The sequence below is a fragment of the Methylocystis sp. Uni0008 genome (assembly GCF_056838045.1).
In genome coordinates this window covers 2,265,629-2,488,810 of record NZ_CM166370.1, presented here as the reverse complement: position 1 = coordinate 2,488,810, position 223,182 = coordinate 2,265,629, and the positions used below count along the sequence as shown (strand labels likewise).

Below are 223,182 nucleotides of genomic sequence, written 5' to 3'. Positions count from 1 at the left end.
ACGAACTGCGTTCGGGCTTTCTGCTCGCCGGCTTCGTCGTTCTGCTTCTGGCGCTGATGTTCTCCTTCGCGCTGCTGATCGAGGCGATGAGCGCGCGGCCCGGCGCGCCCTTCAATTACATCCTGGCGCTCGCCGTCGACGATTTGAAGCGCGGCTGGCCGATCGGCGTCATCGCGGCGGGCGCCTGGTTCGCGATCGCCTATCTCTTCCACCAGAGGATGATCGACTACGCCACGGGCGCCGCGAATCTGTCGCGGGCGGAATCGCCGCGCATTTACAATCTGCTCGAAAACCTGTGCATCTCGCGGGGCGTGCCGATCCCCGCGCTGCAGATCGTCGAGAGCGACGCGCTCAACGCCTACGCCTCGGGACTGAAGGAAGGACAATACAAGATCGCGGTGACCAGAGGTCTGACGCGATATCTGACCGACGCCGAGCTTGAGGCGGTGCTCGCGCATGAGCTGACTCACATCCGCAACCGCGACGTTCAACTGCTGGTGATCGCGGTGATCTTCGCCGGCATCTTCGCCTTCGTCGCCGATCTGACGATCCGCCGCTGGGACTTTCCTTTCGGCTTCTCGCCGCATCGTCCTGAGCGGGACGACGGCCGGAGAGGCAATGGCGGCGCGGCGCTCGCCATTCTGATCGCGCTCTTCATCATCGCGCTGAGCTGGGGCGCCTCGGTGCTGATCCGCTTCGCGCTGTCGCGCTCGCGCGAATTCTTGGCCGACGCCGGCAGCGTCGAATTGACCAAGAACCCCGACGCGATGATCTCGGCGCTGCGCAAGATCGAGGCGCATGCGACGATCCCCACCATGCCGTCGCGCATGCAATACTTCTTCATTGAGTCGCCGGCGCTTCACCCGGAAACGGGCTGGCTGGCGACCCATCCGAGCGTCGATGCGCGCGTCGCGGCGTTGGTCAAATTCGCCAGAGGCCGCGACGCGCCGGTCGCGTCGCTCGCCGGAGAAGAACCCGCCGCGATCGACGCCCCCCGCGCCGGCGAGGCGTCCTTCCTGCCGAAGGACGGACGCACGCCGCTCTGGCCGCCGCGCGGTCCATGGGGCGCGAGACGCTGATCATCCGGCGGCGCTGGAAGCCGCCTGAGCGACGCGCGCCTTCAGGAATTCGATCGCCTTCATTCGCGACTGGCGCGCCTCGGGAAGAAAACTCATCAGCTGCCACGCGTGAGGGACGCAGGGCCAGGTCTCGAGCCGCGCGTCGACCCCCGCCGCTCGCGCACGCGCCACGAGCCGCGTCGAATCGTCCCTCAGCGCCTCGTCCGCGCCGACGTGAACGAGCATCGGCGGCAGGCCGGAAAGGTCCGCGTAGATCGGCGACGCGAGCGGATTTCTGGCGCTCTGCCGGCCGAGCGCGGCGCGGGCGCCGAGCAGAATGTCCTTGCGCGTAAATAGGGGGTCGCGCTCTTCGTTCTCGCGCGCCGAGGCGCCGGTCGCGGCGAGATCGACCCATGGCGAGGACAGAGCCGCGGCGACCGGCGGCCGCAAGCCTTCGTCGCGTATGCGCAGCATCAGCGACACCGCAAGGCCGCCGCCAGCGGAATCGCCGACGATGACGACGGGCCCCGGCCGCGCCTCTATGAGGCTCCGATAGGCGCGCAGGACGTCCTCCAGCGCTGCGGGAAAGACATGTTCAGGCGCGAGCCGATAGACTGGCGTGAACACGTCAAAGCCCGCGCGGGCGAACTGTCGCGCGGCGTAGCGAAAGAGCCGCGGCGAACCGATGAGAAAGGCGCCTCCGTGAAGATAGAACAGCGTCGCAACGGCTGACGCCCCAGAGCAAGGGAGCCAGTCGCCGGGAATCTGCGGCGCGAAGGGCGCGCGGCGTTCGGGAGAGATCGCTTCGACGAGCGACTGGAGGCGGCGCAGCGGCGCCGTCAGCGACAAGACTCGCGGCTTGACGAAGCGGCGAAGGAATGCGGCTGTCCGCCGCGTCGCGGCGCTCGCGCCGCCGGTCATTTGCCCGCAGCTGGCTTCGGCGACTCGGATGCGCCCAGATAGTCGAGCGAAGGATCGTTCAGCCCGGCTTCGCGCGACTTGTCGCGCCACTCCCGCGCCTCGGTGGGATTGGCGTCGACCCCGAGCCCTTGGGCGAGAATATGCGCAAGACGGTTCTGCGCCACGGCGTTGCCCTTCGCCGCCGCCTTGCGAAACCATCGCACGGCGGCGGCCGGGTCGCGCGTCACCCCGACGCCATTGAATTGGAGAACGGCGAATTCGACCATCGCCGGCGCAAAGTCGAGTTCAGCCGCGCGCCTGAACCACTCGGCGGCTTCGCGCTCGTCCTTGGGAACGCCTCGGCCAGTCTTGAAGAGCACGCCAAGCGCGTAGAGCGAGTCCGCGTCGCCCTTCGCCCCCGCGCGGCGGAAATAGTCCGCCGCTTTGCCGAAGTCCGATGGCGCGCCCTCGTTTTCTAGCGCAAGCTCGCCGAGGAGATGAAGAGCGGCGGGATGATCCTGCGCCGCCGCCTTTTCGAGATAGGCGCGGGCGGTTGCGCGGTTCTTCGGGGCGCCCGCCCCGTTGAGCGCCGCGGCGCCGTAGAGATAGGCCGCTTCCGTGTCGCCGGCGTCCGCGCCCCTCTTGAACCACTCCATCGCGGCGGAGAGATCGCGCCCCACGCCTGCGCCTTCGAGATAAAGCTGGCCGACCAGGGTCAGCGCCGCCGCGTCCTTGGGATTGGCGGCGATGCGCTTCTTCGCCTCCTTCATCGCGGCGGAATAGTCGCCGCGCTGATAGGCGCCAAAGGCGAGATCGGGCGCCGGCGCATTGGCGGCGAGCGCGGCAGGCCCCAGAATGGCGATGATGGCGAGCGTCGCGAGGAAGCGTTCAGTCTTCGCCCTCATCCTGAGGCGCGAGCGAAGCGAGCCTCGAAGGACGAGGGCGAATTGAGCAAAAATAATGAGCGGCTTCCTCGTCCTTCGAGACGACCCCTTCGGGGTCTCCTCAGGATGAGGAAGCCTTTCACTCGATCGCCCGCCGATCATTCCTGCCCTCCCCTAAGGCGCTTCTGCGCATCCGCCACGGCCGCAGCCGGTCCGCGCGCATCGCTCCAGACCGCATCGTCGAGCAGAACGAAGTCCGCGCCGGCTTCGGCGAGGGGCGCCACATCGTCGAGCGTCGCGGCGCGGGCGACGCAGGGCGTGTTGAAAAGCTCGGCCCACCAGGCGACGCGCTCAACGAGCGCTTCGCGGTCAAGATCCGAAAACATCACATAGTCCGCGTTCAGCTCGCCAGCGCGCATGGCGTCGTCACGCGTGTCGAGATCGCCGGCGCCGACGATATAGCGCGGCGACATTTTCTTGACGGCGTCGGCGAGCGCTTCGCCGGCGCCGGCGACATGCGCCCCGTCCGCGCCGGCGCGCAGCGCGACATTGGGCGCTGCGGCGACGAGCACGGCGACGTTCTTCGCTTGCGCGGCTGGCGCCAGTGCGCGCACGATCGCTTCTTGGCCGCGTTCGTCGCCATCCGCGAAACGAATGAGCAGGCTCGCGACGTCGCCGGCCGCGAGCGCCTCGTCGAGCGCAGGCGTAAAGGCCGCCGCGTCGGCAAGCGGCGGGGTCGCGAGGTAGAGTCGCGCAGAAATGTCGTTCATTTGTCCTTCAACCTGTCGAGCCAGGCTTGCGCGGCGGCGCGCACATTATCAGGCGCCGCGCCGCCGAAGCTCCTGCGGCTCTGCACCGACTTCTCCACCCCCAGCACCTCGAACACCTCGGCGCTGATGCGCGGCTCGACGCTCTGCATCTCTTCGAGCGTCAGATCCTCGAGGCCAGCGCCGCGCGCTTCGGCGAGCGCGACGATGCGTCCGGTGACGTGGTGCGCCTCGCGAAACGGCAGCGACAGCGCGCGCACCAGCCAGTCGGCGAGATCGGTCGCGGTGGCGTAGCCCGCGCCGGCGGCCGCCTTCATCCGCGCGCGATCGACGCGCATGTCGCGGACCATGCCGGCGACGGCGGCGATGCAGATCGACAGCGTGTCGAGCGCGTCGAAGGCGCCTTCCTTGTCTTCCTGCATGTCCTTCGAATAGGCGAGCGGTAGTCCCTTCATGACGACGAGCAGCGCGACGAGCGCGCCGATGACGCGGCCCGATTTGCCGCGCGCGAGTTCGGCGGCGTCGGGATTGCGCTTCTGCGGCATGATCGACGAGCCGGTGGTGAATTTGTCGGAGAGCGCGATGAAGCCGAATTGCGGCGTGGTCCAAAGCACGATCTCTTCGGCGAAGCGCGACAGATGCGTCGCGCAGATCGCCGCCGCGCTCAGCGTCTCCAGGACGAAGTCGCGGTCCGAGACGCTGTCGAGCGAATTCGCGGTCGGCCGGTCGAAGCCGAGCGCTTGCGCCGTCTTCGTGCGATCGATCGGAAAGCTCGTTCCGGCGAGCGCCGCGGCGCCGAGCGGACATTCGTTGAGGCGCGCGCGCGCGTCGCGCAGCCGCCCGCGGTCGCGCGCGATCATTTCGACATAGGCGAGGAGATGATGGCCGAGAGTCACCGGCTGCGCCGACTGCAGATGCGTGAAGCCCGGCATGACGCTCGCGGCCTCCTCCAGCGCGCGCGTCGCAAGCGCCAGCTGCAGATCGGCGAGTTCGAGGTCGAGCGCGTCAATCTGATCGCGGATGTAGAGGCGGAAATCAGTGGCGACCTGGTCGTTACGGGAGCGCGCCGTGTGCAAACGTCCGGCCGTCGGACCGATGAGTTCGGCAAGCCGCGACTCGACGTTCATGTGAATGTCTTCGAGCGTGCGGGAAAATTCGAAGCGCTCGCTCTCGATTTCCGCTTTGACCCGCTCCAGTCCATCGGCGATCTTCGCCGCGTCGTCGCGCGAAACGATTCCCGTTTCGCCCAGCATCGCGACATGCGCCAGCGAGCCGCGGACGTCCTGCAGTCCGAGGCGCTTGTCGAAGTCGATCGAGACGTTGATCGCCTCCAGAACCGCATCGGTTGCGCTTTGGAAGCGTCCGCCCCATATCTTGCTCGTCATTTTTAGCCCCGGAGCCTGCGCCTCATGCCGAAACCGCCGCCGCCGAAGCGATCGTTCCTGTTTGTCGCGAAGGCGGCCTTGATAACCATGGCGGCGGGCGTGGCGCTTCTATACGTGATCGGCAGCATGGGCGGCAAGAAACCGCCTGCAAGCGCCATCAAGGAAGGCGCCCCCGCCGGAACGGCCGATCAGAGCGCCGCTCCGGCGCCCGACGTCAGCGCCGCCTGCGCGACATCGGCCAGGATCGCCGCCAATGTGAAAGATCTTGCGAAGGGCGAAGTCGCGGCGATGACCATCGCCACAAAGCCGCAGCCGCTGACCGATTACGCCTTCGAGGGGCCCGACGGCGCGCCGGTTTCAATCGGCTCGTTCAAAGGCAAGACGGCGCTCCTCAACATATGGGCCACCTGGTGCGTGCCCTGCCGGGCGGAGATGCCCGCGCTCGACCGGCTGCAGGAAGCCTTCGCAGGGCAGAACTTCCAAGTGGTCGCGGTGAACGTCGACACGTCGCGTCTCGAACGGCCGAAGGCGTTTCTCGCAGAAACCGGCGTCAAGTCGCTGACCTATTACGGCGACCCAAAGGCCAATATCTTCTTCGAAATGAAGCAGGCGGGAAAAGCGCTGGGCCTGCCCACCACGCTGCTGATTGGCCCTGACGGCTGCCAGATCGGGCTGATGAACGGCCCCGCCGCCTGGGACAGTTCCGAGGCCAAGGCGCTGATCTCGCGCGCGCTCGAGTCGGCTTCGAATTAATCGTCACGTCGGCATCCCCGCGGCGGGCTAGCGCTCTAGCTTCGTGCGGAGGCCGACACGGCTGTTTTCAAAAAGGGAGATCGGCGAATGCATGTTTCGATTGACCAGGCGGACAAAGCGATCGCCGCCGCGCGCCGGAAGGCGATCGAGCTAAAAACCCAGATGTGCATCGCCGTCGTCGACTCCGGCGGCGTTCTCAAAGCCTTCGAGCGGATGGACGACGCCTGGGTCGGCAGCATCGACATCGCGATGAAAAAGGCCAAGACCGCCGTCTTCTTCGGCATGCCGACCGGACAGATCGGCAAGCTCTCGCAGCCGGGCGGCCCGCTCTACGGCATCGAGCATTCGAACGACGGGCTCATTACTTTCCCCGGCGGACTTCCAATCGTCGACGCCGACGGCGTGATGATCGGCGCCATCGGCGTCAGCGGCTCCTCCGTCGAAAATGATCATGCGGTCGCGCAGGCGGGCGTCAAGACGCTCGGAGTCTGCGACCTGCCCGAGCATCCCTGGCGCACCTGACCAGTGCCTATTGGCGACGCGGCTTCTTCTGCTTCTTCCGCGTCGAGCGGGGCTCCGTGGCCCTGCTGGGCGTCGCGCGCTGATCGGACCGCGGCGTCGCGACGGGCGCGGCCGGCGGCGCGGGCGGGGCGGCTTCCTGCGGCGGCGGCGGCGCGGCGTCTGATTGGGGCGGCGGCGCCGTTGCTTCAGGTTCTGACGGCGGCGCGCTCGGCGCGCCGCTCTCTTCAACCGGCTGTGTTTCCGGCGTCGCAGGCGGCGGCGAACGCGAGGCGGCGAGCCACCATGACGCGGCCGCCAGCGTCAGGATCGCGAGCGCGACCAGGAATGCGATGCCCCCGCCCCCGCCGTTTCCACCGGCGCGCCGGGGCGGCGGCGGATCGGCTGCGGGCCGCGGCGGCGGCGTCTGCACGCTCTTCTTCGTGAGGAGAGGCGGCCGTCGCCCGGGCGAATCCGGGTTAACGCCGCGATACTGGCTCCATACCCACGCGGCCGGCGGCGAGTCGCCGCTTCCATCATTTCGAGAATCCGACATTGGCCCCTCCTCTAAAGACGATTGTCTGCGCCAGCCGCTCGCGTCATGTTGACTCGCGGTCGCGAGCCCCACAAGTGCGGTTGCAAACACGTCGGTCATCGCGACGCCGCGGCGAAAAGCGCGCTATCTAGACTGAGCCTTACCTTCACTAAGAGCGAGATTGGCATGACCATTAAAGCTGGAGACCGACTTCCCGACGTAAAGCTGACCGTCATGGGCAAGAATGGGCCCGAGTCGGTTAACACAAAGGACTATTTCGCCGGACGCCGGGTGGCGCTCTTCAGCGTTCCCGGAGCTTATACGCCGACCTGCCATAAGAAACATCTGCCGGGCTTCATCGCCAAGGCGGATGAAATCAAATCGAAGGGCGTGGACGCGGTGGCGGTGACGGCGGTCAACGACATCTTCGCGCTGAACGCATGGCTCAAGGAGTCTGGCGGCGGCGGCATGATCGACGCGCTCGCGGACGGCTCGGCGACCTTCGCCAAGGCCCTCGGACTCGAACTCGATCTCACCGAGCCCGGACTGGGCGTTCGCGGCAAGCGCTACTCGGCGCTGATCGACGACGGCGTCGTCAAGTGGATCAATGTCGAGGACAATTCAGGCGAGGCGACGGTGTCCACGGCGGAAGCCACGCTCGCCCGTCTCTAGCTCGCCCTGAGACGCGGACGTTCGCACACATATTGGCGCGTCCGCGTCGCGGCCTCTCTTCGCGGTGACCGGCTCAGCGTTGCGCAGATTGCGTGAGCGCCGCGACGCCAGGCAGCGTCTTGCCCTCGAGCCATTCAAGGAAAGCGCCGCCGGCCGTCGACACATAGGAAAATTCCTGCGCGGCATGCGCCTGATTGAGCGCCGCGACCGTGTCGCCGCCGCCGGCGATCGAGAGCAGCTTGCCTTCAACGGTGAGCCGCGCCGCCGTCTGCGCAACGGCGTTCGTGCCCTCGTCGAAGGGCGGCAGTTCGAACGCGCCGAACGGACCGTTCCAGACGAGCGTCTTGCACTTGGCGAGCAGCGACTCGACATGGCCGATCGACTTCGGTCCGACGTCGAGGATCATGTCGTTTTCGCCGACGTGATCGACCGAGACGATGTGCGAGGGCGCGTGCGCCTCAAACTTCTGCGCCACCGTCGCGTCGATCGGCAGAACGATCTTGCAGCCCACCTTCTCAGCCTTGGCGAGTATGTCGCGCGCGGCGTGCGCGAGATCATGTTCGCACAGCGATTTGCCGACGGCCTTGCCTTGCGCGGCGAGGAAGGTGTTCGCCATGCCGCCGCCAATGACGAGGTAATCGACTTTCTCGACGAGATTGCCCAGGAGTTCGAGCTTCGTCGAGACTTTCGCGCCGCCAACGATCGCCATTACAGGCCGCTGCGGGCTGGCGAGCGCCGATTGCAGCGCTTCGAGCTCCGCCTGCATGGCGCGCCCGGCGAAGGCCGGCAGTTTGTGCGTTATGCCTTCCGTGGAGGCGTGGGCGCGATGCGCGGCCGAGAAGGCGTCGCTGACGAAGATGTCGCCATTCTTCGCGAGCGCCTCGGCGAAGTCCGCTGCGTTCTTTTCTTCGCCTTTGTGAAAGCGTGTGTTTTCGAGCAGCGCGACATCGCCGTCCTTGAGCGCGCCGACGACGCGCGCGGCGTCCTCTCCAACGCAATCTTCAGCGAAGGCGATCTTGCGTTTGAGATAATGCTCAAGGGTGGGGACGACGTGGCGCAGCGAGTCCTCGTCGACGCGCTGTCCCTTCGGCCGCCCGAAATGCGAAAGCAGAACGATCCTGCCGCCCTTTTCCGCGACCTCGTTGATCGTCGGCAGCGCGCGCTCGATGCGCGTCGCGTCGGTGACGCGACCCTCCTCCATCGGCACGTTGAGATCGACGCGCAGCAAGACGCGCTTACCCCTGACGTCGGCGTCGTCGAGTGTGCGGAAGGCGCTCATATCGGACGTTCCCAATCGCGGCTTGAAAAAGAGACGCGGACCATGAGGCCCGCGTCGAAATGTTTGCGGTGAGCTTAGAGGAGCTTCCCGATCACGCTCGCCACATCGGTCATGCGGCCGGAGAATCCCCACTCATTGTCGTACCAGGACAGGATCGACACGAGATTGCCGTCAAGGACCTTGGTCTGGTCGAGATGGAAGCAGGAAGAGAGCGGGTTGTGGTTGAAGTCGATCGAAACGAGCTTCTCGTTCGTATAGCCGAGCACGCCCTTGAGCGGACCGTCGGCGGCCGCCTTGATCGCGGCGTGCACCTCGTCCTTCGTCGTCGGGCGTTTGGCCACGAATTTCAGGTCGACGGCGGAGACATTGGGGGTCGGCACGCGGATGGCGTAGCCGTCGAGCTTGCCGTTGAGTTCCGGCAGCACGAGTCCGACGGCTTTCGCCGCGCCCGTCGACGTCGGGATCATCGACAGCGCCGCGGCGCGGGCGCGATATAGATCCTTGTGCATCGTGTCGAGCGTCGGCTGATCGCCCGTATAGGAGTGGATCGTCGTCATGATCCCCTTCTCGATGCCGATCGCTTCATGCAGCACCTTGGCGACCGGCGCGAGGCAGTTCGTCGTGCAGGACGCGTTGGAGATGACGAGATGGTCCTTCGTGATCTTGTCGTGATTGACGCCGTAGACGACCGTAATGTCGGCGCCGTCCGCGGGCGCCGAGACGAGCACGCGCTTCGCGCCCGCGTCGAGCAGCAGCTTCGCCTTGTCGCGCGCCGTGAAAAGGCCGGTGCATTCCAGCGCAACGTCGATGTTGAGGTCCTTGTAAGGAAGCTCCGCCGGATTCTTGATGGCGGTCACTTTGATCGAGCCGCGGCCGACGTCGATCGTGTCGCCGGCGACTTTCACCTCATGCGGGAAGCGGCCGTGCACGGAATCATAGCGAAGAAGATGCGCATTGGTCTCGACAGGGCCCAGATCGTTGATGGCGACGACTTCGAGGTCCGTGCGTCCGGTCTCGATGATATAGCGCAGGATGTTCCGGCCGATGCGCCCGAACCCATTGATCGCCACTCTCACGCTCATTTGGAAAATCTCCTTGCGGCGCCGGAATTATACGGCCCTCGCCCGTCGAGCCTGCGGCTCTAGCTGCGAGCGTGTGATAGCACCTCGCGTCCCCCTGTCAACGCGCGCCGCCGCGCCATTTGGCGCGGTTTGGATTTGCGCGATTCATGCTAGGAACAGGCTGGCAAGCGAATCGCCCGGCGCGTTCGCCGCGCCCGAAAGCCATGCAACTCCCGCGACCGGCGATGAACCATTCAGATAAGCGCGACGACGAAAACGCCAAGAGGCTGGAGGCCTCGGTAGCCGAGCTGCAGACGGCGCTCGCGCAGCTGGAGCGAACCGTCGCCGCAAAGCTCGAAGACGAAGTCTCCAGCGCCGAGCTCGAAGAAGAACTCGCCATCATGCAGGACGACCGATCGCGACTCGCGCTCGATCTGGATGCAGCGCTCACGCGGCAGAACGCTCTGGAAAAGAGCCGCGACGAGGTGCTGCGTCGCCTCGAAACGGCGAGCGAAGGCGTCGCCGCCGCCCTCGGCGCGGTGGGCGTCGCCCCTACTCAAGAGGACTGACATGGCCGCCGTCGCCGTCTCCATCGCCGGCCGCACCTACCGCATGTCTTGCGACGACGGCGAGGAGCAGCGCATCGAAGAGCTCGCGCAGTTCGTCGAAAGCAAGATTCAGTCGATGCGCGAGAGCTTCGGCGAGATCGGCGAGCAGCGCATCATCGTCATGGCGGCGCTCATCATCGCCGACGAAGCGAAGGAGGCCCGCGCAAAAGCGATAGCGAAGGACGCCGAGATCGCTGCGCTGCGCGCCGAACTCGAAGCCGCACGCAAGGCGAACGACTCGCTGTCGGCGCGCGCGGCCCAGGCGCTCGCGGACGCCACGCGCCGGATCGTGAAGCTCAACGGCGAGCTGTCCCAGCCCGCCGCGTCGCCGGACGGGATTTTCTAGACCGTCAACGCGGTCTTACTTCGTCTCGCCCCAGTCCTCGATGCTCGGATCGCGCTTGGCCTTTTCGAGATTGTCCGCCTGTTCCGACAGTTGGTAGTTGCGGTTTTGAGCCGCCATCGCCTCGGCGCCGTCCTTCAGGATCGCGATCTTCATCTGCTCGGTGGCGAGGCGATTGAGTTCATTGATCCATTGATTGAGGTTGAGCATCAACTTGCGTTTGCGCTCGCGCTGAATCTCGTGCGACGAATCATTGTTCTCCGATAGCGCCAGCTCTTCCTGCGTCTCCGCGATCATCGCATCGAACTTCTTGACGTTTTCCTCGGACCCGGCCGTTTCCGCCTCGGCGCGCGCCTTTTTGAGATTGTCGAGGCCGTTCTGCAGCCATTTCGTCTGAATTTTGAGGAGCGAGTCGCGCGGCGCGCCGCTGATGCTCAACGAATTCGGAATGGGAAAATATTGGCCGAGCGGCGCGGCCTCGGCTGACGCCGTCCAGCCTGCGCAGGCGAGCGCGGCGGCGAAAACGGAGCCGATGAGTGACGTGCGGCGGCTCGCCGTACGGCGAATGAAGGCCATGATTTCTCTCCCTGAAAACCGCGCTTTTCGCGCGCTGTTCTGATGGCAAACTGAGCCATCGCTTGATGTCTGGCAAGTCCCGGCGCTCCCTTGCGCGCGGAAACCCCTGCGCCGCGCTTGACTGGCGCCGTTCTTTCGCGCGAGCCTAGGCGCGCCGGGGGAGCCCCGCCCGACGTCGCGCCGCCATGCGCCGCCAAGGGGCTGAGAGGCCGCAAAAAGCGCCGCGAGGCGCGGGCGGCGACCCTTCGAACCTGATCCAGTTGAGACTGGCGGAGGGATGGTGTCAGCGGATATCAAAGAAAGGCGCCGTTCGTGCTGGCGCGCGTAATCGGCGCCGGCGTCGCCGGGCTTTGCGCCGCCTACGCCCTCGCGCGAAAGGGGGTCGACGTCGAGATCATCGAGCGCGAACCAGCCGCCGGCCTCGGCTGCTCGCGCTTCGCCGGCGGCATGATCGCGCCCTGGTGCGAATTGGAGAGCGCCGAGCCGCTGGTCGCGACTCTCGGCGAAGAGGCGCTCGATTTCTGGTCACGCGAGCTCAGCGTCGCCACGGTCGCCGGCAGCCTCGTCGTCGCGCCCGCCCGCGAGCGCGCCGAACTCGCCGACTTCGCGCGGCGCGCGCGCCATTTCGAGGCGCTGGATGGCAACGCAATCGCGGCGCTTGAGCCGGATCTGGCGGGGCGCTTCGACGCGGCGCTGTTTTTCCCGCAAGAAGCGCATCTCGATCCACGCGCTGCGCTTGCCGCGCTGACGCAGCGTCTCGCGAAGGCGCCGAATGTGACGCTGCATTTTCAGCCGGACGCCGCGGCGCTGTCGACGATCCCCGACTGGACCATCGACTGCCGCGGCTTCGCGGCGCGCGACGCGCTACCGGGCTTGCGCGGCGTGAAGGGCGAAATGCTGATCCTGCGCAGCGAGGAGATTTCCCTGGCGCGCCCGGTGCGCATGCTGCATCCGCGACGACCGGTTTATGTCGTGCCTCGCGGCGACGGGCTGTTCATGATCGGCGCGACGATGATCGAGAATGAGGAGCGCGCGCGGGTCACAGCGCGCTCGGTCGTCGAACTCGTCAATTCGGCCTTCGCGATCCACCCGGCTTTCGCGGAAGCCGAGATCGTAGAGATGGGCTCGGACCTGCGACCCGCCTTCGCGGACAATCTGCCGCGCCTTTTGAAGCGCGGTCGCACACTCTATATCAATGGCTTCTACCGCCACGGGTTCCTGCTTGCGCCGGCGCTGGCGCGCCGCGCGGCGGAGGTCGTCGTGAGCGACGCATATTTCCCAGAGGTGATGGATGATGATTCAAATCAACGGCCGCCCGCAGGATGTCCGCGCGACGACGTTGCAAACGCTGCTGCTCGAACTGGGATATGACGAAAAGACGGTCGGCACCGCTCTGAACCAGGAGTTCGTGCGCGCCAAGGACCGCGCCGAGACGCCGATTCGCGAGGGCGACGCCGTCGAGATCGTGACGCCGAGGCAGGGCGGGTGAGCGAGTTGGCGAATGAATGATCCGGTGACGCTTTACGGGGTCGCGATGTCCTCGCGGCTGCTGCTCGGCACGGCGCGCTATCCATCGCCGGCGATTCTCGCCGAAGCCATCCGGGCGTCGGGCTGCGAGATCGTCACCGTATCGCTGCGCCGCGAAGCCGGCGGCGCGCGCGCGGGCGAGACCTTCTGGAGCCTCATCCGCGACATTGGCGTCCGCGTGCTGCCGAACACCGCCGGCTGCCGCACGGCGAAGGAAGCGATCGCCACCGCGCAGATGGCGCGCGAAGTCTTCGCGACCGACTGGATCAAGCTCGAAGTGATCGGCGAGGAGGACACGCTGCAGCCCGACGTTTTCGGGCTCGTCGAAGCGGCGCGCGCGCTCGCGGACGACGGTTTCAAAGTCTTTCCCTATACGACGGACGATCTCGTGGTGGCGGAGAAGCTGCTCGACGCCGGCTGCCGCGTGCTGATGCCCTGGGCCGCGCCGATCGGCTCCGGGCGCGGCGTCAACGACGCCTTCGCCTTGAGGGCGCTGCGCGCGCATTTTCCCGATACGCCGCTCATCGTCGACGCCGGCCTCGGGGCGCCGTCTCACGCGGCGCTGGTCATGGAGATGGGCTACGACGCGGTGCTGCTCAACACCGCGGTTTCGCGCGCCGGCGACCCGGTGCTGATGGCGCGCGCCTTCGCTCTCGCGATCGAAGCTGGCCGCGCGGGATTCCGCGCCCAGCCGATGACGCCGCGCGACATGGCGGAGCCGTCGACGCCCGTCATCGGCCGCCCTTTCGACAGGCTGGCCTGAGCCGATGGCGGCGCTGAAGCTCGATCCGTTCTATCTCATTGTCGACGACGCTGACTGGCTGTCCCGCCTGCTGCCGCAGGGCGTCAAACTCGTGCAGCTGCGCGTCAAGGATCGCCCCGAATCCGAGGTGCGCACTCAGATCGCGACGGCGCGGAATATCTGCGCGCGATATGGCGCGCAGCTCGTCGTCAACGATTATTGGCGGCTGGCGATAGAGGAGCGCTGCGACTTCGTCCACCTCGGCCAGGGCGATCTCGACTCGGCGGATATCCCGGCGCTGCGCCGCGCCGGCGTCAGGATCGGCGTTTCGACGCACGACCAGGCCGAACTCGACCGAGCGCTCTCTCTTGCGGCCGACTATGTCGCGCTCGGGCCGATCTATCCCACGCTGCTGAAACAGATGGCCTTTGAGCCGCAGGGGCTCGCCCGGATCGGCGACTGGAAGGCGCAGATCGGCGAGACGCCGCTTGTCGCGATCGGCGGGCTGACGCCCGAGCGCGCGATCGCTGCGCTCGCCGCGGGGGCCGACAGCGCCTGCGTCGTCACCGACATTCTGCGCAGCTCGGAGCCTGAGGCGCGCACGCGGGCATGGCTTTCCGCGACGCAGCCCTGGCGCGACGGCGAGGGTTTCTTCGAGCCGGACTACGCCGGGGCGAGGGTCTGCCCCTCGCCCAACTACGGCGAACGCCTGCGGCCGATCTCGTCTCTCGTGCTGCATTACACGGGCATGCCGACATCGGAATCGGCGCTCGCCCTGCTCTGCAATCCGCGCTCGGAGGTTTCGGCGCATTATTTCGTCGAGGAGGACGGACGCGTGCTGCAGCTCGTGCCGGAGGCGCGCCGCGCCTGGCATGCCGGAAAAAGCTTCTGGGCGGGCGAAACCGACATGAACTCCGTCTCGATCGGCGTCGAGATCGTTCATCCAGGCCACGACGACCCGCGGCCCTATCCGGCGGCTCAGATCGAGGCGACGGCGACGCTCGCCCGGGACATCTGCCGGCGCCACGCCATACCGCCGGAACTCGTGCTGGCGCATTCCGACATCGCGCCCGGCCGCAAGCGCGATCCCGGCGAGTTCTTCCCCTGGGAGGAACTCGCCCGGCGGGGCGTCGGGCGAGTGGCGGAGGAAAACCCCGCCGCAGGAGCGACGACGGTCGCGCTCGGCGACGGGGGCGCCAAGGTCGCCTCCCTCCAGCGCGATCTTGCGGCCTACGGCTATGGCGTCGAACAAACCGGCGTTTACGACGCGCAGACGGTCCTGGCGGTCGAGGCCTTTCAGCGCCACTTCCGGCGCGCCAGGGTCGACGGCCGCGCGGATGGCGAGACGCGCGTCGCGCTTGCCCGTCTCGTCGCGGCGTTAGGGGAACGCGTATGAGGGCCGTCGTCGTCACGGGCGCTTCGACCGGAATCGGCGCGGCCTGCGTCAACCTGCTGGTGGACAAAGGCTTTCTGGTTTTCCCCTCGGTCCGCAAGGAGTCCGACGCCGCCGAGCTTGTCGCGCGCTACGGCGCCGCGGTCGCGCCGCTCCTCTTCGACGTGACCGACGGCGAGGCCATCCTGGGCGCGGCGCGGGAGGTCGAGGCGCGTCTCGACGGCGAAACGCTCGCGGGCCTCGTCAACAACGCCGGCGTCGCCGTCCCCGGCCCGCTGCTGCATCTGCCGATCGACGACTTCCGGCGGCAGCTCGAGATCAATCTCATCGGCCAGCTTCGGGTCATTCAGGCCTTTGCGCCGCTGCTCGGCGCGGGCGAAAAGCGGCGGGGCGCGCCCGGCCGGATCGTCAACATGAGTTCGGTGGCCGGGCGCTTCGCGGCGCCGTTCCTTGGCGCCTATAACGCCTCGAAATTTGGGCTGGAGGGCATGTCGGACGCGCTGCGCCGCGAGCTGATGGTCTATGGCGTCGACGTCGTCCTGATCGAACCGGGAATGATCGCAACGCCGATCTGGGACAAGGCCAAGGAGAGCGATCTCGGCATGTTCAAGGGCACGGTCTATGCCGATCCGGGCCGGAGAATGCTGAAATGGCTTGTCGAAGAGGGCCGCCAGGCGCCCGGACCCGAGGTGGTCGCAAGCGCCGTGCTGCAGGCGCTGACCGCGCCGCGGCCGCCCATCCGCATTCCCGTCGTCAGAAATCGCTTCACCGATTACACCTTGCGCAGCCTGTTGCCGGCGCGGCTCATCGACTGGCTGACCGGGCGCCGCCTCCGACTGCTGCCGAAACAGCCGCCCGCGTCATAGAATGTTGATTTCAATCAAACACTGTTGAGCCGAGAGGAGGAGGCGATGTCCAACGCCGATGATCGCACCGCCGCGCCGAAGCATGGCGCGGTCTGCTGGAACGAGCTCAATGTCCGCGACGTCGAGCGGGCGAAGACGTTCTACGGCCAGTCCCTCGGCTGGAGTTTCGAGGGCATGCCGATGGAGGGATTCACATATTGGCTGATCAGCTCCGAGGGCGCGCGGGTCGGCGGCCTGTTCGAGATGAAAGGCCCGGAGTTCGAGGGCGTTGCGGAACACTGGCTGACCTACATCGGCGTCGATGACGTCGACGCGCGGTTAAAGAAGGCCAAGGCCGCCGGCGCGACGATCTGCAAGGACGCCTTCGACATCCCCGGCGTCGGCCGCATGGCCGTGCTGCAGGAGCCGGGCGGCGCCATGGTCGCCTGGATGACGCCGCACGCGTAGCCCAACCCTTGGGGCGAGCGGCGCTTGACCTCGCGGCCGTTACGGGCGACCTATCGGCGTCCATAACGACCGCCGAAGCGACCCATGAACGAAGCCGCGCCAGAGACCCGCCTGCCTGATCCGATCCCCGCCGAGCCGGCCCCCCGCCATCGCACCTGCGCGGTCGCCATCGGCGTCGGTCCCGGCGCGGTGATCGTCGGCGGCGGCGCGCCGGTGGTCGTTCAGTCGATGACCAATACCGACACGGCGGACGTCGAATCGACCGTCGCGCAGGTGACGGCGCTGGCGCAGGCCGGCTCCGAACTCGTGCGCATCACGGTCGACCGCGACGAGGCTGCGGCGGCCGTGCCGCATATCCGCGACCGGCTGGACCAAAAAGGCATCAGCGTCCCGCTCGTCGGCGATTTCCACTACATCGGCCACAAGCTTCTCGCCGATCATCCCGCCTGCGCCGAAGCGCTCGCGAAATACCGCATCAATCCCGGAAATGTCGGGTTCAAGGAGAAGCGCGACAGGCAGTTCGCCTCGATCGTGGAGCTTGCCGCCAAACACGGCAAGGCGGTGCGGATCGGGGCCAATTGGGGGTCGCTCGACCAGGAGCTCTTGACCTATCTGATGGACCTCAACCACGCCTCCGATCGACCGCTCGATGCGCGCGCCGTGACCCGTGAGGCGCTGGTCCGTTCAGCGCTGATGTCGGCGCGCCGCGCCGAAGAGATCGGCCTTGCCAAAAACCGGATCGTCATTTCGGCGAAGGTCTCGGCGGTGCAGGACCTCATCGCCGTCTATCGCATGCTGGCTGCGCGCAGCGACTATGCGCTGCACCTCGGCCTCACGGAAGCCGGCATGGGCTCGAAGGGCGTCGTCGCCTCCTCGGCCGCGCTCGGCGTGCTGCTGCAGGACGGCATCGGCGACACGATCCGCGTGTCGCTGACGCCGGAGCCCGGCGGCGATCGTTCGCTCGAAGTGCGCGTGGCGCAGGAAATTCTGCAGACCATGGGCTTTCGCACCTTCGTGCCGCTCGTCGCGGCCTGCCCGGGGTGCGGGCGTACCACCTCGACCGTGTTTCAGGAACTCGCGCGCGACATCCAGGCGCATATCCGCGAGCGCATGGCCGTCTGGCGCATGCAGTATCCCGGCGTCGAGACGCTCAATGTCGCGGTGATGGGCTGCATCGTGAACGGCCCCGGCGAGTCGAAACACGCCGACATCGGCATTTCGCTGCCCGGCACGGGCGAGACGCCGGCCGCGCCCGTCTTCATCGACGGCAAGAAGGCGATGACCTTGCGCGGCGAGGGCATCGCCGAGGAATTCACCCGCATCGTCGACGACTACGTCATCCGCCGCTTCGGCGGCGGCGAGAAGGGCGAAGCGGCGGAGTAGCGCCGCCTCGATGAGCAACGCTGTCATTCCCGACAGGCCGAAGGCCTGATCGGGAATCCAGAGATTCGACGCGAAACTCTGGATTCCCGGTCGCGCAAGCGCGCCGGGAATGACAGAAGCTGGATTGCTTCGCTATGCTCGCGACGCGAGCGCCTCAGCCGCCCGTCGCAGATCCCGCCAAGCGGCTGGCTTCAGCGCCGAACTTTTCAGCATCGCCTCGAGACTGGAAAAAACAAAAGCCCGCGCGACATGCGTCCCGCAGCGCGCCTCGTAGATCTTGCCGCGCAGCTTTCCGACAGGCTCGTTCGTCGCGAGCATCACGCGCGCCGGCGCTTCGCCGAAAAGCAGCAGCACGTCCGGCCGCGTCAGCTCCACCCGGCGGCGCGCGAAAGGCGCGAAGATCGCCGCCTCATGCGGCGTCAGCGCGCGATCGCCCGGAGGCCGCCAGGGCGAGACATAGCCGAGCGAAGCGCTTTTGCGATCGAGCCCGATCGCCGCGAGCATGTTGTCGAGGAGCTTCGCCGACAGTCCGCTGAATGCTTCGCCGCCCGCTTCTTCGGTCGCGCCCGGCGCGGCGTCGAAGGCCATGAGTCGCGCGCCAGCCGAGCCGGCGCCGAACAGAAAATGCTGCGCCATGTCGCGAAAGGGCGCGGGCGGAAAGTCGGCGAGACGCGCGGCGAGGTCGTCGAGATCGCGCGCGCCGGCCGCCGCGTCCTCTGCGGCGCGAAGGGCTTCGTCCGGCGCGACGATCGGCGCCGCGGCGCGGCGCGGGCGCTCTGCGGCCGGCGGCTGCGGCGACGCCTGAATTGTCGCAGCCTCCGTCAACTGCGGAAGCGATTCAACAGTCGCGCGCGCGCTGTCGGCATAGCGGTCGTGCGGCGCCTCGTCGAGCGCGAGATCGACGCCGCTCTCGACATACCAGTCGAGAAGCGCAAGAAGCGCGGCGCGTTCTTGGGTCGTCGGAGGCGAAGCCATGAACGACATTACCGCAGCCGGCGACAGCCGTCATGGCTTGAGGCGATCAGCAGCAGCGAAACGCGCGCGCGCCGCCGACGCCGAAACGCGCGTTTTCGCGCGCCCGGAAAAATTCGTCGCGCGTCATGATCGGCGCGCCGTCGTGCCGCGCGCGGACATGCGCGGCATAGGCGTCGTAATCGCCCTGACCGACCATCAGCTTCGCGCCATCGCGGAGCTTGCGCGCAAGACGATTGAGATCAAGCCCGGGCAGGCTGCAGATCGTGCAATTCATCTTCGGTCTCCCGCGTGGTGACATGCTCGGCGGCGCGCGCGGCGCGAATGGCCCGGATGGCGAAGCCCAGCATCGCCAAAACCAGCGTGACATAGATCGCGCAAAGCGTCGCGTCGACATAGTCGTTGAAGATGACGCGCTGCATTTCGGCAAGCGTCTTCGCCGGCGCGAGCAATTGATCCCTCGCGGCGGCCGCCGCGAATTTTCGCGCATGCGCGAGGAAGCCAATGCGCGGGTCCTCGTGAAAGATCTTCTCAAACGCCGCCGTCAGCGTGCAGATATAGAGCCACGCCGTCGGCGCGATGGCGACGAAGGCGTAGCGCTCGCGCTTCATGCGATAGAGCACGACGACGCAGAGCGTCAACGCGATCGCCGCGAGCATCTGATTGGCGATGCCGAACAGCGGCCACAGCGTATTGATGCCGCCGAGCGGATCGATGACGCCCTGATAGAGGAAATAGCCCCAGCCGCTCACCGCGATGGCGGTCGCGGCGAGGTTCGGCGCCCAGGCGCGGGTGTTGCCGAAGGCCGGGAAGAAGGCGCCGAAGAGATCCTGAATCATGAAGCGCGCGACGCGCGTGCCCGCGTCGATCGTGGTGAGGATGAAGAGCGCCTCGAACAGAATGGCGAAGTGATACCAGAAGGAGCGCATGGCCGAGCCGCCGACGGCGGAGGAGAGAATATGCGCCATGCCGACTGCGAGCGTCGGCGCGCCGCCGGTGCGCGAGAGAATCGTCTTCTCGCCAACTTCGGCGGCGGTGCCCGTGAGCGTCTCCGGCGCGACCGGAAAGCCCCATGAGGAGATCGCCGCAGCGGCGGCGTCGGGCGTCGCGCCGATCAGCGCGGGGGCGCTGTTCATGGCGAAATAGACGCCCGGCTCCAATACGCTCGCGGCGATGAGCGCCATGACGGCGACGAAGGATTCCATCAGCATGGCGCCATAGCCGATGAGCCGGGTCTGCGTTTCGTCGGCGATCATCTTCGGCGTCGTGCCGGAAGAAACCAGCGCATGGAAGCCCGACACCGCGCCGCAGGCGATGGTGATGAACAGGAACGGAAAGACGCTGCCGGCGAAGACCGGTCCCGTGCCGTCGATGAAGCGGCTGATCGCCGGCATCTGGAGATCGGGCCAGACGATGAAAATGCCGAGCGCGAGCGACAGGATCGTCCCGATCTTGAGGAAGGTCGATAGATAGTCGCGCGGCGCAAGCAACAGCCACACCGGCAGAACCGAAGCGACGAAGCCGTATCCGATGAGCATGAAGGCGAGCGTCTCGCCCTTGAAGGAGAAAAGCGGCGCCAGCAGCGCGCTCTCCGACACGGTGCGCCCAAAAGCGATGCTTGCGAGCAGCAGAACGAAGCCGATCGCCGACATTTCGCCAATGCGTCCGGGCCGCAGGTAGCGGCCATAGACGCCCATGAAGACGGCGATCGGCAGCGTCGCGAACACCGTGAACGCGCCCCAGGGGCTGTCGGCGAGCGCCTTGACGACGACGAGCGCCAGCACCGCCAGCAGAATGATCATGATCGTGAGAATGCCGACCATGGCGATGACGCCGGGCACGCGCCCCATCTCGGTCTTGATCAGATCGCCGAGCGAACGCCCGTCACGCCGCGTCGAAATGAACAGGACGAGAAAATCCTGCACGGCGCCGGCGAAGATGACGCCGGTCAACAGCCACAATGTCCCCGGCAGATAGCCCATCTGCGCCGCGAGCACGGGGCCGACCAGCGGTCCCGCGCCGGCGATGGCCGCGAAATGATGGCCGAACAGCACCCACTTGTCGGTCGGCACATAGTCGAGCCCGTCGTTGCGACGAAGCGCCGGCGTGCGACGGCGCGCGTCGAGCCCCAGAACCCGGTCGGCGATGAAGCGCGAATAGAAGCGATAGCCGATCGCGTAGGTTCCGATCGCCGCGGTCACGAGCCACATCGCGTTGACCGGCTCGCCGCGCGAAACCGCGAGCGTGTAGAGCGAGAACAGCACGAGGGCGAACACGAGAGCCCAAGCAAAAGGCGCAATGGCGTTGCGAGGAGAGCGAGCGAGAAGGGTCGACACGATTGCGGGATCTTCGGCTATCCTCCCTCTCCCCGCTAGCGGGGAGAGGGTAGGGGTGAGGGGCAGGGAGGATTTCCCTTAATTGAATACGTATTGTTAGCAGAGATATTGCGATGCGTGGAATACGTCTGCACGAAACGTCGTTCAGCCGGAAGTTACGGCAGTCCCAAACATCTGCAGAGCAACGGCTTTGGGCGAAGCTCAGAGGCCGACGTCTCGGCGGATATAAGTTTGTCCGACAACAGCCGATCGGACCTGATGGCGCAACGCATTCGACTGCGGAAGAACTGGCTCGTGACGCGCGACGAAGCATTTTTCTATGCGACGCCGGATTTCGAGTGATGCGCGTCACCAACGAAGACGTTTTTGCGAACATTGATGGCGTTTGCGAAACCATTCTCGCGATGATCTCTCGGTAACGAGAGAAGCCTCAGCCCCTCACCCCTGCCCTCTCCCCGCGCGCGGGGAGAGGGAGTCGAGGGTCAAGGGATCGCGGCGGCCGGCAAAATATTTGCGCAGCGCCTCGGCGAAGAGCGGCTCTTCAGGCGCGGCGGCGGCAAAAAGAGTCATCGACGAATGAAACTTCAAATCGTCGGGAGAGCCGAAAATCTCATGCGCGCTGCGGCCTTGGACATTGTTGACAAGACCAACGCATTCCCTGAGCCGCGCGCCCAGGAGAGGATGCGCGAGATAGGCGCGCGCCTCCGCAAGCGAGCCGATGGCGTAGCGCTGCGCCATGGCGCTCGCGCCCAGTCCTTCGATCTGCGGAAAGACGAACCACATCCAGTGGCTGCGCTTGCGCCCGGCGGCGAGCTCCGCGGCCGCCTGCGCATAGATCGGCGCCTGCACCGCGACGAAGCGGTCGAGGTCGTAAGGATCGTCCGAAACGGTCTTCATGCTCAACCCTTCGAACGTCGGATGTCATTCCCGACGCTTCGCCTCGAGCGAAGCGATCGGGAATCCAGAAATCGATCGACATTCGTGAATCAGCTCTGGACTCCCGGTGGGACCTTCGGTCCTGCCCGGGAATGACAGACCAATCACTCCGCCGCTTGCGCGGCGACGGGCTCGTAGTTCAGGATCGGCGCGAGCCAGCGTTCAGCGTCACGCGCGTCGATGCCCTTGCGGCGCGCATAATCTTCGATCTGATCGCGCTCAATCTTGGCGACGCCGAAATAATGCGCGCTCGGATGCGCGAGATAGAGTCCGCTGACGGAAGCTGCCGGGGTCATGGCGAAACTTTCGGTGAGCTTCACGCCGGTGCGCTTTTCGGCGTTGAGCAGCTCAAAGATCGTCGCCTTTTCGGTGTGATCGGGCTGCGCGGGATAGCCGGGCGCCGGGCGAATGCCGGCGTAGGGCTCGCCTGCCAGCGCTTCCGGCGTGAAATTCTCTTCATGCGCATAGCCCCAGAACTCCTTGCGCACGCGCTCATGCATGCGTTCGGCGAAGGCCTCGGCGATTCGATCCGCGAGCGCCTTGACCATGATCGAGCCATAGTCGTCATTGGCGCGGGCGTAGCGCGCGGCGATCTTTTCTTCCTCCGCGCCGGCGGTGACGACAAAGGCGCCGATGTAATCGGCCTTGCCGCTCTCCGCGGGCGCGACGAAGTCAGCGAGCGCAAGATTGGCCTTGCCGTCGCGCTTGGGCAATTGCTGGCGCAGCGTGTGGAGCGTCGCGACCCGTTCATTGCGCGATTCGCCGTTATACAGCGCGATGTCGTCGCCAATCGAATTCGCCGGCCAGAAGCCGATAACGGCCTTCGGCGTGAACCAGCGCTCCTCGACGATCCGCTTCAACATGGCGCGGGCGTCTTCATAAAGCGTGCGCGCCGCTTCGCCGCGCTCGGGATCGTCGAGCAGCGACGGATAGCGCCCCCTGAACTCCCAGGTCTGGAAGAAGGGCGTCCAGTCGATGTAGGGAACGAGTTCGCCGACGTCGTAGCTCGCAAAGGCGCGCGCGCCCACGAAAGACGGCCGCACGGGCGCGTAATCCGCCCAATCGATCTTGAAGCCGTTGGCGCGCGCCTGCGCCAGCGGGACCCGCAGCTTGTCGGCCTGCGCGCGCGCATGGGCTTCCGCGACGCGCTCATATTCGGCGCGGGTCTGCGCCACATAATCGGGACGAGTCTTTTCCGAGACGAGCGCCTGCGCGACGCCGACCGCGCGGCTCGCGTCGGTGACATAGACCGCCTGGCCGCGCCGATAGTTGGGACTGATCTTCACCGCAGTGTGCACGCGGCTCGTCGTTGCGCCGCCGATGAGGAGCGGCGTGTCGAGACCTTCGCGTTCGAGTTCCGAAGCGACGAAGCACATTTCGTCGAGCGAGGGGGTGATGAGGCCCGAGAGGCCGATGAGATCGACCTTCTCCTTCTTCGCCGTTTCGAGAATCTTCGCCGCGGGCGTCATCACGCCGAGATCGATCACCTCGAAATTATTGCAGCCGAGGACGACGCCGACGATGTTCTTGCCGATGTCATGCACGTCGCCCTTCACGGTCGCCAGCAGGATCTTGCCGGCGGTGGAGCGTTCGCTCTTGTCGGCCTCCATGAAGGGCATGAGATAGGCCACGGCCTGTTTCATCACGCGCGCCGATTTGACGACCTGCGGCAGGAACATCTTGCCCGAGCCGAAAAGATCGCCGACGACATTCATGCCGGCCATCAGCGGCCCTTCAATGACGTCGAGCGGGCGCGTCGAGCGCTGGCGCGCTTCTTCCACATCCGCTTCGACATAGTCGGTGACGCCGTTCACGAGCGCATATTCGAGACGCTTCTCGACAGTGTTCTCACGCCAGGCGGCGTCCTTCTCCTGAGTCTTGCCGGCGGCGCCCTTGAACTTTTCCGCAAGTTCGACGAGCCGCTCCGTGGCGTCCTTGCGGCGGTTCAAGACCACGTCTTCGCAAAGCTCGCGCAGCTCGGGATCGATCTCCGCATAGACCGCGAGCTGTCCGGCGTTGACGATGCCCATGTCCATCCCCGCCTGAATGGCGTGATAGAGGAACACCGAATGCATCGCCTCGCGCACCGGCTCGTTGCCGCGGAACGAGAAGGACAGGTTCGAGACGCCGCCGGACACATGCACATGCGGCAGATCGCGCTTGATGACCCGCGCGGCCTCGATGAAATCGACCCCATAATTCTCATGTTCTTCGATGCCGGTCGCGACGGCAAAAATATTGGGATCGAAGATGATGTCCTGCGGCGGGAAGCCTACGATCTCGGTCAGGATTTTATAGGCGCGGGCGCATATTTCCGTTTTGCGCGCGAAAGTGTCGGCCTGGCCTTTTTCGTCGAAGGCCATGACCACGACGGCGGCGCCATAGCGGCGCACCTTGCGCGCGTCGGCGATGAATTTCTCTTCGCCTTCCTTGAGAGAAATCGAATTGACGACGCCCTTGCCCTGCAGACATTTGAGCCCCGCTTCGATCACGTCGAATTTGGAGCTGTCGACCATGATCGGCGCGCGCGCGATATCGGGCTCGGCGGCGACGAGATTGAGGAACTCCACCATGGCGCGCTCGGAATCGAGCAGGCCTTCGTCCATGTTGACGTCGATGACCTGCGCGCCGTTCGCCACCTGATCGCGCGCGACGTCGAGCGCCGCGGCGTAATCGCCATTGGTGATGAGCTTGCGAAACTTCGCCGAGCCCGTGACATTGGTGCGCTCGCCGACATTGACGAAGGGAATGTCCTTCGTCAGCGTGAAGGGCTCCAGTCCGGAGAGGCGCAGCATCGGCTCGATCGTTGGAATCGCGCGTGGCGCGACGCCTTTCACGGCCTTGGCGATCGCCGCGATATGGTCCGGCGTCGTGCCGCAGCAGCCGCCGAGAACATTGACGAGGCCAGCCGTCGCGAATTCGCCGACGAGCTCCGCCATATATTCGGGGCTTTCGTCATAGAGCCCGAATTCGTTGGGCAGGCCGGCGTTGGGGAAGGCGCAGACCCGCGTGTCGGCGACGCGGCCGATGTCGGCGATGTGCTGACGCATCTCCCGCGCGCCGAGCGCGCAATTGAAGCCGATGGAGAAGGGCTTGGCGTGGGCGAGCGAGTTCCAGAAGGCGATGGCCGTCTGACCGGAGAGCGTCCTGCCGGAGAGATCGGTGATGGTGCCGGAAATCATGATCGGGAAGCGGGTCCCGACCTCGTCGAAGGCGTCTTCGAGCGCGTAAAGCGCCGCCTTGGCGTTCAGCGTGTCGAAGATGGTTTCGACAAGCAGAATGTCGGCGCCGCCTTCGATCAGGCCGAGCGCGGCTTCCTTATAGGCCGCGCGCAGCTCGTCGAAAGTGACGGCGCGGAAGCCTGGATTCGACACGTCGGGCGAGATCGAGGCGGTGCGATTGGTCGGGCCCATCGAGCCCGCGACGAATCTGCGCACGCCGGTCTTCGCCGCGACTTCGTCGGCCGCCGCGCGCGCCAGCCGTGCGCCGGCGCAATTGAGTTCGAAAGCGAGATGCTCGAGCCCATAGTCGGCTTGCGCGATTGTCGTCGACGAAAAGGTGTTCGTCTCGATGATGTCGGCGCCGGCTTCGAGATAGGCGACATGAATCGCCTTGATCGCTTCAGGCTGCGTCAGGATCAGCAGGTCGTTGTTGCCGCGCAGATCCTTGGCGTGATCCTTGAAACGCGCGCCGCGGAAATCCGCCTCCTCGAACTTGTGTCGCTGGATCATGGTGCCCATGGCGCCGTCGAGAATGAGGATGCGGCGCGACGCCGCCTCTTCAAGAGCCTTCAAAATGTTGGGGCCGTGAGATGTTGCAAAGGTCATGCAAGGGCCTTTTCACGCAGGGGACGAACGCCGAGCAGATGGCAAATGGCGAAGACGAGATCGGCGCGATTGTTGGTGTAGAAGTGGAATTCACTGACGCCAGCGCGCGCCAGGCTCATCACCTGTTCGACGGCGGTCGTCGCCGCGATGAGCGCCCGGGTCTCGGGGTCTTCGTCCAGCCCGTCGAAACGCTCGGCGAGCCAGCGCGGGACGCTCGCCCCGGCCTTTTGCGCGAAGCCCGCGACCTGCTTGAAATTGCGGATCGGCATGATGCCAGGCACGATCGGAATCGTCATTCCCCGTCCCCGCGCCTTGTCGAGGAACCTGAAGTAGATGTCATTGTCGAAGAAGAATTGGGTGATCGCGCGCGTCGCGCCGGCGTCGACTTTCGCCTGCAGCGCGTCGAGGTCCTGTTCGATGGATGCGCTCTCCGGATGGCCTTCGGGATAGGTCGAGACCGAAATCTCGAAGTCGCCGACGCGGCGGATGCCGCTCACGAGATCAGTCGAGGTGGCGTAGCCTTTGGGATGCGGCTCGAATCTCGTGCCGACGCCCGTCGGCGGGTCGCCGCGCAGCGCGACGATATGGCGGACGCCCGCCTCCCAATAGTCGCGCAGAATGGCGTCGATCTCCTCGCGCGGCGAGGAGACGCAGGTCAGATGCGCGGCGGGCTTCATGTCCGTCTCGCGCACGATCCGCGCGACGATCGAGTGGGTGCGTTCGCGGGTGGTGCCGCCAGCGCCATAGGTGACCGAGACGAAGTGCGGCTTGAGCGCTGCGAGCCGCTTGATCGACTGCCAGAGCTGCGTCTCCATCTCCGGCGTCTTGGGCGGGAAGAATTCATAGGAGATCACAAACTGATTCTGCGAAGCTGTGGGATGAAGAGCGTTAAACATCAGGCTGTCTCATATGATGTTGCGGGAATGGGATCGGCGATGACGCGAGGATCGCGCGCAAGCCATAAGGAGACGGTGAGCTTGGCGCCTTCGTTGGCGTCAGGCGCGAGTTCGCGGCGCTGGACGACTTCGAGCCCCGCCTGCGTCAGCAGCCCGGTGATTTCAGCATCCGAGAAGCCGAGGCGGCGATGCGCATGCGTGTCGCGCAGCGTCTCTTCATGATGGGGCGCGAAGTCGACGACAAGCAGCCGCCCGCCGGGCGCGAGCACACGGGCCGCCTCGCGCAGGGCGCGTCCCGGATCGTCGAGAAAGTGCAGAACCTGATGCATGATCGCGAGATCGATCGAGTTGCGCTCGATCGGCAGCGCATAGATGTCGCCCTGGCGCAGCTGCACATTATCGAAGCCTGTCTCTTCGAGACGGCCGCGCGCGACGCCAAGCATGGCGGAGGACAGATCGACGCCGACGGCGCGTTCAGCCAGAGGCGCGAACAGCTCAAGCATACGGCCGGCGCCGGCGCCGAGATCGAGCAGGTTGCGCACCGGCTTGTCGCCAACGACTTCGCGCATGGCGTCTTCGACGCGCTCTTCGGGGACGTGCAGCGCGCGGATGTGGTCCCACTCCTCGGCATGGGCGGCGAAGTAGCGGGCGGCGTTCTCGGCCCGCGCCTGGCGCACCTGCGCGAGCCGCGCGCGGTCGCCGGCGAGCAGCGCGTCGTCAGCCTCGAGCCAGCCGACGATCGCCCGCGCGAGCGCGCCGGCGGGTCCTGCGGGCGACAGGCGGAAGAAGGCCCAGGCGCCCTCGCGGCGGCGCTCGACGAGGCCGGCCTCCACGAGCAGCTTGAGGTGCCGGGAAACGCGCGGCTGAGACTGGCCAAGAATCGCCACGACCTCGCTCACCGTCAGTTCCGATTGGGCGAGCAGCGCCAGGAGCCGCAGGCGCGTCTCCTCTCCGGCGGCGTTCAGGGCCGCGAGCGTCGGTTCGAGGGACAATTTGGCCACGGCCTTCATGGTTGCTCCGTGAGATATAAAGATATCTATATACGTCAAATGCTCTGTGCGCAACCGTGCTTGCCGCTTTTTTGAGAGCGGAACGCTCTTGACCGAATCCGAAACCGGGTTCATCCTTTTCGATACATCGCACCTGTCGATCTGGCAGCATGGTCGGCAGGCTCGCTCGGGCGGGACCTCGATGCGAAGGCGATTATGGAAGGCCTGCAAAACCCCTGTTGTGGGCCGAACCGGGCAACTTAGTTGCGAGAGGAGCATGACGCCACCGGGTCATTCCATTTGACCGGCGTTTCGTTCCGGTCACTGGGCGGTCAAGAACAGCTGCTTGGTCCGTCCATCTTCTGAAGACATTTGACATCCTTCCGGGCGGCCGAACGCAAAGGCCAAGCATCGGACGCCCGACCCCAGACTGGACAATCCAGGCTTGCTTCGACCTGAGAAGCAAAAAGGCCCCGTGAGCTTCCGCGCCACGGGGCCTGTTTTATTGCGAGCCGATTGAAGGACGACCGGCGCTGTGCGGCAGCGCCGGATCCGAGTCGCCGCCTGGCTTACGCCGGCGCCTTCTCCTCTTCCTTGCTGACGACCTCGAGGAAGGTCTCCGCCGCCTCGCGCCGCTCGAACACATGCGGCTGCAGACCGCGCTTGGAGAGCGCCTCCTTCATCTTCAGCCGCGCGAAAGCGCTCGTCGCATAGCGCGTCGTCGTCAGATAGTAGTGCTGGCTCATATAGTCGATCATTTCGGCGTAATCGTCGTAGAGCGCCTCATTGATCTTCCAGCCGTCGTGATTGACGACGGAGTTGACGCGCTTGCCGACCTTTTCCGACGCCTCGATCAGCGTCTTGCGCAGATCGTCGATGTCCTTCTTCGTGCGCGCGTGCCAGCCTTCGAGATTGACGAACAGGATGTTGCGGTCGGCGTCATAGGTGACGCGATCCGACATGTTGAGGTTGATGAGATCCGCGAGCAGCCCCATCGGTTCGTCGATGAAGATGCGCTTATCCATCAATTCGGGATGATCGACGATTGGCTTGAATTCCATATGCGCCAGGATGTCCCGGTCGATATCGACGCCAGGCGCGACCTCGATCAGTTCGAGCCCCTTGTCGGCGAGTTTGAACACGCAGCGCTCGGTCACGTAATAGACCGGCTGCTTGCGCTTTAGCGCGAATTTGCCCGAGAAGGTGATCTGCTCGACGGCGTTCAGGAACTTCTTGTTCCGTCCTTCCTGCAGGATATTCACCTTCCCGTCGGCGATCTCGACGCGCAGTCCGCCATTGGTGAAAGTGCCGGCGTAAACGACGAGCCGCGCATTCTGGCTGATATTGATGAAGCCGCCGCAGCCGTTGAGCCGTCCGCCGAATTTCGACGTGTTGACATTGCCCTGCAGATCGCATTCGGCCATGCCGAGACAGGTCATGTCGAGACCGCCGCCGTCATAGAAGTCGAACTGCTGGTTCTGCTGGATGATTGCGTCGGCGTTGGTCGCCGCGCCGAAGCTCGAACCGGACGCCAGCACGCCGCCGATCGCGCCGGCTTCCGTCGTCAGCGTGATGTAGGGCGTCATCTTTTCTTCATTGGCGACCGCGGCGATGCCTTCCGGCGCGCCGACGCCGAGATTGACGACGCCGTTCGGCGGCAGCTCGAAGCTGGCGCGACGGGCGATGACCTTGCGCTCGTCGAGCGGCATCTTGGCGAACTTCTCGACCGGCACGCGGATCTCGCCCGCAAGCGCGGGATTATGGATCACGCCGTAATTCATCCGGTGCATTTCCGGCGGATCGGCGACGACGACGGCCGAGACGAGAATGCCCGGCACATGCACGTCCTTCGGCTTGATCGACCCCTGCTCGACGATGCGCTCCACCTGCGCGATGACGAGTCCGCCATTGTTATGCGCGGCCATCGCCTGAGCGAGGTTGTCGAGCACGAGCGCCTCGCGCTCCATCGAAATATTGCCGGAAGGATCAGCCGAGGTGCCGCGGATGAAGGCGACGTCGATCTTGGTGGCGATGTAGAAGAGCCACTCCTCGCCCATGATGTTGTGGTATTTGACCATATCCTCCTTGGTGCGGTCATTCACCTTGCCGCCGCCAAAGCGCGGATCGACATAGGTGTAGAGGCCGACTTTGGAGAAGAGCCCCGGCTGGCCCGAGGCGCAGGCGCGATAGAGCTGCGAGATGACGCCCTGCGGGAGATTGTAGCCGCAGATTTTATTTTCCTGCGCGGCCTGGGCGACCTTCGGCATGCGGCCGAAGTTCGCCGCGATGACCCGGCGCAACAATCCTTCGTGATGGAAACGCCCGGTGCCGAGGCCCTTGGAGTCGCCGGCGCCTGCGGTCATGATCAGCGTAAGGTCGCGCGGATGCTGCGTCTCGACGAAGCGCTTTTCCAATGCGGCGTGCAAGGCTTCGGGGATGCAGCTCTGGACGAAGCCCGTGGTGGTTACGACGTCATTGTCGCGAATGAGCGCAATCGCCTCGTCGGCGGTAATGACTTTGTTGTTCGCCATGTCCTCAGGGTTCCCTCGCTCCCCACTCTTCTTCCTGCGGACCGTTGACGTCGCCGCGCTGGTGGGCGTTCTGCACAAAATGAGCGCTCAACCGTAGAGACCGCGCCGCCCTTGCGCAATAGCGGCTTTGCGCCGCAGACCGGCCGGTAAACCCCGCAAACGCGCTGGAGAATGGCGGTCAGTCGCCGCGGTAGACGCAGCCCTCGAAACAGCTGTCGCGAAAGACCCCGACTTCAGCCAGGCCGGGCAGCGTCGGCGAGAGGTCGCGCCAGATATAGGCGCAGAGATTTTCGAGCGTCGGCTTTCCCAGCCCTTCGAGATCATTGAGAAAAGAGTGGTCGAGAGTTTCGCGCAGCTCGGCGAGCCTGCGGCCAAGCTTGCCGAGGTCGATCACCCACTGCTCTTCGACGCGGCGCTCGCCACGCAGGGTGACGCGCACGCGAAAGGAATGCCCGTGCAGATTGCGGTATTTGCCGCCCTCTGGAGCCTCCGGGTCATAAAGGGCGTGCGCCGCCTCGAAATAGAATTCGCGAAAGACCTCGAACGTCGACACGTCTTACTTCACCCCGATCGCCTTGTGGGTCTGCAGGGACAGACGCCAGCGCGGATGCGCCAGGCAGTAGCTGACCGCGGCCTCCGTATTGCGCGAAACATCCGGGCCGTCCATGGGCTGCAGCAGAAAATGCTGAAAGTCGAGGCCCTCATAGGCGGCGGGGTCGACCCCCTGCTGCGGGAAGACCAGCTTCAATTCCGCGCCGGTGGTCTGGACGAGCGGCGCGCCGCCCTTGGGCGACACGCAGATCCAGTCGATCCCGGAGACGACCGGCAGCGTGCCATTGGTCTCGATGGCGACCTCGAACCCCTGCGCGTGAAGCGCCGCGATCAGCGCCTCATCGATCTGCAGCATCGGCTCGCCGCCGGTCAGCACGGCGAAGCGGCGCTCAGGGGCCTCCCCCCAGAGCCGCGCAAGATGTCCGGCAAGCGCCGTCGCGTCCGAGAACTTGCCGCCGCCTTCGCCCTCGAAGCCGACGAAGTCCGTGTCGCAAAACTGGCACTGCGCGGCGGCGCGATCCTCTTCGCGCCCGCTCCACAGATTGCACCCGGCGAAGCGGCAGAACACCGAGGCGCGACCCGCGTTAACGCCCTCGCCCTGCAGCGTTTTGAAGGCTTCCTTGACGATGTAGGCCATTGCCCGCTCTAGCGCGGACGCCCTGCGGCGTAAAGCGGGACTGGCTTACCCGTTCTTCGGCAGCTCCTTGTCCTTTCCGTCGGGCTCCGGCGGGGGCTGCGGGCGCGGATCGAGGCTGCGGATATAGGAGACGATGTCGTCGATCTCCTTGCGCGAGAGGTGCATGTCGGGCATCGGCGGATGCGGATCCATCAGGAAATGGCCAAGCTTCTTCCTGTCCGTCCGCCGCCCGGCGATGTCGAAGAAAGACGGCGCGTCGGCGGAGGCGCTGGCCTGGTCCGACGTCACCACGTGGCAGGACGCGCACCAACGCTTCGCAATGATCGCCCCGCGCTGAGCGTCGCCGGCCGCCAGGGCGGCGGTTGTGAATACGGCGCTCGCGCCGACGAGGGACGTTGCGAACATCAAGCGGCGAAACTGCATGTAGTTTTCCTTCAAGCGCTGGTCGTCGATTCGCCCGCATGAAAGCACAAGCGCGGGCCGCTGGATATCAGGTCGTTTGCGCGAGATTTTGAGCCGGCGCCAAGCGTGGTTGCGGCATTTCTGCAACAGCTCTGTGTTCTGATTGCAACAGTTCAACAGATTAGCATTTTGCCCACTATTGTCGCCCGCCAAGCCCCTTTTCAGACACAAAGCCTACGCTAAGGTGATCGTGTCACAAGCTCATTCGAGATGCGGAGACATGCGCCGGAAGATTTCGCTTTCGGCCGCAGGTTCCTTCTTTCCCTCTCGCTGATCGGCGGTGACGGCTGGCGTATGGCCTTAAAGACGTCGGGCGTCTTCTAGGTGAGGAAAGTCGGAATATTATGGTCGCAGGCGTTCAGATGGGCTTGGCTCCCGCCGTTAGGGGCAATAGGCGCGCGACGTTGCCGGTCTGCCTTTTCGCGACGAGCCTGGGCATGCTCGTGACGGCCTTTGTCGCGCCGGCGCCGGCGCTGGACGCGCCGCGAACATCGGCGCGCGCCGATACGCAACCGCTGCCGATGTTCAAGGATCCGCGCGCCGCTTTGCGCGCCGGGCTCGAAAGCTACCACGCGGGCGACCCCGCCACGTCAGTCGCCGCACTGCGCTACGCCGCCGAAGGCGGCGAGCCGCTCGCGAAGTGGAAGCTCGGCCGGATGTATGCCGAAGGCGACGGCGTCGCGCGCGACGACGCCAAGGCGTATGAATATTTCTCGGAGATTGTCGACCATTACGCCGACGACGAGCCGGATCCGCGCGAACGGTCGATGGCGGCGAGCGCCTTCGTGGCGGTGGGGATCTATCTGCGCGACGGCGTTCCAAGCGCAAAGATCCGGCCCGATCTCGATCGCGCCTTCGATCTGTTCCGCTATGCCGCGACCTATTTCCGCAACGCCGACGCTCAATACAATCTGGCGCGCATGTATCTCGAAGGCGCCGGCGTGAAGAAGAACGTCCGCCAGGGCGTGAACTGGCTGGAGCTTGCGGCGCGCAAGGGCCATCCGCAGGCGCAGGCGATGCTCGGCCGGATGATGTTCACCGGCGAAGCGAGCGGCGAACCGGAACGCGCCCGCGGCCTGATGTATCTGACGCTGGCGCGCGACGGAGCGGGCGGCGCGGCGCGCGATCAATGGATCGCCGATCTGCACGCCGAAGCGCTGAGTTCCGCGAGCGAGGCCGACCGCAGAGCCGCTGGCGCTATGCTCGAAGGCTATCTGCGCGAGCGCAACTAAGCGTTCGAGCCTCAGCCGGCGCGCGCAGCGGCGCCCTTGAACTTCACCGGGATGCTGAGGAAGCGCGCGCCACCCTCCTGCGGCGGCGGAAACTTGCCGGCGCGAATGTTCACTTGAATCGAGGGCAGCAGCAGACGCGGGGCGGCGAGCCCCTTGTCCCGCTTCTGGCGCTGGGCCACGAATTCCTCTTCGCTGACACCGTCTCTGATCTGCACGTTCTTGGCGCGCTGCTCCGCGACCGTCGTCTCCCAGGCGTAGGCGTCGCGTCCCGGCGCCTAGTCGTGGCACATGAAGAGCCGCGTCTGCGGCGGCAGCGAGAGAATTCGCCGGATCGACCGATAGAGCGCATGCGCGTCGCCGCCCGGGAAATCCGCGCGCGCCGTCCCATAGTCAGGCATGAACAGCGTGTCGCCGACAAACACCGCATCGCCGATCCTGTAGGCGACGTCGGCCGGCGTATGGCCGGGCGTGTAGATCGTTTCGGCCTCGATCTCGCCGATCTTGAACCGCTCGCCATCCTTGAAGAGGTGGTCGAAGCAGCCGCCGTCGGCCTTCACGTCGTCAGCGCCGAACACCGGCTTGAAGAGCTTCTGAACCTTGTCGATGTGTTCGCCGATGCCGATCTTCGCCCCCGTCGCCGCCTTGACGATCTGGGCGGCGGAAAGGTGGTCGGCATGCGCGTGGGTCTCAAGCACCCAGTCGATTGTCAAACCCTCCCGCGCCGCCTCGGCGAGGATGGCGTCGACGGAATGCGAATCTGCGACGCCGCTCGCTGGGTCGTAGTCGAGCACGGGATCGACGATCGCCGCACGCTTGGTGGCCGGATCGCTGACAATATAGGTGATCGTATTGGTGGGCTCGTCGAAGAAGGCCCTCACTGACGGCGCCTGCGACATCGATCTCTTCTTCAATTGCAGCGCTCAAGCACTTCTCTTCCTTCGTGCTTTCGCCTTTCGTGCTTGCGCCGTCAGATATATGCGCTATAGCTAAATAAGCAAGTGCTAATATTACACGTGCGAAGGAGCGACATGCTGACATGCTGACGGCTCTTCCCCTCGACGCCGTGCTCGGCCTGATCTCCGGCGCCCTCGTCGGCTTTACGCTCGGCCTGGTCGGCGGCGGCGGCTCGGTGCTTGCCGTGCCGCTTCTCGTCTATTTCGTTGGCGTGCCGAATCCGCATGTCGCGATCGGCTCGAGCGCGGCGGCGGTCGCGGTCAACGCGCTGATGAGTCTCGCCAATCATGCGCGCGCGCGCACGATCAAATGGCGCTGCGCTTCCGTTTTCGCGCTTTTCGGCATCGGCGGCGCCTTCGCAGGATCGACGCTCGGCAAGATCATCAATGGCGAGAAGCTGCTCGCGCTCTTCGCGCTGCTGATGATCGTCGTGTCCTATCTCATGCTGCGCCGTCGGGGCTCCTTGGGATATCCCTCGGTAAGACTCAACCGCGAGAATTTTCCGCGGCTCGCTGGCGCCGGAGTGACGGCGGGCGCGCTTTCCGGCTTCTTCGGGATCGGCGGCGGCTTCCTGATCGTGCCCGGGCTGATGTTCGCTTCCGACATGCCGATCCTGAACGCCATCGGCTCGTCGCTCGTCGCCGTCGCCGCCTTTGCGGTCACGACGGCGGCGAACTACGCCTATTCAGACCTCGTCGAATGGGAGCTTGCCGGAACGCTGGTGATCGGCGGCGCGTTCGGCGGGCTGATCGGCGCCGCGGTGGCGCGGCGACTGTCGAAAATGCGGGGCGCGCTGAGCGCCATTTTTGCCACGGTCGTCTTCGCGGTGGCGCTCTATGTGCTCTGGCGCAGCGGCGGCGCCCTCGGGCTTTTCGATTACGCTGCGAAATCGGCGTAGATCGCGACGTGATCGGAAGGCTTGTCGCCGGCGCGCATCGACTTGACGATCTCCACGCGCGCCAGCCGATCCGCTGCGCGCGGCGACAGCAGAAGGTGGTCGATGCGAAGGCCCTTGTTCTTCTGCCAGGCGCCGGCCTGATAATCCCAGAACGTGTAGAGCCCGCCTTCGTCCGATGTCGCCCGCAGCGCATCGGCGTAGCCGAGATTGATCAGGCGCTGATAGGCCGCGCGAGTCTGCGGCAAAAATAATGCGTCGCCAAGCCACGCCGAGGCTTCATAGACGTCGCGCGCATCGGGAATGACGTTGTAGTCGCCGGCGAGAACGGTCGGCTCTTCGAGACGCAGCAGCGCGTCGGCATGTCGCGTCAGCGCCTCCATGAAGGCGAGTTTGTAAGAGTATTTCTGCGTATCCGGCGGATTGCCGTTTGGCGCATAGATGGACGCGACGCGCATCACGCCGCCGGCGCCGTCGGCGAGAACCGCCTCGATGTAGCGCGACTGCGCCTCGCCGTCGAAGCCTGGCAGGCCGAGGACGACGTCCTGCAGCGGCGACTTCGACAGGATCGCGACGCCGTTGAACCCCTTCTGTCCGTGGACGGCGACGTTATATCCCGCGTCTTCGATTTCGAGCCGCGGGAAAGCGTGATCCTCGCACTTGGTTTCCTGCAGGCAGAGCGCGTCAGGCGCAGCGTCCCGCAGAAAGGCGAGAAGCGGCGCGAGACGCTGCCTTACCGAATTAACGTTCCAGGTCGCGATGCGCACGGTCGGCTCCCGCGCCGCACGCGCGCTAATCGAGGCGATAGGCGGCGTGACAGGCGTTGCAGGCTTGCACGACTTGCGACAATTCGGCAAGCGCGGGACGCATGTCGCCGCCGGGCCCGATCTTGGCCGCCTCCTGGGCGAATTTGCTCGCCTGTTCGTGCATCGTCAGACCGAGCGCGCGCATCTCGTCGGGCATGTGTCGCGCCATCATCGCCGGCATATCGCCGAGTTCGCCGCTCTTGGCGTTCGGCTTGCACGCCGCTGCGCCCGAAGACGCCATGCCGAGGCGCGCGTCGGCGATTTTGGCCGCCGCCGCGCCGTCGCCCTTGCCGAGCGCGGCGAGTACGTCCGCGATCGCCTCGGCGTGGCCGCGCATGTGAGAGAGCATTTGCGTGCGCATCGGCGATGGAACATCGACCTCCTGGCGCGTGTCGCCCATCTTCGGCGACATCTTCATATGCTGCTCGTGCGTCATGTGCTCGCCCTGATCATCGTCATCGTCCTCGGCGAAGGCGGCGGCGCCGGCGAATAGCGACAGCCCGCAAGCCGCGGCGAACAGGAATTTTCTGATCATGGCCTCCCCCTCTGTTCCAAGACTAGCGTAGCGCGCAACGTGGCGTCGCGAACGAGACGAATCGTCACGGCTGCGCGATGACTGGCAAATTGATGATTTGTCCTTGCCGCAGCTTCTTGGGATTCAGCGCAGGGTTGGCGGCGGCAATGTCGCGCCAGCGCTTTTCGTCGCCATAGAGTCGCTTCGCGATCGAACGCAGCGTGTCGCCGCGGCGCGCCGTGTAGGTCTTTGCGGCTGGCGGGGCGCTCGGCGTCGCCCCAGGCGTGGCCTGAACGTCCGAAGCGGGCGCGGCTGGCTGTGCAGGCTGCGAGGTCTCCGAGGGCTTCGCGTCTACGACGACAAACTCGCCGCGCAACATGCCCATCCAGCAGCTCCACGGAATGAGGCCGGTTTTCTCGGGCGTGAACTCGATCGTCTGCCGTCCCGGTTTGACGTCGAATTCGAGTTTCATGGACGGAACGACGATCCGGTTGTTGCAGGTCGTGACTTCGGTCGCGTTGATCACCCATTTGACCGGCACGCCGCGCAGAAGCGTGAAGCGGCTCGGCGTGAATCCCAGCCCATTGGCTTCCATCTCGATTGTTTGAGTTTGCGGCGCGACAGTCGCATCCTGCGACGTCTGCGCAAGTTCAACGGGCGCTGAATGCCGCCAGCTGGTCATCACCGACGCGAGATCGGCGCCTGAACCCGTGAGGATCAATCCGCGATTGATCATCACCGCGCCGAGCGCGACGACGATCACGCCAGAGGCCGTCAGCAGCCGATGGGTGACGGCGCCCGAAAGCACCGTCGTCAGCGCGCCGAAGGCGAGCATCACCGGCAAGGTTCCAAGGCCGAAGACGAAGAGCGTCTTCGCGCCTTCGATGGGGCTGCCTGTCCCCGCCGCCATCACATACATCGCCTGCAACGGACCGCAGGCGAACATCAGCCCGTTGAGAAGGCCGATCACGAACGGCCGATGGCGCGCGCCGCCGGCCTCGCGATTGACCCAGTTCTGCAGCGGCCCCGGCAGGCCGAGCCGGAAGCGGCGCAGCGGCGCGAAGAGCCCAAGCATGTTGAGGCCGAAGATGATGAGGAACGCGCCTGCGGCGACTCCGGCGACGCCGCGCAGCATCGGCGTGAAGGCGATGAAAGCGCCGAGCCAGCCGAAGGCCGCGCCGATCGCCGTGTAGGACAGCGTCTTTCCGGCGCCATAGGCGAGGTGCGACACGAAGGACGAGCGTCCGGCGCGCGCATCGGCCGCCGCATAGCTCACGACGAAAGCGCCGCACATGCCAACGCAGTGGAAGCCTGTCAGGAGCCCCAGCAGGAACAGAAGGCCGAGACTCATATGCTGGGCGATGTCGGGTTCGCCCTCGGCGCTGATCCAGCGCGTATCGAAGAGAATCAAACCGGCGAGCCCGGCGAGCGCCGCGACGATGATCGCCAGTCGCACGAGCGGCGAACGGCGGCGCTTCGCCTCCTCGGTCAGAACGACGCGGTAGCCGTTCTGCTCGACCCTTTCGCGGATCGCGCGGAAATTCGTGGCGTCAGCGTCATAGTCGACGACGACCGTTTCCGTCGGATAGCTCGCCGAGACGCTGCGCACGCCGGCGAGCTTCTTGATCGCCGCTTCGATGACATGTTCGCAGCCGTGGCAATGCATGCCGCGGGCGTGAAAGGTGATCGCCGTTTCGCGCATCTAACTTGGAACGCTTCGCCGCTCAGCGTCTTTCAGCGGTCGGCGCCCCCGAGCGTCGACCGTCTTTGCGTATTCCCGCGCGCGCCGCTTACTTGCCGAGCGTATCCATGCCGAGCAGCTTATAGGCGGGGCAGAAATTCACGAACGCCGTCGTCAGCGGGATGAGGCCGACGAGCCCCCATAAGGTCTGCGGTCCGATGAAAACGAGACTGAGCAACAAGAGACCGACGACGATCCGGATGATGCGATCGGTCCTTCCAACATTGGCTTCCATGACTGTCTCCTTCCCGCGACGGGTTACGATGCGAGCCTATCGCGTCGCGCAATATCGCTCAGCGACTAAGTCTCGCTCCGGGAGCCGCCTATTTCTTCCGCCGCTCGTCGTCGTCATCGAGCTCAAGCCACATGGCGTTGAGAATGGCGAAGGCGCAGGCGAGCCCCAGACCCAATATCCAGGAAAAATACCACATGCTTCGTCTTCTCCCGCTCAATAATAATAGTCGTCGCCGCGACGGATCGCCGCCTCGCTGACGGCGCCGCGCAGCACGTAGTAGACCCAGCTCGTGTAGGTAAGAACGATCGGCAGAAAGACGATCACCGCGACGAGCATCAGCGAGAGCGTCGCTTTGCTCGACGAAGCGTCCCAGACCGTCAGGCTCTGGCTCGGGTGAGTCGACGACGGCAGCAGGAACGGGAACATGCTGAAGCCCGCCATGGTCGCAATCCCCGCAACCGAAAGGCTGCTGGCGAGAAGCGCGATCCTTCTCGCCGAAAGCGCGAGGGCCAGCGCCGCGATCAGAGCGCCGATGTAGGCGGCGGCCGGCGCGGCGATCATCCAGGGGTAGGCCCGGTAATTATCGAACCAGGCGCCAGTTTCTCGCGTCACCGTCTTGGCGAGCGGATTGGACGGGCCGGCATGTTCGATGACGCCGTCTATCCGGAATCCCTCCACCCCGAGCATCGTCCAAATTCCGGCGCCGGAGATGAGCAGAACCAGCAGGATCGCCGCGACGGCGCCATATCGCCGGGCTCGGACGGCGACCTCGCCCTCGCTCTTCACGCTCAGCCAGGCGGCGCCCTGCATCGCGAGCATCGTCACGCTGACGAGGCCGCAGAGCAAGGCGAAGGGATTGAGCAGGCCGAGGAGGCCGCCCTCATAGGTGGCGCGCAACTGCTGATCGAAATGAAAGGGAACGCCTTGCAGAAGATTGCCGAAGGCGACGCCGAAGATCAGCGCGGGCACGGCGCCCGAAGCGAAGAAGAGCCAGTCCCAGGTCTCGCGCCAGCCGCTCTCGGGTCTCTTGTCGCGGAAGGTGATCGCCACCGGCCGCAAAATGAGGCCGATCAGCACCAGCAGCATCGCAAGATAGAAGCCGGAGAAGGACACCGCATAAAGCGGCGGCCAGGCCGCGAAGGCGGCGCCGCCGCCGAGGATGAACCAGACCTGATTGCCTTCCCACACGGGGCCGATCGTATTGAGCGTCACGCGCCGCTGCGTGTCATTGCGGGCGACGAAGGGATGCAGCATGGCGACGCCGATGTCGAAACCGTCGAGGACGGCGAAGCCTACGAGCAGAACGCCCAGCAGCGCCCACCAGATGAGGCGAAGCGTCATATAGTCGAACATCGCTGTCGCCTTTCCTATCGCGTTTGCGCCGGCGCCGGCGCGGGGAGCACCGGCGCGCCGGTGGTCTGGGGCTCAGCCTCCGAACGCGGTCCGATGCGCACATATTTGACGATGAGCGCGACGTCGATAATGGCGAGCGCGCTGTAGAACAGCACGAAGGCCGCGAGGCTCGCCGCGACATTCGATGCAGGGATGTTCGAGACGCCGAGGAATGTCGGCATCGTTCCGTCGATGATCCACGGCTGCCGGCCGTATTCAGCGACGATCCAACCGAGTTCGGCGGCGACCCAGGGAAGCGGCAGGCTATACATGACCATGCGCAGGAACCATGGTCTGCCGCAGCGTCGCCGGCTCGACAGATAAAACGCCACGGCGAAGAGCGCGATGAAATAGAAGCCCAGCGCCACCATGATTCGGAACGACCAGAACAGCACCGGCACGTCGGGGATCGTCGACATCGCCGCTTCGTGGATCTGCGCGTCGGTCGCGTTCTCGATGTCCGGCCGAATGCGCTTGACGAGCAGCGAATGGCCGACGTCGCGCATCGACGCCTCGAGTTCCGGCGGAACGACGGCGTTCGGATGACCGCCTTCCTTCGCGAGCCACTGATAGCCGGCCATGCCGTTGCGGATACGCTCCTCGGAACGTTGGACGAGCGCCTTCACGCCTTCGACGGGCTTATCGAGCGAGCGTGTGGCGATCAGCCCCAGGATCCACGGTATTCTGATCTCGTCTTTCGTCGTTTCGCTCTTGAGATCGGGGAAACCAAAGAGCGTGAAAGACGCGGGCGGCGGCTCCGTCTCCCACATGGCCTCGATCGCGGCGATCTTCATCTTCTGGTTCTCGCCCGCCGTATAGCCGCTCTCATCGCCGAGCACGACGACCGAAAGCGCGGAGGCGAGTCCGAAGCTCGCCGCCACCGTCAGCGAGCGGCGGGCGATGTCGACGTGGCGACGGTTCAAAATGAAATAGGCGCCGATCGACATGACGAACATCGCACCCGTGACATAGCCGGCGCTGACCGTGTGCACGAATTTCGATTGCGCCACGGGATTGAACAGCACCTCCGTGAAGGACGTAAGCTCCATGCGCATCGTCTGTGGATTGAAGGCCGCGCCGACCGGGTTCTGCATCCAGGCGTTGGCGACGAGAATCCACAGCGCGGAGAAATTGGCGCCGAGGGCGACGAGCCAGGTGACGGCGAGATGCTGCACCTTGCTCAGGCGCTTCCAGCCGAAGAAGAACAGGCCGACGAAGGTCGCCTCGAGGAAGAAGGCCATCAGCCCTTCAATGGCGAGCGGCGCGCCGAAAATATCGCCGACGTAATGCGAGTAATAGGCCCAGTTGGTGCCGAACTGGAATTCCATCGTGACGCCGGTGGCCACGCCCATGGCGAAGTTGATGCCAAAGAGCGTGCCCCAGAACTGCGTCGCCTCACGCCAGACGGTTCGACCCGTCATCACATAGACGCTTTCCATGATCGCGAGCAGCAGTGCGAGGCCCAGCGTCAGCGGCACGAAGAGGAAGTGATACATCGCCGTCAGCGCAAATTGCAGGCGCGAGAGGGTGACGACGTCGAGTTCGAACATTTGGAGCTCCTGACGAAAGTCAGCTGACGGGCGTCAACGCGGCGCGGCGGCGGAAAGCGCTTCCGCCATCTGCGCCGGCGTTATCTTGATACGATGCGCCGGGCCGAAAAACATGACGTAGAGCGCGATGAGCGCCAGCAATTTGAACCCCAGCGCGAGGAGGATCTCGCGCCTTAACGGCCTAGTCCGCATCGGCTTTCCTCCAGCATTGCATGACTGCGACGCCCTGTTACGACAGGGCGCGGCGCAGCCGTTCGATGCCGAGCAGCTTCATGATGTAACGCTCATACACAGGCTCGCTCTGCCCCTTACGAACCTTGCGAAGGAAGTATTTCTCGTAGGCGATCTTGGCGAGATGCACCCATCGCCCTTCGCTCGACCAGTTGACGTTACGCGGCGGAATCTGCGGTTTGGCGACAAAGGCGACGCCCTTGTCGCCAAAATCCGCCAAGCAAACAGCGTTCCACGTGCCTTCTTCCTTGGCTTCGCGTCCGGCGATCAGCGCGGCGATATTATGCGCCGTCGCCGTCACCATCGACTCGATCATGTAGCCGGTCTTCGGCGTGCCGGTGGGCACCGGCGTCGCCTCGACGGGCGGGATCGCGACGCAGACGCCGACGCCGAACACATTCGGATATTTCGGATTGCGCTGATTCTTGTCGATGATGACGAAGCCGCGGGGATTGACCAGCCCCTCGACGCCCATCAGCGCGTCGACTCCTTTGAAGGCCGGCATCACCATGGCGAATTTGAAGGGCACTTCGTGCTCCTTCTTGACCTGCCCCTGGTCGTCGAGCTCGGCGCATTTGAGAAGTCCGGGTTCGATCGACGTCGTTTTGGCGTTGACGATCCATTTGATGTCGCGATCGCGGAACGCCGACTCCAGCATTCCCTTGGTGTCGCCGACGCCGCCCAAGCCGAGATGGCCGACATAGGGCTCCGACGTGATGTAGGTCATCGGCACCTTGTCTCGGATGCCGCGCCGACGCAGATCGGTGGAAAGAATCATGGCGTATTCATACGCCGGACCGAAACATGAGACCCCAGGCGCCGCGCCGATGATGATCGGGCCGGGATTCTTGCAGAACTCCTCATAGGCCTTCGACGCAATCTCGGCATGCTGCAGCGTGCAGATCGAATGCGTGTGCCCGCCGTGAGGTCCAAGTCCGGGCAATTCTTCGAACGCGAGCTTCGGTCCGGTGGCGATGACGAGATAGTCGTAGGCGACGCTCTCGCCATTCGCGAGTTCGAGGCGGTTCTCTTCGGGCATAACGCGCTTCGCGCCGACCGGAATGAAGCCGATGTTCTTCTTCTTGAACACCGGCGCGAGCGGAACCTTGAGCTCCTCGGGCTTGCGCCATTGCACCGCGAGCCACGGATTGGACGGCGTGAACTGAAAATTCTCAAGGTCAGAGACGACCGTGACCTGATGTTGCTTCGAGAGTCCCTCGCGAACTTCGATCGCGGCGGCGACGCCGCCGATCCCGGCGCCCATGATAACGATGTGAGCCATTCAATCCTCCCATGCGCTTGCGCGCACAAAGTTTGGCGCTGACGGTTGCGCTCATTTTGTCACGACATGCACGCTTGTCGCGCGCATGTCCGCGACTTAGTCACGCTGTGCGTCGCAGAGCGAACGCAACGCCGCGAGATTGACGATCTCGGCGCCGCCGCGCGACAATTTCACCCAGCCTGAACGCTCGAACGCTTTCAGCGTGCGGCCGACGACTTCGCGCGCCGTGCCGAGATCGGCCGCGAGCGCCTGTTGCGTGGCGACGATCTTGTCGCCGGCGTCGCGCAGCGCGAGAAGACGTTCCGCCAAACGAACATTGATGCGCGTGCAGACGATTTCTTCGATGCGCGACATCAACGTCGCAAGGCGCTTGCTGTAGCCGTTGAACACGAGCGCGCGAAAGCCTTCTGAGGCGTTCATCAGCGCGTTGAAACGCTCGGCCGGGACGACATAGGCGATCACATCGGTCTCGGCGACGCCTTCTGCGGCGTAGGCGTCGTCCGAAAGCAGCGACGCCGTCGTCAGAATGCAGGTTTCATTCTCGCCGACTCGATAGAGCACGATTTCCCTGCCCGATTCGGTCACCCGCTGCACGCGCACCGATCCCGCGACGATCAGTGGAAAATGCACGCATTGATCGCCGGGCCGAAACAGCACGGCGCCGCGCGGGATTTGCTTGCGCACCGCGGCGTCGCGCAGAAGGGTCTTCGTCGCGGCGTCGAGGCTGCGCAAGGACGGCGTTTCGTCGACCCAATCGAAAGGCATCGCCTGCTCTTCGTCGCTAACGATCCAAGGCTTGGTTAAAAGTGCGCGCTGCGCCCTTGGCGCCCACGCTGATGAATCCTAGAAGGCGGCGCCTGATCTGGCGCCGAACCGCTTCAGCGCCATCGCTAACGGGCAGAGTCCGGTAAACGCCGCCTGCAGCAGATTGACGCCGACGAAAGCCGTAAGCAAGAGCCACCATGGGCTGAACAACTGCGCCAGGAGCAGGCTCAAAAGGATCATGGCGCCTGCGAAGGCCATAACGATGCGATCAATGCTCATGACGTGAGTTCCTTTGATTTTGCGCGCGCGCGCGGTTTGGCCGGCTTGCCGCACTCCTCGGCGCAAAACATCTCGTAAAGCAGTCCGATGATTCGTGAGACGTTACCGTCGGCCAGGGAATAGTAGATCGTCTGGGATTCGCGGCGGGTCTTGACGAGCTTGTCCTCGCGCAGCCGTGCGAGATGCTGCGACAGCGACGATTGGCTCAGCCCGATCGCCTCCTGCAGCTTTGTCACCGACAGCTCGCCCGCGTGGAGCTGGCACAGCACCATCAGCCGATGACGGTTGGCCAGAGCCTTTAGAAAGCTCTCGGCCTCCGCAGCTTTCGGCGCGAGCTCAATCGCTTTTACATTCATGTTATCTAAATTATGATTATTGAATATAATTGTCAAGCGAGCGTATCGCAGGCGTGAAAGAGCGTTATGTCGCATTCATGCCGGCGCGAACACGGTATATTACGTTCATCTAATTTAATGGAATCGTCCGGCAGCGGATGAATTGCCAAGGGAGGTTGAAATGGTGGAATTTCGCGCGCCGACGCGCCGCTCCTTGATGTTGTTGTTGGGCGCGGCCGCCGCTGGATTTTCTGCGACGACGGCGCAGGCGAAGTCGAGCAAATCGGCGGCCGCCTATCGCGGCGCGCCGAACGGCCGGCAAAGCTGCGCCAACTGCTCCTGGTTCAACCCGCCATCGGGCTGCGGCGTGGTGAGCGGGCCCGTCAGCGCACGCGGCTGGTGCAATCTCTGGGGCTGACGCCACTGAAGGAAAGTCGGGCGGCGCCGCGCCGCCCGGTCCTTTCCTTTCCTGATCTTAAATTCGCTATTGCTAATTTAAGTTTTCTGCATATAACTGGGCTGCATGAGACAAATGCGCCGCCTCCATTTTTCGCCGACGACGGCGCTCCTCGCCGCGCTCGCCTTCTCCTCGGGCGCCAAGGCCGGAGAGGTCACGATCCGGGTCGCCCCGGTCGAGGACCTCAAGGCCGTCGTCGCTTCCGTGGAGCCTGCGCATCAACTGACGGCTAGGGCGCGAATCGGTGGGACGGTGAGCGCGCTCAAGATTAAAGAGGGCGACGACGTCGCCGGCGGCGCCGAGATCGCCTCGGTCGTCGACCAGAAGCTGTTTTTGCAGATGCAGGCGCTCGACCAGCGCATCCGCTCGCAGCAGGCCCAGCGCGACAAGGCGCAGTCCGACTTCGACCGCGCGCAGGAGCTTTTCCGCCGCGGCGTCTATACGAAGGCGCTGTTCGATCACGCGAAGACCGCGCTCGACGTCGCCGACCGCAACCTCGCCGCGCTGCGCTCGGATCGCAGCGTAATCGAACAACAGGCGGCGGAGGGCTCGGTGCGCGCGCCGGGGCCAGGGCGCATCCTCACCATTCCTGTCTCCGTCGGCCGCGTGGTGATGCCCGGCGAAACCATCGCGACGATCGCCGAGGACAAATACATCCTGCGCCTGCAACTGCCGGAGCGCCACGCGCGGTTCATGCGCGCCGGCGACAAGGTCGAGATCGGCGCGCGCGGCCTGCACGAAGAAGCGGGCGGCGAGCGCAAGCAGGGGCGCGTGCGCATCGTCTATCCCGAAATTCAGGGCGGCCGCGTCATCGCCGACGTCGATGTCGTAGGGCTCGGCGACTATTTTGTCGGCGAACGGGCCCGCGTTTACGTCACGACGGGCAAGCGCGACACGATCATCATCCCGCGCGCCGCCGTCTATCGACGCGCCGGCGTGGATTTCGTCCGCCTCGCGTCCGGCGAGGAGATCGTCGTTCAGCCTGGCGAAGCGCATGGCGACGGCGTCGAAATTCTCTCCGGCCTCCATGACGGCGACGTGGTGTCGACGCCATGAGCGATGAGTTTCGCCCGGGCATTTCCGGCACGCTGACGCGCGTCTTCATCAATTCGCCGCTGACGCCGCTCCTCCTGCTCGCCTCGATTCTCGTCGGGCTGATCGCGCTGCGCTCGCTGCCGCGCGAGGAGGAGCCGCAGATCTCCGTGCCGATGGTCGACATCATGGTGTCAGCCAACGGCTATAAGGCGGAAGACGCGATCGAACTCATCACGCGCCCGCTCGAGGACATCATCAAGGGCGTCAACGGCGTCGAGCACGTCTATTCGCAGACGCGCGACGACAATGTGGTGGTCACGGCGCGCTTTTACGTCGGCACGTCGCAGGACAACGCCGTCCTGCGCATCCACGACAAGATACGCGCCAACATCGGCGATCTGCCGAAAGGCATTCCCGAGCCGCTGATCGTCGGCCGCGGCATCGACGACGTCGCGATCGTCGTGCTCACGCTTTCGGCGAAGCCCGAGCGCGCCGATCGCTGGACCGACAATGGCCTCTATCAGGTCGCCGAGGAATTGCAGCACGACCTCACCAAGGTCAATGACGTCGGCTTAAGCTACATCGTCGGCGGCAGCCCTAATCAGATCCGCGTCGAGCCAGATCCCGAACGCCTGTCGCAATATGGCGTGACGCTCAATCAGCTTATCGACAAGCTGACCAACGCGAACCGTTCCTTTCTCGTCGGCGCGTTTCGCGAGGGCAATCGCGCCGTGCCCGTCGTCGCCGGCCAGACGCTACAAGGCGTCCCTGACGTCGGCCAGCTGCTGCTGACCACAAGAGACGGCCGCCCGGTCTATGTGAAGGACGTGGCCGAGGTGCGCGTCGGCGCCGCCGAGCCCGACCGGCGCAGCTGGACCATGACGCGAGGCGCGGCCGGCGGCCTCGATAAGCGCCCCGCCGTCAGCATTGCGATCGCCAAGCGCAAGGGTGCCAACGCCGTCGTCGTCGCCGATGAGATCATGCATCGGCTCGAGGCGGTCAAGGGCCGCATCGTTCCTGACGACATCGAGATCGCGGTGACGCGCGACTACGGCGAAACGGCGACCGAGAAAGCCAACGAACTGCTATTCCATCTCGCGCTGGCGACCGTCTCCATCGTGGCGCTCATTGTCGTGATGGTCGGCTGGCGCGAGGGCGTCGTCGTCTTCGTCATCATCCCGACGACCATCCTGCTCACGCTCTTCGCCTCCTGGCTGATGGGCTATACGATCAATCGCGTCAGCCTTTTCGCGCTCATCTTCTCGATCGGCATTCTCGTCGACGATGCGATCGTCGTCGTCGAGAACATCGTGCGCCATTGGCATATGCGCGGCTCGCGCAGCCTGATCGACACGGCCGTCGAGGCGGTGGCGGAGGTCGGCAATCCGACGATCGTCGCGACGCTCACGATCGTCGTCGCACTGCTGCCGATGATGTTCGTCTCGGGTCTGATGGGGCCTTATATGAGCCCCATTCCCGCGAACGCTTCGCTTGCGATGATCTTCTCCTTCTTCGTCGCCATGACGATTACGCCTTGGCTCCTGCTCAAGGTCGCCGGCAAGCGTTTCGCGCAGGAGCGCGTAGACGGCGTCGATCATGCGCATGAACGCGGCGCCATGGGCAATTTCTACGTGCGCGTGGCGACGCCCTTGCTCAAAGGCCGTAAGCGCTCGCAGTGGTTTCTTACGGCGGTCGGCCTCGCGACGCTTCTCTCAATGGCGCTCTTTGCAACGAAGACCGTGCGGGTGAAGCTTCTGCCATTCGATAACAAGTCGGAGATCGCCGTCGTCGTGGATTTGCCGCGCGGCGCTTCGCTAGAGGAAACGGACCGGGTGCTGACGGCGGCGGCGGAACGCCTCAAGGACATTCCGGAACTGACCTCCATTCAATCCTATTCGGGCGCCGCCGCGCCCTTCAACTTCAACGGCCTCGTGCGGCACTATTACATGCGCAGCGCGCCCGAGATGGGCGATCTGGCGATCAATCTCCAGCCCAAGGGCGAGCGCAGCCGCGCGAGCCATGCGATTGCGCTCGATATTCGCAAGAAGCTCGAGGGACTGCCGGCGCCCGAACACACCGCGATCAAGGTCGTCGAAGTGCCGCCGGGCCCGCCAGTGCTGTCGACGCTGCTCGCCGAAGTCTACGGACCCGATGCGCAATCGCGGCGCGATCTTGCGGCCAAGGTGCGCAAGGCTTTCGACGCCGTCGATTTCGTCGTCGACACCGACGACAGCTATGGTCAGCGCGCCGAGCGCCTGCGCTTCGAGATCGATCAGGAGGCGCTCGAATATCATGGCGTCGAGGAGCGCGCCGTCTATGACACGATCGGCGCCCTGGTCGGCGGCGTCAAAATCGGCTTTTCGCAAAAGGGCGGCGGCGCCAAGCCGGTCGACATTACGGTGGCGCTGCCGCGCTCCGCGATGACGCCTAGCGAGGGAATTCTTTCGACGCCGCTGCCCGCCGGCGGCACCGTGCGCCAGGGCGCCAATGTCGAACTCGGCGACGTCGTCAAGGCGACGCGCGAACTCGGCTCCTACCCGATCTTCCGTCACAACGGCCGCTTCGCCGAAATGGTCAGCGCCGAGGTCGCCGGCCGTTTCGAAGCGCCAATCTATGGCATGCTCGCGGTCGAAGACGCGATCAACAAGATGGACTGGGGACCTTCGGGACCGCCGACGATCAAATATCACGGCCAGCCGCTCGACGATTCGCAGCCGACGCTGCTCTGGGACGGCGAGTGGGAAGTGACCTATGTCACCTTTCGCGACATGGGCGCAGCCTTCATGGTGGCGCTGCTCGGCATCTACCTTCTCGTCGTCGCGCAGTTCGGCTCGTTCAAACTGCCGCTGGTCATCCTGGCGCCGGTACCGCTGACGCTCGTCGGCATCGTCATCGGCCACATCTTGTTCAACGCCGCCTTCACCGCGACATCGATGATCGGCTTTATCGCGCTCGCCGGAATCGTCGTGCGCAATTCCATCCTGCTCGTCGACTTCATCCGGCATTTACGGGCGCGCGGCATGACGCTGCGCGCCGCGCTGATCGAGGCGGGCGCGGTGCGCTTCAAGCCCATCTTTCTCACCGCCGCCGCGGCGATCATCGGCGCGGCCTTTATTCTCACCGATCCGATCTTTCAGGGTCTCGCCATTTCGCTCGTCTTTGGCCTCGCCTCGTCGACGGCGCTCACCCTGCTCGTCATCCCCGCGATCTATGTCGTCCTGCGCGACGACGAAACGCCAAGGAGCGCCTCATGACCGAAGACTGGGCGGCCCTCGCCAAGAAGCTTTCCGCCGACATCCGCGAATTGCGGGTCGGCTCGCCCGAGGTGATGAAAGCCTTTTCGGCGATGGCGATCTCGGCGGGCGCGCAAGGCGTGCTCGACGCCAAGACAAAGGAACTGATCGCGCTTGCGGTCAGCGTCGCAGTGCGCTGCGACGATTGCATCGCCTTTCACGCCAAAGCCGCGTCGCAGCGCGGCGCCACGCGCGAGGAGGTGATGGAGACGCTCGCCATGAGCATCTACATGGGCGCCGGACCGTCGGTGATGTATGCGAGCCATGCGCTCGCCGCCTTCTCCCAGTTCGACGCCGAAAAGCAAGCCTGAGACGAAAGGAACGAAAATGACTCTGGGCTCTCTCCTGTCTAAACTCGCCGGCGGCGGCTCGGCGCCGACTATCGAGCATGACGATTTCTGCCGCGTCGTCGCGGACAAGTCCTGCGCCGTCGTTGACGTGCGCGAGCCGCACGAATATGGCGCCGGCCATGTGCCGGGCGCCAAGAACATGCCGCTCTCGAGCTTCGATCCGACGAAGCTTCCGAAGGGCGACGTAGTTCTGATCTGCCAGGCGGGCGGCCGATCGGCGAAGGCGCTTGCGCAGGCGCAAAGCGCCGGCCGGAAAGACATTCGCCATTATGCGCCGGGCACCGGCGGCTGGCGCGCACGCGGCGGCGCGGTGGAGTGACAGCCACGCCGAGCGTTTTAGAGACCTCTCTCATCCCCGACGCTGCGCGCGTCGGGGATCCTGAACGCGGCTGATCACGAACCGCGCATTCGCGTCGCGAAGCGCTACGCCGCCTTGCCGACCTTGGTCGCTTCCGAGACCTCGTTGATCTTGCCGGTCTTCACATCATAGACGTAGCCGTAGATCGGGATGTTCTTCGGCACCAGCGGATGCGAACGGATGCGCGCGACGTCCTGCGCGACGCTCTCCTCCTGATTCTTGATCGTGTGCCATTTGATGAAGTGGCCGGCCGCGCAGCCGCCGCCATGTTGAGGGTTCGACCAGTTCTTGCCGTCGAAACTCGCCGTGGCGAGGCTGTCGTCCAGCAGGTCGCTCATGATCTCGTCGCAGAAGAGCTCCATGCCGCAATTGGTGTGGTGAATGACGAACCACTCCTTGGTGCCGAGCAGCTTGTGAGAAATCACCAGCGAGCGAATCGCGTCGTCCGACGCGCGACCGCCGGCGTTGCGGATCACATGCGCGTCGCCTTCCGAAAGGCCGGCGTATTTTGCCGGATCAAGACGCGCGTCCATGCAGGTCAGGATTGCGAAACCGCGCGCCGGCGGCAGCGCGAGTTCGCTCTTCTTACCGAAATCGGCGGCGTAAGCGTTGTTTGCGGAGACAACTTCGTTGACGATCTGGCTAGCCATCTCTCTCTCCCTTGTTGCGTTCGTTGCTTCTAAATTTTTTTGACCTGCCTCAACATTGAAGCGCTTCAGCTTGCTTTTCAAGCAGAGGAACAGCGCGATCTTCGTGACATAGTCGCTTGACGGTCCGCGATATATATTTCGAGAGCGATGGAGCTGATACTGTATAACATTCACGCGAACGCTCTCGCACGCCGTAGGAGATGGTTTTAAAAAATGTCCGATCACGCGCATCTGTTCCCGGGTTTTGCTTCGCATTGGATCGACGCGCCGGCTGGAAAAATATTCGCCCGCGTCCGTGGCGAGGGCTCGCCGGTGATCCTGTTACACGGGTTCGGCGAAACCCATGTCGCCTGGCATAAGATCGCGTCGACGCTCGCGAAACGGTTCACGGTCGTCGCAATGGATCTTCGCGGCTACGGATGGTCGTCCGTCCCGGCGAGCGAAAAGGGCGAGCATTACACGAAGCGGGAGATGGCCGCCGACGTCGTGTTGGTTATGGAATCTCTCGGTCATGCGCGCTTCGCGCTCGTCGGGCACGACAGGGGCGCGCGCGTCGGCCAGCGCCTCGCGCTCGACCAGCCCGGCCGGCTCGACAAGATTGCGCTCATCAATATCGCGCCGGTTGACGATGATTTCGGCGATGGCGATCTGCAGCGCGTCGGACGCGCGCGCTTCCTCGCTGCTGACGCGCCCAAGCCAGAAGAGCTGATCGGCCTCGATCCCGTCGGCTTTCTCGACGATGCGCTGATGAACGCGACGAAAGCGAAGTCGCTGGACGTATTTGGCGCGGACGCGCTCGCCGCCTATCGTCAGGCCTTCAACGATCCGGCGCGCATCCACGCTTTCTGCGAGGATTTTCGCGCCGGGGCGACCTCCGACCGCGAGCAGCTTGCCGCCGACAAAGCCGAAGGCAGGAAACTCGCGATGCCGACGCTGATCGTCGCGGGCGATGCGACATTCCCCGCAAATGGCCCTTCGCTCGTCGCCGCCTGGCGCGAATGGGGCGACGACATCGCCGAGGCGCGCGTCGACTCCGGACTTTATCCAATGGAGGAGGCGCCGGCGGAGACGCTCGCCGCCTTGGAAAAATTCCTGTGAGCCTCTATCGCGGGAAAACAGTCGCGCTCGCGCTCGGCGGCGGCGGCGCCCGCGGGCTCGCGCATATTTGCGTGCTTGAAGCGCTCGACGATCTGGGGGTGCGGCCCGTCGCCATCGCCGGCGCCTCGATCGGCGCCATCGTCGGCGCCGCCTATGCGGCTGGCTTTTCCGGCGCGGAGCTGCGCGCCCACACGCAAGCCATCCTCAAGAACCGCATCGGACTCGCGCGCCGGCTGCTCCATGCGCGGGCGCGCGGACGCAAGCGGCTTCTTTCCCGCGTCGCGCATCCGCTGCTGTTCGACGGCGAACGCTTTCTTCAGGCCTTTTGGCCCCACGGCATGCCTGATCGTTTCGAAGAATTGAGCATTCCGCTGCAGGTCGTCGCCACGGATTTTCGCCGACGCGTCGAGGCGGTTTTCGCGACGGGGCCCTTGCGTCCCGCCGTCGCGGGGTCCATGGCGATCCCGGGCGTCGTGCGCGCCGCCCAGAGCGATCACGGCTATTTCGTCGATGGCGGCCTGGTCAATCCGCTCCCCTACGATCACCTCTGGGGGCTTGCCGACATTGTCATCGCCGTCGACGTCTCCGGCAATTTCGGCGTCGAGACCGGCAAGGGGCCGCCGTCCGCTTTCGAGACGATGATCGTCGCGAGCCAGATCATGATGAACGCGATCAGCTCGCGCATGATCGCCGAGCGCCCGCCAGACGTCCTGATCCGGCCCGAGGTGCATCAATATCTCGCGCTCGACCTCTTCAAGGCCTCGCGCATCTTCGCCGCCGGAGACGCCTGCCGCGATACGCTGCGTCACGGGCTGGCGCAGGCCGCGCTACGGCTGGAAGCTCACCGCCGCGCCTGAAAGAAGTCGCGTAGCAACGTCGCCGCCTCGCTCTCGCGAATGCCGCCGTAGACTTCAGGCCGATGATGGCAGGTGGGCTGCGCGAAGAACCTCGGCCCGTGCTCCACCGCGCCGCCCTTCGGATCGCTCGCGGCGTAATAGAGCCGCCGGATGCGCGCGAAGCTGATCGCGGCCGCGCACATGGCGCAGGGCTCGAGCGTCACATAGAGATCGCAGTCGACGAGGCGCTCCGAGCCGATCGCGACGCAGGCTTCGCGGATGACGAGCATTTCAGCATGCGCGGTCGGATCGCGGTCGCGCAGCGTTCGGTTTCCTGCTGCGGCGATGACGGCGCCGTTACGCATAAGCGCCGCGCCGACCGGAACTTCGTCCGCCGCCGCAGCGGCGCGCGCCTGGTCGAAGGCGGCGCTGAAAGGATCCTTGCCGTTCATTCCCGTCTCTCTTGCGCAATGGCGCTTCAAAGCGCGCTGCCCGCCTGCTATCAGAACCCATGAAAGAAAAGAACCGCAACGAGAGACCGGCGCAAAAAGGCGGCGACCGGCCTATGCGACGTCGCGCCAAGGAAGCGCCTGCGCCGAACGCTGTCGGGCGCAAAGACGCAAGGCCGACAAAGCCGCGCTTTGACAATCCGCGCTTTGACAAAGCCGCCTCGCGCGGCGCCGAAAGCGCGCGCGACAAGCGACCCGTAAAGAAGCGCGGCGCCGAGCCTGCGCCCGCGCCGCAAGCAAAGGCCTTCGAGGGCGAGCGGATCGCCAAGGTCATGGCGCGCGCGGGAGTCTGTTCGCGCCGCGACGCAGAGCACTGGATCGCGGAAGGCCGCGTCGCCGTTAACGGCCGCGTGCTGACAAGTCCCGCGTTCAATGTGCAGGAAAGCGACAAGATCACGATCGACGGCGCGCCGATGCAGGCGCGCGAGCGCACGCGGCTCTTTCTCTTCCACAAGCCCGCGGGCTATGTCACCACCGCGCGCGACGAAGAAGGCCGGCCCACGGTTTTCTCTTTTCTCGAGGAACGCCACCCCGATCTGCCGCGTCTCGTCAGCGTCGGCCGGCTCGACATCAATACCGAAGGGCTGCTGCTGCTCACCAATGACGGCGGGCTGGCGCGCACGCTCGAACTGCCGGCGACCGGCTGGACCCGGCGCTATCGCGTGCGCGCGCACGGCGACATCGATCAGGCGCAGCTCGATTCGCTGCGTAACGGCGTGACGATCGAGGGCGTCAATTATGCGCCGATCGAAGCGCGGCTCGAGCGCGAGCAAGGCGCCAACGCCTGGATCGCGATGAGCCTCACCGAGGGCAAGAACCGCGAGATCAAGCGCGTCATGGCGCATCTCGGGCTCGACGTGACGCGGCTGATCCGCGTGTCCTATGGGCCGTTCCAGCTCGGCGATCTCGCGGAAGGCGCAGTCGAGGAAGTTCGTCTGAAAACGCTACGCGAACAATTGGGCAAATCGCTGGCCGAACTCGCCGGCGCGGATTTCGCGACGCCGCTGCGCGAAAAGACGCCTGCGGAGCAGCAAGAGACTCGCCAGCACGCCGAGAAACGTCCGCGAAAACACGTCTCCACGCTGCGCAAAGAGCAGGACAGACGACGCGAGGCCGGGCCCCGCGCGCGCGTGACGCGCGACGCCGTCGCCGACCGCAAGGGTCGCGCGGTCGCGGTCGAGCGCGTGACGCCTGTTCAACGCAAGGCGCAAGAGGAAAATCAGTCGCGCAACGCGCGGCGCTTCGAAGCGATGCGCGGCGATGGCGCGCCGAGGAGAAGCGGGCGGTTCCAGCGTCCCGCGGACGACGGCAGGCCGCGCGATGAGCGTTTCCCTCGCGACGAGGGTCCTCGCCGCGAGCGGGCCGCGACCGGGTCGCGTCGGCCGCCGCGCTCGGACGAGCACGGCGGAGCGCGTCCTGCACGAGCGACGGGCGCGCGCGGGCCGCAGAGGCGCGACGAACGTTCACGCGACACGCAGAGATTCGAGCAACGGCCGGACGACCGCGCGAGCAGTCGCAAAAATTATCGGACGCCCGATCGTGAGGACGCACGTTTCGAGAGGCGCCCGCCGAGCCGCGACGGCGACGAGGCTCGACGTGATGCGCGCGGCGCCAGCGCGACGCGCCAGGAGCGGCCGCGGAAATTCGACAGACCGCGCAGCGGGGAGCGCGAATTCTCAGCAGGCGAACGCTCGTCTGGCGCGCGCAAATTTGATCGGCCCCGCGCCGCCGCAGACGCGCGGCCCGCACGAAGCGGCGAAGCGCACAAGGGTCCCCGCACAGGTCCTCGCAGCGGGCCAGGCAAAGGTCCGGCTGGCGGCCGAGGCGCGCCGCGCAAGGGACCGCCTAAAGGACCGCGCAAAGGACCGCCGAAGGGACCGCGCAAGCCGCGCGGCGAATAAGCCATGCGCATCGTCGGCGGCGCCCTGCGCGGTCGGTCGCTTTCGGCGCCGCGCTCGCAGGCGATCCGGCCAACGTCCGAGCGCCTGCGCGAATCCGTCTTCGACATTCTCGCGCATCGCTTCGGCGATGCGGCGTCGGGCGCGAATGTCGTCGATCTCTTCGCCGGGGCCGGCGCGCTCGGGCTAGAAGCCTTGTCGCGCGGCGCCGCGCGCGCGCTTTTTGTCGATGACGGCGCTGAGGCCCGCGCCTTGCTGCGCGCCAATATCGAAGCGCTTGGACTGGGCGGCGTCACCCGCCTCTTCCGCCGGGACGCGACGAAGCTCGGCGCCGCGCCGCCCGGCGAGCAGTTTTCGCTGGCCTTTCTCGATCCGCCCTATGGCAAGGATCTCGCGACGCCCGCGCTTGCCGCGCTTGTAGAAGGTGGATGGCTTGCGCCGGGCGCCGTCGTCGTCATCGAAGAGAGCGCAAAGGCGCAAGTCGATTTGCCGCCGCCCCTGCTGCGCGAAGACGAACGCCGCTACGGCGACACGCAATTCGTCTTCGCGCGCTACGCCGCCTAGCGTTCGTCAGAACGCGGCTTCACGCCTTATTCGAAGGCGACCTGAACTTTCGTCACTGCGCGATCGAACAGGCCCGTGGGCAAATAGCATAGCGGATTTGTCGCGAGCGGCGCTTCCCTGCAGTGCTCGTGATCGGTCGTCCAGGCGTAACCCGCCTGCGCCATGCAGCCCGTAATGTATTTGCGAATCAGGCGATCCGGATCCAGGCGACGATTTTGCGGATATGCCGATTCACCATCCAACTCGCAGGCCGATGTCTGAATCTGCTGCGCCTTGTAGAAGGACGAGCTGGAGCCGATCAAACCGGCTTCGGCGCCGACGACCATCGCCAATCCGCCGAGGAACGCCGCAACGGCCGTCACCCTGCTTATTCTGAACTGCACGTCGAGCAGTGAAAGCACGCCGACTGTCGCCAAGGCGACGCCGACGAAAATCAACACGAGAATCATGACCCTTCTCCGATGTCAGAGGAGTTTGTTGGCGCCGCCGGATGAGAGACGGACATGCTTCGTAGATGCCGCAAACGGCGCAGGCGTACAGCCGATCCTTGCGTTTTCGTTCGACGTCGCTTGGCGTCGACGCAAGAACGCAACGAGGCTCGATTGACGGGATTGTGTGCGCCAAACGCGACAAGGTCTGCGACTTAGTCACGGCTCGCGAAGCGTCGCTCCAGAGCAGAAAGGACGCCGCTACAGTCTCTTCTTCAATTCATAGAGCGCCGCCAGCGCTTCACGCGGCGTCATTTGATCCGGATCGATTCCCTTAAGCGCGTCGCGCAACCCATCCTTCGTCGACGGCTTGTCAGCGACGCGCGCAAAGAGCGGCAGATCATCGATCAATGTCTCGACAGGGGCGCGACGATCGGCCGCTTCCAACTCCGCGAGAATGGCGTGCGCACGCGCGACGACGCTTGCCGGCAAACCGGCAAGCTGTGCGACATGCACGCCATAGGAGCGGTCCGCGGTGCCTTTGATCACCTCATGCAGAAACACCACCTCGCCCGCGTGATCCGTCACCTTCATCGTCAAATTGACGAGGCGCGGCAGTCTCTTCGCAAGCTGCGTCAACTCGTGGAAATGGGTGGCGAAGATCGCGCGCGAGCGGTTGATTTCATGCAGATGTTCGATCGTCGCCCAGGCGATCGACAGGCCGTCGAATGTCGCCGTGCCGCGACCGATCTCGTCGAGAATGACGAGAGAGCGCGGCGTCGCGCAGTTCAGGATCGCCGCAGTCTCGACCATCTCGACCATGAAGGTCGAGCGTCCGCGGGCGAGATCGTCCGAGGCGCCGACGCGAGAGAAGAGCCTGTCGATGACGCCGATGCGGGCCGACTGGGCGGGGACGTAAGAGCCTGCCTGCGCGAGGAGGGCGATGAGCGCGTTCTGGCGCAGATAGGTCGACTTGCCGGCCATGTTCGGCCCGGTGACGACAGCGATCCGGCCGCCGTCGAGCTCGCAGTCATTCGCGGCGAAGGCCTTGCCCTGCGACTGTAGCGAGGCTTCGACAACCGGATGTCGGCCGCCGATGATCTCGAAGTCCAGCGAAGCGTCGATCGTCGGGCGCGTCCAGCCGCGCTTCTCCGCGACTTCGGCAAGCGCGCTATAGAAATCGAGCCGCGCGAAAGCTTCGGCGAGCCGCTGCAAATCTTCGGCGCGCGCGCAAACCTCGGCGACCAGCGCGTCGAACATCGCCAATTCCCGCGCGACGGCGCGGTCGGCGGCGGAAGCGATCTTGGCTTCCAGCTCGACGAGTTCGCGCGTCGAAAAGCGCATCGCATCGGCCATGGTCTGGCGGTGCGTGAAAGTCGCGTCAAACGGCGGCCGCAGCAGCTTCTCGCCATGCGCCAGCGACACTTCGAGAAAGAAGCCGAGGAAATTATTGTGTTTGATCTTGAGCCTTGTTTCGGTGAGCTCGGCATAGCGGCCCTGCAGCTCGGCGATTACCTTCCGGCTTGCGTCGCGAAGGCGCCGCGCGTCGTCCAACTCTGAATCGCGGCCCTCACGAATGAAATCGCCATTGCGCTTGTCCAGCGGCAGATTGTCTTTCAAGCTTGCGGCGATTTCGCCGGCGAGCGCGACATCCGCCTGAGACAGCGTGCGAACCTCATTCGCGATTTCCGATGGCGGATCACATTGCGCAAAGAGAGCGGCGATACCCGTTGCGGCCTCCAGCGCGACGCCGACGCTTGCAAGATCGCGCGGTCCGCCGCGCTCGAGAGAAAGCCGCGACAGCGCGCGGGAGAGATCCGGCGCGCGCGCAAGCCTTGCGCGCAGCGCCCCCCGCAGATCAGGCCATTCGAAAAAGAAGGCGGTCGCGTCGAGCCGCGCCGCGATCGCTCGCGCGTCCGTCAGGGGGGCCGCAATCCGCTCCGCCAGCAGCCTGGCGCCGGCCGGCGTCACCGTGAGGTCGACCACCGACAACAGCGAACCCTCGCGCGCGCCGGAGAGCGTCCGCGTCAGTTCGAGATTGGCGCGCGTCGCCGCATCGATCTCGAGCGCCGTCAGCTCGCGCAGGTTCGTCGGACGCGAAAGCGCCGGGCGCTGTCCTTTTTGCGTGCGCTCGACGTAGAGAATCGCCGTCGCGGCCGCCGCAAGCTGGCAGTCGCTGAGAGCGCCGAAGCCGTCGAGAGTCGCAACGGCGTAAAAATCCATGAGACGTCGCGCGGCGTCGGCGCCGTCGCCAATATCGCGGCCGATCGGCGCGACGGGAACGCCCGTCGCTTCGAAGATCGCCGAAAGCGGAGAGTCCCTGCAGAGCGCGTCAGCGGCGACGATCTCGCGCGGCTCCAGCCGCGCGATCTCGGCGTTAAGGGCTGTCTCTTCGCACGCGCAGACCGTGAAGGCGCCTGTCGATATATCGACGCTGGCAAGTCCGTATCGCCAACGGCTGTCTTCCCCGCGCAGGCGCGCGATCGCCAGAAAGGCGTTGGGTCTCGCCGGATCGAGCAGCGCGTCTTCGGTGATCGTGCCAGGCGTGACGAGCCGCACGACGTCGCGTCGCACGACAGATTTTGCGCCGCGCTTTTTTGCTTCCGCAGGATCTTCGATCTGCTCGCAGACGGCGACGCGATGGCCGAGCGCAATGAGCTTTTGCAGGTAGTCGTTGGCGCGCTCCACCGGCACGCCGCACATCGGAATGTCTTCGCCAAGATGCTTGCCGCGCTTGGTGAGCATGATGCCGAGCGCGCGCGACGCCGTCTGCGCGTCTTCGAAAAACAGTTCGTAAAAATCGCCCATGCGATAGAAGAGCAGGCAATCGGCGTTCGCCGCCTTGATCTCGATATATTGCGCGATCATCGGGGTCGCGCGCGTCAGCGCTCTGTCCTGGGACGTTTCGGCGGAGGCGGGCGCGGCGTGCTTCATCTCCGCCAGTTTAACGGCCTCGCGGCGCGAGCGCCACGCGGCGTGGCCTCTTGCATGTGGACGACGCGCCTGCGTGAGGTTAGATTTGCCTGTTGCTTTGCCAAATTTTTACTGGAGGTTTCGATGATTTCCGTCATCAATCGCATTCTCGCAATTGCTGTGACGGCCAGCGGGCTTTGTTCCGCCGCTTTGGCCACCGAGCGGGTCGCGCCTGAATCGCTGAATCCGTGGCGCGTTTCGCCCCCTGTCTTTCCCCAGCCAAAGCAGCGGGCGAACGTCAGCGGCTTTGTCTGTGCGCCGAACGCGCCGGAATTTTGCCTCGCCGTCACAGACGAAGGACATGAGGCGGCTTTCGTGCGGTTGACGGACGGGCAATTGACGCCCGGCGCGCCTTTTTCATTGCCGATCGCAGCCGACGAATTCGACGCCGAAGGCGCCGCAGCAGACGGCGAATTTTTCTATATTGTCGGATCCCACTCCGTGAAGCGAAAGAGCTGCGAGGATCATCTCGCAAACAGGACTGTGCTTCGTTTCGGCGCCGATCAGGCGAAGCGACTGCCTCGCGCGATCGAATCCAGAAACCAGCTCTGGCACATCATTGAGCGGCTGCCGGAATTCGCCGGTCACGCCGGTCCGCAGGCCTGTCTCGGCGACGATCCTCCGAAAGATGCGAAACATCTGAAAGGCAGACAAGGCGTCAACATCGAAGGAGTCGCGGCCAAGAACGGACGACTTTATTTTGGCTTCCGCGGCCCCGCGACAAACGGCGAAGCGTTGATCGTCGGCGTTGACGCGAAAGCGCTGTTCGAAGGCAGCGACGCCGCGCCGAGCGTTTCCCGCATTCGCGTAGGAGAGAAGCGCGGCATTCGCGATCTGACAGTCGCCGGCGATGCGCTCCTCGCGCTCGTGGGTCCGGACGACGACGAGAAGGCGTCGGGCTATTCGATTTTCCGCATTGATCAGCCTCGTCAAGGCGTCGCGCAGGCAAGCGAACTCGCGGTTCTCAATCTGGATAATGCGCCCCGAGACGCGAAGAACGATCCCATCAAGCCGGAGGCGATTGCTCTGCTTGACCTCACTCCTGAGCGCTACCGTCTTCTCGTCCTCTCGGACGGCGGAGAGGACGGAGCGCCGCTGGTCTTCGACATTCCCCGCAAGCCATGAACAAAGCCCCGGAAGAGCGATCTTCCGGGGCTTCTTCTGTCGCGCGCTAGCCTAGTTCCACAGCGCCAGCAGGATGATGAGCGGTATTGGCACGCCGAGCATCCAGAGCAAGACAGACCGGAACATTTTGACCTCCTTTTAGAAGCGAGAGAGCGATGCGACGCCGATGTTTTCATCGCGGTGTCGTCCGCCCAGGGTGGCGCCGGCCCAGGCCGCCGCCCCGCCGATGAGCATTGTCGCGGCGGAAAGGAAGGCGAGAACGATGCCTGTCTTGCGCGCCGTCTCCGCGGTCTCCTTCGCCTTGGCGTTATCTTCGCGCAGGCGTTCAGCTGTTGCGTCGACGCGCCTTTCCGCGTCCTGCGGCGCGAGGCCGGTGCGAGAAGCGAGAACATTGACGAGATAAGCGCGATCTTCCCCGGAGATTTCGCCTGACGCCATGCCGCGCTCAACGATGCGCTTGACGATTGCGCGAGGATATTCCGCGGGCATAGGCATGTTCACGCCTCTGGCGCTCACGTCGCCGTCTCCCCGCAACAGAAAGTCGACGCGCTCCTCGGCCGGATTGACGGCGGGCGCGAGCGTGGACGCCTCGGTTCTCCCCGTGTCCGACAACGCGGCGGAAACGCCGGTCTTCGCGAGCTGGAAAATTGAAACGCCCGTGATCAGCGCGAACACCACCATCGCCGCAGCCCAAAGCACCAGACCATGGACCCCGTCGCGCACCTCCACCTCCTCTGGCGTAGCGTCCGCCGAGCGCCGGCGCAGCCGACCCGTGACGTAGCCGCCGAGCGCGAAGCTCGAAACCGTGATCCACAACATCCACAGGGTGAGTGCGACAAGATGCACGGCCAAAGACGACCCTTCATAGGGCGACGTCAGCGAGAGCCCGATGGCCGTGCCGAACGCGCCCATCACGAAGGAGATCGCTCCTGCGACCGCGGCGCCGGCGAGGATCGCCGCCCAATCGGTATTCGTGGAGCGCGCGGACGCCTCTCGAACGCCGGCCAGCGCTGCTGTCTCTCCGCGCGAGGCCCTGACGTCAACGCCTCTTTCAGCAAAGTCGGTCATCTGCCGTCTCCCTCAACGGAGGCCAACAAAGGATAAAATCGCCATGACGACGACGATAAGCCCGACGAGATAGATGATGCCGTTCATTGAAACCTCCATCCCAGCGCTTTGAACAGTCCTAAACTGAGCCGCGGCTTGGAAGGCGGCGCATGCCCTAAAACTCTGACGCTTCGCCATTGTTCCGCGACGCTTTGCGCCGGAGGCTTCATGGCGAAACGCTTGTGGACACGGCCACGCTCCGGTTATTGTCGGCTTTGTTGCATCGCAGCAGGAGACGCCTGCAAAAGGACAGATATGGCCGACGACATGGCGAATAGCCGCGCGGAAGGAGAGCAGCGCGCGGCTATTTCAGACAAGGAAGCGCTGCTGTTTCATTCCCGCGGCCGGCCAGGCAAGCTGGCGGTCGTCGCATCGAAACCGATGGCGACTCAGCGCGATCTTTCGCTCGCCTATTCGCCGGGCGTCGCCGTGCCGGTGCTCGCCATCGCAAAAGACCCATCTGCGGCCTTCGACTATACGACGCGCGGCAATATGGTCGCCGTCATCACCAACGGCACGGCGATCCTGGGGCTTGGCGATCTCGGCGCGCTTGCGGCAAAGCCGGTGATGGAGGGCAAGGCCGCGCTGTTCAAGCGTTTCGCCGACATCGATTCGATCGATCTCGAGATCGACGCGAAGGACGTCGACGCATTCGTCAACGCCGTGCGCTATCTCGGACCGTCATTCGGCGGAATAAATCTCGAAGACATCAAGGCCCCGGAATGCTTCGTCATTGAGGAGCGGCTGCGCGACCTCATGGACATTCCGGTCTTTCACGACGACCAGCATGGAACGGCGATCATCTCTTCCGCCGGCATTCTCAACGCGCTGCTGCTGACCGGTCGTGACATCCGCGAAGCGAAACTCGTCTGCAACGGCGCTGGCGCGGCCGGGATCGCCTGCCTTGATCTGGCGAAGGCGCTCGGATTCGATCCGCGCAACGTCATCCTGTGCGACACCAAGGGGGTCGTCTACCGTGGTCGCCAGGAAGGCATGAATCAGTGGAAGAGCGCGCACGCCGTCGACACCAAGGCGCGCACGCTCGCCGAGGCGCTTGAAGGCGCCGATATCTTCTACGGCCTCTCCGTCAAGGGCGCCCTGTCGCCAAAAATGCTTCTCAGCATGGCCGACGATCCGATCGTCTTCGCCATGGCCAATCCCGATCCCGAGATCACGCCTGAAGAAGCGCGCGCCACTCGTTCCGACGTGATCATCGCGACCGGGCGTTCCGACTATCCCAACCAGGTCAACAACGTCCTCGGCTTTCCCTATATCTTTCGCGGCGCGCTCGACGTTCGCGCGCGCACGATCAACATGGAGATGAAGATCGCCGCGGCGCAGGCGCTCGCCGAACTCGCGCGGGAGGACGTGCCGGACGAAGTCGCCAACGCCTATCGCGGCGCGCGGCCGCGTTTCGGCCGCGACTACATCATCCCCGCGCCGTTCGATCCGCGCCTCATCTCCATCATTCCGCCCGCCGTGGCGCTGGCGGCGATGGACACCGGGGTCGCGCGGCGACCGATCGTCGACATGAAAGGCTACCGCGCCGAGCTTTCAGCGCGCCGCGATCCGATCGCGGGCCTGATGCAGACGATTCACGAACGCGTGCGGCGTGATCCGAAACGCGTGGTCTTCGCGGAGGGCGAAGAGGAGCAGGTGATCCGCGCCGCACTGTCGTTCGTGCATCAGGGTTTCGGACGCGCCGTGCTCGTCGGGCGGGAGGATCGTGTCAGGGAAGCTGCGGCGAACGCCGGACTCGAACTTCCCGCGGAGATCGAAATCCACAACGCCAAGCTTTCCCACCGCAACGCGGTCTATGCGCAATTCCTGTTTGAACGCCTGCAGCGCAAGGGTTTTCTGATGCGCGACTGCCAGCGGCTGATCAATCAGGACCGCAATCATTTCGCCGCCGCCATGGTGGCGCAGGGCGACGCCGACGCCATGGTCACGGGCGTGACGCGCAATTTCTCGCATGCGCTCGAGGACGTGCGGCGCGTCGTCGACGCAAAGCCCGGTCACCGCGTCATCGGCGCCTCGCTCATTCTCGCCAACGGCCGCGTCGTCGTCGTCGCCGACACCGCGATCACCGAAATGCCGGACGCCGAAGAGCTGGCCGAGATCGCCATCGAAGCGGCGGGGGTGGCGCGTCGCATCGGCCTCGAGCCGCGCGTCGCCATGCTGGCCTTCTCGACCTTCGGCTATCCGCCGGGCGAACGCACGGCGCGCGTGCATCAAGCAGTCAGAGTGCTGGACCAGCGGCGGGTGGATTTCGAATATGAGGGCGAGATGGGCGCCGACATTGCGCTGAACAAAGAGCTGATGAGCGCCTATCCGTTTTCGCGCCTCACCGACACCGCGAACGTCCTTGTCATGCCGGCGTTTCATTCGGCGGCTATTTCGACAAAAATGTTACAGGAACTGGGCGGCGCGACCGTGCTCGGGCCGCTGATCGTCGGACTCGACAAACCGATCCAAATCGTCCAACTCGGCGCGACGGATACGGAGATCGTCAATATGGCGGCGCTCGCCGCCTTTGGCGTCGGGGGCTGATTCGTTCTTGCGTCGGGAATGAACTGGCTCGCGCGCCGCCGCGGCGATTTCGTTCCTTGGGGGGTTCGAAGCGGCGGGGCGAAGCGCCAGACGCTTTCTTCTGATCGCCGCCCAGCGCTCCTGAGCATGGGATGATCGGCGCGGCGCGCGTCCGATAGCAAAGAGGCGATTGATGAACATCACAATGATTGGCTCGGGCTATGTAGGTCTCGTTTCGGGCGCTTGCTTTGCGGACTTCGGCCATAACGTCGTTTGCGTCGACGCCGACTCGAGCAAGATCGAGCGCCTGAAGGCCGGCGTCATTCCGATCTACGAGCCTGGCCTCGACGAACTCGTCGCCAATAACGTCGAACAGAACCGCCTCTCTTTCACCACCGACCTCGAACCGGCGGTCAGGGGCGCGGACGCGGTGTTCATCGCCGTGGGCACGCCGTCGCGGCGCGGCGACGGACATGCGGATCTATCCTTCGTCTACGCCGCGGCGCAAACAATCGCCAAGGCGCTCGAGGGATTCACGGTCATCGTCAACAAATCAACGGTGCCCGTCGGCACCGGCGACGAGGTCGAGCGCATCATTCGCGAAGTGAACCCAGACGCCGATTTCTCGGTGGTTTCCAATCCTGAATTCCTGCGCGAAGGCGCCGCGATCGAGGATTTCAAGCGTCCGGACCGCGTCGTCATCGGAGTCGAAGATGCGCGCGCCCGCGAGGTGATGGAGGAGATCTACCGGCCGCTGTCCCTGAACGCGCCGCCGCTCGTCTTCGTCGGGCGCCGCACGTCGGAGCTCACCAAATATGCGGCGAACGCCTTCCTCGCGACGAAGATCACCTTCATCAACGAGATCGCCGATCTGTGCGAAAAAGTCGGCGCGGATGTGCAGGAGGTCGCGCGCGGCATCGGCCTCGACAAGCGCATCGGCGCGAAATTCCTGCACGCCGGGCCAGGCTATGGCGGCTCCTGCTTTCCAAAGGACACGCTGGCGCTGATCAAGACCGGACAGGACGAAGGCGCTGCGCTGCGCATCGTCGAAACCGTCGTCGCCGTCAATGACGCCCGCAAGCGCGCGATGGCGCGCAAGGTCATCCATGCGCTCGGCGGCTCGGTGCGCGGCAAGAAGATCGCGCTCCTGGGATTGGCCTTCAAGCCCAACACCGACGACATGCGCGACGCGCCGTCGCTCGCCATCGTCGCTTCGCTGGCCGGCGACGGCGCGCAGGTGCACGCCTACGACCCCGAAAGCATGGAGCAGGCGCGTCCGCTGATGCCGGAGGTCACCTTCCACGACAACGCCTATTCGGCGCTGGAAGGCGCCGACGCGCTTGCCATCGTCACTGAATGGGACGCCTTCCGCGCGCTCGATCTCGATCGGGTGAGGAGCCTCTTGAAGCAGCCGATCATCGTCGATCTGCGCAACGTCTATCGTCCCGGCGACGTGCGCAAGCGCGGCTTCACCTATGTGAGCGTCGGAAGAGTTTAAGATGGATGACGCGGAGCGCGCAGGATGACAAACGACGAAAGCGCCATTCGCGAACTGATCGAAGCATGGATGGTCGCCAGCAAAACTGGCGACCATACGGCCGTGCTCGAAATGATGACGGATGACGTGATTTTCATGACGCCGGGCGGAAGGCCCTTTGGGAAGGAGGCCTTCGCGGCGGCTTCTGAAAACATGAAGAACGTGAAGCTCGACGGTCGCAGCGAAATTCAGGAACTAAAAATTTTCGGCGACTGCGCCTATCTGCGGAACTATATCGAGCTGACGGCGACGCCTTCAGATGGAGGCGCTCCTGTGCGTCGGTCCGGATATACATTGACGATTCTGCGCAAAGAAGCCGATGGCCGATGGCGTCTCGCCCGAGACGCAAATCTTTTGGCCCCGGAAAAACCCTGAACCAAAAAGATTTGCGGCCTTCGCCTCACCCGCTTACTGCGCGGCGAGCTTAATCTCGGGATAGGCGCATTTCTCGTCGCTCTTCTCCTCGACGTGGAGATGCGACGGCGGCTCGACGAAGGGAATGCCCAGCGTCTGCCAGACATCGACGAGCGCCTCGACGAGGTTCGCGATATGCGCCTGCGTATGGCGCGGCGTCGGCGTGACGCGCAGCCGCTCGCTGCCCTTGGCGACCGTCGGATAGTTGATCGGCTGGATGTAGATCGAATGGCGCTGGAGCAGCAGGTCGCTCGCGGCCTTGCAGCGCTCCGCGTCGCGCACCATCACCGGCACGATATGCGAGCCGTTTTCGAGCACGGGCAGGCCAGCCGCCGCGAGCGCGTGTTTGGTGATGTGCGAGGCGCGCTGATGCGCGGCCCGCAGATCCGGACGGCGCTTGAGGAAGCGTACCGCGGCGCAGGCTGCGGCGGCGACCGCCGGCGGCAGCGCCGTCGTGAAGATGAAGGAGGCGGCGTAGGACCGGATGGCGTCGATGACCGCGGCGTCGCCGGCGATATAGCCGCCCATCGTGCCAAAGCCCTTGGCGAGCGTGCCCTCGATCACATTGATGCGGTCCATCACGCCTTCGCGCTCGCAGACGCCGCCGCCGCGCGCGCCATACATGCCGACCGCGTGCACCTCGTCGACATAGGTCATCGCGCCGTAGCGCTCAGCCAGGGCGACGATCTCGGCGACCGGCGCGATATTGCCGTTCATCGAATAGAGGCTCTCGAACACCACGAGCTTGGGCCGGTCGCCCGCTTCGATCAGCAGTTCTTCGAGGTGCGCAAGATCGTTGTGGCGGAAGATCTTCTTCTCGGCGCGCGAGCGCTTCACACCTTCGATCATCGAATTATGATTGGAGGCGTCCGAGAGAATGACGCAATTGGGCAAGAGGTCGGCGATGGTCGAGATCGCCGCGAGATTGGAAATCCAGCCGGAGGTGAAGACGAGGGCGGATTCCTTGCCGTGCAGGTCCGCAAGTTCGTGCTCGAGTTCGACGATGGCGTGGCTCGTGCCGGAGATGTTGCGGGTTCCCCCCGCGCCGGCCCCGACCTTGGACGCCGTATCGATCATCGCGGCGATCACGTCGGGGTGTTGACCCATCCCGAGATAGTCGTTGGAGCACCAGATCGTGACGGGCTCGACCGAACCGTCCTCACGATGCCAGTTCGCCAGCGGAAAAGCTTCGACGTCGCGCTCAAGATGCGCGAAGACGCGATAGCGGCGCTCGTCTTTCAGACGGGAGACGGCGGCCTCGAAGTAACGCCGATAGACCATGCTCCAACCCTTTGATTTTTTTCTTGCCCCGGAACACCGACGACGAGGCCCCGTCCTGCCTGCCGTCTAGTTTGGACGTTTTCCTACATAGCCGATCCGCGCTCTAAAGGCGAGTGGCCGAATGACGCGCCGGAGCCCCTTTTGTCGCAAAATCCGGGGCCACTGAAAAAGAAAATGATGGCGCCAGCAGAGGTTGGGGCGTCGAGCGCTCATGCGGACGGCGCTCGCGTCAACCACCTTCACCGAGGCTTTTGCCGAGCTGCGCCCTTTTTGGATGACCATCAGTCTCGCCTGGGGTAACCAGACGCTGGCAAGCGAAGGACGGCGATGAAGCTCTATACGAAAAAAGGCGACAGAGGCCAGACTAGCCTCTTCTCGGGCCGGCGGGCGGCGAAGTTCGATCCGCGCGTCGCGGCGGTCGGCGATCTCGACGAATTGACGGCGAGCCTCGGCCTCGCGCGCCTCGCCTATCCCGAGGCCGACGACCTTTTGTGCGGCGCGCAAAAGGCGCTCTACAGGATCAGCGCCATCGTCAGCGCTGAAGCGCGGCGGATCGACATCGTCCTGGCCGACGCCGAGGTCGAGGCGCTCGAAGCGGAGATCGACCGCGCAACCGACGCGCTGCCGCCGCTGCGCGATTTCATCTATCCGGGAGAGGCGGAGGCGAGCGCCCGCCTCCATATGGCCCGGGCCATCACGCGGCGCGCCGAGCGCAGCGTCGCCGCACTCGAAGAGCCGCCGCCGCCGGAGAACGTTCTCGCCTATCTCAATCGCCTCAGCGATCTGTTGTTCGCGCTCGCGCGCCTGGCCGATCAGCAAAGCGGACACGCAGACCGGATGCTGGGCGGGTGAGGCGTTCTCCAGCCACGGAGAGCTGACGCCCGCACGAGCTTCAAAAGCAACCCCAAAGAACGCAGCCAATGCTGCAAGCGCGGAACTGAGGCGCCGCAAGCCTAACGACAGCGTTCGCGCAAACAACAGGGATGTCTGGAACAGCCGTCCTGGCCCGTTGTTCTACCCCGTGCTGTTTGTGGGAGAAGCGCAATGGCGATGGCGACCGGGCAGCCCGATCGTGGGCGATCCGCCTCTACACCTGGAGAGATACCGACGACCGGCTGGAGGGACATTCTGTGGCGCGTCTACCAGGGCATAGGCCAAGACCGGATACTCGCCATCGCCGGCGGCGTGACGTTCTACCAGCTGCTGGCGATTTTCCCGGCGCTGGCCGCGCTGGTCTCCGCCTTTTCCTGGATGGCAGACCCGACGACGATCGACAAGCAGATCGGCGCGCTTGCGGGTCTCATGCCCGAGGAAGTCATTTCCTTCATTCGGGAGCAGCTTGCCAGCATCGCCGGTAGCGCGGACGTCAGCCTGGGGCTCGCATCGATCACTGGCTTCGTCGTTTCGCTTTGGAGCGCGAACGCTGGCATGAAGGCGCTCTTCGACGCGCTGAACGTCATCTACGCGGAACGCGAGAAGCGCGGGTTCGTCCGGCTCAATCTCATATCGCTCGGCTTTACGTTGCTCGGCGTCGTTCTCTTGAGTTTGTCGCTCGCCGCAATGTTGGTCCTGGGCCCCGCTCTGCAGGGCGCAAGCGGAGTTCCGGCCTACCTTCAGGAGCTGCTGCGCATCGCCAGATGGCCGCTGCTTCTGATTATCGTCTCCCTCGCAGTCTCGGTTCTTTACCGCTACGGTCCGAGCCGCGACAAAGCCAATTGGCGCTGGGTCACCTGGGGCGGCGCCTTCGCTGCATTCGGCTGGCTCGCGACATCCATCCTGTTCTCCTGGTACGCGAAGAACATCGGACATTTCAACGAAACCTACGGCGCTCTCGGCGCCGTGATGAGCTTCATGATCTGGCTCTGGGCATCGTCGATCGTTCTGCTCATCGGCGCAAAGCTCAACGCCGAGATGGAGCATCAGACGAAGGAAGACACCACTATTGGCGAACGTCGTCCGCTCGGCCAGCGCGGCGCCGTGATGGCCGATACGGTGGGTAAGGCCGCGGACACTCGATGAATTTATCGCACCGCGCCCGACCTATCTCGCAGTCGCGCGACAGAGGCGCTGACGAAGGTCCGCTCATCGGCGTCCTTCGTCAGCGTTGCGCTAGATCGGGCGCGAAGCGAACGCTTTCGAGGGATCGCGATTGGCCGCCGCAGCGCCAAGAGCCTTCACCATAAACAGACCGACAAAGGCGACGAGATTGATGAAGAAGATCTTTGAGACGACCGGCGCGGTGAAATGATCGACGCCGGGGCCCGTCAGCGCAGTAACCGCCAGAACCAGGCTCTCATAGACGACGAAGGCGGCAAGGAAAGCAGCGAACCCTCCGACGACCCCATCAAAGCGGCGCGCGATCAGGCCGGCGCTTTCGCAGGACAGCAGAGCGATGACGCCGAGCGCGCCGCCCCAGGCGAGCGTCGTCGCATCCGTCGGATAGTGCAGGAAGAGGAAGCCCAGCGCCTGGTTCGTGAGCCAGACCGCGCCCGTCAGCAGCAACGCCTCACGACGCGAAGCGGTGAGCGCCGCGACAGCGGCGAAGCCCGCGAGCGGCAATGCGCAGGCGAGCGTGAAGCTCGAAAGAGCAGTCGCGGCGATTAGGGTCGCCGCCCAGAGCGCGAAACGACGATCGCTCGAGAGAGCGGGAAGCGCGATGGTCATGATAGGTCTCCTTCTGGTTGACGCCGGCGTCAGCCGGCTTTTCGTCCCGCGGGGCGGGCCACGAAACAGTGAAAGCATCAGGCGTGTTTGAAGCGGCTCGCCGAGCGATCGACGGGATCGGGTTCGTGGAGGCCGAACCAGCGCGCGCGCAACTTGTCCCAGAGCACGAGGCGCGACCAATCCGGCTCTTTGAGTATCCTGTCGGTCTTCGGCTCGAGAAAGGGATTGGGCAGCAGCACGGTGATCTGCTGTTCATCGGCGCCGTTGAACAGCTGCAACCCCCACGACATCGGAACGCATGTCGATCCGAGCCTGCGATAGAGTTCGGCGCGCGACGTGCGCCGCCGTTTCGCAAGTTCGGGCGACGTGGGCCGGCTGCGCGATCCCATGTTCTCGCCGATGCAGACGTGAAAATGCGTGACGCCGAAGGCGACCGTGAGATAGCCGTCGAGCAGCCTGATACGCGTCGGCGGCCGGTCGGCGTGGATTTCCCACGCCGCGCCCTGAACGATCGGACCAAAGACGATCTCATTCCAGTGATTTTCGAAGAGGTCGCGAATGAGCTCTTCAAGACTCGCCGCATCGGTCGGCAGCGAGAAGACATCGAGCAACGCGCCATCGGGCTCGACGATGCGTTGTGGCGTCATGCTTGGCGCTAATTCTGCGTTCGTTTGCATATCTGTCTCCTCAGCCGTTCCTTTGGTCACCAGGCGTATTTCACGCCGCCATAGAAGGCGCGCGCCGTCGTCGAAAAATTGTAGACCTCCTCGTAGAGCGCATTGTTGAGATTTTCGATGCGCCCATGCAGCGTCAGCTGGTCGGTCAGTCTGTAATTCGCGAAGAGATCGAGCCGCACGTAGGGCGCGAGCATCACGCGCTTGTTGAAAACAAAATCCACGTCATGCGCCGGCCCGACGAAATTCGCGCGCGCTTCGACTTCGAGGCCCTTCAGGCCCGTGTAGACGAACGACCACATTCCCTTGTGACGCGGGCGGCGCAGCAGCGTGCGGCCGGCGTAAATGCTTTCGGGGTCGTCGTCGAGATTGCGCGCGGAGAGGAATGTGTAGCTTCCTCGCGCGAGCAGCGCGCCGGGAACGAGAGCCGCTTCGCCGAAGAATTCGACGCCGCGCGTATCCGCGCGCCCGACATTGAAATAGCAGCCGAAGATCTGCGCCGCCGTGCAGCTCTCCACCTTTCCGAACTGCACGAGGTTCACATAGCGATTGGTGAAGACGGACACTGAGGCGGTCGCGAGCCCGCTGAAAAAGCTCTGATCGATTCCGGCGTCGAAGCCGATCACGCGTTCGGGCGCGAGCGCCGGATCGCCATATTCGGAAAACCGCTGAAAGAGCGAAGCGGTCTTGGCGCCGGTCGCGGCTGAGCCACGCAGCCGCATCCCGATCTCGTCGAGGCGCAAATTCGCCATCGTCCGCCAGGTCATGAACGTGCGGTTCTGACTGACGGCGTCGATGCGCCCGCCATAGGAAATGTCCAGGCGATCGAAGAGCGTGAATTGATGCTGCGCATAACCGGACCATGTCGTCTGCACGGCATGGGTTGGCGCATAATCATCAATGATCCAGGCGTCCCGCGAATTCTGCGCCGTCTCGGTTTCGACGCGCGAGCCGAGCGTCGCGAGACCAAGCGGCCCAAGCGCGATGTCGCTCTGATATTCGACGCCCCGCCGACCGCCGAGATAGCCGAAACGGCAATTCTGCGACATGAAGGTCAGCGTGTCGAAACAGGCTTCCGTGACCCAGGCGTCGCGATTTCCCCGATTGGCGTAGAGCGTGAGCCTGTTGCGCAGCATGTTGTCGAACATTTCCGCGCCGAGCCGCACATAGCCCTGCATGAATGTCGCGTGCTGGTGATTGAAAGGATCGAAAACGCTCCACGGATTGAAGGCGTAAGGATTGTCGTAGCGGATGGCGCTGTCATAGCCGGCGAGGCCCGCTTCGATCCGCGCGCGCTCGGTGAACTCGTAGCCGATGCGCCCGGTGACTCCGACATTGTTCGTCGGATCGTCGGCGGGAAGCGGCGGCAGCGGCGTCGTCTGGTCGCCGATAACTATGGGGCGCTGCTGACGATAGCCGTAGCGTGGGAAACCGTCGGCATGCAGCCCCGAGATCGACAGCGCATAGGAGCCATGTCCGTCCGCGCCGGAGATCGAGGCGCGCGAGGACGACGTTCCATAGGAGCCGCCCTCCGTCATGACCCAGCCTTGCGGCGCGCCCTTGCCGCGGCGCGTGATGATATTGATCACGCCGCCCATCGCGTCCGAGCCGTATAGCGCCGACTGCGGGCCGCGCAGCACTTCGATCCGCTCGATGTCGGTCGGAAGCAGCCGACCGAAATCGACCGAACCGTCCGTGCTCGTCGGATCGCCTATGCGGATGCCGTCGATCAAAACCAGAGTCTGGCCGGGCGTCGAGCCGCGCAGGGCGACGGACGTCTGCGTCCCCGGACCGCCGTTCGAAAAGACGTCCAGCCCTGGAACGCCGCGCAGCACGTCGCTGAAGCCCAGCGATCCACGCTTTTGTATGTCGCGCGCGTGAACGACGCTGACAGAGGCGCCGGTGCTCGCGACGGGCTGCTCGACGCGCGTCGGCGTGACGACGATCTGGTCCTCGATCTCCGCGGCGGGCGAGTCCGCTTGCGTCGGTCCAACGGGGCCGACGTCGATGACGGGCAAGGATTGCTGAGCGAATGCGGCGGAAGCGGAAAGCGATAGGGACAGCGCAAACGCGCCGCGCAAGGCGGTCGCCGGGACATGGGAAGGCATGGCTGGACTCGCAGCGAACGTGGGCCGTCACTGCGAAGGTCGCCGCCCATACGCCGCATAGGCGAGGGGCTTCGGCCGCATCGGTGCACCCCGCCCGACGCTTTCGCGCGTGACCACGAAGCGACGGCAGGTCTCCTGGCTCGCGGGTTGTCGCCTTAAGACCGCCTTCCCAGAGCCTTCCCGGCTCCAGTGGCTGATTGGTCTTGGGCTCGCCGCTTACAGTTGCGGGGGCAGCCGCGGAATTGCGCGCCAAAGCGCGCTCACCGCATTCCCATTTTGATCCCGTTGGGAACCGTCGAGATAAGTAAAGGCGCAGCAGCGCGCATAGTCAAGCTGATTGGAGCGAAGGCGGCTTTGGAACTTCTACAGCGTTGTAATTCCGCATCAGCGCATGGATCGATGATCAATCGCCAAACTCTGCCGAATGGCGAGCGCAGCCAAAGGCAAAAGGGACCGGATAAGACTGCGATGTCGCCTTCCGATCGCATCGGCGAGCGACCGAGCGCCGCTAGGGAAGGGGAGCTATTTGAGAATGCCCGACAAGCTGGTTCTTCTCGAAATCCCAGTCGACCAATAAGATCGCGCTGCGCTGCGCCGCAAAACTTAGTATTCGTCTGCCGCGATATGCGACGACGCTCTCTGCCATGGAGAAGTCGATCGTGCGTTCGCGGCCAGTGCGATTACAAACAAAGATCGGCAGCAGCGTCGCCTGACTGGCCGCCTCCCATTCGCCGTTCGGACCATGAGGTCCCGGCCCCCAGGCTGCGGAGGAAACCAATGCGCGCGCGCCCTGATGAGCAAGTGTCGCCGCGATCCCCGGCGTGAAAGCATCGGCGCAGATGAGCATGCCAACAAGGCCGAATCCGTCGATATCAACGGCGTGAATGCTTTCACCAGGCGTGGACCACGACTCCGCGCCCACGCGGAGGGCGTTGATCTTCCTGTGGCGCCCCGCAATTCGTCCTGTCCGGTCGATTGCGATCATACTGTTGTATAATTTGCTTCCGAGACGCTCTGGAACCGAGAGAAACAGCGCGAAACGCCGTTTCCGCGCGAGATCGGCAACGCCTTGAACCCACGCGTCGGGCTGACTTTCGATCCAGTCGGCGGTTATGCGTTCAGTGAACTCATATCCAGTGGTCACCAGTTCTGGCGTAACGACCCAATTTGCGCCGGCGTCGGCCGCCGATGTTAACGCCGCTTCAACAAGCTGTCGATTTTGCTCCAAGGCGCCCGGGATTGGCGCCAAGTGCAAAAGAGCGATCCGCATTACAGAACCGATCATACTGGTGAGCTTGCGTGTTTCTTACGTGCAAGCAAGTGCTGGAACGCGCCGTCCGCACTCACGCCGCCGCGAGCGCGTGCAGCACCCGCGCCCAGGAGCGCGCGCCCTTGTGAAACGACGTGTAGGAATATTTCTCGTTCGGCGAATGAATGCGGTCGTCGTCATGCGCGAAGCCGATCATCAGCGAATCCATATTGAGGTCGCGCTTGAACGCGCCGACGATCGGGATCGAGCCGCCGCAGCCGGCGAGCACCGGCTCCTTGTCCCATTCTTCCGCCAGCGCGCGGCGCGCGCGATTGAGCGCCTCCGAACCGAACGGCAGCTGCAGCGCGTTCGAGGCGCCATGCGAAAGGAATTCGGCCTTGGCGTCGGTCGGCAGGCGCTCGCGCACGAAGCTGCGGAAGCTTTCGAGAATCGCTTTCGCGTCCTGTTTGCCGACGAGGCGGAATGAAAATTTCGCCGAGGCCTGCGCCGGCAGCACGGTCTTCGAGCCCGCGCCCGTGTAGCCGCCGATGATCCCGTTCACGTCGCAGGTCGGCCGCGCCCAGATCTGCTCCATGACGCCGCGGCCGGTTTCGCCGGCGACGCGCGTCAGACCGATTTCCGAAAGCCATTTAGCTTCGTTGAAATCGATGGCGCGCCATTGCTCCGCGATGTCTTCGGGAATCTCAGGCACGCTCGCGTAGAAGCCCGGCAGCGTCACCTTGCCCTCCGCGTCGTGCAGATCGGCGATGACTTTCGCCAGCACATGGATCGGGTTCAGGACCGGCCCGCCGAACATGCCGGAATGCAGGTCGCGGTTGGGGCCCTTGATGATCACCTCTTCCAGCGCAAGCCCGCGCAGCATCACCGTGATCGCCGGCGTCGTGGCGTTCCACATGCTGGTGTCGCAGACGAGCGCGAGATCGGGCGCCGAGAGTTCGTCCTTGTTCGCCGCGAGAAAGCCCGGCAGCGAGGGCGATCCAGTCTCCTCTTCGCCCTCGAACAGAAAAGTGACGTTGCAGGGCAGGCCGCCGTTCGCCTCGAAGGCGCGACACGCTTCGAGGAAGGTCATCAGCTGGCCTTTGTCGTCGGAGGCGCCGCGGGCGACAATGTCCTTGCCGTCATTGCCGTCGGCGAGGCGCGGCGCGAAGGGCTCGGTCTCCCAGAGCTCCAGCGGATCCGGCGGCTGCACGTCGTAATGGCCGTAGAACAGCACATGCGGCGCGTCCTTGCGCTTCGCCTTGGCGTGGCCGACGACGATCGGATGGCCGGGCGTCTCGCGCACCTGCGCCTCATAGCCGAGGCCATTGAGCTGATCCTTGAGCCAGTTCGCCGCCCGCAGACATTGCGCCGCATAGGCGGGATCGGTCGAAACGGACGGGATGCGCAGAAGATCGAACAGGCGTTCTCTGGAAGCGTCGAGATTGGCGTCTATCGTGGTGAGGACGGCGTCGATCGTGGCCATGCATGGAGCTCCTGGTCAGGAGCCGAAACTAGTGCGTCTGCATGGCGAGGGGAAGGCGCGGCCTATCACCGCCGTCATGGCCGGCCTTGAGCCGGCCATCCACGCAAGAGGACGCAAGTTCTCGTGGATGGATGGCCGCGACAAGCGCGGCCATGACGAGCGGAAGACGTCACGCGTTCGGCGCGAGCATGTTTTCCGGCCGCACGATCTCGTCGAACTCGACTTCCGTGACCTTGCCCGACGCGAGCGCCTCTTCCTTCAGGCTCGTGCCGTTCTTATGCGCGGCGCGTGCGATCTTCGAGGCCGCGTCATAGCCGATCTTCGGCGCGAGCGCTGTGACGAGCATCAGCGAGCGATCGAGGAAGCGCTTGATATTGGCTTCATCGGCTTCGATGCCGTCGACGCAGCGCGCGACGAAACTGTTGACGCCATCGGCGAGCAGGATCGTCGACTCGAGCAGCGCGAAGCCGACGACCGGCTTCAGCACGTTGAGTTCGAGATGGCCCTGCGAGGCGGCGAAGGTGATCGTCGCGTTATTGCCGAAGACCCGCGTGCACACCATCGTCAGCGATTCGACCTGGGTGGGATTGACCTTGCCGGGCATGATCGACGAGCCGGGCTCGTTCTCCGGCAGCTTCAGTTCCGCGAAGCCGGCGCGCGGCCCCGAGCCGAGCAGGCGAATGTCGCAGGCGATTTTATAGAGGCCCGCCGCCAGCGCATTCAGCGCGCCATGCGCGAAGACGATGGCGTCGTGCGCCGCGAGCGCCTCGAACTTGTTGGGCGCGGAGACGAACGGCAGGCCCGTCTGCTCGGCGATGTCGGCGGCGACCTCCTCGCCGAAGCCTTTGAAAGTGTTGACGCCGGTGCCGACCGCCGTGCCGCCCTGCGCGAGCTGCAGCAGGTCGGCGAGCGTCGTTCTGATGCGCCTTTCCGCGCATTCCGCCTGCGCCGCATAGCCGGAGAACTCCTGACCGAGCGTCACCGGCGTCGCGTCCTGCAGATGGGTGCGGCCGATCTTGATGACATTGGCGAATTTCACCGCCTTGGCGTTGAGCGCGATATGCAGCCGCTCGACGGCGGGAATCAGCCGGCCGGAAATCGTCGTCGCGCCAGCGACGTGAATGGCGGTTGGAAAACTGTCGTTCGACGATTGTCCGAGATTGACGTGATCGTTGGGATGAACCGGCGATTTCGAGCCGCGCGGCGCGCCGAGCATCTCATTGGCGCGATTGGCGATGACCTCGTTGACGTTCATGTTCGTCTGCGTGCCGGAGCCGGTCTGCCAGACGACGAGCGGAAAATGCTCATCGAGCTTGCCGTCGATCACTTGCCGCGCGGCCGCGACGATCGCATCGGCGATCTTAGGGTCCAGCAGGCCTTTTCTGGCGTTGACCTTGGCGGCCGCGAGCTTGATGCGCGCCAGCGCATGCACGATCTCGATCGGCATGCGATCGCCGCCGATCGGAAAATTCTCGCGCGAACGTTCGGTCTGTGCGCCCCAATAGGCCCAGGCCGGCACGGCGATGTCGCCAAAGGAATCGCGTTCAATTCTCTGATCGTCGGTCATCAGCTCGCTCGCATGGAAGGGCGCGTGTCGCGCGCCTTCCTATGCGGCATTTCCGACCGGCGTTCAATCGCGCGTGGCTTCCGTCAGATGCTCGGCGGCGGACCATTCGCGCGACTCCGCGGTCGGCGGCGCCGACATCAGTTCCGAGAGCCGATTGCGCGCGCGGTTCACGCGGCTCTTCATCGTGCCCGGCGCGCAGCCGCAGATTTCGGCGGCCTCCTCATAGGACATGCCGGAGGCGGCGACGAGGATCAGCGCCTCGCGCTGATCGAGCGGCAGCTTCTGCATCGCGTCGCGGAAGTCGAGGAAATCCATATGCGCGTGCTGCGATTCCGGCGCGATCAATCGACCGGCGATCACGCCGTCGGGGTCCGGCGCTTCGCGCCGGCGCTTGCGATATTCGCTGTAGTAGATGTTGCGCAGGATGGTGAACAGCCACGCCGTGAGATTGGTGCCTTCCGAGAAAGTCGCGAGACTGCCCCAGGCCTTGACGAGCGTTTCCTGGACAAGGTCGTCGGCGCGATCGGAATTGCCGCAAATCGACACCGCGAAGGCGCGCAGGCTCGGAATGGCCGAGATCAGCTCAGCCTTCAATCCCTGTCCCGGGGCATGCGCTTCTTGGCTTGCCGTCACTCACTCTTCCTCGGCGCGCTTGACGTCGCCGGGGAGGATAGCACATTCGTTTCGAGTTGGTTCAAAAGTTTCAGAAACCGATCGGGAACGGGTTGCGATACGACGTCGTCATAAAGGTTGCGAAGCTCCTTTCCGATCGAATCCTGAAATTCCACCGGCCGCTGTCTCTGAGCCGGCTTTGCGCCGCAGCGCGCTTCCCCCACTCCTCGGCGTCGATCGCCGAGTTCGTCACGAGTCATCACCCACCCTGCAAACGTCTCCAGCCTACGAGGGCCAGGTCTCGGAGAATACCGCCCCTCGCCCGCGAAAGCATCGTCGTCTGCTTTCGCGCGCGCAACTATATTCTCCGGATTCTTGTTCCCCATGGAGCCCTCTATTTTAATATGCATGATTTCTGGAGCCGCCGCGTTATAGTGCGCCGCAAGGACGATAGGCAAAACGCACCGCTAAAGGATTGGTTCCCTAAAACGCCGAGCAGTTTTGACGCATTGTCCAAGTTCTGATTCTGCTTAGCGCGCACTCCGCTTATCTGAGGCTCGATGCTGCTGGAGTTGTAAGACATGTCGGCGTCAAAGGAAATTTCCGCGCATATTCCCTATCTGAGACGCTTTGCGCGCGCATTGGTCGGCGATCGGGAAGGCGGCGACGCATATGTGCTGGCCACTCTCGAAACGGTCGTCGCCGAGCCGGACCGCATCGCAGAGTCCGACGACCTGCGCATCGCCGTTTATCGTTTGTTCCTTGACGTCTGGTCGGCCTCGCCGATCAACGCCCATATCGACCGCTCCGGCGCGGGAACGGAGGGCGGACGCCGCAATCTCGACGCGATCTCGCTGAAGCCGCGAATAGCCTTTTTGCTGCAGGCGCTCGAAGGCTTCGATCTCGACCAGATTGGCCAGACGTTGAAGGTCTCGGAAAATGAGGCCGGCGCGCTGATCGAGGCGGCGAACGGCGAGATCGCCGACCAGATCGCGACCGACGTGCTGATCATCGAGGACGAGCCGCTGATCGCCCACGACCTGAGAAGCATCGTCGAGGAGCTCGGACATCGGGTCGTCGGCATGCCGCGCACGCACGCCGAGGCGGTCGCGGCCATCAGGGAGAGCAATCCGGGACTGATCCTCGCCGACATCCAGCTCGCGGACGGCAGTTCAGGGCTCGACGCCGTAAATGAAATCCTCGGCACGCTGTCCATCCCGGTGATTTTCGTCACCGCCTACCCCGAGCGGTTCCTGACCGGCGAGCCGCCGGAGCCGGCCTTTCTCATCGCCAAACCCTTCAATGTCGAAAGCCTGAAGGCCGTGATCAGCCAGGCGCTGTTCTTCGATCGCCGCGCCGGACGCCGCGAACAAGCCGCGCCGCGGGTCGGCATGTGACGTAAGGCGCCGGGATTGTTGTATTTATTGCGACCGTTTTTACTTCAGGCGCGAACGCCCTCCTCCTCGCCAACCGATCACGAGGGACTGCGAAGATAAATCGCGCTTCGCAGAAACATTGGCCGTCCCGGCGAGTTATAGCCCAAGGCGCTGGGAAAACTGAGAGGCGGCCCATGGAGGAACACAAGAAATCCAGTCGCGGCTTTGCGTCTATGGATCCTGAAAAGCAGCGCGCTATCGCTCGTAAAGGCGGGCAAAGCGTTCCCGACGAAAAACGTAGTTTTTCGCAGAATCCCGATCTTGCGGCCCGGGCAGGGCGTAAGGGCGGTCAGAGCGTGAATCCGGCCAAACGAAGCTTCTCGCGCGATCATGCGCTCGCTTCCGAAGCCGGCCGCAAAGGCGGACACGCCTCTCACGGAGGCGGCGCCCAAAAACGCAGCGCGCCGCTCTAAGGAGCGGCGCAATTTTTTAAGCCGCGAACGGCTTTGAGCGCTGCGCGATGAGCGAATAGAGCGCGTCGTCGTCGCGGGTGGCGCGCAGCGTCGCCACGAGTCCCTGATCCCTCAACATGCGCGCCGCGCAAGCGAGCGCCTTGAGATGGTCAGCGCCCGAGGTCTCGGGCGTCAGAATCATGAAGACGAGATCGACCGGCGCGCCGTCGAGAGAGCCGAAGTCGACGGGGCGGTCGAGACGGCCAAAAATCCCGTAGATTCCCTTCAACTTCGATAGCTTGCCGTGCGGAATGGCGATGCCTTCGCCAATTCCCGTCGAGCCCAGCCGCTCGCGGTGAAGGAGCGCGTCGAAGATTTCACGCGGCGGGAGCCCGCAGATTTTAGCGGCCTTCTCGCTGAGTTCCTGTAGAAGGTGCTTCTTCGTCGTCGCCTTCAGCGAGGCGCAGACCGAATCGGGCGAAACCAAGTCCGTTGGCCGCATGCGACGATCATCCTGCTTCTCATTGGAGGTCTAGGGCCGCCGAAGGCTTTGACCATCCTTGAAATTTCAACGTCTCGCGATTTTCGCCAAAACCCGAAGGCGCCTCGGAAAATGGCAAGATACATGCCGAGGAGGCCCTATTTATGGCCGTCGGCGACGTTTTTTGCGTTATCGCGAGTCGCCCTCGGATTCGGGGGTGTCGATCCACCCGATGTTCTCGTCGCCGCGGCGGTAGACGATATTCACGCGGCCAGTGTTGGCGTGCCGAAACACCACCACAGGGGCGCCGGTGAGATCGAGGTCCAGCACCGCGGCCGAAACCGACAGCCGGCGCAATCTGGTCGTCGATTCCGCGATGATCGCGGGGCTGAACTCCGCCGGCGCGTCAATTTCCTGATTCGGCGCCTCGAGGACGTGATAGGCGACGACCTCGGCCTGAGCCCCGTCGCCTGTGGCTTGGCCATGTTCATGGTGGCTCTTCAGCCGGCTTTTGTAGCGGCGCAGGCGCTTCTCTATGCGCTCCGCCGCCTGATCGAAGCAGGCGTAAGGCTCCTGCGCGCGGCCGTCGGCCTGCAACACGATTCCCGAGGCGAGATGCAGGCTGCAATCGGCCCGATAGCCGGAGCCCTCAGGCGAAATGGTGACGTGGCCGTTCACACGGCCATCGAAATATTTGGCCGCCGCCGTCTCCAGCCGCTGCGTCACATGAACGCGTAGGGCTTCGCCGATATTGATGTTCTTGCCGGAAACCCTGAGAGACATTTTTCAATCCGAACTTTCGTTGCGAGCGAAGTTTCGGCTGCGGAAAGGCGCCGCCGCGCGCTGCCGCGCCGCCGTCGGCCCCCCGCACATTCCGCCATCCGCCCGAGACTTTCCGCCTGAACCCTCAGCGAAACGCCGACGACCTAGCCAAAGAGCGGAAATTCCGCGCAGCGTTAGAAGCCTCGGCGCCCGAAGTCAATGGAATCCTCGGTTGCGGCAAAGCTTCAGGCGCGCAGAGGCTCCAGAACAATTAATGGGTCGCCATCCTTGACTGCGCAAGCTTGGCGCGGCGGCGATCGACCGACGACGGAATCCGCAAACTGTCCCGATATTTCGCGACCGTGCGCCGGGCGATGTCGATGTCGCTCGCCTTCAGCCGCTCGACGATGGCGTCGTCGGACAGGATGTCGTCGGGCGTCTCCCGGTCGATCATCTGCTTGATGCGAAATCGCACCGCCTCGGCCGAATGCGCCGCGCCGCCGCTGGTCGTCGCGATCGAGGCGGAGAAGAAGTATTTGAGTTCGAACACGCCGCGCGGCGTCATCATGTATTTGTTGGACGTCACCCGCGACACCGTCGACTCGTGCATGCCGATGGCGTCCGCGACCGTTCGCAGGTTCAGCGGCCGCAGATGTTCGACGCCATGGGTGAGGAACGCATCCTGCAGCCGCACGATCTCGGAGGCGACGCGCAGGATGGTGCGCGCCCGCTGTTCGAGGCTCTTGGTCAGCCAATTGGCGTTCTGCAGACAGTTCGAAATGAAGCTCTTGTCCGCGGCTCCCGTGGCGGCGGCGCTGACCTGCGCGGCATAGCTGTGGTTGACCAACACGCGCGGCAGCGCGTCGGCGTTGAGTTCGACGTGCCAGCCGCCGTCCGCCGCCGCGCGGACGATGACGTCGGCGACGAGCGGCTGGATCGGCGCGCCGCCGAACGCCCGGCCCGGCTTGGGCTCCAGCCGGCGTAGTTCCCCCGCCATGTCGGCGATGTCTTCGGCGTCGACGCCGCAAACCTTGGCGAGTTGCGCGAAATCGCGTCGCGCCACGAGCGGAAGATTGGCGACGAACGCCTGCATCGCCGGATCATAGCGGTCGCGCTCCTTGAGCTGGATCGCGAGACATTCCGCAAGATCGCGCGCGCCGACGCCCGAGGGGTCGAAGGTCTGGATGGTCGCCAGGACCCGTTCGGCCTCGGTCAAGTCCGTCTCGAGACGAGCGGCAATTTCGGCGAGATCCTCGCGCAAATACCCGCTGTCGTCGATGCCGTCGATGATCGCCTGGCCGATGATTCGGTGGCGCGGATCTGGACAGGCGAGCGCCAGCTGTTCGGCGAGATGCTCATGTAGGTTCTGCCGATCGGCGACATAGGCCTCGAGATTGGGCGCTTCGCCGTCCGTCGACCCGCCGCCCGCCGCGCCCGACCAGGACGTCGCCGACAGGCCGGCGCCGTCAGGGGCCTCGTCCCGCGCCCGCTCGCCGATCGAAGGACCTTCGGGCTCGAAGGCGTTGCTCATGTCGGCGCCGAGATCGGCTGACAGCGTCGCGGAGTCGACGGCGAGATCCTGACGCGCCCAGTCGCCCTCCTGCGGGCCTTCGGCGATGTCTGCGGCGCCTGGCTCGGCGCCCCGATCGGAGTCGGCCGCATCAGCGCCGCCATCGCCCTCCTGCGCCTCGAGCAGCGGATTGCGCTCGAGCTCCTCGTGCAAAAAGGCGGAAAGCTCCAAATTCGAGAACTGCAGCAGCTTGATCGCCTGAAGCAGCTGTGGCGTCATCACCAGGGCCTGGCCCTGACGCATCATCAACTTGGTGGAAATCGCCATTTTCGCCCGACCTACTCGAACGCCATTGCCGCCTCTGTGCGGCCCGGTTTTTGCTTATATCACTTCGGCGGAGCCCGCACAGGGCCAAAAAAACAGCGCTCAGAGGCGCAAAACGCCCAACCCTTAATCATCGAACGTTCCTGCGACTTGCCCAGGGCAGCTTATGGGGGCAAGGATCGCCGCTCGTCGTCGCGAGCGCGTTTTCAATGACCGACCCGATAGGATTCGAGATCAGAAAGGCAACGTCCGAGGGATTTCTCGAGGACGGCTATCTCTCGGTCAATCCGGACGTCCGGGTCGCGGTCGCCGAGGGCAGGATCGGCTCCGGTCGCCAGCATTTCGATCTGCATGGCCGCGGGGAAGACCGCTCGCAGCGCGTCCCGCTCGGCCCGCTGAAGGAGATGCGCAAGGCCAAGCTCGACAGACTAAAGCCTTTCCTGCGGCGCGACATGCCGGTGCGTCAGCGTGACGGCAAGCTGGATTTCCTCACGGCCGAACTGCGCAAATCTGCGGGCCTCGCCGAGGTGGAAAACGTCTCGAGCCACAATTACGACGAGGTCGCGCGCGGCATCATCGACAAATATCCGCAGGGGCTCGTGCTCGATTGCGGCGCCGGCCGCAGGGACTGGTATTTTCCCAACGTCGTCAATTTCGAGATCGTCGATTACGACACCACCGACGTGCTCGGCGTCGGCGAAGAGCTTCCCTTCGTCGACGGCGCGTTCGACGCGGTCATCTCGATCGCGGTTCTCGAACATGTGCGCGACCCGTTCCGCTGCGCCAAAGAACTCGCGCGCGTCCTGAAGCCTGCCGGAGAGCTGTTCTGCTGCATGCCGCTGCTCCAGCCGGTCCATGCCTATCCGCATCATTATTTCAACGCGACGCCGCAGGGCCTGTGTCGCCTGTTCGAAACGGACATCGCCGTCGAGGACGGCGCGCTGACCCCGATCCACCCCCTCTGGGCGATTTCCTGGGTGCTGAACAGCTGGTCGCAGGTTCTGCCTGAAGACACGCGGGCGAAATTTCTGGAGATGCCGGTCGGCGCGCTCACCGCCGACCCCCTGGCGCTTCTCGGCGCGCCCTTCGCGGCCGAGCTGCCGCGGGAAAAACAGCTTGAACTCGCCTGCGCCACGGTCCTCGTCGCCAACAAGCGCCCCGTCGCCACGCCTGCGCGGCGAGCCGCGCCGCCGCCGCTGATGGAGCGGCTGCTGTGGCGTTACATGCGGAAATCTTCGCCGAGATAGATCCGCCGAACGTCGGGATTGGCGACGATTTCCTCGGGCGAGCCCTCGGTCAGCACATGGCCGTTGTAGATGATGTAGGCGCGGTCGGTGAGGCCCAGCGTCTCGCGGACGCTGTGATCGGTGATAAGCACCCCGATGCCGCGCGCCTTCAGATGCCGCACGAGATCCTGAATGCCGCCCACGGCGATCGGATCGATGCCGGCGAAAGGCTCATCGAGCAGCATGAAGGAAGGGTGGCCGGCGAGCGCGCGGGCGATTTCGCAGCGGCGTCTTTCGCCGCCCGAAAGCGCTACGGCGGGCGTATGGCGCATGCGGGTGAGGCGGAACTCTTCGAGAAGCGCGTCGAGCTCCTCCTCGCGTTTTTTGGGGTCCGGCTGAGTGATCTCGAGCACGGCGCGGATATTGTCCTCGACCGAGAGGCCCCGGAACACCGACGCCTCCTGCGGCAGATAGCCGATCCCGAGCCGCGCGCGGCGATACATCGGCAGCGGCGTCACGTCGTAGCCGTCGAGCGAGATCACGCCCCTGTCAGGCTTCACCAGCCCGGTGATCATATAGAAGACGGTGGTCTTGCCGGCGCCGTTCGGTCCCAGCAGGCCGACCGCCTCGCCGCGCGCGACGTGCAGGCTCACGTCCTCCACGACGCGGCGCGTCTTGTAGGACTTGGCCAGATTGTGGACCGACAGCAGGCCTTCGCCGTCCATCCCGGCGGGCTCCCGATAGGCGGCCCGCGGCTCGAAGCCCGAGTCTCCCTGCTCCACCGCCGGAGAGGGTCCCCAGAAGTCCCTGTCGCGCGCGGCCTCGTCGGAATCGGCGCCTATATTTTGGGCGCCGGCGTCGCGCCACTGGCTTTCAGCCAGTTCGTCGGGCTTGCGGGAACGGCTGACGCCCTGAGCCAGCCGCGCCAGCGACTGGCCGACGGCGCGAAAACGCGTGGAAAGGGCGGAAAGATAGCTCAAGCGCGCGCCTTGTCCGTCGCTCTGAGTGTCCAGGGTCGAAGCGACGCTCGCCGCTGCGGTAAGGGTGCTCTAAACTATAAGCTCCGCTTCGGAAACCTCGCCGGCGGTCAAGCCCAAGGGCGCTTCGCGGCGGCCTGTTTTTCGTAAACGTCGATCTTGTCCGCCTTTTGAAGGGTCAGACCGATGTCGTCGAGCCCGTTCAGCAGGCAGTGCTTGCGAAACGGATCGATGTCGAACCTGATCACGCCGCCGTCGGGGCCGCGAATCTCCTGCGCCTCGAGGTCGATGGTGAGCGTGGCGTTCGCGCCGCGCTGGGCGTCGTCCATCAGCTTGTCGAGTTCGGCCTGGCTGACCGTGATCGGCAGAATGCCGTTCTTGAAGCAGTTGTTATAGAAAATATCGGCGAAGCTTGTCGAAATGACGCAGCGGACGCCATAGTCGAGCAGCGCCCAGGGGGCGTGTTCGCGCGACGAGCCGCAGCCGAAATTGTCGCCGGCGACAAGAATGCTGGCCTTGCGGTAGGCCGGCTGGTTCAGCACGAAATCGGGATTGTCGGAGCCGTCGTCGCGATAGCGCATCTCCGAGAAGAGGCCCTTGCCGAGGCCGGTGCGCTGGATGGTTTTGAGATATTGCTTGGGGATGATCATGTCCGTGTCGACGTTCATGATCGGCAGCGGCGCGGCGACGCCGGTCAGCGTGGTGAACTTTTCCATGATTCTTTCGATGTGACGCGAGGAAGCCTAGCGCCCTTTACCAAATCGCCGCAGTCAGGCAAAGCCAGGGACGCGAAGCGGACGCCCCAACTAGGCGCGAGGCGAAGGCTCGGCCGCCGGCATTTCCCGTCTCACGCCGCGTAGAAGCGCGACGCCGATCAGCAGCATCGCCACGCCCCAGATAATGAAGCCGGCGTCGTAGATCGGCCACAGCGCCCGATCCACCCGTTCATTCACATGATGTATTTCGAGGACAAGGTGGTTGATGACGCCATCGAATATATTGAATCCGCCCCAGCCGATCAGAACGGCGCCCAGGAGCCGCCGGCCGGACCACATGCCGCCAGCCTGGCGCGCGGCGCGCCACAAAAGGAACAGGCCCACGGCGACGCAGACATAAGCAAAACTGTGGAGGAGACCGTCCCAGTAGGTGTTGAACGCCATGCGCTCGACCGTTTCGGCAGGGCTCCAGTTGCTGACGAAATGATGCCACTGCAGAATCTGATGCAGCACGATGCCGTCGAAGAAAATGCCGAGGCCGACGCCCAGAATGACCGCGCCGGCGGTCGGAAAGGCGGCCCGGAGGCCGTTGACGCGATAGTCGGCTGCCTGTGTCATGTCGATGTCCGCTGGCCCGTAGACCGTTGGAACGCTCCGTGCGCAAGCGTGTTCCGCCCCTCGCATTTTTACGAAGGCTTCTGCTAAAGGTGTTGAGCGAAGCTGAAGCCACAACGATCCGGCCATGACGCTGCAGCGTTTGATCATCGAAGCGATCGGCTATCTCGCCGCGGCGGCGAGCGTGTTCGTCTATGTGTCGAACACCATGATCCCGCTGCGTATCGGCGCCATTCTGGCCAATGCGCTGTTCGCCCTCTACTTCTTCCTCAAGGGCCTCTATCCGCTCTTCGCGCTCAACGCCTTTCTCGTGCCGGTCAACATCGTGCGGCTTCGGCAGATGCGACGCCTTGTCGAGGACATTCGCGCCGCCGCCTCCGAGGATTTCGATTTCGAATGGCTGCGCCCCTATATGAAGCCGCTCAAGCTCTCCGAGGGCTTCGTTCTGCATCGCAAGGGCGATCTCTCGGAGGAAGCCTATCTCCTGGTGCGCGGCGAGATTCATCTGCGCGAGCCTGACGTGACGCTGAAGCCCGGCGCGCTGTTCGGCGAGATGGGCATGTTCACCAATGAAAACCGCCGCACCGCCACCGCCGACGCCGCGACCGACGTCGAGCTTCTCTGCGTGCGCTACGACGATCTCCTGCAGCTCTCGGCGCAGAATCCACAGTTCGGCTTTTATCTGATGCGGCTGATGGTCCGGCGCATGCAGCACAATGTGGAGATCGCGCGAACGGGCAAGGGGTGACGCGCATCGCGGCGACATCCCACCGGCGTCATGCCCGCGCTTGTCGCGGGCGTCCACGCGGGTATCGGCTACGCTTGAAAGGCTGTAATAGGCGTCGCTGACCAGGGATTGCGCAGCATCATGGCGTGGATGGCCGGGCCCAGGCCGGCCATGACGAACTCGAAGGCGTCAGAACAATAATGTCGCAGAAGATCTACCCCGTCACGGACGACTGGAAGAAGAACGCGCGCGTCGACGAAGAAAGCTACCGCCGTCTCTATGAGCGCTCGCTCCAGGATCCGGAAGGCTTCTGGGCCGAGCAGGCGCAGCGCATCGACTGGATCACGCCCTTCTCCAAAGTGAAGCGCACCAGTTTCGACACGCATAATGTGTCGATCCGCTGGTTCGAGGACGGCACGACCAATGTCGCGATGAATTGCGTCGACCGCCATCTGCCGGAGCGCGCCAACAAGACCGCGATCATCTGGGAAGGCGACGACCCTTCCGTATGCCGTCACATCACCTACGCCGAACTGCATGAGCAAGTCTGCCGCTTCGCCAATGTGCTCAAGAGGCACGGCGTCAAGAAGGGCGATCGCGTCACCATCTATCTGCCGATGATTCCCGAGGCCGCTTTCGCGATGCTCGCCTGCGCCCGCATCGGCGCGATTCATTCGGTGGTCTTTGGCGGCTTCTCGCCGGATTCGCTCGCGGGACGCATCGAGGACGCGCAATCGGACGTCATCGTCACCGCCGACGAGGGCCTGCGCGGCGGCAAGAAAGTTCCGCTGAAAGCCAATGTCGACGCAGCGCTCGACAAGGTCTCCGCAAAGGCGGTCATCGTCGTGACGCGCACCGGCGCCGAGATCGACATGCAGCCCGGCCGCGACTTCCGCTATGAGGAGGAAGCCGCGCGCGTCCACGCCGATTGTCCCTATGCGGAGATGGACGCGGAAGACCCGCTGTTCATTCTTTACACGTCAGGCTCGACCGGCAAGCCGAAGGGCGCGCTGCATACGACCGGCGGCTATCTCGTCTACGCTTCGCTCACCCATGAACTCGTCTTCGACTATCGCGAGGGCGACGTCTATTGGTGCACGGCCGACGTCGGCTGGGTGACCGGCCACAGCTATATTCTCTACGGTCCGCTCGCCAATGGCGCGACGACGCTAATGTTCGAAGGCGTGCCGAATTATCCGAGCGTGTCGCGCTTCTGGGAAATCGTCGACAAGCACAAGGTCGATATTTTCTACACCGCGCCGACAGCCATTCGCGCGCTGATGGCGGCAGGCGAAGCGCCGGTGAAAAAGACCAGCCGCAAGTCGCTGCGCCTCTTGGGCTCGGTCGGCGAGCCGATCAATCCGGAAGCCTGGGAATGGTATCATCGCGTCGTCGGCGAAGGCCGCTGTCCGATCGTCGACACATGGTGGCAGACGGAAACGGGCGGCGTGCTGATCTCGCCGCTGCCCGGCGCGATTGATCTCAAGCCCGGCTCCGCGACGCGGCCCTTCTTCGGCGTCGCCCCGGAGATCGTCGATGCTGCCGGCAATGTGCTCGAAGGCCAGTGCGAAGGCCTGCTCGTCATCGCCGATTCATGGCCGGGGCAGATGCGCACCGTCTATGGCGATCACGAACGTTTTGCGCAGACCTATTTCTCCGCCTTTCCCGGCAAATATTTCACCGGCGACGGCGCCAAGCGCGATTGTGATGGCGATTATTGGATCACCGGCCGCGTTGACGACGTGATCAATGTCTCAGGCCATCGCCTCGGCACGGCGGAAGTCGAAAGCGCGCTCGTCGCGCATGAGAAAGTGTCGGAAGCCGCCGTCGTCGGCTATCCGCACGAGATCAAGGGACAGGGCATCTACGCCTATGTCACGCTCAATCAGGGCGTGACGCCGAGCGAACATCTGCGCAAGGAGCTGGCGCAGTGGGTGCGTCACGAGATCGGCCCGATCGCGACGCCCGACATCGTGCAATTCGCGCCGGGATTGCCGAAGACGCGCTCAGGCAAGATCATGCGGCGCATCCTGCGCAAGATCGCCGAAGGGGAGTTCGGCGCGCTCGGCGACACCTCGACGCTCGCTGATCCGAGCGTCGTGGAGGAGCTGGTCAAGGAGAGGCCGGCGTAAGCGCCGTCATCTTCCGCAGGCGCCGAAGGCGAGAGCAAGGACGGCGGAAGCTCGCCGTCCTTGTCGTCGTCAGTGACGGCCGATGCGCTCGATCGCCTTCAGATGCCGCTCGACCATCGGAAGGCCGCCGGCCGCGACAGAGCGCAGCTGCGGATTGTCGCCATTCCCGGCATAGCCCCGAAGCAGCGTCACGGTCTCGCGATGCGCGAGGCGCTGCTGGTCGAGATAGACGTCATCGAAGTCGTCGTCGGACGCCTCGTGCAGATGCGTGAGCATGTTCTGCCGACGCGCGTCGAGCGCCGGCGCCGGCATGGGGTCCGGCAGCGCGTCCGCGACTTCGCTGCTCATCAGCGCGGATTGCATCTGGTGCAGCGAGGTCGTGTGATGCGCGACCATCATCTCGCCGAAGGCGCGCACCGATTCCGAGCGGCCGCGCCGCGCCGCCATCATTCCGGCCTCGATCTCGTAGAGATCGCCGGCGCTGGCGTTCGAGACGAAGGCCTCGCTCACACGCGAGCCGAAGGTCGAGGCGGACGCCATGCCGACCATGCCGCCGAGGGTGTCGGCGGCCTGGTTGAAGGCGCCTTTCACGGCGCCCGCGCTGCCTTCTTCTCCCCGCTTCTTGGGATCAGCCATCATCGCTCTCCTTCATTCCGCCGCGGCCGCGCCGCCGCCGAGGTCGAAATTGTTGGCCCTGGCCGCGCGCCAGTAACCAAGATCGCCATGCGGTCCTTCCTCCTGCAGCGCCGCGACTGGATGCGGCGTATCCTCGCGGCGGTATTCCTCGCCGAACTCCGCCACATGGCGCTCGATCGCCTGCTCGGTTGGCGCGCCGCCGGCGTTCACCCGCGCCTGATATTCGAAGTAGCGATGGCCCTGCGGCAGGTCGGTGACCGGAAGGAACGTCGAATCCCAGGCGGTGAGGTCGACCTGATCGGCGACGACCTGTTTGAGATAGGCCTTGTTCTCTTCGAAGGTCATGGCTTTGTCGTAGCCGGGTCCGAGAATTTCGGCCGCGTCCTTGCCCTCGATCTCCTCGAGCGCGCGCGCCGCGATCTGCAGATGCTCGATCTCCATGGCGAGATGCAGCTCCCAGATCGCCTTGATGCGCGGATCGACTTCCGTCTGCATGCACGACCAGTAGAGCCAGCACTCGTGATTCTCGTGCAGCAGCCAGTTGGTCAGCCAGCTCACGGTCGGATCGAGACACGACTCATAATGGCTGACGTGCTGCTCCTCGATCTGCGCGATCTCCAGATAAACCGCGCGGGCGAGCGGATTATCCGGCCTGTTCCCGACATTCATGTAGTAGTTCATCGTCTGCTGCTCGGCGGAGACGAGCGTCATGGCGTTGAGGATCGACTGGCGATGCGCGGCCTGCACCGTCATCGGCCGACGAATGTCGTCGCGCGGTCGGGCGGCCGGGGGTGATGTCCGTATAATTGCCGGTGATCTCTTCGGCCTTGCGACGGTTGCCCATCAGATCCATGAGATTCGCGTAGCGGTAGAGGTGGTCGAAATCTTCGAGCAGGCCGAATTCATAAACCTGCCGCAGATAGGGATCGGGTTCGTTGCGCGCGAGCCATGCCGTGAGGTCGACGGCCACCTGCTCGTAGCCGATCGTCACCTCGATGACGTTCTCGTGCTTCTCGGCTGGGATGAGCCAGTTCACCGCCTTCTGCTGCTGCTGTTCTATGCGCCGCACCATCTGCAGGCGCTGTTTCAGCTCGACGTCGGCGGTGTTCCGGTTGAAGTTGTGCGAGAAGATGATCGCTTCAACTTCAATGCCGTTCATCAGGATGACGCGGCAGCGGGTGTAGGGGTGAACGTCCTCGGTGCGGTAGGGCTCAACGTTCAGCTCTGACCAGGAGCGAAGCTGTCGCTCGAGCGGCAGTCCGCGTTCTGCAAGCGGGTTAAACGGCATGGGCTGTCTCCGGAGTTGAGCACAGCAAACTTCTTCGGCCTTTACTCGTTCCCGGCCTCGCCGGAGGCGATCCGCTAAATATTCGCATCGCCGACAGAGAGCTGGGCCATGCGGGCATGGAGCGGCGCCTCGACGTCGAACATGCGACAGGTGGCGAGAAACCGCCCCTCATTGGCGCCCATCCGCCTGTTGCGCGGCTCCAACCCGCTTCATTCTCTTTCCTTGAGGAAGAGGATCCAGGAGATGCGGCGATTGCTTGTCATCCTCGCCGGACTAGTCGCGGTCGCCCCCGCACGCGCGGATTCCGACGTGGAGCACGCAAGGTATTCGGTGGTCGCCTCCCAAGGGGCCATCGAAATACGCGATTACGCGCCGCAGATCGTCGCAGAGACGACGGTCGCCGGCGAGCGCGGCGCGGCCGTTAGCGAAGGCTTTCGCCGCCTCGCCGGATATATCTTCGGCGACAATTCCCCGCAGCAGAAGATCGCCATGACCGCGCCTGTCGGACAGGCGCCGGAAAAAGGCGATTGGAAAGTGCGCTTCACCATGCCCGCCGAATTCAGCATGGCGAACCTGCCCAAGCCCAACAACGCCGAAGTCAGGCTCGTCGCCGCGCCGGCGATGCGCATGGCGGCGATCCGCTTCTCCGGCATCGTCAGCGACGACGCCCTCGCCGAGAATCAAGAGAAGCTGTTGGACTATGTGAAGCGGCAGGGGCTCTCGCCGAAGGGCGCGCCGCAATACGCCTTCTACGACCCGCCCTGGACGCTGCCCTGGAACCGGCGCAACGAAGTCATGGTCGAGATCGGCCGCTAGCGGGTAGAGCCGGGCCGGAAACTGAATTCAATGGCGAATTTTAGCGCTGCATTGGCGAGGTTGCAGCTATCTCAAGCCACGCTTTGGATTTTTTATCTTCCAAGCTTCGTTTGCAGAAGGAAGTGCGGCGGGTTTGTCCCTCGCTCGCTTGGCGCGGCCGCCCCCCGTTCGCGCAATCGCGAGACGCCAAGACGACGGTTTCGGCGACGCTCCTCCCGCGTCGTGAGGATCGGCGTCGATGCGCCGCAAATCTTCGCTGTGACGCGGCGGCCGGCGAGCGCGGCGTCAATCCAAGCTTGCGTCGCCTCGCCGGCAAAACATCCCAAAACGCCGCGGCAATCAGGCGCGGCAGAACGGATCACTTCTTTGCAAAAAGCGCCAGCGCTTCCGGCGCGAGCACGCCGCCGGTGATCTCGACCGTGGCGAAGGGCGCGGCCTGCGCCACCGCTTTGCTCGTGATCATGATCTGGCCGATTCGCTTCTCGAGCTGCTCGATCGAAGCGGCGTAGACGACGCGCCCGATTCCGCACCAGACGATCGCGCTCATGCACATCGGGCAGGGCTCGCCTGACGTGTAAAGCGTCGCGCCTTTTAGCTGCTTCGCCGGATGGTCGGCGACGAAGCGCCGAATCGCGACCATCTCGCCATGCGCCGTCGGATCATTGTCCGAGACGCCGAGATTGCGGCCGGTGGAGACGACCTTTCCGTCGCGCACGATCACGGCGCCGAAAGGAAAGTCTCCCCTCGCCGCTTCGGCGATCGCAAGCCGCATGAAGCCTTCATCATCAGGGCGGACGGAGGACCGCTCGGCTTTCGCATGCGCGGGCGATGTGGCGCCAAGCGCCGCCGCGAGTCCGCCGCCGATCGTCGCCAGCGCGCCGCGCCGGTTGAATCGATCGGCGCTGCTGACGCGTGACTTTTGCCTCATCTTCCGCCTCCGGCCCGCTTTCCGCTGTTAGCGCCAACTTGACACGGCGAACCGCCCAATGCCACTCGCGGCGGCGCAAACAAAAATGAGCAGGGGCGGTTACGCATGGCGAAGGCTTTGATTTTTCCAGGTCAGGGGTCGCAAGCGGTCGGCATGGGCAAGGCGCTGTTCGACGCCTCGGCGCCGGCGCGCGCGGTGTTCGCCGAAGTCGACGGGGCGCTGTCGCAGCCGCTTTCGAAACTCATGTTCGAAGGCCCTGAAGCGGAGCTGACCCTCACTGCCAACGCTCAGCCGGCGCTGATGGCGGTCTCGCTCGCCGCGATTCGCGCGCTTGAGGCGGAATGCGGCCTCGATCTCGCGCGCGACGCGGCCTTCGTCGCCGGACATTCGCTCGGCGAATATTCGGCCCTTGCGAGCGCCGGCGCGCTGACGATTTCCGACACCGCGCGGCTCCTGCGCATCCGCGGCGACGCGATGCAGAAGGCGGTCCCGGTCGGCCAGGGGGCGATGGCGGCGCTACTCGGGGCCGATCTCGATCAGGCGCGGGCGATCGCTCAGGAGGCGGCGACCGCCGCAAATGGCGTCTGTCAGGTGGCCAATGACAATGGCGGCGGCCAGGTGGTGATTTCTGGCGCGAAGACGGCCGTCGAAAAAGCGATCGACATCGCCAAAGACAAGGGAATCAAGCGCGCGGTGCTGCTGCCGGTGTCCGCCCCCTTCCATTGCGCGCTGATGCAGCCCGCCGCAGACGCCATGCGGGACGCGCTCGCGAGCGCGACGATCAGCGCGCCGCGGGTTCCTGTCGTCGCCAATGTGACGGCCGCGCCGACGCAGGACCCGGAGGCGATTCGCCGGCTGCTCGTCGAACAGGTCACCGGGGCGGTGCGCTGGCGCGAATGCGTCGCCTATATGGCCGATCACGGCGTGACGAAGTTCGTCGAATGCGGATCGGGCAAGGTGCTCGCGGGGCTGTTGAAGCGAATCGCGCCCGGCGCAGCGGGCATCTCGGTGGGAGCGCCGGCCGATTTCGAGGCCTACCGCGCCTTCGCTTAGAGGTTCTCCGAACCACGCAAAAGAAAAGGCCCGGTCGCGAGGACCGGGCCCATTCTCTCGACCGTTAAGGTCGATCGTCGGATCAGTACTTGGCCAACACCGGCGCCGGAGAGCCGAAGTTGAAGTGGTAGTTGATGCCGGCGCGGATCGTGTGGAAACGCGTGCGGTTGTTCACGTTGTTGAGGCCCCAACCCGGGTTGAACGCCCACAGCCAGTTGTTGTTGCTGCCGGTGCCGCTGATCTGCGTATACAGATACTCGACCTTGGCCGACCAGTTCGGGAAGAACATCCACTCGGCGCCGCCGCCGGCGGTCCAGCCGGTCTGCACCGCAGAGTTCTGGTTCAACCAGCCATTGCGCTGCACTTCGCCGTAAGCGAAACCGCCCGTGCCGTAGACCAGCAGTTGCGGGCTCAGCAGGGTGATGCCAACGCGGCCGCGAACGGTGCCGAACCAGTTCAGGCGAGCCGTGGCGCCGCCGTTGCCGAAGCCGGGGCCAAACAACCACCAGTTGTTGTTGTTGTTGCCGCCGGAACCCAGGCTCGTGCCCTGGAAGTCGGTCTCGGCGCCGACAACGAACATCGGCGTGACCTGGAAGTTGTAGCCGATCTGGCCACCGCCGATGACGCCGCCGGTGTTGTTGTTGCCGTTGTTCCAGCCCCAATTCCAGCCCTGGTTGGACGAATTGGAGGCATAGAAGCCACCGCCGAGGTTAAGACCGGCGTAGAACCCGGTCCAGGTCATGATCGGCGGCGGGGGAATATAGGGCGGAGGCGCCTTGTGGGAGGGTAGGTCGGCGGCGCTCGCAGCGCCGGCGAAAAGCGCCGTCGCCAGAGCCAGGGCCGAGATCGCTGTCTTCATCTCTCTATCCTTCAGTTCGAGCCAACTTAAATTAATAGGTGCGCGTCAGTCCTGTGACTCTTGCGGACGTTCAAGGACGCTGACCCCCAAGCACGGCGGAGTGTGGTCAAATTTCTCGCGGGAAACAACAAACAGAAGGTAAAAACGGGCCCGAAACGGCCAAAAGATTTGTAGTGTTGCAGTTGGGTCACATGAAGATTTGCGTACAATTCCAATGCTCCAACTCGACAATTCAGTCTTGAATCCGGCGTTTGCGGAGCGAAGCTGAGCTTTCGCCCGCCATTCTCCCGCTTTCTGATCCGGCGTCGCCGCTCTCTGCCCCTCCCCTGACGTTGAACCGCGGCTGAAAAAAGGCCTCGCCCGCGAACTGAGCTATAAGGCTCGCGCCATCGGCATGAGGGAGAAGAGGAAATGTTCGATCTTAAGGGCAAGAACGCGCTCGTTACCGGCGCAAGCGGCGGAATCGGCGCGGCGATCGCGCGCGCGCTTCATGCGTCCGGCGCGACCGTGGCGCTTTCGGGCACGAGGAAAGAGGCGCTGGAGGCGCTCGCCGGCGAACTGGACGGCCGCACGCACATTCTGCCCTGCAATCTCTCGCAAAAGGACGAGACGGAGAAGCTCGTGCCGGCCGCGGAAGCGGCGATGGGCGGGCTCGACGTTCTCGTCAACAACGCGGGCATCACCCGCGACATGCTGTTCATGCGGCTCAAGGACGAGGACTGGGACGCCGTCATCAACGTCAATCTGACCTCGGCCTTCCGCCTGTCGCGCGCGGCGCTGCGCGGCATGATGAAAAAGCGCTTTGGCCGCATCATCCAGATCACCTCGGTCGTCGGCGTGACCGGCAATCCCGGACAAGGCAATTATGCCGCCGCCAAGGCCGGCATGATCGGCATGTCGAAATCGCTCGCCGCCGAGGTCGCTTCGCGCGGGGTGACGGTCAACTGCGTCGCGCCAGGCTTCATCGAAAGCCCGATGACCGATGCGCTGACCGACGCGCAGAAAGAGGCGATCCTTCGGATGGTCCCCACCGGCAGGCTTGGAACGGGCGCCGACGTCGCCGCCGCCTGTGTCTATTTGGCGAGCGAAGAGGCGGCCTACGTCACCGGCCAAACCCTGCATGTCAATGGCGGCATGGCCATGATCTAGCAGCGAGGATTTGACGGCGGAGCAGCGCTTGCGGCGACTTTTCGCCGCGTCGTAGCGCGCTCTGCGCGCCTCTCGCCATGCTCGGGGAAGTATGCTACCAGACCTCGCCGCTGAGGGGCGGCGTCGCTGCGATTTCAACCCGGAAAGCAAGCCGCCAAGCGTCTTGCGGACACCAGGGCGGTCGGCGAGCGATTGCAAGTTCAAGGGACGAAGGCGATCATGGAGCGCGCCAGCCGGCTCGCACCAGGTCGCCAAAAGGCGCGAGCCAAACGCAGACAGGGATCAAAGAAGATGAGCGATGTCGCCGAGCGCGTGAAAAAGATTGTTGTCGAGCATCTCGGCGTCGAAGCCGATAAGGTCGTCGACAAAGCGAATTTCATCGACGATCTGGGAGCTGATTCGCTCGACACCGTCGAACTGGTCATGGCGTTCGAGGAAGAATTCGGCGTTGAGATTCCGGACGACGCCGCCGAGACGATTCTCACTGTCGGCGATGCGGTGAAGTTCCTCGAAAAGGCGAAAGCCGCCTGACGGACTGAAGAGATCCAAGCGCGCGCGGCGAATTCTCTTAAGAGGCTTCGCCGGCGTCGCCTTTTCCGACAACAATAAGAGTTCGAGAGTAGAGCCATGCGCAGGGTGGTCGTCACCGGTCTTGGCGTCGTATCTCCTTTGGGCTGCGGCCTGGAGACGAACTGGCGCCGTCTCGTCGCCGGGGAATGCGGCTTCAAGCGTATCGACACGTTCGAGGTCTCGGACCTCGCTTGTCAGATCGCCGCGGTCGTGCCGCGGGGCGACGGCCAGAACGGCACATTCAATCCCGACGACTGGTTCGATCCCAAAGAGCAGCGCAAGGTCGATGATTTCATCATCTACGGCGCGAGCGCGGCGACTCAGGCGCTGAATGACGCCGGATGGGTGGCCGATACGCCCGAGAAGCAGGAATCGACTGGCGTTCTGATCGGCTCCGGCATCGGCGGACTCGGCGGCATTTACGAGACCTCCGTCACGCTGCGAGAGAAGGGACCGCGGCGCGTGTCGCCCTTCTTCGTCTCGGGCCGAATCATCAATCTCGCTGGCGGCTATGTGTCGATCATGCATGGCCTGAAGGGACCGAATTCCGCGGTGGTCACGGCCTGCGCCACCGGCACCCACGCCATCGGCGACGCCGGGCGCATCATCGCCATGGGCGACGCCGACGTGATGGTCGCGGGCGGCGCCGAATCGCCGGTCAATCGCATTGGCGTCGCCGGCTTCGCCGCCTGCCGCGCGCTCTCCACCGGCTTCAACGATCGTCCCACGGCCGCCTCGCGGCCTTACGACAAGGACCGCGACGGCTTCGTGCTCGGCGAAGGCGCCGGATGCGTCGTGCTCGAGGAATATGAGCACGCCAAGGCGCGCGGCGCGAAGATCTACGCCGAACTCATCGGCTACGGCATGTCGGGCGACGCCTTTCACATCACCGCGCCGACCCCGGACGGCGACGGCGCCTATCGCTGCATGAAGGCGGCGCTGAAGCGCGCCGGCGTTTCCGTGACCGACATCGATTACGTGAACGCGCACGGCACGTCGACGCCGCTCGGGGACGAGATCGAACTCAAGGCGGTCGAGCGACTCCTCGGCAACGTCGAACCGAAGCTCGCCATGTCGTCGACCAAGTCGGCGATCGGCCATCTGCTCGGCGCCGCCGGCGCCGTCGAGGCGATTTATTCGATCCTCGCGATGCAGGCGAATGTCGCGCCGCCGACGCGCAATCTGGACAATCCTTCGGTCGAAACGGCGATCGATCTCGTGCCCCACAAGGCGCGCGAGAAGGAAATCAACATTGCTCTGTCGAACTCCTTCGGCTTCGGCGGCACCAACGCTTCGCTGTTGTTTCGACGCGCGTCCTGATCTTTGAGGCGCGTCAGCTCGATCGAGCCGCGCCTCTCGGCACGCATGCGACCTGCTCACCGAAGCGGCGCGTTCCTGAATTCGCCACAATAAAGCATAGTGTAAGTGCTCGGCGATAATCGGACTGCGCGAGTTCTTCGACTTTGATGGGCGTGTTGCGATGAGCGAAGCGGACGAAAAAGGCGCGCCCGAAAAGCAAACCGACGCTGCGGCTGCGCCCGCGGCCGATCCGGCGCCGGTGAAGGCTGAAGCGGTCGCGCCGCCGGAGCCTCCGACGACCGTCGAATCGACGACGAGCGCCGCCGAGCCGCCGAAACAAGTCGCGCCGCCTGCTCCGGCGCCAGTCCAGGAGCCTGTCGCGCCCGTCTCTGCTCCAGAGCCCGCGCCAGCGCCAGCTCCAACGCCCATCGCGGTTTCGTCCACGCCTGCGCCTGCAGGCGCGCCGCCGATTGCGGCCAGCGTCGCGGCGCCTCCGGCCGAGCCGCCGAAGCCGGCCGCTCCGCCGGCCCCGGAGGTTTCGCAGCCTGCTCCCGCGCCGGTCCAGGAGCGGATCGCGACGGCGGTCAATGAGCCTGTCGCCGGTGCCTCTGCGCCTGCGCCTGCGCCAATCATTCCTACGAAGACCGAAGAAGCGCCAGTCGCTCCCTCGCCAGGCGAGGCTCCAAGGCCTGTCACAGCGCCGGCCGCAGCTCCCGCTCCGCTTTCGCACGCGCCCGAAAGCGCGCCGCCAATTGCGGCCAGCGTCGCGGCGCCTCCGCCCGAGCCGCCGAAGCCGGCCGCCCCGTCGGCCGCCGAAATTCCAAAGCCGAGCCCTGCGGCCGCGCCGGTAAGCGTCGCGCCTCCGCCGGCGACTGCGCCCGCGCCCGCCCCGAAGGTCGCGGCGCCGCCCGAACAGCCGATAACCCCCGCCGCCGCGCTTGCCTACATCGCGAAGCCTGCGCCGGCTAAACCCGTCGCTACGCCGCCAGCGCCTGCGCCTGAGCCGCCGCGCCCGCTCGAACGCCCGCCAGTCGTGCAGCCGGTCGCTCCCGCGGCGACGGCTGCTGACATCCCGAGGCCCGCGCCAGCGCTCTCCGCTCCGCCCGCCGCAGCGCCGGTCCCGCCGGCGCCTGTGATCATCGCGTCACCTGCCGCGAGAGTTGAACCGCCCGCGCCCGAAGGGCCAAAACCGTCCGTTGCGTCTGCACCTGATCTTCCGAGACCCGCTCCAGCGCCGGTCCTGGCGCCCGTCGCCGAGGCGCCCGCGCCGACGGCCCCAGCGGCGCCGCCAGCGGCCGCGAGAGTCGAAGCGCCTGTTTCCGAGCCTCTGAAGTCTTCGGCCCCACCTGCGTCGGAAGTTCCAGCGCAGGCGCCGGCGCAACCTTCGACGGCAGTCGCCACTCCGCCCCCGCCTCCGATTCCACGGATGGAATGGGCTGCAAACACGCCGGTGGCGCCTGCGCCGACGGCCGCGGCTGCTCCGCTAGCGGCCGCGAGAGTCGAAGCGCCTATTTCCGAGCCTCTGACGTCTTCGGCGCCAACCCCGTCCCAAGTTTCAGCGCCTGCGGCCGCGCAACCCGCACCGCCAGTCCCCGCTCCTGCCCCCCCGGCTCCGATTCCACGGATGGAATGGGCTGCAAACACGCCTGTGGCGCCCGTCGCGCCGCCCGCCAGCACGCCGCCCGCACCGGCGCGGGCTGCGCCAGCGGAGGCGCCGAAGACCTTCGCCGCGCCTTCGCGCGAACACGCCGCACCCGCGCCGCCGCCGCCGGTTACGCCAACATCGCCGCCTCTTTCAGCGCCTCGGACGGCGCCGACTCCGCCCGCGAGGGGCGAAGCCCCGGCGCTTGGACCCGCCGGCCAGCCTTCGGCGGCAAAGCCCGAGGCTCCCGCGGCGCGATCCGGCATCTTCCGGCGCCGCACCCCTCAGCAAAACGCCGAGCAGGCGCCGCCCCGCGCCGCCGCCCCGCCGCCGAAGAAGCGAAAGCGCCGCGAGGGCACGCTCTCCATGGCGAGTGGGTTCCTGAGCTTTGTGCTGGTCGCGCTCGTCGCGGGGGTCTTCGGCGTTATCGCCGTCCTGCACAAGCTGAAGGCTCCCGGCCCGCTCGCCGCCGACAAGGTCGTCTATATTCCGCCGCGCAGCGACTTGATCGAGATCATCTCTCAGCTCGAGCGCGAAGGCGTCATTTCCAGTTCGACGCTCATGCAGCTGGGGCTGGTTCTCGAAGGCAAGCTCGGCAAGATGAAGCCGGGCGAATATGGCTTCAAGAAACACATGAGCCTGCGCGACGTGATCGAACAGATCGCCTCCGGCCGGCAGATCATGCACAGCGTGACCATCCCGGAAGGTCTGACGTCGGAACAGGTCGTGCAGAAGCTGAAGGAAGCCGAGCTTCTCGTGGGCGACGTCGTCGATCTTCCCAAGGAAGGCGCTCTGCTGCCGGAGACCTATAAATTCCCCCGCGGCTACCCTCGCGCGCGACTCCTCGCCAAGATGCAGGAGGATCAGCGCAAGGCGCTCGACGCGATCTGGGCCAAGCGCTCGCCGGAGCTGCCGCTTCGCACGCCTTACGAATTGGTGACGCTGGCGTCGATCGTCGAAAAGGAGACCGGCAAGGTCGAAGAGCGGCCGCGCGTCGCCGCCGTATTCGTCAACCGGCTGCGCAAGGGCATGCGCCTTCAGTCGGATCCGACGATCATCTACGGCCTCGTCGGCGGCAAGGCGACGCTCGGCCGGCCGATCATGCGCGCCGAGATCGAGAAGTGGACGCCCTACAACACCTACGCCATCGACGGGCTGCCGCCGGGGCCGATCGCCAATCCCGGCCGCGCGGCGCTCGAAGCCGCCGCGCATCCGGCGCCGACGCGCGATCTCTATTTCGTCGCCGACGGCACGGGCGGGCACGTCTTCTCCGAATCGCTCGACCAGCATTCGCGCAACGTCCAGAACTGGCGGCGGCTGGAGAAGGAAAAGACCGATGGCGCGGTCGATCGCGCCACGCCGGGGGTCCCCGCGCCCGCCGCGCCCAAGCCCGAGAAACGAACGCAGGCTCCCATTGGCCGTCTCGTTACGATGGCCCAGAGTCACGAGGATTATCCGCCGAGCCGCGCCATGGCGCCCGACGATGGACCGACGCACCGGCTCGGCAAATTCGCCTTCGCCGAATCTGATTTTTTGCTCGGCGGCCATGGCGACCGCACGCAGGCTTATGCGCGCGAGTTCGCCGCCCTCAGGCGCGCCCGACCCTTCTTTACCGAACAGTCGGCGCAACTGCCGGCGCAAGCGTTGTTCGACCCGACCGTCTTCGCCAGCCGTCAGCCGCCGCCCGAGGTGGAGGAGGAAGAGCGACTCAATCCGGACATGACGACGGTGGCGCGCGGTCCGGACGCACAGCAGGTCGAGGGCCGCGACATCGCGTCCTATCCGGTGTCGCCGGCGCAGCGCGCGGAACTCAAGGCCCGCGCCGCGCGCCTTGGCCTTGCCGCCGCCTCCGACGAGCTTCCGGGGGAGGCGCTCGGCGAACGGGGACTCCAGGACGCGCCGCCGCCGGCCGGCGCCACGGCCCTGGCGCCGACAGGCGGTCGGCCATTCCGTCCGCGCGCCTTCGACGCCTCGGAAGGCACGCCGCTCGACCCGCTGCGTGACAAGAGCTGGGATCTCACCTCGGCCAAGACCGTCCCGTCCACGACCGATTTGCGGTAAGGCCAGCGCGGCGATAGTGAGGCGCGGCGGGTCCGGCCTGACGCCGATCCGCCTTTTCGGAGTCGCCGCCGCACATGAGCATTCTCAGCATGACGGGGTTCGCCCGGAGCCAGGGCGCCGTCGCCGCCTTTCGTTATTCGTGGGAGCTCAAGAGCGTCAACGCGAAAGGCCTCGATTTGCGGCTGCGCGCGCCGCCGGACTTCGATTCCGTGGAGATCAAGGCGCGCGAAAAAATCGCCGCGAGGCTCGCGCGCGGGGCGGTCTTCGCCAATCTCGTCGCAAAGCGCGAGGACGAGGCGCAGAGCGCGCGACTGAACCGCGCCGCTCTCGACGCGCTTCTCGACGCGCTATCCGAAACGCCCCCGCCCGCAAATGTCGGACCCGCGACGCTCGACGGCCTGCTCGCCATCCGCGGCGTGGTCGAGCTCGTCGAGCCGGAGCTTTCCGACGCCCAAAGGGCTGATCTCGAATCGCATATTCTTCAATCGCTGGACGAAGCGCTCGACGCGCTGATCGCCTCGCGCAAAGCCGAAGGCGACGCGCTGGCGACGGTGCTTTTGCAGCGGCTGGATCGCATATCGACCCTCGCGGCGCAGGCCGACGCCGCGCCGGCGCGCCAGCCCGAAGCGATTCGCGCGCGACTGCAACAGCAGCTCGCCCGCCTTCTGGAAGGCGCCGATTCATTGGATCCTGCGCGACTGCATCAGGAAGCGGCGCTGCTGGCGGTGCGCGCCGACATTCGCGAAGAACTCGATCGGCTGAAGGCCCATCTCGAAAGCGCATCCAAACTTCTCGTGGCCGGGGGACCGATCGGCCGTCGTCTGGATTTCCTCGCGCAGGAGCTTGGCCGCGAAACCAACACGCTCTGCGCCAAATCGAACGACGCCGGACTTACCGCCATCGGCCTGGAGCTGAAGATCGAGGTCGAGCAATTTCGAGAGCAGGTTCAGAATATCGAGTGAATAGCGCGTAGAAGCAGGTGAGTGGACAGGAGCGCCGCTACTCACTACTCACTATCGCCAATCGCCATTCACAAACTCGCTTCATGACTCCCACTCCTTCCAGCCGCCGCGGCATCGTCCTCATTCTTTCCTCGCCCTCCGGCGCAGGCAAGACGACTCTGACGCGGATGCTGCTGCAGGATCGCGATCTGGATCTGACGCTGTCGATCTCGGTGACGACGCGCGCGCGACGCTCGAGCGAAGTCGACGGCATCCATTACACTTTCATTCGCGAACGCCAATTCGCCGCCATGCGCGACGCCGGCGAACTTCTGGAATGGGCCGAGGTGCACGGCAATTTCTACGGCACGCCGCGTGGGCCGGTCGAAGACATTCTCGCGCAGGGCCGCGACTGCCTCTTCGACATCGATTATCAGGGCACCCGGCAAGTGCGCGAGAAGATGGGCGCCGACGCGGTCACCGTCTTCATTCTGCCGCCGTCCATGGACGAATTGCGGGCGCGCCTGGAGCGGCGCGCTGAAGATCCGCGCGACGCGATCGAGCGGCGTCTGGAGAATGCGCGCAAGGAAATCGCGCGCTGGAAAGACTACGATTATGTGATCGTCAACGACGATCTGCAGCGCGCCTTCAATGATCTGATCGCGATTCTGCGCGCCGAAAGGCAGCGGCGGCCAAGGCGCGACAAGGAAATCGAGCAGTTCGTCGCCAAGCTTTTAAGCGAATAGTCCTTCGCGCAAAGCGCGCTATTTCCTCCTCATGGCGGCGATCGCTCTCAAACGCGTTTACGAGCCCGCGGAGGCGGAAGATGGAACGCGCGTGCTCGTCGACCGTCTCTGGCCGCGCGGCCTGCGCAAGGACAAAGCGGAAATCGATCTCTGGGCGAAGGACATCGCGCCGAGCGATGCGTTGCGCCGCTGGTTCGGCCATCGGCCTGAGCGCTGGGAAGAATTCCAGAAGCGCTATCGCGACGAGCTTGCCGCGCCCGAAGCGCAAGCGCAGGTCAAGACGCTACGCGCTATGGCGCGCAAAAATCATCTCACGCTGCTCTATGCGGCGCACGACGAGACGATGAACAACGCCGTCGTGCTGCGAGATCAGCTGCGCAAGCGTCACTGAGCCGAAAACGCATTGGCGAGAGCGACGAAACCCGCGACATCGATTTCTTCCGCGCGTCTGGTTTCGTCTATGCCGGCGGCGGCAAGCAGCGCCGGCGCGTCGACGCCGAGCGATTTCAAGCTCTGACGCAGCATCTTGCGGCGCTGTCCGAACGCCGCTTGCGTGACGCGCGACAAAGCGCGCGGCTCGCAGTCGAGCGGCTTGGCGTTGGGCGTCAGCTCGACGACCGACGACGTCACTTTCGGCGGCGGCGTGAAAGCCGCGGGCGAGACGTCGAACAAGATGCGCGCCTTTGTGCGCCAGCCGCAGAGCACCGCAAGGCGGCCGTAATCCGCGCGCTCTTTCGGCGTCGCGACGATGCGCAGCGCCACCTCTTTTTGAAACATCAGCACATAGCGATCGAAAACGGAGGGCCATGGCTCCGCTTCGATCCATTTCGTCAGCAAGGCGGTCGCGACATTGTAGGGAAGATTGGCGCAGATGCGCGCAGCATGAGGGCTGGCCTTCCCGACAGGCCGAAGGCCTGATCGGGAATCCAGAGTGACGGCTTCATCGGTATTTGCTTTGGATACCCGATCGCCCGCTGCGCGCGCGTCGGGAATGACGGGCGCGCAGCGGGCGAGATCCGCGACGTCGATCTCGAGCGCGTCGCCTTCGACGATCGTCAGTCGGCCCGAATAATGCGCGGCGATTTCTTCCAGCGCCGGCAGACAACGCGGGTCGCGTTCGATCGCGATGACGCTGGCGCCCTGCTCGAGCAGCGCGCGCGTGAGGCCGCCGGGACCTGGACCGATCTCGACGACGATCGTGTCGTCGAAGGGTCCTGCGGCGCGGGCGATGCGCGCCGTGAGATTGAGATCGAACAGAAAGTTCTGTCCGAGCGATTTTCTCGCGTCGAGCCCGTAGCGGGCGACGACGTCTCGCAAAGGCGGCAGCGCGTCGGCCACTTACGTCATGCGTCCTGCAAGTTTGATCGCCTCGATCAGACTCGTCGGATCGGCGACGCCCTTGCCGGCGATGTCGAACGCCGTTCCATGGTCGGGCGACGTGCGCACGAAGGGAAGGCCGAGCGTGACATTGACCCCGCGCTCGAAGGCGAGCGTCTTGATCGGAATAAGCGCCTGATCATGCGTCGGACACAGCGCCACGTCATATTTCGCGCGCGCGGCCGCGTGGAACATCGTGTCGGCGGGAAAAGGGCCCGACGCATGCACGCCGCGCGCGCGCAATTCGGCGATCGCCGGCGCGATGATGTCGATCTCCTCACGGCCGAGCGCGCCGTCTTCGCCTGCATGAGGATTGAGACCCGAAAAGGCGAGGCGCGGCTCCTCGATCTGAAAGCGCATCTTCAGATCATGCGCGACGATTTCGCCCGTCTCGACGATCAGCTCGCGCGTCAGGCGCTTGGGCGCATCAACGAGCGGAATATGAATCGTGATCGGAACGACGGCGAGTTCCTGCGACCACAGCATCATCACCGCGCGATGGTCGCCGCCATAATGGCGATGCGCGAGTTCGGCCAAAAATTCGGTATGCCCCGGATGTTTGAAGCCTGCCTGATACAGAATCGACTTCGTGATCGGATTGGTGACGAGAGAGCGCGCTTCGCCCCTGGCGACGCAGTCGACCGCCTGCTCGATGGATCGCAGCGTCGACGGCGCGTCGACCGGATCAGGACTGCCGGGAACGCCGCTGACGACGTTGCTGCCCGTGTCGACCACAGGCAGCGCGCGTGAGAACACGTCGCAGGCATGCGCCGTCGTCGTGTTTTCGATCTGGATTTCGAGCGCGAGATTGGCCGCAGCGCGGGCGATGAAGGCGGGATCGCTCAGCAGAAAGAACGGCGGCAGATCGTTCAAGTGACGCGCCACATAGGCCATGACCGCAAGCTCCGGCCCGATGCCTGAGGGATCACCTTGCGTGAGGGCGATGGGGGCGGGCGTCACGACTCTTAACCGCCTCGTAAAAGCCGCGCGAGTGAGAGCAGGCGCAGATTGGTCATAAGCGACAGTGTCGCAGGGGCGCTGCGAAATCAAACGGGGGGCGCGGACAATGCATAGCTTTAAACTATGAAATTACCGACTGTGCTTACGCTCGAATGTCATGAAGAGCGCAGCATCGCCTGGCTATACCGCGCCGCAGGGAAAATTTATTTTTCGTAAGGCGTCTTATTGCGCGTGTCCCGGCGCCATGTCCGCCAAAAAAAGAAGCTCCAGTGGACCGCTTCGGCCCACCGGAGCTTTTCATGATCCTGAGGATTATTGTGCGCCTTCGAGGATGATCCGGCCGCTTGGATCATGTGCGCCACCATTGCTCAGCTGGCGCGGATAGTGTCGCATGACGTCGCGCGGGGCTGCGCTCAGCGCTTCGTCGCGCCTGTGTTCGCGCACCGCGTCGCCCCAAACCTGGCCGAAATTATAGTGCCGCTCATAGGCGAAGGCCGATCCGGCGGAAAGCGCGACTCCCAGCGCCGCGGCGGCAAAGACGAGTTTGAAAGACATCGTTTGCTCCATCTCGACAGGCGCTGACGGGCGGGATGCTCGCTGCGCCCCTGTGGAGAACAGAATCCTTCATCTCTCTGTCATAAAAAAGTGTAGGATGCTTCTCCCCTGCTTCGGCGGTTGTGCAGTGCAACAAACCAGCCTTGGCGACGACCCATCGAAAAAACAAATACGCGCCGCGCCAAAAGAAATGCGCGCCGCTCGAGGAGCGACGCGCACCAAACCGCTGGAATGCGATGGGGTCTAGGCCTTGCCCGACTGGGCGTGAGGCACGCCTTCCTTGTCAAACAAAGCGACGAGTTCGCCGCTCTGGAACATTTCCTTGGCGATGTCGCAGCCGCCGATGAATTCGTTCTTCACGTAAAGCTGCGGGATCGTCGGCCAGTTCGAATAGGCTTTGATGCCTTCCCGGATCGCCCCATCGGCGAGCACGTTGATCGCTTTATACGGCACGCCGAGGTGATTGAGGATCTGCACGACCTGCATGGAGAAGCCGCACTGCGGGGCCTGCGGCGTGCCCTTCATGAAGAGCACGACGTCGCTCGATTCAATTTCGTTTTTGATGCGGGCGTTGGTGTCGTCGGACATTTTCAGTTGCCTTTGTTGCGGCGTTCAAGGCGCCGGTGAGAAGATTTACGGCGCCCGCGTCGTCAGCTGCAACGCATGCAGCTCGCCGCCGAGACGGTCGCCGAAGGCGGCGTTGACCATCTGATGCTGCTTGACGCGCGTGAGGCCGCGAAAGCGCTCGGAGACGACCGTCGCCGCCCAATGATCGTCGTCATTGACGAGCGCGATAAGCTCCACTTGCGCATCGGGAATCGCGGCCTTGATGAGTCGCTCGATTTCAGCGGCTGGCATGGGCATTTTATGACACCTGTGTCGGGAAAGCGCCCGAAAACGCGTTGTCTTCGCCGGCCATGAAGGCCGGCAGCGGAGTTTCATGCGCCTTTCGCAGCTCGGTGAGCAATATCGGCGCCTCGCCCGGCAGGATCAAGGCGTCGCCGCCGGTTCGCCCGATCGCCTGGACGGGCACGCCCGCGGCGGCGCCCTGCTGGGCGATTCGTGCGGCGTCCGCGCCATTAGAGACCGTCACGAGATAGCGCGACTGGTCTTCGCCAAAGAGCGCGGCGTGCGGCGCGCCGGAGGGCAGTTCCTTGATCTCGGCGCCGATGTCGCCGGCCAGCGCCATTTCGGCGAGCGCGACGGAGAGGCCGCCATCGGAGAGATCATGCGCCGCGCTGACGCGCCCGGAGAGAATCAGCTCCCGCACGAAGTCGCCGTTGCGGCGCTCGGCGGCGAGGTCGACCGGCGGCGGCGCGCCGTCGGCGCGGCCGCAAAGATCATGCGCATAGGCCGACTGGCCGAGCCATCCCGCGGTTTCGCCGATCAGCAGGATCGTATCGCCCTCGCCCGCGAAGCCGGTTTGCGCCGCCTTGGAAACGTCGGCGATCACCCCGACGCCCCCGATCGCCGGCGTCGGCAGAATGCCCGCGCCCTGCGTCTCATTGTAAAGCGACACATTGCCGGAAACGATGGGGAAATCGAGCGCGCGCGCGGCTTCGCCGATCCCCTGCAGGCAGCCGACGAACTGGCCCATATATTCGGGACGCTCCGGATTGCCGAAATTCAGATTGTCGGTCAGCGCCAGCGGCGTCGCGCCGCGCACGGTGATGTTGCGCCAGCTTTCGGCGACCGCCTGCTTGCCGCCCTCATAAGGATCGGCGGCGCAATAGCGGGCGGTGACGTCGGTCGTCAGCGCCAGACCCTTCGGCCCCTCCTTTACGCGAACCACGGCGGCGTCGCCGCCGGGCGGCCGGACGCTGTTGCCGAGAATGAGGTGATCGTACTGCTCCCAGACCCAGCGCTTGGAGCAGAGGTTCGGCGTCGCGAGGAGCTGCAGCAGCGCGTCGCGATTCGACAGGGGCGCTTTGATCGACGCCGGTTCGATCGCCGGCTGTTTCGGGGTCGGCGTCCAGGGCCGGTCATAGAGCGGCGCTTCGTCGCCCAATTCCTTGATTGGCAGATCGGCCTTGACCTCGCCCTGATGCTTGACCACGAAGCGCAGCGTGTCGGTCGTCTTGCCGACGATCGCGAAATCCAGCCCCCATTTACGAAAGATCGACTCCGCCTGCTCTTCGAGTTCAGGCTTTAGAACCATAAGCATGCGCTCCTGGCTCTCGGAGAGCATCATCTCATAGGCGCTCATGCGCTCTTCGCGGCAGGGCACGGCGTCGAGGTCGAGCTCGATGCCGAGATTGCCCTTCGCGCCCATCTCCACGGCCGAGGAGGTGAGCCCGGCGGCGCCCATGTCCTGAATGGCGATGACCGCGCCCGACGCCATCAGCTCCAGGCAGGCCTCGAGCAGCAGCTTCTCCGAGAACGGATCGCCGACCTGGACGGTGGGCCGCTTTTCCTCGGCGTCCTCCTCGAAAGAGGCGGACGCCATGGTGGCGCCGTGAATGCCGTCGCGGCCGGTCTTCGAGCCGAGATAGACGATCGGGTTCCCGACGCCGGCCGCGGCCGAGTAAAAAATCGAATCGGCGCGCGCGAGGCCCACCGCCATGGCGTTGACGAGAATGTTGCCGTCGTAAGAGGCGTCGAATTCCGTCGAGCCGCCGACGGTCGGCACGCCGAAGCTGTTGCCATAGCCGCCGACGCCGGCGACGACGCCGGCGACGAGCCGCCGCGTTTTTGGATGCGCGGGACGGCCGAAGCGCAGAAGGTTCAGACAGGCGATCGGCCGCGCACCCATGGTGAACACGTCGCGCAGAATGCCGCCGACGCCCGTCGCCGCGCCCTGATAGGGTTCGATGAAGGATGGGTGGTTATGGCTCTCCATCTTGAAGACGCAGGCGTCGCCGTCGCCGATGTCGATGACGCCGGCGTTCTCGCCCGGACCGCGGATGACCCAGGGCGCCTTCGTCGGAAGCTTGCGCAAATGCACGCGCGAGGATTTGTAGGAACAGTGTTCGTTCCACATCGCGGAGAAGATGCCGAGTTCGGTGAAGCTCGGCGTGTGGCCGATGAGCTTCAGGAGGCGCTCGTATTCATCCGGCTTGAGGCCGTGAGCGGCGGCGAGCTCCGGCGTGACGGCGGGTTCAGTCGCGCTCACTTATCCTCTCATGTGGGCTGAAAACCACGGCAGGCGCCAATAATCTGCCGCACTGCGGCGGGGGAAGGATTACTTCGCGCCGTTTGATGCGGCAAGCCGCGCGTATGCTTGAGGTCAAATCTACCGGCCTTTCCTAGGCAGCGCATGCAGCAAAGCGGCGCCGGCTATCTCACATGATTTCCAAGGGATTGTTGCCGCAGAGCCACAGCCGCCAAGAATGAGCATGCCACAGCCTAAATTTGCATCAGATGCAGTTGCATTACCAAAAATTTATAGCAACGTGACAGGGACTTCGGCGCCTTTGTCGTCGACCGTCGACCGCAGAATTTAATCCGGGGGTTCCGATGAAGAATTTTATTCGCGGCGCAATTGCCGCTCTCGTGGTCGGGAGCGTCGGCGCCGCCTATGCCGCTGACTTGCCGCATTACAAAGCGCCGCCGCCGCCGCCGCCGATCGACGACTACCAGCCGTTTCAGATTCGCCTGAAGGTTGGCTCCGTCATTCCGCTCGACGGAACGTCGACGATCTATGACGCGGGCGCCGTCAATCCTGTGGTGGCTGGCCTCGGCGGTCCGCTTTCCTTCGGGCTGGCGACTCTGCGCAGCGGCGGTTACGGCACGGTCGTTCCGGGCGCAAGCACGAGCATCTCCTGGTCGGTCATTCCGATGGTCGACGCCACCTGGTATCTGAACAGGAACTGGGCGATCGAAGCGATCTGCTGCATCACCCCGCATCACATTCAGGGCACCGGCGTGCTTGCCGGCTCGAGCCTCGCGAAGACCTGGGTGTTCCCGCCGTCGCTGCTGCTGCAGTATCACTTCCGGAACTTTGGCGCGTTCCAGCCTTACCTCGGCGTCGGCGTCAACTTCACCGCCTTCTGGGGAACGCGTCCGGGCAACAACGATTGGGGTCTGACGACCGTTCCCGGCTCCTTCGCGGCGGCGGTGGGCGGCATTCCCGGCGCCCTCGCCAGCTTCTATTCGGCGAGCATCACCCCCTCCTGGGGCGTCGTCGGCCAGGCCGGCTTCGACTACATGATCACCGAGCGCTGGGGCATCAACCTCGACGTGAAATACATCATGATGGAGCCGAACGCGCACGCCTCGATCATCGCGCGCACGCCGATCCCGACGCCGATCGGACCTGCCCTCGGCGCCACCTATATCCCGGTGAACGCGGCTGTGAAGATCAACCCGCTGGTCGTTTCCGCCGGCCTGACCTTCCGCTTCGGTTCCGGCATGGTCAACCCGGTGCTCAATTTCTAAGTCTGATACCCAAGCTGAAAAAGCCGGCCTCGAAAGAGGCCGGTTTTTTTGCGTCTGGACGCGCGTCGGATCTATTCGCTGAGAAGACGGCGGATCGAATCGAGCTGATCGAGCGATTCGTATCTGATCCGCACTTCGCCCTTTTCGCCGTTCGGACGCAGATCGACCCGAAGGCCGAGCGCGTCGCTCAGCGTCTTCTCGATCGCCCGGGCGTCGGCGTCCTTGGCGGACGTCTTGGCAGGACGCACGTTTCGTTTCGAAGAGCCTGTATCTTCAGCCTGCTCCTGCGCTAGACGCTCGACGTCGCGCACCGTCATTCCGTCATCGACGATGCGACGCGCCACCGCGCCAGGGTCTGCGACGGCAAGCAGCGCGCGGGCGTGGCCGGCCGAGATGGCCCCTTCGGCGACGAATTTCTTGGCCTCGTCCGGCAGGTTCAATAAACGAATCGTATTGGCGATGTGGGATCGGCTCTTGCCGACGATCTTGGCGATTTCGCCATGAGAATAATTGAACTCGGCGCCGAGCCGCTCATAGCCCTTCGCCTCCTCGATCGCGTTGAGATCGGCGCGCTGCACATTCTCGATGATGGCGAGTTCGAGCGCCTCCTTGTCGTCGGCTTCGTGGATCACCACCGGCACGTCGGAGAGGCCCGCCATCTGCGCCGCGCGCCAGCGCCGCTCGCCGGCGATGATTTCATAAGCGTCGGCGACGCCCGCGATGGCGCGAACCACGATCGGCTGAATCACGCCCTTCTCGCGAATCGACGCGGTCAGCTCGGCGAGATCCTCCTCGCGGAAAGAGATGCGCGGATTGCGCGGATTGGGGCGCAGAAACTCGATGGGCGCCTTTCGCGGACCGCGCGGCCGCTCTGCGGGAGCGGCGTCCGCGCCGGCGTCGCCGAGAAGCGCCGCCAGTCCCCGGCCGAGCCGGCGCCGCGATTCCTCCGCCATCTTTGAAAGGCTCCTTCTTTGCTCAGGCTGCGCGCAGCCGCTTCTCGCGCTGGATCACTTCCGAGGCGAGCTTCAGATAGGCCTGGCTGCCGGAGCATTTGAGATCGTAGAGCAGCACCGGCTTGCCGTGCGACGGCGCCTCGGAGACCCTGACGTTGCGCGGAATCATCGTCTCATAGACCTTCTCGCCCATGAACCGCCGCACGTCGGCCGCGACCTGGTTCGCGAGATTGTTGCGCGGGTCATACATGGTCAAAACGACCCCGTGGATCGACAACTTATGGTTGAGAGTTTGCTTGACCTGATCGACGGTCGAGAGCAACTGCGAGAGACCTTCCAACGCGAAAAACTCGCATTGCAGCGGCACGACGACAGCGTCGCTGCTGGCTAACGCATTTATAGTCAGCAAGTTAAGCGAAGGCGGACAGTCGATCAGAATGTAGCTGTAGCGCCTCTCATGGTCGTGGTCAGCGGCCAGCTCGGCGAGCGCGCGCTTCAACCTGAAGGCGCGGTCCTTGTCGCCCGCAATCTCAAGCTCGACGCCGAGAAGGTCGAGCGTCGACGGGGCGATCGACAGGCGCGGGACTGCGGTGGCCATGATCGCGTCGGCGAGGCTCGATTCGCCGAGCAGCACGTCATAGGTGGAGATCGTGCGGCTCTGACGATCGACCCCAAGTCCGGTCGATGCGTTGCCCTGCGGGTCGAGGTCGATGACGAGCACTTCCTCGCCTACGGCGGCGAGAGCTGTTCCGAGATTGATGGCGGTGGTCGTCTTGCCCACGCCGCCCTTTTGATTGGCCAGCACAAAAATGCGCGGCGAAGCGGAAGCGGTCACGATGGGGAAGCCTTATGCTTGACGACGACGATGCCGGCGCCCTTCCGGGTGCGGCTTTCCGCCGATTCGCAGCTAAAGCTACCCAGCGCTTCAACCGCGGTCAATTCGTCTCGCCATTCTTCCCCTTTTAAAAACACGCCAACGGCCCCATGCGTCAACGCTTCTCCCGAGAGTTCGACGAGACGCGCCAGCGGGGCGAGCGCGCGTGCGCTGACGCCGTCGATCTGACCAGTCAGACGGGGCATGGCGCTTTCGATTCGTTCCGCGTGAATGACCGCGGGGGCCGCTGTTTCACGTGAAACAGCGCGCAGGAACGCGGCCTTCCGCTGGTCGCTCTCGATCAAATGCACCACGGCTCCCGGTCGCCCCTTCAGAAGCAGCGCGGATACCAATCCGGGGAAGCCAGCGCCCGAGCCCAAGTCGGCCCAGCGGCTCACAGCTGGCGCTGCGGCGAGGACCTGCGCCGAATCGGCGAAATGCCGCATCCACATGTCGCCCAGCGTTCCCGAGGCGACGAGATTGATCTTCTCCTGCCAGCGCTGCAGCAGATCGGCGTAGATCGCGAGTTCCGCTGCGATGGACTCGAGTTCCGGAAAGAGCCTGAGCGCTTGCTGCCGGCCGGGGTCGGCTTTCACGCGCGGCGGGCCCGAGCGGCCAGCAGCGTCAGCGCGGAGGGCGTCATGCCGTCAATCCGCTGCGCCTGGCCGATGGTCCGCGGCCGCAGGTAGCTCAGCTTCCCCCGTAGCTCGGCGGAGAGACCGGCGATCGAGGCATAGTCCAGACTCTCGGGGAGCGCCAAACGTTCGTCGCGTCGATACGCGTCGATATCGGCCTGTTGGCGATCAAGATAGACGGCGTAGCGCGCCTCGGTCTCGAGGCGTCCCGCCGTATCTGGATCAATCCCGCTGAACTCGGGCCAGATCGCCCTCAGCCGATCAAGCGTGATGTCCGGAAAGGACAGCAGCGCATAGGCGCTGCGGCGCAGCCCATCCTGGTTGACGGGCAGGCCGTGGCGCAGCGCCGCCGCAGACGTCAATTCGCGCGCCTGCAGCATGTTACGCGCGGCCGCGAGACGGGCGGCGCGGGCGGCGAAATGGGACCCTCGGCGCGCGCCGACGCAGCCGATCTCGATCCCGCGCGGGGTCAGGCGCTCATCGGCGTTATCGGCGCGCAGCGACAGGCGATATTCGGCGCGCGAGGTGAACATGCGATAGGGCTCGCTGACCCCGCGCGTGACGAGATCGTCGACCATGACGCCGAGATAGGCTTCGGCGCGATCGAAGACGATGGCACCCTTGGCCGCGGCGTGACGCGCCGCGTTGATTCCAGCGAGAATTCCCTGCGCGGCCGCCTCTTCATAGCCGGTCGTGCCGTTGATCTGACCCGCGAAGAAAAGCCCAGAAATGCGCTTGGTTTCGAGCGTCGCCAGCAGCTCGCGCGGGTCGACGTAATCATATTCGATCGCATAACCCGGCCGTAGAATGCGCGCCTCCTCCAGCCCCGCAATGGCGTTGATGAAGGCCTGCTGAGTCGCGAGCGGCAGCGAGGTCGAAACGCCGTTCGGATAGACCGTGTCGTCGTCCAGCCCTTCGGGCTCGAGAAAGATCTGATGCGCCTCGCGGTCGGCGAAGCGCGTCACCTTGTCCTCGATCGAGGGGCAATATCGCGGTCCCGGACCCGAAATCGCCCCGGTGCGCAAGGGCGAACGATGCAGATCGTCGAGAATGATCCGATGTGCGGCTGGCGTCGTGCGGGTGACGCCGCAGGCGATCTGACGATTTGCAATCGCCGTGGTCAGATAGGAGAAAGGCTCCGGCGTCGGGTCGCCCCATTGTTCTTCGAGCGCTTCCCAGCAGATGCTGCGCCCATCGAGCCGAGGCGGCGTGCCGGTCTTCAGCCGCGCGACGGCGAAACCGGCGTCGCGCAAGCGGCGGCTCAGCGCGTTCGACGGCGCATCGCCCATGCGGCCCGCGGGCGTGCGTTCGTCTCCGATATGGATCACGCCGCCGAGGAAGGTTCCGGTGGCGATGACCACGGCCGAGGCTCCGATTTCGCCGTCGTTCGTGACGACGCCGCGCACTGCGTCGGCTTCCGTGGTGAGATCTTCGACGGAAGCTTCGACGATGGTGAGATTATCGGTGGCGTCGAGCGCCGCCTGCATGGCGGTGCGATAGAGCTTGCGGTCGGCCTGGGCGCGCGGGCCGCGAACGGCGGGGCCCTTGGAGCGGTTGAGCACACGGAACTGGATGCCGGCCGCGTCCGCCACGCGCCCCATCAGCCCGTCAAGCGCGTCAATCTCACGGACCAGCTGCCCCTTGCCGAGCCCGCCGATCGCCGGATTGCAGGACATTTCGCCGATTTTAGCGCGGCTCTGGGTCACGAGCGCGGTACGTGCGCCAAGCCGCGCCGCCGCGGCCGCGGCCTCACAACCGGCGTGTCCGCCGCCGATCACGACGACGTCGAAATGCATTTTAGGCGAGACGTTCATGGCGAAGCCTGTTTCACGTGAAACATATCATTTGCCAATACAGAATCGCGAGAAAACCGCATCGAGCACGTCCTCGACATCGACCGAGCCGACGATCCGGCCGAGCGCCCCGCTCGCGCGGCGCAGTTCTTCGGCCTGAAGCTCGAGGGGCCGCGCCTCTCCGATCACGGCTTCGACGCTTTCGGCCGCCTCCTCCAGAGCCCGACGGTGCCTCTCCCTCACGATCAGCGCAGAGGCCCCGTCGCCCAGTCGAGCTCGAGCGCGGCTTCCAATCGCAGCAGCGAGATCTTCGAGTCCCTCGCCGCTCAGTGCGCAGACGCCGATAGTGCCCTCGGGCGCTGAGCATAAGTCCGTCTTGGTCGCGACGCGGATGGTTTCGACGGCGCTTGGAGGCGGCGGCTCGCCCGAATCCGACAGCCACAGCGCCAGATCCGCAGACTCAATGCGCGCGAGCGTCCGATCTACGCCGATCCGCTCGATCTCATCGGCCGCCTCGCGTAGGCCAGCCGTGTCGATCAGCGTCACCGGCAACCCGCCAATGTCGAGATGGGCCTCGATCATGTCGCGGGTGGTGCCAGGAATGGCAGATACGATCGCGAGTTCTCGCTGGCTTAATGCATTGATCAGAGTGGATTTTCCCGCGTTCGGCCGGCCGAGGATCATCACAGTGAAGCCGTCGCGCATTCGCTCGGACGCCGGGGCGAGACGCAGCGCCGCCCGCATGTCCGCCGCAATCGGCGACAGCAGCGCGTCGAGGCGATCAGCGGAAAAAGCCGTGACGTCGGCTTCGTCGCTGAAATCCAGCTCGGCTTCGAGTACCGCCAGCGCCTCGACGAGCGCCCCGCGCCAGCCCTCGACCTTGTGGCGCAAGGCCCCGCCGGCGACGCGCAAGGCCTGGCGCCGTTGCGCCTGCGTCTGCGCATCGACGAGATCGGCCAGCGCTTCCGCCTGCGAGAGATCGAGCTTGCCATTGGCGAAGCCGCGCCGGGCGAATTCGCCAGGTTCGGCGGGACGCAGGCCGGCCAGCCGATGGAGGGCGGAAAACGTCCCCTCAACGACCGCGCGGCCGCCATGAAGCTGCAGCTCGGCATAGTCTTCGCCGGTCGGCGAACCGGGAGCCGGAAAGAACAGCGCGACGCCGCGGTCGAGCATTTCGCCGGTCGCGGGATCGCGCAAAACCGCGAAAGTCGCCCGGCGCGGCTCGGGGAGCTTGCCGGCGAGCGCCTTCAGCGCCTCCCCTGCCCCTGGTCCCGACATCCGGATGACACCGATCGCGGCGCGTCCGGCGCCGGTGCCGAGCGCGAAAATCGTATCGCGCGAGGTCACGGCGCGGCCGTCTCGCGGCGGCGCGGCGCGCAGACGGAACTCCCCAGCAACCGCTCGCGATAGATTTTTCGGAACGCCAGGGTCGGCGCGTCGGTGCGCACGGAAGCCTCCTCGGCCGGCGGGGGAACCTCGGCCGGCAGAGAGGATTCGACGATCGCCTGATCCTCGCGGGCGATCCGCCGGTTCATCCAGCGGAAGGCGACGTGTAGCAGCGGCGCGCGGGCGAAACTGCGCACCGTGAGGAGCCACAGGCGCGTCGTTCGCTCATCCTCCGGAATGCAGGCGACCATCAGCCGAAAGGTCTTGCCCGGCGGGTCGATGAAAAGCTCCATCACATTGGGGAAGCGATAATCCATGTTTCCCGCGCGCGGGACGCCGTCGACGCTCGCGGCGATGTGGCCGCCATAGGGCTGCGCTTCAAATGTCATCTCCAGCCGGCTTGCGCCGAGATGCCTGGAGAGATCGCGCCCGATCGTGCTGCGGTGCACAAAAGGCAGATGCGGACTGTCGAGCATGTTCTCCATGACACGCGTCCAATGCGCCTTCCAGGTCACCGATTGCGCGCAGAGCGAGACGCCATCTTGCGCGGTAAGGGTCTGAGAAGGCTGTGGTTCTTCTCTAGGGTCGAAGCCCGTATAGAGCCACAGCAGTTCGCCGGCCTCACGGCAGGGCAGCGCGATCGCGCTGAGATTTTCGCGCTTGGCGTCGGGATTCCACGGCACATGGCAGTTGCGGCCCGCGCCATCAAAGCGCCAGCCATGAAAGGGGCATTCGATGACGCCCTTCTCCACACGCCCGAGCGACAAAGCGACGCCCCGATGCGGGCATTGATCGAGTAGCGCGCAGGCCTTGCCGGCGGCGTCGCGAAAGAAGACGACGCGCTCGCCGGCGACGCGCATCGCGAGCAGCTTGTCGCGCTTTAAGTCGCGCGCAAGCCCGACGATCGTCCACACATTGGCGAAATCCTTGAACATGCGCGCCGCTTATTCCCTTCACCGCTGGAATTCGCAAGGCCGGTCCGGCACAAAGAAATATGCCAATAAGAGCGACATGTCGCCGGCTCGACGCCTCGGACGCTGAAATCTTTCAGGCGCTGCGTCTCGAGAGCTTCCGACTCGAGCCTCGCGCCTTTCGCTTCGCGCCGGAAGACGAAGCGCATGTCGCGCCCGCCGCAATCGCCGCGCGCCTGAAGCGCGACTTCGTCATCGGCGCCTTCAACGCAGAAGACTCACAGTTGATCGGCGTCGGCGGACTCGCATGGAGCGACGGCGTCAAGACGCGGCACAAAGCGCTGCTCTACGGCATGTATGTGCAAGCCGCCCATCGCGGATCGGGCGCCGCCGACGAGATCATGACAAGACTGATCGAAGCGGCGCGCGGGCGCGTTGAGATCGTGACGCTCACCGTCGTCTCGTCGAATCTCCGCGCGCTGCGGTTCTATGAGCGATGGGGATTTCGCGCCTATGGCGTCGAAGACCGCTCAGTGAAAAATGGCGACGACGACTATCTCGACGAAACGCTGATGGCGCTTCGCTTTCGATGATGAGAACGGGCGGCGAGAAGACAGCCGATGTTTCGACGAACGTTTCCTGCGTCACGTATTCATCGAATCGAAGAAGCCCTGATTGTTCTTCGTCTCGCGCAGCTTGCCGAGCAGGAATTCGATCGCGTCGACCGTGCCCATCGGATTGAGGATACGGCGCAGAACGTACATCTTCTTGAGGATGTCGGTCGCGACGAGCAGCTCTTCCTTGCGGGTGCCGGAGCGCGTGATGTCGATCGACGGGAACACGCGCTTATCGGCCACCTTGCGGTCGAGAATGATCTCGCTGTTGCCCGTGCCCTTGAACTCTTCGAAGATGACTTCGTCCATGCGCGAGCCGGTGTCGATCAGCGCCGTCGCGATGATCGTCAGCGAACCGCCCTCTTCGATATTGCGCGCCGCGCCGAAGAAGCGTTTCGGCCGCTGCAGCGCATTGGCGTCGACGCCGCCGGTCAGCACCTTGCCGGACGACGGCACGACGGTGTTGTAGGCGCGCCCGAGTCTTGTGATCGAATCGAGCAGGATCACCACGTCGCGGCCGTGTTCGACGAGGCGCTTCGCCTTCTCGATCACCATTTCCGCGACCTGCACGTGGCGCACCGCCGGCTCGTCGAAGGTCGAGGACACGACCTCGCCGCGCACGCTGCGCTGCATGTCGGTGACTTCCTCCGGCCGTTCGTCGATCAAAAGAACGATGAGATAGCATTCCGGATGATTGGTCGTGATCGACTGCGCGACGTTCTGCAGCAGCACGGTCTTGCCGGTGCGCGGCGGCGCGACGACCAGGGCGCGTTGCCCCTTACCGATCGGCGCGACGAGATCGATGACCCGGGAGGAGAGATCCTTCTTGGTCGGATCCTCGATTTCGAGCTTGAGCCGCTCGTCCGGATAGAGCGGCGTAAGATTGTCGAAGGGCACCTTGTGGCGCACCTTCTCCGGATCCTCGAAATTGATGCTGTTGACCTTGAGGAGCGCGAAATAGCGTTCCCCCTCCTTGGGGCTGCGGATCATGCCCTCGACCGTGTCGCCGGTGCGCAGGCCGAATTTTCGGATCTGCGAGGGCGAGACGTAAATGTCGTCCGGACCGGCGAGGTAGTTCGCGTCGGGCGAGCGCAGGAAGCCGAAGCCGTCCTGCAGCACCTCGACGACGCCTTCGCCGACGATTTCGACGTCGCGGCTCGCGAACTGTTTCAGTATAGCGAAGAGGAGCTCCTGCTTGCGCAGGAGAGAGGCGTTCTCGACTTCATGCTCTTCGGCGAAAGCGAGGAGTTCGGCGGCGGACTTGGCCTTCAAGTCCGAAAGTTTAATTTCCCGCATTCAGGAGGAACCTTGGGTATTGGCTAGGCGCAGGTGGAGAGGAGCCGGGGGACAAGCGGTAGGGCGGGGAATATGGCCTTCCCGAGCGCCGGCGAAATTCCGGCGATGCCGCTTTAAGCAGACACGGGCCTCAGAGGGATAACGCTCCTTAGACAATTTCCAGACGCGAATCAAGCGTTCCGTAAAGCTGGCCTTACCCCCCGAATTCGCCCTCGGCGGCTGGCGCTTCGGCGCCAAGGCGCCCCATAATCGGCTCCCCTCCCCTGATGGATTTGAGATGGCTGCAACCGATCCCGTTCGCTATCCCATTCACGTCGATGGCGAAACCGCCGACGTCGGCGACGCCGAGGAGCTCGCCGTCGTCCTTGACGTTCTCAACGGCCGCCGCGACCGCGACGTGCTCGCGCAGCTACGACCGCATCTGCCGCGGATCATCCGCAGGCCTGCCGATCTTCCGCTGCTCATCCGCGCGCTCGCGCCCGACGACCAGATCTTCCTGATCGAAGCGATGGGCGACTCGCTGGCCGACGCTCTGCAGACCGCGCGTCACCTGCGCGAACTTCTGGCGACGATCGCGGAGCCCAACGTCAAATTGAGTCTCATCGACACGCTCGACGGACAGGGGTTGCGCAAGCTCATCGTCACCGCGCGGGACCTCTCAGGCGCTCTCGAATGGACATATGCGCAATGCAGTCTGCGTCTCCTGGAGCTGCTCGGGGACGACTATCTGCGCCGCCTCATTCGTCACGGCGACGATCTTGCCTTTGCGCTGAATGCGCTTGCCGAGGAGTCTCAAAGCGCGCTGCTCACGAGCATCGGATGGGCGCGCGTCGCAGAGCTGACGCGCAACGCGCGCGACCTCGCGTTGCTTCTGCGGGCGGTCCCGCCAAGCATCAGCGTGACTCTGCTCGATCAATATGATCGTCGACAACTCGTAGAGATCATCGGCGACCGCAGAGCCTGGACCTATCTCTACAATCGGATCAAGGCCGACGAGGCCGTGCAATTGCTGCGAAAGCTCGGAGCTGACGATGCCCTATGAAGACGCGCGAACCTGGCGACGAAAGCCCGAAGAAATCGGTTCGCTGACCCGGCTTCGGGGCAGCAGGCGGCGGATGATCGACGCGCATCTTCACGTCGTCGACTTCATTCAGGAGACGCCCGGCGGCGCGGCGCTCATCGATCACATGGATCGCGCCAATGTCGATAAGGCGGTGATCTTCGGTCTGCCGGTGCGCAAGCTGTGGAACGAATATGACCGCGAACCGCCGGACTATTATCTCGCCAACGACGCACATTGTTACTACTACGCCTATACGGACGTCATCGTCGCCGAAATGGTGCGCGCTTTGCCAGCCGAGCAACAGAGCCGGCTTTATCCGTTGATCTGCGGCTTCAATCCGGTCGATCGTTACGCGATTCGTCACGTCGAGCGGCTGTATGAGCAATATCCAGACGTGTGGAGCGGCGTCGGCGAAATGCTTTTGCGCCACGACGATCTCAGCGCCTTCACCTTCGGCGAGAATGCGCGCGCCAATCATCGCGCGCTCTATCCGATCTACGAGTTCGCAGGCCACTACGATCTTCCGGTGCTCTTGCACCAGAACGTCACCGCCGTCTCGAAGGGCGATCATCCCATCTATCTCTTCGAGCTCGAAGAGGCGCTGCGCGAATTTCCACGCACGCGCTTCATCTTCGCGCATTGCGGCATGTCGCGACGTGTAAACGCGCCGTTCTATTATCAGATGGTCGAGCGGCTGCTCGACCAATATCCAAATCTGTGCGTCGATTATTCCTGGGTGATCTACGACGTCTCGATCTGCCCCGATGGCGTTCCCGACGAACATTGGCTCGCGCTGACCGAACGTCATAGCGAGCGCATCTGTCTCGGCTCCGATCTCGTCGCGAAATTCGAACGGCTGGGGCCGGAACTCGAGCGCTATGACGTCTTTCTCGACCATCTCAGTGAGAAGGCCTGCGAAGATCTCTGCTGGAGAACCGCAGAGCGGATCTATGGCGCGAACAAGGGCAAGGTGAGCGCCGCAGCGCCGAGGACGGAGCCGGAGTGGGAGAAGATCGTCGCCAATTAAAACGGCTTGACGATCACGAGGAGCACGACGCCGACCATCAGCAGCGTCGGCAGCTCATTGAAGATGCGATAGTAGCGCGGCGAATGCACGTTGGCGTCTTGCGCGAAACGACGCATCAGCGCGCCATCGTGAAGATGCGCGGCGGTGAGGAGCACGACGAGCGTCGCTTTCGCGTGAAACCATCCTGACGAAAGCGCGCCGCCCTCGATCGCGAGATAAAGGCCGGTCATCCAGGCGACGAGCATCGCCGGCGTCATGATGTAGCGATACAGCCGCCGCTCCATGATCTTGAACGTTTCGGAGAGCGCGCCCACGCCGGCGCTCGCGTGATAGACGAAGAGCCGCGGCAGATACAAAAGCCCCGCCATCCAGGAGATGATGGCGATGACATGCAGCGCTTTGATCCAGAGGTACATGTCAGCCGCCCCGCCGCACGCGTGAAACGAGTCGCTCGACGTTTTCGATCGGCGTCTGCTGCAGGATGCCATGTCCGAGATTGAAAATATGCGGCCGGCCTTTGAAGGCCGCGAGTATCGAATCGACTTCACGGTCGAGCGCGTCGCCGCCGGCGACAAGAACCAGCGGATCGAGATTGCCTTGCAGCGGAACGCTCGCCGATGTCTGCGCCACCGCCCAAGCGGAATCGAGCGCCGTGTCTATCCCGTAGGCGTCCGCGCCGATCGTCTGCGTCAGCTTCGGCAGCTGCGTATCGGCGCCGCGCACGAAAGCGATTACCGGCGTTTGCGGATGACGCGCCTTGATTCCTTCGACGATGCGCCGCACCGGCTCCGCCGACCAGCGCTGAAATTCATGCGCCGGCAGCACTCCCGCCCAGCTGTCGAAGATCTGCACGACCTCGACGCCAGCGTCGATCTGGCGCGAAAGATAGTCGATCGACGCCTCGATCACGCGATCGATCAGCCGCGCGAAAGCGTCAGGATGACGATAGGCGAAGAGACGCGCCGGCGCCTGATCCGGCGTGCCCTGCCCGGCGATCATGTAGCTCGCCACCGTGAACGGCGCGCCGCAAAAACCGATAAACGTCACGTCGGACGGCAGCGCCGCCTTCACCCGGTCGATCGTCTCGAACACTGGCGCGAGATGTTCGATCTTGAATGCGCCGAGCCGCTCGACCTGCTCGGGTGTTTCGATGGGATCGAGCCGCGGCCCGGCCCCGCTCTCGAAAGACACCCGCTGGCCCATGGCGTCGGGCACGACAAGAATGTCGGAGAAAAGTATCGCCGCGTCGAAGTGAAAGCGCCGGATCGGCTGCAACGTCACTTCGGCCGCCTTCTGAGGCGAATAGCAGAAATCGAGAAAGCTTTTCGTGGTCGCCCGCACCTCGCGATATTCGGGAAGGTAGCGGCCGGCCTGACGCATCAGCCATAGGGGCGGAACTTTTCTCGCCTGTCCGCGTAGAACCGAAAGAAGCGCTTTCTCTTCCGCCATCGCGTGTGACCCGTCCTTCTCGTTCGTTCGAATTCGGCGTAGCGCGAAACGCCGTTAAAACAAAATTCATTTTAAAAGGAATTGATTCTTCATTTGTATCGCGGGGCGGACAAAGGTTAATTTTCATTAACCAGTCGCCCACAGACGATCGGCGGAGCGTCGCCCTCGGCAGAAATGATGGGAAGAACCCGGACAGCAAATGGAATCATCGACCTATCGCGGGTTTTCGGCGCCGGCGCTTGTGGATCGCCTGTGAATCCCGCCTGTACGGACTTTTTTGAGAATCCAGTCGACAGCGCTTTGCCTGTTGAGCGCGCCGCGAACCTTTTCACGCTGGCAAAAACGGCGCGGTCTCGAGGCTCCGCTTATCCCCGCTCTTCGGCTTACGCGCGGGGGCTGTGGACGTGACGATGGGTGCGCATTGGCCCTTCTGGCGCGAATCGGCGCCGCTGATTCTCGCCTCGAAAAGCGCCGGCCGGCGTCAGGCGCTGCTGCATTCCGGCGTTCCTTTCGAATCCATTCCGGCCGATGTCGACGAGCGGGCGATCGAATTGGCGCTAGGCGGCGCCGACGCGGACGCGATCGCTCTTGCGCTCTCGCGCGCAAAGGCGCTGGCGATTTCCGCCGCAGGGCGGCTCGTGCTCGGCGCGGATCAGGTCGCAAGCTGCGAGGGCAGGATTTTCGGCAAGCCCGCAACCATGCCGGACGCCGAAGCGCTCCTGCGGTTTCTCTCGGGGCGGCGGCATCGACTGCATTCGGCGATCGCGCTGGCGCGCGACGGCGTGGTCATATTCGAGACCGTGGGGCGCGCCGATCTCACGATGCGGCAGCTGAGCGACGCGTTCATTGCGGCCTATCTCTCGGCCGTTGGCAACCTTGCGCTGAGTTCGGCCGGCGCCTATCAGATCGAAGGTCTGGGCGCGCAACTCTTCGCCAAGGTCGAAGGCGATCACTGGACGATCATGGGCCTTCCGCTGCTTGCTCTTCTCGATGCGCTGCGACGCGAGGGGGCGCTGCTCTCGTGAACGACAAAAAAATGTTGCGCGTCGGTCTCACCGGTTCGATCGGCATGGGCAAATCGACGACAGCCGAGATGTTCCGCGCCGAAGGCATCGCCGTGCTCGATTCCGACCGCCTCGTGCACGACCTCTATAAAGGGCCTGCCGCGCCTGAGATCGAGCGCGCCTTTCCTGGGGTCGTCGTCGATGGCGTGGTCGACCGTCAGCGCCTCGCGGCTCGCGTTCTGGACGATCCCGCGGCGCTCAAACGTCTCGAAGAGATTGTGCATCCGATGGTGTGGGCCGCGCGTGACGCGCTGATCGAAGAGCGCCGCCGGAAGGGCGACCGCATCGTCGTCTTCGATATCCCGCTGCTGTTCGAAACCGGCGCCGAGAAGGAGTTCGACGCGATTGTCGTGGTCACCGCGCCGGAAGATGTGCAAAGAGCGCGCGTGCTTGCGCGCGAAGGCATGACAGCGGAGAAATTCGGGTCCATTCTGGCGAAACAGACGCCTGATTCAGAAAAGCGCGCGCGCGGCGATTTCGTGGTCCATACGGACAAGGGTCTCGACGCGGCGCGCGAAGAGGTGAGAAACATCGTCAGGGCGCTTGCGGCGCGGCTTGGGTGAGGCATGCGGGAGATCGTTCTCGACACGGAAACGACGGGGCTCGATCCGTCGAGCGGCCATCGCGTCGTGGAAATCGGCGCGGTCGAGATCTCCAATCTCATTCCGACCGGCCGCTATTTTCATTGTTATATCGATCCAGAACGCGACATGCCGGAAGAAGCGTTCCGGGTGCATGGGCTCTCTCGCGAATTCCTCGCGCAGCACAGGGTTTTCAAAGAGATCGCCGGCGAATTTCTCGAATTCATCGAGGATGCGCCGCTCATCATTCACAACGCCGAATTCGATACGCGCTTTCTTAACGCCGAATTCGCGCTCATGAATTTGCCGCCGCTCGGCGGCGCGCGGATCGTCGACACGCTCGCCATGGCGCGCCGCCGCCATCCTGGCGGCCCGAATTCGCTCGACGCTTTGTGCCAGCGCTATGCGATCGATCTTTCGCGTCGCGAGAAGCACGGCGCCTTGCTCGACGCCAATCTTCTCGCCGAGGTTTACGCCGAGCTTTGCGGCGGTCGCCAGGCGGCGCTGTCGCTTCAGACGGTGCACGCCGTGCGCATCGCCGCGAGAAGCGAGCTGCTGCGCCGCCGGCCGGAACCGCTCGCGCCGCGCTTGAGCGCGGCCGAGGAAGCCGCGCATCTGGCTTTTGTCGCGACGATCAAATCGCCGATCTGGGATCGTTATCTTGCAAGCGACGAAAAGCCGTCGCCGCTGGTCGCCGGCTAATTGGCCTGGGCCGCAGCCTGGCCTGCCTCCGCAGCCTTTTGCTGATAGAGCGCGACGAAGTCGATCGGGTCGATGTAAAGCGGCGGATAGCCGCCCTTGCTCGTCGCGTCGGCCACGATCTGCCGCACGAAGGGAAACAGCATGCGCGGGCATTCGATCATCACGATCGGGTGAACCTGCTCTTCGGGAATATTCAACAGCCGGAAGACGCCGCCATATTCGAGGTCGAGCTTGAACAGCAGTCCCTCTCCTTCGCCGGCCTTGCAGTCGAGCATCAGGCTCACTTCGAAGTCGGTCGGCGCCAGCTGCTTGGCGTTGACGTTGACCTGAATCGAGATGTTCGGCGCCTTGTCCTGCGGTCCGAGCGAGCGCGGGGCGTTGGGATTTTCGAAGGAGAAATCCTTCAGATATTGCGCGAGCGAATTGAGGGCCGGAGCGCCGCCCGGCGCTCCTTGCGCGCCGTTGCCATTCGTGTCGGTCATGTAGGTCTCCAGCAAAGCCGTTGTAATGAGAATTCGCGCCCGCCTAACACGTCTCTCAGACGCGAACAAGGCGGGCCGTCCGTCCTATTCGGCTGCGTTCCGGCGCGGTCTTCGAGCGGTACGCGCTTCGCGCCGCCATTCGCGCGGATCGAGGTCGACTACGCGCGGGTCCGTGTTCCGCGAGCGCGCCTGCAAGCGCCGGGCGAGGCTCTGCCGCATAGACGGAGACTTCAGCGCCAGCCCGACGAAATCCGAGGCGAAGCCGGGGAGAATGAGGAGAATCGAGGCGAGCGCCTGCATCGCGCCATCAAGCATGGCGCCATCGGCCCAGCCGCTGCTTCCGCCCTTTGCCCTGGCGGCGATTCCGGAGCGGACGAAATCCAGAATGCGCCGCGCGTCGGAAAGGCCAAGCAACGAGGTTCCGAGGGCGATCGCGATTGCCACGAGCAGCCCGACGGCCCGCACAACGAGCGCGAAACACAGGATCTCCAGCACGATCCAAGCCGCGAGGGCGCCGCCGACGAGCTTTGAATTCACCGAATCATCCGATCTTCCGGCCCTCGCCGCCTGTGGCAATACGCCCGCCCCTTGATTCGTGACATGTATGAAGCGACATGATAGCCGACGACAGTTTTATTCGGGAGTTACCAATGCCGGGTTCCGGCGATCTCTTCGATCCCACCCTCGTTGTTTTCGCGGCCATCGCAGTTTTCGTCATCTGGAAGCTGCGTTCGGTGCTCGGCATGCGGGTGGATCGCGATACGCCGCCTCCGGCGCGCTTCACGCCGCGCCGGCCGTCTCCCGCCGCGGTCGCGGCCGCGCCAGTCGCCGCCCCGATCGCGCCCGCGCCATCTCGACCGAGCGGGGCCGAACGTTGGGATGGCGTCGCCGAGAAAGGCGTCGCCTCGGCCTGGAGCGGGCTCGACGCCGTCGCCGCCTCCGATCCCGGCTTTGACGGCAAATCATTCCTGAGCGGGGCGCGGCGCGCCTATGAGCTGATTGTCACCGCTTTCGCCAAGGGCGACCGGGAGACGCTGCAGCCGCTCCTCTCGCAAGACGTCTTCGACGGGTTCTCGGCGGAGATCGCGCGGCGCGAGCAGCAGGGCGAAACGATGGAGACCGCCGTCGTTGCGATCGATTCGGCGACCGTGGACGCCGCCCGCGCCATCGCTGGCCGCAATGAGGTGACGGTGCGTTTCGTCGTCCGGCTGATGAGCGTGCGTCGCGACCGCGCCGGCGAAACGATCGATGGCGGGCAGACGCGCAAGGTCGTCGAGCGCTGGACCTTCGCGCGCGATCCGAGCGCGAATGATCCCAACTGGAAGCTCGTCGCGACGCAAGCCGAAGACTGAGCATGCAGCGGGAAAACGCGCCGCAGTTTTCCGCTTCAGATCTGCTGCACGAAATCAAATTTGAAGAGATCGACGGCTTCGCGGCCGACGATCTCGCCGCCGCCTTTGGCGCCTTCCGCCGCTCCGCCGAGATCATCGTCGCGCGCGCTCAAGAGCAGCGCAGCGCCGTCGCGCCGCCGCTATCGCTCGTCGCGGCCGCGCGTGCGGCGCTCGTCGGCGTGAGCGATCCGGGCCTTTTCTTTCGGAGCGCCTTTCGCCCTCACCGCATCAAAGCGCGAGGCTTCGTCACCGCCTATTACGAGGTCGAGGTCGACGCCAGACTGTCGCCCGAACCGGGCTTCGTTACGCCGGTTCTCTCGCGCCCGCTCGACCTCGTCACTCTGAACGAGGCGCCGCTCTCGCTGCCCTCCGGCGAGAAGCTCACGAGCGCGAGACGCCAGGCCGACGGCGCGCTCGTGCCCTATCCCGATCGGCGCGCGATCGAGGAAGAAGGCGCGGCGCCGAGCGCGCATCCTCTCGCCTATGTTCGCGATGCGGTCGAATTGTTCCTGATTCAGGTGCAGGGTTCGGCGCGGCTGCGACTGCCGGGCGGCGATGCGATGGCGCTCACCTATGGCGGCCGCAATGGCTGGCCATACACCTCCATCGGCCGGCTGATGATTGAGCGCGGGCTCGTCGAGGCCGCCGAGATGTCGCTCGACGTGATGAAGGAGAAACTGCGGCGGCTCGGCGCAGGTCCCGGCGAAGCGGGTCGCCGGCTCATGCAGGAAAATCGTTCCTACGTGTTCTTCGAGATCGATCGTTCGGAGGCGCGCAAGATCGGCCCCATCGGCGGCCAGGGCGCGCCGCTGACGCCGTTCCGGTCGATCGCCGTCGATCGCTCCATCTGGTGCTACGGGCTGCCCTTCTGGGTCGTCGCACGGATACCGTGGGAGAGAGAGGCGGAAAGCGAATTTCGTCGTCTGATGGTCGCGCAGGACACCGGATCTGCCATAATTGGATCTGCGCGGGCCGATCTTTTCTTTGGCGCGGGCGAAGCGGCGGGGCGGCGCGCCGGCGACGTGCGGCACGCCGCCGAAATGATCGTGCTGTTGCCGAAGGACGTTGGAGTTGGTCCGTGAGCGAGCAGAATTCTCGCCGATTCGCCCGCCGGCTGTCGCAGGCCGAAGCCGAGCTCTGGATGAGAGCGACGGCCGACGTGCGGCCCGCTCATGCGCGTCCGAAAAAGCTATCGCCGCCGGCGCCTTCCGCCGAAGCTGTGGCGCCCTCGGCGCCTTCGGTGATTGGCGATCGCCCGCCGGCGCCGAAGCCGCCGCCGCGGCCGATCGACATCGACGCGCGCACATTCACCAAGATCAAGCGCGGCCGGCTTGAGGTCGACGCCAAGCTTGATCTTCACGGCATGCGGCAGGCCGAGGCGCAGCGCTCTCTGACGGGCTTCCTGCGCCGGTGCCAGGCGAATGGCGCGCGCATCGCCATCATCGTTACCGGCAAGGGCCTGACCCGCGATGAGGGCGGCGTGTTGCGCCGGGTGGTGCCGATGTGGCTCGAAGCGCCGAATCTGCGCGACGTCGTCGTGGGCTTCGGCGAAGCGGCGCGCCATCACGGCGGCGAAGGCGCGCTTTATGTGCGCATCCGCCGCGCCGACCGCGGCCGCTAGCTCAGAGCGTTACGCCTGCTGACCGGCCGCCGCTTCGGAAACCTCGGCCGAAGGCAAGGCGACGGGTTCGGCGGGGCGCGTCAAAAAGGCGGCCGGGATGTTGGGCTTGCCTTCCTCGGTCAGATGCTGAGCGGAATCCGGCGGCGGCTTCCATTCGAAAGCGTCGAGCCGGCCGGTGACGGGCGACATCGGCAGCCAGGTCTTCGACACCACGCCGTCGGCGATCCAGACCGGATCGCGCGGCGCGCGCGAGCCGCGGGCGAGCCATTCGCGCACCGGGCCCGAGGGCCCCTGCTCGCCGTCTTCGATCTCCGCCATCAGCAGGCAGGTGTGCGCCGTCGGATTCCGTCCGCTGGCGATAAGCGGCGCAAGCGCGTCGCGCGCCTTGGCGAAATTGCGCGCCGCGAGCGCGGCCTCCGCGACGAGATGCCGGCTCTCCGGCGCATTCGGCGCGAAGCGCGCCAGCTTCTCGACCCGAGCAAGTTTGCCCAGGTTCGATTCGCCGGCGAGCGCCTCGAGATAGGCCGCGGCGAGATCGGGATGGGGCTTTGCGGCCCATACGGACTCGATGAGCTTCAGCGCCTGCTTCTGGTCGCCGTGGCGGACGAGCACTCGCGCCGCGGCGACCGCCGCGGGGGCGAAGCCTGGCCGGCGCTTCAAGGCCTGTCGGGCGAGGTGCAGCGCGTCATGCGGATGGTCGCGCTCCTTCTCCATCGCCATGGCGGTTTCGACGACGGCGCGCAGGTTCTGCGCCGTCTGCGCGTCGATCGCCTTCGCGACGAGACTGGCTTCGATCGCCTCGCGCGCCTTTTGCCACTCGCCCTGCGCGGCGAGATGTTCGAGCATGGCGGCTCCCGCCCAGGGCACAGGCGCGATGTCATGCGCCTCCTTGGCGAAATGATGCGCCGCCTCGGCGTCCTCGCGCCGGCGCGCCTCGATATGGAGGCCGCGCAAACCCAGCAGCTTCGTCTCCGGCTTCAGCGTCATCTTGTGGAAGGTCTCTTCCGCGAGGCGACGATCGCCGGCGAGCTGGGCCGCCTGCGCCTTCAAGAATTGCGTGAGCGGCTCGTTCGGCAGCAGGCGTTCCGCGACATTCGCAGCCTTGCGGGCGCGTGCGGCGTCGCCGGAGCCCACCGCGATCAGGCCCTGTGAAAGCGCGTCGAAACCCTTGTCGCGGCGTTTCAGCCGCGAACCGCCGCTCCAGCGGCCGGGCAGCCGCAGCACCGCGACGATGATCGCCCAAATGACGATGGTCGCGGCGATGATCAGCAGCAGGCCTGCGACGGCGACGGGGATCGACGCCTCAAACTGGTAGCCGGCGAAATCGAGCGTCAGCGAACCCGGCTGCTCGATCAGCAATTCGAGGCCATAGGCGACCGCCGCAAGAGCGATGATGAAGAAGAAGAGAAACAGCATGGCGATGAGATCCCGCTTATTCCTTGGCTGCGCCAAGCGCCGCGATCGCGCCATGCAGCAGATCGTCGGCTGCTCGTCCCGCATCGATGCGCGCGCGCAGCGTGGCGCCGAAATCCTTGGCCTCGTTTTGCGCCGCTTCGGGAAGCGTCGCGAAAATGGCGTTGGCCTGAGCCAGGTCGCCATGGTTGAGCGCCGCTTCGATGTGCGCGACCTTCTCTTCGACCGTCTGAGCCTCCGCCGAGGGGGCCTGACCTGACGGACGAACGCGCACGAGTTTGCTCGCGCCCTTCATCAGATGTTGCGCGATATCGCCGGAATCGCCGCCCTCGAGCGCGTGAATGCGCTTCGCCGCCGGCGCGAAATCGGCCTTCAACTGCGCGGCCGTCGGGGCGCCCTTGTCCGCGAAGGGCGTCAGCGCCGCCAGCGCGGCGGCGTCGGCGCCCAGTCGGGTCAGCGCCTTCGTCTCGACGGCATAGGGCCGGCCGGCCTCGAAGTCCCGTTGCAGCGCATAGGCGACGACGACGACCGCCGCAGGTCCTTCGGACGACGCCGACGGCTTCGCCGGCGCCGAGGCCTCAGGCGCCGCGCGGGTCTCGCTCTTGGGAGACTCGAGCCGCTCCCGCAGCCCCTTCATCTCCTCGCCGAGCTCGTCGATCCGTCCTTCGAGCGCGGTCACCTGCTCGCTTGCGGTAAGGGCGCCATGTTCGCCCTGTTGTGCGGGTGCGGCGGGAGCTTCGGCGGCGCCGGGGATCGGGCCCGCCTTCGTCGCCGCTTCGGCGGCGGACTTTGCGGCGTTCGCGGCAGACTCGGCGCTTTCGGCGGCGCGCAAGGCGCGCTGCGCCGCCTGCTCGGCGGACTCGACCCGACCCTGCAACGCGGCGAGCGCCGCCTTCTGCGATTCAAGGGCCGCGTTCTGCGATTCGATGGCGGCGTTGGTCATGGCCTCGAGGCGGCTCTCGCGCGCGCTCGGCTCCGTCGCCGTTTCGGCGGACTTCGGCGGCGTCGCTGACGGCGGGGGAGCTTCCGCGCGGCTGGACGGCGCCTCAGGCCCACTCTCGGGCGAGGCCGGCTCCTTCTGGGCGGAAATCGAACCGATCCGGTCCTTCAGCTCGCCAAGGACGCCGCCCGCCTGATTGACGTAGGGCTCCGCGTAATCGGCGACGGCCTTCAGCCGCTCGTCCTTGTCCTTGAACGTGATCGCCGCATAAAGCGCCGCGCCCGCGATGAGGGCGAGAATCGCCAGCGTCGACAGCAGCCGGCCGAAAAACGAGCGCCGCTTGCGTCTGACGGGCGGCGGAGGCGGCGGTTCGGGGGGCGATTCTGGCGGTTCGATTAGCGCTTCCGAAGATTCGACGCGCTCAAGTTCTTCGTCGTTCGGCGAGACCATTGGCCAATCCTTGCTGTCCGCATCCTTATAGTTGATGCGTCGGGCGCCCGCAAAACAGGCGGCCGTTCAGCTCGCCGCCTCGACAAGCTGCAACGTGCGGCGGGCGATGTCGAGATGCAGCCGCTCCACCATTTTGCCGTCGATCTGGACCACGCCCTTGTCGGCGTTGTCCGGCTCGTCGAATACCGCGATGATCCGGCGGGCGAAATCGACCTCTTCGGCGCTCGGAGCAAAAATTTCGTTCACGGGGCCGATCTGGCCGGGGTGGATCAGCATCTTCCCGTCGAAGCCGAAGTCGCGCCCCTGCTCGGCCTCGCGCCGCAAACCGTCGAGGTCGTTGAAGTCGTTATAAATGCCGTCGATGATCTCGATGTTGTGAACCCGCGCCGCGAGCACGCCGGCGGAAAGCCAGGAGAGCAGCGCCGGCCGTCCCGGGGTGAGCCGCGCGCGCGTCGATTTGGCGATGTCGTTGGGGCCGAGCACGAGAACTTCCAGGCGCGAGGCCAGATCATCGGCGCCGCTGGCGATCTTCTCGATGTCGAAAACCGCGCGCGGGGTCTCGATCATCGCCCAAAGACGCGTCTTGCGCGGCGCGCCGGCGGCGACAAGGTCGGCCGCCGCCTTCAGGATTTCGTCGCGCGCGTTGACCTTCGGAATCACGATAGCGTCCGGCCCGAGCGGCGCGATCGCGGCCATGTCGGGCTTATACCACTCGGAGCCGCGGGCGTTGACGCGCACGACCAGCTGCCGCGCGCCGTAGCCGCCGCCGGCCACCGCCGCCGCAACCTGCTCGCGCGCCGCCGCCTTGGCGGATTCGGCGACGCCGTCTTCGAGTTCGAACATCAGGACGTCCGCCGCGAGCGTCTTGCCCTTCTCCAATGCGCGGGCGTTGGAGCCCGGCATCGCCAGCACGCTGCGCTTCAGTCGCGAAATCATTTAAAAACTCCAGCATAGAGACGGTCGGCCTTCCCTTGACCTTGCCGCGTGATCTACACAATAACCGCGGGGTCCGCCATCCGCCTGACCAAGGCGACCTGGGCTGGGGCGCATGAGAGGAACGCTAAATGGCGGATGACAAGCCGTCCGGGGCGACCGGTCTGCCGGAAAAGCTCATGGAGGGCTATGAAACCTTCCTCAGCGGGCGTTTCGTGTCGGACCACGACCGTTTCGAGGAACTGGCGGTCAAGGGCCAGAAGCCGAAAACGATGATCATCAGCTGCTGCGACTCGCGGGTTGCGCCTGAGGCGATCTTCAACGCCGGCCCCGGCGAGCTTTTCGTGTTGCGCAACGTTGCGGCGCTCGTGCCGCCTTATGAGCCGGACGACCATTTTCACGGGGCGTCGGCGGCGCTCGAATACGCCGTTATGGCCTTGAAAGTTTCCGACATCGTGGTGCTGGGGCATGGCCAGTGCGGCGGCGTCCAGGCTTATGCGGAGATCGCGGCGGACCCGGACGTGCCGCGACTCAGCCACAGCGACTTCATCGGCGACTGGATCAAGATGCTCGGTCCGGCGGTTGATCGGCTGGGCGTTCCCCCCAATCCCAAGGACAGGCGCTATGTGGAGCGGCTCGAGTTCGAGGCGATCAAGCAGACGCTGCGCAATCTGCGCTCCTTCCCGATGATCCAGGTGCTTGAACATCACCGACATCTGCGGCTGCACGGCGCGCTGTTCCGGATCATGGACGGACGTCTGTTCCTGCTCGACGAATCGACCGACGCGTTCAAACCGGTCTGCGAAGGGGCCTATGCGGCGGCCTTCGCCGGGGCGCGGTTTTGACGGGCAGCGCGCCGGCGGATCCGGACCGTGTGCCGTTGATCGCCGGTCTGCGCGAGATCGCCGACGGCTATGACGCGATCCTCTGCGACGGATGGGGCGTGCTGATCGACGGCCGGCGGCATTTTCCGGAAGCCGCCGAGGCCTTGCGACGTTTTCGGGCGAAGGGCGGCGCGATCGTGCTGATCACCAACGCCTCGCGCCCGGACGACGAGGTGCGCCGCCAGATCCTGAGCCTCGGCGTGCCGCAGGATTGTTTCGACGATCTCGTCTCCGCAGGAGAGCTCGCGCTGCGCGAAATCGTGTCGCGCGACGGACAGGCGGTCTATCATCTCGGCCCGCCGCGCGACGACGGCCTCTTCCGCGAGGCCGCCCGCCGGCTTGGCGCGCCGGTCATGCGCGTGGGGCCGGAAGCCGCCGACTACGTTGTCTGCACCGGCCTCTTCGACGACCGCAATGAAGCGCCATCGGACTATGACGAAGAGCTGGCGACGCTGAAAGCGCGCGATCTGACCATGCTGTGCGCCAATCCAGATATCGTCGTCGCGATCGGCAATGATCTCGTCTACTGCGCCGGCGCCCTGGCCGAGCGTTATGCGGCGATCGGCGGCCGCGTGTTGACCTTCGGCAAGCCGCACGCCCCGATCTACGCCGCCGCCAGGGAACGGCTGAAAAATCTGCGCGGCGGCGATCTCGACAAGTCTCGCGTTTTGGCGATCGGCGACGGCGCCTTCACCGACCTCGCCGGCGCGGGCCGCGCGGGGCTCGACTGCCTCTTCATCATGCATGGCGTGCATCGCGAAGAGCTTCATCCGGAGGGCGGCGCGCTCGACGAGGCGGCGCTCGAATCGCTCTTCGCGCGCGCCGGCGCCCGTCCTAAGGCTTTGGCTCGCGAGCTTTTCTGGTAAAAGGGGCTGCGCAGGGCCCTCTCCTGCGGCCACGATCCGCGACGCAACTCTCCGGTGCCTTCATGTCGACGCCGTTCAAAATCTATTATTTCGAGGATCTGAGCGTCGGCATGCGCGAGACGCTGATGAAGGCGGTGATGGATGACGACGTGATCGCCTTCGCCGATCTTTCCGGCGATCGCAATCCGATTCATCTCTCGGATCACTTCGCTTCGAAAACGCGCTTTGGCGAGCGCATCGTGCACGGCCTTTATACGGCCTCTTTGATCTCGACCGTCATCGGCATGTATCTGCCGGGTCCGGGCGCCGTTTATCTGTCGCAGACGCTGAATTTCCGCGCGCCGGTGAAGATCGGCGACGTCATCACCGTCATCGTCGAGGTGGTGGAGCTGATCGAAAAGGGCCGCCGCGCCAAGCTCAAATGCGAATGTCTCGTCGACGGCAAGGTCGTGCTCGACGGCGAGGCCTTCGTGATGGTGCCAAGCCGCGAGCAGGCGATGCGCGCCGCCGCGCCAGCGCCGGCTGAGGAGAAGCCGGCCTCGGCATAAAGTTCCGGCCTCCGCCCTTGTCCGCCTCCTTCATCGTCGCGCGCGACCCAGAGGCGCCGCCGCCGGGACTGGAAGGCGCGGTCGCGGCGATCGGCAATTTCGACGGGCTGCACAGAGGCCATCGCGGCGTCATCGCCCGCGCCCAGGCGCTCGCCGGCAGGCTTTCGCGGCCCTGCGTTCTACTGACTTTCGAACCGCATCCTGCCGATTTTTTCGCCGGACAGACGGTGATTTTTCGCCTCACGCCGCCCGACGCCAAAGCCGCGCAGGCCGCGCGACTCGGGCTCGACGGCGTCATCGTGCTCACCTTCGACAAGGATTTCGCGCAAAGTCCGGCGCGCGTCTTCACGGAAGAAATTCTTCACAAGCGCCTGCGGCTCTCGGCCGTCGTCGCGGGCTATGACTTCCGTTTCGGCGCCGGGCGCGAGGGCGGACCGGAATTCCTGCGCGCGGAGGGCGAACGGCTGGGGATGATCGTCGAGATCGTCGATCGCATCACCCAGGACGATGAAGGCAGTCTCGAGGCCGTCTCCTCGACCGCGACGCGCGAAGCGCTCGAGCGGGGCGACGCCGCGCTGGCGCGGCGGCTGCTCGGCCATCCTTACTTCATTCGCGGCGTCGTGCGTCATGGCGACAAGCGCGGAAGGACGCTCGGCTTCCCCACGGCCAATATCGCGCTCGATCCCGCCAACAGGCTCAAGCACGGCATCTACGCCGTCACGATCGAAGTCGACGGAGAGCTCCATCAGGGCGTCGCCAGCTTCGGACGCCGGCCGACCTTTGACAATGGCGCGCCGCTCCTCGAGGTCTTCGTCTTCGACTTCGACGACGATCTCTATGGCAAGGAGGTTGAGGTCGCCTTCTATGGCTTCATAAGGGGCGAGGCCAAATTCGAGAGCGTCGAGGCGCTCGTCCAACGGATGCGCGTCGATGTCGAGGAGGCCCGCAAAATACTGGCCGAAAGCGGCGCGCCGGGCTCTGTTCATAATTTGTTGCCTTAATCGGCGGGCGATCTAGCTTGGGAACATCTCCTCGACAGGAAGGAAAGCGTCATGGACGAAGAGCCCAAGGGCCGTGTCGAAATCATTTTGCCGGGCGAGGAGACGGACGCCTCGCGCATCTGGGTCGCCACCGGGCGCTCCGGCCGGGTCAAGGTCGTCAAGCTTTCGCCCTGGCAGAGCCTCATCGTCACCGCGGCGCTGCTGCTGCTGCTCTTCATCGGCTTCACGCTGCTGTCGGGCGCGTTCCTGGTGCTCCTCATCCTCGCCGTCGTGGCCGGGGGCTTCGCCTATGTCGCTGGGCTCCTGGGGCTAAGGCGGCCACGCTGAGCCAATGCGCTCTTTTCCGCCGTCGTGAGCGCTGCTATTGAACCGAATGCCCTTTATGACCGCCCGTCGAATTACCTGCCCGGCTTGCGCTTGAGCTAGAGGCTCGCGCAGGTCCGGGCGCGGCGCGATTGGCGCTCTTCCTGTAAATCCTCTAATCAGCGGCGACAGCGGCGCTCACGGCGCCCGCGTCCGCCCCAGCCGGTTTCCACGACGATGAACGACGACAGCCCCAAGGGGCCGGACTATTCGAAGAGCCTCTATCTGCCGGTCACGGATTTTCCGATGCGCGCCGGCCTGCCGCAGCGCGAGCCGGAAATCCTCAAGCGCTGGGAAACGATCGGCTTGCAAAAGAAGATGCGCGAAGCGGGCGCCGGCCGCCCGAAATTCACGCTCCACGACGGGCCGCCCTACGCCAATGGCAATATCCATATCGGCCATGCGCTCAACAAGATCCTCAAGGACCTCGTGACGCGCAGCCAGCGCATGACCGGCAAGGACTGCGTCTATGTGCCGGGCTGGGACTGCCACGGCCTGCCGATCGAATGGAAGATCGAAGAGGAAAATTATCGCGCGAAAGGCGAGCAGAAGCCGGATTTTACCGATCCCGATGCGATGATCGCCTTCCGGCGCGAGTGCCGCGCCTATGCCGAACATTGGCTCGGCGTTCAACGCGAGGAGTTCAAGCGCCTCGGCGTCGCCGGCGAATGGAATCATCCCTATTCGACGATGGCCTATCCGGCGGAAGCGACGATCGCGCGCGAGATCATGAAATTCGCGGCGAACGGCCTGCTCTATCGCGGCTCCAAGCCGGTGATGTGGAGCGTCGTCGAAAAGACCGCGCTCGCCGAGGCCGAAGTCGAATATGAGGATTATACGAGCGACCAGGTCTGGGTGGCGTTTCCGATTCCGCGCGGCGCGGAGGGCGAGCTGAGCGACGCGCGCGTCATCATCTGGACGACGACGCCGTGGACGCTTCCCGGCAATCGCGCGATCTCCTTCTCGTCGAAGATCGATTACGGCCTTTACCGCGTCACGCATGCGCCCGATGGCAATTGGGCGCTGCCGGGCGCGACCTTCGTCATCGCCGACAAGCTCGCGAGCGAGGCCTTCAAGGCGGCGAAGGTCGACGGCTACGAGCGCCTGCACGACGTTCCCGCCGCGATGCTCGCCGAACTGATCTGCGCCCATCCGCTTGCGCATCTCGGCTATGATTTCGACGTGCCGCTCTTTGATGGCGAGCATGTCACCGACGATACGGGCACCGGCTTCGTGCACACGGCGCCGGGCCATGGACGCGAAGACTTCGACATCTGGATGGCGCATGCGCGCGCGCTGCAGTCGCGCGGCATCGATTCGCGCATTCCCTATACGGTCGACGAGGACGGCTTCTACACGAAGGACGCTCCGGGCTTTGAAGGCAAGCGCGTCATCACCGACAAGGGCGACAAGGGCGACGCCAATGAGGCGGTGATCGCCGCGCTTATTCAGTCGGGCAATCTCATCGCGCGCGCGAAGCTCAAGCACCAATATCCGCATTCCTGGCGCTCGAAGAAACCGGTGATCTTCCGCAACACGCCGCAATGGTTCATCGCTATGGATAAATCCATCGCGTCCGGGTTCATCGCGATGGATAAGCCGTTCTCTCAGTCGAACCCTCATCCTGAGGAGGCGCGCAGCGCCGTCTCGAAGGACGAGGGTTCGGCGCCCGCATCCGTCGAGACGCGCGCTCCGCACGCTCCTCAGGATGAGGTTCGTGGAAATCGATCCACTCTTCGCGAAATCGCGCTTGAGGAAATCGCCCTCACGACATGGACGCCGGCGGCGGGAGAAAACCGCATCCGCGGCATGATTCAGAATCGTCCGGACTGGGTCGTGTCGCGCCAGCGCGCCTGGGGCGTGCCGATCGCGGTCTTCGTCAAGAAGGATACGCACGAGCCGCTCGTCGACGCGCGCGTCAACGCGCGCATCATCGAGGCTTTCGAGAAGGAAGGCGCCGACGCCTGGTATGAGGCGAATGCCGCCGAACGCTTTCTTTCGCCTGACTACAAGGCCGAGGATTACGAGAAGATCTCCGACGTTCTCGACGTCTGGTTCGATTCTGGTTCGACTCACGCCTTCACGCTCGAAGATCCGCAGCATTTCCCGATGCTCGCCGGCATTCGCCGCAAGCGCGACGGCGGCGCGGACGAGATCATGTATCTCGAAGGCTCCGATCAGCATCGCGGCTGGTTCCATTCCTCTCTGCTCGAAAGCTGCGGCACGCGTGGCCGCGCGCCCTACGACGCCGTGCTGACGCATGGCTTCGTGCTCGACGAGAGAGGACGCAAAATGTCGAAGTCGCTTGGCAATGTCGTCGCGCCGCAAAAGGTCATCGCCGATTCCGGCGCGGACATCCTGCGGCTCTGGGTCGCGGCTTCCGACTATGGCGACGACCTGCGCGTCGGACCCGAAATTCTCAAGACCTTCGTCGAGCTTTATCGCAAGCTGCGCAACACGCTGCGCTGGATGATTGGCGCGCTCGCGCATTATCAGCCAAACGACGATACAGCGATGAGCGAGGCGGGAGAACTCGAACGGCTGATGTTGCATCGTCTGCATCAGCTCGACGGCTCGATCCGCGCCGCCTATGCCGCCTACGATTACAAGCGCGTCGTCGCGCTGCTTACGCAGTTCATGACGAGCGAGCTTTCCGCCTTCTATTTCGACGTGCGCAAGGACGCGCTCTATTGCGATCCGCCGACGAGCGTCAAACGCAAGGCGGCGCTCGCGACCATCGATCGCATCTTCCGCAGCGTAACGTCCTGGCTCGCGCCGATTCTCGTTTTCACTGCGGAAGAGGCGTGGCTGTCCCGCTTTCCGAACGCGCAATCCGTGCATCTCGAGCATTTCCCCACCATTCCCGACGCATGGCGCGACGACGCGCTTGCGGCGAAATGGGAGAAGATTCGCAAGATCCGCGCGGTGGTGACCGGCGCGCTCGAAATCGAGCGCGCGCAAAAACGCATCGGTTCTTCGCTCGAAGCGGCGCCGATCGTTTACGTGCAGGACGAGTCGTTGCGCGCGGCGCTGGACGGCGTCGATTTCGCCGAGATCTGCATCGCCTCGGACATCCATCTCGCGGCGGGAGAAGCGCCGCCTGACGCTTTCCGATTGCCGGAGACGCCGGGCGTCGGCGTGGTGTCGCAGCGCGCCGCCGGCGTCAAATGCGCGCGCTCGTGGAAATATTTCGACCCCGCGATGGCGGATCCCGATTATCCCGAGGTGACGCCGCGCGACGCGCAGGCGTTGCGCGAGCTTGTCGCGCTCGGCCGCTGGGAGCGATAGGTGAGCGACTCAAACGATCGGGCCAGCGACATCGCGCTGGCCACCGTCGGCGCTGGTTGAAGCTGAGGCTGCGCGCCAGTGAACGTCCTTCTCGCCTTTCTCGCCAATACGGTCGTCAACTTCGTCATTGGCCTCACGGTGGCGAAGTTTCTCGGCCCGGAGGAATACGGCCGCTTCGCGCTCGCCTTCTCGATCGCGGTCGTCGTGCAGACGGCGCTCTACGACTGGCTGCGTCTTTCGGCGACGCGCTTCTATTCGAAGCGCACGCGCGACAAGGAGCCGGTGGTGCGTTCGACGCTCGACGCCGCCTTCATCGGCGTCACGCTCTTCCTGGGAACAGCCACGGGAATCTATGCGCTCGTCGGCCCGCCGCTCGATTTCGAAACCAACCTCATTCTTCTGGCGCTGCTGACCGCGGTCGCCAACGGGCTGTTCGATTACTGCACGGCTCTGGTGCGCGCGCGCTTCCATGACCGCGCCTATGTGCGCCTGATGCTGGCGAAGAATGCGCTGGCGCTGGTCCTGATCGGCGGCGGCGCCTTCATCTTTCAGTCGGCGGCGGTGGCGCTCGCCGGCGGCGTCGCAAGCCTGTTCGGCACGGTCATTCTCGGGCGTCGCGCGCTGCTCGATCCCGGCGCCGACATTCGAGCGGCCTCGAGTGAGAGCGCCCGCGCGCTTGCGGCCTATAGCGCGCCGATCGTCACGGCGCATCTTCTCTATCAGGCGATGCCGCTTGCGGCGCGCTCCATCGTCGCGAGCGTCTTCGGCTTCGCGGAGACCGGCCAGTTCGCGCTCGCCTACGACCTCGGCGTGCGCGCGGTGCAGGCGCTTGGTTCGGCGCTCGACGTGCTGCTGTTTCAGATCGCCGTCGCCGCGCATGAACTGCATGGCGCCGATCGCGCCAAGCAGCAGATCGCGCGCAACATGGGCGTCGTCGTCGCCTTTTTGCTGCCGGCCTGCGCCGGACTCTGGTTTGTGCTGCCGTCGATCGAAGCGCTGATCGTGCCCGCGCAATATCGCGGTCCCTTCGGCCACTACCTCGGCCTGCTGCTTCCGGGGCTCTTCGCGATGGGCGTCATTCTCTTCGGCCTCAATCCCGTGTTTCAGATCGAAAAGAAGACCGCGCCGCTGATCGTCGCGGCGCTTGCGGCGGTCGTCTTCGGCCTCGCGCTGCTGTTTATTTTGCCCTGGGGAGAGGACGCCTCCAATCTCGCGATCGCGCAGGGCGGCGCCTATGTCGCGGCGCTCGTCGCGACGGTCTATTTCGCGCTGCGCACCCAGCCGGTCTGGCCGTCGTTCTGGGACATGTTCGCGGCGCTCGTGGCGACGGGCGCGATGTCGCTCGCGCTGACGCCTCTGCGCGAGATGACGCCGGGCATTCTTACGCTGATCGCCCAGATCCTGGCTGGCGCCTTCGCCTATGGGCTGCTGACCGTCGCCTTCGACATCGCAGGGCTGGGCGAACTCGCAGCGACATGGCTCGATCGGCGCCTCGCCCGCCCGTGACGCGGCCGGCCGTCAACGCCATATGTTAGGCTTGCGGTCAAAGGGAGCGCGCCGATGGTGATGCCGATCTATGACGATGCGCCGCTGCGCTACGTGCGCCGGCCGATCGTGACCTGGACGCTGATCGCGCTCAATGTCTTCATCTTCCTGCTGGTGCAGAGCGAACTCTTCGGCGATCCGCTGACCATCGTCCGCGGCTTCGCCATCATTCCGCGCGTCCTGTTCGGCGAAGCGGATCTGGCCGACTGGATCGTGGGACCGCCAGCCGCGCTCACGCTGATCACCGCGCTGTTCTTTCACTCTTCGGTGATGCACCTCGGCTCCAACATGCTGTTCCTCTACGTTTTTGGCGACAATGTCGAAGACGCGATGGGGTCGCTCCACTTCCTGCTGTTTTATCTTTCCTGCGGCATAGCCTCCGGCGTCTTCTACATTTACGCGACGCCGCATTCGATCACGCCGCTGATCGGCGCCTCCGGCGCGATCTCGGGCGTTTGCGCCGCCTTCCTGCTGCTCCATCCACGCGCCACGGTCGCCGGCATATTTCCGCCGCTCTCGCTGGCGCTCGCCCCCATCTGGCTCGGCGCGTGGCTCTCCGGGACGCATCTCAAGTCAATTCTTGGGCTGCGGGCGCCGCTCTTCTCTTTCGTCGCCTCCGGCTGGCTTTTCGTTGGCGCCTGGATCCTGATGCAGCTCATCAACGCCTCGATGGGCGAGGGCGGCGCGATCGCCTGGATGGCGCATGTCGGCGGCATCGCCGCCGGTCTCGTGCTGACGCCAATCTTCAAGCGCCGGCGGCACAGGCTGTTCGACCGCGGCGGAGCGCTGCCGACGCCGCGCGCCCAGGACGCCGGCGAGGACGCGCCCTGACCCGGCGGTTTGCCGCAATGAGTTGGTTTGACTTACGAGCACGCCGCGGCTACCAGACCGCGCAACGGCTTTAGCCAGAGTGGAGCGCGCGCAGACCGCGTTCCCATACCGTCTCGCCAGAGGGTCCAGGGAGACCAAGGGGTCGCGCGATGAAGATTCTCGTGCCCGTCAAACGGGTCGTCGATTACAACGTCAAGATCAGGGTCAAAGCGGACGGTTCCGGCGTCGATCTCGCCAATGTGAAGATGTCGATGAACCCCTTCGACGAGATCGCCGTCGAGGAGGCGTTGCGGCTCAAGGAGGCCGGCAAGGCGACGGAAGTCGTGCTGGTCACGATTGGCCCCGCCAAGGCCGACGAAACCCTGCGCACCGGCCTCGCCATGGGCGCCGACCGCGGCATTCTGGTCAAGACCGACGATGTCGTCGAGCCGCTCGCCGTCGCCAAGATTCTCGCCAAGGTCGTCGCCGAGGAACAGCCGCAGCTCGTCGTGATGGGCAAGCAGGCGATCGATGACGATTGCAATCAGACCGGCCAGATGCTGGCGGCGCTGCTGGGCTGGGGGCAGGGCACCTTCGCCTCCAAGGTCGAGATGGCCGACGGCTCGGTCGACGTGACGCGCGAAATCGACGGCGGGCTGCAGACCGTCAGCCTGAAACTGCCGGCGGTCGTCACCACGGATCTGCGCCTCAACGAGCCGCGCTACGCCTCGCTGCCCAACATCATCAAGGCGAAGAAGAAAGAAGTCGCCGTGAAGTCGCCCGCCGACTATGGCGTCGACATCGCGCCGCGCCTCGAAGTGTTGAAGACCGCGGAACCCGCGAAGCGCAAGGCGGGCGTCAAGGTCGGCTCGGTGGTCGAACTCGTTGGCAAGCTCAAGGAAGCGGGAGTGCTTTAAAGATGACGATTCTGCTTCTTGCCGAAACCGCAGGCGACGCGCTCGCGCCGGCGACCGCCAAGGCGCTCACCGCCGCGACGGAGATCGGCGGCCCCATTCACATCCTCGTCGCGGGGCCCGGACTGAAGGGCGCGGCCGAGCAGGCCGCGAAGCTCGCCGGCGTCGAGAAGGTTCTCTACGCCGAGGACGCGTCGCTCGATCATGTGCTGGCCGAAACGGTCGCCGCGCTGATCGTCTCGCTCTCTGGCGCTTACGACGTCATCATAGCCCCGTCGACCTCGGCGACGAAGAACGTCCTGCCGCGCGTCGCGGCGCTGCTCGACGTGATGCAGGTCTCGGACATCATCAAAGTCGTGTCCGCCGACACATTCGAGCGGCCGATCTACGCCGGCAACGCGATCCAGACCGTGCGGGCGAAAGACGCCAAGAAAGTCATCACCGTTCGGACCACCGCCTTCGCGGCTGCGCCCGAGGGCGGTTCGGCGCCTGTGGAGGCGATCGCCGCGCCGGCCAATCCGGGCGTTTCGACGTTCAAGAGCGAAGAGCTGGCGAAATCCGAGCGGCCGGAGCTGACCTCGGCGCGGGTGATCCTTTCCGGCGGCCGCGCGCTCGGCTCCGCGGAGAATTTCCAGAAGGTTCTCGATCCGGTCGCGACGCGGCTTAACGCCGCAATCGGCGCCTCCCGCGCCGCCGTCGACGCCGGCTACGCGCCCAACGACTTGCAGGTCGGCCAGACCGGCAAGGCGGTGGCGCCCGATCTTTACATCGCCGCCGGGATCTCGGGCGCGATCCAGCATCTCGCCGGCATGAAGGATTCCAAGGTGATCGTCGCGATCAATAAGGACGAAGAGGCGCCGATTTTTCAGGTCGCCGATTACGGCCTTGTCGCGGACCTCTTCACCGCGCTGCCCGAACTTGACGCCGAGCTGGCGAAGATCGGCCGCTGACCGGGGCGGCCGCGCTTTGGTCAACAACGGGGCCTGCGCGGCGGCAAGAGATTGGCGGAACGCCGCGCTTGCGGCGCCGCCGTTTGCTTTTTCTTTGTTTTCCTTGCGAGGAACGCAAGTTATATTGCACTGCGGCACGCACTCAGCGCGGCGCGCCGCTAGCTCTCAGCGCTGGCTTGGCTGACGGTGGTCAAAAAAATGGGCTTCGAGATTCGCAAGATCGGCGTCATCGGCGCGGGCCAGATGGGGAAGGGAATCGCACATGTCTGCGCCCTTGCCGGCTATGACGTCGCCTTAAACGACATTTCACAGGAGCGCATCGACGATGGCATCGCCAGCGTCGCCGCGCAGATGCGACGCGCCGTCGAACGCGGTCAACTCGATGGTGCGGCCGTCGAGCCGGCGCTCGCGCGCATCTCCGGCGCGACAAAAATGGCCGACTTCGCCGACGCCGACCTTGTGATCGAGGCGGCGACCGAGGTCGAAGACGTCAAGCGAAAGATTCTGACGGAACTCGCGCAGTTCGCGAAACCCGGCGCCATCATCAGCTCCAATACGTCATCCATTTCGATCACGCGCCTCGCCGCCGTCACCGGTCGGCCGGAGCGCTTCATCGGCATTCATTTCATGAATCCGGTGCCGCGCATGCAGCTCGTCGAGCTCATTCGCGGCATCGCGACCGACGACGTCACTTTCGAAGAGACGAAGGCGTTTGTCGTCAAGCTCGGCAAGACGATCAGCGTTTCGGAGGATTTTCCCGCCTTTATCGTCAACCGTATTCTGCTGCCGATGATCAATGAGGCGATCTACACGCTCTACGAAGGCGTGGGCTCCGTCGACGCGATCGATACGGCGATGAAGCTCGGGGCCAACCATCCGATGGGCCCGCTGCAGCTTGCGGACTTCATCGGTCTCGACACCTGTCTGTCGGTCATGCAGGTGCTGCATGAGGGCCTGGCGGATTCCAAATACCGCCCCTGCCCGCTGCTCGTGAAATATGTCGAAGCCGGCTGGCTTGGCAAAAAGACGCAGCGCGGCTTCTACGATTACCGCAGCGGCACGCCCGTGCCGACGCGCTAGCGTCTTGAAGGCCGCGCCCTCTCAGTGACCGCCGGGGCCGGCGCCGCGCGCGGCCTCGAAGAGGAACCAGGTCCGCTTCTCGGTGTCGTCGAGAAAGGTTTCGAGCAGGCTCGCCGTCGCGATGTCGTCGTTGTCATCGCAGACCTTATGGGCGTCCCGCAGCGCCTCGGCCATCGTCTTGTTGTCTTCCAGAAGTTCGTTCAGCATGTCGTAAGGCGAGACGAATTCCTCGTCATTGTCCTTGATGCGGGACATTTTCGCGACCTGACCGATCGAGCGCAGCGTCGGCTGGCCGAGCTTGCGGACCCGTTCCGCCAGCGGGTCGACGGTGGCGTAAATCTGCGACGCCTGTTCGTCGAGCAGCAGATGGTAGTCGCGGAAATGCGGCCCGCTCATATGCCAGTGAAAATTCTTCGTCTTGAGATAAAGCGCCAAGGCGTCGGCGACGAGCCTGTTGACTTCGGCGGCGATCTTCATCGTCGACTGCTTCTCGAGATCGGTCGGCGTGTCGAGGGCCGAACGTTCGGTGTCCGGCTTCATCGGGGATTTCGCTTTTTGCATTTTGCGGGCCTCCTTGCGCCCTGGCTCCAGGCTCAAGCTCGGGGTGAGCAGCTCATTAGCTAGATCGCCCGCTTTGCCGGACCAGATGAAAGATAGAGCAGCGTGGAGATTTAACGCCCGCGAGCGGCGCCGCCAGCTACGACTTTAGAAGGTCGGGGCGGCGCGCGCGGGTGAGCGCCAGCGCCTGCTCATGGCGCCATTTGGCGATCCTGGCGTGATCGCCGGAAAGCAGCACGTCAGGGATGTCGCGCCCCTCGAAGTCGCGCGGGCGCGTGTAATGCGGATATTCGAGCAGCCCGGTCTCGAAACTTTCTTCGACGCCCGACGCTTCTTCGCCCATCACGCCGGGAATGAGCCGCACGCAGGCGTCGATCAGCGCCAGCGCGGCGATTTCGCCGCCGGAAAGCACGAAATCCCCGATCGAGATTTCTTCGAGCGCCCGGGCGCCAATGATGCGTTCGTCGACGCCTTCAAAGCGCGCGCAAAGAACGATCGCGCCGGGGCCCTGCGCGAGCTCGCGCGCGCGACCTTGAGTCAGCGGCTTGCCGCGCGGGGACATCAGCAGGCGCGGGCGGGGATCGTCGGCAGGGGCGGCGGCGTCGATCGCCGCGGCCAGCACGTCGGCGCGCATCACCATGCCGGGGCCGCCGCCGGCCGGCGTGTCGTCGACGGCGCGATGGCGCCCGATGCCGTGCTCGCGAATCTGTCTCGTCTCCAGCGCCCAGACGCCGCGCGACAGCGCGTCGCCGGCGAGCGACAGTCCGAGCGGACCCGGAAACATTTCAGGAAAGAGGGTCAGGACGGTCGCGCGGAACATGGAGCGGTTATGGCATGAGGCCGAAGGCGGCGAGAAGCAGTTTCATTCTTGCTGAGATCAAGCCTCGCCCATAGTGTCTCGGACATTGCGACGAGGAGTGAATGATGAAATTTGTTTTCCGATTGGTTTTTCTGTCGTTGGCGCTCGGCGGCTTTTGCGCAGCGCGCGCCGCGCCCAGCAACGCGCCGCCGCCGTCGACTGTCGAGGAGGCGCATCGCGCGTGCCAGCAGGCCTGCTGGGCCGTGCGCGGTTTGGTTTCCGCCAGCCGGAACGGCTCCGAGTCGATGGGCGATTCCGTCGCTCTGACCTGTCTGAACGCCTGCTTCAAGTGCCTCCTGCAATATAGACGCTGCGCGCAGTCCGGCGCGAGTTCAGCGCAGCCGGAGTGCGTGAACGGCTTTGGACAATGTCACAAGCAGGCGTTCGCAGAGAGGCTGAAGTCAAAGCCGCTCGTCTCTTTTGACGGCGGCGACGGGCATAGCCGTGAAACGGCCGTGAAGATCGTGGGCGCCGCCAATTCCCTCGAAGGGGTTCCGGCCGAGGACTTCTGGATACAGCGGAAGCATCCCGGCTGGCGGAAAAAGGATCGGCGTCTCGTCAACGACAGCGGCATTTATGAAGTCATCGTCTACGACACGCCGAACGGACCGCAGACGGTTTGGTTCGACGTCAAAGAGTTTTACGTGAAGAACGGCGATGCCGAGTATCGCCTGCCGGCGCCCAAATAGTCAGGCGTATGTGCGGAAATCAGTCCGCGTCCGGCTCGGTCGAAACTTCCGCCGGCGGCGCAATCACCACGCGCCCTTGGGCGATGTCCACGAGGGGAACGACTGCGCGCGTGAAGGGGTAGAACGCCGTCTCGCTGTGGTCCGCCGGCGCGATCTCGAGAATGTCGCCTGCGCCGAAATTGCGCACGGCGACGATCATGCCGAGTTCCGCGCCGTCCGGCTTCTCAGCGCGAAGTCCGACGAGATCGGCGATATAGAATTCTTCCTCTTCCGGCGCAGGCAGCTTTTCGCGCGGAAGGTAGAGTTCGATGCCGGTCAGCGCCTCGGCGCCGCTGCGGCCTTCGACGCCGGCGACCTTGGCGACGAGCATGTCCTTGCCCTGCGGCCGCACGGAGGTCAGCGTGAACTTGCGCGCGCCGCTCTTGTCGGTGAGCCCCTCATAGGCGGCGATCGCCAGCGGATCGGCGGTGAAGCTTTGCAGACGGATTTCGCCGCGCACGCCATGCGGCGCGCCGAAGCGGCCGAGCAGGACGAGGCCTTGTCCAACTATCCCGGGCTTATGAGACGGACCCGTCATGCCGACACAGCGCGATCATCCCTCCCCTTGATGGGGAGGGTCGCATTGCGAAGCAATGCGGGGTGGGGTGACTGATTGCCGTCGATCCCCCACCCGGCGGTCCCGCAGGCAAGTTTACGCGTACTGCGTAAACTTGCCTGAGACCGCCGACCTCCCCGCAAGGGGGAGGTATGAGCCCGCTGCATTACGCCGCCGGCGCTTCCGCGCCCGCGGCTTCCGCCGCCGCGGCGGCGCGCTCCTGCGCCTTCTTCTTCGGCTGCGCCTTCTGCGGATTGTTGCGCGCCTCGCGCTTCATAAGGCCGAGACCGTCGAGCAGCCGCGCGACGCGATCGGTCGGCTGCGCGCCCTTGGTGAGCCAGGCCTTCGCCTTCTCCGTGTCGAGCACCAGACGGTCGGCCGCGTCCTTTTCCTTGAGCGGATCGAAATAGCCGATCTTCTCGATGTAGCGGCCATCGCGCGGCGAGCGCGAGTCGGCGATGACGACGCGATAGAAGGGACGCTTCTTGGCGCCGCCGCGGGCGAGACGAATTTTGAGCGACATGGTTTCTTTCCTGTTTGGTTTACGTAGGGGCAGTTGGAATTCGGCGGTCGGCAGTCGGAGAGTCCTGTCCTACTGCCGATTGCCGAAGCCCGACTGCCGTTACTTCTTCTTTCCGAAGGGGTTGAGCCCGCTCAGCAGTCCGCCGCCGAGTCCCGGCAGGTTCGGCTTGCTTAAGAGATCCGGAGGCGGCGCCGCCGGCAGGCCGCCGGGGGCGCCCTTGGGCTGCTGCACGCCCAGCTTCTCCTGCAGCTTCTGCAATTCTTCCTGCGACGGCATCTGCATGCCGGGGCCGAGCCCCATCATCTGCGCCGCCTTGCCCATCATCCCGCCGCGCTTGCCGGCGCCGAAGGACTTCATCAGATCGGCCATCTGCCGATGCTGCTTGAGGAGCTTGTTCACCTCTTCGACCTTGACGCCGGAGCCCGCGGCGATGCGCTTCTTGCGCGAGGCTTTCAGCAGGTCGGGATTGCGGCGCTCCCTGGGCGTCATCGACAGGATGATGGCGCGCTGGCGCCGCACCATCTTGTCGTCGAAGCCCGACGCGGCGATCTGATCCTTCATCTTGGCGACGCCGGGCAGCAGGCCCATGATGCCGCCGAGGCCGCCGATCTTTTCCACCTGAGCCAGCTGATCGCAGAGGTCCTGCAGATCGAACTTGCCCTTGGCCATCCGCTCGGCGGCCTTGCGGGCCTGTTCGGCGTCGAGGGCCTGCGCCGCCTTTTCGACAAGCGCGACGATGTCGCCCATGCCGAGGATGCGATTGGCGATGCGCGTCGGCGAGAATTCGTCGAGCGCGTCCATTTTCTCGCCGACGCCGATGAGCTTGATCGGCTTGCCGGTGACGTAGCGCATGGAGAGCGCCGCGCCGCCGCGCCCATCGCCGTCCATACGCGTCAATACAATGCCGGTCAGTCCGACCCGCTCGTCGAAATTCGTGGCCAGATTGACGGCGTCCTGGCCGGTCAGCGCGTCTGCGACGAGCAGGATTTCATGCGGCCTGGCGGAGGTCTTGATCTCCGCCATCTCTTCCATCAGCGGCTCGTCGATATGCGTGCGGCCGGCGGTGTCGAGCAGCACGACGTCGAAGCCCTGCAGCCGCGCAGCCTCCATCGCGCGTTTGGCGATTTGCACCGGCGTCTGGCCGGCGACGATCGGCAGCGTGTCGACTTCGACCTGCCGGCCGAGCACGGCGAGCTGCTCTTGCGCCGCCGGTCGCTTGACGTCGAGCGACGCCATCAGCGTGCGCTTGCCGTGACGCTCCTTCAGGCGCTTGGCGATCTTGGCGGTGGTGGTGGTTTTTCCGGCGCCCTGCAGGCCGACCATCATGATGGCGACCGGCGGCGCGGCGGCGAGATCGATCGGCTGGGCGTCCTGGCCGAGCGTCTCGATCAGCACGTCATTGACGATCTTGACGACCATCTGGCCGGGCGTCACCGATTTGATGACGCCGGCGCCGATTGCGCGGTCGCGCACCTTGTCGGTGAAGGAGCGCACGACGTCCAGCGCGACGTCGGCCTCGAGCAGCGCGCGCCGGATTTCGCGCAGCGCCTCAGTGACGTCGGCCTCGGAGAGCGCGCCGCGCCGCGTCAGCTTGTCGAAAATGCCGGAGAGCTTGTCGGAAAGGCTCTCGAACATGGTGTTCTCCCAGCGAGCGCGAAGGCTCCAAAGCAAAACGCGCCCGGGGGCGCATCGCGCTGCCGGGCGTTGGCCTGCCGCCTCTCGGGCGGCGCGGCTGTGTCTAGGTTTCTCTTTCGAGAGTTGTGGGGTTTTTAGGCCCGCCGGGGGCGGGAGTCAACGTCGCCAAGATCACCGATCACTTTCAGAGCCGCACATTCCTGGATGTCTTTCGAAGTGGTATCTTGTTTGGCGTTGAGATGAGGCTCTCTTAATTTTGAGCAAACTCGATGACCCTCGACGCTTTTCTCCGATCGCTTTCCGCCGCCGAGCCGCCGTCCCTCCCGCCGCCGCTGCGGGCGCTGTGGTTCGACGCCAGGGGCGATTGGAACGCGGCGCATAGATGCGTCGACGACAAATCCGATCCAGGCAGCATGTGGGTTCACGCCTATCTTCATCGGAAGGAAGGCGATCTCTCCAACGCCGGCTACTGGTACGCCCGTGCGCAGCGCGAGCCGCATAGCGGCGCGCTTGAAGACGAGTGGCGCGAGATCGCCGAAGCGCTCCTTGAGGCGCCGGGCGGGGGACCGGGCAGGGCCGAGTGACCGCGCGATCCATGGCCGAAGCGCGGGAATTGCTGCGCAGCAATTTCGGCTTCGCGGACTTTTTGCCGGGGCAGGCGGAGGTCGTCGAGGCCGTGCTCACTGGGCGCGACACCATCGCCATCATGCCGACGGGCTCCGGCAAATCGCTGCTCTATCAGCTGCCGGCCGCAGCTCCGGGGCCCGGACTCGTCCTCGTCTGCTCGCCGCTGATCGCGCTGATGCGCGACCAGCTTCGCACGCTCACTGACAAGGGCGTCGGCGCCGTCGCCCTGCATTCGATGCAGGAAGACGACGAGGGTGCGGCCGCGCTCGACGCCGTCGCCTCCGGGCGCGCACGTCTTCTGTACGCCGCTCCCGAGCGACTCGCGCAGGAGGGGACGCAGCATTTGTTGCGCAGCATTCGCATCAAACTATTTGCGGTGGACGAGGCCCATTGCGTCTCGCACTGGGGTCATGAGTTTCGTCCCGACTATCGCGCGCTCGGCGAGATCGCGCGAAAACTCGGCGCGCCGCCGATGCTTGCTGTCACCGCGACGGCCGGTCCGCGCACCCGCGACGACATCGCCCGCACGCTGTTTTCGCGGCCCCCAAAAATCTTTCAGCGCTCCTTCGCGCGGCCGAACCTTTCGCTCGACTTCGCGCGAAAGCGCGCCGGGCTGAGGCAGATCGTCGAATTCGCGCGCAAGGGCCGCGGCGCGGAAAGCGGCATTATCTATTGCAACTCGCGCAACAGGACCGACGCCCTCGCGCGCGAGTTCTCGCGGCTGGGCTTCGACGCCTTGCCCTATCACGCGGGTCTCGACGCCCATACGCGCGCCGAGAGTCAGGACGCCTTCTTTACGCGCAAAGGCGCGGTGATGGTCGCGACCATCGCTTTCGGCATGGGCGTCGACAAGCCCGACGTGCGCTTCGTCGTTCACGCGGATCTCCCGACCTCGGTCGAAGGCTATTATCAGGAGATCGGCCGCGCCGGCCGCGACGGCGCGCCCGCCCGCGCGCTGACGCTGTTCTCGCCCGCGGAGCTGGCGCTGCGCTGGCGCATTCCCGAGGCGGCGCAGGAGAACGAAGCGGCCGCCGGCGATTACGCCAGACGCCAGGCGATCGCCCGGCTCGCCGCCGCGCCGGGCTGCCGGTTTCAGCGGCTGCTCGGAGAGTTTGGCGAAGCAAGCGCCCCCTGCGGCCGATGCGACCACTGCCGCGGCGGACCGCTGGCCTGGCCGCGCCGCCTATCGTCGCTGGGGCTCGGCTGGCGCGCTGCGCTCGCCAGCGGCTTCGCGGTCGGGGACGCCTCGGAAGATGAGGCCGATCTCTCCGGACCGGCGCCTGCGCCCGGCGATGCGCTGGCGCAGCGGGAGGATCCGCCGCTGAAGGTCGACGACGCGCGGCTGTTGCGCGCGCTGGAGGCCGAGCGTCTCGCCATCGCCCGGCGGCGCGGGGTGGCGCCGCGAACTGTAGCCCCGGAAAAAGCCCTGCGCGCGCTCGCGCGCGAGAGGCCGCAACATCCCGACGATCCGTTGCTGCGGGACATCGAGGACGCGGCGGCGCTGCTGCGGGTGATACGCGAAGCGCGCTGAGGCCGGCGCCAGGGTTTCGTTCGGCGCCGCAACACTGTAGTTAGGGCTCCCCATCCGTTCCCCGCGCCAGAGGTCATGCCCGACAACCCGCCGCAAAACGCCGCCGAACTGCGACAGGTCATGTTCGGGCTCGGCCTCGCGATGCTACTTTCGGCGCTCGACCAGACGATTGTGGTCACCGCCATGCCGACCATCGCGGCGGATCTCGGCGACGCCCAGGACCTGCCCTGGATCGTCACCGCCTATCTCATCGCTGCGACCGTGGTGACGCCGCTCTACGGCAAATTCGCCGATGTCTACGGACGGCGGCGCGTCATCCTCATCGGCGTGACCACATTCGTGATCGGCTCGATCGCCTGCGCTTTGGCCCCGAACATGGCGGCGCTCGCCGGCGCGCGGGTCATTCAGGGACTGGGCGGCGGCGGCCTGATTTCGCTTGGGCAGACGATCGTCGCCGATCTCGTTTCGCCGCGCGAGCGCGGGCGATATCAGTCCTATTTCGCCGCGGTGTTCATCACCTCGAGCATCGCCGGCCCCGCGCTCGGCGGCGTTTTTGCGCAATATTGGCATTGGTCGCTGATCTTCTGGATCAATCTGCCGCTAGGCCTCGCGGCGCTCATTATCGTCAACGCGCGGCTGAAGCGCTTGCCCGAGCGACGCCATCCGCACCGGGTGGATTATCTCGGCGCCGCGCTGCTGATCGCGGCCTCCGGACTTCTCGTGCTGGCGCTCGGCTGGGGCGGCGTCCGCTTCCCCTGGCGGTCGGCGCCGATCCTCGGCCTCCTCGCCGCCTCGGCCCTCGCCTGGTCGCTGTTTGGCTGGCGCACCCTGCGCGCCGAGGAGCCGCTGATTCCTTTGCGCATTCTCAGACTGCGAATCGTGCGCGACGCTATTCTGTCGAGTTCGTTCGGGCTCGGCGGCTTCGTCGGACTCTCGGTCGTGATGCCGATCTATTACGAAATCTGCGGCGGCATGAACGCAAGCGATTCGGGACTGACGCTGATTCCGCTGATGGTCGGCACTGTCGCGGGCGCGACGGCGTCCGGACGGCTGATGTCGCATGTGACGCATTATAAAGCCACACCGCTCCTGGGGCTTGGCGCGGGCCTTCTCGCAGCGCTCGCCGCGGCGGCGATGATGACGGCGGGCGCGAGCCGCTCGCTGCTGTTGCTGAACGCCTTGCTCACCGTCACGACTTTCGGGATCGGGGCGATGCTGCCGATCGCGACCGTTTCGGTGCAGAACGCCGTCGATCCGCGCGATCTCGGCACCGCGACGGCGTCGATGCAATTCTTTCGGCAGCTCGCGGCGGGCGCGATCGTCGCGCTGTTCGCGGCCTTGGCGATCGGCGGCGGCCGCGCGCAACTGCTCGAGGAACTGAAGGCGGACGCCGACGGCGCCGCTTTGTTTTCGAGCTTTCGCCTTGTTTTTCTCGCGCTTGCCGTCTGCGTCGGCCTGTCCTTGCTCTTCCTGGCGCGCATGGAGGAGCGCCCCCTGCGCGGGGAGCGACATCACTGACGGGTCGATTTCCGCCGCGTCTTTTCTATTTGCCCCTGTGGCATGGAATTCTCTAGAAAGAGCGCGCTTCTCCGCGCCGCAAGGATCCTTCCATGGCTTCTCTCAACAGTTTCAATGCGTGCCAGACGCTCGTCGTCGGAGATCGGTCCTATCAATATTTCTCGCTGAAGGCGGCCGAGGAAAACGGGCTCGCCGGCGTTTCGCGCCTGCCCTATTCGCTCAAGGTCGTTCTTGAAAATTTGCTGCGCAACGAAGACGGCCGTTCGGTCACAAGGGAGTCGATCGAAACCTTCGCCAAATGGCTCGAGGAAAAAGGCAAGACGGAACGCGAGATCGCCTTCCGGCCGGCGCGCGTGCTGATGCAGGACTTCACCGGCGTGCCGGCGGTCGTCGATCTTGCGGCGATGCGCGACGCCGTCGTCGCGCTCGGCGGGACCGCGCAGAAGATCAACCCGCTGGTGCCGGTCGATCTCGTCATCGATCACTCGGTGATCGTCGACGTTTTCGGCACGCCCAGGGCTTTCGCGCAGAACGTCGAACTCGAATATGAGCGCAACGGCGAGCGCTATCGCTTCCTGAAATGGGGCCAGTCGGCCTTCGACAACTTCCGCGTCGTGCCGCCTGGCACCGGCATCTGCCATCAGGTCAATCTCGAATATCTCGGTCAGACCGTCTGGACGCGCATGGAGCGCATCGACGGCAAGACGGTCGAACTCGCCTATCCCGACACGCTGGTCGGCACCGATTCGCATACGACGATGATCAACGGCCTCTCCGTTCTCGGCTGGGGCGTCGGCGGCATTGAGGCCGAAGCCGCCATGCTCGGGCAGCCGCTGTCGATGCTTGCGCCCGAAGTGATCGGCTTCAAGCTCATCGGCGCGCCGAAGGAAGGCGTCACGGCCACGGACCTCGTGCTGACCGTCACGCAGATGCTGCGCAAAAAAGGCGTGGTCGGAAAATTCGTGGAGTTCTACGGCGAAGGCCTCGATCATATGAGCCTCGCCGACCGCGCGACGATCGCCAATATGGCGCCGGAATATGGCGCGACCTGCGGCTTCTTCCCCATCGACCAGGAGACGCTCGCTTATCTGCGCATGTCCGGGCGCGCCGATGACCGCCTGGCGCTGATCGACGCCTATGCCCGCGCGCAGGGATTGATGCGCGAAGCCGGCGCGCCGGATCCCGAATTCACCGACACGCTGACTCTCGACCTCGCGGAGGTGACGCCTTCGCTCGCCGGTCCGAAACGACCCGAGAGCCGCGCCTCGCTGTCTGAAGTCGGCTCGGCGTTTCTGGGCGCGCTCGCGACGGAATATAAAAAGGAAGACGGGCTGGGACAGCGCTACGCCGTCGAAGGCGAAAGCTTCGATCTCGGCCATGGCGACGTCGTCATCGCCGCGATCACCTCCTGCACCAACACTTCCAACCCGAGCGTGCTGATCGGCGCGGGACTGCTGGCGCGCAACGCCGTCGCGCGCGGCTTGACGACGAAGCCCTGGGTGAAGACGTCGCTCGCGCCCGGCAGCCAGGTCGTCGCGCAATATCTCGCCAAATCGGGACTGCAGAAATATCTCGACGATCTCGGTTTCAATCTCGTTGGATTCGGCTGCACGACCTGTATCGGCAATTCAGGACCGCTGCCGCCGGCGATCTCCAAGACCATCAATGCGCATGACCTCGTCGCGGCGTCGGTGCTGTCGGGCAATCGCAATTTCGAAGGGCGGGTCAATCCCGACGTCCAGGCGAACTATCTCGCCTCGCCGCCGCTCGTCGTCGCATACGCGCTCGCCGGCACGATGGCGATCGATCTGACCAAAGAGCCTCTCGGACATGACAGCGCGGGGGCGCCAGTCTATCTGCGCGACATCTGGCCGGCGAATGCGGAAATCGCGACTTTCGTGCGCGATCAGGTGACCCGCAATCTGTTCCGCGAGACCTACGCCAACGTCTTCGCGGGCGACGAGCACTGGCGCGCGGTCGAGACGCCGAGCAGCGAGACTTACGCGTGGGACGACCAGTCCACCTATGTGCGCAACCCGCCCTATTTCGCTGGTCTGGAGCGCACGCCCAAGCCCGTCGAGGACATCGTTGGCGCGCGCATTCTTGCGCTCTTCGGCGACAAGATCACCACCGATCACATCTCTCCCGCCGGCTCGATCAAGGCCGCTTCGCCAGCGGGCAAATGGCTCATCGAGCATGGCGTCGCGCCGGCCGACTTCAATCAATACGGCACGCGACGCGGCAATCATGAAGTGATGATGCGCGGCACCTTCGCCAACATCCGCATCAAGAATCACATGATGCGGGACGAAAAAGGCCTGACGCCGGAAGGCGGGTTGACCAGGCATTATCCCGGCGGCGAGATCATGCCGATCTATGACGCCGCCATGCGCTACGCGGCTGAAGGCGCGCCGCTCGTTGTTTTGGCCGGCGCCGAATATGGCAATGGCTCGTCGCGCGACTGGGCGGCGAAGGGCGCCATGCTGCTTGGCGTTCGCGCCGTCATCGCGAAGAGTTTCGAGCGCATTCACCGCTCCAATCTCGTCGGCATGGGCGTGCTGCCGCTCACCTTTGCGGAAGGGACGGGCTGGGACACGCTCGGACTCAAGGGAGATGAGACCGTCACCATCCATGGCTTGCGCGAGGGACTTGCGCCGCGCCAGACGTTGACGGCCACGATCTCCTTCCCGGATGGGACCACCAAGACCGCGCCGCTGCTCGCCCGCATCGATACGCTCGATGAATTAGAATACTTCAAAAACGGCGGCATTCTCCCTTACGTCTTGCGACAACTCGCCCCGTAAATCTCATCAAAAAACCGTTGACTCCATGAGAGTCCTCGGACAGCGTGGTCACGCTTTGCGTTGAATTCGAGCCGTTGCGGATTGCAATGTCGTCAACGCAGCGCTCTACAAAAACAAAAACTCACGACGCGAAGAAGAGGAAATCGACATATGAATAAATTCGCCCTTACGTCGGTCGCCGCTCTGTTCCTGGCGACGACTGCGCCGTCGTTCGCATTCGACGCCGGCGTCGGTCAGCGCGCCCCGAACCATGCGACGCGCATCAGCTGCGACACGCACGGCGAGGACGACCAGGCCGTTTGCGCCAGCAAGTGTGAGGACGCATATCTCAAGGACCAGCAGGGCTGGACGGCGGACATGAGCAAAATCAAGTCCGCCAAGAAGGCGTGCGACGAGAAGTGCGGCTGCCCGCAGAACTCGAAGGACCTCTAAGACCTCGGTTTTGATTGAAAGGGGCGCGCGAGCGATCGCGCGCCCCTTTTTGCGTTGCGCGGATACGCCGCGCGAGGGGAGGCGTGGCGTCATGCCACATAACATCTCGGAAACAGAGGCGTTTCCTGGAGTTCGACGCTGCCGCGGAAAGCGGCGCCTGCCGTCGCGGAAGTGACGCGCAATTGACATAAGCGGGCACTTACGACATCGTCCCGCCGCTTAATGCGTGATGTGAGGACCGTTGCTGTTCTATGGCGGGAGGGGTCGAACGCAAGCGCAGTCTGGAAGCCCTATGGGCAAGTAAAGGAATCGACTAAATGAACAAATTCGCCATTATGACGGCGGCGGCTCTTGTCGTCGGCATGATCAGCCCGGCTTTCGCAGATTGCGACGTCCGCAACGCGGACGACGACAAGCAGGCCAGGTGCGCCCAGAAGTGCGACGATGAGTTCATCTCCCGCAAGATGAATTACGGCGCCAATCAGGCCGAGGTCGCCGCCAACAAGAAGGCGTGCGACGCCGCCTGCGGCTGCCCGCAGAACACCAAGTAACAGTAACACACCGAACCTCGCGAGCGAGGTAAGCTTTCGACGGGGCGCGCAATCGCTGCGCGCCCGTTTTTTTTAATCAGCCGTATAGACGTTGCCGTCTGGGCCTTTCCAGCCGCTGCCCGCTTCATAGAAGCGATATTCCTCGTCGAACAGAACCGTCGACCCCGGCGCGACATATTGCTTGCCCGCAGGATCGGAACTGCGCGGCGCCGTCACATAATGATTGCTCGGCGAACAGCCGTCGGGAAATCTTCCAGGCTCCTCAGGCTTGCATTCGACATTTGCGCCTTCCGGAAACTCGACCCGCGCGTTGAAGAAAATCTCATAGCCCTTCTCTCCGGTGGCGTGCATCTCGAGGCGCTCGGACATCGTCTGCTTGAATTCGACGATCTTGAACGGCTTGTCGAAGCGCTGCTTCAGCAAGTTCTCGAAAATCTGCTTGGCGTGCGCTTCGGTCGGATAGCAACCGCCGAACATGCAAAAAGCATTCGCCGGAACCGCCGAAAGCGACGCCAGCAGCGTCGCGACGACGAACGTTTTGAAAGCGCCTCGCATGATTTCTCTCCCTTGGTCTTATCAATTCGCCGCGTTTTCGCGCATCATTTTGGACTTATAGCATCTTACCGCGTCGGCGCTGCGCGTCTTCAGTCTAGCGCCCGTCAGGCGTCAGCGGGTTGCTCCAGAGATCCTTCACCTGCTCGAAATGGATCGCCGGATCATAGCCGTTGGGCGTGAGGCCGAGCCACTCAGACGAAAGCCGTCCGAGAGCGGACAGCACGGCGTAGGAGGCGACGACGCGGTCGCGCTGGGCGACGATGAGTCCGATGCGCGCGTAGAGCAGCTCCTGCTGCGCGACGAGAATTTCGAACGTCGTCCGCTGACCGGCCTTGGCTTCCTCACGTACGCCATAAAGCGCGCGCTCCGCCGCCGCGACCTGAGCTTGCGCTGCGGCGATCTGCGTTTTGGCCGCCTGCAGCGCGCCCCAATAGGCGCGCACCAGCGAGAGAACCTCGGCGCGCGCCACGTCTGCGTTGAGCCTGCGCTGACCGGCGGTCTCCTTGGCCTGCCGCACGCGGGAGGACGTCAGCCCGCCCTCGTAAATCGGCACGTTGAGATGTCCGAGAATTTTGGCTCCGACATTGCGGTTGCCGATGCCGGAAATGTCGGTCTGCGTGAAAATATCGCCGACGATCGACAGTTTGGGCATGAAATCCGCCTCAAGCGCGTTGATGTCGAGATCGGCGGCGTCGGCGTCGTGCAGCGCGGCGAGAATGAAGGGATGTTCGCTTTGCGCGATGTGCTCCGCTTCCTCGCGGGACTTCGGCAGCAGCCGGTCGATCGGCGAGCCCGGCGCGAGCTTTGACGGTTCGACGCCGACGATTTTTCGATAGACGCCGATGCTGGCGTCGAGCGCCGCGCGCGCGGCGCTCGCGAGAGACTTTCCGCCCGAGAGCCGCGCCTCGACCTGCGCGACATCGGTCAGCGTGATCTGTCCATATTGATAGCGCTCCCGCGTCTGGCGCAACTGCTCCGTCAGGACCGCGACATTGCTTTCCTGTAGTCTGAGCGCCGCCGTGTCGCGCAACACGTTCATGTAAGCGGTGACGGCGTCGAACAAGATACGCTGTTCGGTCAACCGCAACCGCTCGCGTCCGGCGAAGACGTTGGACTCCGCGGCGCGTGTTTCGTTTTGCGCCTTGAACCCGTCGAAGATCGGCTGTTCGACGGTCAAATGGGCGGAGCGGGGGACGCTGTCGCCGCTTTGTATGTTCTTCGTAATGGCGGTGTCGGTCGGATCATTGATGTTGACGTCGCGCTGCTTGGTGACGAGGCGATTGCGCTGTACGCCGAGGTAGGCATCCCCGGTCACGCGGGGTCTCATGCCCGCCTGCGCCTGAGGCACTCTTTCGTCGATCGCGCGAAGCTCCGCTCTGCTGGCGTTCAGCTGCGGGTTGGCGTCATAGGCGCGACGCATCGCGCCCGTCAGAGTTTCGGCCCGCGCCGCGCCGCCGCCCGCAACGAGGCAGATGACGACCCAGGCGGCGCTGCGTAGTTTCACCGGTCAGCTCCCGACTTCCTGCACGGAGACGGACTGCGACGCGCGAGAGAAGAACGCGTAGAGAGCCGGCAGAACGACGAGCGTGAGGAGGGTGGCGCTGATCAGTCCGCCGATCACGACTGTCGCGATCGGCTTTTGCACTTCGGCGCCAGTGCCGGTCGCAAGCGCCATCGGCAGGAATCCGAGCGAAGCGACGAGCGCCGTCATCACGACGGGGCGCAGTCGCGTCATCGCGCCTTTGAAGATCGCCGGGAGTTCCGCCATGCCGCCCGCGATCAATTGCGAGATGTAGGTGCGCATGACGAGGCCGTTCAGCACGGCGACGCCCGAGAGGGCGATGAAGCCGACGGCGGCTGAAACGGACATCGGCATGCCGCGCAGCCACAATGCGGCGACGCCGCCGGAAAGCGCCAGCGGCACCGCGGTGAACACCAGAAGCGCGTCGCGCGCCGCGCCGAGCGCCGAATAGAGCAGGAGAAAGATCAGGAAAAAACAAACCGGCACGACGATCATCAGGCGCGCGCGCGCCGCCGCAAGGTTCTCGAACTGCCCGCCCCAGGCGATCCAGTAGCCGGGCGGCAGCGTCACCTTCGATCCGATCTTGGCGCGCGCTTCTTCGACGACCGAGGCGATGTCGCGTCCGCGCACATTGGCGGAGACCACGACGCGGCGATGGCCATTTTCGCGCGAAATCTGGTTCTGTCCGTCGACGATGGAGAATTTCGCCACCTGCTTGAGCAGCACGACCGGCGTATTGCCGGCCGCCGAAGGCAGCGCGATCGGAATGGATTCCAAGGCTTGCGCGTCCTCGCGCAAATTGTCCTGCAGACGAACGACGATCGGGAAGCGGCGATCGCCCTCGAAGACCACGCCGGCCCTCTGTCCGCCGATCGCCGCGCCGATCACGTCCTGCACCGCGGCGACGCTCAGGCCAAGGCGCCCAATCGCGCGCTTGTCGACCGCGATGTCCAGGATCGGCAGACCGGCGACCTGTTCGACCTTCACGTCGCTCGCGCCCTTGACGCCGTTGAGCACGCCGGCGATCTGATTGGCGGCCTTCAACATGACATCGAAGTTTTCGCCGAACACTTTTACGGCGATGTCCCCGCGCACGCCCGCGAGCAATTCATTGAAGCGCAGTTGAATGGGCTGCGAGAATTCGTAGGCGTTGCCCGGCAGTTTGGCGAGCCGCTTCTCCATTTTCTCGATGAGCTGAGCCTTGTCGAGACCCGGATCCGGCCATTGGTCCCGCGGCTTCAACATGATGAACGTATCGGTCAGGTTCGGCGGCATCGGGTCGGTCGCGATCTCCGCCGTGCCTGTTTTCGAGAAAACGTAGTCGACCTCTGGGAAGCTGCGCAGCGCGCTCTCGATCTCGAACTGCATGGTCTGCGCTTGCGTGAGCGACGCGCTCGGAATTCGATTCGCCTGCATGGCGAGGTTTTTCTCATCGAGCGTCGGAACGAATTCTTCGCCGAGCGTCGAATAGAGCAGCGCCGCAAGGACAAAGGCGCCCGCGCCGATGGCGATCGGCTTCAAGGGCGCGGCCATCGCCCATTTCAGTATAGGCTCATAAACGCGCTTGAGCCACTCGACCACGGCGTTTTCAGATTCGCGCACGCGGCCCGAAAGCGCGATGGCGATCATTGCGGGAAAGAAGGTCAGCGAGAGAGCGAATTCGGAAGCGAGCGCCATGATGACGGTCATCGCCATCGGATGGAACATCTTTCCTTCGACCCCCGAAAACGTCAGGATCGGCACATAGACGAGAATGATGATCGCCTGTCCGTAGACCGTGGGGCGCCGCATTTCGACGGCCGAGTCGATGACCGTTGTGAGCCGTTCTTCCAGCGTGAGCGCGCGGCCAAGCGCGGTTTGACGTTGCGTCAGACGGCGCAAGCAGTTCTCTGTGACGATGATCGCGCCGTCGGCGATCAATCCGAAATCCAGCGCGCCGAGACTCATCAGATTGGCGCTGATCTTTCCGACATACATGCCGACGCCCAGCAGCAGCATGGTGAGCGGGATGACCGTCGCCGTCACGAGCGCCGCGCGGAAATTGCCGAGCATGACAAAGAGCACGAGGATGACGAGCGCGGCGCCTTCGACGAGGTTCAGGGCCACCGTCTTGATGGTCGCGTTGACGAGAACCGTACGGTTCAAGATCGTGCGCACTTCTATGCCGGGCGGCAGCAGCCGGCGGATCTCTTTCATCTTCGCGTCGACGGCGCTCGACACTTCCCGGCTGTTCGCGCCGATCAGCATCAGCGCGGTGCCAATCACCACCTCTTCGCCGTTCATGCTGGCGCTGCCGACGCGCAACTCGCGGCCGACGCCGACCTCGGCGATATCCTCGACGCGCACCGGGGTGCCGCCTCGCGTCGACACGACGACTTTGGCGATATCATCGATCGACTCAAGCCGCCCGGCGCTGCGGACGACCAGTCCTTCGCCGTTGCGCTCGACGTAACCGGCGCCGCGGCTGATGTTGTTGCGTTCGATGATGCCCGCAAGATCGGCGAAGGAGAGCCCGAGAGCGAAGATTTTCGCGGGGTCCGGCTGAACGTGATATTCCTTGACGTAGCCTCCGAGAGAGTCGACGCCGGCGACGCCGGGCACCGTGCGCAACAACGGCCTGATGATCCAATCCTGCACCGTTCGCAGGTAAGCGGTCATCTCGACCAGATTGCGCAGTCTCTGGCCTTCGGGCGTCAGATAGTCGCCATTGCTCTGCCAGCCAGGCGTTCCGTCCGGGGCCGGCTCGTCTCCGCCTCTCGGCGTATAGTCGACCGACCACATGTAGATTTCGGAGAGGCCGGTCGCGACGGGGCCCATATGTGATTCAACGCCAGGAGGGAAATTCTCCCGCGCGAGAGTCAGCCGTTCGGCGATTTGTTGGCGCGCGAAATAGATGTCGACGTTGTCGGCGAAGACGGCGGTGACCTGCGCGAAGCCGTTACGCGAGAGAGATCGGGTGTATTCGAGTCCGGGAATGCCGGCGATGGCGTTCTCTATCGGGTAAGTGACCTGCTTTTCGATCTCGAAGGCGGATAGAGCTGGCGCGAAGGCGTTGATCTGCACCTGATTGTTGGTGATGTCGGGAACGGCGTCGATCGGCAATCGCATCAGCGACCACACGCCAAGCGGAACCACGAGCGCCGTCAACAGCACCACCAGCCAGCGGCTTCGGACCGAGAGGGCGATGAGATTCTTGATCATGGCCGACCGCTAGCGATCAAAAATCCGTATCGGGGGCGAAGTAAAAGCGTCGCCAAGGACGTCGAGGAACGGAAGCCTTCGGCTTGCATCATTCCTCCGGGATGCTTTGTTTGCCGAGCTCCGCCTTCAGCAGGAAGACGTTGGAGACGGCGATCTCTTCGCCCTGATTGACGCCCGAGACGACTTCGACCGACTTGTCGTCGCCGCGTCCAAGTTCGACTTCACGCTTCACAAAACCGTCGGGCGTGCGAACGAAGACATTGGGCTTGCCATCGATGATCATCACGGCCGAGCGCGGAACTTTGAGTTTCACCCGCGCTTCCTTGAGCGAGACTTCAGCCTCGAGCAGACTGCCTGGCCGCAGCGAGAAATCAGGATTGGCGAAGCGCGCGAGGACGGGACCCGTTCTCGTCTCCCGTGAAATCGTCGCCGTGACATAGGTGATTTTTCCGTCAAATCCGCGGCCTTCCGCGTTTTGCAGCCGCACCTCCTGCCCCTCGCGCAACAGGCCGAGATCGGCGGCAGGCACTGCGAGTTCGGCCTCGACCACCGAGAGATCGGCGATGACATAGAGTTCCTTCGCCTGTCCTTCGCCGCCGACCGGTTGACCGACGTTGACCATACGCTCGATGACTCGTCCCGAGATCGGCGATCGGATCTCCTTGCGGCGAAGCTCCGCAATCGGCTGCGAGGGCAGGGCGGCGATCTCTTGTTCGCTCATGTCCAGCGCCGCGAGCTTCTGGCGCGCCAGATCGAGTTTCACCTTGGCTTCGGTGAAGGCCGCCTTGGCCCTCAGAAACAGCTGTTCCGCGGTGATCTTCTTTTCGAACAGCCCTTTTTCGCGCTGGAAGAGCGCGCTCTGCAGATCGAAATTCGCTGAGGCGGCGAGATATTCGCTTTTCGCCTCGGCGACCTCGCGCGAGTCGATGATCGCGATCGTCTCGCCCCGCGTGACGTTGTCGCCGAGCCGCTTGCGCAGCTCTTCGACGACGCCTGTTACTTTGGCGGCGACGCGCGCAATTTTGTCGGGATCGGGTTTCACGGCGGCGGGCGCCGTGATTTGACGGGTGATGCCGCCGGGCCCGACGGGCGCCACCGAGATCTTGGACGCCTCGATCTGGGCTGCGGAAAGCCGGACTTCGCCGTCGGCGGGCTCTGGCGTGGTCGCTTCGGTCTGGCTTTCCGGCGCGATGCGATCGCGCAGGGCGCTGATCAGCGACGGCAACGCCGCGCCGATCGCAAGGCTCGCGAGCACGGCGAGAACCAGAACGGACCTGTAACGGGTCATGATCGCGAAGTCAGCTCCGTCACGAGCGGTCTGAGTGGCGTAGCACTGGCGCGCCGCTCGAGCCATTGGCCGGCGCGGCGAAAGTGGGGGATATCGCGGCCGGCGTCGATTCCTCTCCTTAAAGGAGTTGGGCGGCCCGGTCCATGCGCCGGCGGGCCGTTCTCGCGCACATGCTGCGGTTTTCAAAAAAGAAAAGCCCGGCCAAAGGGCCGGGCTTCGCTGAAGGCGTTTGTTGTTGGCCGTGTGCTCAGTATTTGGCGAGCACAGGGGCCGGCGAGCTGAACAGGTTCAGCCGGTAGTTGATGCCGACGCGCGCCACGTGGAAGCGGTTCTGAACGCGGGTCGTGGCGCTGTTGAAGAAGGCCGCAGTGGCCGCAGGGAACGGTCCGAACTGAAACGCCGTCTGGCCGAGGCCGAAGGTGCTGAGCGTCGTGGTGCCGAGGTCGACGTAATCATACTCCAGCTTGAACGACCAGTTCGGGAACATCAGCGGGGCATATTCGAAACCGCCGCCGACGGTCCAGCCGTATTTGACGTTGTCATAAGACGCGCGGCCGAAGGCGCCCGACGTGATCGAATAAGGCAGGAAGAAGAAGCCGGAGATGCCGCGCACCGAGCCATAATTGAAGTTGGTGTTGACCTGGCCGTAAGCGAAGCCGCCCGTGGCGTAGAGCATCAGGTTCGGCATCAGCGGCGTGACGCCGATGCGGCCGCGGACCGTGCCCCACCAGTCGACATAGCTGTTGACGGTGCCGGAGCCAGCGTAAGCGCGCGACAGCACGCCCGGGATGGCGACGCCAGGAACGGTGACGCCCGGACCCCAGCCAGTGTTGTTGGACTGGATGTTCGCAGCCTGAATGTCAGCCTCCAGGCCGACGACGAGCCAGCGGTTGAACTGATAGTTGTAGCCAATCTGACCGCCGCCCGTGACGCCGGTGAGGTTGGTCTGCCGCTGATAAGCCACGCCGCCGAAGATCGGCGTGCCCAGCGCGGAGTGAATGTTCTCGCGGGTCCACTGATTGTCCGCGTTGCCGAAAGCGCCGCCGATGTTGACGCCGCCGTAGAGGCCGGTCCAGGAGAACATCGGCGGCAGCGGCAGCGGCGGCGGGGGAGCCTTGTAGCTGGGAAGGTCGGCGGCGAATGCCGATCCGGCGGCGAGCGCCAGCGCGAGGCCGGCGGCGACAGGCAATTTGGTCATGGTGTGACGCCCTCTTAGTAAAAATTCCAGTTCCTGCGGCCGCCATCGCCCGAACGATCTCGCCGAAATAAGACCGCCGCCTCTGCGACACTGCGCCGATACGTTCAGGATTACGTTCGAACCGTTCCAAGGGTCAATCGAAACGCCGCGTTTTTAGGCGTCCCGGGCGCTTTTGCTGAAAGGCGTGACAAATCGGCAACAGCGAAAAGACCCGATTTCGCCACGGCTTCTCGCGTGCAGACTCATGAATCGCCGCGTTCTTTGCGCAATCGATCCCAATAGTCGAGGCGCTTGGCGATCTCGCGCTCGAATCCCCGCTCGACGGGCCTGTAGAATTTCTGCGGCGCCAGCGAATCAGGCCAGTAGTTCTGGCCCGAGAACGCGTCGGGCGAATCGTGATCATATTCGTAGCCGGCGCCATAGGCCTCATCGCGCATGAGTTTCGTCGGCGCGTTGAGGATGATCTTGGGCGGCATGAGCGAGCCCTTCTCCTCCGCGACGCGTTGCGCGCGCTTGAACGCGACGTATGCCGCGTTGGATTTGGGCGCGGTCGCCACGTAGATGACCGCCTGCGCGAGCGCGAGTTCTCCCTCGGGGCTGCCGAGGAAATCGTAAGCGTCCTTTGCGGCGTTGGCGACGAGGAGCGCCTGCGGATCGGCGAGACCGATGTCTTCGACCGCCATGCGCACGATTCGCCGCGCAAGAAACAGCGGATCTTCGCCGGCGGCGAGCATGCGCGCGAGATAGTAGAGGGCGGCGTCGGGGTCCGAGCCGCGGACGCATTTGTGCAGCGCGCTGATGAGATTGTAGTGGCCTTCCTGCGCCTTGTCGTAGATCGGCGCGCGGCGCTGCACGACCTCCGCCAGTCCCGCGCGATCGAAGATCTCGCCCGGCTTCGCCGCGCGCCAGATTTCCTCGGCCAGCGTCAAGGCCGCGCGGCCGTCGCCGTCGGACATGCCGACGAGCGCCGCGCGCGCGTCCAAGTCGAGCGGCAGCGGCTTGCCTTCAACATGTTCGGCGCGTTTGAGCAGCTGTTCGATCGCCGCTTCGTCGAGCGCCTTGAAAGTCATCACGCGGGCGCGCGAAAGCAGGGCGGCGTTGAGTTCGAAGGAGGGATTTTCGGTCGTCGCGCCGATGAGCGTGATCGTGCCGTCCTCCATGACCGGCAGGAAGGAATCCTGCTGCGCGCGATTGAAGCGATGGATTTCGTCGACGAAGAGCAAAGTCCCTTGTCCGGCCGCGCGCCGCGCGCGCGCCGCCTCAAAGGTTTTCTTCAAGTCGGCGACGCCGGAGAAGATCGCTGAAATCTGCACGAAGGCGAGTTTGGTTTCGTGCGCAAGCAGCCGCGCGACCGTGGTCTTGCCGGTGCCGGGCGGCCCCCAGAAAATGAGAGACCCCAGAGCGCCGGCGCGGATCAGCCGCGTCAGGGCGCCGTCGGGCCCCAGCAGATGATCCTGGCCCGCCACCTCATCGAGACGCGTCGGCCGCAGCCGGTCGGCGAGCGGACGCGGCGCGTCTTGTTCGAGTTTCGCGGCTTGGAAGAGATCGGACATGTCAGTGACTAACATAGCGGCGCGGCGCGAGTGCGAGAATCGCTGGCGTCGAGGCGGCCGGTGAAGACGGTTGAGGCGGCCGCTGCAGGCCGAATACTGTCGCTGATCAGATTCTCGACTACTGAAGCGGAGCTGTTAACGAACGATTAACCTTGCCGCAAGTATTACGATTCAATGAACGAATTCGGGCTGGGATCTCCTATTCGTTAAGTTTCGCGTGCAGAGCGTCGACATCAACCAAAAACTGGACGGTCGCACATGCGCACCATCGCTTTCGTCACCCAGAAGGGCGGCGCCGGCAAGAGCACGCTCGCCAGCAGCGTCGCCGTCGCCGCGCGCCAGGCCGGGGAACGCGTGTTCATCATCGATCTCGACCCGCTGCAGACGCTGGTGAAATGGTCGCGGGCGCGCGGCGCGGCCGATATCGCGGTCGAACATGTGCCGCCGGCGAAGCTCGCCAAGGCGCTTGCCGCGCTCGCCGCAAAGGGCGTGACTCTCGCCATCATCGATGCGCCGGGTCAGGAGGGCGAATATCTCTCGGCCGCCGTTCGCGCCGCCGATCTTTGCGTCATCCCCGCGCGGCCCAACGCCTTCGATCTCTGGGCCTCCGAAGTCACCCGCGTTCGTGTGAAGGAGAAGGGCAAGGACTACGCCTTCCTGCTCAATCAGTGTCCGCCGGCGCAACAGAGCGCGCGCGTCGAACTCGGCGCCAAGGCGCTGCAGGAGATGGGCGGGCTTCTCGCGCCGCTCGTTTCGTCGCGCGTCGATTACCAGGAGGCGGCAAGGCTCGGCCGTGGCGTCAGCGAATACAATCCCGACGGCGTGGCGGCGGAGGAGATGCGGGAGCTTTGGGCCTCGATCAAGCGCCGGCTGAAAAAACAGCCGAGCGCGGCCAAGACGCCGGGCGCCAAAACAACGAAGGCGGCCAGAAAGGCCGCCTGATCATCGAGCGAAAGAACCGCGGGCCCGCGCCGTTCTCGCGCCTATCCGATCTCCACGATGCGCGCGCTGTGGTGGATCACCTCCGCCTTGTCGCCGACCGACTTGCCCATGAGCGCTTTGGCGAGCGGCGCCACGTAGGGGATCATTCCCTTGGTGGGGTCGGCTTCGTCTTCGCCGACGAGCCGGAAGCTGCGGCGTTCGCCGTCCTCGAGTTCGACGACGACGCGGTGGCCGAAGCGCACATGCGAATGATCGGCGATCGGCCGAATGACTTCGGCGCTGGCGCGGCGCGCGGACCAATAGCGCAGATCGCGCTGGGCGAGCGCGAGCGCGTGATTGTCTTCGCTCGCGGTCGCGCGTTCGATTTCCTTTTGCAGGCGCGCAAGCTCGGCTTCAATCTGTTCGAGACCCTCTGGCGTGACCAGATTACGATGCGGACTGACCGGACGGTCCGGCAGATCTTCACGCGGGTTGTCGTCGTCCTGTTCTTTGGTGAAAGCCGAACTCATGCACGTCTGACCTTTGGTTCGCCGCGCCGATGCGGCGAGCGTTCTTAACAAAAATAATCGGCCCAAGCGGGCCGTCGTCAATATTAGAGCCGAGACCGGCGCGCTTGTCGAGAAACCGACGCGCCAATGCGACGATTCGCGCGCGCCCGACCGCTTAGCTTGCCTGCGCTAAAGGCCGAGATCGGAAAGGCCAGGGTGATCCGAAGGGCGCGGGCCTTGCGGCCAGTGATATTTTCGCTCGCTTGCGGCGATCGGCAGGTCGTTGATGCTGGCGATTCTCAGCCGCATCAGGCCGTTCTCGTCGAACTCCCAATTCTCGTTGCCGTAAGCGCGGTACCAACTGCCCGAGTCGTCATGAAACTCATAGGCGAAACGCACGGCGATTCGGTTATCGCGAAACGCCCAGATCTCCTTGATCAAGCGATAGTCCAGTTCGCGGCGCCATTTGCGCGTGAGAAAGGCGACGATTTCATCGCGTCCGACAAGAAACTCGGCGCGGTTGCGCCAGCGGCTGTCCACCGTATAGGCGAGCGACACGCGCTCGGGATCGCGCGTGTTCCAGGCGTCCTCGGCCATGCGCACTTTCTGTGTCGCGGTTTCGAGCGTGAAGGGCGGCAGCGGCGGTCGTGACATGGGAAGATCCTCGTCGTTCGAGCGCGTGAATACTATTGACCTGCGTCCTGCCCTGGAAGTTTCAGGCCCAAGTCGATGACGAGGCGTCCGCGAATCTGTCCCGATACGATCGAGCGCGCCCGGTTCAACGCGTCGTCGAAAGGAATGATTTCGCTCATCGCGTCGATCGTATCGGGATCGAGATCCCGGGCGATGCGCGCCCAGGCCTCTCGCCGCAGGGCTATGCGCGGCCGCACACTCTCGACGCCGAGCAACGAAACGCCGCGCAGAATGAACGGCGCGACAGTCGCGGGCAGCTCCATGCCGCCGACATTGCCGCAGGCGGCGACCGCGCCGTCGAAACGCGTCTGCGCGAGAAGGTTGGCGAGGGTGACGCCGCCGACGGCGTCGACGCCGACGGCGAAGCGCTGGGTCTGCAGGGGCTTTCCCGGCGCGGCAAGTTCTTTACGAGGAATGATCTCGGTCGCGCCCAGACGTTTCAGATAATCCTCTTCGCCGGCGCGCCCCGTAACGGCGGCGACGCGCCAACCGGCGCTGGCGAGCAGCGCGACGGCGAAAGAGCCGACGCCGCCCGTCGCGCCAGTGACCACCGCGAGTCCGTCCTGCGGCCGCGCGCCATGGCGCTCAAGCGCAAGCACACAGAACATGGCGGTCAGTCCGGCGGTGCCGACCGCCATCGCCCGCGCGGGCGTCAGCGGCGGCGGCAGTTTGGCGAGCCAATCGCCCGAAAGACGCGCCTTCTCGGCAAAGCCGCCATAATGGGCTTCGCCGAGCCCGCACGCCGTCGCGACGACGATGTCGCCGGGCGCAAAATTGGGATGCGCGGAGCGCGTCACGCGACCGGAGAGGTCGACCCCGGGAATCATCGGGAAGCGGCGCACCACCGGTCCCTTGCCGGTGACGGCGAGACCATCCTTGTAGTTGATCGCAGAAAAGGCGACGTCGACGTCGACGTCGCCGGGCATCAGCTCGCGCTCGCACATGACGACATAACCGGCGCGTTGGCCATGATCGTCTTTATCAACGCGAATGGCCTTGAAACCCGTCACGCGCCTTCGCCTCCGCCCCCTGGTCACGCCACAGCCGCGCTTTTAGCGGAGAAAAAAAGTCAAAAAAAGGAAAAAAATGAGCCGCCTTGGCCGTAAAACCCGAAAGTTCCTGACGAACATCTATGGAGATTTGACCCCACCCAATAGTTGACAATAATTCTTGATGAAGACGCACTATTCTGTTACGCAGTCGACAAGTAACGGTGGGGCGCCGATTCTATGCAGCGAAGCATTGATCAAGGACGGCGGGCGCGGCGTCCGCCTCAAAGGGAAGTGGTGAGCAATCCGATGAATCAAACCAACAACATTGAACTCGCAGCCGACATCGTCTCCGCCTATGTCAGCAACAATTCGGTCCCCGCCGGAGATTTGCCTGGGCTGATCAGCGAAGTGTACAACGCGCTGCTGCGCGTGGGCACCGGTACCTTAGCGGCGCCCGCCGAACCGCCGAAACCGGCGATTCCCGTCAAGCGGTCGGTGACAAACGACTACATCATCTGCCTCGAGGACGGAAAGAAGTTCAAGTCGCTGAAGCGACATCTGCGCACGCAATACGGACTGTCGCCTGAAGACTATCGCGAAAAATGGGGTCTTCCGGCGGACTATCCGATGGTTGCGCCCAACTACGCCAAGGCGCGGTCCAATCTCGCCAAGCAGATGGGGCTCGGCCAGCAGCGTCGGCGTCGCGGCAAATAAAAGGCGGCCGAACGGCCGCCTTTCTCCCTGATCTTCAGCAAGCCCGCGCGAATTAACTGCGACGCGCCGACTTTCAGCTTTCCTCGTCGGTCTCGATGTCGCCGTCGATCAGCCCCGAGACGTCGTCGTCAGCCTCTTCCTCTTCGAGGAAGGTGTCGTCTTCAGTGTCGTCGGCCTCGATCTCCACTTCATCCTCGACGTCGAGCGATTCCGCGGCCGTTTCCGTCTCCTCGACTTCTTCGAGAGAAACGGTGTCAGGGCTTTCCTTTTCGATTTCGCTCTCTTCTTCTGCCTGTGCGCGGGCCGCCGCTCGCGTCAAAGCCACGACCTGGTAAATCGCGCCGCATTTCGGACAAGCGATCGGGTCTTTGTTCAAGTCGTAAAACTTCGTCCCGCAGGACTGACATTGGCGTTTGGCGCCGAGTTCGGGTTTAGCCACGGTCGATTGGTCCTCGAGAAGCGGCGTGGGAACGCCTCGCCTGTATTGAGAGACTGTGTGGGCGCTCCGGTTAGTGGCGTCCCGCGTCGCTGTCAAATAGGAAATGCGGCGCCCGCCCGCCCATTGCCAAGAGCCGCGCAGATTGGCATAGATTCCGAAGAATGCGGGTGTAGCTCAATGGTAGAGCAGCAGCCTTCCAAGCTGAATACGAGGGTTCGATTCCCTTCACCCGCTCCAGCCCGCCTCAGCTGGCGTAATCCCGCCCGTCTGCGGCAGGGAAATCTCCGTCGCCTTTCAGCGGCCGCTCCCTCCGACCTTTGAACGTCCATCACGGAGCTGAGAAGCCGCCTTTCCGTTTTGGCGTTTACCAATTTCGAGCCGGCCGTGGGCAGGAACAGCCGTCGCAATGATTCAGTGCGAACCCCCTCGGCGCGCGTGAGCGGCATGCGATCGTCCCAGGGAAGGACGCGGCGTTAAGGGTTTCAGTCGTTTGACGGGAATGTCAGCGCGCGTGCGTCGCGAGCGCCCTTTTCGAGAGCCGCGGAATGCGGGCGGAACGCAACGCCAACCGAGATCGGACGCTGATTCGTGCCCGCTGCGTTCCCGGTTGATCCCAAAGCTTAACAGGCGGCGTTCGAAACGCCCCATCTTCGCCGTTGACAGAAGCGGCGAAAAGAGTCCGCCGGCAGCTATTCCGCCATCCGCGCGCTGTACGCTCAGAGGCGCCATTCTGATCCAGTTCTGGTATTTCGGTTTGAGCAAGCGTCCATATATTGTTGGAACAGAGCATGACTCACGAAGCGTCAGCGATTCGGGCGTGATTCGTTCGCAGGCTGTTCAGAGGGTAAAGTCGCGCACCGCGCTAAGTTTCGATATGAGACGAAGGCGCGCTGCGGCGCGCGTCAGGCAGCAAAGAAGAAATGACAGTCGCGCCGTCCTATCCGGCGAGCCGCGCCGCTCCTCGCGCAAGACCCTTCGACAGGGGCGTCGCGGCGGTGCTCGGCCCCACCAACACCGGCAAGACGCATCACGCGATCGAGCGGATGCTGTCCTTTCCCACCGGCGTCATCGGCCTGCCGCTGCGCCTTCTGGCGCGCGAGGTCTACAATCGCGTCGCCGCGCGCATCGGCGCCGACAATGTCGCGCTGGTCACCGGCGAGGAAAAGATCAAGCCGCGCGCGCCAGCCTATTGGGTGGCGACGGTCGAGGCGATGCCGCGCGACGTCGAGGCCGACTTTCTCGCCATCGACGAGATTCAGCTCGCAGCCGACCTCGACCGCGGCCACATCTTCACCGACAGGATGCTGAATTGGCGCGGACGCCAGGAGACTCTCCTGATCGGCGCGGCGACGATGGCGCCGCTCATCGGAGAAATCTTTCCGGCCGCGCCGATCTTCACGCGACCACGGCTTTCTGAACTCTCCTTCGCCGGCGAGAAAAAGATCTCGAGGCTGCCGCCGCGCACCGCGATCGTCGCCTTCTCCGCGGAAGAGGTTTACGCGATCGCCGAATTAATCAAGCGCCAACGCGGCGGGGCCGCCGTCGTGCTGGGCGCGCTGTCGCCACGCACGCGCAATGCGCAGGTCGAGCTCTATCAGGGCGGCGACGTCGATTACATCGTGGCGACCGACGCCATCGGCATGGGCCTCAACCTCGACGTCGATCACGTCGCCTTCGCCTCCGATCACAAATTCGACGGCGTGCGCCACCGACGGCTGACGCCCGCGGAATTCGGCCAGATCGCCGGCCGAGCGGGGCGCCATATGAGCGACGGCTTTTTCGGCGCGACGGGCCGCTGCCCGCCTTTCGACGAAGAATTGATCGAGGCGTTGGAGGACCACCGCTTCGATCCGGTGAAGACCTTGCAGTGGCGCAGCAGCGCGCTCGATTTTTCTTCGATCGACGCGCTGATGCATTCGCTTGACCAGACCCCGGCGCATCCCGATCTGGTCCGCGCCCGCGTCGCGGACGATCAAAGAGCGCTCGAGGCCGCGAGCCGCGACGAGACCGCGCGCCGCAACGCCAAGACCACAGCCGATGTCATGCGGCTCTGGGAAGCCTGCCAGATCCCCGACTATCGCAAGACGTCGCCCGCCGCCCACGCCGAGCTGGCGCTCGCCGTCTTCGCCTTCATCGCGCGGCGCGGCAAGATCCCCGAGGAGTGGATGGCGCGGCAGATCGAGGCGGTGGACCGCGTCGACGGCGATATTGCGACGCTGTCGAACCGCCTCGCGCAAGTACGTACGGCGAGTTTCATCGCCAACCGTTCTGGTTGGCTCGACGACTCCGAGCATTGGCAGAGCGTCGCGCGTCGGGTAGAGGACAGCATATCCGACGCGTTGCACGATCGATTGACGCAGCGTTTTGTCGATCGCCGCACAAGCGTGCTGGTGCGCCGCTTAAGAGAGAACGCGATGCTTGAAGCCGAAATCAACGCCGCCGGCGACGTTCTGGTCGAAGGCCAGCATGTCGGAAGCCTCCAGGGATTCCGCTTTACGCCGGATCCGGGCGCCGCAGGCGAAGCGGCCAAGGCGTTGAACGCGGCGGCGCAGAAGGCGCTTGCGGGAGAATTCGAGGCGCGCGCGACGCGCGTGTTCGACGCCGTCGACGACGCCTTCGCGCTGGGCAACGACGGACTCATTCGCTGGCTCGGCGAACCTGTGGCGAAGATCGCCGCCGGCGCCGGAGCGCTGGCGCCGACGACGCGCGTGCTCGCCGACGAGCAATTGACCGGCCCGGCGCTGGAGAAGGTCAAGCAGCGTCTCGACCTCTGGCTCGCGCAACACGTCAAGAAACTGCTCGGGCCCCTCGAACAGCTGGAGAAGGGCGAAGGTCTGGAAGGCGTGACGCGCGGCGTCGCCTTCCAGCTCGCGGAGGAGTTGGGGGTGCTGGACCGTGCGCGCGTGGCCAAGGAAGTGAAGGGGTTCTCCCAGGAGGACCGCGCCGCGCTGCGCAAGCTCGGCATGCGCTTTGGCGCCTATCACGTCTATGTGCCCGCGCTGCTCAAGCCTGCGCCGCGCGCGCTTTCCGCGCTGCTCTGGGCGCTGCATCACGGCGGGCTGGAAAATGTGAAGGGGCTCGAAGAAGTCCCGCATCTCGCCGCTTCCGGGCGCACGTCCTTCGCCGTCGACGCGTCCGTTCCGAGGGGCTTCTACCGCGCCGCAGGCTTCCGCGTGTGTGGCGAGCGCGTCGTTCGCGTCGACATTCTCGAACGCCTGGCCGATCTCATCCGCCCGGCGATCGCCTATCGTCCCGGCGTCACAGCGGGCGAGCCGCCGCCCGGCTCTGCGGACGAAGACGGCTTCGTCGTCACCGTGGCGATGACCTCGCTCACCGGCTGCTCGGGCGAAGCTTTCTCCTCGATCCTCAAGTCGCTCGGCTATGCGTCGACGCAGCGTCCGGGGCCCGCCATCACGGTCCCTCTCGTGCAGGCGGCTCCGATGGAGCCAGTGAAGCCCAAGACGACGGCCGAAACCACGTCGGGGGATGCGGCGGAGGCCCAGAAAGAGGGCGCCGCCGTCGAGCAAACCGCGCCGGCCGCCGCCGAGCCGCCGGGTGCGGAAACGGCGAAAGCCGTCGCGGCCGAGCCAAGTTCAAGCGCACAGGAAGTTCAGGCCGAGCCCGCCGTTACCGAGGAAGCGCCGACAGAAGCGCCGACGGCCGCCACTGAAGAAACGCCGGTTGCGGCTGAGCAGGCGTCGCAGGAAGCCGCTGCGGCCGTCGAAACGAGCGAAGAGGCGGCGCCGGCCGCGCCCGAGGCGATCGAAATCTGGCGTCCCCAACGGCATGCCCATACCGGTCCGCGCCGGGAGGGCGCGGTGCGCCGCGTGGCGCGGGATCTAGGCGCCGAAGACAAGCGGCCGCCGCGGCGCGACCAGCGGGCCCGCGCCGATGGGCCCGGCAAGGACGTCGCTCGTTCCGCCGGAAAGCCGCGCCACGAGGGAAGGCCGATGCGCGACGACGCCCGCGCCCGCCGTACTGGCGGCTTCGCTGCGCCAGAGCGGCGCGAGCGACAGCCGGATCCGGACTCGCCCTTCGCCAAGCTGGCCGCGCTCAAGGCCGAGCTTGAGAAGAAGGGCAAATAGCTGCGCTAGCGCTTCTGCCCATAGCTTCGCCATCGTATTGCCAATAGTCGGCCGCACAACTATTGCTGCCCCGGGGCGGGCGCGGCCGAGTGCTAGAGGGGCTAATGAAGAAAATTTTGCCCGTGATTATGTGCGGCGGGTCGGGGACTCGGGTGTGGCCCGAGTCGCGCGAAACGCTGCCCAAGCAGTTCATTCCGCTCGTCGGCGAGCGCTCCACCTTCCAGACGACCATGGCGATGCTGGCTGACCCGGCGTTCGAGCGGCCGATCGTCGTCTCCAATTTCGACTACCGCTTCCTCGTCGCCGACCAGCTGCGCGAGATCGGCGCCCAGGCCGATGTCGTGCTCGAGCCGTCGCGCCGCGACTCAGGCCCCGCGGTCGCCGTGGCGGCGGGTCTCGCCGCGCGCCGCGCGCCTGATACGGTCGTCGTCGTGCTCGCCGCAGACCATGTCGTCCGCGACACCGAGGGGCTCGTCGACCTGTGCAAGCGGGCGAGCGCCGCCGCGGAGGAAGGCTATATCGTCACGCTCGGCGTCAAACCCGACGGTCCTGCGACCGGCTACGGCTATCTGCGCCCCGGCGCGCCGCTCGCCACATGCTGCGAGGTCTTCAAGCTCGACGCCTTCGTCGAAAAGCCGGACCGCCTGACGGCGCAGGACTATATCGACGCCGGCTATTTCTGGAACAGCGGCAACTTCATCTTCCGCGCCGACGTGATGCAGTCGGAAATCGCGCAATTCGAGCCGGGCATTTTCGCCGCGGCGGAAGCAGCGATCGAAGCGGCGCGGCAGGATCTCGGCTTCACCATTCTGAACGCCGAAGCCTTTGCGCATGCGCCGAAGAAATCCATCGACTACGCCGTGATGGAGAAGACCGAAAAGGCGGCGCTGATCCCCGCCGACATCGGCTGGTCCGACGTCGGCACCTGGCGCGCGGTCTGGGAGCTCTCGGAGCGCGACGAATTCGGCAATTCCGTGCGCGGCCACGGCGTCGTCATGGACGCGCGCAACGTCCATGTCCGATCCGAGGACACGCTGACCACCGTCGTCGGCGTCGACGACGTCATCGTCGTGACGACGCAGGACGCGGTGCTGGTGCTGAGCCATGAGCATGGCGATCAGGTCAAGCAGCTCGTCGATCAGCTGCGCAGCGAGAACCGGCGCGAAGCGGGCGAACACAAGCGCATCTTCCGGCCCTGGGGCTATTATCAGGCGATCGACGAAGGCCAGCGCTATCAGGTGAAGCGCATCGTCGTGAAGCCGGGTCAGCGCCTGTCGCTGCAAAAGCACTTCCACCGCGCCGAACATTGGATCGTGGTGCGCGGCACGGCCGAGGTCGGGCGCGACGAAGAGACCCATCTCGTTCACGAGAACGAGTCGATCTATCTGCCGATCGGCTGCAAGCACCGCCTGATCAACCCCGGCAAGATCGATCTGGAGCTGATCGAAGTGCAGACCGGCTCCTATCTTGGCGAAGACGACATCGTCCGCTTCGAGGACGCCTATAATCGAGGATAATTCGCCGCTCAGCTTTCCGCGTCATGGCCGGCCTCGGGCCGGCCATCCACGTTCAGGCGCGCTTGATCCAGAAAACATCGCCGCGGCCCGGCGTGGATGGCCGCGACAAGCGCGGCCATGACGAAAACCGGCGTCTCGCACAAGATCGTGAAAATCTGTGGTCTTTCCTCGCCGGAGACGCTTCTCGCGGCGATCGAAGCGGGCGCGGACATGGCGGGCTTCGTCTTCTTCGAAAAGAGCCCGCGCCATATCGATCTCGAGACGGCGCGCACGCTTGGCTTTCTCGCGCAGGAGCGCATCAGCAAGGTCGCGCTCACCGTCGACGCCGACGACGCCGCGCTCCAAGAAATCGTTGAAGCGCTCGCGCCCGACTATCTGCAGCTTCATGGCAAGGAAACGCCTGCGCGCGTCGCTGAAGTGAAAGCCCGCTTTGGACTGCCGGTGATCAAGGCGGTCGGCGTCGCGACAGCGGGCGACGTCGAAGCGTCGCGCGCCTATGAAGGCGTCGCCGACGTCATTCTGTTCGACGCCAAGCCCGCGCCGGACGCGGCCGTTCCTGGGGGCGCCGGCGTCGCCTTCGACTGGGATTTGTTGCGCGGCGTCGCTGCGCAGCGCTGGATGCTGTCGGGCGGACTCGATCCCGATAACGTCAGCGATGCGATGCGCCGCACCGGCGCGCCTGCGGTGGATGTCTCGTCCGGCGTCGAGCGCGAACGGGGCGTCAAGGACGTGGCGAAGATTGCCGCCTTCGTGGCCGCCGCTCGGCTTTCATAGGCGCGCGCGACGGTTTAAGACTGCGCCAACGGATCGGCCCCCTCCCAGTCCCTCCGACGCTCACGAGCCGCGTTGCGGAAAACTCGATGAAGCGCCGAATCTGACTCCCTCTCCCGTGCAGCGGGCGAGGGTTGGGATGGGGGCGGCGCCGTAGACCCGAGGACGCTCCCGTGAACAAGCCGCTTCCCAATTCCTTCCGCGCCGGCCCAGACGAAAACGGCCGTTTCGGCATTTTCGGCGGCCGGTTCGTCGCCGAAACGCTCATGCCGCTGGTGCTCGACCTCGAAGCGGCCTACGAGGCGGCGAAGAACGACCTCGCCTTTCACCAAGAACTCGCCGGCCTTCACAAGCATTACGTCGGGCGCCCCAGCCCGCTCTATTTCGCCGAGCGCATCACCGACTATGTCCGCGAGCGCGCGGGCGAGGGCAAAGGCGCCAAGGTCTATTTCAAGCGCGACGAGCTCAACCACACCGGCGCGCATAAGATCAACAATGTGCTAGGGCAGATTCTGCTCGCGCGGCGCATGGGCAAGAAGCGCATCATCGCCGAGACGGGCGCCGGCCAGCATGGCGTCGCGACCGCAACGGCCTGCGCGCGCTTCGGCCTCGACTGCGTCGTCTATATGGGCGCGGTCGACGTCGAACGTCAGAAGCCGAACGTCTTCCGCATGAAGATGCTCGGCGCCGAGGTCATCCCCGTGCAGTCGGGCGCGCGCACGCTGAAAGACGCGATGAACGAAGCGCTGCGCGACTGGGTGACGAATGTCGGGAACACCTTCTATTGCATCGGCACGGCGGCGGGGCCGCATCCCTATCCGGCGATGGTGCGCGATTTCCAGTCGATCATCGGCAATGAAACGCGCGTGCAGATGCAGGAGATGGAGGGGCGGCTGCCGGATTCGCTCGTCGCCTGCATCGGCGGCGGCTCCAACGCCATCGGTCTCTTTCATCCGTTTCTCGATGACGCCAGCGTCGAGATTTTCGGGGTCGAAGCGGCGGGCCATGGCGTCAATGTGCCGAACGGCCATGCGGCGTCGCTCACCGGCGGGCGCCCCGGCGTGCTGCATGGCAATCGCACTTACTTGCTGATGGATGACGACGGCCAGATTCTCGAAGGCCATTCGATTTCGGCGGGACTGGATTACCCCGGCATCGGCCCCGAACATTCATGGCTGCATGAGATCGGCCGCGTGAAATATCTGAACGCCACCGACAAGGAGGCGCTCGCCGCCTTTCAGCTGTGCTCGAAACTCGAAGGCATCATCCCGGCGCTCGAACCCTCTCATGCGCTCGCGAAAGTGTTCGAACTCGCGGCGCAGAAGCCCCGCGATCATCTGATGGTGATGAATATGTGCGGCCGCGGCGACAAGGACATCTTCACCGTCGCCGAACATCTCGGCGGGATGTGAACGCCAGACGCAGAGCAAGTAGTTTCCGGCTTCTTCAGAGCGAGCGCAGCTCGCTCTCGAAGGAGCAGGGAAATTGCGCTGCGCCCTCGTGCTTCGAGACATTGAATTCGCAAGTCCGGCAAACTCGATTTGCAGCCGCTTCTCAGGATGCGGTCGTCTAAATTCAGTTGCCTTTCGCCACGCACCGCTGCGCAATCTCATTCAGCCTTCGCCCGCGCTCGGCTTCATCCGTCACGCCGGCGAGCGCCTTGCTGCTGATCGCTTCCTTCGCCGTGCACTGACAGGCGTCGTGGCAGATTTTGCCTTCGCCGCCCTCATCCATGCAGCGCGCTTCGCAGGAGGCGACAAACTCCGTCGTGTCGATCGCCGGCGGCGCCAGAAAAGCGATCCCCAGCAGCAGCGCGAACAGCGCCGGCTGATGCGCGAGATAGATGAGCAGGCTGTGGCGGCCGAGGAACGGAAGCCATGTCCTCTCCCCACTTGTGGGGAGAGGGTTAGGGTGAGGGGCTTGGGGGTTTGGCGGCGAAGGAAAATCGGCGGAATCCTTCTGTGTGCGTCTTTGGGACGAAAGCCCCTCGCCCCTCACCCCAGCCCTCTCCCCGTAAACGGCGAGAGCAAGCTTCCCCGCCGCCAGGCCGAGCAGCAGCGCGCCGGCCCAGGGAAACAGCGGACGCCAGTCCTGGGTCATCGGCTCGCTTGTCGAAAGCCCGATCCACTGCAGCCAATCGGCGTTGAAGACGGGGGACGCGAGAAATTCTCCGCCAACAAGGAAGAACACGGCGCCGGCGAGCGCGACGGGCCAGGGCGCGAAGAGAAAGGGAACCGCGATCAGGCTCGCGACGGCGATGCAATGCAGGATGCCGAAGAACACAAAGGCTTTCGGAAAGGCGACATAGGTGCCCGCCGACACCAGCGCCGCCGCGGCCACGATGATCGCGAAGCGTCGCCAGAAGGCAGGCCAGCGCATGTGGGCGCGATGCGCCAGCACGAGCGCGACGCCGGCGATGAAGAGAAAGGCGAAAGCGATCGAGTGGCCGAAGATCCTCACGGGCGCCGACCACGGCAGATTCGCCGGCGCATAGCCGAAATGGGAAAGATCCCAGATCAGGTGAAACACGATCATCGCCAGCACGGCGAGACCGCGCGCGGCGTCGAGCGCCAGCCAGCGGGCTTTCGTCATCGACGCGCGGACGACGGCGGCGCGCCCTGGAACTTGCTGAACACCATGTCCGGCGCCGACAAATTATGCCGCGACGGCAGATGCCGTCCGACCCATACTTCGGCCGCGTTGGCGCCCGGGAAGCGCGTGACCGGGGCTTCTTCCCAGCCTTTGCCGCGCTTGTTGCGCCAGGCGACGATGGCGGCGTCGCTCATCGTCTCCATGGCGTACATCGAGCGAAGCGCCGCGAAGGGCAGTCCGTTCGGCATCGGCTGGCTGAAAGCGACGTCGAGCGTCAAGCGGTCCTGATCGACGCTCTTGATCGAGACGCGCGCTTCGCCGCCGCGTCTGAATTTGAGAATCAGGCTGCGCGATTGAGGGTCGAAGACGATCTCGTCGAGATCGACGATCGGACGCTCCTGCACCTCGACCGGCCCGACAAGAAAGGACGAGCCATAAGCCGTCCAGCGCATGTCGTCGAACGGCAGGGGCCGCGCCCGCCAATAGCCGTCGGGCGGATAGAGCACCATGATCTCTTCGGCGCGCTCGCGGTGCCACATCCAGAGCTGAATCAGATGGAAGCCCCGCTCTACCGAATCGCCAATCCTGATCGGCACGTCGTTTGGTCGCCAGAAGGAGGGAAAGGTGAAGCCCGTCAGCCAGAATTCCGGCGTCTCCCAGAAGGTCTTGCGGCGCGCCTGCGAGAACGCCTTGGGATCGACGGTGAGGTCGCAGCTCGACCAGTCCGGCGCCCAGCGGTCGGAGACGATGGTGTTGATGTAGGACGGATGCACCGCCTGGATTTGCAGACTGCGGACGCGGGGCGAGATGAAGTCAAGCTCGATATTGTCCTTTTCGGCGCAAAGCTCCGGCGCCGAATTGTTCTCCACCCGCACCTGCAACTCTTCGGCCGCTTCGGGAAGCTCCGCCGAAGCGGGTCCGGCGAGAGCCAGGCCGCCGGCGCCCAGCAGAAAGCGGCGGCGGTCGAATGTCGTCGTCAAGCGGATGTTTCCTTGTTGCTTTTGCAGCTCTTATCGCGCGCAAAGGAAGCGCGGCAAGCGTCGCGACCATTAACGGGCCGCAAGAGGCAAAAACAAGGAGGGCCTGTCGCGCTAGAGACAGGCCCTTGCGTCATCGTTTCAGAAAGCGCCTCCGCCGAAGAAAAGGGCGAAAGGATCCACGGTGGCGTAACCTGAGCCGTAAGCGCGACGGCCGCGCGACGCCGCATAGGCGACGGCTCCGCCGCGCCGCGCGCTGGCGTAATAGCCGCCTCGGGGCGGCGCGCCGGTGATCGAAATGCGGCCGCCTTCCCGCTGCACCATCTGATACAGCATCGCGGCGTGGCCGGGGGAGAGGCGCACGCAGCCGTGCGACGCGGGCCGGCCGAGGCTGCCCGTTTCATACGACCCGTGGATCGCATAGCCGCCGCGGAAGAAGATCGAGTGCGGCATGGGCGACATGTGATATTTTCGCGAGTAATGCATGGGCTGCATGCCGGTCGGCGCGAAGGAGCCGCGCGGGGTATAATAGCCCGCGCGCGCCGTCGACACCGGCCACGAATAACTGCCCGACGACGACTGCACGTGCATCGTCTGCGTCGAAAGATTAATGTGAATATGGGCGGCCGCGTTCGCCGCGCCCGTCCAAGCACAGAGGGAAATGACCGCGGGAAGGATGACTGGGAAACGCATGACGGACTCCTGACCCCAACGCGGAAGCGGCCTCGCCGGCATTTTTGCTGTGGCTTGGCGCTCCATCAAACTAAATGAAGCAGTAAGGTTTCGCGGCAAGGATGAATCGCAACCTTTGCGTCCTGCGCAGAAGACTGGGGGCGAGACGCCCATGACAGACCGGATGATGCGCGTGATTTTCGCGACGCTGTTCGCCGTCGCGGGGCTGGCGAGCGAAAATGGCGCGCTGGCCCAGGACAGGGGCACGATTGAGCCGAAGCCCCTGCCGCCGCTCGCCAATCCCTCAAGCCCGGCGACGCCGGCGCGCGAACTCTTCGGCCGCGCGCAGGAGGCGGCGTCGCTGCGTCCCGATCCGATCGGATTCTATTCGCGCGGCTGCCTCGCCGGAGGCGAGCCGCTGCCGATCAACGGCCCGCACTGGCAGGTCATGCGCCTGTCGCGCAACCGCAATTGGGGCCATCCCAATCTCATCGCCTTTCTGAAACATTTCTCCACGAAGGCGGCGCGCGAGTCCGGCTGGCCTGGACTGCTGATCGGCGATCTGTCGCAGCCGCGCGGCGGGCCGATGCTTTCCGGACACGCCTCGCATCAGATCGGCCTCGACGCCGACATCTGGCTGACGCCGATGCCCAATCGCGAATTGACCCGCGAGGAGCGCGAAGAGCTCATGTCGACCGACGTCGTGCGCGACGACCAGCTCGACGTCCGTTCCGACGTGTGGAGCGAAAGCCATATCGCGGTGATCCGCGCGGCGGCGATGGAGCCCGCCGTGCAGCGCATCTTCGTCAACGCCGCGATCAAACGCGCGCTGTGCCGCTCGGCGCAGGGCGAAAGCTGGATGCATAAGGTGCGGCCGATGTGGGGGCACAATTACCATTTCCACATCCGGCTGCACTGTCCGAACGGCTCCAACTGCCGCGACCAGGACCCGACGCCCCCGGGCGACGGCTGCGACGCCTCGCTCGCCTGGTGGTTCCAGGACGGCGTGCTGCACGCGAAGAAATCGGGGAAAAGCTGGCCGCCGATGACGCTTGCGGGTCTCCCCGCCGCCTGCCGCGAAGTTTTGCGCGCGCAGTAGCTCAGCCGACGCGGGCGCCCGTTCCGATGGGGCAGGCGACGCCGGTGCCGCCGAGACCGCAATAGCCGCCGGGATTCTTGGCGAGATACTGCTGGTGGTAGTCCTCGGCGTAGTAGAACGGGCGGCCTTCGGCGATTTCCGTCGTGATCGATCCCAGCCCTGCGTCCGTCAATACGCGTTGATACGCGGCGAGGGATTGCTTGGCGGCGGCGAGCTGGTCCGGGGTCGAGACATAGATCGCCGATCGATACTGCGTGCCGTGGTCATTGCCCTGGCGCATGCCCTGGGTCGGGTCGTGGCTCTCCCAGAATATGCGCAGCAGGTCATCGAATGAGATGGCCGGCGGCTGATAGACGACGAGAACGACCTCGGCGTGGCCGGTGCGGCCGCTGCAGACGTCCTCATAGGTCGGATTTTTTGTCACGCCGCCGGCGTAGCCGACCGCCGTCACATAGACGCCTTCGCCGGCTTGCCAGAATTTGCGCTCCGCGCCCCAGAAGCAGCCCATGCCGAAGAGGACCTGTTCGGACCCCAGCGGAAACGGCGGGTCCAGCGGCCGTCCGTTGACGAAATGGCGGGCGCCATGCGCGACCGGCGCGTCGTGGTCAGGAATTGGCCCGAGCAGCTTGGAGAGACTGAGTTCGTCGAAGATCGCCATGGCGCCGATATAGTGCGCGGCCCGCCGGGAAACTAGCGGCGGGCGTAATAGAGCGGCGCCTGCCGCCGATGGCTGACCAGAATCAGCAGGGCGCCGAGCGCGCCGAAGGCGACGCTGACCGGCGCCAGCATCAGCGTGGTCAGCATCGGATCCCACAGAAAGCTCGACACGTTCTCGACGCTCGACTGAATCGACTGGTAGAGGCCGGGGAAAAGCTCGGAGGCGCCCCGGCTGACGCTCGTCACCGTCACCCGACCGGCGGCGATCGAGCGCGTGCCGTCGACGATGAGGGCGATGAAGCCGCCGGCGAGCAGGAGGAGGCCGATCAGTCTTGTGAGGAGTCGCAGCATGGTCTCGTCGTCGGAAGGCTCGAAGCGGGCGGGTGCGGAAATCGTGGGAAGAATAGGCGCCCAAGCTTCGCCTGTCCATGCGCGACGTTGCGTTTGAGGCGCGCCTGAATATAGTGCGCGCTTCGCGGAGGGGTGGCCGAGTGGTTGAAGGCGCACGCCTGGAAAGTGTGTATGCGGGAAACCGTATCGCGGGTTCGAATCCCGCCCCCTCCGCCACTCCACAAAATTGGCGCCGCCACGATCAGCTACTTGATAGCTGACGCTATCGGTTCATCGAAACCGGGCGCATGAATATGCGCCGAATCAGGGGAGGCGCTGATGCAGGGCGGATGTCATTGCGGCGCGGTTCGCTACAGCATCGAAGGCGAGGCGATAACCAGCGCGCTTTGCCATTGCGCCGATTGCCGGAGGCACGCAGGCGCGCCGGTCGTCGGTTGGGCGATGTTTCCGGAGGCCAGCGTCTCGATCATCAAAGGCGCGACGACGACCTACGAGTCGTCGGAGCACGGCCGCCGGCAATTCTGCCCCGCATGCGGTACCGGGTTGTTCTATCGAAACTCACAGGTCCTGCCCGGCATTGTCGACGTGCAGACGGCGACGCTTGACGATCCTTCCCTGCTGCCGCCGCACGCTCAAATCCAGATCGCAGAGCGTATCGCCTGGATGAAGGAAGCGCACGCCCTGCCGGAATTCGAACGCTATCCGCCGATGTAGGGCTATGCTTGAACATTTCGCGTAGCGAATAACGACCGCTCAGATTTCTTCCCCAACCGTGAGGCGACATGACCCGGCTTCGCTTGCATCGGGAGAGCCATCTCGTCCAGCGCATCGGCTGGCTGAGAGCGGCCGTGCTCGGCGCGAATGACGGCATCGTCTCGACCGCGAGTCTCATCGTCGGCGTCGCGGCGGCCGAAGCGTCGCGCGGCGACGTGCTCATCGCCGGCGTCGCCGGGCTGGTGGCCGGCGCCATGTCGATGGCGGCGGGCGAATATGTCTCGGTGAGTTCGCAATCCGACGCCGAAAAGGCCGATCTCGCCCGCGAGCGCAAGGAATTGAGCGAGCAGATCGAACTCGAACGCGAAGAGCTTGCGCAGATCTATGTCGAGCGCGGCGTCGACCTCGATCTTGCGCGGCAGGTGGCGCTGCAACTGATGGACAAGGACGCGCTCACCGCTCATGCGCGCGATGAACTCGGAATCTCGGAGATCGTCGCCGCAAGACCCGTACAGGCGGCGCTCACATCGGCCGCGACTTTCGCGGCAGGCGCCGCCTTGCCGCTCCTGATGGTGTGGATTGCGCCGCGAGACGTCATCGTCCCCGTCGTCTCGGCCGTATCCCTGGCATGTCTTGCGCTGCTCGGCGCAATTGGCGCTAAGACCGGCGGCGCCCCGATTCTGCGCGCCACGCTCCGCGTGACGTTCTGGGGCGCCTTGGCGCTGGCGCTCACCGCGGGCGTCGGCAAGATTTTTGGCATGGCCGTTTGAGATTAACGGGGATTGCGGACCACGCTCCATCTATGGCGAATGCGGGGTTCATATTGAGAGTGGAGCAGCAGATGATTCGCCTGGCGTTTGTCGCGATGCTTAGCGCCGCTTTCATCGCGGTCGGCGCGGTCCATGCGGAGGAGCGCGTCCCCGCCGAGCAGGTGACGGAAATCGCCAGGACGACAAAAACCGCCACGGGGCAGCCGATCGCGCTGCCGCAAGGTGCTCTGGAGGTCGTGGCCTCGATCTACACTCTGGCGCCGGGCGTCCGGCTGCCGGAGCACAAGCATCCGTTTCAGCGCTACGCCTATGTCCTGCAAGGCGCGCTGATTGTCCAGCAGGCCGGCGCCTCGTCGCGGATCTACCGCGCGGGAGAATTCGTCGTCGAGAGCGTCGACAGCTGGCATTTCGGCGCGACGGTCGGCGACGCGCCGGTCAAGCTGCTGGTCATCGATCAATCGCCGCCGGGCGCCGAAATCACCGTCGATCGGCCGGCGGCGCGGTAAGCGCGCGAAACGCGAAGCGTCCCCCGTCCGACATCGGCGGGGCGTTTGCCATCCCGTTAGGGCCGCGCCTCGATGATCATGTTGAACGGCGTCGCCGCCGCCTTGCGAAAATGCGAGAAGCCGCCTTCGCGCACGACCGCTTCAAGGCGCTTTGCGCCGGCCTGTGCGCCGAGCGCGAGCCCGACCTCCTGATTGAGCGAGGTCGGCACGCAGATGTGGGTCGAGCCGGCGTAATAGACCCGCCCGACAGGATTGAGGTTCTCCGCAAGACTGTCGCCGGCCGCGGGCTCGATCAGCATCAAGGTTCCGTCCTTCGCGAGGGCGTCGCGAATATGCGCGACGGCGCCGACAGGGTCGCCCATGTCGTGCAGCGAATCGAACATGGTCACGAGATCATAGCCGTCGCCGGGGAAATCCTGCGCCCGCGCCGCTTCGAAGCGCACGTTCTTGCGCCCGTTGGCCTTCTCCCGCGCATGCGCGATCGACCCTTCATGGTAGTCGATCCCGACGAATTGCGAATTGGGGAACGCGTCGGCCATGAGCAGCGTCGACACGCCATGCCCGCAGCCGATGTCGGCGACTTTGGCGCCGCGCTCGAGCTTGCGCGTCACGCCGTCGAGCGCAGGCAGCCATTCGGCGACGAGATGGGTTCGGTAGCCCGGCCTGAAAAAGCGCTCGACGCCGCAGAACAGACAATTGCAGTGGTCGCCCCAATGCATGCCCTTGCCGCTCTTGAAGGCCTCGGCGAGCTTGGGTTCGTCGTGAAAGATCGCCGACAGCAGGCTGAAGCCGCCCACCATGAAGGCTGGACTGTCCTCCGCCGCGAACACCGCCGTCTGCTCGGGAGACATCGAGAACATGCCGGTCTCCGCGTCGTAATCGACGAAGCCCGAGGCGGCTTGCGCCGACAGCCATTCGCGCACGTAGCGCTCATGCGTGCCCGTCTTGGCGGCGAGTTCGGCGGATGTGGCGGCGCCTTCCGACAGGGCGCGGAACAGGCCGAGCTTGTCGCCGAGAATCACCAGCGCCGCATTGGACGCCGCGCCGAGTTCATTGACGACCGTTCCGACCAGCGAATCGAGTTTGTTCATGTCGAGTTTCATCGTTCGCCTCCCATAGTGACGTGCGCCGAGGAGCGCCTTCGACGTCGCGCTCGCGCGTTCAGGTGGAGAATACAGGCGACGCGTGCGACTGCCGAGCGATGACGTCGCTTGTGTCGCGAGCTTTTCGTCAGCTTCGAACAGGAAACGTCGCGCTAGTGTCCTGATTCAGAAGTTTCTATCCAGCTTTGGCTTGGAGGTCGAGGGTGCGACGGCAGAAGCGTTCGATGGAGGCCAGAATGTCGTCGGCTGACTTGGTCCAGCGCAGCGGCTTCGGATCAGCGTTCTGTTGGGCGAGGAAAGCCTTGATGGCGGCGATGAGGTCTTTGACGGACTTGTGCGCGCCTCGCTTGATCTGCTTTTCGGCCAGCAGCGCGAAGAAGCGTTCGACCTGATTGATCCACGACGACGATGTCGGCGTGAAATGCATGTGCCAGTGGGGCCGCTTGGCGAACCAGTTGCGGATCACTTGCGTCTTATGGCTCGAAGCGTTGTCCATCACGACGTGAATGTCGAGGCCGGCGGGAACGTTGCTCTCCACTTCGTCGAGAAACTTGCGGAACTCCTGCGCGCGATGGCGCGGCATGCATGTGCCGATCACACTGCCAGCCTTCACGGTCGTCTCAGCCGTGACAGCAGCGATGAAGCCGGCAAAGAGCGTCGTAGTGCCGTGGCGGTCGTAGTCGTGCGTGCGCCGCTCGACTTGTCCAGGGCGCATCGGCAGCAGCGGCTGCGTTCGATCAAGCGCTTGTATTTGGCTCTTTTCATCCACGCATATCACCAGCGCCTTGTCGGGCGGATCGAGATAGAGGCCAACGATGTCGCGCACTTTCTCGACGAACTGCGGGTCGGTCGAGAGCTTGAAAGTCTCGGTGCGATGCGGCTGTAGGGAGAATGCACGCCAAATGCGATGAACCGACGAAGTCGACACGCCCGATGCTTTCGCCATGCCGCGCGTGCTCCAGTGCGTCGCGTTCTTGGGCTGCGTTTCGAGTGTCCTGGTCACGATCTCCTCAACGCGGTCGTCGCCGATCTTGCGTGGCGCGCCACAGCGCGGCTCATCGTCGAGACCATCGAGACGGTGCTTGGCGAAACGCTCGCGCCATGTGCGCACGGTCTGCCGCGTTACACCGACCGCAGCCGCGATCTCGCAGTTGTTGAGCCCGTCAGCGGCCCGCAACACGATCTCCGCGCGTTGCGCATGCCCACGCGCCACCTTGCGTCGCCGGACGAGCCTTTTGAGGTATTCCCGTTCGTTCTCGCTGAGCTCAATCTTGCTCGCTTTGGTCGCTCCGTCCCTCGCCATGCCGCCCTCCCGAATCCCGCCTGGGCCGAAGGAATCACAATCGCGAAAACGTGGCTAGTAATTTCTGGGACAGGACACTAGCGCAGTTTGATCGTCAGATCCGTGCCGTCGTTCCCGGTCTCGCCGCTGACCGGCAGGTCAGTGATGATGAGCGAAGCGCCGGTCCACAGGCGTTCGGCGATCCGGTCGCGAACGTCCTTGGGGATGTCGACGCGCTCCAGCGCCTCCGCTGGACTGGCGCCCGATGGACGCCAATCCCAGGACACGTCGGCCCGAGCTTCGGCCGACGCCAGATTCTTGCGGCGCTCCGGCTGCGCGTCGGCTGCGCGGACGGGCATCGATACGACGGACCATTTGAGCGAGGCGCCGTCTTCGTTCGCCGCCGTCGCGATGTAGAGATGCGAACCGAGCGGCGCGTCGGGATCGCGGATCTCGACCGGCGCGTCGAAAAGCGGCGAAAGGCCTTGTCGAACGTAGAGTCGCCGTTCCTTCTTGCTGATCAGCACGGACACGGGCGCGATGCGCCGCTGCGCTTCTCTTTCGGCGGTCGCGGCGACGGCGGCGGCGGCGCGCGCCTCCTCCAGCCGCCGATCAAGATCCGCGAACTCCGTGTCCTTGGCGGCGGAGATGGCTCTCGCCTGCTCCAGCTTCGCGGCGGCTTCGGCGAGTGCGGCTTCGGCGTTCGTCTTCGCGAGCAGCGCCGCATCTTCCGCGAGGAGCGCCTTTCCATAGGCGATCGTCAGCCGATCCGCGTTGGATTTCGCGCGCGCGTCGCCAGAGAGCGCGCCGCGCTCCGCGGTTTCGGCGGGCTCCTTCTGGCTGGCCGCCGCCGCCATGGCGGCGTTGTAGGACGCAGCGGCGGCGTCTGCTTTCGCGCGCGCCGCGGCGTTCACGGCTTCTGCGGCGCTGAGCTCCGCCGCTGCGCGCGCGGCGTCCTTCTGCTTCGCCGCCGCGTCAGCGGACAACGTCTTGACGGCCTTGGCGGCGGCGGCGGCGTCGGCCGCGGCCCTGGTCTTGAGTTGCTGCGCATATTGGTGCGGATTCACCGTCAGGCGTTTCGCGGCGGCGTTTTCGCGTGGGGCGGCCGTTGATTCGGGCTTATCCGCGGCCGCTTCGTTTTTGGGCTGCTCGGCTTGCGGTTGCGGGTCGGCGACGCCAAATTCGACTGCGACCGGCGCCGGCTGCTGCGGAGCGTCCACGGCTTCAGCAGTTTTATCCGCCGCGTCGAGCCTCGGCTCCTCCGCCTTCTGTTGCGCGTCGGCATGCTGCGCCGGCTGCGGGTCAGCGGCCGGCGTGGAATTCGTTGACGCAGCCGCTTCGGAGACGATTCCGGCGTTCGCGCGTTCCGCCTGTTGCGGAGCGGGCGCAGCTTTGGCGTCCGCAACGACTTCCATGCTGACGTCCGCCTTCGGTTGTTCCGACTGCGGAGGCGCGTTGGCGACGGAAGGCTCCGTCCCCGCCGAAGCGGTTGAAGTTCCTACGTCCGGCGCGGATTTGGCGGCCGCACCCGTTTCGCCGCCCGCCTCGACAATCGACTTTTCCGCCTGCTCTTGCGACGCGTTCGACGGGCGATCGGCGGCGGCTTGAGGCGGCTGAACGGAGTCCGTCGCTGGCTCGTCCTTATCGGATTCGGCGGCGCGCATTTTCGGCGCGGGCAGCAGCGGGTGGTCGAACTCGGACGGGCTGACGTCATGCGGCGAGATGACGACGCGCTCGCCGATCCTGGTCATGCCCCACAGCCTCGCGGCGAAGGCGGCGGGAAGCCGGATGCAGCCGTGCGAGGCGGGATGTCCCGGCACGACGCCGAGATGCATGGCGATGCCGGACCACGTGATCCGCTGCATGAACGGCATCGGCGCGCCGGAATAGATGTTCGACCGGTGAAATCGCTCGCGGCCGATGATGGAGAAAATGCCCTTGGGCGTCGGATGTCCGGCGATGCCGGTCGAGATCGCCGAACGGGCGACAAGGCCCCGGTGATTGTAGATGGACACGTGCTGGTCCGCGATCGAGGCGATCACGAAGAGCGGTCGATCGAGTTGCGCGGCCTCGGGCTTGGCCTCTCGCGCCGCTGTGGCGCCGCCCTTTTCGGGCGCCGTTCTGGAGACTTTCTTTCGCGCGGAGGGGCGCTGCGGCTGCATCGCCGGTTTGCGCTCACGCGCCGGCTCCGCGCGAGGCTCGCTCTCGCCGCCCCAGAAAAAATAGGCTTGCGCCATGGCGGGCGTGCGCGCGACGCCAAGCGTCGCGGCGGCGCCAGCAGCAATCACCACCGTCGTAAAAAGCCTGGCGCGAGAGCGCATTCGAAAGCGCATGGGCCGCTCCAAACCGCGGTTAAGCGCCTATGGTAGTAAGGCGTATTTCTTATTTAATCGATAATGAATGGCTAATGCGAGGCCATGCAAGCAAAACAAAAGCCAAGAACAAGACAGCGAAAGCTTGAACTCTGCTTGGCGGCGAGTTGAGGGAGTTGTTTTTCTTAGCTTTGCAGCGCCCTTCCCAAAAATGACGCGATCGCCGCGAAAGCGGCGTCGGTCTCGCTCAGCAGGCCAGGAAAGAAATAGAAACCGTGCGGCATGGCTTCGCCGATGAAATGCGCGACCTCTACCTTCGCCGCCGCGAGTTTTCCGACAAAGGCGCGATTGTCGTCGACAAGCGGATCGGCCCCGCCGCTGACGAGCAGCGTTCGCGGGTAGCCCGTCAAATCGCCGAGCGCCGGGCTCGCCCAGGGATTTCGCCACTGCTCGAGCTTCGTCAGATAGGCGCCGCGCGCGAATCCCATGAAGGCGGCGTCGATCACAACGCCCGTCGGCGCCAGTCGCTCGAAGGACGGAAATTCTTCGAAGTGAAAATCCGTCACCGGGCATAAGAGCACTGTCGCGACGATCGATGCGCGATCGTCTCGCGCTCTTAGCGGCAATGCGGCGGCGAGATTGCCTCCGGCGGAATCTCCGCAAACCAATAGGCGCGATGGGTCGCCGCCAATCTCGCCGCCTGCGTCGCGCATCCAGCGCAGAACCGCCATGCAATCGTTGAGGCCGGCGGGAAACGGCCATACTGGCGCCCAGCGATAATTGACGCTGACGACGATGATGTCGTTTTCCGCGGCGATGCGGCTGGTGACATAGGCCGTGTCTTCCGATCGTCCGACGACGAAGCCGCCGCCATGGACGTAAAGCATCATCGGCTTTGCGCCTTCGCCGGAAGGCGCAAAACATTCGCAGCGGATCGGCCCGGCCTGCGAGGGAACGGCGAGGGTCGAAACCTTCACCTGCGGATAGAGCTGCGCGGCGCTCGGCGGCAGTTCCGCCGGGTCGATGGCCAGCCCCTCGCCTCTGTAACAGGCGCGCACCGGCGCCAACATCATGTCGCGCATGGCGACAGGCGTGCGCAGCTTCGACAGTAAACGATAAAAGGGCGCGGCCGGATCGTTTTCCGCGACGCGGATGGCGCCCGGTCCATCCATGCGCTCGTCGACGAAGACGCACGGGTCCGGACGGTTGTCAGCGTCTCCCATTAACTCTTTCCCAAAGTTTTTTGCGCTCAGGAATTCAAAGCCTGGCGCAAATTCATGAAGCGATGCGCTCGACCCCGGGCGGCGGTCAAATTGACAGGATGCAGCCGCGAGAACAATATCGGGGCGTACCGTCTGCGGGGGCGAGTTCCATGAGTGACAATGACGACGGCGTCGACCGTCTGCTTTCGCGCCGATCCTTATTGCTGGGCGCTTTCATCCTTCCTCTGGTCGTGTTGGAGCCCGAGCCGGCCTCCGCTCAACTGGGTCTCATCGGCGCGATGCTCGGAGGGTTTCGCTTCCGATTTCATCGTCGCCATTATGGCGGCTATCATCATTATCGGGCCCAGCGACATTTCGCGCGTCATCGCGGACGCGTGCGCGTCGCGAGCCGTCATCGCCACAGCGGCGGCGGTGGCGGTGGTGGCGGCGGCGGTTCTTCGGGAGGCGGCGGACAGTTCAGCAAAGGCGGTCTTTAGCGGCGGCCGCGTCGCCGCTTGACCCTTTGCAAGGCGTCGGCGGCGTCGGGAATGTCCTGCAGGCTCGCCTTGTAATAGAGTTCTTCCGCCTTGCTGCGATTGACGTCCAGTCCCGCCAGGCCCCTCTCATAGGCTTCGGCCAGCCAGAATTGCGCGCGTCCGTTGTTCTGCGCTTCGGCCAGCTGAAACCAGCGCACCGCTTCGCTCGGGTCTTGCCTGCCGTCTGGCGTCAAGCCGTCCTTGTACATGACGCCGAGCGACGCCTGCGCGTCCGCATAGCCCTGCATGGCGGACTTCTTGAACCAGTTGAACGCCTCCGAGAAGTTCTGGTGGCCCGGCGCCTTCGCGTAGAGAGTCGCGAGATAATATTGCGCCTCCTTGTCGCCGGCCTCCGCCAGTCTTTGCGCGATCGGGAAGGCGGCGTCCCACCGGCTGCGATCTTTCATCGCCGCGCGCAAGTCTTGAATCGACGCGCTTGAGTTCGATGCGGAGGACTGACGCCAGTTGCAGCCGAGGGGATCGTTCGGCGTGGCGAACTGCGAATTGCAGTCGCCGCGTCGCGGGGGCGCGGCGTCATTGACCCGGCTGATCGATCGCCGATCGCCGTCCTCGGAGTCGATCCGCGACATGCGTTCCTGTCGATCCGGCGCAGAAGATGGCTCCATCAGCGCGAGAAACGCCAGGGTCGCGAGGCCTGCGGCCGCGACGCCGAGCGAAGCGCCTTGCGCCGCCGGATGCAGCCGCTTGAAGCGGCGCACGAGCGTCGCGCTGCGACTCTTGGCGAGGGCGATCAGCTTGGTCGACACGCGCTCGGGCGGCGGCACGTCGTGTTCGGCCGTCGAATCCTGAACGAGATGGGCGGCGTTTCGCACGATGCTCGCGGCGTCGATGCGCAGCGCCGTGGCGCCGAGCGCGTCGCTGAAGGCGCGCATGTTCGGGAACCGCTGCTCGGGACGCTTCGACAGCGCCGTCATGATCGCCGATTCAAGTTCCGGCGTTACGCCGGAGATTCGCGGCACGAGCGGCGGCGCCTCGGCGTGGATCTGCGCCTGGGTGAGGTCATATTCGGTCGCGCCGGAAAACGGCGGCGCGCCTGCAAGCATTTCGTAAAGCACGACGGCCAGCGAGTAGAGGTCGCTCCGCTCGTCGCCTTCGCCGCCGCGGCATTGTTCCGGCGACATGTAAAGAGGCGTTCCGACCGCCGTGCCGGCGCGCGTCAGACGCACGCTGCCGCGCACCCGCGCAATGCCGAAATCCATGATCTTGATGCGGCCGTCGTCGGCGACCATCAGGTTCGACGGCTTAATGTCGCGATGAATGACGCCCATCTGATGCGCGTAGGCCAGTCCGTCCGCCGCCTGCGCGACGACGGCGAGACTTTCCTTGACGCCAAGCGGCTTGCCGCGCTCTCTCAGGATCTCGTCGAGCGGCCGGCCGTTTACGAGCTCCATGACCATGTAAAGGTCGTTGCCCTCCAGCACCGGCGAATAGAGCGTCGTGATGTTCGGGTGGTTGAGTTTCGCGAGACTTGTCGCCTCGGCCCGGAATCGCCCGACGAAATCGGGATCTTGAGTGAGCTCCGCGCGTAAGGATTTGATCGCCACGTCGCGCTCGAGAAAGGTGTCGACGGCCGCGTGCACCTTGCCCATCGCGCCCGTGCCGAGCAGCCGGACGACTCGATAATGTCCGATCATCTGCGGGTCGGTCATGTCTTAACCCTCCGCGACGGCGTCGATCTTCGCCGTCAGCGCGCCGGTCGGCGGGTCGGCGACGTTGATCCGCTTCGTCGCCGCTTGATCTGGAGCCCGACTAACGCCGTCGGTTTCGACCACGAAAACGCCTATTGAGATGTTGTCATGTCCTCCGCCGCCGCGGGCCGCCTCGATCAGCAGGCGACAGGCTTCCGCCGGCGCGTGCCTGGAGACGGCGTCCGCGATCGTCGCGTCGGAGACGAGATTGCTCAAGCCGTCCGAGCACAACACCGCAATGTCGCCGAGCCGCAGCGGCAGGCCTTCTTTCCAGATTGTCGGCTCGACGTCGAGACGCGTGCCGAGCGCCTGCAGAATGACATTGCTTCCGGCGCCCTTGCCGGCGTCCTCCGGCGACATTACGCCATCGCGCACCAATTGCGCGTGCAGCGTCTGATCGTCGGAAAGCTGGGTGAGCTGGCCGTCGCGCATGAGATAGGCGCGGCTGTCGCCGACATGCGCGAGCCAGAGAAGACTGTCCCTGACGCCGAGCGCCGTGCATGTCGTTCCCATGCCGGCGCATTCGGGATGTTTGCCGGCATAGTCGAGTATCGCGCGATTGGCGGCGTCGAACGCCGCGCGCAACGCCTCGGAAGGGGTCTTGTCGAGCGAATAATAGACGCGACGCACGACTTCGAGCGCGAGCGCGCTCGCCACCTCGCCGGCGGCATGGCCGCCCATGCCGTCGGCGACGAGCGCGAGCGCGCCATGGTCGCGATCACTCGACCCGCCGGCGCCCGCAATGAAGGCGACGGAGTCTTCGTTAAGCTGCCGGACGCATCCGACATCCGTGCGGATCGCGCCTGCGATGCGTAACGGAGCGGCTGATGGCTGGTTCGCCGTCATGGGAGGACCGGCCTCTATTATTCGCGCTGCGCCTGCGTGAGTTCGGCGCCGTATTTGATCGGAACCGCCATCGTCGCCTTGGTGTCGCCGACGTTGCGGCTGTAGGTGAACAGTCCGATGACTTTGCCCATTGAGTTGAACACCGGACCGCCGCTGTTGCCCGATCCGGTGGCGACGACGCTGAGCTGGTAGACGTCGCCCATGTCGCTCGCGAAAGTCCCGCCCTCCGTCGACGTCACGCCGCTCGCGGTCTTCGACACGATTCCCTCGGTGACGGTCGCCTCGGTGATCTTTTCGAGCTGGCTGCGAATGCGGCCGCGCTCCTCCGTCTGCCGCAGCACGAAGTTCTCGACCGAGACGGCGGGATAGCCGAGAACGATGATGTTCTCGCCGACCTCGACCGGAGCGTTGGGCGCCAGGTCCACCTTGGTCAAAGTCTGTGGCGAGTCGATCTTGACCAGCGCCGCGTCGGCGTCTGGCGAGGTCCGCACGAGACTGGCGTTGACGCCCAGCCGGCTGCCGTGAAACTTGACCTCCAGCACCTCATTGCGTCCGACGAACGTCGCCTTGTTGTTGGAGTTCGGATCCGGCGTATTGCCGGCGAGCGCCGTCGTGGGATCGTCCGTCTTGAAAATATATCCGCCGGACTCAGGGATCCAATAGAACACGTCGGAGTAGGTGGAATCGCGCAAATCGATGATCTTCGGCTCCTTGATCTTGGCTTTGCGCTTCTTGCCGGACGAGACGACGACGTAGTCGTAGAGAATGCCCTCGCGGCCGCCTTCGTCGCCATAGGCGACCTGCCAGCCCGCGGCGACGTGCTTGTTCGTCAGTATGTAGCCCTGCTCGCTGATGACGAAGCCGCTGCCGGTGCCCCCGCCGCCGACCATCAGATTGGTGATGTGATCATCCTCCAGCGTTAGCCAACGCACGACGCCGAGATTGTTCGGCAGCTGCACATAGGCGGGATAGCGCCGGCCCTTGTAGTCGACAGTCTTGTGCTGGATCGGCCGACCGGTCTGCTTGTCGTAGAGGCGCCACATCATCCCGATTTGGACGGTCGACTTCGCGAACTTGTCGTAGATCTCGCGCGGCTTCATGCCGATCTTGCGGTTGACGTCGTCGGGTATGCGCGACAGCCGTTCGTCGGTCTCGTTCTGGGTGAGCTTCTCTTCCGCGTCTCTACGTTCGAACTCGCGATGCTGCGTCCAGTAGAGCGCCGCGCCGCCCAGCACGAAGAAGGCGACCACTGCGGCGATCACGCCGGTCATCGTGCGAGCGGCTTTGCCGCGTTCCTCGCCGATGAGCCGCTGCACGGTTTCCTGGCCGACGCCGGACTTCTTCGTTGCGTCGGCGCTCGGTCCTCCCGCCGTGCTCGCTCCGGTCGCCGCAGCGCTGACGGCGGTCGACGCTGCGACTTCCGCCGTCTTGATGACGCGCGTCGCGGCCGTGTCCGCGACGCCGATCACCTTCGTTCGGGCGGCGAAATTCGTCGGCCGCGGCTGCACGTCGAAGGCGAATTTCGGGCCTTTGGCGCCAAGTTCGATCGTGTCCTCGGGAAGGAGCTCGACCTCGCCCGTCACCCGCTCGCCATTCAGGAAGGTGCCGTTGCTGCTGCCCGCGTCCGACAGCTTGAAGGAGACATTGTCGCCTTCGCCCGTCATGCGGATGATGGCGTGTTTGCGGCTGACGACGCTGTCGCCGACAGGATCGAAAGCGATCTTGGACGCGGGATCGCGGCCGATGGTGAATTCGCGCGCGTCGCCCACCGGCAACTGTTCGATCTGATTGGCTTTGGAGCCTGACAGATGTCGTATGATGATGCGTTCAACTGGAGTCGTCATTTCAGCCCCCCGCGCGCCAAAAACGCGCGCCCCTGTTTGAATTCGTCTTGCGCTTGAAAATGCGCGAATTGCCCCAACTTCGAGGATAAGCCCGACTTTCCTCGGGTGGCAAGGCGCGCCGCGCGAAAGCCGAGCGTTGCGCACGCAATCGTTCTCGCGCGATCGGTCGCGCGGTGACGTTCGCGCGGAGCTTTCGCGTAATTCTTCAAAGATATCTTGAGGGTAGGGGCTCGCGTGCGCGCGGCGTCAGTTCATCCGCTCGTCCAGCGCGAAGAAGGCTCCCGCCATAACCGGCGGGAGCCCTCAATTGTAGCCAGGGCAGTCAGATCGCCTGCATCGCTTCGGGCTTGCCGCGCGCCCGCTTCGAGATCAGCCGGTTCAGCGCGGAAACATAGGCGCGCGCCGAAGCGACGAGCGTGTCGGGATCGGCGCCGCGGCCGGTCACCGACTTGCCGTTTTCGCTCAGTCGCACCGAGACTTCCGCCTGCGCGTCGGTGCCTTCGGTGACGGCGTGGACCTGGAACAGCTCCAGAGTCGCGTCATGCGGCGCGAGCGCCTTGATCGCGTTGAAGATCGCGTCGACGGGGCCGTTGCCGGTCGCCTGATGGGTCAGCTTCTGTCCGTCGATGTCGAGGGTGAGCGCCGCCGACTGCGGACCATGCGTGCCGGCCATCACCATCAACGCCTCGACCTTGATATGGTCGTGCGCGTTGACGATCTCGTCGTCGACCAGCGCGACCAGATCCTCGTCGTAGACGAATTTCTTGCGGTCGGCCAAATCCTTGAAGCGGTTGAAGGCGTCCTGCAGCGCGTTCTCGCCGAGATCGTAGCCCAGCTCCTTCAGCTTCTCGCGGAAGGCGTGGCGGCCGGAATGCTTGCCCATGACGAGCGAGGTCTTGGAGACCCCGACGCTCTCCGGCGTCATGATCTCGTACGTATGCGCATTCTTGAGCATGCCGTCCTGATGGATGCCGCTCTCATGCGCGAAAGCGTTCCGACCGACGATCGCCTTGTTGTATTGCACGGGGAAGGACGTCACCGCCGAAACGAGCTTCGACGCGCGCGTTAACAGCTTGGCGTCGATGTTGGTGAAAAACGGCAGCGCGTCGGCGCGCGTCTTCATCGCCATCACGACTTCTTCGAGCGCGGCGTTGCCTGCCCGCTCGCCGATGCCGTTGATCGTGCATTCCACCTGCCGCGCGCCGCCGCGCACGCCGGCGAGCGAATTGGCGACCGCCAATCCCAGATCGTCGTGGCAGTGCACGGAGAAGATCGCCTTGTCGGAATTGGGCACCCGTTCGCGCACCGTGCGGAACAGCTGCTCATATTCCGCCGGCGTGATGTAGCCGACGGTGTCTGGAATATTGATGGTCGTCGCGCCGGCCTTGATCGCGGCCTCGACGCAGCGGCACAGAAAATCGAGCTCCGTGCGCGTGCCGTCTTCCGCCGACCACTCCACGTCCGCGACGTGATTGCGCGCGCGTGTGACCGAGGCGGAGACCATCTCCAGGACCCGCTCCGGCTCCATCTGGAGCTTGTATTTCATATGCACGGGCGACGTGGAGATGAAGGTGTGGATGCGCGGGCGCTGCGCCTGCCGCAGCGCTTCGGCGCAGCGGTCGATGTCCTTTTCGGATGCGCGCGCCAATCCGGCGACGGAGGCGTTCTTCACGCGCCGCGCCACTTCGCTGACGCTCTCGAAATCGCCGGGACTGGCGATCGGGAAGCCGGCCTCGATGATGTCGACGCCCAACTGATCCAGGAGATCGGCGACCTCGAGCTTCTCTTCGAGGGTCATCGAGGCGCCCGGCGATTGCTCGCCGTCGCGCAGGGTGGTGTCGAAAATCAGGACGCGCGCGTCGTTATCTGCGACCGCGTCGGGCTGTGACGTATGGCTCATCGGTTTTGAAATCCTGCTTTGCCGCGCCCGCTCAGGGGCTCTTTCTTGACTGCATGGCGTGTCCCCTGAAAGCCTGGGCGCGAGCCCGTCGGGCGCTCAGGGGCGACTAAGAAGCAGCAGGCCGAAAAGCGGCAGGGAACGCGGCCGAGCGAATCCATGCGCGCGCGCCGGCGTCGCAGAGTCATTCGCAAAGTCGGTTGCGTAGGGCAACGATCTCGTCCCGTTCCGGCGGCGTTTGGCCGCAATCGGCGCAGAGAATAGCGCAAGAGTCCGCTGCGCCGCAAGCGCCGCCTGTCGGAAGGCCATGCGCCGGCTACAAAGATGACGCGCCCGCTTCAATAAGATGGCGGCTACGCCATATGCATGAGAGACTCGGCGGGCGATAATTTTTGCGCTTGAAACGCTTATGGCCCTTGCCCAAACGAACCTATGGGACCTAACATCAAAGGCATGGTCAAGACCGCATTCTCCATCCGTCATGCACGTCCGGGAGACGCAGAGCAGATCACGCGCGTTCATGACGCTTCCTGGCGGTATGCCTATCGCGGCGTCATTCCTGGCACCGAGCTGGAGCGGATGATCGCTCGCCGCGGCCCGAACTGGTGGCACTCGGCGATCGTGCGCGGCACCGGCCTTCTCGTGCTCGACTTCGACGACGATATCGTCGGCTACTCGACCTACGGGCGGAATCGCGTGCCGTCGATGCCCTATTCCGGCGAGATCTTCGAGATCTACCTTGCGCCGGAGCAGCAGGGGCTTGGCCTGGGGCGTCGGCTGTTCAACGCCACGCGACGCGAACTCGCCGAGCACGGCTATCTTTCGACCATCGTCTGGGCGCTCGCCGACAATGAAAAGGCGCTCGCCTTCTATCGTAGCCTCGGCGGACAGACGATCCGCCGCGCCGAGGAGCGGTTCGGCTCCGACATGTTGACGCGCGTCGCGTTCGGTTTCGTTTCGGCGCCGGTGCGGTAAGCGGCAAGCATTTTCCACCAAATAGACGCAAGCAGTTGCGGTAGGATGTAGACGTCGCGGCGCCATGATTCTCGGCAGGGCGCGTGGGCGTGCGTATCCCCTCACTCAAGATCGAACGGAGCGCCGGCCGCTGTGGCCGCGCGCTCAAAAACTCATCGGAGCACTTGAATGCGTCTTGACGCCATTCCGATCGGCGCGAACCCGCCTCACGAAGTCAATGTCGTCGTGGAAGTCCCGCTTGGCGGCGAGCCGATCAAATATGAGCTCGACAAAGCCTCGGGCACGCTCTTCGTCGATCGGTTCCTCTATACGGCGATGCGCTATCCCGGCAATTACGGCTTCATTCCGCATACGCTTTCGGACGACGGCGACCCTTGCGACGTGCTCGTCGCCAACACCCGTCCGGTCGCGCCAGGCGCCGTGATCGCGGTTCGGCCGATCGGCGTCTTGCGCATGACCGACGAGGCCGGCGGGGACGAAAAGATCGTCGCCGTGCCCTCCACGCGGCTCACGCAGCGCTATGTCGACGTCGAGAATTACACCGACCTTCAGGAAATGACCTGGCGACGCATCGAGCACTTCTTCATGCACTACAAGGATCTCGAGCCCGGCAAATGGGCGAAGGTCGCCGGCTGGGGCGACGCCGCCGAGGCGCGCGCGCTGATCGCCGACGCGATCGAGCGGGCCAGCTCGGCCAAATAACTCAAGGAAGCGGCGGCGTTCGCGACACCACGCCCTTCTTGAAACACGCCGGCCTGTCTTTCCAGGCGACAATGCCATTGTCGGTCGCGGCGAAGCTTCGCGCCGAATCGATCAGTTCGTCGACGTGGCTGCCGGCGGCGAGATCGCCGATCACATAGGTCCATTTTCCGGCGCCCGCGAAGGCGATCGTCGCCGGGCGCTTGCACACCGCGAGGCACTCCACCGGCTCGACGGCGATGGCGAGATTGCGTTCGTCGAGCCGCGCGCGCAGCGCCTCCAGCAACAGCGCGCCCGGACGCGCGTCGGCGTCTGCGCCATCGCGGCACGAGACGCAAACAAAGAGTGTGACGCCGGGCGCAGCCATTTCTTCCTCCTGTCCCTCAACGCGCCTTCTCGATCAAAGCCGCGCCAAAGACAAGCGGCGCTGCGCAGCTCAGGGATTATATGCGCAGCGCGCGCCGCCGCCGCCCTTCTCCGCCACTTCGTCGGCGTCGACGATGCAGTCGAGCGCCGTGATCGACGCGTGCGAGGCGCCGGCCGCGCCTTCTAGGGCGACGCCATTCTCGATCAAAGTCGCATAGAGCTCATGCGCCTTGCGGCCGCGCAGCTCGACCTTCTTGGCGCCGAAGGTCAATTCGCAGGCGCGCGAGGTGATGTCGACGTTGCCGGCGCGGCAGTCGATCGCGTCGGCTTTGACGGCGATGCGCAGATCCTTCGCATGCGGCGCGTCAGCGCGTCCGCTGAAATAGGCGGCGAGAAGCTTCTTGTTGGGAGCGCTCGTCTGCGGCGCCAGTTCGCCGACGATCGCCGACAGCGCCAGCGCGTTCGCGCCATTGCTCGCCCCCGCCTGAGCGGCGACGGGCGCGAAAGCGACCAGGAGAAGAAAACGAGCCATTTTGGAAGCGATCATGACGATTCCCCGAATGAAAGCATCTACTCAAAGACGATAAGCCTCTCCGGCGAAACTGCGGCGCTCGCGCGTCGCGCCCGCGGCGGCGGCGAAATCTTATCCGCCATTGGCGCGGCCGTGAATGCGCAAGATGGGGGGCGAGAAATCGTGGGAGCTGTGGGCGCGGCGAAAACGCTTACGCTGCGTCCTGCCCGTTCGCGACCTTGCGACGTGCGAAAGTCAGACGGGGAGCGCGCCCGAGTCGGTCGCATTGGTTTGCGAGATGCGACACGCTTTCAACATGAACGTTGCGCGTCTCGGTGCGCACGCCAAGAGCGCGGAGCTTGGCGAAAGCTCGCGACAGCGTCTCCTGCTTCACGCCGAGACGCGCGGCAATCAGGCGCTTGTCGTAAGGCAATCGGAAACGGCACCGATCTTCGCCTGGCGGGCAGAGCGCAAGTATGAAATGGGCAAGTCGCTGATCGGCGTTGTGGCTCTTGAGCGTCTCGATCTCGACGATGAGGCGCGCAATGCTTTTACTGTATTCCTCCATCACCGCTGCGCACAGCGAGGGCGATTCCTTCACCAGTCGGACAAGGCGGGCTGCAGGGAGCTTGATGACGCGCGTCGCGCCCACCGCCTCGGCGGAGAATGTATGAACTTCGCCGCCTTTGATCGGGAGTTCGCCGATCATTTCACCGCCCGAGCAGATGCTGATGAGCGTCTGCCGTCCCGACGAAATGCGCAGCAGCTTGACGTAGCCGCTCAGAACGAATGCGACCTCCAAGACTGCGGCGCCTTGGTGGAAGAGCGTATCTCCGTCCGCAAGCGACTCGATGCTGGCGTCCGCCGAAAGCCACGACAACGCCGCGTCGTCGACCCCGGCAAAGACCGGCGAGCTGCGTAGTTCTCCCACGCCGGCAGGCTGCGGCGCGCGGCGAGCGCCGCGGCCCTTTCGAGATGCGACGTCAAAGTTCTGCGGAGAGTGGCCGGTCTCGATCGTCAAGCTCGCGCCCTCTTCTCAAGCGCAAGAAATCGCGCACGTCATCCGGTGGATGACGCGCCGCATGAAGCGGAGGCGCCGCCGCTCCCTCCTGCGCATGTCTCGGTAACTGCCGCCAAAGGAGAGGCTATCCCGAACAGTCGGAAGGCGGAAGGCGATGAGCGCGGGACAAACCGTCGCACGGGCTCGGGTTATCGGCCGCCGCGCTCCAGCAGGAAAACCGCCTGTTCGCCGAAGAGATTCCAGACCCACCAGGGAGCGTTGAAGCGGATCGGCGCGCCGGCGCGATCCAGGGCCACGCCGCGCTCGATATGCGCGCCGAGTTCGTCGACGAGTTCGACGAAATCGCGAATGGTGCACAGATGAATGTTCGGCGTGTCATGCCAATGATAGGCGAGGCGCCCGGTCACTGGCATGCGGCCGGTCAAGGAGAGCTGCGCGCGCACGCGCCAATATCCGAAATTGGGAAATGAGACGATGGCGCTCCGCCCGATGCGCAGCATGTTGGCGAGCGCCGCGCGCGGGCGCCGGGTCGCCTGCAGCGTCTGAGAGAGAATGACGTAGTCGAAGCCATCGTCCGGGTAGTCGGCAAGGTCCGTATCCGCGTCGCCCTGAATGACGGACAGCCCCTTTGCGACGCATTCATTGACGCCGCGCTGCGAGAGTTCGACGCCGCGCCCGTCGACGCCCTTCTTCTGGCCCAGGAGCTGCAGCAAGGCGCCGTCGCCGCAGCCGACATCGAGCACGCGCGCGCCTGGCGCGACCATCTCGGCGATGACGGCGAGATCGAGCCGCGGGTGATCGAGCGGATGCGACGGCTGTTCGGACGCGTCGGCGACAGACGTGAAATTCATTTCGCGCCTCCCGAAGGCGCGAGGCCGCGCGCCGTTGCGGCCGAATCGAGAAAGCCGCGCGTCGTGGCAATGAACATCGGCTCGTGCAGCAGGAACGCGTCGTGCCCCTTGTCGGATTCGATTTCGACGAAGGACACCGATGCGCCGCCGGCGTTGAGCGCGTGGACGATGGCGCGCGAATCCGACGTTGGATAGAGCCAGTCGGAAGTGAAGGAGACGACGCAAAAACGCGTCTTCGTGTCCTTGAAGGCCATCGCCAGCGAGCCGCCATAGTCGGCGGCGAGATCGAAATAGTCGCAGGCGCGCGTCACGAAGAGATAGGAGTTCGCGTCGAAGCGCTCGACGAAGGCGAGGCCCTGGTAGCGCAGGTAGTTCTCGACCTGAAAATCAGCGTCGAAGGAGAAGGTCGGCGCGCTGCGGTCCTGCAGCTTGCGGCCGAATTTACGCTGCAGCGCCGCCTCCGACAGATAGGTGATATGCGCCGACATGCGCGCCACCGCGAGGCCCTTTTCGGGCCGCACGCCCTGCTCCTGATAGCGCCCCGAGCGCCAGTCGGGATCGGCCATCACCGCCTGCCGGCCGACCTCGTGAAAGGCGATGTTCTGCGCCGTATGTTTGGCGGCGGTCGCGATCGGCATCGCCGAAAACACCCGCTCCGGATAGCTCGCGGCCCATTGCAGCACCTGCATGCCGCCCATCGAGCCGCCGGCGACGCAGAACAGCGTCTCGATGCCGAGGTGATCGATGAGCATCGTCTGCGCGCGCACCATGTCGCGAATGGTGACGACGGGAAAATCGAGCCCATAGGGCTTGCCGGTCGCGGGATTCGTCGACGCCGGGCCGGTCGTCCCCATGCAGCCGCCGACGACATTGGAGCAGATCAGGAAATAGCGGCCGGTGTCGAAGGGCTTGCCGGGGCCGACCATGGCTTCCCACCAGCCGGGCTTGCCGGTGACGGGATGGACGCCGGCCGCGTATTGGTCGCCGGTCAGCGCATGACAGAGCAGGATGGCGTTGCTGCGCGCGGCGTTGAGCGCGCCATAGGTCTCGTAGGCGAGGGCGAGCGGCGCGATTCGGCCGCCGCCGTCCGTCAACAGCGGGCGGTCGGGCTGAAAGACAACGGTTTTCGGTGCCAGGCCCTCGCCGCAGGCCGGCCGCGCCTCTGATAATATGGACAAGCGATCTTCCCAGCGTTCGATATGCCGAACAATTCGTTCGGCAACATCGATGCGGGCGGCTAAGGTGTCAAGCGCAAGCGCGCCTGCCGGCCGCTTTGTCGCGGCGGCTGGCGGGAATGATCGCGGGCTCCCCTCAATCGAAAAGCGTCGGCGGCGGCTCGCCCGGCGGCGGCGCGCTCATCGTCTCAATGGCGGCGGCGAGCTGCGCGAGGTCTTCGGGGCGGGACAGCCGATGATCGCCGTCGGCGATAAAGGTCAGAGTCACGGGGTCGGCGTTCAGATGTTCGACGATGGTCAGCGCATGCCGCCAGGGAACGGCTTCATCGCGCATCCCTTGCAAGATATGCACGCGCGCATGTGCGCGAATGAGGCCGCCGAGCAGCAGATGATTGCGCCCCTCTTCGATCAGCCGCCTTGTGACCGGCCCGTGATCCGGCTCCTTGGCGGGCAGGACGCCGTTTTCCATCAGTTCGCGGCGCGTCGCGTGGTCGAATGTTTCCCACATCAGCGCCTCGGTGAAGTCGACCGCCGGCGCAAGCAGGATGAGTCCGGCGAGCCGCGCGCTCTCGCCCCTTGCGGCGAGCCGCCGCGCCAGCAGCAGCGCGATCCAGCCGCCCATCGAGCTGCCCATGACGATCTGCGGCCCCTGCGTGGAGGTCTCGAAAACGGCGCAGCTTTGCTCCAGCCAGTCGCCGATGCAGCCGTCTTCGAAACGCCCGTCCGATCGGCCATGGCCCGAATAGTCGAAGCGCAGGAAAGCGCGGCCGCGCGCCTTCGCCCATTCATCGAGGAAGCTCGCCTTGGTTCCGTCCATATCGGAGGCGAAGCCGCCGAGCCAGACGAGTCCTGGCGCCTTTCCGGACTGGGGCGTGGCGCGCCGCAATCGCCGCGCGATGCGCCAGACGCCCCCCGCCGGATTGGGAATGTCGAGGAAGTCGAGAGTGTCCGGCAAGAGCGTTCGCTGAGGCTCGAAAGGAGGCGTCGCAAGTGAAAATAGGCGCGTTGCTCATAGTTGGTAAAGGATCTCGCAACAGAATGCTGCAGCCGGACGATTCTGTCCGGGGCTCTCACTAGCCCGGCAATGTCGCAACAGCTCGCCACGATCGTCGCCCCCGACCAGAGGCTGGCCGGCCGCACGATCTTGCAGATCGTCCCCGATCTCCAGTCGGGCGGGGCGGAGCGCGCGACGGTGGATGTGGCGGAGGCCTTGAGCCGCGTCGGCGCGCGCTGCCTTGTGGCGTCGCGCGGCGGCCGCATGGTCAGCGAGCTGCAGTCGAAAGGCGGCGTCTGGGCGCCCTTTCCGGCGGCGACGAAGAATCCCTTCGCGATGGCGCTCAATTCCGTGCAGCTCGCGCGAATCATCCGCGACGAGGGCGTCGACATCGTGCATGCGCGTTCGCGCGCCCCCGCCTGGGTCGCCTATTACGCGGCGCGACAGACAGGCGCGAAGCTCGTCACCACCTATCACAGCGCCTATGGCGGCGAGTCGGCGATCAAGCTGCGCTACAACGCCATCATGTCGGCGGGCGACGCGGTGATCGCCATTTCGGAATACGCCGCGCAGCGCATTCGCGAACTGCATCCGGAAAGCGCCGAACGCGTCGTGGTCGTCCCGCGCGGCGCGGATTTGCGCGCCTTCTCGCCGCCCGCCGTCGATCGGCGCCGCGTCGAGCGCCTGCGCGCAGCGTGGGGCGTCGGGCCGCATGATCGCGTCGTGCTGCTGCCCTCGCGGCTTTCGGCGCGAAAGGGGCATTCGGTTCTGATCGAGGCGACCAAGCGGCTGATCAAGGAAGGTTTCCCCGACCTGCGCGTGATTTTCGCGGGCGACCCGCACAGCGAGTCCTTCCGTCGCGCCCTCGAGGCGCAGATCGAGCAGGCAGGTGTGGGGGATGTCGTTCGCAGCGTCGGCTACTGCGAAGACATGCCCGCCGCCTACATGGCGGCCGCGGTTGTCGTCGCGCCGGCGACGGAGCCGGAGGCGTTCGGCCGGATCGCCGTCGAAGCCCAGGCGATGGGCGCGCTGGTCATCATCTCGGACATGGGCGCCGCGCCGGAAATCGTCCGGGCGCCGCCCCAGACGCCCCGCCATCTCGCGACGGGTTGGCGGACGCCGCCCGGCGATCCGCTCGCCCTCGCCGACGCCATCGCCGAGGCGCTGAGCGTGACGGCCTCGGCGCGCGACGATCTGGCGCTTCGGGCGCGACGAAACGTGCAGGACCGCTTCTCGGTGGAGGAGATGCAGCGAGCGACGCTGCATGTCTATGAAGGACTCCTTGGGCTTTGACGCGGGTCAGTCGAGCTCATGCTGTCGCTTCGACGCCCGCCGAAGGCCGAAGAATCGCCAATAAGCCGCGCGAGCCTCGCCGCGTCGCCTCAACAAGGGAGCGGTCGAAATGAAGAGCAGCATGTTCGATCTTCGCTGGCGACGCTTCGCCGCCGCCGCGGTTTTGGCGCTGGCGGGCGCGCCGGCCGCATGGGCCGGAAACGAGCCTTACGGGGTCTGGATGCGGCCGGAGGCCGGCCAGCAGTTCAGCTTCTACGATTGCGGCGGCCTGCTTTGCGCGAAACTGATATCGGTTCGCAACGCCGAGGAGCAGCGCTCGATCGGTACGATCATTCTGCGCGGCGCCACGAAAAGCGGCCCGAGGGAATGGCGCGGCAAGCTCTACAACGCCAAGGACGGCAACACCTATGACGGGGTGATCACCCTCAAGTCGGCCAATGAACTGACGCTGAAGGGCTGTCTGTGGGGCGTGCTCTGCAAGGGCGAAACCTGGCGAAGAGCGACCGCGACGGCGGGAGTCAAGGCTCCGGACAAGGGCCAGGCGCCGGACGCTGACGAATAGCCGGGCGAAGGGGCCTTCCGTCACTGAATAACGCGAATCCTTCGCGCGACATCCTGCTCTTCGAATTATCGCGGAGGACGCCGTCAGCGTCGCGACTCCGGGCTCGAGCTCAGCTATCCAAACTGCGCGTGGCCGAGACAAACCTCCGCTGACCGAAGCCGTTGCGGACCAATGATTATTTTGTCGCGCGACAGCCGCTGGATTTGGTAGGGTTCCTCCGTCAATCGGACTGAGGTCGCGGCCAGCGCCAGCGTCGCATCCGCCGGGCGCGCATGCGCGCCCGGCGGCGCAACTTTTGCTGTCTCATCGTCATCGCCGTGCGACCCATTTCTCCTGCGCATGGAGCAGCGCGAGCAACGAGGCGGCATGACGAGTTCCCTACATTTAGAATCCTATCGAGAAGCGCTTGTTTTTCTCGCCACGGCGGGCGTCGTCGTCCCGCTGTTTCATCGCATGAAGATTTCGCCGGTGCTGGGCTTTCTCTTCGCCGGCGCCGCTCTGGGGCCGTTCGGCCTCGGCAGGTTCGCCCGCGATCATGAATGGGCGCGCTACTTCACCATCACCAATGTCGAGGGCGTTTCCGATCTCGCCGAATTCGGCCTGGTCTTTCTGCTGTTCATGATCGGTCTCGAACTGTCCTGGGAGCGGCTCGTGCGCTTGCGCGAACTCGTCTTCGGACTGGGTCTGGCGCAGGTCGTCGTTTGCACCGCGGTGCTCGCCACGGTCGGTCACGTGTGGTTCGGGGTCGATGTGGCTCCCGGGATTCTCATCGGCATTGCCCTGGGCATGTCTTCCACCGCCGTCGTCATGCCGGTGCTCGCTGAGGGAAAGCGGCTGAACAAAACGCCCGGCAAAGTCGCCTTTTCCGTGCTGCTGCTGCAGGATTTGATGGTCGCGCCTGCGCTGTTCTTCGTTTCCGTGCTGGCGAAAGCGAAGAATGGCGTCGACGGCGAGAGCGGGTTCAGCGCGGTCGACGCGCTGTGGACATTTCTGCCGGCTTTCGTCGCGCTGGCCGGGCTCATCATCATTGGTCGTCTGTTGTTGCGGCCGCTGTTCCGCCTCGTCGCCTCCGTGCAACTGACCGAACTCTTCATGGCGGCCTGCCTCCTCGTGGTGATCGGCGAGGCCATCATCACCGCCGCAGCAGGACTATCGATGGGGCTCGGCGCCTTCATCGCCGGGCTGCTGCTCGCGGAGACGGAATTCAGGCGCGAGATCGAGGTGACGATCGAACCCTTCAAGGGTCTGCTGCTCGGCCTCTTCTTCGTTTCCGTCGGCGCGAGCCTCGACATGAGCGCCGTGGCCGCAGACCCCGAAAACTTCGCGTTGTACGCGGTCGGCCTGATCGCGATTAAGGCGGTGCTGATCTTTGGCCTCGCGCGCGCCTTCCGAATCGAATGGCGCGCCTCGGCAGAAGCCGCGCTGCTGCTCGCGCCGGGGGGCGAATTCGCCTTCGCCTTGCTGACGTCGGCGATGAGCGCAGGCGTGCTGCCCGGCCGCTTCGGCGCCGACGCCATGATCGTCGTCACCTTAAGCATTTTCGCCATCCCGTTCCTCGGCCGCTTTGGCGCACGACTCTCGCGCCGCGCGGCGGTTGTTGCGGATGACGCGCAATACGCGCATCTCGCCCCCGAGGGACAGATCGCCGAGGGTCGCGTCGTGATCGTCGGCTATGGCCGAATCGGCAGCCTCGTCGGCGACATGCTGTCGCGGCACGACATCCCGTTCGTGGCGGTCGAAGACGTCGTCTCGACCGTGGCGGAGGCGCGCGAACAGGGGATCGAAATTTATTGGGGTAATGCGGCGCGGCGCGAATTCCTGGTGCGCTGCGGAGTCGCTCAGGCTCGCGCGCTCGTGGTGACGATCGAGAACGCCCGCTCCGCGGAGGAGGTCGTGCGGCTGGCGCATGAGATTCGCAATGATCTGACGATCGTGGCCCGCGCCCGCGACGCCGGCCACGCGACGGAGCTTTATAAGCTCGGCGCGACCGACGCGATTCCCGAAACGGTCGAAGCAAGCCTGCAGCTTGCCGAAACCGTGCTCGTCGATATCGGCGTGCCGATGGGCTACGTCATCGCCTCGATCCATGAAAAGCGCGACGAATTCCGCAAGCTGCTGCAGCCTTCGGACAAGGACGCGCGCGCGCGTCAGACCGATCGGCGCAACAGGATCAAGCGGGAGCAGGCGCGCCGGCGCATCTCCGGACGCGCCGCGGAAGAGAGGGAGGAGGAGGCGTAACAGCGCGCCTACAACCTCCAGAGTCCGAGCGCGATCGTCGCGAGGGTGAGCGGCGCGCCGACCTTGAAATAGGCCCAGAAGCCGATCGTCACACCGAGCGCTCGCGCGCGCTCGACGACGATGAGATTGGCGATCGAGCCGACGAGCGTGAAATTGCCGGCGAGAGTCGAAGCCATGGCGACGATCAGCCACGCGCGCTTCGGCTCGCTCAGCTCCGCGACGAAGGGCTTCAGCGCGAGGACCGCCGGCACATTGCTGACGATGTTGGAGAGCACGGCGGAGACGAGCGCGAGCGTCGGCGCCTGATCGAGGTGAAGCGCTCCGAAGCCGGCGACCTCTCCGGGCGTCAGGACGACCTTGTCGAAAGCGGCGACGACGATGAACAGCCCCGCGAACATCAGCAGCAGCGGCCAGTCGATCTCGTGATAGATCTTCTTGGAGCCGATCCGCCGCGTCAGCAGCAAGAGCCCGCCGGCGACGATCGCCGCCTTGGCGGGCGGAACGCCGGCGAAAAAGAACCCGATCATCGCCGCGGTGATCAGCAGCGCCTTGGAGGCGAGCGCGGCGTGATAGGGCCGCGCCACCGGCGCGATCGGCGCCAGCTTCTCGCGCGTCAGGAACTCACGCGGAAAGGCAAGCGCCACGAAAACGATCGTCAGCGCGACGCCGGCGAGCGCGAGGGGCCAGAGCGCCTGGGCAAAGTCGCCGTAGGATATGCCGGAGGCGCCGGCGATGATCATATTCTGCGGATTGCCGGTGATCGTCGCGACGCTGCCGACATTGGAGGCGAGCGGTATTGAAAGAACATAGGGCGTCGGATCGCGCTTTAGGCGCTGCGTCAGATCGACGATCAAGGGGGGCATCACGAGGCAGATCGCATCATTGACGAGAAAGGCGGAAAAAAGCCCCGTCGCCGCCGCGACCGCCACGAGAAGGATGATCGGCCGCCGCGCGGCGTCCGCGAGCCAGTCGGCGGCGCGGCGAAAGAAGCCCGAAAGCCGCAGATTGGCGACAACAATCATCATGCCCAGCAACAGGGTGATGGCGTCGAAATCGATCGCCCGATAGGCCTCATCGAGCGTCAGCGCGCCGACGCCGATCATCAGGCTCGCGCCGAGCAGCGCGCCGCCGGCGCGGTCGAGGCGATAATAGGGCAGCTTGCCGATCGCGAGCACGAGATAGGTCGCCGCAAAGATCGCCGTGACGGCTGCTGTCTCTGGGGTCGGAGTCGGCAGCCGGCTCAGGATCGACATCAGTTCGCCGACGCCAAGGAATGCGGCGCCCGCGAGCGCCGCGCCGCCCCCGACGATGATGGCGGTGAGAATCCCGAGCCAGAGTGTGAGGAAAGCGTGGCGCGTCGCGCCTGGGGCGGGCTGGGGCGGGAGAGGCATCAACTCGCCGGATTAGAGGGCGCGCCATCGAAGACTACGCAGGCGCACTGGGTTATGGCGCCTGGCCGCGCTTGCGCCAAGCTGGCTCCGCCGATTTCCTATTGTGCGGCATGGTTAATAGTTATATTCCTATCGATAGGAAATTCTTCCGAATCGCGGCTCCCATGTCCGACATTCTCACCCACGCCCAGATCTGGGCGGCGATAGACGCGCTCGGCGAACGCTACGGGCTGACGCCGTCGGGCCTTGCGCGCAAGGCCGGTCTCGACCCCACGACCTTCAACCGCTCCAAACGCGAGACGGCGAGCGGGCGCCAGCGTTGGCCGTCGACCGAATCGATCGCGAAAGTGTTGCAGGCGACGGGAGCCGGGCTCGACGAATTCATGTCGCTCGTGACCGCGAACAGCGCCGCGGGCCGGCTGCGCCACACGCGGCCGCTGATCGGCCTGGCGCAGGCCGGCGTCGGCGGCTTTTTCGACGATGCGGGCTTCGCCACCGGCGCGGGCTGGGACGAGATCGACGTGCTCGCGGAGGCCGACGAGAATTCCTACGCGCTGGAGATATCCGGCGACTCGATGGCGCCGCTTTACCGCGACGGCGACGTGGTGATCGTCTCGCCCTCCGCCCCCGTGCGGCGCGGCGACCGCGTGGTCGTGAAGACCACCTCGGGCGAGGTCATGGCCAAGGAGCTGAAACGCGAGACGGCGCGGACCATCGAGCTGCGCTCGGTCAATCCCGCCTATCCCGACCGCACGATTCCCCGCGACGAGGTCAGCTGGATCGCCCGCATCCTCTGGGCCAGCCAGTGACTGTGACGCTTAGCCGCCTTTCGCCGCATCTAGCCTGGGGCGGATGCAGCTGTGCTATAAGCTTCAAACTCTTACGCCCGCTTCAATCCAGGTGAACGCCGCCATGCGTGTTTCTTTGACCGCCTCTCTTGTCGCGCTCCTCGTCAGCGGCCCGGCGTTCGCCGACGCCGGCCTCAGGGACAAGGCGAAAGATCTGTTTCAGCCGATTCCTTCAGCGCCGCCGGCGATTCCTGGCGAAACCGCGACGCCGGAAAAACTCGCGCTCGGCAAGATGCTCTATTTCGAGCCGCGGCTTTCTGGAAGCGGCGATGTGAGCTGCGCCGACTGCCACAATCTGAGCATGGGCGGCGTCGACGGCGGCAAGCTCTCGGGCGGCCACAATGCGCAGCTCGCCGGCCGCGAAGTGCTCACGGTCATGAACGCTATTTTCAACAAGTCGCAATATTGGGACGGGCGCGCCGCCAATCTTTCGGATCAGGTCGTCAATTCGGTGATGGCCAATCCGAAGGCGATGTTGAAAACGCGCGGCGGCCCCATGGCGATCAATCCGACGGAACATGCGGCGGCGAAGCAGCGCGCCGTCGAGCAGTTCAAAAAGATCCCTGGCTATGTGGCGGCCTTCAAACAGGCCTTTCCCGAGCAGAGCGATCCCGTCGCCTACGACAATATCGGGCGCGCCATCGCGCTCTTCGAGGCGACGCTGATCACGCCCGACGCGCCCTTCGACCGCTGGCTCAAGGGAGACGATCAGGCCCTGTCCGACGCGCAGAAGGAGGGGCTGAAGCTCTTCATCGATAAGGGCTGCGCGACCTGCCACAACGGCGTCAACGTCGGGGGCGGGATGTTTGCGCGGTTCGGCGTCGTCAAACAGCCGGCGCCGGAATATTTGCCGCCCGACGATTGGGGGCGCTTCGCCGTCACCAAGGCGATCGCCGACAAATACGCCTTCAAGGTTCCTTCGCTGCGCAACGTCGAACTGACGGCGCCCTATTTCCACACCGGCGCGACCTTCGATCTGAAGAAGGCCGTCGCGGTGATGGGCGAAAGCCAGCTTGGCGTCGAACTCAGCCCCGACGAGACCGACAAGATCGTCGCCTTCCTGGAATCGCTGACGGGGCGTCAGCCGGAAGTCGTCCTGCCGATCCTGCCGCCGCGCACCGCGCCGCCGGAGGCGCCCTGAGCGCCGCTGAGGCTCCAGGGCTAAATCTCGATCGTTGAGGCGCGCCGGCTCTGCATGCGCCTCTTGATCTGGCGTATTCCGGCGAGCTGACCGCGAAGCGCGTCTATCGCGTCACGCTCGTCCTGATTGGCGGGCTCGAAATTCTTGAGCAGGATTTCGAGCGCGTCGCCGATGCGGCCAATCTGACGTCCGTAGCTGCCGACTTCTTCGAGAATCTCCTGCTCGATGTCAGGGCGAGGCGTCTGACCAAAGTTGACGTTGATGATGCCGAATGACGCGCCCTGCTGAAAAAAGGTGAGCGGGTTGATCGGCTGAAAAAGCCGCTCCGGCGCCAATGAAATTTGAAATGGTTTCGACATGATAGGTTTTCCTTCGACCCTTGCTGTGAATCGCTAAGCGGCGGCCTCTTTCTTCTCCCACCGCAACACCGGCTTTCGCGCCGCGAGCGCTTCGTCCACGCGCCTGCGCGGCGCGAGCCGCGGCGCGGGACCAAAGCGACCGACTTCCCCGGCTTTCGCGCTTCGCGCGAGATCGCGCAGCGTCGCGATGAAGAGATCGAGCGAGGCTTTCGATTCCGATTCCGTCGGCTCGATGAGCATCGCGCCATGCGCGACGAGCGGAAAATAGATCGTCATCGGATGGTAGCCTTCATCGATCATCGCCTTGGCGAAGTCGAGCGTCGTCACGCCGGTGCCGCGCAGCCAGGCGTCGTCGAACAGGACTTCATGCATGCAGATGCGGTCGCCAAAGGGCTGAGTCATCACGTCGCGCAGCGAGGCGCGCACATAATTCGCGGCGAGCACCGCGTCTTTGGACGCCTGCGCGAGACCGTCGGACCCATGCGCCAGCATATAGGCAAGCGCTCGGACGAACATGCCCATCTGCCCGTGGAAGGCGGTCAAGCGGCCGAAGCTCTGCGTGCCTTCCGCGTCTTCGACGAGTTCCAGCGCGTCGCCCTTGCGGCGGATGAAGGGCACCGGCGCGAAAGCTGAAAGACGCTCCGACAGCACCACTGGGCCCGCGCCGGGGCCGCCGCCGCCATGCGGCGTCGAGAAGGTCTTGTGCAGATTGATGTGCATGGCGTCGATGCCGAAGTCGCCCGGCCGCGCGACGCCGGCGATGGCGTTGAAATTCGCGCCGTCGCAATAGAAATAGCCGCCGGCCTCGTGCATCGCCTCCGCGATCTCGACGATCTCGCGCTCGAACAGCCCGCACGTGTTGGGGTTGGTCAGCATGATCGCCGCGACGTCGGAGCCCAGCGCCTCCTTCACGGCTTCGACGCGCACCGTCCCATCGGGCGCCGCCGGAACGACGCGAACCGAAAAGCCGAGCAGCGCGGCCGTCGCGGGATTAGTGCCATGCGCGGATTGCGGAATGAGCACGACGTTGCGCGTCGCGCCTTCTCCCTTCGCGGCGATCGCGCTCTTGATGGCCATCATGCCGCAGAGCTCGCCATGCGCGCCGGCTTTTGGCGACAGAGCCACGGCGTGCATGTTGGTGAGCGTCATCAGCCAATCGGCGAGCGTCTGCATCAGCGCAAGCGCGCCCTGCGCGGTCGACTGCGGCTGCAGCGGATGCAGATCCGCGAAGCCTTCATAGCGCGCGATCTTCTCGTTGCTGCGCGGATTGTGTTTCATCGTGCAGGAGCCGAGCGGATAGAGTCCCGCGTCGATCGAATAATTCTTGCGCGACAGGCGCACGTAATGGCGCATCGTCTCCGGTTCGGTCAGTCCCGGAAGCCCGAGCGGAGAGCTGCGCTCGAGCGACCCGAGCCGCGTCGCGACAGGAGCTGGGTCGTTGACGTCCACGCCGGTCGCGTCAAGCCGGCCGATTTCGAAGAGCAGCGGCTCTTCCTGATCGAGCCCGCGATTGCCGGTGAAGGTCGCGGGCGTCTTGTCGTCTTCGAGCGGTTCGACGACGGCGGGTCTGTCGAGCATCAGAGCGACTCCTTGAGCGCCGCGACAAATGCGTCGCGGTCTTCGTCCGTGTTGACTTCGGTGCTGGCGACGATCAGGAGATCGTCGAGGCCGGCGTTGGGCAAGAGCCGCGAAACGGGAACGCCTGAGAGAACGCCGCGCGCCGCCATTTTTTCGACGAGCGGGGCGGCGCCGCCTTCGACGCGCAGCGTAAACTCGTTGAAGAAGGTCTCGTTGAGCACATCGACCTTTGGAACGTCCGCCAGCATCTGCGCCAGCAGAACCGCGTTAGCGTGATTGACGCGCGCCAGCCGCGTCAGCCCCGCTTCGCCGAGCAGCGTCAGATGAATGGTGAAAGCGAGCGCGCAGAGGCCAGAATTGGTGCAGATGTTCGACGTCGCCTTGTCGCGCCGAATGTGCTGTTCGCGCGTCGACAGCGTCAGCACATAGGAGCGCCTGCCGTCGGCGTCGACGCTTTCGCCGGCAAGCCGGCCCGGCGTCTGCCGCAGGAATTCATGCCGCGTGGCGAAGAGGCCGACGTAAGGCCCGCCGAAATTCAGCGAATTGCCGATCGACTGTCCTTCGCCGACGACGATGTCGGCGCCCATCTCGCCTGGAGATTTCAGCAGTCCGAGCGACACGGCCTCGGTAAAGACGGCGATGAGCAGCGCGCCGTTGCGATGGCAGGCTTCCGCGACCTTCGTCAGATCGCGCAGATTGCCGAAGACGTCGGGCGTCTGCACGACGACGCAGGATAGCGTGTCGTCGATGCGCGCGACGAGATCTTCAACGCCGCCAACGTCCGGCGCCATCGTCGCCACTTCATCTTCGGCAAGGCGCGAGATCGTGCGGACGACTTCGGCGTAATGCGGATGCAGACCGCCAGAAAGAAGCGCCTTGCGCCGCTTGGTCAGGCGGTGCGCCATCAGCACGGCCTCGGCGGTCGCCGTCGAGCCGTCATACATCGAGGCGTTGGCGACCTCCATGCCTGTCAGCAGCGCGACCTGGGTCTGGAACTCGAAGAGATATTGCAGCGTGCCCTGCGAGATCTCCGGCTGATAGGGCGTGTAGCTCGTCAGAAACTCCGAGCGTTGAATCAGATGATCGACGCTCGCAGGAATGTGATGCTTGTAGGCGCCTGCGCCGACGAAGAAGGGCGCGCGCGAAGCGGGAAGATTGCGCGCGGAGAGCCTTGCGAAGAAACGTTCGACGTCGAGCTCCGACTTGCCCCTGGGCAGGTCGAGCGGCGCCTTTAACAGCGTCTCGGCCGGCGCGTCGGCGTAGAGCGCATCGATTGAAGGCGCGCCGATCGTCGCGAGCATCGCGCTCCTGTCGGCCTCTGACAGCGGATGATAGCGCATCGTTTTTTCTTTCCTAAAGCGTCTTCAGGAAGCTTGAATAGGAGGGTTCGTCCATCAGCGCAGCGCATTCGGCCGGATCGCTGACCCGCAGCTTCACCAGCCAGCCCCGTCCGAGTGGATCGTCATTGACGAGTGCCGGCGTTTCGCCGAGTTCCGGATTGATCTCGACGACTTCGCCGCTGATCGGCGAATAGACTTCGCTCGCGGCCTTGACGCTCTCGATGACGGCGATCTCCTTGCCCTTAGCGACCTTCTTGCCGACTTCGGGCAGTTCGATGAAGACGATGTCGCCGAGCTGCGACTGCGCATAGTCCGAGATTCCCAGCGTCGCGACCTCGCCGTCGATCGCGATGTATTCATGATCCTTGGAGTAGCGGAGATCGCTCATCTCGCGTCCTTCCCAGCTGGCGTTTTGAAATAGCGATGCGGCACGAAGGGCAGAGCGGCCACGTCGGCCTCGATGCGTTTATCGCGCAACGTCGCCGATAGCGTCGCCCCGACATGTGAACAATCGCTGGCGACATAGCCCATTGCGATGGGGCGTTGCAGCGTCGGCGAAAAGCCGCCCGATGTCACGCGGCCCGCGCTGTCGCCGTTCGGGGCATGGAGTTCCGCGCCTTCGCGCAGCGGCGCCTTTGTCCGCGGCAGAAGTCCGACGCGCCTGCGCGCAGGACCCTGTTCAAACGCCAGCCGAATGCGCTCGAAACCGGGAAATCCGCCCTCAATGCGCCGGCGCTTGCCGATCGACCAGCCAAGCCCCGCTTCGACCGGATCCGTCGTCTCGTCGAGGTCGTGGCCGTAAAGCGGCAGGCCGGCCTCCAGACGCAGCGCGTCGCGCGCGCCGAGCCCGGCGGGCGCGACGTCTTCATGCGACAGCAGGAGGCGCGCGAGGTCTTCCGCTTGTTCGACGCGCACCGACAGCTCAAATCCGTCTTCGCCCGTATAGCCGGTGCGCGACACGAAGAGCGGCGCGCCGCCGAAGTCGAAGGCGCGCCATCCCATGAAAGGAAGGTCCTCGGCGCCGGGGAGGAGTGCGCCGAGGACCGCAGCCGCGCGCGGGCCCTGAAGGGCGAGAAGCGCGCGGTCTAACGGATTGAAATCGAATCGCCGCAGCGCGGCTTCGAGGAGCGCGAAATCGTCATGTTTGCGCCCCGCGTTGACGACCAGCAGGAGCCGCTCCTCGACGCCGGGCAGGCGCGTGACGAGAAGATCGTCGAGAATGCCGCCCTGCTCGTTGAGGAGCTGCGTGTAGCGCGTGCGTTCCGGCGCAAGCGAAACCAGGTCCGCAGGACTCAGACTTTCGAGCGCCCGCACGACGCCCGCGCCGGCGAGGATCGCCTGTCCCATGTGCGAAACATCGAAGAGGCTTGCCGCGCGCCGCGTATGCAGCGTTTCGGCGACGATGCCCTGCTCATATTGAAGCGGCATGTCGTAGCCGGCGAACGGCGCCATGCGCGCGCCAAGGCGCAGATGCACGGCATCGAGCAGCAGTTTGGCCAGCGCGGGAGGCGCAGCGGTCGCGACGTCGAGTTCGGTCACCATCAACTCCGGCGGAACATGGCTCGCACAGCAAAGCCGAACTTTGCTGCACGCCCCCTCTGTCCGGTGACCTGAGAGATTTCCCTGCGCCGAAGCGGAGGTTACGCCCGTCGGTGGGCGAAACGCTTGCGCGCTTCGCCGCTTTCCAGAGTTTAGGCTTCCTCGCGGTCCTTTGGCCTGAGCGTTTCCGGGGCGGTTTCGCCTTCGGCGCCGGCGCGAGCGCCGGACTCTCCCGCGATGAAGTTAGACCTCGATCCAAGATGTGGGCGATTCGCGCAATCGTCAATCCCGACGGCTGCGCGTTTTTTCCGCAGCAGGGCGATAACGATCAGTTAACCAAGTCGCGCGCTTCAGTGGCGCTTGGGCGTCCGCATGCGATAAACGCCGTCGCCGTCGCGCTCGAAGGTCTCGTCGACCTGGGGATGGCGCACCGGTCTGTTGCTGTCGTCGGGCAGCAGATTTTGCTCCGACACATAGGCGACATATTCGGTTTCGGCGTTCTCGGCGAAGAGATGGTAGAAGGGCTGATCCTTATGCGGACGCAGCTCTTCGGGAATCGACAGCCACCATTCTTCCGTGTTGGCGAACACCGGGTCGACGTCATAGATCACGCCGCGAAAAGGATAGCGGCGATGCTTGACCACCTGGCCGATGGCGAATTTGGCGATGCTCTCCCGCGGCATTTAAAAAGCGCCCTTAACACGCTGTTTACGCGCTTTTTAGTAGCGCAGCCGGGGCGCTGGCGTCAATTGCGGCGCCTCGTCGCCGTCACGCTCTAGAGGCCGTAGATCTTCGCGAAGTCGGCGTCTTTGGCGGCGACCTGCTTGGCGAGATCGACCACGACCTTGCACTGCTTCCACGTCGCGTCGTCCTGCATGCGGCCATCGATCATCACCGCGCCGGTGCCGTCCGGCATGGCTTCGAGCACCCGCTTGGCGAAGGCGACTTCCTGCGGATCGGGCGAGAAGACCTTCTTGGCGATGGCGATCTGGGACGGATGCAGCGACCAGGCGCCGGCGCAGCCGAGCAAAAAGGCGTTGCGGAACTGCGCCTCGCAGGCCGGCGCGTCCGAGAAATCGCCGAAGGGGCCGTAGAACGCCTTGATGCCGGCTGAAGCGCAGGCGTCGACCATCTTGGCGATTGTGTAATGCCAGAGGTCCTGCTGGAAGGAAGCCCGCAGGCCCTGGCCCGGCTCGGCGTCGGCGATCACCTTATAGTCCGGGTGGCCGCCGCCAACCCGGGTGGTCTTCATCGCGCGCGAGGCGGCGAGATCGGCGGGCCCGAGCGAAATGCCATGCATGCGCGGCGAAGCCGAAGCGATGGCGTCGACATTCTTGACGCCCTCGGCCGTTTCCAGGATCGCGTGGATGAGGATCGGCTTTTTCACGCCGTGGCGCGCTTCGAGCTGCGCCAGAAGCTGATCGAGGTAGGCGATGTCCCAGAGGCCCTCGACCTTGGGCAGCATGACGACGTCGAGCTTATCGCCGACCGCGCCGACGACCTCGATCATGTCGTCGAGCGCCCAAGGACTGTTGAGCGCATTCATGCGCGTCCACAGGCCGGTCGAGCCGAAGTCGGTGGACTTGGCCATTTCGATGAAGCCGGCGCGCGCGGCCTCCTTGGCGTCGGCTGGAATCGCGTCTTCCAGATTGCCGAGCACGACGTCGACCTGCTTGACGATTTCAGGAACCTTGGCGCGGAATTTTTCAAGATGCGGGGGCACGAAATGAATCATCCGCTCGACCTTGACGGGCGGCTCCCGCAAAGGCGCCGGGGCGCCGATGGCGAGCGGTCGGTAGAATTGATTGGGCAGTTTCATTCGAGCGCAACTCCGGCGAAAAGTTGCGTCGAGTTAAGCCAGATGCGTCGGCTTGGCAATGCTGGACGGCCTCGGGCGAGCGACCCGGGTCGGTCGCGCGGGGAAGCGCTATCTATCAACGATCGGAGATGAGAGATGACCAAGCCCGCTAGGATCCTGATCATCGCCACCTCAGCCGGAGCGTTCGCCGGAAGCGGCGAGTCGACCGGCCTGTGGCTCGAAGAACTGACGACGCCCTATTACGCCTTCAAAGACGCGGGCGCCGATGTGACGGTCGCATCGATGGCGGGCGGCGCCATTCCGATCGATCCGCGCAGCGTCAAACAGCCCGGCGAAAACGAGGAATCCGTCGAGCGCTATCTCTCGGATCCGGAGTTGCAGCGCGCGGTGGAGGAATCCTCGCGCTTCGAGTCTCTGGATACTGACGCTTACGACGCGGTTTTCCTGCCCGGCGGCCACAGCGCGATGTTCGATTATCCCAGTAGCCTTGCGCTGGCGGATCTGATCGCGCGCTTCGCACGTGACGGCCGGGTCGTCTCGGCCGTGTGCCATGGTCCTGCAGGACTTGTTTCGGCCAGGACGACGGAGGGCGCGCCGTTTGTCCGAGGCCGCACGGTGGCGGGTTTCACCGACAGCGAAGAACGGACCGTCGGCCTGGAGGACGCCGTGCCTTTCCTGCTCGAGACGAAATTGCGCGAACTCGGCGCACGCTACGTTTCGGGGCCGGATTTCGCAGCTTTCGCCGTGCGCGACGGCGATCTGGTCACGGGTCAAAATCCCGCGTCCGCAGCGAAAACCGCGGCGCTCGTCATGGAGGCGCTCGCGGATCGCGCTCGGCGCGCTGCATAGCGGGCCGTCAGCCGGCGACAGCGTCCCACAGAAGCTTCACATTGAGCACGATGATCGCCGTCGCGATGAGGCCCGCCAGCGCGGTGGTGCGCCGCGGCGCGACGAGTTCGCCCATGACCCTGCGCTGCGCCGTGAAGGCGACGAGCGGCACCACGGCGAAGGGCAGCGTCACGCTGAGCGCCACCTGGCTCAGGACGAGAAGCTGCGCGGTCGCCGACTCGCCGGCGTAAAGCGTCACCCCGATCGCCGGAGCGATGGCGATGCAGCGGGTGATGAAGCGGCGCAGCGCCGGCTTCATCCGCAGCCGCACGAAACCTTCCATCACGATCTGGCCGGTGAGGGTGGCGGTCACAGTGGAGTTGAGACCGCAGGCGATCAGCGCTACGGCGAAGAGCGTCGCCGCGATCGGCTGGCCGAGCAGCGGCGCGATGAGCCTGTAGGCTTCGCCCAGCTCGGCGACTTCGGTGTGGCCGGTCGTGTGGAAGACGGCGGCCGCAAGAACGAGTATGGCGCCGTTGACGAGCAGCGCGAGAAGCAGCGCCAGCGTGCTGTCGATCACCGCGAAGCGGATCGCCTCGCGCTTCTTGTCGAGCGGCTCGGCGACGTTGCGCGTCTGCACGACGAAGGAGTGCAGAAAGAGGTTATGCGGCATCACCGTCGCGCCGAGAATGCCAAGGCCGATGTAGAGCATCTCGGGATCGGTGAAGAAGCGCCCCGTGGGAACGAGTCCTTGCGCGACCTGCGCGAGATCGGGACGCGCCAATATGAGCTGCGCGGTGAAGGAAAAGGCGATGAGCGCCAGCATCGCCACGACGAACAGCTCGATCTTGCGAAAGCCGGCCCGCTCCAGCGCTAGGACCAGAAACGTGTCGAGCACGGTGATGAGTATGCCGACCGCGAGCGGCAGGCCGAACAGCAACTGCAGGCCGATCGCGGTGCCGATCACTTCTGCGAGGTCCGTGGCGAAAATGCCGACTTCCGCCAGGATCCAGAGCCCGACGGCGGCGGGGGCCGAGTAATGCTTGCGGCAGGCCTGCGCGAGGTCCAGCTCGGCGCCGACTCCAAGGCGCGCCGCAAGGGATTGCAACACGATCGCCATCAGGCTCGACAGCACGGCGACGAACAGCAGAGCGGTGCCGAACTTCGAGCCGCCGGCGAGCGCGGTCGCCCAGTTACCCGGGTCCATATAGCCGGTGGCGACGAGATAGCCGGGGCCGAGAAACACGAAGAGCCGCCGCAGGAACGCGCCGCCTTCAGGCACATGCACGGATCGGCGCATGTCGCCGCGCGGCGGAACGGGCGCTTGGGCGGTCGTCGCTGGCGTCACATTTTTCTCCCTGGCGGCGCCGGCGCCGGCCCGACACTAGATCTCCGGTAGGAGTTTTTTCTCGGCAAGAAGTTTCGCCTTACGGCGTTCCTTTGTCACCCATGTAAATCGCGCGCGCAAAATTTCATGTGCGATTGAAGCCGCGTCGCCGCGGCTGCGGCTTGTCGAGCGCGACTGTAGAAGGCATGTTCTCGAGCTGAGCCGCTGTGACGTAGAAACAGCGCGAACGGCGATCGCCATAGAGTCGCGATCCATGCTCAACAGCGGGGGCTTATAGATGTTCTCATTGACGATCCCGATCAGCTCGGAAGGCGGACATACGAGCTTTCACAACAACGTGCCCGATCCCGTGACCTCGGGCGCCGAACTGCCGACGTTCAAGTTCGAGCTGGAAAAATCCCAAGGGCGCGTCGACGGCGCGAGCTATGGCAAGGAAGCGACCGTCGCGCAGCTGCCAATCTCCAAGGATATCGCCGGAGTATCGATGCGCATGGAGCAGGGCGTCATGCGCGAACTGCACTGGCATGCGACCGCGGCCGAGTGGGGCTTCGTCACCGAGGGCCGGGTGCGCACCACCGTCATCGACCCGGCGGGCTGTTCGGAGACCAACGATTTCGAGCCGGGCGATCTCTGGTATTTCCCGCGCGGCCATGGCCATGTCATCGAGACGCTCGGGAAAGACCTGTGTCATTTCATCCTTGTCTTTGACAACGGCTATTTCTCCGAATTCGGCACGTTCAGCATCAGCGACTGGATCGGCCACGCGCCAAAGGAGCTGCTCGCGAAGAATTTCGGCGTTCCCGCGTCGATCTTCGACAGCTTCCCCAAGCAGGAGGTCTATTTCGCCAGGGGGAATGTGCCGCCGGAGACGCCGTCGCCGCCGCTGCAGGGATGGAAGCCGCCGCCGCTCACCCATAAATACGGCCTGCTGTCGCAAAAGCCCTTCGAGACGTTCCCGGGCGGAATCGAATGGCGCGTCGACGGCTCTCAGTTCCCGATCTCGACGACGATGACCGGCGTGGTGCTGGAAATGGAGCCGGGCGCTTTGCGCGAACTGCATTGGCATCCCAACGCGTCGGAATGGCAATATGTGCTGAGCGGTCAGCTCTGCGTCACGCTCTTTGGGTCAAAGGGACGCTGGCGCCAGGAGACCTTCTCGAAGGGCGACGTCGGCTATATTCCCCAGGGCATGGGTCATTCGCTGGAGAACGTCGGAACCGAGAAAGTGCGCGTGCTCATCGTCTTCAACAACGCGCATTATCAGACGATCGATCTGTCACAGTGGATCGCCGGCAATCCGGTCGACATTCTCGCGACGAATTTCGGCCAGGACCCCTCGGTCTTCGAGAAATTCCCGCGCAGGGACGTCTTCATGACGAAGTGAGTGCAAGAGGCTCGCGTCAGCGAGCCTCTCTACGCCGTCATTTGCTGACTTTGCGCAGCAGCGCCTCGAGTCCCTCGGGGAAGATCAGATCATGCGAGACGGCGATCTCGTCGGCGCTCCACCAACGCCAGCCGAGCACGTGGATCTTTTCTTCCTCGGTCAGGTCGCGCGGGTCGGGCGCGAAGCGCTCGGTGCGGATCAGGTAGTAGCGCTCGACCGCCTGATGCCAGTCGTCGCCGATCTCCATGGGGAATTCGCGCGTGGCGACGACCGGACCCGGATTCAGAACGGTCAAGCCCGTCTCTTCGTATACCTCTCTGCGCAACGTCGACTCGAAGCCTTCGCCTTCCATGACGGCGCCGCCCGGCGTGGCCCAGAAGTGATGATGCCCGAGCGCGAGGAAATGCGGCGTCAGCCCGCCGGCGTAGCGCATCAGCAGGACGTCATTGTCATGATCGACGATGAGCGCGCGGGCGGCTTCGCGCCGGGGCAGTTCACGGCCGTCCCATGGCGCGGCGATTTCCGCGCGGCCCTCCGGCGTCGCCCAGTCGACGAGCGACCATTTCCCGTCCTCATAGGCAATCCAGTTCGGCGTGGCGTTGAGCACCGGATGTTCGCGCTTCTCGTCGAGCTTCTTGCCGGCGGCGAGGCGCCAGGCGATGTCGAGCACGCCGGCGTGGGCGACGACAAGCACGGTCTTGCCGGCGCTTTCCCTGGCGATCTGGGTCAAGGCCTTGCGCACCCGCTCGGCGAAATGTTGGAGCGTTTCGCCCTGCGGCGCGGCGAAGTCCGGCTTGCGCGTCAGATAGTTCGGATAGATATCGGCGTGCGTCGCCTGCACTTCGGCGTGCGTGTGCCCCTGCCAGACGCCGTCGTCCTTCTCGCGGAGGGCCGGGGTCTTGGCGACCTCCAGGCCGCGCACGCCGGCGATCGGCGTCGCTGTGGCGAGCGCGCGGCGCAGGTCGCTCGAATACACTCTGTCGAAATGCGCGCCGGCGAGCTCCCTCGCCAGGGCCGCCGCCTGCGCGCGGCCGCGCGCGTTGAGCGCGATGTCGAACTGGCCTTGAAAGCGTCTTTCGATATTCCAGTTGGTCTCGCCGTGGCGCGCGAGACACAGAAGCGTACGGGGCATGTCGTTTCGGGATTTAAGGCGCAGGAGCCGCTGTGCAAAGCCGCCCGGCGTCCATGTGTGCGGCGCCGGGCGTTCTAGGGCTTTGGCGTGCAAAAGTCAGTCCGCATTCGGGGGGACGCGGCGAATAACCGCGGATGTCCTAGTGCCTCAGGCCGGTGGTGAACTCCCCGGCGCGCAGCTTGGCGGGAAGCGTTTCGGCGAAGGCGGCCACGCAGTCCTCGCCGTAGGTCGCGACCAATTCGCGCAAGGCCGCGGTCAGAGCGGCATGGGCGAAGGAATCGCCTTCGATCCCCGCGAGAATGGCTTCAGCGAAGGCCTCGGTGACATAGTCCAGAGCGGCTCGGCGCTGGTCCCCGCCCGAGTCGCAGAGCGCGGCGACGTCCAATTGGTTCATGCCGGCACTCTAGAGAAGGCGCCTGCAGCGCGCGAGCCGAGGCTCGCCAGACGGTTAATTTCCGCGGCTTAGCTTAAGGGTTGCCGTAGCGATAAGTGATATCCCGGCTGAGCCGCGAGGCTTCCGTAAGATAACGCGAGATGACCGTCTTGGCGTTGGGCGTACAGGCCCGGTAGGTCAGCTCATAGCCGCGAAATCCGCGGTTGAAGGAGGCCATCAGCTTCTGGCGCCGCGATCCGCTGGGGGCGTCGGCGTCGAGCAGCGCCGCCATTTTCCCGCGCCATTCCTCGCCGTCGCCGGCGCCGCACAGATCGCGCAGGAAGGCGAGGGCGCCGAGAACCTCGGAGAGTCGCGTGATCTGAGGCTCGTAGGGCGGCGGCGGCCGCTCGGGTCCGCTCGGCGCCTGGGTTCCCGTCGACGCCGTACCGGCGGGCGCGCCTGGGGCGCCCGGCGCCTGCTGCTGATCGCGGCGCTTGCTCTGGCTCTGCGCGTCGCTGTCCCGCTTACGCGGCGGCGGACGCTCTCGCCTCGGTTCGGGCGCACGCCGCGCGCGGCGCGGACCGTCGAAGCCGCCGAACAGGAAATCGAAGGGATCTTGCGCGGCCGCTTCCGCCGAGAGAAGCGTCGCGGCCGCCGCCGCGACGAGCGCCGCCGTCGCGCGCTTTGCTTGCGCCGTCATGGATAGAGCCGCTCCTTTCGCCAATCTTCGCCAGGCGCCGTCCGGTAGAAGCGGACCCGGTCATGTAGCCTGAACGGCCGGTCGGACCAGAATTCCATCGCGATCGGCGCGATTCGAAAGCCTCGCCAGTAGGCGGGCCGGGGTATCGCGCCTATCGCATA

215 protein-coding genes, 2 tRNA genes, 2 pseudogenes and 2 riboswitches (2 of these 221 only partly in view) are annotated in these 223,182 nt (G+C 64.9%); of the genes and pseudogenes, 95 read left to right on the top strand and 124 right to left on the bottom strand.

Annotated features, from left to right (window positions below):
- On the top strand, positions 1–1,079 hold the 3' portion of the coding sequence (locus tag AC0X69_RS12370; RefSeq protein WP_482608008.1) for a M48 family metallopeptidase. It extends 40 nt beyond the left edge of the window; only the last 1,079 of its 1,119 coding nucleotides appear in the window; its start codon lies beyond the left edge, outside the window; its stop codon occupies positions 1,077–1,079.
- Here the strand turns inward: AC0X69_RS12370 and AC0X69_RS12365 are convergent, their stop codons facing one another.
- The 4 genes from AC0X69_RS12365 to argH form a co-directional block, all read right to left on the bottom strand.
- Entirely contained in the window at positions 1,080–1,979 is a 900-nt protein-coding gene (locus AC0X69_RS12365; protein ID WP_482608006.1) for an alpha/beta hydrolase, read from the bottom strand.
- Positions 1,976–2,863 (bottom strand): tetratricopeptide repeat protein, encoded by an 888-nt coding sequence (locus AC0X69_RS12360; RefSeq protein WP_482608005.1) that lies wholly within the window; start codon positions 2,861–2,863, stop codon positions 1,976–1,978. Before AC0X69_RS12360 ends, AC0X69_RS12365 begins: the two co-directional genes overlap by 4 nt.
- Before the next feature lie 137 nt (positions 2,864–3,000).
- On the bottom strand, positions 3,001–3,612 hold the full coding sequence (locus AC0X69_RS12355) for a thiamine phosphate synthase (protein WP_482608004.1): 612 nt from the start codon (positions 3,610–3,612) through the stop codon (positions 3,001–3,003).
- Positions 3,609–4,994 carry an argininosuccinate lyase gene (argH, locus tag AC0X69_RS12350; RefSeq protein ID WP_482608003.1) on the bottom strand — a complete coding sequence of 462 codons (1,386 nt, stop codon included), beginning with the start codon at positions 4,992–4,994 and terminating at the stop codon, positions 3,609–3,611. Before argH ends, AC0X69_RS12355 begins: the two co-directional genes overlap by 4 nt.
- Positions 4,995–5,018: 24 nt before the next feature.
- Between argH and tlpA the strand changes: the two genes are divergently transcribed.
- Together tlpA and AC0X69_RS12340 are read left to right on the top strand one after the other, a co-directional pair.
- Entirely contained in the window at positions 5,019–5,747 is a 729-nt protein-coding gene (gene tlpA, locus AC0X69_RS12345; protein ID WP_482608001.1) for a thiol:disulfide interchange protein TlpA, read from the top strand.
- Between the two features lie 87 nt (positions 5,748–5,834).
- Positions 5,835–6,269 (top strand): GlcG/HbpS family heme-binding protein, encoded by a 435-nt coding sequence (locus AC0X69_RS12340; RefSeq protein ID WP_482607999.1) that lies wholly within the window; start codon positions 5,835–5,837, stop codon positions 6,267–6,269.
- Positions 6,270–6,276: 7 nt separating this feature from the next.
- On the opposite strand, the gene AC0X69_RS12335 is transcribed toward AC0X69_RS12340, so the two are convergent.
- On the bottom strand, positions 6,277–6,801 hold the full coding sequence (locus tag AC0X69_RS12335) for a hypothetical protein (RefSeq protein ID WP_482607998.1): 525 nt from the start codon (positions 6,799–6,801) through the stop codon (positions 6,277–6,279).
- 165 nt (positions 6,802–6,966) lie between these two features.
- Here AC0X69_RS12335 and AC0X69_RS12330 point away from each other — a divergent pair, with 165 nt between their 5' ends.
- On the top strand, positions 6,967–7,452 hold the full coding sequence (locus AC0X69_RS12330; protein WP_482607996.1) for a peroxiredoxin: 486 nt from the start codon (positions 6,967–6,969) through the stop codon (positions 7,450–7,452).
- Between the two features lie 73 nt (positions 7,453–7,525).
- Here AC0X69_RS12330 and AC0X69_RS12325 read toward each other — a convergent pair whose 3' ends face one another.
- The gene (locus tag AC0X69_RS12325; protein ID WP_482607994.1) at positions 7,526–8,731 is read right to left on the bottom strand and encodes a phosphoglycerate kinase; all 1,206 of its coding nucleotides are present in this window, start codon (positions 8,729–8,731) and stop codon (positions 7,526–7,528) included.
- 74 nt (positions 8,732–8,805) lie between these two features.
- Positions 8,806–9,813, bottom strand: a complete 1,008-nt coding sequence (gene gap, locus AC0X69_RS12320) for a type I glyceraldehyde-3-phosphate dehydrogenase (protein WP_482607992.1) — start codon at positions 9,811–9,813, stop codon at positions 8,806–8,808.
- Positions 9,814–10,037: 224 nt separating this feature from the next.
- Between gap and AC0X69_RS12315 the strand changes: the two genes are divergently transcribed.
- Both AC0X69_RS12315 and AC0X69_RS12310 read left to right on the top strand, forming a co-directional pair.
- Positions 10,038–10,361, top strand: a complete 324-nt coding sequence (locus AC0X69_RS12315; RefSeq protein WP_482607990.1) for a DUF4164 family protein — start codon at positions 10,038–10,040, stop codon at positions 10,359–10,361.
- Position 10,362: 1 nt separating this feature from the next.
- Complete coding sequence (locus tag AC0X69_RS12310; RefSeq protein ID WP_482607988.1) at positions 10,363–10,746, top strand: cell division protein ZapA; 384 nt, start codon at positions 10,363–10,365, stop codon at positions 10,744–10,746.
- Positions 10,747–10,761: 15 nt separating this feature from the next.
- Here the strand turns inward: AC0X69_RS12310 and AC0X69_RS12305 are convergent, their stop codons facing one another.
- Positions 10,762–11,319, bottom strand: coding sequence for a hypothetical protein (locus AC0X69_RS12305; protein WP_482607986.1), 558 nt, complete (start codon positions 11,317–11,319; stop codon positions 10,762–10,764).
- A 312-nt stretch (positions 11,320–11,631) separates the two neighbouring features.
- On the opposite strand from AC0X69_RS12305, the gene AC0X69_RS12300 reads away from it, so the two are divergent.
- The 7 genes from AC0X69_RS12300 (at position 11,632) to ispG (ending at position 17,677) form a co-directional block, all read left to right on the top strand.
- Complete coding sequence (locus AC0X69_RS12300; protein WP_482607985.1) at positions 11,632–12,690, top strand: FAD-dependent oxidoreductase; 1,059 nt, start codon at positions 11,632–11,634, stop codon at positions 12,688–12,690.
- Positions 12,659–12,808 carry a sulfur carrier protein ThiS gene (thiS, locus tag AC0X69_RS12295; protein WP_482607983.1) on the top strand — a complete coding sequence of 50 codons (150 nt, stop codon included), beginning with the start codon at positions 12,659–12,661 and terminating at the stop codon, positions 12,806–12,808. The genes AC0X69_RS12300 and thiS overlap by 32 nt, the downstream gene beginning before the upstream one ends.
- Positions 12,809–12,820: 12 nt before the next feature.
- Entirely contained in the window at positions 12,821–13,609 is a 789-nt protein-coding gene (locus tag AC0X69_RS12290; protein ID WP_482607981.1) for a thiazole synthase, read from the top strand.
- Positions 13,610–13,613: 4 nt separating this feature from the next.
- Entirely contained in the window at positions 13,614–14,984 is a 1,371-nt protein-coding gene (locus tag AC0X69_RS12285) for a thiamine phosphate synthase (RefSeq protein ID WP_482607979.1), read from the top strand.
- Positions 14,981–15,847 carry an SDR family oxidoreductase gene (locus AC0X69_RS12280; protein ID WP_482607977.1) on the top strand — a complete coding sequence of 289 codons (867 nt, stop codon included), beginning with the start codon at positions 14,981–14,983 and terminating at the stop codon, positions 15,845–15,847. Before AC0X69_RS12285 ends, AC0X69_RS12280 begins: the two co-directional genes overlap by 4 nt.
- Positions 15,848–15,892: 45 nt before the next feature.
- A complete protein-coding gene (locus tag AC0X69_RS12275) occupies positions 15,893–16,294 on the top strand; it encodes a VOC family protein (RefSeq protein ID WP_482607975.1) in 402 nt (133 codons plus the stop codon).
- Positions 16,295–16,378: 84 nt separating this feature from the next.
- The gene (gene ispG / locus AC0X69_RS12270; protein WP_482607973.1) at positions 16,379–17,677 is read left to right on the top strand and encodes a flavodoxin-dependent (E)-4-hydroxy-3-methylbut-2-enyl-diphosphate synthase; all 1,299 of its coding nucleotides are present in this window, start codon (positions 16,379–16,381) and stop codon (positions 17,675–17,677) included.
- A gap of 132 nt (positions 17,678–17,809) precedes the next feature.
- Here ispG and AC0X69_RS12265 read toward each other — a convergent pair whose 3' ends face one another.
- Genes AC0X69_RS12265 through AC0X69_RS12255 form a run of 3 tightly spaced genes read right to left on the bottom strand, consistent with a single transcriptional unit; the run spans position 17,810 to position 20,925 of the window.
- Positions 17,810–18,661: a uracil-DNA glycosylase gene (locus AC0X69_RS12265; RefSeq protein ID WP_482607972.1), complete on the bottom strand. Its 852-nt coding sequence runs from the start codon at positions 18,659–18,661 to the stop codon at positions 17,810–17,812.
- Positions 18,662–18,698: 37 nt separating this feature from the next.
- On the bottom strand, positions 18,699–18,926 hold the full coding sequence (locus tag AC0X69_RS12260; RefSeq protein ID WP_482607970.1) for a YbdD/YjiX family protein: 228 nt from the start codon (positions 18,924–18,926) through the stop codon (positions 18,699–18,701).
- A complete protein-coding gene (locus tag AC0X69_RS12255) occupies positions 18,892–20,925 on the bottom strand; it encodes a carbon starvation CstA family protein (RefSeq protein ID WP_482607969.1) in 2,034 nt (677 codons plus the stop codon). Before AC0X69_RS12255 ends, AC0X69_RS12260 begins: the two co-directional genes overlap by 35 nt.
- A gap of 173 nt (positions 20,926–21,098) precedes the next feature.
- On the opposite strand from AC0X69_RS12255, the gene AC0X69_RS12250 reads away from it, so the two are divergent.
- Positions 21,099–21,404: an endonuclease domain-containing protein gene (locus AC0X69_RS12250; protein WP_482607967.1), complete on the top strand. Its 306-nt coding sequence runs from the start codon at positions 21,099–21,101 to the stop codon at positions 21,402–21,404.
- Between the two features lie 19 nt (positions 21,405–21,423).
- Here the strand turns inward: AC0X69_RS12250 and AC0X69_RS12245 are convergent, their stop codons facing one another.
- The 8 genes from AC0X69_RS12245 to AC0X69_RS12210 all read right to left on the bottom strand — a co-directional run bounded on the left by AC0X69_RS12245 (position 21,424) and on the right by AC0X69_RS12210 (position 31,776).
- Positions 21,424–21,882 carry a DUF1810 domain-containing protein gene (locus tag AC0X69_RS12245; protein WP_482607966.1) on the bottom strand — a complete coding sequence of 153 codons (459 nt, stop codon included), beginning with the start codon at positions 21,880–21,882 and terminating at the stop codon, positions 21,424–21,426.
- Positions 21,883–22,025: 143 nt separating this feature from the next.
- The gene (metH, locus tag AC0X69_RS12240) at positions 22,026–25,748 is read right to left on the bottom strand and encodes a methionine synthase (RefSeq protein ID WP_482607965.1); all 3,723 of its coding nucleotides are present in this window, start codon (positions 25,746–25,748) and stop codon (positions 22,026–22,028) included.
- Positions 25,745–26,644 (bottom strand): methylenetetrahydrofolate reductase [NAD(P)H], encoded by a 900-nt coding sequence (gene metF / locus AC0X69_RS12235; RefSeq protein ID WP_482607963.1) that lies wholly within the window; start codon positions 26,642–26,644, stop codon positions 25,745–25,747. Before metF ends, metH begins: the two co-directional genes overlap by 4 nt.
- Positions 26,644–27,654, bottom strand: coding sequence for an ArsR/SmtB family transcription factor (locus AC0X69_RS12230; RefSeq protein ID WP_482607961.1), 1,011 nt, complete (start codon positions 27,652–27,654; stop codon positions 26,644–26,646). Before AC0X69_RS12230 ends, metF begins: the two co-directional genes overlap by 1 nt.
- Before the next feature lie 548 nt (positions 27,655–28,202).
- Entirely contained in the window at positions 28,203–30,164 is a 1,962-nt protein-coding gene (locus AC0X69_RS12225) for an acyl CoA:acetate/3-ketoacid CoA transferase (RefSeq protein ID WP_482607960.1), read from the bottom strand.
- A 178-nt stretch (positions 30,165–30,342) separates the two neighbouring features.
- Positions 30,343–30,717 (bottom strand): 6-pyruvoyl trahydropterin synthase family protein, encoded by a 375-nt coding sequence (locus AC0X69_RS12220; protein ID WP_482607958.1) that lies wholly within the window; start codon positions 30,715–30,717, stop codon positions 30,343–30,345.
- Positions 30,718–30,720: 3 nt separating this feature from the next.
- Positions 30,721–31,353 (bottom strand): 7-carboxy-7-deazaguanine synthase, encoded by a 633-nt coding sequence (gene queE / locus AC0X69_RS12215; RefSeq protein WP_482607956.1) that lies wholly within the window; start codon positions 31,351–31,353, stop codon positions 30,721–30,723.
- Positions 31,354–31,398: 45 nt separating this feature from the next.
- Positions 31,399–31,776, bottom strand: coding sequence for a c-type cytochrome (locus AC0X69_RS12210; protein WP_482607954.1), 378 nt, complete (start codon positions 31,774–31,776; stop codon positions 31,399–31,401).
- Between the two features lie 383 nt (positions 31,777–32,159).
- On the opposite strand from AC0X69_RS12210, the gene AC0X69_RS12205 reads away from it, so the two are divergent.
- The gene (locus tag AC0X69_RS12205) at positions 32,160–33,047 is read left to right on the top strand and encodes a tetratricopeptide repeat protein (RefSeq protein ID WP_482607952.1); all 888 of its coding nucleotides are present in this window, start codon (positions 32,160–32,162) and stop codon (positions 33,045–33,047) included.
- 11 nt (positions 33,048–33,058) lie between these two features.
- Here the strand turns inward: AC0X69_RS12205 and AC0X69_RS12200 are convergent.
- A pseudogene (locus AC0X69_RS12200) lies at positions 33,059–33,943 on the bottom strand (MBL fold metallo-hydrolase).
- 140 nt (positions 33,944–34,083) lie between these two features.
- Here AC0X69_RS12200 and AC0X69_RS12195 point away from each other — a divergent pair.
- Complete coding sequence (locus tag AC0X69_RS12195) at positions 34,084–34,899, top strand: sulfite exporter TauE/SafE family protein (RefSeq protein WP_482607950.1); 816 nt, start codon at positions 34,084–34,086, stop codon at positions 34,897–34,899.
- On the opposite strand, the gene xth is transcribed toward AC0X69_RS12195, so the two are convergent.
- The 12 genes from xth to AC0X69_RS12135 form a co-directional block, all read right to left on the bottom strand.
- Entirely contained in the window at positions 34,878–35,663 is a 786-nt protein-coding gene (xth, locus tag AC0X69_RS12190; RefSeq protein WP_482607948.1) for an exodeoxyribonuclease III, read from the bottom strand. The genes AC0X69_RS12195 and xth overlap by 22 nt on opposite strands.
- A gap of 25 nt (positions 35,664–35,688) precedes the next feature.
- The gene (locus AC0X69_RS12185; protein ID WP_482607946.1) at positions 35,689–36,237 is read right to left on the bottom strand and encodes a cytochrome c; all 549 of its coding nucleotides are present in this window, start codon (positions 36,235–36,237) and stop codon (positions 35,689–35,691) included.
- Between the two features lie 64 nt (positions 36,238–36,301).
- Entirely contained in the window at positions 36,302–37,918 is a 1,617-nt protein-coding gene (locus AC0X69_RS12180; protein WP_482607944.1) for an urease accessory protein UreH domain-containing protein, read from the bottom strand.
- Positions 37,919–38,006: 88 nt separating this feature from the next.
- The gene (locus AC0X69_RS12175; protein WP_482607942.1) at positions 38,007–38,192 is read right to left on the bottom strand and encodes a YgaP family membrane protein; all 186 of its coding nucleotides are present in this window, start codon (positions 38,190–38,192) and stop codon (positions 38,007–38,009) included.
- 88 nt (positions 38,193–38,280) lie between these two features.
- Positions 38,281–38,388 carry a cytochrome bd-I oxidase subunit CydX gene (gene cydX / locus AC0X69_RS12170; RefSeq protein ID WP_482607940.1) on the bottom strand — a complete coding sequence of 36 codons (108 nt, stop codon included), beginning with the start codon at positions 38,386–38,388 and terminating at the stop codon, positions 38,281–38,283.
- Between the two features lie 17 nt (positions 38,389–38,405).
- A complete protein-coding gene (gene cydB / locus AC0X69_RS12165) occupies positions 38,406–39,545 on the bottom strand; it encodes a cytochrome d ubiquinol oxidase subunit II (protein ID WP_482607938.1) in 1,140 nt (379 codons plus the stop codon).
- Positions 39,546–39,559: 14 nt separating this feature from the next.
- The gene (locus AC0X69_RS12160; RefSeq protein ID WP_482607936.1) at positions 39,560–41,134 is read right to left on the bottom strand and encodes a cytochrome ubiquinol oxidase subunit I; all 1,575 of its coding nucleotides are present in this window, start codon (positions 41,132–41,134) and stop codon (positions 39,560–39,562) included.
- Positions 41,135–41,167: 33 nt separating this feature from the next.
- Complete coding sequence (gene cydP / locus AC0X69_RS12155) at positions 41,168–41,326, bottom strand: cytochrome oxidase putative small subunit CydP (protein WP_482607935.1); 159 nt, start codon at positions 41,324–41,326, stop codon at positions 41,168–41,170.
- 37 nt (positions 41,327–41,363) lie between these two features.
- A complete protein-coding gene (locus tag AC0X69_RS12150) occupies positions 41,364–42,647 on the bottom strand; it encodes an NAD(P)/FAD-dependent oxidoreductase (protein WP_482607933.1) in 1,284 nt (427 codons plus the stop codon).
- A 96-nt stretch (positions 42,648–42,743) separates the two neighbouring features.
- Positions 42,744–43,412 (bottom strand): Crp/Fnr family transcriptional regulator, encoded by a 669-nt coding sequence (locus AC0X69_RS12145; RefSeq protein ID WP_482607931.1) that lies wholly within the window; start codon positions 43,410–43,412, stop codon positions 42,744–42,746.
- A gap of 78 nt (positions 43,413–43,490) precedes the next feature.
- Complete coding sequence (locus AC0X69_RS12140) at positions 43,491–43,691, bottom strand: YgaP family membrane protein (RefSeq protein ID WP_482607929.1); 201 nt, start codon at positions 43,689–43,691, stop codon at positions 43,491–43,493.
- Positions 43,688–44,047, bottom strand: a complete 360-nt coding sequence (locus AC0X69_RS12135) for an ArsR/SmtB family transcription factor (RefSeq protein ID WP_482607927.1) — start codon at positions 44,045–44,047, stop codon at positions 43,688–43,690. The genes AC0X69_RS12140 and AC0X69_RS12135 overlap by 4 nt, the downstream gene beginning before the upstream one ends.
- A 160-nt stretch (positions 44,048–44,207) precedes the next feature.
- On the opposite strand from AC0X69_RS12135, the gene AC0X69_RS12130 reads away from it, so the two are divergent.
- The 5 genes from AC0X69_RS12130 to AC0X69_RS12110 all read left to right on the top strand — a co-directional run bounded on the left by AC0X69_RS12130 (position 44,208) and on the right by AC0X69_RS12110 (position 49,480).
- Positions 44,208–44,444, top strand: a complete 237-nt coding sequence (locus AC0X69_RS12130; RefSeq protein ID WP_482607925.1) for a high-potential iron-sulfur protein — start codon at positions 44,208–44,210, stop codon at positions 44,442–44,444.
- Between the two features lie 114 nt (positions 44,445–44,558).
- Positions 44,559–45,539 carry an efflux RND transporter periplasmic adaptor subunit gene (locus tag AC0X69_RS12125; RefSeq protein WP_482607923.1) on the top strand — a complete coding sequence of 327 codons (981 nt, stop codon included), beginning with the start codon at positions 44,559–44,561 and terminating at the stop codon, positions 45,537–45,539.
- Positions 45,536–48,772, top strand: a complete 3,237-nt coding sequence (locus AC0X69_RS12120) for an efflux RND transporter permease subunit (protein ID WP_482607921.1) — start codon at positions 45,536–45,538, stop codon at positions 48,770–48,772. The genes AC0X69_RS12125 and AC0X69_RS12120 overlap by 4 nt, the downstream gene beginning before the upstream one ends.
- Positions 48,769–49,122 (top strand): carboxymuconolactone decarboxylase family protein, encoded by a 354-nt coding sequence (locus AC0X69_RS12115; protein WP_482607920.1) that lies wholly within the window; start codon positions 48,769–48,771, stop codon positions 49,120–49,122. The genes AC0X69_RS12120 and AC0X69_RS12115 overlap by 4 nt, the downstream gene beginning before the upstream one ends.
- Before the next feature lie 16 nt (positions 49,123–49,138).
- Complete coding sequence (locus tag AC0X69_RS12110; protein ID WP_482607916.1) at positions 49,139–49,480, top strand: rhodanese-like domain-containing protein; 342 nt, start codon at positions 49,139–49,141, stop codon at positions 49,478–49,480.
- Positions 49,481–49,584: 104 nt separating this feature from the next.
- Here the strand turns inward: AC0X69_RS12110 and AC0X69_RS12105 are convergent, their stop codons facing one another.
- Positions 49,585–50,169 (bottom strand): beta-class carbonic anhydrase, encoded by a 585-nt coding sequence (locus AC0X69_RS12105; protein WP_482607914.1) that lies wholly within the window; start codon positions 50,167–50,169, stop codon positions 49,585–49,587.
- A gap of 213 nt (positions 50,170–50,382) precedes the next feature.
- Between AC0X69_RS12105 and AC0X69_RS12100 the strand changes: the two genes are divergently transcribed.
- Both AC0X69_RS12100 and AC0X69_RS12095 read left to right on the top strand, forming a co-directional pair.
- On the top strand, positions 50,383–51,267 hold the full coding sequence (locus tag AC0X69_RS12100; protein ID WP_482607912.1) for an alpha/beta fold hydrolase: 885 nt from the start codon (positions 50,383–50,385) through the stop codon (positions 51,265–51,267).
- Positions 51,264–52,124 carry a patatin-like phospholipase family protein gene (locus AC0X69_RS12095; protein WP_482607910.1) on the top strand — a complete coding sequence of 287 codons (861 nt, stop codon included), beginning with the start codon at positions 51,264–51,266 and terminating at the stop codon, positions 52,122–52,124. The genes AC0X69_RS12100 and AC0X69_RS12095 overlap by 4 nt, the downstream gene beginning before the upstream one ends.
- Here the strand turns inward: AC0X69_RS12095 and AC0X69_RS12090 are convergent.
- Positions 52,109–52,555 carry a nucleoside deaminase gene (locus tag AC0X69_RS12090; protein ID WP_482607909.1) on the bottom strand — a complete coding sequence of 149 codons (447 nt, stop codon included), beginning with the start codon at positions 52,553–52,555 and terminating at the stop codon, positions 52,109–52,111. The two genes, AC0X69_RS12095 and AC0X69_RS12090, sit on opposite strands and share 16 nt — an antisense overlap.
- Positions 52,556–52,668: 113 nt before the next feature.
- Between AC0X69_RS12090 and AC0X69_RS12085 the strand changes: the two genes are divergently transcribed.
- Positions 52,669–54,513, top strand: a complete 1,845-nt coding sequence (locus AC0X69_RS12085) for a pseudouridine synthase (protein WP_482607907.1) — start codon at positions 52,669–52,671, stop codon at positions 54,511–54,513.
- Between the two features lie 3 nt (positions 54,514–54,516).
- Positions 54,517–55,074, top strand: a complete 558-nt coding sequence (gene rsmD / locus AC0X69_RS12080) for a 16S rRNA (guanine(966)-N(2))-methyltransferase RsmD (RefSeq protein ID WP_482607905.1) — start codon at positions 54,517–54,519, stop codon at positions 55,072–55,074.
- A 26-nt stretch (positions 55,075–55,100) separates the two neighbouring features.
- Here the strand turns inward: rsmD and AC0X69_RS12075 are convergent, their stop codons facing one another.
- A complete protein-coding gene (locus tag AC0X69_RS12075) occupies positions 55,101–55,523 on the bottom strand; it encodes a hypothetical protein (protein WP_482607903.1) in 423 nt (140 codons plus the stop codon).
- A 240-nt stretch (positions 55,524–55,763) separates the two neighbouring features.
- A complete protein-coding gene (gene mutS, locus AC0X69_RS12070) occupies positions 55,764–58,436 on the bottom strand; it encodes a DNA mismatch repair protein MutS (RefSeq protein ID WP_482607901.1) in 2,673 nt (890 codons plus the stop codon).
- A 123-nt stretch (positions 58,437–58,559) separates the two neighbouring features.
- Here mutS and AC0X69_RS12065 point away from each other — a divergent pair, with 123 nt between their 5' ends.
- Positions 58,560–59,600: a DUF3616 domain-containing protein gene (locus tag AC0X69_RS12065; RefSeq protein WP_482607899.1), complete on the top strand. Its 1,041-nt coding sequence runs from the start codon at positions 58,560–58,562 to the stop codon at positions 59,598–59,600.
- Between the two features lie 138 nt (positions 59,601–59,738).
- Here AC0X69_RS12065 and AC0X69_RS12060 read toward each other — a convergent pair whose 3' ends face one another.
- The gene (locus AC0X69_RS12060; protein ID WP_482607898.1) at positions 59,739–60,668 is read right to left on the bottom strand and encodes a hypothetical protein; all 930 of its coding nucleotides are present in this window, start codon (positions 60,666–60,668) and stop codon (positions 59,739–59,741) included.
- A gap of 294 nt (positions 60,669–60,962) precedes the next feature.
- On the opposite strand from AC0X69_RS12060, the gene AC0X69_RS12055 reads away from it, so the two are divergent.
- The 3 genes from AC0X69_RS12055 to AC0X69_RS12045 all read left to right on the top strand — a co-directional run bounded on the left by AC0X69_RS12055 (position 60,963) and on the right by AC0X69_RS12045 (position 65,148).
- Complete coding sequence (locus tag AC0X69_RS12055; RefSeq protein ID WP_482607896.1) at positions 60,963–63,257, top strand: NADP-dependent malic enzyme; 2,295 nt, start codon at positions 60,963–60,965, stop codon at positions 63,255–63,257.
- A gap of 172 nt (positions 63,258–63,429) precedes the next feature.
- Positions 63,430–64,734, top strand: coding sequence for a UDP-glucose dehydrogenase family protein (locus tag AC0X69_RS12050; RefSeq protein WP_482607894.1), 1,305 nt, complete (start codon positions 63,430–63,432; stop codon positions 64,732–64,734).
- A 24-nt stretch (positions 64,735–64,758) separates the two neighbouring features.
- On the top strand, positions 64,759–65,148 hold the full coding sequence (locus tag AC0X69_RS12045) for a YybH family protein (RefSeq protein ID WP_482607892.1): 390 nt from the start codon (positions 64,759–64,761) through the stop codon (positions 65,146–65,148).
- Positions 65,149–65,181: 33 nt separating this feature from the next.
- On the opposite strand, the gene hemA is transcribed toward AC0X69_RS12045, so the two are convergent.
- The gene (gene hemA, locus AC0X69_RS12040) at positions 65,182–66,468 is read right to left on the bottom strand and encodes a 5-aminolevulinate synthase (RefSeq protein ID WP_482607890.1); all 1,287 of its coding nucleotides are present in this window, start codon (positions 66,466–66,468) and stop codon (positions 65,182–65,184) included.
- Positions 66,469–66,795: 327 nt separating this feature from the next.
- Between hemA and AC0X69_RS12035 the strand changes: the two genes are divergently transcribed.
- A complete protein-coding gene (locus AC0X69_RS12035) occupies positions 66,796–67,320 on the top strand; it encodes a cob(I)yrinic acid a,c-diamide adenosyltransferase (protein ID WP_482607889.1) in 525 nt (174 codons plus the stop codon).
- 192 nt (positions 67,321–67,512) lie between these two features.
- Entirely contained in the window at positions 67,513–68,487 is a 975-nt protein-coding gene (locus AC0X69_RS12030) for a YihY/virulence factor BrkB family protein (RefSeq protein WP_482607888.1), read from the top strand.
- Positions 68,488–68,577: 90 nt separating this feature from the next.
- Here the strand turns inward: AC0X69_RS12030 and AC0X69_RS12025 are convergent, their stop codons facing one another.
- From AC0X69_RS12025 to AC0X69_RS11990, 8 genes are all read right to left on the bottom strand, one after another.
- Positions 68,578–69,132 (bottom strand): hypothetical protein, encoded by a 555-nt coding sequence (locus tag AC0X69_RS12025; RefSeq protein ID WP_482607886.1) that lies wholly within the window; start codon positions 69,130–69,132, stop codon positions 68,578–68,580.
- Positions 69,133–69,209: 77 nt separating this feature from the next.
- Positions 69,210–69,809: a DUF7676 family protein gene (locus AC0X69_RS12020; RefSeq protein WP_482607884.1), complete on the bottom strand. Its 600-nt coding sequence runs from the start codon at positions 69,807–69,809 to the stop codon at positions 69,210–69,212.
- A 26-nt stretch (positions 69,810–69,835) separates the two neighbouring features.
- The gene (locus AC0X69_RS12015) at positions 69,836–71,914 is read right to left on the bottom strand and encodes a TonB-dependent receptor plug domain-containing protein (RefSeq protein WP_482607883.1); all 2,079 of its coding nucleotides are present in this window, start codon (positions 71,912–71,914) and stop codon (positions 69,836–69,838) included.
- Between the two features lie 108 nt (positions 71,915–72,022).
- A riboswitch (cobalamin riboswitch) is annotated at positions 72,023–72,226 on the bottom strand.
- 196 nt (positions 72,227–72,422) lie between these two features.
- A complete protein-coding gene (locus AC0X69_RS12010; RefSeq protein WP_482607882.1) occupies positions 72,423–73,184 on the bottom strand; it encodes a carbon-nitrogen hydrolase family protein in 762 nt (253 codons plus the stop codon).
- A 73-nt stretch (positions 73,185–73,257) separates the two neighbouring features.
- Positions 73,258–74,646, bottom strand: coding sequence for a M20/M25/M40 family metallo-hydrolase (locus AC0X69_RS12005; RefSeq protein ID WP_482607880.1), 1,389 nt, complete (start codon positions 74,644–74,646; stop codon positions 73,258–73,260).
- 169 nt (positions 74,647–74,815) lie between these two features.
- Positions 74,816–76,213 (bottom strand): class II fumarate hydratase, encoded by a 1,398-nt coding sequence (gene fumC, locus AC0X69_RS12000; protein ID WP_482607879.1) that lies wholly within the window; start codon positions 76,211–76,213, stop codon positions 74,816–74,818.
- A 63-nt stretch (positions 76,214–76,276) separates the two neighbouring features.
- The gene (locus AC0X69_RS11995; protein ID WP_482607877.1) at positions 76,277–76,846 is read right to left on the bottom strand and encodes a sigma-70 family RNA polymerase sigma factor; all 570 of its coding nucleotides are present in this window, start codon (positions 76,844–76,846) and stop codon (positions 76,277–76,279) included.
- Positions 76,843–77,085: a NepR family anti-sigma factor gene (locus tag AC0X69_RS11990; RefSeq protein WP_482607876.1), complete on the bottom strand. Its 243-nt coding sequence runs from the start codon at positions 77,083–77,085 to the stop codon at positions 76,843–76,845. Before AC0X69_RS11990 ends, AC0X69_RS11995 begins: the two co-directional genes overlap by 4 nt.
- A gap of 321 nt (positions 77,086–77,406) precedes the next feature.
- Between AC0X69_RS11990 and AC0X69_RS11985 the strand changes: the two genes are divergently transcribed.
- A complete protein-coding gene (locus AC0X69_RS11985; protein ID WP_482607874.1) occupies positions 77,407–78,222 on the top strand; it encodes a response regulator in 816 nt (271 codons plus the stop codon).
- Between the two features lie 173 nt (positions 78,223–78,395).
- Positions 78,396–78,674 carry a con-10 family general stress protein gene (locus AC0X69_RS11980; protein ID WP_482607872.1) on the top strand — a complete coding sequence of 93 codons (279 nt, stop codon included), beginning with the start codon at positions 78,396–78,398 and terminating at the stop codon, positions 78,672–78,674.
- 16 nt (positions 78,675–78,690) lie between these two features.
- On the opposite strand, the gene ptsN is transcribed toward AC0X69_RS11980, so the two are convergent.
- The 3 genes from ptsN to rpoN form a co-directional block, all read right to left on the bottom strand.
- Positions 78,691–79,155, bottom strand: a complete 465-nt coding sequence (gene ptsN / locus AC0X69_RS11975) for a PTS IIA-like nitrogen regulatory protein PtsN (protein ID WP_482607871.1) — start codon at positions 79,153–79,155, stop codon at positions 78,691–78,693.
- A gap of 168 nt (positions 79,156–79,323) precedes the next feature.
- Complete coding sequence (gene hpf, locus AC0X69_RS11970; protein ID WP_482607869.1) at positions 79,324–79,917, bottom strand: ribosome hibernation-promoting factor, HPF/YfiA family; 594 nt, start codon at positions 79,915–79,917, stop codon at positions 79,324–79,326.
- A 250-nt stretch (positions 79,918–80,167) separates the two neighbouring features.
- Positions 80,168–81,733, bottom strand: coding sequence for an RNA polymerase factor sigma-54 (gene rpoN, locus AC0X69_RS11965; protein ID WP_482607867.1), 1,566 nt, complete (start codon positions 81,731–81,733; stop codon positions 80,168–80,170).
- A 206-nt stretch (positions 81,734–81,939) separates the two neighbouring features.
- Between rpoN and AC0X69_RS11960 the strand changes: the two genes are divergently transcribed.
- Positions 81,940–82,977, top strand: coding sequence for a class I SAM-dependent methyltransferase (locus tag AC0X69_RS11960; protein WP_482607866.1), 1,038 nt, complete (start codon positions 81,940–81,942; stop codon positions 82,975–82,977).
- Here AC0X69_RS11960 and lptB read toward each other — a convergent pair.
- The 3 genes from lptB to AC0X69_RS11945 form a co-directional block, all read right to left on the bottom strand.
- Positions 82,950–83,936 carry an LPS export ABC transporter ATP-binding protein gene (gene lptB / locus AC0X69_RS11955; RefSeq protein WP_482607864.1) on the bottom strand — a complete coding sequence of 329 codons (987 nt, stop codon included), beginning with the start codon at positions 83,934–83,936 and terminating at the stop codon, positions 82,950–82,952. The two genes, AC0X69_RS11960 and lptB, sit on opposite strands and share 28 nt — an antisense overlap.
- 107 nt (positions 83,937–84,043) lie before the next feature.
- The gene (gene leuD, locus AC0X69_RS11950; protein WP_482607862.1) at positions 84,044–84,649 is read right to left on the bottom strand and encodes a 3-isopropylmalate dehydratase small subunit; all 606 of its coding nucleotides are present in this window, start codon (positions 84,647–84,649) and stop codon (positions 84,044–84,046) included.
- 90 nt (positions 84,650–84,739) lie between these two features.
- Positions 84,740–85,267: a DUF2243 domain-containing protein gene (locus AC0X69_RS11945; RefSeq protein ID WP_482607861.1), complete on the bottom strand. Its 528-nt coding sequence runs from the start codon at positions 85,265–85,267 to the stop codon at positions 84,740–84,742.
- Positions 85,268–85,391: 124 nt separating this feature from the next.
- Here AC0X69_RS11945 and AC0X69_RS11940 point away from each other — a divergent pair, with 124 nt between their 5' ends.
- Positions 85,392–86,012, top strand: coding sequence for a Crp/Fnr family transcriptional regulator (locus AC0X69_RS11940; RefSeq protein ID WP_482607859.1), 621 nt, complete (start codon positions 85,392–85,394; stop codon positions 86,010–86,012).
- A 179-nt stretch (positions 86,013–86,191) separates the two neighbouring features.
- On the top strand, positions 86,192–88,123 hold the full coding sequence (gene acs / locus AC0X69_RS11935; RefSeq protein WP_482607858.1) for an acetate--CoA ligase: 1,932 nt from the start codon (positions 86,192–86,194) through the stop codon (positions 88,121–88,123).
- Positions 88,124–88,192: 69 nt separating this feature from the next.
- Here acs and AC0X69_RS11930 read toward each other — a convergent pair whose 3' ends face one another.
- The 3 genes from AC0X69_RS11930 to AC0X69_RS11920 are packed head-to-tail and all read right to left on the bottom strand — an operon-like array spanning position 88,193 to position 90,047.
- On the bottom strand, positions 88,193–88,759 hold the full coding sequence (locus AC0X69_RS11930; RefSeq protein ID WP_482607856.1) for a DUF4142 domain-containing protein: 567 nt from the start codon (positions 88,757–88,759) through the stop codon (positions 88,193–88,195).
- Between the two features lie 12 nt (positions 88,760–88,771).
- Positions 88,772–89,512: a hypothetical protein gene (locus AC0X69_RS11925; RefSeq protein WP_482607855.1), complete on the bottom strand. Its 741-nt coding sequence runs from the start codon at positions 89,510–89,512 to the stop codon at positions 88,772–88,774.
- The gene (locus AC0X69_RS11920; protein ID WP_482607854.1) at positions 89,403–90,047 is read right to left on the bottom strand and encodes a hypothetical protein; all 645 of its coding nucleotides are present in this window, start codon (positions 90,045–90,047) and stop codon (positions 89,403–89,405) included. Before AC0X69_RS11920 ends, AC0X69_RS11925 begins: the two co-directional genes overlap by 110 nt.
- A gap of 243 nt (positions 90,048–90,290) precedes the next feature.
- On the opposite strand from AC0X69_RS11920, the gene AC0X69_RS11915 reads away from it, so the two are divergent.
- A complete protein-coding gene (locus tag AC0X69_RS11915) occupies positions 90,291–90,863 on the top strand; it encodes an SOUL family heme-binding protein (RefSeq protein ID WP_482607853.1) in 573 nt (190 codons plus the stop codon).
- A 358-nt stretch (positions 90,864–91,221) separates the two neighbouring features.
- Here AC0X69_RS11915 and AC0X69_RS11910 read toward each other — a convergent pair whose 3' ends face one another.
- Positions 91,222–91,791, bottom strand: coding sequence for a nucleoside deaminase (locus tag AC0X69_RS11910; protein WP_482607851.1), 570 nt, complete (start codon positions 91,789–91,791; stop codon positions 91,222–91,224).
- Positions 91,792–91,896: 105 nt separating this feature from the next.
- Here AC0X69_RS11910 and fabD point away from each other — a divergent pair, with 105 nt between their 5' ends.
- Complete coding sequence (gene fabD / locus AC0X69_RS11905) at positions 91,897–92,844, top strand: ACP S-malonyltransferase (protein WP_482607849.1); 948 nt, start codon at positions 91,897–91,899, stop codon at positions 92,842–92,844.
- Positions 92,845–92,926: 82 nt separating this feature from the next.
- Here the strand turns inward: fabD and AC0X69_RS11900 are convergent, their stop codons facing one another.
- Entirely contained in the window at positions 92,927–93,703 is a 777-nt protein-coding gene (locus AC0X69_RS11900) for an outer membrane protein (RefSeq protein ID WP_482607847.1), read from the bottom strand.
- 411 nt (positions 93,704–94,114) lie between these two features.
- Here AC0X69_RS11900 and fabG point away from each other — a divergent pair, with 411 nt between their 5' ends.
- The 7 genes and pseudogenes from fabG (at position 94,115) to AC0X69_RS11865 (ending at position 102,502) form a co-directional block, all read left to right on the top strand.
- Positions 94,115–94,852: a 3-oxoacyl-[acyl-carrier-protein] reductase gene (gene fabG / locus AC0X69_RS11895; RefSeq protein ID WP_482607845.1), complete on the top strand. Its 738-nt coding sequence runs from the start codon at positions 94,115–94,117 to the stop codon at positions 94,850–94,852.
- Positions 94,853–95,143: 291 nt separating this feature from the next.
- Positions 95,144–95,383 carry an acyl carrier protein gene (locus AC0X69_RS11890; protein ID WP_014891668.1) on the top strand — a complete coding sequence of 80 codons (240 nt, stop codon included), beginning with the start codon at positions 95,144–95,146 and terminating at the stop codon, positions 95,381–95,383.
- Positions 95,384–95,479: 96 nt separating this feature from the next.
- Positions 95,480–96,742: a beta-ketoacyl-ACP synthase II gene (gene fabF, locus AC0X69_RS11885; protein WP_482607842.1), complete on the top strand. Its 1,263-nt coding sequence runs from the start codon at positions 95,480–95,482 to the stop codon at positions 96,740–96,742.
- 160 nt (positions 96,743–96,902) lie between these two features.
- A pseudogene (gene mltG / locus AC0X69_RS11880) lies at positions 96,903–99,755 on the top strand (endolytic transglycosylase MltG); the annotation flags it as partial.
- Positions 99,756–100,498: 743 nt separating this feature from the next.
- Positions 100,499–101,386 (top strand): YicC/YloC family endoribonuclease, encoded by an 888-nt coding sequence (locus tag AC0X69_RS11875; protein WP_482607841.1) that lies wholly within the window; start codon positions 100,499–100,501, stop codon positions 101,384–101,386.
- An 83-nt stretch (positions 101,387–101,469) separates the two neighbouring features.
- Positions 101,470–102,111 (top strand): guanylate kinase, encoded by a 642-nt coding sequence (gene gmk, locus AC0X69_RS11870; RefSeq protein ID WP_482607839.1) that lies wholly within the window; start codon positions 101,470–101,472, stop codon positions 102,109–102,111.
- 31 nt (positions 102,112–102,142) lie between these two features.
- Positions 102,143–102,502, top strand: a complete 360-nt coding sequence (locus AC0X69_RS11865; RefSeq protein ID WP_482607837.1) for a DUF488 domain-containing protein — start codon at positions 102,143–102,145, stop codon at positions 102,500–102,502.
- Here the strand turns inward: AC0X69_RS11865 and AC0X69_RS11860 are convergent.
- From AC0X69_RS11860 to purL, 6 genes are all read right to left on the bottom strand, one after another.
- Positions 102,496–103,449 carry a ribosomal RNA small subunit methyltransferase A gene (locus AC0X69_RS11860; RefSeq protein ID WP_482607835.1) on the bottom strand — a complete coding sequence of 318 codons (954 nt, stop codon included), beginning with the start codon at positions 103,447–103,449 and terminating at the stop codon, positions 102,496–102,498. The two genes, AC0X69_RS11865 and AC0X69_RS11860, sit on opposite strands and share 7 nt — an antisense overlap.
- The gene (pdxA, locus tag AC0X69_RS11855) at positions 103,450–104,448 is read right to left on the bottom strand and encodes a 4-hydroxythreonine-4-phosphate dehydrogenase PdxA (RefSeq protein WP_482607833.1); all 999 of its coding nucleotides are present in this window, start codon (positions 104,446–104,448) and stop codon (positions 103,450–103,452) included.
- A gap of 312 nt (positions 104,449–104,760) precedes the next feature.
- Positions 104,761–105,003: a hypothetical protein gene (locus tag AC0X69_RS11850; protein WP_482607831.1), complete on the bottom strand. Its 243-nt coding sequence runs from the start codon at positions 105,001–105,003 to the stop codon at positions 104,761–104,763.
- A 243-nt stretch (positions 105,004–105,246) separates the two neighbouring features.
- A complete protein-coding gene (gene grxD / locus AC0X69_RS11845; protein ID WP_482607829.1) occupies positions 105,247–105,591 on the bottom strand; it encodes a Grx4 family monothiol glutaredoxin in 345 nt (114 codons plus the stop codon).
- A 45-nt stretch (positions 105,592–105,636) separates the two neighbouring features.
- A complete protein-coding gene (locus AC0X69_RS11840; RefSeq protein WP_482607827.1) occupies positions 105,637–105,867 on the bottom strand; it encodes a BolA/IbaG family iron-sulfur metabolism protein in 231 nt (76 codons plus the stop codon).
- Position 105,868: 1 nt separating this feature from the next.
- Positions 105,869–108,115: a phosphoribosylformylglycinamidine synthase subunit PurL gene (purL, locus tag AC0X69_RS11835; RefSeq protein ID WP_482607825.1), complete on the bottom strand. Its 2,247-nt coding sequence runs from the start codon at positions 108,113–108,115 to the stop codon at positions 105,869–105,871.
- Between the two features lie 344 nt (positions 108,116–108,459).
- On the opposite strand from purL, the gene AC0X69_RS11830 reads away from it, so the two are divergent.
- On the top strand, positions 108,460–109,380 hold the full coding sequence (locus tag AC0X69_RS11830; RefSeq protein WP_482607823.1) for an OmpW/AlkL family protein: 921 nt from the start codon (positions 108,460–108,462) through the stop codon (positions 109,378–109,380).
- A gap of 71 nt (positions 109,381–109,451) precedes the next feature.
- Here the strand turns inward: AC0X69_RS11830 and AC0X69_RS11825 are convergent, their stop codons facing one another.
- Genes AC0X69_RS11825 through AC0X69_RS11800 form a run of 6 tightly spaced genes read right to left on the bottom strand, consistent with a single transcriptional unit; the run spans position 109,452 to position 115,956 of the window.
- Entirely contained in the window at positions 109,452–110,333 is an 882-nt protein-coding gene (locus AC0X69_RS11825; RefSeq protein WP_482607821.1) for a ParB/RepB/Spo0J family partition protein, read from the bottom strand.
- Positions 110,334–110,355: 22 nt separating this feature from the next.
- A complete protein-coding gene (locus tag AC0X69_RS11820; RefSeq protein WP_482607820.1) occupies positions 110,356–111,168 on the bottom strand; it encodes a ParA family protein in 813 nt (270 codons plus the stop codon).
- A complete protein-coding gene (rsmG, locus tag AC0X69_RS11815; protein WP_482607818.1) occupies positions 111,165–111,803 on the bottom strand; it encodes a 16S rRNA (guanine(527)-N(7))-methyltransferase RsmG in 639 nt (212 codons plus the stop codon). The genes AC0X69_RS11820 and rsmG overlap by 4 nt, the downstream gene beginning before the upstream one ends.
- Positions 111,800–113,656 carry a tRNA uridine-5-carboxymethylaminomethyl(34) synthesis enzyme MnmG gene (mnmG, locus tag AC0X69_RS11810; protein ID WP_482607817.1) on the bottom strand — a complete coding sequence of 619 codons (1,857 nt, stop codon included), beginning with the start codon at positions 113,654–113,656 and terminating at the stop codon, positions 111,800–111,802. The genes rsmG and mnmG overlap by 4 nt, the downstream gene beginning before the upstream one ends.
- Positions 113,657–113,683: 27 nt before the next feature.
- A complete protein-coding gene (mnmE, locus tag AC0X69_RS11805; RefSeq protein ID WP_482607815.1) occupies positions 113,684–114,982 on the bottom strand; it encodes a tRNA uridine-5-carboxymethylaminomethyl(34) synthesis GTPase MnmE in 1,299 nt (432 codons plus the stop codon).
- Positions 114,979–115,956 carry a Rieske 2Fe-2S domain-containing protein gene (locus AC0X69_RS11800; protein ID WP_482607814.1) on the bottom strand — a complete coding sequence of 326 codons (978 nt, stop codon included), beginning with the start codon at positions 115,954–115,956 and terminating at the stop codon, positions 114,979–114,981. The genes mnmE and AC0X69_RS11800 overlap by 4 nt, the downstream gene beginning before the upstream one ends.
- Positions 115,957–116,015: 59 nt before the next feature.
- On the opposite strand from AC0X69_RS11800, the gene AC0X69_RS11795 reads away from it, so the two are divergent.
- Positions 116,016–116,525 carry a GNAT family N-acetyltransferase gene (locus AC0X69_RS11795; protein ID WP_482607812.1) on the top strand — a complete coding sequence of 170 codons (510 nt, stop codon included), beginning with the start codon at positions 116,016–116,018 and terminating at the stop codon, positions 116,523–116,525.
- Positions 116,526–116,576: 51 nt separating this feature from the next.
- Here the strand turns inward: AC0X69_RS11795 and rho are convergent, their stop codons facing one another.
- Entirely contained in the window at positions 116,577–117,842 is a 1,266-nt protein-coding gene (gene rho, locus AC0X69_RS11790) for a transcription termination factor Rho (RefSeq protein WP_482607810.1), read from the bottom strand.
- Between the two features lie 277 nt (positions 117,843–118,119).
- Between rho and AC0X69_RS11785 the strand changes: the two genes are divergently transcribed.
- Positions 118,120–118,884, top strand: a complete 765-nt coding sequence (locus AC0X69_RS11785; RefSeq protein ID WP_482607809.1) for a hypothetical protein — start codon at positions 118,120–118,122, stop codon at positions 118,882–118,884.
- On the top strand, positions 118,874–119,932 hold the full coding sequence (locus tag AC0X69_RS11780) for an amidohydrolase family protein (RefSeq protein ID WP_482607808.1): 1,059 nt from the start codon (positions 118,874–118,876) through the stop codon (positions 119,930–119,932). The genes AC0X69_RS11785 and AC0X69_RS11780 overlap by 11 nt, the downstream gene beginning before the upstream one ends.
- On the opposite strand, the gene hemJ is transcribed toward AC0X69_RS11780, so the two are convergent.
- Both hemJ and hemE read right to left on the bottom strand, forming a co-directional pair.
- The gene (hemJ, locus tag AC0X69_RS11775; RefSeq protein WP_482607806.1) at positions 119,929–120,348 is read right to left on the bottom strand and encodes a protoporphyrinogen oxidase HemJ; all 420 of its coding nucleotides are present in this window, start codon (positions 120,346–120,348) and stop codon (positions 119,929–119,931) included. The two genes, AC0X69_RS11780 and hemJ, sit on opposite strands and share 4 nt — an antisense overlap.
- A gap of 1 nt (position 120,349) precedes the next feature.
- On the bottom strand, positions 120,350–121,381 hold the full coding sequence (gene hemE / locus AC0X69_RS11770; RefSeq protein ID WP_482607804.1) for a uroporphyrinogen decarboxylase: 1,032 nt from the start codon (positions 121,379–121,381) through the stop codon (positions 120,350–120,352).
- A gap of 410 nt (positions 121,382–121,791) precedes the next feature.
- On the opposite strand from hemE, the gene AC0X69_RS11765 reads away from it, so the two are divergent.
- The 3 genes from AC0X69_RS11765 to dnaQ are packed head-to-tail and all read left to right on the top strand — an operon-like array spanning position 121,792 to position 123,728.
- Entirely contained in the window at positions 121,792–122,406 is a 615-nt protein-coding gene (locus AC0X69_RS11765) for a Maf family protein (RefSeq protein ID WP_482607803.1), read from the top strand.
- Positions 122,407–122,417: 11 nt separating this feature from the next.
- On the top strand, positions 122,418–123,008 hold the full coding sequence (gene coaE / locus AC0X69_RS11760; protein WP_482613385.1) for a dephospho-CoA kinase: 591 nt from the start codon (positions 122,418–122,420) through the stop codon (positions 123,006–123,008).
- 3 nt (positions 123,009–123,011) lie between these two features.
- A complete protein-coding gene (dnaQ, locus tag AC0X69_RS11755; protein ID WP_482607802.1) occupies positions 123,012–123,728 on the top strand; it encodes a DNA polymerase III subunit epsilon in 717 nt (238 codons plus the stop codon).
- On the opposite strand, the gene secB is transcribed toward dnaQ, so the two are convergent.
- Both secB and AC0X69_RS11745 read right to left on the bottom strand, forming a co-directional pair.
- Complete coding sequence (secB, locus tag AC0X69_RS11750; protein ID WP_482607801.1) at positions 123,725–124,210, bottom strand: protein-export chaperone SecB; 486 nt, start codon at positions 124,208–124,210, stop codon at positions 123,725–123,727. The genes dnaQ and secB overlap by 4 nt on opposite strands.
- Positions 124,211–124,294: 84 nt before the next feature.
- Positions 124,295–124,747: an FxsA family protein gene (locus tag AC0X69_RS11745; protein WP_482607799.1), complete on the bottom strand. Its 453-nt coding sequence runs from the start codon at positions 124,745–124,747 to the stop codon at positions 124,295–124,297.
- A 113-nt stretch (positions 124,748–124,860) separates the two neighbouring features.
- Here AC0X69_RS11745 and AC0X69_RS11740 point away from each other — a divergent pair, with 113 nt between their 5' ends.
- Genes AC0X69_RS11740 through AC0X69_RS11730 form a run of 3 tightly spaced genes read left to right on the top strand, consistent with a single transcriptional unit; the run spans position 124,861 to position 127,222 of the window.
- A complete protein-coding gene (locus AC0X69_RS11740) occupies positions 124,861–125,562 on the top strand; it encodes a Tim44/TimA family putative adaptor protein (RefSeq protein ID WP_482607797.1) in 702 nt (233 codons plus the stop codon).
- Positions 125,563–125,564: 2 nt separating this feature from the next.
- Positions 125,565–126,683 carry an MltA domain-containing protein gene (locus AC0X69_RS11735; RefSeq protein ID WP_482607796.1) on the top strand — a complete coding sequence of 373 codons (1,119 nt, stop codon included), beginning with the start codon at positions 125,565–125,567 and terminating at the stop codon, positions 126,681–126,683.
- Complete coding sequence (locus AC0X69_RS11730; protein ID WP_482607795.1) at positions 126,680–127,222, top strand: Smr/MutS family protein; 543 nt, start codon at positions 126,680–126,682, stop codon at positions 127,220–127,222. Before AC0X69_RS11735 ends, AC0X69_RS11730 begins: the two co-directional genes overlap by 4 nt.
- 9 nt (positions 127,223–127,231) lie before the next feature.
- Here the strand turns inward: AC0X69_RS11730 and AC0X69_RS11725 are convergent, their stop codons facing one another.
- The 3 genes from AC0X69_RS11725 to AC0X69_RS11715 form a co-directional block, all read right to left on the bottom strand.
- Positions 127,232–128,638, bottom strand: a complete 1,407-nt coding sequence (locus AC0X69_RS11725) for a heme biosynthesis protein HemY (RefSeq protein WP_482607794.1) — start codon at positions 128,636–128,638, stop codon at positions 127,232–127,234.
- Between the two features lie 16 nt (positions 128,639–128,654).
- Positions 128,655–130,025, bottom strand: a complete 1,371-nt coding sequence (locus AC0X69_RS11720; protein ID WP_482607792.1) for a COG4223 family protein — start codon at positions 130,023–130,025, stop codon at positions 128,655–128,657.
- 66 nt (positions 130,026–130,091) lie between these two features.
- The gene (locus AC0X69_RS11715; protein WP_482607791.1) at positions 130,092–130,961 is read right to left on the bottom strand and encodes an HpcH/HpaI aldolase/citrate lyase family protein; all 870 of its coding nucleotides are present in this window, start codon (positions 130,959–130,961) and stop codon (positions 130,092–130,094) included.
- A gap of 128 nt (positions 130,962–131,089) precedes the next feature.
- Between AC0X69_RS11715 and AC0X69_RS11710 the strand changes: the two genes are divergently transcribed.
- From AC0X69_RS11710 to AC0X69_RS11660, 11 genes are all read left to right on the top strand, one after another.
- The gene (locus tag AC0X69_RS11710) at positions 131,090–131,803 is read left to right on the top strand and encodes a carbonic anhydrase (RefSeq protein ID WP_482607789.1); all 714 of its coding nucleotides are present in this window, start codon (positions 131,090–131,092) and stop codon (positions 131,801–131,803) included.
- On the top strand, positions 131,800–132,708 hold the full coding sequence (locus AC0X69_RS11705) for a TIGR01459 family HAD-type hydrolase (protein ID WP_482607788.1): 909 nt from the start codon (positions 131,800–131,802) through the stop codon (positions 132,706–132,708). Before AC0X69_RS11710 ends, AC0X69_RS11705 begins: the two co-directional genes overlap by 4 nt.
- A 62-nt stretch (positions 132,709–132,770) precedes the next feature.
- Positions 132,771–133,256, top strand: a complete 486-nt coding sequence (locus tag AC0X69_RS11700; RefSeq protein WP_482607786.1) for a MaoC family dehydratase — start codon at positions 132,771–132,773, stop codon at positions 133,254–133,256.
- 17 nt (positions 133,257–133,273) lie between these two features.
- Positions 133,274–134,257 (top strand): bifunctional riboflavin kinase/FAD synthetase, encoded by a 984-nt coding sequence (locus AC0X69_RS11695; RefSeq protein ID WP_482607784.1) that lies wholly within the window; start codon positions 133,274–133,276, stop codon positions 134,255–134,257.
- 51 nt (positions 134,258–134,308) lie between these two features.
- Positions 134,309–134,584, top strand: coding sequence for a hypothetical protein (locus AC0X69_RS11690; protein WP_482607782.1), 276 nt, complete (start codon positions 134,309–134,311; stop codon positions 134,582–134,584).
- Positions 134,585–134,797: 213 nt separating this feature from the next.
- Positions 134,798–137,908, top strand: coding sequence for an isoleucine--tRNA ligase (gene ileS, locus AC0X69_RS11685; protein WP_482607780.1), 3,111 nt, complete (start codon positions 134,798–134,800; stop codon positions 137,906–137,908).
- A 78-nt stretch (positions 137,909–137,986) separates the two neighbouring features.
- On the top strand, positions 137,987–139,414 hold the full coding sequence (locus AC0X69_RS11680; RefSeq protein WP_482607778.1) for a lipopolysaccharide biosynthesis protein: 1,428 nt from the start codon (positions 137,987–137,989) through the stop codon (positions 139,412–139,414).
- 54 nt (positions 139,415–139,468) lie between these two features.
- Positions 139,469–140,284: a rhomboid family intramembrane serine protease gene (locus AC0X69_RS11675; RefSeq protein WP_482607776.1), complete on the top strand. Its 816-nt coding sequence runs from the start codon at positions 139,469–139,471 to the stop codon at positions 140,282–140,284.
- Positions 140,285–140,433: 149 nt separating this feature from the next.
- Positions 140,434–141,180 (top strand): electron transfer flavoprotein subunit beta/FixA family protein, encoded by a 747-nt coding sequence (locus AC0X69_RS11670; RefSeq protein ID WP_482607774.1) that lies wholly within the window; start codon positions 140,434–140,436, stop codon positions 141,178–141,180.
- Positions 141,181–141,182: 2 nt separating this feature from the next.
- Positions 141,183–142,127, top strand: a complete 945-nt coding sequence (locus AC0X69_RS11665) for an electron transfer flavoprotein subunit alpha/FixB family protein (RefSeq protein WP_482607772.1) — start codon at positions 141,183–141,185, stop codon at positions 142,125–142,127.
- 198 nt (positions 142,128–142,325) lie between these two features.
- Complete coding sequence (locus AC0X69_RS11660; RefSeq protein ID WP_482607771.1) at positions 142,326–143,207, top strand: 3-hydroxybutyryl-CoA dehydrogenase; 882 nt, start codon at positions 142,326–142,328, stop codon at positions 143,205–143,207.
- A 21-nt stretch (positions 143,208–143,228) separates the two neighbouring features.
- On the opposite strand, the gene AC0X69_RS11655 is transcribed toward AC0X69_RS11660, so the two are convergent.
- Positions 143,229–143,768, bottom strand: a complete 540-nt coding sequence (locus AC0X69_RS11655; RefSeq protein WP_482607770.1) for a Dps family protein — start codon at positions 143,766–143,768, stop codon at positions 143,229–143,231.
- A gap of 136 nt (positions 143,769–143,904) precedes the next feature.
- The gene (trmD, locus tag AC0X69_RS11650; protein WP_482607769.1) at positions 143,905–144,585 is read right to left on the bottom strand and encodes a tRNA (guanosine(37)-N1)-methyltransferase TrmD; all 681 of its coding nucleotides are present in this window, start codon (positions 144,583–144,585) and stop codon (positions 143,905–143,907) included.
- Between the two features lie 101 nt (positions 144,586–144,686).
- Between trmD and AC0X69_RS11645 the strand changes: the two genes are divergently transcribed.
- Positions 144,687–145,313 (top strand): hypothetical protein, encoded by a 627-nt coding sequence (locus tag AC0X69_RS11645; RefSeq protein ID WP_482607768.1) that lies wholly within the window; start codon positions 144,687–144,689, stop codon positions 145,311–145,313.
- A gap of 19 nt (positions 145,314–145,332) precedes the next feature.
- On the opposite strand, the gene rimM is transcribed toward AC0X69_RS11645, so the two are convergent.
- From rimM to ffh, 3 genes are all read right to left on the bottom strand, one after another.
- Complete coding sequence (rimM, locus tag AC0X69_RS11640; protein ID WP_482607767.1) at positions 145,333–145,890, bottom strand: ribosome maturation factor RimM; 558 nt, start codon at positions 145,888–145,890, stop codon at positions 145,333–145,335.
- A 184-nt stretch (positions 145,891–146,074) separates the two neighbouring features.
- Positions 146,075–146,431 (bottom strand): 30S ribosomal protein S16, encoded by a 357-nt coding sequence (gene rpsP, locus AC0X69_RS11635; protein ID WP_482607765.1) that lies wholly within the window; start codon positions 146,429–146,431, stop codon positions 146,075–146,077.
- Between the two features lie 99 nt (positions 146,432–146,530).
- Positions 146,531–148,066 carry a signal recognition particle protein gene (ffh, locus tag AC0X69_RS11630; RefSeq protein ID WP_482607764.1) on the bottom strand — a complete coding sequence of 512 codons (1,536 nt, stop codon included), beginning with the start codon at positions 148,064–148,066 and terminating at the stop codon, positions 146,531–146,533.
- Between the two features lie 269 nt (positions 148,067–148,335).
- Here ffh and AC0X69_RS11625 point away from each other — a divergent pair, with 269 nt between their 5' ends.
- The 6 genes from AC0X69_RS11625 to AC0X69_RS11600 all read left to right on the top strand — a co-directional run bounded on the left by AC0X69_RS11625 (position 148,336) and on the right by AC0X69_RS11600 (position 155,529).
- Positions 148,336–148,650, top strand: a complete 315-nt coding sequence (locus AC0X69_RS11625; RefSeq protein ID WP_482607763.1) for a hypothetical protein — start codon at positions 148,336–148,338, stop codon at positions 148,648–148,650.
- Entirely contained in the window at positions 148,647–150,224 is a 1,578-nt protein-coding gene (locus AC0X69_RS11620; RefSeq protein ID WP_482607761.1) for a RecQ family ATP-dependent DNA helicase, read from the top strand. Before AC0X69_RS11625 ends, AC0X69_RS11620 begins: the two co-directional genes overlap by 4 nt.
- A gap of 75 nt (positions 150,225–150,299) precedes the next feature.
- Positions 150,300–151,742, top strand: a complete 1,443-nt coding sequence (locus tag AC0X69_RS11615; RefSeq protein ID WP_482607760.1) for an MDR family MFS transporter — start codon at positions 150,300–150,302, stop codon at positions 151,740–151,742.
- 92 nt (positions 151,743–151,834) lie between these two features.
- Positions 151,835–154,546, top strand: coding sequence for an aconitate hydratase AcnA (acnA, locus tag AC0X69_RS11610; protein ID WP_482607758.1), 2,712 nt, complete (start codon positions 151,835–151,837; stop codon positions 154,544–154,546).
- A 150-nt stretch (positions 154,547–154,696) separates the two neighbouring features.
- Positions 154,697–154,978, top strand: coding sequence for a hypothetical protein (locus tag AC0X69_RS11605; protein ID WP_482607757.1), 282 nt, complete (start codon positions 154,697–154,699; stop codon positions 154,976–154,978).
- Between the two features lie 317 nt (positions 154,979–155,295).
- A complete protein-coding gene (locus AC0X69_RS11600) occupies positions 155,296–155,529 on the top strand; it encodes a hypothetical protein (RefSeq protein WP_482607755.1) in 234 nt (77 codons plus the stop codon).
- A 72-nt stretch (positions 155,530–155,601) separates the two neighbouring features.
- Here the strand turns inward: AC0X69_RS11600 and AC0X69_RS11595 are convergent, their stop codons facing one another.
- From AC0X69_RS11595 to AC0X69_RS11570, 6 genes are all read right to left on the bottom strand, one after another.
- Entirely contained in the window at positions 155,602–156,084 is a 483-nt protein-coding gene (locus AC0X69_RS11595; protein WP_482607753.1) for a hypothetical protein, read from the bottom strand.
- A gap of 94 nt (positions 156,085–156,178) precedes the next feature.
- Entirely contained in the window at positions 156,179–157,588 is a 1,410-nt protein-coding gene (locus AC0X69_RS11590) for a TolC family outer membrane protein (protein WP_482607751.1), read from the bottom strand.
- Positions 157,589–157,591: 3 nt separating this feature from the next.
- A complete protein-coding gene (locus AC0X69_RS11585; RefSeq protein ID WP_482607749.1) occupies positions 157,592–160,807 on the bottom strand; it encodes an efflux RND transporter permease subunit in 3,216 nt (1,071 codons plus the stop codon).
- A gap of 88 nt (positions 160,808–160,895) precedes the next feature.
- Positions 160,896–162,095: an efflux RND transporter periplasmic adaptor subunit gene (locus tag AC0X69_RS11580; RefSeq protein WP_482607748.1), complete on the bottom strand. Its 1,200-nt coding sequence runs from the start codon at positions 162,093–162,095 to the stop codon at positions 160,896–160,898.
- 247 nt (positions 162,096–162,342) lie between these two features.
- Entirely contained in the window at positions 162,343–163,293 is a 951-nt protein-coding gene (locus tag AC0X69_RS11575) for an outer membrane protein (RefSeq protein ID WP_482607747.1), read from the bottom strand.
- A 242-nt stretch (positions 163,294–163,535) separates the two neighbouring features.
- On the bottom strand, positions 163,536–164,846 hold the full coding sequence (locus tag AC0X69_RS11570) for a replication-associated recombination protein A (protein WP_482613384.1): 1,311 nt from the start codon (positions 164,844–164,846) through the stop codon (positions 163,536–163,538).
- Between the two features lie 258 nt (positions 164,847–165,104).
- On the opposite strand from AC0X69_RS11570, the gene AC0X69_RS11565 reads away from it, so the two are divergent.
- Positions 165,105–165,788: an AAA family ATPase gene (locus AC0X69_RS11565; protein ID WP_482607745.1), complete on the top strand. Its 684-nt coding sequence runs from the start codon at positions 165,105–165,107 to the stop codon at positions 165,786–165,788.
- Positions 165,789–165,829: 41 nt separating this feature from the next.
- Here the strand turns inward: AC0X69_RS11565 and greA are convergent, their stop codons facing one another.
- The 3 genes from greA to acuI form a co-directional block, all read right to left on the bottom strand.
- Entirely contained in the window at positions 165,830–166,297 is a 468-nt protein-coding gene (gene greA, locus AC0X69_RS11560) for a transcription elongation factor GreA (RefSeq protein ID WP_482607744.1), read from the bottom strand.
- A 168-nt stretch (positions 166,298–166,465) separates the two neighbouring features.
- Entirely contained in the window at positions 166,466–166,930 is a 465-nt protein-coding gene (locus tag AC0X69_RS11555) for a nuclear transport factor 2 family protein (protein WP_482607742.1), read from the bottom strand.
- Between the two features lie 32 nt (positions 166,931–166,962).
- Positions 166,963–167,979: an acrylyl-CoA reductase (NADPH) gene (acuI, locus tag AC0X69_RS11550; protein ID WP_482607740.1), complete on the bottom strand. Its 1,017-nt coding sequence runs from the start codon at positions 167,977–167,979 to the stop codon at positions 166,963–166,965.
- 288 nt (positions 167,980–168,267) lie between these two features.
- Here acuI and AC0X69_RS11545 point away from each other — a divergent pair, with 288 nt between their 5' ends.
- The gene (locus AC0X69_RS11545) at positions 168,268–168,675 is read left to right on the top strand and encodes a Ros/MucR family transcriptional regulator (RefSeq protein WP_482607739.1); all 408 of its coding nucleotides are present in this window, start codon (positions 168,268–168,270) and stop codon (positions 168,673–168,675) included.
- 73 nt (positions 168,676–168,748) lie between these two features.
- On the opposite strand, the gene AC0X69_RS11540 is transcribed toward AC0X69_RS11545, so the two are convergent.
- Positions 168,749–169,114 (bottom strand): TIGR02300 family protein, encoded by a 366-nt coding sequence (locus tag AC0X69_RS11540; RefSeq protein ID WP_482607737.1) that lies wholly within the window; start codon positions 169,112–169,114, stop codon positions 168,749–168,751.
- Positions 169,115–169,277: 163 nt separating this feature from the next.
- Here AC0X69_RS11540 and AC0X69_RS11535 point away from each other — a divergent pair.
- The 5 genes from AC0X69_RS11535 (at position 169,278) to trpB (ending at position 176,899) form a co-directional block, all read left to right on the top strand.
- Positions 169,278–169,351: transfer RNA gene (locus tag AC0X69_RS11535), tRNA-Gly, on the top strand.
- A gap of 683 nt (positions 169,352–170,034) precedes the next feature.
- A complete protein-coding gene (locus AC0X69_RS11530) occupies positions 170,035–173,199 on the top strand; it encodes a helicase-related protein (RefSeq protein WP_482607735.1) in 3,165 nt (1,054 codons plus the stop codon).
- A gap of 104 nt (positions 173,200–173,303) precedes the next feature.
- Positions 173,304–174,716: a mannose-1-phosphate guanylyltransferase/mannose-6-phosphate isomerase gene (locus tag AC0X69_RS11525; protein WP_482607733.1), complete on the top strand. Its 1,413-nt coding sequence runs from the start codon at positions 173,304–173,306 to the stop codon at positions 174,714–174,716.
- A 117-nt stretch (positions 174,717–174,833) separates the two neighbouring features.
- Positions 174,834–175,490, top strand: a complete 657-nt coding sequence (locus AC0X69_RS11520; RefSeq protein ID WP_482607732.1) for a phosphoribosylanthranilate isomerase — start codon at positions 174,834–174,836, stop codon at positions 175,488–175,490.
- Between the two features lie 170 nt (positions 175,491–175,660).
- The gene (gene trpB, locus AC0X69_RS11515; RefSeq protein WP_482607730.1) at positions 175,661–176,899 is read left to right on the top strand and encodes a tryptophan synthase subunit beta; all 1,239 of its coding nucleotides are present in this window, start codon (positions 175,661–175,663) and stop codon (positions 176,897–176,899) included.
- A gap of 163 nt (positions 176,900–177,062) precedes the next feature.
- Here the strand turns inward: trpB and AC0X69_RS11510 are convergent, their stop codons facing one another.
- The 3 genes from AC0X69_RS11510 to AC0X69_RS11500 form a co-directional block, all read right to left on the bottom strand.
- A complete protein-coding gene (locus AC0X69_RS11510; protein WP_482607728.1) occupies positions 177,063–178,079 on the bottom strand; it encodes a heparan-alpha-glucosaminide N-acetyltransferase in 1,017 nt (338 codons plus the stop codon).
- Complete coding sequence (locus tag AC0X69_RS11505; RefSeq protein WP_482607727.1) at positions 178,076–179,059, bottom strand: hypothetical protein; 984 nt, start codon at positions 179,057–179,059, stop codon at positions 178,076–178,078. Before AC0X69_RS11505 ends, AC0X69_RS11510 begins: the two co-directional genes overlap by 4 nt.
- Before the next feature lie 138 nt (positions 179,060–179,197).
- Positions 179,198–179,749 carry a L,D-transpeptidase gene (locus AC0X69_RS11500; RefSeq protein WP_482607725.1) on the bottom strand — a complete coding sequence of 184 codons (552 nt, stop codon included), beginning with the start codon at positions 179,747–179,749 and terminating at the stop codon, positions 179,198–179,200.
- A 151-nt stretch (positions 179,750–179,900) separates the two neighbouring features.
- Here AC0X69_RS11500 and mepA point away from each other — a divergent pair, with 151 nt between their 5' ends.
- Entirely contained in the window at positions 179,901–180,827 is a 927-nt protein-coding gene (gene mepA / locus AC0X69_RS11495; protein ID WP_482607723.1) for a penicillin-insensitive murein endopeptidase, read from the top strand.
- Between the two features lies 1 nt (position 180,828).
- Here mepA and msrA read toward each other — a convergent pair whose 3' ends face one another.
- Together msrA and AC0X69_RS11485 are read right to left on the bottom strand one after the other, a co-directional pair.
- Complete coding sequence (gene msrA, locus AC0X69_RS11490; RefSeq protein WP_482607721.1) at positions 180,829–181,485, bottom strand: peptide-methionine (S)-S-oxide reductase MsrA; 657 nt, start codon at positions 181,483–181,485, stop codon at positions 180,829–180,831.
- 32 nt (positions 181,486–181,517) lie between these two features.
- Positions 181,518–181,835: a hypothetical protein gene (locus AC0X69_RS11485; RefSeq protein WP_482607720.1), complete on the bottom strand. Its 318-nt coding sequence runs from the start codon at positions 181,833–181,835 to the stop codon at positions 181,518–181,520.
- A gap of 126 nt (positions 181,836–181,961) precedes the next feature.
- Here AC0X69_RS11485 and AC0X69_RS11480 point away from each other — a divergent pair.
- From AC0X69_RS11480 to AC0X69_RS11465, 4 genes are all read left to right on the top strand, one after another.
- Positions 181,962–182,051: transfer RNA gene (locus AC0X69_RS11480), tRNA-Ser, on the top strand.
- A 99-nt stretch (positions 182,052–182,150) separates the two neighbouring features.
- Entirely contained in the window at positions 182,151–182,549 is a 399-nt protein-coding gene (locus tag AC0X69_RS11475) for a GFA family protein (RefSeq protein ID WP_482613383.1), read from the top strand.
- Positions 182,550–182,617: 68 nt separating this feature from the next.
- Positions 182,618–183,319 carry a VIT1/CCC1 transporter family protein gene (locus tag AC0X69_RS11470; RefSeq protein ID WP_482607718.1) on the top strand — a complete coding sequence of 234 codons (702 nt, stop codon included), beginning with the start codon at positions 182,618–182,620 and terminating at the stop codon, positions 183,317–183,319.
- Between the two features lie 71 nt (positions 183,320–183,390).
- Positions 183,391–183,825: a cupin domain-containing protein gene (locus AC0X69_RS11465; protein WP_482607716.1), complete on the top strand. Its 435-nt coding sequence runs from the start codon at positions 183,391–183,393 to the stop codon at positions 183,823–183,825.
- A 56-nt stretch (positions 183,826–183,881) separates the two neighbouring features.
- Here AC0X69_RS11465 and AC0X69_RS11460 read toward each other — a convergent pair whose 3' ends face one another.
- The 4 genes from AC0X69_RS11460 to AC0X69_RS11445 form a co-directional block, all read right to left on the bottom strand.
- Positions 183,882–184,928 carry a class I SAM-dependent methyltransferase gene (locus AC0X69_RS11460; RefSeq protein WP_482607715.1) on the bottom strand — a complete coding sequence of 349 codons (1,047 nt, stop codon included), beginning with the start codon at positions 184,926–184,928 and terminating at the stop codon, positions 183,882–183,884.
- Between the two features lie 175 nt (positions 184,929–185,103).
- Positions 185,104–186,231 carry an IS630 family transposase gene (locus AC0X69_RS11455; protein WP_482607591.1) on the bottom strand — a complete coding sequence of 376 codons (1,128 nt, stop codon included), beginning with the start codon at positions 186,229–186,231 and terminating at the stop codon, positions 185,104–185,106.
- 77 nt (positions 186,232–186,308) lie between these two features.
- Positions 186,309–188,543 (bottom strand): L,D-transpeptidase family protein, encoded by a 2,235-nt coding sequence (locus AC0X69_RS11450; RefSeq protein ID WP_482607713.1) that lies wholly within the window; start codon positions 188,541–188,543, stop codon positions 186,309–186,311.
- Between the two features lie 164 nt (positions 188,544–188,707).
- Positions 188,708–189,745 carry an alpha/beta hydrolase gene (locus AC0X69_RS11445; protein ID WP_482607712.1) on the bottom strand — a complete coding sequence of 346 codons (1,038 nt, stop codon included), beginning with the start codon at positions 189,743–189,745 and terminating at the stop codon, positions 188,708–188,710.
- Between the two features lie 159 nt (positions 189,746–189,904).
- Here AC0X69_RS11445 and AC0X69_RS11440 point away from each other — a divergent pair, with 159 nt between their 5' ends.
- Positions 189,905–190,243: a hypothetical protein gene (locus AC0X69_RS11440; protein ID WP_482607710.1), complete on the top strand. Its 339-nt coding sequence runs from the start codon at positions 189,905–189,907 to the stop codon at positions 190,241–190,243.
- Here AC0X69_RS11440 and AC0X69_RS11435 read toward each other — a convergent pair.
- The 4 genes from AC0X69_RS11435 to AC0X69_RS11420 all read right to left on the bottom strand — a co-directional run bounded on the left by AC0X69_RS11435 (position 190,218) and on the right by AC0X69_RS11420 (position 196,559).
- Positions 190,218–191,930, bottom strand: a complete 1,713-nt coding sequence (locus tag AC0X69_RS11435) for a serine/threonine-protein kinase (protein WP_482607709.1) — start codon at positions 191,928–191,930, stop codon at positions 190,218–190,220. The genes AC0X69_RS11440 and AC0X69_RS11435 overlap by 26 nt on opposite strands.
- A gap of 3 nt (positions 191,931–191,933) precedes the next feature.
- Positions 191,934–192,815, bottom strand: a complete 882-nt coding sequence (locus AC0X69_RS11430; RefSeq protein WP_482607707.1) for a PP2C family protein-serine/threonine phosphatase — start codon at positions 192,813–192,815, stop codon at positions 191,934–191,936.
- A 17-nt stretch (positions 192,816–192,832) separates the two neighbouring features.
- Positions 192,833–194,659: a trypsin-like peptidase domain-containing protein gene (locus tag AC0X69_RS11425; protein WP_482607705.1), complete on the bottom strand. Its 1,827-nt coding sequence runs from the start codon at positions 194,657–194,659 to the stop codon at positions 192,833–192,835.
- A gap of 322 nt (positions 194,660–194,981) precedes the next feature.
- The gene (locus tag AC0X69_RS11420; RefSeq protein ID WP_482607704.1) at positions 194,982–196,559 is read right to left on the bottom strand and encodes a 2-isopropylmalate synthase; all 1,578 of its coding nucleotides are present in this window, start codon (positions 196,557–196,559) and stop codon (positions 194,982–194,984) included.
- 450 nt (positions 196,560–197,009) lie between these two features.
- Between AC0X69_RS11420 and AC0X69_RS11415 the strand changes: the two genes are divergently transcribed.
- Positions 197,010–197,531 carry a GNAT family N-acetyltransferase gene (locus tag AC0X69_RS11415; protein ID WP_482613382.1) on the top strand — a complete coding sequence of 174 codons (522 nt, stop codon included), beginning with the start codon at positions 197,010–197,012 and terminating at the stop codon, positions 197,529–197,531.
- Positions 197,532–197,699: 168 nt separating this feature from the next.
- On the top strand, positions 197,700–198,233 hold the full coding sequence (ppa, locus tag AC0X69_RS11410; protein WP_482607702.1) for an inorganic diphosphatase: 534 nt from the start codon (positions 197,700–197,702) through the stop codon (positions 198,231–198,233).
- Between the two features lies 1 nt (position 198,234).
- Here the strand turns inward: ppa and AC0X69_RS11405 are convergent, their stop codons facing one another.
- From AC0X69_RS11405 to AC0X69_RS11380, 6 genes are all read right to left on the bottom strand, one after another.
- The gene (locus AC0X69_RS11405; RefSeq protein ID WP_482607700.1) at positions 198,235–198,597 is read right to left on the bottom strand and encodes a DUF1636 family protein; all 363 of its coding nucleotides are present in this window, start codon (positions 198,595–198,597) and stop codon (positions 198,235–198,237) included.
- Positions 198,598–198,666: 69 nt separating this feature from the next.
- Positions 198,667–199,128: a hypothetical protein gene (locus AC0X69_RS11400; protein ID WP_482607698.1), complete on the bottom strand. Its 462-nt coding sequence runs from the start codon at positions 199,126–199,128 to the stop codon at positions 198,667–198,669.
- 190 nt (positions 199,129–199,318) lie between these two features.
- A complete protein-coding gene (locus tag AC0X69_RS11395; RefSeq protein WP_482607696.1) occupies positions 199,319–200,128 on the bottom strand; it encodes a Crp/Fnr family transcriptional regulator in 810 nt (269 codons plus the stop codon).
- 188 nt (positions 200,129–200,316) lie between these two features.
- Positions 200,317–200,979 (bottom strand): methionine biosynthesis protein MetW, encoded by a 663-nt coding sequence (gene metW, locus AC0X69_RS11390; protein WP_482607694.1) that lies wholly within the window; start codon positions 200,977–200,979, stop codon positions 200,317–200,319.
- Positions 200,976–202,151 (bottom strand): homoserine O-acetyltransferase MetX, encoded by a 1,176-nt coding sequence (gene metX, locus AC0X69_RS11385; RefSeq protein ID WP_482613380.1) that lies wholly within the window; start codon positions 202,149–202,151, stop codon positions 200,976–200,978. Before metX ends, metW begins: the two co-directional genes overlap by 4 nt.
- A 139-nt stretch (positions 202,152–202,290) precedes the next feature.
- Complete coding sequence (locus tag AC0X69_RS11380; protein WP_482607692.1) at positions 202,291–203,109, bottom strand: alpha/beta hydrolase; 819 nt, start codon at positions 203,107–203,109, stop codon at positions 202,291–202,293.
- 129 nt (positions 203,110–203,238) lie between these two features.
- Between AC0X69_RS11380 and AC0X69_RS11375 the strand changes: the two genes are divergently transcribed.
- The 3 genes from AC0X69_RS11375 (at position 203,239) to AC0X69_RS11365 (ending at position 207,241) form a co-directional block, all read left to right on the top strand.
- Positions 203,239–204,441, top strand: coding sequence for a glycosyltransferase family 4 protein (locus AC0X69_RS11375; RefSeq protein ID WP_482607690.1), 1,203 nt, complete (start codon positions 203,239–203,241; stop codon positions 204,439–204,441).
- Between the two features lie 109 nt (positions 204,442–204,550).
- A complete protein-coding gene (locus tag AC0X69_RS11370; RefSeq protein ID WP_482607688.1) occupies positions 204,551–205,003 on the top strand; it encodes a DUF2147 domain-containing protein in 453 nt (150 codons plus the stop codon).
- A 366-nt stretch (positions 205,004–205,369) separates the two neighbouring features.
- Positions 205,370–207,241: a cation:proton antiporter domain-containing protein gene (locus AC0X69_RS11365; RefSeq protein ID WP_482607686.1), complete on the top strand. Its 1,872-nt coding sequence runs from the start codon at positions 205,370–205,372 to the stop codon at positions 207,239–207,241.
- An 8-nt stretch (positions 207,242–207,249) separates the two neighbouring features.
- Here the strand turns inward: AC0X69_RS11365 and AC0X69_RS11360 are convergent, their stop codons facing one another.
- Complete coding sequence (locus AC0X69_RS11360; RefSeq protein ID WP_482607684.1) at positions 207,250–208,632, bottom strand: anion transporter; 1,383 nt, start codon at positions 208,630–208,632, stop codon at positions 207,250–207,252.
- Positions 208,633–208,796: 164 nt separating this feature from the next.
- On the opposite strand from AC0X69_RS11360, the gene AC0X69_RS11355 reads away from it, so the two are divergent.
- Together AC0X69_RS11355 and AC0X69_RS11350 are read left to right on the top strand one after the other, a co-directional pair.
- Positions 208,797–209,441 carry a S24 family peptidase gene (locus AC0X69_RS11355; RefSeq protein WP_482607682.1) on the top strand — a complete coding sequence of 215 codons (645 nt, stop codon included), beginning with the start codon at positions 208,797–208,799 and terminating at the stop codon, positions 209,439–209,441.
- Positions 209,442–209,544: 103 nt separating this feature from the next.
- The gene (locus AC0X69_RS11350; protein ID WP_482607681.1) at positions 209,545–210,621 is read left to right on the top strand and encodes a cytochrome-c peroxidase; all 1,077 of its coding nucleotides are present in this window, start codon (positions 209,545–209,547) and stop codon (positions 210,619–210,621) included.
- A gap of 20 nt (positions 210,622–210,641) precedes the next feature.
- On the opposite strand, the gene AC0X69_RS11345 is transcribed toward AC0X69_RS11350, so the two are convergent.
- From AC0X69_RS11345 to AC0X69_RS11315, 7 genes are all read right to left on the bottom strand, one after another.
- On the bottom strand, positions 210,642–210,980 hold the full coding sequence (locus tag AC0X69_RS11345; protein ID WP_482607680.1) for a hypothetical protein: 339 nt from the start codon (positions 210,978–210,980) through the stop codon (positions 210,642–210,644).
- Between the two features lie 33 nt (positions 210,981–211,013).
- Complete coding sequence (gene gcvPB, locus AC0X69_RS11340; protein WP_482607679.1) at positions 211,014–212,558, bottom strand: aminomethyl-transferring glycine dehydrogenase subunit GcvPB; 1,545 nt, start codon at positions 212,556–212,558, stop codon at positions 211,014–211,016.
- Positions 212,558–213,898 carry an aminomethyl-transferring glycine dehydrogenase subunit GcvPA gene (gene gcvPA, locus AC0X69_RS11335; RefSeq protein WP_482607677.1) on the bottom strand — a complete coding sequence of 447 codons (1,341 nt, stop codon included), beginning with the start codon at positions 213,896–213,898 and terminating at the stop codon, positions 212,558–212,560. The genes gcvPB and gcvPA overlap by 1 nt, the downstream gene beginning before the upstream one ends.
- 13 nt (positions 213,899–213,911) lie before the next feature.
- Positions 213,912–214,286 (bottom strand): glycine cleavage system protein GcvH, encoded by a 375-nt coding sequence (gene gcvH, locus AC0X69_RS11330; RefSeq protein WP_482607675.1) that lies wholly within the window; start codon positions 214,284–214,286, stop codon positions 213,912–213,914.
- Positions 214,283–215,440: a glycine cleavage system aminomethyltransferase GcvT gene (gcvT, locus tag AC0X69_RS11325; RefSeq protein WP_482607674.1), complete on the bottom strand. Its 1,158-nt coding sequence runs from the start codon at positions 215,438–215,440 to the stop codon at positions 214,283–214,285. Before gcvT ends, gcvH begins: the two co-directional genes overlap by 4 nt.
- A 152-nt stretch (positions 215,441–215,592) precedes the next feature.
- Positions 215,593–215,682, bottom strand: a riboswitch (glycine riboswitch).
- Between the two features lie 105 nt (positions 215,683–215,787).
- The gene (gene hspQ / locus AC0X69_RS11320; protein WP_482607672.1) at positions 215,788–216,120 is read right to left on the bottom strand and encodes a heat shock protein HspQ; all 333 of its coding nucleotides are present in this window, start codon (positions 216,118–216,120) and stop codon (positions 215,788–215,790) included.
- Between the two features lie 92 nt (positions 216,121–216,212).
- Complete coding sequence (locus AC0X69_RS11315) at positions 216,213–217,256, bottom strand: HpcH/HpaI aldolase/citrate lyase family protein (RefSeq protein WP_482607671.1); 1,044 nt, start codon at positions 217,254–217,256, stop codon at positions 216,213–216,215.
- Between the two features lie 135 nt (positions 217,257–217,391).
- Here AC0X69_RS11315 and AC0X69_RS11310 point away from each other — a divergent pair, with 135 nt between their 5' ends.
- Positions 217,392–218,105: a type 1 glutamine amidotransferase domain-containing protein gene (locus tag AC0X69_RS11310; RefSeq protein ID WP_482607669.1), complete on the top strand. Its 714-nt coding sequence runs from the start codon at positions 217,392–217,394 to the stop codon at positions 218,103–218,105.
- A 7-nt stretch (positions 218,106–218,112) separates the two neighbouring features.
- Here the strand turns inward: AC0X69_RS11310 and AC0X69_RS11305 are convergent, their stop codons facing one another.
- On the bottom strand, positions 218,113–219,384 hold the full coding sequence (locus AC0X69_RS11305) for an Nramp family divalent metal transporter (RefSeq protein WP_482613379.1): 1,272 nt from the start codon (positions 219,382–219,384) through the stop codon (positions 218,113–218,115).
- A 325-nt stretch (positions 219,385–219,709) separates the two neighbouring features.
- Here AC0X69_RS11305 and AC0X69_RS11300 point away from each other — a divergent pair, with 325 nt between their 5' ends.
- Positions 219,710–220,816, top strand: coding sequence for a cupin domain-containing protein (locus AC0X69_RS11300; protein WP_482607667.1), 1,107 nt, complete (start codon positions 219,710–219,712; stop codon positions 220,814–220,816).
- 37 nt (positions 220,817–220,853) lie between these two features.
- Here AC0X69_RS11300 and AC0X69_RS11295 read toward each other — a convergent pair whose 3' ends face one another.
- The 4 genes from AC0X69_RS11295 to pdxH all read right to left on the bottom strand — a co-directional run.
- Positions 220,854–221,948 (bottom strand): histidine phosphatase family protein, encoded by a 1,095-nt coding sequence (locus AC0X69_RS11295; RefSeq protein WP_482607666.1) that lies wholly within the window; start codon positions 221,946–221,948, stop codon positions 220,854–220,856.
- Positions 221,949–222,087: 139 nt separating this feature from the next.
- Positions 222,088–222,342 (bottom strand): hypothetical protein, encoded by a 255-nt coding sequence (locus tag AC0X69_RS11290; protein WP_482607665.1) that lies wholly within the window; start codon positions 222,340–222,342, stop codon positions 222,088–222,090.
- 73 nt (positions 222,343–222,415) lie between these two features.
- On the bottom strand, positions 222,416–223,021 hold the full coding sequence (locus AC0X69_RS11285; RefSeq protein WP_482607663.1) for a TIGR02301 family protein: 606 nt from the start codon (positions 223,019–223,021) through the stop codon (positions 222,416–222,418).
- On the bottom strand, positions 223,018–223,182 hold the 3' portion of the coding sequence (pdxH, locus tag AC0X69_RS11280) for a pyridoxamine 5'-phosphate oxidase (protein ID WP_482607662.1). It continues 450 nt past the right edge of the window; the window shows 165 of its 615 coding nt (coding positions 451–615); the start codon falls outside the window, past its right edge; its stop codon occupies positions 223,018–223,020. The genes AC0X69_RS11285 and pdxH overlap by 4 nt, the downstream gene beginning before the upstream one ends.

Coding starts and splice junctions, on each gene's coding strand:
- AC0X69_RS11455 (WP_482607591.1), bottom strand. CDS start 186,231: ATGGCGAGGGACGGAGCGACCAAAGCGAGCAAGATTGAGCTCAGCGAG.
- AC0X69_RS11940 (WP_482607859.1), top strand. CDS start 85,392: ATGACGCTGCAGCGTTTGATCATCGAAGCGATCGGCTATCTCGCCGCG.
- dnaQ (WP_482607802.1), top strand. CDS start 123,012: ATGCGGGAGATCGTTCTCGACACGGAAACGACGGGGCTCGATCCGTCG.
- AC0X69_RS11725 (WP_482607794.1), bottom strand. CDS start 128,638: ATGCTGTTTCTCTTCTTCTTCATCATCGCTCTTGCGGCGGTCGCCTAT.
- AC0X69_RS12335 (WP_482607998.1), bottom strand. CDS start 6,801: ATGTCGGATTCTCGAAATGATGGAAGCGGCGACTCGCCGCCGGCCGCG.
- AC0X69_RS11945 (WP_482607861.1), bottom strand. CDS start 85,267: ATGACACAGGCAGCCGACTATCGCGTCAACGGCCTCCGGGCCGCCTTT.
- AC0X69_RS11655 (WP_482607770.1), bottom strand. CDS start 143,768: ATGCAAAAAGCGAAATCCCCGATGAAGCCGGACACCGAACGTTCGGCC.
- AC0X69_RS11780 (WP_482607808.1), top strand. CDS start 118,874: ATGCCCTATGAAGACGCGCGAACCTGGCGACGAAAGCCCGAAGAAATC.
- cydP (WP_482607935.1), bottom strand. CDS start 41,326: ATGCGGACTAGGCCGTTAAGGCGCGAGATCCTCCTCGCGCTGGGGTTC.
- AC0X69_RS11525 (WP_482607733.1), top strand. CDS start 173,304: ATGAAGAAAATTTTGCCCGTGATTATGTGCGGCGGGTCGGGGACTCGG.
- AC0X69_RS11920 (WP_482607854.1), bottom strand. CDS start 90,047: ATGCCGTTTAACCCGCTTGCAGAACGCGGACTGCCGCTCGAGCGACAG.
- AC0X69_RS11445 (WP_482607712.1), bottom strand. CDS start 189,745: ATGGGAGACGCTGACAACCGTCCGGACCCGTGCGTCTTCGTCGACGAG.
- AC0X69_RS11615 (WP_482607760.1), top strand. CDS start 150,300: ATGCCCGACAACCCGCCGCAAAACGCCGCCGAACTGCGACAGGTCATG.
- metF (WP_482607963.1), bottom strand. CDS start 26,644: ATGTTTAACGCTCTTCATCCCACAGCTTCGCAGAATCAGTTTGTGATC.
- secB (WP_482607801.1), bottom strand. CDS start 124,210: ATGACCGACACGAATGGCAACGGCGCGCAAGGAGCGCCGGGCGGCGCT.
- AC0X69_RS11930 (WP_482607856.1), bottom strand. CDS start 88,759: ATGGCTGATCCCAAGAAGCGGGGAGAAGAAGGCAGCGCGGGCGCCGTG.
- AC0X69_RS11530 (WP_482607735.1), top strand. CDS start 170,035: ATGACAGTCGCGCCGTCCTATCCGGCGAGCCGCGCCGCTCCTCGCGCA.
- gcvT (WP_482607674.1), bottom strand. CDS start 215,440: ATGGTGACCGAACTCGACGTCGCGACCGCTGCGCCTCCCGCGCTGGCC.
- AC0X69_RS12135 (WP_482607927.1), bottom strand. CDS start 44,047: ATGAATGTAAAAGCGATTGAGCTCGCGCCGAAAGCTGCGGAGGCCGAG.
- acs (WP_482607858.1), top strand. CDS start 86,192: ATGTCGCAGAAGATCTACCCCGTCACGGACGACTGGAAGAAGAACGCG.
- AC0X69_RS12065 (WP_482607899.1), top strand. CDS start 58,560: ATGATTTCCGTCATCAATCGCATTCTCGCAATTGCTGTGACGGCCAGC.
- metW (WP_482607694.1), bottom strand. CDS start 200,979: ATGAATTTCACGTCTGTCGCCGACGCGTCCGAACAGCCGTCGCATCCG.
- AC0X69_RS12005 (WP_482607880.1), bottom strand. CDS start 74,646: ATGGCCACGATCGACGCCGTCCTCACCACGATAGACGCCAATCTCGAC.
- AC0X69_RS12175 (WP_482607942.1), bottom strand. CDS start 38,192: ATGGAAGCCAATGTTGGAAGGACCGATCGCATCATCCGGATCGTCGTC.
- AC0X69_RS11765 (WP_482607803.1), top strand. CDS start 121,792: ATGGGTGCGCATTGGCCCTTCTGGCGCGAATCGGCGCCGCTGATTCTC.
- AC0X69_RS12325 (WP_482607994.1), bottom strand. CDS start 8,731: ATGAGCGCCTTCCGCACACTCGACGACGCCGACGTCAGGGGTAAGCGC.
- AC0X69_RS11985 (WP_482607874.1), top strand. CDS start 77,407: ATGTCGGCGTCAAAGGAAATTTCCGCGCATATTCCCTATCTGAGACGC.
- AC0X69_RS12340 (WP_482607999.1), top strand. CDS start 5,835: ATGCATGTTTCGATTGACCAGGCGGACAAAGCGATCGCCGCCGCGCGC.
- tlpA (WP_482608001.1), top strand. CDS start 5,019: ATGCCGAAACCGCCGCCGCCGAAGCGATCGTTCCTGTTTGTCGCGAAG.
- AC0X69_RS11440 (WP_482607710.1), top strand. CDS start 189,905: ATGACGACGGCGTCGACCGTCTGCTTTCGCGCCGATCCTTATTGCTGG.
- hpf (WP_482607869.1), bottom strand. CDS start 79,917: ATGTCTCTCAGGGTTTCCGGCAAGAACATCAATATCGGCGAAGCCCTA.
- AC0X69_RS12185 (WP_482607946.1), bottom strand. CDS start 36,237: ATGATCAGAAAATTCCTGTTCGCCGCGGCTTGCGGGCTGTCGCTATTC.
- AC0X69_RS12315 (WP_482607990.1), top strand. CDS start 10,038: ATGAACCATTCAGATAAGCGCGACGACGAAAACGCCAAGAGGCTGGAG.
- AC0X69_RS12050 (WP_482607894.1), top strand. CDS start 63,430: ATGAACATCACAATGATTGGCTCGGGCTATGTAGGTCTCGTTTCGGGC.
- AC0X69_RS12280 (WP_482607977.1), top strand. CDS start 14,981: ATGAGGGCCGTCGTCGTCACGGGCGCTTCGACCGGAATCGGCGCGGCC.
- AC0X69_RS11915 (WP_482607853.1), top strand. CDS start 90,291: ATGCGGCGATTGCTTGTCATCCTCGCCGGACTAGTCGCGGTCGCCCCC.
- AC0X69_RS11900 (WP_482607847.1), bottom strand. CDS start 93,703: ATGAAGACAGCGATCTCGGCCCTGGCTCTGGCGACGGCGCTTTTCGCC.
- AC0X69_RS11715 (WP_482607791.1), bottom strand. CDS start 130,961: ATGATTTCGCGACTGAAGCGCAGCGTGCTGGCGATGCCGGGCTCCAAC.
- gap (WP_482607992.1), bottom strand. CDS start 9,813: ATGAGCGTGAGAGTGGCGATCAATGGGTTCGGGCGCATCGGCCGGAAC.
- acnA (WP_482607758.1), top strand. CDS start 151,835: ATGGCTTCTCTCAACAGTTTCAATGCGTGCCAGACGCTCGTCGTCGGA.
- AC0X69_RS11825 (WP_482607821.1), bottom strand. CDS start 110,333: ATGGCGGAGGAATCGCGGCGCCGGCTCGGCCGGGGACTGGCGGCGCTT.
- AC0X69_RS11925 (WP_482607855.1), bottom strand. CDS start 89,512: ATGACGGTGCAGGCCGCGCATCGCCAGTCGATCCTCAACGCCATGACG.
- rimM (WP_482607767.1), bottom strand. CDS start 145,890: ATGACGGGTCCGTCTCATAAGCCCGGGATAGTTGGACAAGGCCTCGTC.
- AC0X69_RS11360 (WP_482607684.1), bottom strand. CDS start 208,632: ATGCCTCTCCCGCCCCAGCCCGCCCCAGGCGCGACGCGCCACGCTTTC.
- AC0X69_RS12195 (WP_482607950.1), top strand. CDS start 34,084: ATGCTGACGGCTCTTCCCCTCGACGCCGTGCTCGGCCTGATCTCCGGC.
- AC0X69_RS11415 (WP_482613382.1), top strand. CDS start 197,010: ATGGTCAAGACCGCATTCTCCATCCGTCATGCACGTCCGGGAGACGCA.
- AC0X69_RS11670 (WP_482607774.1), top strand. CDS start 140,434: ATGAAGATTCTCGTGCCCGTCAAACGGGTCGTCGATTACAACGTCAAG.
- AC0X69_RS11580 (WP_482607748.1), bottom strand. CDS start 162,095: ATGACCCGTTACAGGTCCGTTCTGGTTCTCGCCGTGCTCGCGAGCCTT.
- AC0X69_RS11425 (WP_482607705.1), bottom strand. CDS start 194,659: ATGACGACTCCAGTTGAACGCATCATCATACGACATCTGTCAGGCTCC.
- AC0X69_RS11545 (WP_482607739.1), top strand. CDS start 168,268: ATGAATCAAACCAACAACATTGAACTCGCAGCCGACATCGTCTCCGCC.
- AC0X69_RS12360 (WP_482608005.1), bottom strand. CDS start 2,863: ATGAGGGCGAAGACTGAACGCTTCCTCGCGACGCTCGCCATCATCGCC.
- AC0X69_RS11355 (WP_482607682.1), top strand. CDS start 208,797: ATGTCCGACATTCTCACCCACGCCCAGATCTGGGCGGCGATAGACGCG.
- metH (WP_482607965.1), bottom strand. CDS start 25,748: ATGACCTTTGCAACATCTCACGGCCCCAACATTTTGAAGGCTCTTGAA.
- AC0X69_RS12290 (WP_482607981.1), top strand. CDS start 12,821: ATGAATGATCCGGTGACGCTTTACGGGGTCGCGATGTCCTCGCGGCTG.
- AC0X69_RS12100 (WP_482607912.1), top strand. CDS start 50,383: ATGTCCGATCACGCGCATCTGTTCCCGGGTTTTGCTTCGCATTGGATC.
- grxD (WP_482607829.1), bottom strand. CDS start 105,591: ATGTCCGACGACACCAACGCCCGCATCAAAAACGAAATTGAATCGAGC.
- ffh (WP_482607764.1), bottom strand. CDS start 148,066: ATGTTCGAGAGCCTTTCCGACAAGCTCTCCGGCATTTTCGACAAGCTG.
- AC0X69_RS11840 (WP_482607827.1), bottom strand. CDS start 105,867: ATGCCCATGCCAGCCGCTGAAATCGAGCGACTCATCAAGGCCGCGATT.
- AC0X69_RS11605 (WP_482607757.1), top strand. CDS start 154,697: ATGAATAAATTCGCCCTTACGTCGGTCGCCGCTCTGTTCCTGGCGACG.
- AC0X69_RS11850 (WP_482607831.1), bottom strand. CDS start 105,003: ATGTCTTTCAAACTCGTCTTTGCCGCCGCGGCGCTGGGAGTCGCGCTT.
- trmD (WP_482607769.1), bottom strand. CDS start 144,585: ATGTTCCGCGCGACCGTCCTGACCCTCTTTCCTGAAATGTTTCCGGGT.
- AC0X69_RS11305 (WP_482613379.1), bottom strand. CDS start 219,384: ATGCGCCGATCCGTGCATGTGCCTGAAGGCGGCGCGTTCCTGCGGCGG.
- AC0X69_RS12025 (WP_482607886.1), bottom strand. CDS start 69,132: ATGACCATCGCGCTTCCCGCTCTCTCGAGCGATCGTCGTTTCGCGCTC.
- AC0X69_RS12260 (WP_482607970.1), bottom strand. CDS start 18,926: ATGAATTGCACGATCTGCAGCCTGCCCGGGCTTGATCTCAATCGTCTT.
- AC0X69_RS12210 (WP_482607954.1), bottom strand. CDS start 31,776: ATGCAGTTTCGCCGCTTGATGTTCGCAACGTCCCTCGTCGGCGCGAGC.
- AC0X69_RS11570 (WP_482613384.1), bottom strand. CDS start 164,846: ATGTCCGATCTCTTCCAAGCCGCGAAACTCGAACAAGACGCGCCGCGT.
- AC0X69_RS12245 (WP_482607966.1), bottom strand. CDS start 21,882: ATGAAGACCGTTTCGGACGATCCTTACGACCTCGACCGCTTCGTCGCG.
- AC0X69_RS12085 (WP_482607907.1), top strand. CDS start 52,669: ATGCGACGTCGCGCCAAGGAAGCGCCTGCGCCGAACGCTGTCGGGCGC.
- AC0X69_RS12205 (WP_482607952.1), top strand. CDS start 32,160: ATGGTCGCAGGCGTTCAGATGGGCTTGGCTCCCGCCGTTAGGGGCAAT.
- AC0X69_RS11450 (WP_482607713.1), bottom strand. CDS start 188,543: ATGCGCTTTCGAATGCGCTCTCGCGCCAGGCTTTTTACGACGGTGGTG.
- gcvH (WP_482607675.1), bottom strand. CDS start 214,286: ATGAGCGATCTCCGCTACTCCAAGGATCATGAATACATCGCGATCGAC.
- AC0X69_RS11365 (WP_482607686.1), top strand. CDS start 205,370: ATGACGAGTTCCCTACATTTAGAATCCTATCGAGAAGCGCTTGTTTTT.
- AC0X69_RS11665 (WP_482607772.1), top strand. CDS start 141,183: ATGACGATTCTGCTTCTTGCCGAAACCGCAGGCGACGCGCTCGCGCCG.
- AC0X69_RS12075 (WP_482607903.1), bottom strand. CDS start 55,523: ATGATTCTCGTGTTGATTTTCGTCGGCGTCGCCTTGGCGACAGTCGGC.
- AC0X69_RS11420 (WP_482607704.1), bottom strand. CDS start 196,559: ATGAGCCATACGTCACAGCCCGACGCGGTCGCAGATAACGACGCGCGC.
- hemA (WP_482607890.1), bottom strand. CDS start 66,468: ATGGTCTATCGGCGTTACTTCGAGGCCGCCGTCTCCCGTCTGAAAGAC.
- AC0X69_RS11735 (WP_482607796.1), top strand. CDS start 125,565: ATGCAGCGGGAAAACGCGCCGCAGTTTTCCGCTTCAGATCTGCTGCAC.
- AC0X69_RS12125 (WP_482607923.1), top strand. CDS start 44,559: ATGCGCCGCCTCCATTTTTCGCCGACGACGGCGCTCCTCGCCGCGCTC.
- ppa (WP_482607702.1), top strand. CDS start 197,700: ATGCGTCTTGACGCCATTCCGATCGGCGCGAACCCGCCTCACGAAGTC.
- AC0X69_RS11520 (WP_482607732.1), top strand. CDS start 174,834: ATGACGAAAACCGGCGTCTCGCACAAGATCGTGAAAATCTGTGGTCTT.
- fabD (WP_482607849.1), top strand. CDS start 91,897: ATGGCGAAGGCTTTGATTTTTCCAGGTCAGGGGTCGCAAGCGGTCGGC.
- AC0X69_RS11285 (WP_482607663.1), bottom strand. CDS start 223,021: ATGACGGCGCAAGCAAAGCGCGCGACGGCGGCGCTCGTCGCGGCGGCG.
- AC0X69_RS11585 (WP_482607749.1), bottom strand. CDS start 160,807: ATGATCAAGAATCTCATCGCCCTCTCGGTCCGAAGCCGCTGGCTGGTG.
- AC0X69_RS12015 (WP_482607883.1), bottom strand. CDS start 71,914: ATGCCTTCCCATGTCCCGGCGACCGCCTTGCGCGGCGCGTTTGCGCTG.
- AC0X69_RS11910 (WP_482607851.1), bottom strand. CDS start 91,791: ATGAGGCAAAAGTCACGCGTCAGCAGCGCCGATCGATTCAACCGGCGC.
- AC0X69_RS11295 (WP_482607666.1), bottom strand. CDS start 221,948: ATGCCCCGTACGCTTCTGTGTCTCGCGCGCCACGGCGAGACCAACTGG.
- AC0X69_RS11500 (WP_482607725.1), bottom strand. CDS start 179,749: ATGCGTTTCCCAGTCATCCTTCCCGCGGTCATTTCCCTCTGTGCTTGG.
- AC0X69_RS11600 (WP_482607755.1), top strand. CDS start 155,296: ATGAACAAATTCGCCATTATGACGGCGGCGGCTCTTGTCGTCGGCATG.
- rpsP (WP_482607765.1), bottom strand. CDS start 146,431: ATGTCGCTCAAAATTCGTCTCGCCCGCGGCGGCGCCAAGAAGCGTCCC.
- AC0X69_RS11555 (WP_482607742.1), bottom strand. CDS start 166,930: ATGTCACGACCGCCGCTGCCGCCCTTCACGCTCGAAACCGCGACACAG.
- greA (WP_482607744.1), bottom strand. CDS start 166,297: ATGAGTTCGGCTTTCACCAAAGAACAGGACGACGACAACCCGCGTGAA.
- AC0X69_RS11660 (WP_482607771.1), top strand. CDS start 142,326: ATGGGCTTCGAGATTCGCAAGATCGGCGTCATCGGCGCGGGCCAGATG.
- AC0X69_RS12330 (WP_482607996.1), top strand. CDS start 6,967: ATGACCATTAAAGCTGGAGACCGACTTCCCGACGTAAAGCTGACCGTC.
- queE (WP_482607956.1), bottom strand. CDS start 31,353: ATGGCCTACATCGTCAAGGAAGCCTTCAAAACGCTGCAGGGCGAGGGC.
- AC0X69_RS11625 (WP_482607763.1), top strand. CDS start 148,336: ATGACCCTCGACGCTTTTCTCCGATCGCTTTCCGCCGCCGAGCCGCCG.
- AC0X69_RS11310 (WP_482607669.1), top strand. CDS start 217,392: ATGACCAAGCCCGCTAGGATCCTGATCATCGCCACCTCAGCCGGAGCG.
- AC0X69_RS11370 (WP_482607688.1), top strand. CDS start 204,551: ATGAAGAGCAGCATGTTCGATCTTCGCTGGCGACGCTTCGCCGCCGCC.
- AC0X69_RS11740 (WP_482607797.1), top strand. CDS start 124,861: ATGCCGGGTTCCGGCGATCTCTTCGATCCCACCCTCGTTGTTTTCGCG.
- AC0X69_RS12305 (WP_482607986.1), bottom strand. CDS start 11,319: ATGGCCTTCATTCGCCGTACGGCGAGCCGCCGCACGTCACTCATCGGC.
- AC0X69_RS11485 (WP_482607720.1), bottom strand. CDS start 181,835: ATGCTGCGACTCCTCACAAGACTGATCGGCCTCCTCCTGCTCGCCGGC.
- AC0X69_RS11400 (WP_482607698.1), bottom strand. CDS start 199,128: ATGGCTCGTTTTCTTCTCCTGGTCGCTTTCGCGCCCGTCGCCGCTCAG.
- AC0X69_RS11675 (WP_482607776.1), top strand. CDS start 139,469: ATGGTGATGCCGATCTATGACGATGCGCCGCTGCGCTACGTGCGCCGG.
- AC0X69_RS11300 (WP_482607667.1), top strand. CDS start 219,710: ATGTTCTCATTGACGATCCCGATCAGCTCGGAAGGCGGACATACGAGC.
- leuD (WP_482607862.1), bottom strand. CDS start 84,649: ATGGAAAAGTTCACCACGCTGACCGGCGTCGCCGCGCCGCTGCCGATC.
- AC0X69_RS11465 (WP_482607716.1), top strand. CDS start 183,391: ATGATTCGCCTGGCGTTTGTCGCGATGCTTAGCGCCGCTTTCATCGCG.
- AC0X69_RS11460 (WP_482607715.1), bottom strand. CDS start 184,928: ATGAAACTCGACATGAACAAACTCGATTCGCTGGTCGGAACGGTCGTC.
- AC0X69_RS12250 (WP_482607967.1), top strand. CDS start 21,099: ATGCGTGGAATACGTCTGCACGAAACGTCGTTCAGCCGGAAGTTACGG.
- ileS (WP_482607780.1), top strand. CDS start 134,798: ATGAACGACGACAGCCCCAAGGGGCCGGACTATTCGAAGAGCCTCTAT.
- argH (WP_482608003.1), bottom strand. CDS start 4,994: ATGACGAGCAAGATATGGGGCGGACGCTTCCAAAGCGCAACCGATGCG.
- AC0X69_RS11315 (WP_482607671.1), bottom strand. CDS start 217,256: ATGAAACTGCCCAATCAATTCTACCGACCGCTCGCCATCGGCGCCCCG.
- gcvPA (WP_482607677.1), bottom strand. CDS start 213,898: ATGCGCTATCATCCGCTGTCAGAGGCCGACAGGAGCGCGATGCTCGCG.
- AC0X69_RS11645 (WP_482607768.1), top strand. CDS start 144,687: ATGATGAAATTTGTTTTCCGATTGGTTTTTCTGTCGTTGGCGCTCGGC.
- hemJ (WP_482607806.1), bottom strand. CDS start 120,348: ATGTACCTCTGGATCAAAGCGCTGCATGTCATCGCCATCATCTCCTGG.
- AC0X69_RS12045 (WP_482607892.1), top strand. CDS start 64,759: ATGACAAACGACGAAAGCGCCATTCGCGAACTGATCGAAGCATGGATG.
- AC0X69_RS11990 (WP_482607876.1), bottom strand. CDS start 77,085: ATGACTCGTGACGAACTCGGCGATCGACGCCGAGGAGTGGGGGAAGCG.
- AC0X69_RS11575 (WP_482607747.1), bottom strand. CDS start 163,293: ATGACCAAATTGCCTGTCGCCGCCGGCCTCGCGCTGGCGCTCGCCGCC.
- AC0X69_RS11470 (WP_482607718.1), top strand. CDS start 182,618: ATGACCCGGCTTCGCTTGCATCGGGAGAGCCATCTCGTCCAGCGCATC.
- AC0X69_RS11720 (WP_482607792.1), bottom strand. CDS start 130,025: ATGGTCTCGCCGAACGACGAAGAACTTGAGCGCGTCGAATCTTCGGAA.
- AC0X69_RS12120 (WP_482607921.1), top strand. CDS start 45,536: ATGAGCGATGAGTTTCGCCCGGGCATTTCCGGCACGCTGACGCGCGTC.
- AC0X69_RS11430 (WP_482607707.1), bottom strand. CDS start 192,815: ATGACGGCGAACCAGCCATCAGCCGCTCCGTTACGCATCGCAGGCGCG.
- gcvPB (WP_482607679.1), bottom strand. CDS start 212,558: ATGCTCGACAGACCCGCCGTCGTCGAACCGCTCGAAGACGACAAGACG.
- coaE (WP_482613385.1), top strand. CDS start 122,418: ATGTTGCGCGTCGGTCTCACCGGTTCGATCGGCATGGGCAAATCGACG.
- AC0X69_RS12020 (WP_482607884.1), bottom strand. CDS start 69,809: ATGCAAACGAACGCAGAATTAGCGCCAAGCATGACGCCACAACGCATC.
- ptsN (WP_482607871.1), bottom strand. CDS start 79,155: ATGCGGCCAACGGACTTGGTTTCGCCCGATTCGGTCTGCGCCTCGCTG.
- AC0X69_RS11700 (WP_482607786.1), top strand. CDS start 132,771: ATGTCGACGCCGTTCAAAATCTATTATTTCGAGGATCTGAGCGTCGGC.
- AC0X69_RS12115 (WP_482607920.1), top strand. CDS start 48,769: ATGACCGAAGACTGGGCGGCCCTCGCCAAGAAGCTTTCCGCCGACATC.
- AC0X69_RS12365 (WP_482608006.1), bottom strand. CDS start 1,979: ATGACCGGCGGCGCGAGCGCCGCGACGCGGCGGACAGCCGCATTCCTT.
- AC0X69_RS11960 (WP_482607866.1), top strand. CDS start 81,940: ATGACCGACCCGATAGGATTCGAGATCAGAAAGGCAACGTCCGAGGGA.
- AC0X69_RS12180 (WP_482607944.1), bottom strand. CDS start 37,918: ATGCGCGAAACGGCGATCACCTTTCACGCCCGCGGCATGCATTGCCAC.
- AC0X69_RS12160 (WP_482607936.1), bottom strand. CDS start 41,134: ATGTTCGAACTCGACGTCGTCACCCTCTCGCGCCTGCAATTTGCGCTG.
- AC0X69_RS12150 (WP_482607933.1), bottom strand. CDS start 42,647: ATGGCTCACATCGTTATCATGGGCGCCGGGATCGGCGGCGTCGCCGCC.
- rsmD (WP_482607905.1), top strand. CDS start 54,517: ATGCGCATCGTCGGCGGCGCCCTGCGCGGTCGGTCGCTTTCGGCGCCG.
- mepA (WP_482607723.1), top strand. CDS start 179,901: ATGACAGACCGGATGATGCGCGTGATTTTCGCGACGCTGTTCGCCGTC.
- AC0X69_RS11795 (WP_482607812.1), top strand. CDS start 116,016: ATGCCAATAAGAGCGACATGTCGCCGGCTCGACGCCTCGGACGCTGAA.
- AC0X69_RS12265 (WP_482607972.1), bottom strand. CDS start 18,661: ATGTCGTTCATGGCTTCGCCTCCGACGACCCAAGAACGCGCCGCGCTT.
- fabF (WP_482607842.1), top strand. CDS start 95,480: ATGCGCAGGGTGGTCGTCACCGGTCTTGGCGTCGTATCTCCTTTGGGC.
- AC0X69_RS12060 (WP_482607898.1), bottom strand. CDS start 60,668: ATGACCGACTTTGCTGAAAGAGGCGTTGACGTCAGGGCCTCGCGCGGA.
- AC0X69_RS11830 (WP_482607823.1), top strand. CDS start 108,460: ATGAAGAATTTTATTCGCGGCGCAATTGCCGCTCTCGTGGTCGGGAGC.
- AC0X69_RS11375 (WP_482607690.1), top strand. CDS start 203,239: ATGTCGCAACAGCTCGCCACGATCGTCGCCCCCGACCAGAGGCTGGCC.
- AC0X69_RS12105 (WP_482607914.1), bottom strand. CDS start 50,169: ATGGCTAGCCAGATCGTCAACGAAGTTGTCTCCGCAAACAACGCTTAC.
- cydX (WP_482607940.1), bottom strand. CDS start 38,388: ATGTGGTATTTTTCCTGGATATTGGGTCTGGGGCTCGCCTGCGCCTTC.
- mnmG (WP_482607817.1), bottom strand. CDS start 113,656: ATGAACGTCTCGCCTAAAATGCATTTCGACGTCGTCGTGATCGGCGGC.
- mutS (WP_482607901.1), bottom strand. CDS start 58,436: ATGAAGCACGCCGCGCCCGCCTCCGCCGAAACGTCCCAGGACAGAGCG.
- cydB (WP_482607938.1), bottom strand. CDS start 39,545: ATGTTCGACTATATGACGCTTCGCCTCATCTGGTGGGCGCTGCTGGGC.
- AC0X69_RS12110 (WP_482607916.1), top strand. CDS start 49,139: ATGACTCTGGGCTCTCTCCTGTCTAAACTCGCCGGCGGCGGCTCGGCG.
- AC0X69_RS11875 (WP_482607841.1), top strand. CDS start 100,499: ATGAGCATTCTCAGCATGACGGGGTTCGCCCGGAGCCAGGGCGCCGTC.
- AC0X69_RS12140 (WP_482607929.1), bottom strand. CDS start 43,691: ATGAGCATTGATCGCATCGTTATGGCCTTCGCAGGCGCCATGATCCTT.
- AC0X69_RS12310 (WP_482607988.1), top strand. CDS start 10,363: ATGGCCGCCGTCGCCGTCTCCATCGCCGGCCGCACCTACCGCATGTCT.
- AC0X69_RS11405 (WP_482607700.1), bottom strand. CDS start 198,597: ATGGCTGCGCCCGGCGTCACACTCTTTGTTTGCGTCTCGTGCCGCGAT.
- AC0X69_RS11800 (WP_482607814.1), bottom strand. CDS start 115,956: ATGTTCAAGGATTTCGCCAATGTGTGGACGATCGTCGGGCTTGCGCGC.
- AC0X69_RS11980 (WP_482607872.1), top strand. CDS start 78,396: ATGGAGGAACACAAGAAATCCAGTCGCGGCTTTGCGTCTATGGATCCT.
- AC0X69_RS12030 (WP_482607888.1), top strand. CDS start 67,513: ATGGCGATGGCGACCGGGCAGCCCGATCGTGGGCGATCCGCCTCTACA.
- rpoN (WP_482607867.1), bottom strand. CDS start 81,733: ATGGCGATTTCCACCAAGTTGATGATGCGTCAGGGCCAGGCCCTGGTG.
- AC0X69_RS11595 (WP_482607753.1), bottom strand. CDS start 156,084: ATGCGAGGCGCTTTCAAAACGTTCGTCGTCGCGACGCTGCTGGCGTCG.
- AC0X69_RS11690 (WP_482607782.1), top strand. CDS start 134,309: ATGGACGAAGAGCCCAAGGGCCGTGTCGAAATCATTTTGCCGGGCGAG.
- AC0X69_RS11350 (WP_482607681.1), top strand. CDS start 209,545: ATGCGTGTTTCTTTGACCGCCTCTCTTGTCGCGCTCCTCGTCAGCGGC.
- fabG (WP_482607845.1), top strand. CDS start 94,115: ATGTTCGATCTTAAGGGCAAGAACGCGCTCGTTACCGGCGCAAGCGGC.
- hspQ (WP_482607672.1), bottom strand. CDS start 216,120: ATGCCGCGGGAGAGCATCGCCAAATTCGCCATCGGCCAGGTGGTCAAG.
- hemE (WP_482607804.1), bottom strand. CDS start 121,381: ATGGCGGAAGAGAAAGCGCTTCTTTCGGTTCTACGCGGACAGGCGAGA.
- AC0X69_RS11290 (WP_482607665.1), bottom strand. CDS start 222,342: ATGAACCAATTGGACGTCGCCGCGCTCTGCGACTCGGGCGGGGACCAG.
- AC0X69_RS12225 (WP_482607960.1), bottom strand. CDS start 30,164: ATGGCGAACAACAAAGTCATTACCGCCGACGAGGCGATTGCGCTCATT.
- AC0X69_RS12285 (WP_482607979.1), top strand. CDS start 13,614: ATGGCGGCGCTGAAGCTCGATCCGTTCTATCTCATTGTCGACGACGCT.
- AC0X69_RS12130 (WP_482607925.1), top strand. CDS start 44,208: ATGGTGGAATTTCGCGCGCCGACGCGCCGCTCCTTGATGTTGTTGTTG.
- AC0X69_RS12145 (WP_482607931.1), bottom strand. CDS start 43,412: ATGCCTTTCGATTGGGTCGACGAAACGCCGTCCTTGCGCAGCCTCGAC.
- AC0X69_RS11865 (WP_482607837.1), top strand. CDS start 102,143: ATGGCGGCGATCGCTCTCAAACGCGTTTACGAGCCCGCGGAGGCGGAA.
- AC0X69_RS12230 (WP_482607961.1), bottom strand. CDS start 27,654: ATGAAGGCCGTGGCCAAATTGTCCCTCGAACCGACGCTCGCGGCCCTG.
- AC0X69_RS12090 (WP_482607909.1), bottom strand. CDS start 52,555: ATGAACGGCAAGGATCCTTTCAGCGCCGCCTTCGACCAGGCGCGCGCC.
- AC0X69_RS11510 (WP_482607728.1), bottom strand. CDS start 178,079: ATGACGAAAGCCCGCTGGCTGGCGCTCGACGCCGCGCGCGGTCTCGCC.
- AC0X69_RS12355 (WP_482608004.1), bottom strand. CDS start 3,612: ATGAACGACATTTCTGCGCGACTCTACCTCGCGACCCCGCCGCTTGCC.
- rho (WP_482607810.1), bottom strand. CDS start 117,842: ATGCGGGAAATTAAACTTTCGGACTTGAAGGCCAAGTCCGCCGCCGAA.
- ispG (WP_482607973.1), top strand. CDS start 16,379: ATGAACGAAGCCGCGCCAGAGACCCGCCTGCCTGATCCGATCCCCGCC.
- AC0X69_RS11565 (WP_482607745.1), top strand. CDS start 165,105: ATGCGCACCATCGCTTTCGTCACCCAGAAGGGCGGCGCCGGCAAGAGC.
- AC0X69_RS12055 (WP_482607896.1), top strand. CDS start 60,963: ATGGCCGACGACATGGCGAATAGCCGCGCGGAAGGAGAGCAGCGCGCG.
- AC0X69_RS11710 (WP_482607789.1), top strand. CDS start 131,090: ATGGCGGATGACAAGCCGTCCGGGGCGACCGGTCTGCCGGAAAAGCTC.
- AC0X69_RS11345 (WP_482607680.1), bottom strand. CDS start 210,980: ATGTCGAAACCATTTCAAATTTCATTGGCGCCGGAGCGGCTTTTTCAG.
- AC0X69_RS11435 (WP_482607709.1), bottom strand. CDS start 191,930: ATGACCGACCCGCAGATGATCGGACATTATCGAGTCGTCCGGCTGCTC.
- AC0X69_RS12035 (WP_482607889.1), top strand. CDS start 66,796: ATGAAGCTCTATACGAAAAAAGGCGACAGAGGCCAGACTAGCCTCTTC.
- AC0X69_RS12010 (WP_482607882.1), bottom strand. CDS start 73,184: ATGCGGATCGCTCTTTTGCACTTGGCGCCAATCCCGGGCGCCTTGGAG.
- msrA (WP_482607721.1), bottom strand. CDS start 181,485: ATGGCGATCTTCGACGAACTCAGTCTCTCCAAGCTGCTCGGGCCAATT.
- gmk (WP_482607839.1), top strand. CDS start 101,470: ATGACTCCCACTCCTTCCAGCCGCCGCGGCATCGTCCTCATTCTTTCC.
- AC0X69_RS11785 (WP_482607809.1), top strand. CDS start 118,120: ATGGCTGCAACCGATCCCGTTCGCTATCCCATTCACGTCGATGGCGAA.
- AC0X69_RS12275 (WP_482607975.1), top strand. CDS start 15,893: ATGTCCAACGCCGATGATCGCACCGCCGCGCCGAAGCATGGCGCGGTC.
- AC0X69_RS11890 (WP_014891668.1), top strand. CDS start 95,144: ATGAGCGATGTCGCCGAGCGCGTGAAAAAGATTGTTGTCGAGCATCTC.
- fumC (WP_482607879.1), bottom strand. CDS start 76,213: ATGACCGACGATCAGAGAATTGAACGCGATTCCTTTGGCGACATCGCC.